Genomic DNA, 228,608 nt, shown 5'->3' on the forward strand with positions numbered 1-228,608 from the left:
GTGAGCTTCACGCTCGACCCGATGATGTCGAGCATCTGGCACGACCCATCCATCGACACACACGGCAAGCGCGGGCCGCCGGTCACCTTCTACGACAAGACCATCGGTCGCGTGACCGGGTTGTTCGACACGGCCACCGAGCGTCTGGCCGAGGCCTACCAGTCGATCCTGCGCTGGGCGCTCAAGCACAAGCTGGCGACCGTGTTCGCATCGATCGGCATCTTCGTCGGCAGCATCTTCATGGTGCCGCTGCTGGGCACCGAGTTCGTGCCGAAGGCGGACTATTCCGAGACCACGATCAGCTTCTACACGCCGGTCGGCTCCGCACTCGAAGTCACCGAAGCCAAGGCACGGCAGGTCGAAGCAGTGCTGCGCGAGATGCCCGAGGTGCGATACACGCTCACCACCATCAATACCGGCGATGCGCAGGGCAAGATGTACGCGAGCATCTACGTGCGGCTCGTCGATCGACGCGCGCGCACGCGCAGCGTCGACCAGATGTCGACCGTGCTGCGCGAGCGGCTGCGTTCGATCCCGGGCATCACTGTCACGCACGTGGGCCTGCGCGACTCGGTCGGCGGCAACAAGCAGATCGAGTTCTCGCTGCAAGGCGCCGACCTGAATGAACTCGACCGCCTGACGCAGAAGGTGCTGGAGGCGATCCGCCCCATCCCCGGCCTCGTCGACCTCGACACCAGCCAGAAGCCGAACAAGCCGACGGTCAGCGTCGTGGTGCGACGCGATGCCGCCTCGGACCTGGGTCTCGGTGTGGCGCCGATCGCGGCCTCGCTGCGCACGCTCGTGGCCGGCACCACCGTCGGCAACTGGCGCGCACCGGACGACCAGACCTACGACGTCAACGTGCGCCTCGCGCCGGACGTGCGCAATTCACCCGAAGACCTCGCGCGCCTGCCCTTCATCAGCACCGCGATGGGTGCGAACGCCGACGGTTCGAGCCGCATCGTGCGCCTATCGCAGGTGGCGGACGTACGCGAATCCACCGGCCCGAACCAGATCAACCGTCGTGCGCTCTCGCGCGAAGTCGCGATCACCGCCAACGTCGACGGACGCTCGGCGGGCGAGGTGTCGGCCGACATCCGCAAGGCGCTCACCGGCATCGCCTTCCCGCCGGGCTACGGATGGCAGTTCAGCGGTTCGACCAAGAACATGCAGGAGTCCTTCGGCTATGCGGTTTCCGCGCTCGCGCTGGCGATCATCTTCATCTACATGATCCTGGCGAGCCAGTTCAAGAGCTTCCTGCAGCCGATGGCGCTCATGACCTCGTTGCCGCTGACGCTCATTGGCGTCGTGCTGGCGCTGCTGGTCTTCGGCTCGACACTCTCGATGTTCTCGATCATTGGCATCGTGATGCTGATGGGCCTCGTGACCAAGAACGCGATCCTGCTGGTGGATTTCGCGATCCGCGCGCGCGAGCCCGGGATCGATGACCAGGGCAACCCGGTGCCAGGGCTGCCGCGCTCTGAAGCCTTGCTGCTGGCCGCGCGCGTGCGGCTGCGCCCCATCCTCATGACCACGCTGGCGATGATCTTCGGCATGGTGCCGCTGGCCTTCGCGATCAGCGAAGGCTCCGAGCAGCGCGCGCCGATGGGGCAGGCCGTGATCGGCGGCGTCATCACCTCGTCGCTGCTGACACTCGTCGTGGTGCCGGTCGTCTATTGCTACATGGACGACCTCGCGAACTGGGCGCGCCGCAAGTGGCACCGGGAGCCCAAGGCAGCCCCCGTCATTGGGGCGTCGGAACCGGCCTCTAAAATTGAAGGTTTGTCCTGAGCCCCACTAGGAAAAGCACATGAACGCCACCCCTGATCTGGAGCATCTCCGCTTCAACATGATCGAACAGCAGATCCGTCCCTGGGATGTGCTTGATTTCGAGATCCTCGACCTCCTCGCCAAGATCCGTCGCGAGGACTACGTGCCCGCCGCCCACCGCGGACTCGCCTTCTTCGACCTGGAAATCCCGCTCGAAGACGTCGCCACCGCCCGCGAACCCGGGCAGTGCATGCTCTCCCCGAAGGTGGAAGCACGCGTGCTGCAGGACCTGCACATCCAGAAGCACGAGACCGTGCTCGAGATCGGCACCGGCTCCGGCTTCATGGCCGCCCTCCTCGCGCAGCGCGCCGCGCAGGTGCTGACGCTCGAAATCGATTCCAAGCTGGCCGCGACCGCCGCCGAGACGCTGCGCCGCAACGGCGTGATGAACGTCGAAGTGCGCCACGCCGACGGCTCCCAGCCGCTGCCCAGCGGCCCGACCTTCGACGTGATCGTCCTCAGCGGCTCGGTCGCACGCATTCCGCAGGGCCTGCTCGGCTCGCTGAAGATGGGCGGCCGCCTCGCGGCGATCGTCGGCGACGAGCCGATGATGCGCGCCCACTTCGTCACCCGCGTCGGCGAAGGTAAGTGGGACACGACGCAACCCTGGGACACGGTTGCACCGCGCCTGCTGAATTTCCCGGTGCCTTCGCGCTTCAACTTCTGATCCACCTCTCTATCTCATGATCGATCAAATCCGCCCGGCCGATGTTGCCGACTGGTTCGCCCAGAACCCGAGCGCGACGCCGGTCGTGCTGGATGTGCGCGAGCCCTGGGAGTTGCAGACCGCCAGCGTGGTGCCCAAGGGCTTCACGCTCGCGACGATCCCGATGAACGAGATCCCGGCCCGCATCTCGGAGCTCAGCGCCGACCAGCGCATCGCGTGCCTGTGCCATCACGGCGCACGCAGCCTGCGCGTGGCGGCCTTCCTGGTGCAGAACGGCTTCACCGAGGTGGCGAACATCGCCGGCGGCATCGACGCTTGGGCGGGTCACGATCCGAGCGTGCCGAAGTATTGACCGCCCCCAGGCTGCGCGCACTTCGTGTCGCTTCGCCAACCCCCGGCCGGGGGCAACACCGGCGGACCGGCGGAGCCGGTTCCGCGGTGTTCCTGGGCTGGGGAGCGTGAGCCAACCAAGCAAAAACAAGTTACTGACTTCAAGGACGATTCATGCCCGTTCCCAGGCCTCTTCCTCTTTCGGCAGCGCTCGCGGCGATGTTCGCTACCGCGCTTTCGCTGCCGGCTCACGGCCAGAGCCTGATCGATCTGTATGAATCGGCACGAGGGTACGACGCGACCTACCAGGGCGCGCTGGCGACGTACGACGCGAACGTCGCGCGTGCCGCGCAGGCCAAGGCAGGGATCCTTCCGCAGGTCGGGCTGTCGGCGAATGCCACCTCGACGGAGCAGGAGCTGTCCACCACCAACGCAACCATCCGCCGCGGGCTCCCGTCGCAGACGGCCGGCATCAATGCGTCGCAGCCGCTGTACCGCCCCGCCAACTGGGCGGCGTACGAACAGAGCAAGCGGCAGGTCGACATCGCCCAGGACACGCTCACGATCGCTGAGCAGGACTTGATCGTGCGCGTGAGCCAGGCATATTTCGACGTGCTGTCGAGCCAGGACACGCTGGCGCTGGTGCGCGCGCAGAAGGTCGCGACGGCGGAACAGCTCGCTTCGGCCAAGCGCAATTTCGAGGTCGGCACCTCCACGATCACCGACCAGCGCGAGGCGCAGGCCCGCTACGACCTCGTCATCGCGCAGGAGATCGCGGCTGAAAACGACCTTCAGGTCAAGAAGATCGCGCTCGACCAGCTCGTCGGGCGGCAAGGCACCAACCCGATCCCGCTGGCGGCGCCGGTGCAGCTTCCGCCGGTGCTCCCGGCCGACATGGAAGCCTGGGTCTCTCAGGCGGACGCGACGCACCCGGCGATCCAGCAGGCCCGGCTCGGCGTCGAAGTAGCTTCGCTCGAAGTCGACAAGGCGCGCGCCGGCCACAAGCCGACGCTCGACGCGCAGCTCGGCTACAACGCCACCAACAACCCGCAGGGCACCACCACCAGTACCACCACCGGCCGCGTGAACGTGCGTGCCGCAAGCATCGGCGTGGTGTTCAACCTGCCGCTCTTCGCCGGTTTTGCGACCGAAAACCGCATCAAGGAAACGCTGGCCCTCGAAGAGCAGTCGCGCCAGACGCTCGAGTCGACGCGTCGTAGCGTGTCGCAGGCGACGCGGTCCGCCTATCTCGGACTGGTTTCCGGCGCCGGGCAGGTCAAGGCGCTCGAGGCCGCCGAATCATCGAGCCAGAGCGCGCTGGACGCCAACCGGCTGGGCTACCAGGTCGGCGTGCGCATCAACATCGACGTGCTGAACTCGCAAAGCCAGCTGTTCCAGACCAAGCGGGACCTCGCCGTGGCCCGCTACAACGTCCTGGTGGGCAATCTGAAGCTCCGGCAGGCCAACGGCACGCTCAAGCAGGACGATCTGCAGGCCGTCAACAACACGCTGGCAATCAATGGGCCTGCGACCGGCGCCAGCGCGGCATCGCCGAACCAGCCCTCGGCAGCGACGGAAAGCTCGGTCCCGGTACCACCCACCCAGCCCTTCGCACCGCCGGCAGTGCAGGCGCCGCCGGTCAATCCACAGCCGTCGACGGGCCTGGGCGCACCCCTGCCGCCGCCGACGATCGCGCCCCCGCCGACCCGCTGATCGGCTGAATTGCCCCCGCGCATCGGCGGGGGCTGGATTCGGCCGCCGATCCGACGCAGAATGTCCGCGGGCTGATCCGTTTCCTGACGGTTCTTACAAATCGCCGGACTTGCCCAATGGGGGTACACCATGCGTTGGGTGCTGACACGCAAGGCGGAAAAAACTAGGGAGAGGTTGGGGCGACCCGTGCTACCGCGGGCCGTTGCAGCTGTTTTTTGTGTCGGCAGCTATGCGGTTTTCGCCCAGTGCGGCCCGCCCGCAACAGGCTCTACGAGCCTCTGCGCGCCGAACAGCCCTCCCATGTCGGCAGGGTATTCAGGCGATCAGCAGACCTCCGGCATCCTTTTCGTTCACTCGCTCGACGAGCGCTGGGGCGATTCCTCGCGCAACAATGCCCCATCGGTCGCGCAAGGAGCTGGCGGGCAGCCGCTCACGATGCGCGTCGCGGGCCAAGGGCCGGGGGCGGCCGTCGGCGCACTGGGTTTCAAGACCGACAGCCGCACCGGCACTGCCCGCTTTGGCGGCGATGCAAGCCAGTGGTCGCTTTTCAACAGCACGGACAAGCTGCACCTGGGCGCCATGGGCGGCTACGGCTTCGGCGGGACCGCCAGCAGCTCGTCCGGCAATACCTTCAACGCCGCCGGCCGGCCGAGCAGCGGCAGTGCCGGGGTCTACAGCACCTGGTATCAGGACGATCGCTCGCGCCTCGGCTGGTATTCCGACGTCTACGGTCAAGTCGCCTGGACGGACAACAGCACCGAGACCCCCTGGGTGAACCGCTCGAATTACGCGTCGAACGCGGGAATGGCGTCCGCCGAAGCCGGCTATTCGTTGCAGTTGGGCGACACCAGCCCCTGGACGATCAAGCCGCAGGGGCAACTGATCTATCTGCGGAGCAACAACTACAACCTCGCCGACACACAGTTCACCACCGTCGACGGCCTGCGTCGAAACGGCTGGTTGTCGCGGCTCGGCGTGCGCGTGCAGCCGGAAGGCTTCCAGGCCTGGGGCATGAAGTTGCGTCCGTATGCCGCCGCGAACTGGTGGCATGACGAATCGAGCACCGAGGTCATCGCCAATACGTACGCGCCGAGTGCCTTGGGTCCGAACAATCGCTATGAGCTGAAGACCGGCGTGAATGTCGACGTCCTGCCGGGCATGGCCGCCTGGGGAGACCTCGGCATGCAGTGGGGCCAGCAGTCCTATCAGGCGTGGACGTTGCGCGCGGGCATGCGGTACGCCTGGTAGGCGATCGCGCACACTCCCGCACGGTTCAATCGAGACTCGGCTCCGTTCGCTCTTCCGGCGGCGGCGAAGCCGTTTCCGTGACGGCCGCGTTTTCGGCGATCGCCAGCAGCGCGGTCGCAGTGCGTTCCGCCGCGCCGCGATTCGATGATGCGAACGCCAGCGCAGCCTGCGCCATCGCGTCGCGCCGCTCGGTCTTCTCGACCAACTTGAGCGCCGCAGTCACCGCATGCTCCATATCCGGCACGCGCATCGAAGCGCCCGCCGCCAACGAGAGCTCGGCCGCCTCTGCGAAGTTGAAGGTGGACGGCCCCATGATCACTGGGCAACCGCACGCCGCTGCCTCGATCAGGTTCTGCCCGCCAAGTGCCTCGAAGCTGCCGCCGAGCAGCGCCACATCGGCCAGCCCGTAATACAGCGCCATCTCGCCCAGCGAATCGCCGAGCCAGATTTCCGATTCCGTCGGCGCACCGGCAGCGCTGCGCCGCGCCACCGTAAACCCGTTTGACTCGATCAACGCAGCGACATCGTCGAAACGCTGCGGATGGCGCGGCACGATCATCCATTGCACGTCGTGCACGCGCTTGACGATCGACTGCACCCCTTCGCGCTCCGGCGGAACGGGCGCCAGCGCGCCGAAGCGCTTGAGCACGTCGAGCAATTGCTGCTCCTCGCCGTCGCGCGAACTTGCGAACACGACCACCGGCCGCGGAAGTTGCGCGCGCAGCTTGGCGGCCGCTGCGAGCTGCCGCGGGTCGGGCGTGGCGTCGAACTTGAGGTTGCCGAAGATGCCGGACACCTTCGCTCCGAGCGACACCAGCCGATGCGAATCAGCCTCCGTCTGCGCCCAGACCGCGGCGAGGGACGAATAGGCCGGCCGCGCGAGCCACGCCAGCCGCTCCGCGCCGGCGAGCGACTTTTCATTCAAGCGCGCGTTGGCAAGCACCAGCGGGATGCGACGTTCGGCGCAGGCGGCCGTCATCTCGGGCCAGACCTCGGTTTCCATCAGCACGCCGATCCGGGGCCGGAAGCGATCGAGGAAGCTGGCCACGGCCTCGGGCGAATCCCACGGCTGCCACACCTGCAGATCGCCGGGCTCGAGCAGCTTGGCGCCCTCCTCGCGACCGGTGGCCGTGCCATTGGTCAGAAGGATCGGAATGCCCGGCATCTGCCGGCGCAGTTCGGCGATCAGGATGCCAGCAGCGCGCGCCTCGCCAAGCGAGACTGCATGGATCCAGCACCAGCCGGTGCCCTGGGCCGAATCGTCGTATTGGCCGAAGCGCTCCTCCACGGCCACCGCATAACCTGGCTCGGCCACGGCGCGCCGCCGCAGCTTGCGGCGCACCAGCGGCTTGGCCATCGTCGTGAAGGCGCCGTAGAGGCGCAGCAGCAACGAACGCACGTCGGGTGAACTCAATGGGAAGCTTCGGCCAGCGTCGCGTCGGGCTTCACGCGCTTGAGCAGAGTCAGCATCTCGCCCTCGATCCGCTTGAGCGCCCCTTCGGTCTGGCCTTCGAAGCGCAGCACCAGCACCGGCGTGGTGTTGGACGCGCGGATCAGCCCGAAGCCGTCCGGCCAGTCGACGCGCAGGCCATCGATGGTCGACACCTTGGCCGGTGCGTCGAACTTCGAGGTCTTCACCAGTTGGTCGACCAGCACGTGCGGCTCGCCTTCGGCGCACTTCACGTTGAGTTCGGGCGTCGAGAAGCTGGTCGGCAACGCGTTGAGCACGTCGCTCGCATTCGGGCTCTTGCTGAGGATTTCGAGGAGGCGGCAACCCGCATAGGTACCGTCGTCGAAGCCAAACCAGCGCTCCTTGAAGAAGATGTGGCCGCTCATCTCGCCGCCGAGGGGCGAATCGATTTCCTTCATCTTGGCCTTGATGAGCGAATGGCCAGTCTTGAAGATCATCGGCTTGCCACCCGCAGCCTCGATGGCCGGGGCGAGGCGCTGCGAGCACTTGACGTCATAGACGATGGTTGCGCCCGGAACGCGCGAAAGCACGTCCTGCGCAAACAGCACCATCTGCCGATCGGGAAAGATGTTGCTGCCGTCCTTGGTGACGATGCCGAGGCGATCGCCGTCGCCATCGAAGGCCAGCCCCAGTTCAGCGTCGCCAGCCTTGAGCGCCGCGATCAGGTCGCGCAGGTTCTCGGGCTTGCTCGGATCGGGATGGTGGTTCGGAAAGTCGCCGTCGACCTCGCTGAAGAGTTCGGTCACTTCGCAGCCGATCGCACGGAGGATCGCCGGCGCGGACGCACCCGCGATGCCGTTGCCCGAATCCACCACGATCTTGAGCGGCCGCGCGAGCTTGATGTCGCTCGTGATGCGCTTCGTATAGGCCTCGGTCACATCGACTTTGCGCACGCTTCCACCTGGAGCGAGCTTGGCGCTGTCAGCTTCCATCACCTTGCGCAGGTTCTGGATTTCCTCGCCGTAGATCGCACGACCGGCGAGCACCATCTTGAAACCGTTGTAGTCCTTGGGGTTGTGGCTGCCAGTCACCTGGATCCCGCTGGTGCAGAGCGTGTGCGCCGCGAAATAGAGCATCGGCGTGGTCACCGCGCCGACGTCGATCACCTCGATGCCGGTGGCGACGAGGCCCTTGATCAGCGCCTCGGACAGCGAGGGGCCCGACAGGCGCCCGTCACGTCCCACCGCCACGGCCTTCTCGCCGGCGGCACGCGCAGCGCTTCCGAAGGCCTTGCCGAATGCTTCGGCGACTTCCGGGTTGAGGGTCGAGGGGACGACCCCGCGAATGTCGTAGGCCTTGAAGATCGATGCACTGAGCTGCATGAAGAGCTACCCCTGGAAGTTCACAAAATGAAGACGATTGTAGGCATGGGCTTTGGGAGCCAGATGTCCGAAAACGGCTACTCCTGACGAAGGCCAGCCGTATCATGCAGCCATGTCTTCCCCGGCTTCCACTGAAGGTCTCGAGAGCGACGCCTGCTATCTGGCGATGAAGGCACACGACGCGCGCTTCGACGGATCGTTCTTCACCGGCGTGACTTCCACCGGCGTGTATTGCCGGCCGGTGTGCCGCGTGAAGTTGCCGCGCCGCGAAAATTGCCGGTTTTTCCGCCATGCGGCGCAGGCCGAGGCCGCCGGTTTCCGCCCCTGTCTGCGTTGCCGCCCCGAACTCGCGCCGCGCGCAGCCAGCTGGTCGACCGAGGACGCATCGCGCATCCTCGCGCTGCAGGCGGCACGGCTGATCGACGAGCCCGACGCCTGGGCCGAAGACGGGCCAGGCGCCGCGCGCATCGCAGCCCGGCTCGGTGTGAGCGATCGCCATCTGCGCCGCATATTCGAATCGCAGTTCGGCGTCTCGCCCCTGCAATATCTCCAGACGCGCCGCCTGCTCGCGGCCAAGCAATTGATCGCGGACACCCGGCTGCCGATGACGCAGGTCGCGCTCGCGAGCGGGTTTTCGAGCGTGCGTCGCTTCAACGCCGCCTTCCTTGCGCACTACGGGTTGAATCCCAGTGCACTGCGGCGCGCAGGTGCATCGAGCAGCAACCGGGAGGACGAAAGCATCGAGGTCCGCCTGGGCTTCCGTCCGCCATACGACTGCGCCGCCATGCTGGACTTCTTCGCGCGGCGCGCCCTCCGCGGCGTCGAAGCCACCACTGAACATCGAGGCATACCGGAGCTCGCACGCACGCTTCGCGTCACGCACGGTGCCCAGACCCTGCAAGGCTGGCTGCGGCTCCGCTTCGACACGCAACGCGAGCAGGTGGTGCTGCGCGTCGGCGATTCCCTCGCGACGGTGCTCCCGATCGTCATCAGCCGCGTGCGCGCGCTGCTTGACCTCGACGCGGATCCGATGGCGATCAACGCCGCGCTGCATGCCAGCTTTCCGCACGGCGATGGAATGCGCGTGCCCGGCACGGTCGATGGCTTCGAACTCGCGGTGCGCGCGGTGCTCGGCCAACAGATCACTGTTGCGGCGGCGCGCACGCTGGGCTCGCGGCTGGTACAGGCCTTCGGCGAGCCCATCGCGACGCCGGTCGAAGGATTGGATCGGCTCTTTCCGACACCTGCCACCATTGCCAGTGCGAGCGGCGATGCGCTGGGCCAGCTCGGCATCGTTCGGCAGCGACAGGGAGCATTGCTTGCCATCGCGCGAGAGATGATGGACGGGCGACTCGCACTTCACCCCGGCGCCGATGTGCCATCCACGATTGCGACGCTGCAGTCGCTGCCCGGCATCGGCGACTGGACCGCGCAATACATCGCCATGCGGGCGTTGCGCTGGCCCGATGCCTTTCCCGCGGGCGACGTCGCGCTGCAGAAGGCGCTTGGCGTGACCACGGCGCGCGCCGCGACCGAGGCATCGCTCGCATGGCGACCGTGGCGCGGCTATGCGGTGCTGCGTGCGTGGTACAGCCCCACGCCAGTGCCCGACACTCCTTCGGCGGCGGTCACGTCGACCACCTCTCTCGCGCCCACGCCGGCGTGAACGGATTCATCACCATGAAATTCAAGAGTTCCACCATCCATTCCATGCATTTCGACAGCGCGCTCGGCGGCATCACGCTGGCTGCGACCGACCAGGGACTGGCCGGCGTCTGGTTCGACCGCCAGCGCCATTTGCCCGACATGACGGGCTGGCTGCGCGATGACGACCATCCAATCCTGCGCGAAGCGGCCACGCAACTCGACGACTACTTCGCCGGCCGGCGGCAGCATTTCGATCTGCCGCTCGACCTCTCGCACGGCACCGCGTTCCAGCAATCCGTGTGGCGGGGGTTGCTTGCTATTCCGACAGGGCAGACGACCAGCTACGGCGCCCTCAGCGCCGGGGTCGGCAAGCCTGCTGCCGTGCGCGCAGTGGGTGCGGCGGTGGGCCGCAATCCGATCAGCGTGATCGTGCCGTGCCATCGCGTGGTCGGATCGAATGGTTCGCTGACCGGCTATGCGGGCGGACTCGAGCGCAAGAGCGCACTGCTCGAACTCGAAGGCGCCCATCCATGAGCGACGTCGAATACGCGGCCAACGAAGCAGCTCCCATCCAGGCATCACCTCCTCCATCCAGGCCGCAGGGGGCCAGCCGGCGTTGGCTTGTCGACCTGCTGCTGCTCGGTGCGCTGTGGGGAGCATCCTTCCTCTTCATGCGCATCGGCGCGGCGGAGTTCGGGGCGCTGCCGACTGCCGCCGTTCGCGTGGGGATCGCGGCAATCTTCCTGCTGCCGCTGCTCCTGATGCGCGGCCAGTGGTCGTCGCTCCGGCAGTACTGGAAGCCGGCACTTGGGGTCGGCGTGCTCAATTCCGGCATGCCGTTCGCGTTCTTCGCGTTCGCACTGTTGACGATCAACAGCGGGCTCGCCGCCGTGCTCAACGCCACGGTGCCGATGTTCGGCGCGCTGGTCGCGTGGGCATGGTTCGGCGACCGACCGGACCGCTCGCGCATCGTTGGCCTGGTGATCGGCTTCATCGGCGTCGCGATGCTCGCCGGGCGCGGGGCGGGCTTCCACTCGGGCGCGAACGAAGGTGCAGCGCGGTGGGCGATCGCGTCATGCCTCGCCGCATGCATCTGCTATGCCTTTGCAGCGAGCCTCACGCGCAAGTATCTGGTGGGTGTGCCCGCACTCGCGACCGCCACCGGCAGCCAGATCGGCGCCACGCTCGCGCTCGCCGTGCCCGCCCTGTGGCTCTGGCCCGCCCAGATGCCGAGCCTTCGTGCCTGGATGGCGCTGGCGGCCGTGGGCATCGCCTGCACGGGGTTGGCCTACATCCTGTTCTTCCGTTTGATCGAGCACGCCGGTCCCGCCCGCGCATTGACCGTGACCTTTCTGGTGCCCGTCTTTGCGGTGTTCTATGGCGCGGTGTTTCTAGGCGAGGAGATCACGCAATGGATGCTGATCTGCGCCGTGGTGATCGTCTGCGGCGTGGCGCTATCGACAGGTCTGGTCAAGCTGGGTGGTGGAAGACGCAGCGCCTGAGCCGCCCGACGGCGTCGGTGAATCCTGCATCGCCGCCGCCACCACGTTGATCGACAAGGCGAGCACCAGCATGTTGAAGGCGAAGGCCAACACGCCATGGACGAGCGTGAGCCGCCGCATCTCGCGCGAGAGCACCTGCACGTCGGAGACCTGCGAGGTCATGCCGACCACGAAGCTGTAGTAGAGAAAGTCGAAATAGTCGGGCTCGGCCTTGCCGGGAAAGTCGAGCCCCGCCAGATGACCTTTGTTGCCGGGCGCCGCCTGGTAGTAGCGATGCGCGTAGTGGAAGGCGTAGATCGTGTGGATCAGCAGCCACGAGCATGCAAGAGCCAGCAGCCCCAACGCGATATGACCGAGACGTTGCGTACCGCATAGCTGCGGCACGCGCTGAAGCAGCATCGCAATCACGCCGACGCTGACGCCGACCGCGATCAGCATCACCGCGAGGATCGACGCGCGAGGCTGGTCGAGCGCCTGCGCCCTGCGGCGCGTCCCTTGCGCGTCGGAAACCTCGGCCAGCCACCATGCCGGCACGAGGTACGCCGCCGACCCCACGCACCAGCCGATCAGACCACGCGCAACGCCGTCGAGGCGCCATGGCAAGAACCGGAGCCCGAGGCCCACTGCAAGACCCACCACCGCGCCGGACAGCAGACGCTGCCAGCCGGTCATCATCACGAAGCGTGTACGCATGCGGGCACTGTAGCGCGCATGCTCCCGCGTCGGCCGCGCGGGGCTGTCGCGATTTCCGTCGGCGGGTTACGCTCGGCACGAATGAAGAAGAACCCACGATTCCTGCGCCGCCTCGGCATGGCGGGCCTGCTTGCCGCCTGCGCACTGTCGGCGGCACCGGGCCTCGCGGCACAACCGCCGGGGCACGTTCCCGACACGATCGAGCAGCGTGTGGCGGCCTGCATCGCATGCCATGGCCGCGAGGGATCGAGCACCGAGGCAGGCTACTTTCCCCGCCTGTCGGGCAAGCCGTCGGCGTATCTCTTCAACCAACTCCAGAGCTTCCGCGATGGGCGGCGCCTCAATTCCGACATGACGCACATGGTGCGGCACATGTCCGATGCCTACCTGCATGAGATCGCCGACTACTTCGCGTCGATCCAGCTGCCCTACCCCCCGCCACCCACCACGACAGACGCGACGCCCGAGATGCTCGCGCGCGGCAAGGCGCTGGTGTTCGAAGGCGATCCGGGTCGCAACATCCCGGCCTGCGTGCGCTGCCATGGAGAGGCGCTGACCGGCGTGCTGCCGGGCATCCCCGCGCTCGTGGGCCTGCCGCGGCTCTATCTCTCTTCTCAGCTCGGCGCTTGGCTTACGGACGACCGGCACGCACTCGCGCCCGATTGCATGACGGAGGTCGGACGCAAGCTCACCGCCGCCGACATCAACGCGGTCGCGAGCTGGCTCGCGATGCAGCCCATGCCCGCGGATCCCAAGCCCATCGCTGCGCCGCCGAGTCCGGTGCCGATGGCGTGCAGCGCGCTCAACAACTAAGCCCGCCGAGCCGCCATGCGACGTCTTCTCTACGTGCTGATCTTCCTTGCGACGCTGGGCATCCTTGCCGCGTTCGTCATCATTGGCCTCAACCTGCGCGGCGAGACCAAGCTGCCCGATCCTCCGACTGCGTTCAACTCCACGCCCGAGCTCGTCGAACGCGGCCGCTACCTCGCACTGGCCGGAAATTGCGCGGGCTGCCATTCGGCACTGGGCAGCGCGCCCTACGCCGGCGGGGTCGGCATCGAGACACCTTTCGGGACGGTCTTCGCGAGCAATCTCACGCCCGACCCCAACGCAGGGATCGGCAGCTGGAACTCCGATCACTTCTGGCGTGCGCTGCACAACGGGCGGTCGAAGGATGGGCGGCTGCTGTACCCGGCCTTTCCGTACCCGAACTTCACCCGCGTCACGCGCGAGGATTCGGATGCCATCTTCGCGTACCTGCGCACCGTGCCGCCCTCGCCGACGCCGAACCGGCCGCATGAGCTGCGTTTTCCGTACGACATGCAGGCGGCCCTTGCCGTGTGGCGGGCCCTTTCGTTCACGGCGGGCAGCTTCGAGCCGAACCCCAACAAGTCGGCGGAATGGAATCGCGGTGCCTACCTGGTCGAGGGCCTCGGCCATTGCATCGCATGCCACGGCACGCGCAACGTGCTTGGCGCCACGCAGGAAAAGCTCGGCCTGTCGGGCGGGCTGATCGCGGTGCAGAACTGGTATGCGCCGTCGCTCACATCGAACCGCGAGGCCGGCGTGGCCGAATGGGCGCCGCATGACGTGGTCGAGCTGCTCAAGAATGGCCGCTCCGAGCGCGGCTCGGTGATGGGGCCGATGGCGGACGTCGTCTACGGCAGCACGCAGCATCTGAAGGAGGCCGACCTGCTTGCCATGGCCAGCTACCTCAGGGAGTTGCCGAGCACGTCGGCCGCGGTCGCATCGACGACTTCGCCCAAGCGCGACGTGCGCGTGATGGAGCACGGCCAGCGCATCTTCGACCAGCGTTGCGCGTATTGCCATGGCGACCAGGGCCAGGGCGCGGTCGGGGCCTATCCGCCACTGGCGGGCAATCGTGCGGTGCTGATGAATTCGCCGGTGAACCTGATCCAGATCGTGCGGCACGGCGGGTTCCTGCCGACCACGGCGGGCAACCCGCGTCCTTACGGCATGCCGCCGTTCAGGATCGTCCTCGACGACAGCGACGTGGCTGCCGTGCTGACCTATGTCCGCGGCTCATGGGGCAACGACGCGCCGCCGGTGACGGCACGCGACATGCTGCGCCAGTAAAGCGCTCGCGCGATCGGCTCAGTACGAGCCGGTCGGCGGCTTGTAGTTGCCCGTCCCCCTGTGCAGGATCGGGCGCAGGACGCGCGCCAGCTGCGAGCGCGCGATACCGGTCACCTTGCCGATCGGCGCCTTGATCGCATCAAGAGCTGCAGACTGGCCAGGCCCCTCGGGCGACAGGCCGCACTTCCGCAGCACGCGGTTGATCTGGTGCACCTGCGCCGCGCGGCGCGTGACCGGCGTGTAGAAGTTGACGCCGATCGAAATCGCCACGCGATCGCCGGGAGAGGTCCATTCCGGGTCGGACCGCGTCATGTGGGGCGACGTGCTCGGGAAATAGACCCCGTCCCCGGCGCGCACATCGAACTCGTGGCTGCGTGAGCGGTACTCGTCCTTGAGCCTCACCTTGCGCAGCGAATGCGCGACGATGAAATCCTCCACCGACTCGATCGGCACCACCGTGCGGTCGCTGTGGTCCCACACGTTGAGCACCTTGCGGCCGTGCAGCATCAGCCAGAAATTGTTCTCGCGATCGATATGGAAGGGCGTCACCGACGGCGGCGCAGAGATGAAGATGAAGCCGGTCACCTGGAACATCTCGCCCTGCTCACGCTTGATGACCTCGCGCACGTTGCCGAGGATGTGGTCCAGCAGCTCCTTGTAGCGCGGGATGACCTCGACGTCGTACAGCGCGATCCACGAGCCTGGTTCCTCGATCCGCCGGAAGACGTCTTCGATGCTGCGCCCGTCCGGCGGAACGCTGTCATGGGCGAAGGCCGACCCCTGGGTGATGCCCGGCCGGACGAAGCGGCATTGCTTCAGCGGCGAGAGTTCCTTCGCGAGCGCTTCGAGTTCGGGCAACTGGAACAGCGGATGGCGGTGGTAGTCGTGATGAAGCCGGCCCACCTTGCCTGTCGAAAAACCAGCCGGATCGTCCACCCACATCCGGCACTCAGAAATCGTGGACGACATCTTGTCGATATGGCTGGCGCCCATGTCTTGCTCCTTCAGGAATCGGGAAAGCATACTTTATGTAACACATAAATACAAAAGGCCGATCGAAGTAGTACGAAAGGTCGGCATTTCTAGCCATTTTGCGGCGCTTGACCCTCCCATGATGGAAAGGTTGAAACTGCGCCCCATATGGTCAACATGAATCCCAGCCTCGCGCTTTCCCCCGCATCGACCTCCGCCCCGCAGGAATGGTCACTCCCGATCGAAGGCATGACCTGTGCGTCATGCGTCGCGCGCGTCGAACGGTCGCTTGCCGGCGTTCCCGGCGTCACCGAGGCAAGCGTCAACCTCGCCACCGAGGCGGCCACCGTCCGCACCGACGGCTCGGTCGCGCGAGACGTTCTGCGCGCCGCGGTCGAGAAGGCCGGGTACAGCGTCGGCGAAGAACCCGCAGCCGCTTCGGGCGAAGCGCCCACATCCGGCGCGGCAACGACGAGAAGAGGCCGCAACGACGCATGGCCGGTGATCGCCGCCGCGCTCCTTTCGGTTCCGCTGGTGTTGCCGATGTTTGGTCTGCTCTTCGGGGAGGACTGGATGCTCGATGGCTGGGTGCAGTTCGCGCTTGCGACGCCCGTGCAGTTCTGGCTGGGCGCCCGCTTCTATCGCTCGGGGTGGAAGGCGCTCAAGGCGCGAGCCGGCAACATGGACCTGCTGGTGGCACTCGGCACTTCTGCCGCGTACGGGCTCAGCGTCTACCTTCTCGTCTCGCACGGCGACCACGGCATGCCGCACCTGTATTTCGAAGCGTCGGCCGTGGTCATCACACTGGTGCTGCTCGGCAAGTGGCTCGAAACCCGCGCCAAGCGCCAGACCACCGAGGCCATCCGGGCGCTGAACGCATTGCGCCCCGAGCGCGCGCGCGTTCGGCGCCACGGCGTCGAGCAGGACGTGGCGCTCGACAAGGTGAAGATCGACGACCTCGTCGTCATTCGCCCGGGCGAGCGCGTGCCGGTCGATGCGACAGTCATCGAAGGCGCGAGCGAAGTCGATGAATCGTTGATCACCGGAGAAAGCCTGCCTGTCTCCAAAGGCGTGGGCAATGCCGTGACCGGCGGCTCCGTCAACGGCCAGGGCCTGCTGGTGGTGCGGACCACGGCCGTGGGCGCCGAATCCACGCTCGCCCGCATCGTGCGGCTGGTCGAATCAGCGCAGGCGAAGAAAGCGCCGATCCAGCGGCTGGTCGATCAAGTCAGCAGCGTCTTCGTGCCGGTGGTCATCGGCATTGCGATCCTCACCTTCCTGGGCTGGGGCATTGGCACCGGCAACTGGGAAGCGGCGATCCTCAACGCAGTCGCGGTGCTGGTCATCGCCTGCCCTTGCGCACTGGGCCTTGCCACGCCGACCGCGATCATGGCCGGCACCGGTGTCGCCGCGCGGCACGGCGTGCTCATCAAGGATGCCGAGGCACTCGAAGTCGCGCACAGCATCAAGACCGTCGCGTTCGACAAGACCGGCACGCTGACCGAAGGCCGGCCGGTGCTGGTGGCCTGTGAAGCAATCGACAGCGACAGGACGGCGCTTCTGCGCGCCAGTGCGGCGATCCAGTCGGGCAGCGAGCATCCACTCGCGCGCGCCGTGCTGGCCGCAGCGAAGGACGACGGTGTGGACATCCCTCGCGCTACGGAGGTGCGTGCCGTCGCGGGTCGCGGCATGTCGGCGAGTGTCGAAGGACGGGAACTCCGCCTCGGCAGCACGCGATTCATGCGCGAACTCGCGGTGCCGCTCGGCAAGCTCGATGCACGTGCGTCGCAGCTGCAATCGGAAGGCCGCACCGTCTCGTGGTTGGCGGACGTGAGCGACCGACCGGTCCTCATCGGCCTGCTCGCTTTCGGCGATACGCCCAAGCCCAGTGCCGCCCGCGCCATCGCGCAACTTCATGCGCAGGGCATCCGCACCGCCCTCGTGTCGGGCGACAACCGCGGCAGCGCCGAGGCCGTTGCGCGCGCGCTGAAGATCGACACCGTGCGCGCCGAAGTGCTGCCCGAAGACAAGGCCGCGATCGTCGCCCAGCTCAAGCGCGACGGCGAACGCGTTGCGATGGTTGGCGACGGGATCAACGACGCGCCGGCACTGGCAGCGGCCGATGTCGGCATCGCGATGTCCACCGGCACCGACGTTGCGATGCACGCGGCCGGCATCACGCTGATGCGCGGCGACCCGGCCTTGGTGAGCGATGCGATCGACATCTCGCGCCGCACCTACGCGAAGATCCGGCAGAACCTGTTCTGGGCCTTTGCCTACAACGTCGTCGGCATCCCCCTGGCGGCCCTGGGCCTGCTGAGCCCCGTCATCGCCGGTGCGGCCATGGCGTTCAGCAGTGTGAGTGTGGTGAGCAATGCGCTGCTGCTCCGGCGCTGGAAAGGAATTGCGCAATGAGCGGCCCCTTCAACATCGGCGAAGCAGCGGCGCGTTCGGGCGTGTCGGCGAAGATGGTGCGGCACTACGAGTCGCTCGGCCTCGTGCCCGGCGTGGCGCGTACCGATGCTGGCTATCGGCAGTACACGGAAAGCAACGTGCACACGCTGCGCTTCATCCGCCGCGCACGCGATCTCGGATTCAGCATGGCAGAGATCGCGGAGCTGTTGAAGCTCTGGCAAAACAAGCAACGCGCCAGTGCAGATGTGAAGCGCATCGCGCTCTCACATGCGCAGGACCTGCATCGGCGGATCGAGGAGATGGAGGCGATGAAGCGCACGCTCGAGCGATTGGCAGACTGCTGCCATGGGGATCATCGGCCAGACTGCCCGATCCTGGACGAACTGGCCGAGTGAGCAGGTCACTTCGCGGCAGCGCCTAGTGCCGCGGCGATCCAGCTGTCGAACAACGCCTGATGCGCACGGATCCAGCCGTTCGCGTGGCGTTCGATGTCCTGTTGGCTACCGGCGCCCTGGCTCATCCGGAGGTTCTGAGCGTTGATGTCACCGACCGGTAGCTTCATGACCTCGAACAGCTTGCCGGCCGCCGGGTTCTTCGCGATGAAGTCCCTGTTGGCGACGATCTGCTCTTCATCTGCCTGAAAGCCGTAGTCCTTGCCATTGGGAAGGCGGGTCGCCAGGCGGGTGGCCGAAGCGCTTTCGCCAGAAGCCGGAGAAGGCACCTCGAGCCAGACCACATCGGACCCGGGCCGCAGAACCGCGCTCACCCAGTACGGCGTCCACGTGTAGTACAGGATCGGCTTGCCCTGCTTGTAGCGCGCGATGGTGTCGGCCATCAGCGCGGCATAGCTGCCCTGCTTGTGCGTGATGACATCGCGAAGGTCGAAGGTGTCGAGGTGATGCTCGATCGCCTTTTCGCAGCCCCAACCCGGCGTGCAGCCGGTGAGGTCCGCCTTCCCATCGCCGTCCGTATCGAAGAGCCTTGCGATGGCAGGGTCCTTCAACTGTCCGATGTTCGTGATGCCGTATTGCTCCGCGGTCTTCCTGTCGATCAGGTAGCCCTGGACCGCACCATCCGCATAGGCGCCGGTGCGCACGAGCTTCGCGTCACCGCCGCTGTTCTTGTAGAAGTCGGCATGCAGGTGCGCCCAGTGATTGGCCATGAACGTCGCGTCTCCATTGGCGATCGCGAGGTGCGCGGTGGCGGGCTCCAGATCCTTGACCGGCGCGACGGTGTAGCCGAGTCGCTCGAGGGCGCGGGACACGATCAACGTCTGGAACATCTCTTCGGCCAGCGAGCTCTTGAGCGGCTGCACGACGATTCCATTGCCCGGCGGGCCACTTGCGTGTGCGCCGAAGCCCAGGAGCATCAGTCCGACTGCGCACAGGATGCCGGTGAAAAGGCGAATTCTTTTCATGCGTTGGTTTCCTCCAATGTCTTTGGGCCGCAGATTCATCGCGCCTGCGTGGACGGACGAGGCGCGGCCTCGACGTGGGACGGCGTGGCAACGATGCGCTGCAGCAGGCGCAAGGCCAGTCCCGCGGGGCCCGTGTGCCACCAACGCCGCGCACCGCCGCGCCGCGAGCGACCCAGTGCCTGCGTCAGGCGATCGAGCGTGATGGCGAGGAGCACGATGCCCAGGCCACCCACCGTGGCAAGGCCCATGTCCAGACGGCCAATGCCCCGCAGCACCATCTGCCCCAGTCCGCCGACGGCGATCATCGAAGCGATCACCACCATCGACAGCGACAGCATCAATGCCTGGTTGATGCCCGCCATGATGGACGGCATCGCCAGTGGCAGTTGCACCTTCACGAGCATCTGCCAGGGCGATGCACCGTACGCCCGCGCCGCTTCGATCAGGTCGGACTGGACCTGCCGCAGGCCAAGGCTGGTGAGGCGCACCAGCGGTGCCAACGCGAAGATGATGGTCACGATCACGCCCGGCACATCGCCGATACCGAACAACATCACGACCGGAACCAGATAGACGAAGGCAGGCGTGGTCTGCATCGCGTCGAGCACCGGGCGCATCAACGCCTGCGCGCGGTCGCTGCTGGCGAGCAGAACCCCGAGCGGCAGGCCGATGACGAGGCAGAAGACCAGCGAGGTCAATACCAGCGACAGCGTGACCATCGCCTCGGGCCAGATGCCGAGCATCGCGACGCCGAGCAGGGAGAGCACGGTCCCGACCGCGATGGTGCGGCCCGCAAACTGCCACGCGAGAAGACCGATCAACACGATCATCGGCAGCGTCGGCATGGCGCCAAGAAGGCCTTGCATCCACGCCAGGGTGCCGTCGATCGGAAGCCGGACGCTCTGGAAGAAAGGGCGGAAGTGTTCGACGGCCCAACCCAGACCCTGGTTGATCCAGGACTCGATGGGCAAGGACCCGTCCCAAAGCCGATGCAGGTGGAACCCGTCGGGCTGGATCGGAGCGACTGGCGCATCGAGCCAGGAGAGGCTCGAAGACGCATCCGTCGAAGCGGACATGGCCTGCCAGGGATCGACGAAGGTCTGCGTCTGCGTGGAAGTCGTGGCGGCGTCGATCGCTGTGGCGAGTTCGGGCGGCAATGCGGTGTCGTTCATGCTGAAGATCCTTCGAAGTCAGAGCGCTTGCGCGACGGCGGGTTGGGTGATGGCGGACTGGATGACGGCGCCGGACGCTTCGAGCGGCGGCGTGTCGCGGTCCATGAAGCTCAACAAGGTGGTCTTGCTGATAGCACCGCAGAAGCGGCCATCGCTTGCGACGACAGGCACCGCGCAGGCGGCTTGCGCGACTTGTCCGAAGAGACCGGCAACGGGTGCATCCGCCGCGATCGGGTTCAATGCGTCGAGGAAGGCATGTCGAAGTCCCAGCGGCCCCGAGTGACCATCGAGCGCTGCGCGCAAGGAATCAGCTGACACCGTGCCCAGATAGCGACGATCAGGGCTCACGACGTAGGCATGCTCGCGGTCCTGGTCCTCCAGCAGCTTCAGCGCGGCACGCGCACCGCGATCGGTGTGCTCGGAAACGATGGTCAGCGACTTGCGCGCGATGTCGGAAGCCTTGAAGACAGCCGCGGCATCCACGCCGCGGACAAAGCTGCGCACATAGTCGTTGGCCGGGCTTCGCAGGATCTCGTCCGGTGTGCCGATCTGGATGACCTGGCCGTCCTTCATGATCGCGATGCGGTCGCCGATGCGCATCGCTTCGTCGAGGTCGTGCGAGATGAAGACGATGGTGCGGCGCTGCACTTGCTGCAGGCGCAGCAGCTCCGACTGCATCTCCGACCGGATGATCGGGTCCAGCGCAGAGAAGGCTTCGTCCATCAACAGGATCGATGGATTGGATGCAAGCGCACGGGCGAGACCGACGCGCTGCTGCATGCCGCCCGAGAGTTCATCGGGATAACTCTCGCCCCACCCCGCCAAGCCCACCTGTGCCAAGGCCTGCTCGGCCTGCTCGAGCCGCTCTTTCTTGCCAACGCCCGCGAGGTCGAGACCGAAAGCGGCGTTCTCGCGAACCGTCATGTGCGGCATCAGCGCGAAGGACTGGAACACCATGCTGATGTCCTTGCGCCGCAGCGCGCGAAGCTCCGCGTCAGAGTGCCTGTTGATGTCCGCACCGTCGATCACGATGCGGCCCGCTGTGGGCTCGATCAGGCGGTTGAGCAGGCGCACCAGCGTCGACTTGCCCGAACCTGAAAGACCCATGATGACGAAGATCTCGCCTGCATGAATCTCGAAGGTGGCGTCGAACACGCCGATCGACTGTCCTGACTTGGCGAGGATTTCTTTCTTCGACAGCCCTTGGCGAACCAGCTTCAGTGCCTGGTTCGGCTGGTCGCCGAAAACCTTGAAAACGTGGTCGATGAGAATCGATTTGGCCATTGGCCGATCTCCTTGTTGGAAGGTGGACAGGGAGTCGCCCCACGGGGGCGATCGAAGTCATGCCCTCGGCCAATGAGATCCGGATGTCGCATGCGAGCGCCGGCGAACCTCAGCGGGAGCCGACGGGCACTGAAACGACTTGGAGACGAGACCAGTGCCCGCCGAATGCTTCAATGCGAAGCTGCGGGCCTGGTCGAGGGGCACAGCTTGATGAGCACGGCTTGACAAAGGGGCCAGAACACTCCGGCCAGCGGCCTGCGCTACACGAGGCCAGAACCTGGACCGCGACGGGATTCGAACATCCGCGAGTAGTGCCAGGTGAGCGATCAGCACAGCGATGTGCCGATCGAAGGGTATGAACTATAACTTTCCTGCATGGGTCGAGTCAAGTTGGGGCGGCTCAAGACCCTTGTGTCACAGGCCGGCAATCAACGCACTTTCGGAAAGCAGCGTTGCGGCTGGACTCCTTTTTATCGTCTCTCTTCGTTCCTAGACTTCTCTCCATGAGCTCGCGCTGACTCGCTGCGGGCTCAAGGTGAGAGAGGTGGTTCGACATGAATACATCGATGATTGAAAGCGGATTGGTGCAACACCATCACCCGGCCAGAGATCGAGTCGCGGTGTTCGCGACCGACATCTATACGCGCATGCGACGGCTGCAGACCATCCGATCGCTCGGGATCGAGCCGCGCCCCTACAGCCGGATGCAGGATCTGATCGACGCCCTTCATGCCGGACGCCACTTCAAGATGGTGCTGGCGGTGATCGAAGGCAGCGCGGCCCTTGCACTGAGGAAGGCGGAAGTTCTGCGCTATCGGTCGCCGCCCAGCGCGCCTTTCGTCTTCCTGTGGGCTCCGCCGACCACCGGCACTTCGCGGATGCCCTCCTCCTTCGCCGAAGAGCTGGGTTTTCTTTCATGGCCTCTCACGGAGCTGGAACTGCGCTCGCGAATTGCCCAGCTGATCGATGGCAGTGACGCCACTCAACTGGCGTCAATCGATCTGCAGCCAAAGACGTGGACTAATGCCTTTTCGGACCCGCGCGTTGCGCCGGCCTGACTGTCCATCGCCTGCAATCGTTCCTAGACTTTGCTGCATAGCGGCCAGGAGACGCACATGACTTCGCTCACTCGCTCTCATCCTCAAAGCGACTTCGAGATTCGCTTCCAGTCCCTCCATCACCCGGGCTATTGCATGGCGTTCGAATGCAATGCATCCGGGCAGGTCAACCTTGATGAACTCCCGGAACGCGCTCGTCAAAACTACTTCTTCGCGCGCGCGATGACGGGTCGCGAATTCGCCTATCCGATCGTCGCGCGCCGCGGCTGACCCATCCGTGCGTTCTATGGGCAGCGCGCCGAGATCCATTGCGCCCACTTCGCGGCGCACGCTGCCCGCACGGCGTCGTCGCGACTGTTCGGGTCGTACGCGCCGAGCGATTGCCACAGAGTTGTCCAGTCGCCCGCTTCGGGCATAGCGCTGACAAGTGTCTGGACCACCAGCAACGCGCGTTGCCGCGTGACTGGATTCGGTGCGTCGAGCAATGGCGCGACCGACGGCAGCACATCGCGCCCACGTGCGATCAGCACGTAGGTCGCGATGGTGTGCGGCGTATGCAGCACGTCGGGATAGTCGTCGATGGTGCGCACCAGCGCATCGAGCGAGCGCCAGTCGCCGATCGCAGCCAGCGCCTGCGCGGCGCGCCCACGCACGAGCGGCTCGGGGTCCGACAGCGCATCTGCCAACGCATCGGCCGCTGCAGGGTCGCCGGTCTCGGCGAGCCCTTCGGCGGACTTCTCGCGTACGTCTGCATCCGCGCTCGCCAGTCCGCGCAGAAAGACCGGCGTCGATACACGCCCCGCGATCACGAGCGCGGTGTACGCACTCATACGGTCGGCCGGGTCTGCCGCGTCGAGTCCGCCGAGATCCGTCGGGGTGTTCATGGTCTGGCTCCTGGGTCGGACGCTAGCGCGCGGCCGCCCGCGACCGCCGCCATCGACGGACCAACGTGATGACGATTGCAGCACCGACGATGAGCACCGTGCCGATCAGCTCGATCCGCTCCACATCGCCAATCAACGCATCGAGCGCGGAGCCAAAGAGGAAGCCCACCGAGCCCACGAGCGGCGCCCACAGCAGCGCGCCGAGGAAATTGAAGGTGGCAAAGCGGCGCGGGGGCATGTGCATGGCGCCGATCGCGATGGGGCCGGCGATGCGCAATCCGTACACGAAACGCACACCCATGACCACCAGCGCGTCGTAGCGCTTCAGAGAGACGGCGACGCGCTCCGCACGCCGCGCCAGCGCGGGCAGGCGCGCGAGCAGTGCGGGGCCCCGGTAGCGGCCAATCCAGTAGAAGAGCTGATCGCCCAGCGTAGCGCCGATCACCGCGACCGCCAGGGTGAGGGGCACCGTGAGATGACCGTGGTGGCACGCGAATCCCGCCAGGATGAGGATCGTCTCGCCCTCCAGCAGGCAGCCGATGAAGACGGCCAGATAGCCGTAGTCAGCGAGCAGTTGAAGAATGAACGGCATGCGAGCGCACTCCTCCGTGTCGCGCGCATTGTGCGCCCAATGCTCAACCCAGGCTGGAAGTCCACTGGGACCAGATGCCGAGCAGCACCGCCGCGCCCACGCACCACGCCACCGTCGCCGCAATCAGCGTGACCGGCAGCGACGTCTTCACGCTGAGCCAATACACCACCGCGAGATAGATCGCGTAGGGCACCAACGACAGCAGTCCGAAGAGCGCGGTGGTGCGCAAGTCGGCCGCCGAGCGCTCGGTGCCCACGATGTAGTGCGCGATCAGCGCAAAGGTGGGAAAGAGCGGCACGAGGCCCGCGATATAGAAGTTCTTCGTCTTCGACAGCAGCGCGATGAGAAGCACCGCGACGGCACCAAGAAGGCACTTGAAAAGCAGCGACACGGGATGTAAGACAGAGACGGGGAGTGTGGAGCGCCGATCTTACGTGCTACCTCGGCCGAGGGATGCAGGTCCTCGATCGGACGCCTATGCTGATACCCACAACAACAGGCGGTCAGGTCAAGCAGACGCATAGGGGGTACGCCATGAAGCTCGTTCGGGCTCTTTCCCTTTCGGTGGCCACGCTGGCCGGCGTGGCGTCCCAATCCACACTTGCGGATCCTCAGCGCGCCCAGGTGGCTGAGCTGAAGACCGTCTACCTCACCTGCGAGCAAGCCGCGAGCCGCACGATCCTGGACATGGCGGCTGCGGCCTTCTGCTCGCGCTATGCGGAAGAACTGCTCCGGCGTGGCTTCGCCGGGGATTTCAACCAACTGCTCGCGTGGTGGCGTGAGGCAAAGAACGACGCGATTTCCATCCAAGGCGGCACGCCTGACGCCACGGATGAGCAGGGGTCGCCAACCACCCACTGACGTCGGGTGCATCGGCAATTGCACGCGCGCCGGCCGCCGCGCGGCGCAAGAATGGCGCGTTCCAACGTTCCGAAGGACGCGCCATGCTGCAGCAATCCCCTCTCTACGCCTACATCCCGGCCAAGGACCTCGCACGGGCCCGGCAGTTCTACGAAGGCAAGCTCGGGTTCAAGCCGAAGGCCGAGATCGCGGGCGGCGTGCACTACGACTTCGGCGGCGGCACCGGCGCCTTCCTCTATCCGACACCGAACGCAGGCACGTCCCAGGCCAGCCAGGCTTTCTGGCAGGTGGCGGACATCCGCAAGGAAGTGGCCGAGCTGAAAGGCCGTGGCGTGGTGTTCGAGAACTACGACATGCCCGGCAAGGATGCCGATGGCATCGTCACCAACGGCGGCGCGATGGCCGCGTGGTTCAAGGACAGCGAAGGCAACATCATGGCGGTGATCCAGAGCGCCTGAACCCCGGCGCGGCCTTCTCAGGCGAGCAGTTCTTCGGTGATCAACTTCCAGTGCTTCTCGTCGACCGGCGTGATCGACAGCCGGTTTCCCTTGCGCAGGACGATCATGTCGGCCAGCGCAGGATTGGCCCGCATCTCGGGCAACGACAGCAGCTTCGTCTTGCGCAGTGCCTTCACGTCGACCAGGATCCAGCGCGGCGATTCGGCCTTGGAGTCCGCGTCGTAGTACGGCGATTTCGGATCGAATTGCGTCGGGTCGGTCTTGGGCCCAGAGACAACGCGCGCAATGCCGACGATGCCCGGCTGCGGGCAACTGGAGTGATAGAACAGCACACCGTCGCCGACCTGCATGACTTCCTTCATGTACTTGCGTGCCTGGAAGCCGCGCACGCCGGTCCACCCGACCGTGGAGTCAGGCGCGGCGATCGCGTCGTCGATCGAGACATCGTCGGGTTCGGATTTCATCAGCCAGTACTGGGTCATGATCCTGCCTTTTTGGGTGCGCGAAGGAAGTCGAAATCAGCCCCCTGGTCGGCCTGTGTGACCGACTGGAGGAAGAGCTTGCGATAGCCGCGTTCGGCAGTGGGCTCGGTGATGGGGCATTCGCGAGCGCGGCGCGCCAACTCTTCATCCGGAACCAGCAGCGAGAGTTCGCGGTTCGCCACGCTCAGGCGAATGCGGTCGCCGCTGCGCACATGGGCCAGCGGCCCGCCCACCGCGGATTCCGGCGTGACGTGCAGCACGATGGTGCCGAAGGCAGTGCCGCTCATGCGGCCGTCGGAAATGCGAACGATGTCTTTCACGCCCGCGCGCGCGAGCTTGCGCGGAATGGGCATGTAGCCCGCCTCAGGCATGCCCGGCGCGCCTTTGGGACCGATGTTCTTGAGCACGAGGATGTCGTCACGCGTCACATCGAGGTCATCGCTGTCGATGCGGCGCGCGAGGTCTTCGAGGTTCTCGAACACCACCGCCCTGCCCTCGTGCTCCATGAGTTGCGCATCCGCTGCCGACTGCTTGATGATCGCGCCCCCCGGCGCGAGATTGCCCCGCAGCACCGCGATGCCGCCTTGCGGATAGATCGGCTTTGCGATGCTGCGCACCACGTCCTGCTTGAAGCCCGGGCCGGCGCGCTCGATCTCTTCGCCGAGCATCCGGCCAGTGACGGTGAGCGCGTCGAGTCGCAATAGAGGCTTGAGCTCACGCAGCAGCGTCGCCATGCCGCCGGCGGCGTGGAAGTCCTCCATGTAGTGCTGCCCCGAGGGCTTGAGGTCCAGCAGCACCGGCGTTTCGCGCCCCATGCGGTCGAGCGTAGCGAGATCGATGTCAAGCCCCATCCGGCCCGCGATCGCCGCAAGATGCACGATGCCATTGGTCGATCCGCCGATGGCCAGCAGCACGCGCATCGCGTTCTCAAAGGCAGCGGGCGTGAGCACCTTGTCGATGGTGAGCCGGTCGCGCGCGATCTGCACGGCTTGCGCGCCAGTCTGCTCGGCGATGCGGATGCGGTCCGCCGTGACCGCGGGCGGCGACGCCCCGCCCGGCACCGTCATGCCCATCGCTTCGGCGAGGCAGGCCATGGTGCTCGCGGTGCCCATCACCGAGCAGGTGCCGACGCTTGCGACGAGTTCGTTGTTGACCTCGGCCGTCTCGGCGGCGTCGATCTCCTCAGCGCGAAAGCGCGCCCAGTAGCGGCGGCAATCGGTGCAGGCGCCGACGCGCTCGCCGCGATGGCTGCCGGTCAGCATCGAACCGGTGATGAGCTGGATCGCCGGCAAACCGGCCGATGCAGCGCCCATGAGCTGCGCAGGCACCGTCTTGTCACATCCACCGATGAGCACCACCGCGTCCATGGGCTGCGCGCGGATCATCTCCTCGGTGTCCATGGACATCAGGTTGCGCAGGTACATGCTGGTGGGCGCCGCGAAGCTCTCGTGGATCGAGATGGTCGGGAACTCCATCGGCAGCCCACCCGCAAGCATGACCCCGCGCTTGACCGCATCGATGAGCTGCGGCGCATTGCCGTGGCACGGGTTGTAGGCGCTGCCGGTGTTGGCGATGCCGATCACCGGCCGATCGAGCGCGGCGTCGGTGAAGCCGGCGCCCTTGATGAAGGCCTTGCGCAGGAAGAGCGAAAAGCCCTGGTCGCCGTAGCTGGTCAATCCCTTGCGCATGCCGCCGGTGTCGGCGGAGTCGTCGGGATCGAAGGGAGAACTGGACATGAAATGCCTCGGGAATCGTGTGAAGGAGGTTTGTACGCGATCCGCGCCTTGCTGCACACCGCTAAGCTCTCGCCCCATGTGCGTCACACGGGGAAGCCGGAAATGAATCGACAGCCCATGCGCAAACCGATGCGGGTCGCCACCAGCGTCCTGCTGGCCGTGCTCACGACCAGCCTGCATGCGCAACAGCCAGTGCGCTGGCGCGGCGACTTCGTCTACTTTGCCGACTCGGCGATCTTCACCGACTGCAAGACCGGCCAGCGGTGGCCCGTAGCGCAGGCCGGCGACTATCTTGCGCTGGAGGAGGCCTACCTGCGGTGGCAGGGCGCGCCGAAGGCACCGCTGCTCGCGAACTTCGATGGGCGCATCGAGGTCCGCGAACCGATGGAAGGCCCGGCACGCGAGCACATGGTGGTCGATCGGTTCGTCTCGGTGCAGCCGGGCAGTTCCTGCGAGTCGCTTGCTACGCCCGGCGGCGTCAAGGTCGTGCCGCAGGCGAGCGGGTCGATGTAACAAAGTCTCTCCCGATTGCCTGCCGTGGCGAAATGCGCAAGTCTTCGGATTTTGTGAAACACGCCGATCGCAGAATCCGCCGTTCCCCTATCCCTTCAACCACTCAGCGGAGTTATTCATGAGCATTTTCAGCAGCATCCTCGCCAAGATCCTTCCGTCCGCGGCCGCCGCCACGGCGGCACAGGAAGCCGCACCAGCAGCCCCGGAAGCCGCCGCAGCAGCAACTGCAGCGCCTGCGGCGCCTCCGGCCGCGATCACGGTGGTGGATGTGGAAGCCCTGCTCGACGGCATGCCCGGTGCAAGCAGCCTCAACTGGCGCACGTCGATCGTCGACCTGATGAAACTGCTTGGCCTGGACAGCAGCCTCGCAGCACGCAAGCAACTCGCCTTCGAGCTGAGCTACGGGGAGGACACGAGCGACAGCGCCAAGATGAACATCTGGCTGCACCGCCAGGTCATGACCAAGCTCGCCGCAAACGGCGGCAAGGTGCCGGCCGAGCTCATTGCCTGACCAGTTCGCTGCGCTCCTGCGAGCGCATCGACTGGTTGCGCCGCCAGGCTGCCGGCGGCGCACCATACTCGCGCCGGAAAGCCCGGCTGAATGCGGTGTCGGTCTGGTAGCCGACATCCTCCGCGATGCTCGCGAGCGGGGCATTGCTGCGGGTCAGCAGATTCGCCGCGAGCAGCATGCGCCACTGCGTGAGGTACTGCATCGGCGAGCTGCCCACCAGATGCTGAAAGCGCTCCGCGAGCACCGAACGTGAGCTCCCCGCTTCACGCGCCAGTTCATCGAGTGTCCACGCGTGCGCGGGCTGCTTGTGCATCGAATGCAGCGCCGCGCCGACGACGCGGTCGCCCACGCCCGCGAGCCAACCGGTGCGACCCTCGCTCTGCTCGTTCATGTAGAGGCGCAGCACTTCGATGAACAGCACTTCGGCGAGCTTGGCGAGCACGCCTGCGCCGCCTGGCCGCGGCGAGCGCGCCTCTCCGAGCGCGTACCGCACCGAGGCTTCGAGCCACGCGCCGGCATTCGAGCCACGCACATTCACTCGCACGAGCGGTGGGAGACCCGCGAGGAGCATCCCGGCCAGCCGCGCATCACAGGCCAGGTAGCCGCACACCAGCCGCGTCGTCGGCCCGCCGCCGCCATAGGCGAGCTGACGCGGCCGACGCGCCAGCACACGATCGAGCTTGCCGCCCACGGCCGGCTGCAGGCCTGGTTCGGATGTCATGCGATGCGCGTCGCCCTGGGGAAAGATGATCACGTCGCCCGCAATCAAACGCACGGGCTCGTCACCGCTCATCTCGACGAAGCACTCTCCTTCGGTGATGAGGTGAAAGATCACGAGCCGCTCGGCGCCGGGCTCCAGCAGCGGCGCGACCGTGTCCGCACGCGGCGACTGATAGCACCATGGCGCGGTGAAGCGCGCATTGATGAAGATGGCTCCGACGAGCCGTACCACGCGAAGTGTTTCCGACAGCGCATCCATGGCAGGACTCAACGACTGGCGATCTCGATGCGCAGCCCGACCGGCACGGCGTCGTTCACCGCGCGGGCTATCGGTGAGCATTCGCAGCTCTGCTCGACCAGTGTCCGCAGTCGCTCGTCGGGAGCGCCGCGCGCACCGATGCGCACATGCATCTGCACGTCGCGCGGCGTGGCGGGGACCGGAGTTCCATCAGACTCGTGCATGCCCAGAAGCCCGCGCAGGTCGGAGCGGCTGCTCGTCACCACTTCGAGCACCGTGAGCTCGATGTCCTGTGCAGCAGCGGCCATCGCGATACGCGTGGCGGTGCACGATGCCATCCCCGCGCGCAGCAGCCATCCGGGTGTGACCCGGTCACCGGTGCCACCGAGTTCGGTGGCCATGTCGGTCTGCACCTGCGTTCCGTTGGCGTGGCTCGCGATCACGCGCAAGCCTTGATCCCAGCGCGCAGTGGCCGGCGCATCGTCGTGAAGACCCATCTCGGGGCGGCGCTGCAAGGCCGATTCGGCACGGTGCCACGCCGCCGCAATGCTGTCAGCAGCCATGGTTGCCTCCGTGTGGGGACTCGAAACCCGGAATTCTGAGCGCCATGAGGCGCCACGAACAGCAGCAGGAAGAGCTAGGCCGCATGGCCGGATGAATGGTCAGGAATGCCGGACGATCGGCCGGCATCGCCGTCAGCTTCAACCGAGATGCGGACGATCGGGCAGGCACGGGCGACGCGCGAGCAGGACGGATCCGGGGGTGAGGCGCCACAGTGCATGCACGGCCTCAGGGTCGTTCACATCATCCAGTTCGCAGTCCTTAAGGAGCCTCTTTCCATGAATGCACCGATCGACTTCAATGCCTTGAAAACACGCCAGCAGGCGGCGTGGGCCAGCGGCGACTACGCCGTCATCGGCACCACGCTGCAGATCGTCGGCGAGATGCTGGCCGAGGCCTGCGACCTGCGCTGGGACGAGCGCGTGCTCGACGTCGCGGCCGGCAATGGCAACGCGACGCTTGCTGCCGCACGGCGCGGATGCAACGTGACCTCTACCGACTATGTGGCTGCCCTGCTCGATCGCGGCGCCGAGCGCGCACGCGCAGAACGCCTGAAGGTGGAGTTCAAGACCGCCGACGTCGAGGCATTGCCATTCGAAGACGCGAGCTTCGATGCGGTGATCTCGACCTTCGGTGTGATGTTCGCGCCCGACCACGCGAAGTCCGCGGCCGAGATGATGCGCGTGTGCCGGCCCGGCGGACGCATCGGCATGGCGAACTGGACGCCCGAAGGCTTCATCGGCCAGTTGTTCAAGACGCTGGGCCGCCACGTGCCGCCGCCCGCAGGCGTGCAACCGCCTTCCAAGTGGGGCGTGGAATCGCATCTGCAATCGCTTTTCGGTGACCAGGCCGAATCGATCTCGGTAACGCGCCGGATGTTCAACTTCAGGTATCGCTCCCCAGCGCACTTCGTCGAAGTCTTCCGCACCTGGTACGGCCCGGTCCACAAGGCTTTCGCCGCGTTGCCGATGGATGGTGCGCAGGCGCTCGAAAGCGATCTGATCACGCTGCTTTCGGACATGAACCGCGCCGGACCCCACTCCCTGGTGGTGCCGAGCGAGTACCTCGAAATCGTCGTGACGAAGCGCTGAGAACTCAGCGGGCGCGCTCGCGGTAGTAGGCCGGCGTCTGGCCGGTCCACTTCTTGAACGCCTTGCGGAAGTTGGAGACGTCCGAGAAGCCGCTGCGCTCCGCGATCTGGTCGACCGACAGGTCCGTGCGTTCGAGGAACTCGATCGCGAGGCGCTCCCGCAGGCCGTCGATGATGGCCTGGTAGCTGGTGCCCGCCTCGACGAGGCGCCGATGCAGCGTGCGCGGCGATAAGTGCAAGCGCTCGGCCATTTCCTCGGCACGCGGCAGATCGCTCATGCTGTTGAGGCAGGCCTCCTTGATGGACTTGACCAGCGCCGGCTCACCCTCGAGGTCTTCGAGCATGCGGCTGCAGAAGCTCGCGCAGGCATCCGCGGTGATCGGGTTCGCATTGGGCAACGGCATGCCGAGCAGTGACGCATCGAACTGCCACTGCATGACGCCGGCATCGAACTCCACCGGGCAACGCAGGAATTCCGCGTAGCGCGAAGCATACGACGGTGCGGCATAGGGCAACAGCAGGCGCTGCCCCTTGAACTGGCGCTCGAGCACGCGCTCGACGAGCGCCTGGATCGAGCTGAACCAGAACTCGGTCGCGAGCGGAAGCAGCGGGCCGAGATCCATCACGTCGCGGGCTTCGAAGATCGCGGTGCCGCCTTCGACGCGGAAGGTTTTCTCCAGCACCGGTCCCGCGAGTCGCACATGCTCGATCCCGAAGGCGATCGCGTCGGCCAGCGTGGCACTGCTGAGCACCGCGTAGCCGAACACGCCGAAGTCGGAAATGCGCTGGCGGCCTCCCGCGATGAGACCAATGGCCGGCTCGGGGGTGAGCCGCAGCACGTTGCCGAAGAGCGCGATCTTCTGCCGGTGCGAGATGCGCGTCTGCGGGTCGGAGACGGCTTCCGGCGGGATGCCCGTCCCCGCGAACAGATCGGCGACATTGACGCCGCGCTCCGCCAGCGCATCGGTCAGCGCCGTCAACCCGAGCATGCTGTGCGCCGGTGCGTCCAGGTCGCGGATGTAGCGACCGACGATGGGCGTTGCGGGCATTTTTGCGCCTGGGACTGCTTTGGGCACGGTGATCTGGAGCGGCACGGTTGGCAGATTTTCACCCGAATGTGTCGAACTTCAACCTAGGCGCAGATCCTGCCAAACCCTACATTCCATAGCGGCCGGCGTGGCACGGAACCACGACGCGCGCCCAAGGAGACAACACTTGAACGACACCACGGACCAGTTGCACGCTGCGACCGCCATCGCCGCACACGAGCGCGTGCAACGCATTTTTGCGGCGCAGCAAGCGGCCTTTGCCCAACACCCCTGCCCGACAGCCGACGAGCGACGCCAATGGCTCAAGTCGCTCAAGCGACAGATCCAGCGCTATCAGGACCAGCTCGCCCATGCAATGAGCCAGGACTTCGGCCATCGCGCCGAAGCCGAATCGAAGATGCTCGACCTGCTGGGCTCGGTGCTCGAGATCGACCATGCGGTGTCGCACCTGCGGCGCTGGATGAAGCCGAGCCGGCGCTCCACCGAACTGCTTTTCCTGAGCAACCGGGTCCAGGTGCGCTACCAGCCCAAGGGCGTGGTGGGCGTGATCGTGCCGTGGAATTTCCCGATCTATCTTGCCGCCGGGCCGCTCACTGCCGCACTGGCAGCGGGCAACCGCGTGATGATCAAGATGCCGGAAGTGACGCCCGCCACCAATGCGGTGCTCAAGCGGCTGCTGACCGAGGTCTTCGACGAGAACCTGGTTGCGGTCGTGGGCGAAGAACTGACCGACCCGGACGTCTTCACCTCCCAGCCCTTCAACCACATCGTGTTCACCGGCTCGCCTGCGGTGGGTCGCATCGTCATGCGGACCGCGGCGGCCAACCTCACGCCAGTCACGCTGGAGCTCGGCGGCAAGTCACCCGCGGTGGTCACGCGCAACTACCCGATCACCGATGCGGCCACGCGCATCACGCACGGCAAGTCGACCAATGCCGGACAGATCTGCGTGTCGCCCGACTACGCGCTGGTGCCTCGCGAGCGCGTCGACAATTTCGTCGCAGGTGTGCGAAGCACCTTCCAGCGCTTCTATGGAGGGCGCACGGACGGCAACGCGGACTACACCGGCGTAGTGAACGCGCGGCAATGGCAGCGCATGCAGACGATCCTCGACGACGCGCGTGCAAAGGGAGCCCGCATCGAGCTGTGCGCGCCCGCGTCCAAGGGCGAAGGCCGCCAGATGCCGCTGCACATCGTGACGCAGCTCACGCCGGACATGCGCCTGATGCAGGAAGAGCTGTTCGGCCCCATCCTGCCGGTGGTTCCCTACGACACCAACGACGACGCGATCGCCTTCATCAACGCGAAGCCCCGACCGCTGGCGCTCTACTGCTTCAGCCACAGCGATGCCGAACGCGACGAACTGCTGCGGCGCACCCATTCGGGCGGCGTAGCGGTCAATGACTGGGGGTGGCAGGTGGTGAACCACGATGCGCCGTTCGGTGGCATCGGCAACTCAGGCATGGGCACCTACCACGGCGTCGAAGGCTTTCGTGAGCTCTCGCACGCGCGCACGGTGTTCCAGCGCCAGCGCTTCTTTCCGATCGACCTGTTCTATCCGCCGTATGGCGGCTTCGTCCAGCAGCTGGTCCTCAAGTTCTACTTGCGCAGCGCAGATCCGGCGCTCACCCATTCCAACAAAGAGACATCATGAGCATTGAAGAATTCGACTACGTCGTCGTCGGCGGAGGCTCGGCCGGCTGCGTGGTTGCATCGCGGCTGAGCGAGGATCCATCCGTCTCGGTCTGTCTGCTGGAAGCCGGTGGGCCGGACAACAGCGTCTTCATCCACGCGCCCGCGGGTGTCGCGGCCACGCTGCCGGTGCCGTTCAAGAACTGGGCGTTCAAGACGGTGCCGCAGAAGGGCCTCAATGGCCGACAGGGTTACCAGCCGCGCGGCAAGGTGCTCGGCGGTTCGAGCTCGACCAACGCGATGCTCTACGTCCGCGGCAACCGCTGGGACTACGACCACTGGGCCTCGCTCGGCAACGCAGGCTGGTCGTACGACGAAGTACTGCCGTACTTCAAGCGCGCGGAGAACAACGAAACACACCGCGATTGCCCCTTCCACGGCACGGGCGGCCCCCTCAACGTGGCCGAGTTGCGCAGCCCGAGTGCGTTGAACCAGGCATTCCTCGCCGCCGCCGCGATGCACGGGATTCCCACCGTGGCGGACTACAACGGTGCCGAGCAGTTCGGTGCCTTCATGTACCAGGTCACGCAGAAGAACGGCGAGCGCTGCAGTGCGGCCAAGGGCTACATCACGCCGAACCTCTCGCGGCCGAACCTCACCGTGAAGACCAATGCGCTTTCCTCGCGCATCGTCTTCGACGGCCGACGCGCGATCGGCGTGAGCTACAGCGTGGACGGACGAGATGCGACGGTGCGCGCGCGTCGCGAAGTCGTCGTGAGCTCGGGCGCCTTCGGTTCTCCCCAACTGCTGATGCTGTCGGGCATTGGTTCGGGTGCGCAGTTGCAGAAGCTCGGCATCGATGTGCTGCACGACCTGCCCGGGGTGGGAGAGAACCTGCAGGACCACATCGACCACGTGCAGGCCTGGCGTTCTGCCAGCAGCTCGCCGACCTTCGGCGTTTCGATGCGCGGCGGCGTGAAGATGACTGGCGCCATGCTGGAGTGGAAGAAGCAGCGAACCGGCCTCGTCACCTCCAACTTCGCGGAGTCCGGCGCCTTCGTGCGCTCGTCGCGCGACGTCACGGTGCCGGATCTGCAGATGGTCTTCGTCGTTGCCATGGTGGACGATCACAACCGCAAGCTGCATCTGGGCCATGGCTACTCATGCCACATCGAGGTGCTCCGTCCGAAGAGCCGTGGCCATGTGCGCCTCGCGAGCCGCGACCCGCGCGCCGCGCCGCTGATCGACCCGAAGTTCCTCGACGACGAACGCGACCTCGAGCTGCTGGTGAAGGGTGTCGAACTGCAGATGGACATCCTGCAATCGGGCCCCTTCAACCCCTGGCGCGGCAAGATGCTCTACCCCGTGGATCGCAAGGACCGCGCGGCAATCGCGGAAGACATCCGAAACCGCGCCGACACGCAATACCACCCCGTGGGTACCTGCAAGATGGGTCCGAAGGCCGATCGCATGTCCGTCGTCGACGACCGCCTTCGCGTGCACGGCATCGACGCGCTGCGCGTGGTCGACGCGTCCATCATGCCGACGCTGTGCGGCGGCAACACCAATGCGCCGACGATCATGATCGGCGAGAAGGCAGCGGACATGATCCGCGCCGACGCCATCGCCTGAATCTCTCCCTCTCCAGCATTGCATCGAACAGAGAAAGCCTCTCATGAAGACCCGCATCCACATGGCGATCGCCGCCATGATCGCTTCCACGCTTGCTGCCGCCCCCGGCGCATTCGCACAGACCGCAGACGAAGTGCCCTCGTCGCCCAAGCCGGCAACCGCCGCAACCACGAGCGCCAACCAGGCCGTCGCGCGCGGCATGGCGTTCAGCCAGCGCGACTTCGAGGACGCAACGCGCGGGCTCATTGCCACGATGCCCGATCCCCTCGTGAAGACGGCCGAAGGCAAGCTGGTGTGGGATGCGAACCGCTATGACTTCATCCAGGGTGATGCGCCCGCCACGGTCAACCCGAGCCTCTGGCGGCAGGAGAAGCTCAACAATGCGCGCGGCCTCTTCAAGGTCACCGACGGCATCTATCAGATTCGCGGGTACGACCTGGCCAACATGACGCTGGTGGAAGGCAAGACCGGCTGGATCGTGATCGACACATTGCTCACCGCCGAGATCGCGCGCAGCACGCTCGCCTTCGCCATGGAAAAGCTCGGCAGCACCAAGCCGGTGGTGGCCGTGGTCTACACGCACAGCCACGTCGACCACTTCGGCGGCGTTCGCGGCGTGGTCAACGAAGCCGACGTACAGGCGGGCAAGGTGAAGATCATTGCGCCCGAAGGTTTCATGGACAACGCAGTGGCCGAGAACGTGCTCGCCGGCAATGCGATGGCGCGCCGTGCGACCTACCAGTTCGGTGCCGGCCTGGACTCGAACGATCGCCAGGGCGTCGGCAGCGGCCTCGGTAAGGCGCTGAGCGCAGGGACGTCGGGGTTGATCCCGCCCACCGACACGATCTCGAAGACCGGTCAGGAGATGACCATCGATGGCGTGCGCGTCGTCTTCCAGATGGCACAGGGCTCGGAAGCCCCGTCGGAGATGATGTTCTACTTCCCCGACAAGAAGGCGCTGTGCCTCTCGGAAGTGCTGACGAAGCACATGCACAACGTCTACACCATCCGCGGCGCGAAGATGCGTGACGCGCTGGCCTGGAGCAAGTACGCCAACGAAACGATCGACATGTACCCCGATGTCGAGGTTGCCTTCGCGAGCCATCACTGGCCGACCTGGGGCGGCGACAACATCCGCCAGTACATGGCAAACCAGCGAGACACCTATCGGTTCATCCACGACCAGGCGATGAATCTCGCGAACAAGGGCCAGGTGATGGACGAGATCGGCGACGCCGAGTTCTTCCCCAAGGGCCTCGCAGCGGACGCGAGTTCGCGCGGCTACTACGGCACGCTCAGCCACAACCTGCGCGCCGTCTACAACTTCTATCTCGGCTACTACGACGGCAACCCGGCCAACCTGCACAAGCTGCCGCCGACGGAGACTGCGAAACGCTATGTGGCGGCCATGGGCGGCGAAGACGCCGTGCTTGCCACCGCACGCAAGGCCTTCGAGGCAGGTGACTACCGCTGGGTGGCGGAACTGATGAATCACGTCATCTTCGCGAACCCCGCCAACGCGGCAGCGCGTGGGCTTCAGGCCGATACCTTCGAGCAACTCGGCTACCAATCGGAAGCCGGGACCTGGCGCAATGCCTATCTCGTCGGCGCGCGTGAACTGCGCCAGGGTGTGCTCAAGCCGTCAACCTCCACGCAAGGGCCAGACGTTGTGCGCGGCATGAACAACGAGCTGCTGTTCGACTTCATTGCACTGCGCCTGAATCACGAGAAGGCCGACGGCAAGAAGGTCAACATCAACATGGTGTTCACGGACCTCAACGAGACCTGGGCTCTGGAGCTGTCGAACTCGGTGCTCAACAACACGAAGGGCCGCGTGCTGAAGAATCCCGACGCAACGCTCACGCTCACTCGCCCGGCCTTCCTCGCGATGCTGCTGCAGGGCAAGAAGCTGCCGGAGATGGTGCTGTCGGGGCAGGTGAAGGTCAGCGGCAATCCGCTCGCGCTGTCCTCGGTCTTCAGCAACGTCGAGACCTTCGACCCCTACTTCAACATCGTGACGCCGTGATCGGATCGGTCAGTTGATGACCACCGAAAGCGTGGTGCCCGGCGGGACGCGCACCGTCTCGCTGTAGGTACCCGCGACCTTCGACCGTATCGCCGGGAAGCTCGCCAGCGCCTGCAGCAACGCAGGTGCGGACTGCGGCAGCTTGCGGTTGCCGCTGCCAAGGCTCGCGGGGTCGATGGCCGGAAGGCTGAAGACGTCCTCGTTGCGCGCCGGCATGCTGTATTCGACGATGCCTGCGCCCAGCGGGATCAGCCCGGCGGACGCTGCGGCGAAGCGACGCAGCTCCTGGCCGATACCGGACTCGGGGCGTCGCGACTTGATGGCCTTGTCGAGCATCTCGGTCGAGTCCTTCACGCCGGTGTTCGTCAGCAACGCCTTGTAGAAATCGAGGCCGAGCTGACGGTTGAGAAAGCCGCCGAACGAGCCGGTGACCGCATAGCTCTCGCAAGTCGCGCCCATCGGCGTCCACTCCGTCAGGCCGCAGTTGTAGCTGCCCGCGCCGTTGTAGCTGAGGTAGTACGGATAGCGCGAATCGCGGATCGCGTTGTGGCTCGGGTCGATGTTGAAGCTGGCCCAGTCCTCCATCATCAGCGCCGACATTTCCTCGAGCCAGGTGTCGAAGGTGTAGTCCGAACCCATCTTCACGCCGCGGCGGTAGAAGTTCTGCATGTGCATGCCTTCATGCGCCATGACGGTCGCAATCTGCTTCACCCCGTTTTCGCCGTCGAGGTAGAGCGATTCGGAATCGAGATACAGGCTCAGTGATTCATTGCTGTAGGTGAGATCGCCACTGCCCGCCTTGAAGTTGTTGAGACCCCAGAAGTAGCCCACGAGCCCGTAAGGCTGGTGGTCGGGCTTGAAGTTCACGATGAAGATGTCGACCGGCTGGCCGCTGCCCGCGATCAGCTGACTCATGCCGTGGTCACCCCAGAGCGGGCCACCGACGCGAACCAGCATGTCGTAGATGCCGCCTTGCGTGGCGAACTTGTCGAGCATCCGGGTGGCGAGCGCACTGGAGACGCGTGCGGGGTCAAGCTCGTCGGTCTGGACCCACAGGTTGATGGTGGTGCCGTCGGAAGTCGCGCGCTGCGCTGCAAGCTGCACGGTGCGCTGCGTGCGGTCGTAGAGAAAGATGTTGCGCTGGTCTGCGACGGTGTAGGCCGCTGACGGGGTGATCGATTTCAGGAGACTGGGCGATGCCTTCGATTGCGGATCGAGCAGCTTGGCAAAACCGGAGCGGTTGAACTCGCGGATTGCGTCCTTGGCCGAATCGTCCTCGTCGACGGCTTGCTGCACCGTCGCCTTGTTGGCGGTCGTGGCGATTTCGGAACTGGATCGCACCACCAGTCCCGGAAGCGCTTCAGCCGTCGTGCTCTCGTTGGTGAAGACCAGCGTCACGGTCTGCCCGGTGAGGCCCGAAATGGACAGAGGCATATCGACCGGAACGGACGAACCGTTGGCCGCCTGCCAGACCCCGGTGCCGGATCCCGCGTAAGTGCTGTCGTTGATCGCCGCACAGCCCACGCAGGACGCCTTGACCGCATTGCCACCGTCCGACTTGACGTCGGTCGCAGTGGTGCTCGTGGAAGACACGGGGATGTAGCCGCCGCCACCTCCTCCGCCGCCCCCACCACAGGCGGATAGCGACAGGGCCAACATCAATGCGGCGGTTGATCCAAAGACCGATTCAGTTCGCGATTTGTTGCGTTTCACTTCTTCCTGGCTCCACGATGCACGGCACGTGAAACCGAAAGCGTTCGCGCACCGCTACCGCTTATCGACAGGGAAAGAAGAAAGTTGAGACAGGACCGGTACCGGCGTTGCTCCGGTCAACGAAGGGTGGTGCACTCTCTTTCGAGAGCGGCCGAGCGAGAGAGCTGCTCCGTGAGGCGTTCGTTCAGATGCTTTCCGCCACGCCATGCGATCAAGAGCCAACCCACCGCGATCGCGACGACGCTTGCGCCTCCCCAGACGACGTGAACGAAACCCATCGACAACCTCCTTATTGTTGAGGGGGCGAGTCTGCCGGCGAGACTGCGCATCGCGCATCCTGCAAATTGAGGAGGTTCTGGGGACGAATTGGGGACGGGAAAAAGGAAAAAGCCGTTGCAGGTCTAAGACTTGCAACGGCTTTCCGTTTTTTGGCGGAGTGGACGGGACTCGAACCCGCGACCCCCGGCGTGACAGGCCGGTATTCTAACCAACTGAACTACCACTCCGCGTTGGTGTGACTTTCGCTCTCGCATCAAACGATGCTCAAGCCAAGTGCCACAAAACTTGGCGACCCTACGGGGATTCGAACCCCGGTACTCACCGTGAAAGGGTGATGTCCTAGGCCTCTAGACGATAGGGTCAAAACCTGGACTAACTAACCACTCGACGCCCTGTTGGTGGAGGTAAGCGGGATCGAACCGCTGACCTCTTGCATGCCATGCAAGCGCTCTCCCAGCTGAGCTATACCCCCTTTTGTAAGGTTTCCCTTACTGGGTGTCGAGCCTCAAATTATATACAGCTTTTTAGGCTTTCTTCAAACGCTCCAAAATTTTTTCGCGAGAAAAGAGTGCGAGCACTGCATCGAGCGATGGCGTCTGCGGCGTGCCCATCACGAGCACTCGCACCGGCATTGCCAGAGCGGGCATCTTGAGACCATGCACGCCGAGCACTTCCTTGATCGCAGCTGCAATCGAAGCCTTGTCCCAAGCGACGTCGGCGAGTTTATCCGCGAGCGTGGCGATCGCGGGACGCACCGCATCGGTAATGTGCTGCGCGCGATCGGCTTCGCTCGCATTGACATCGGCATAGAAGGCAGCAGCCCATCCGGCAAGCGCGACTGTCGTTTCGCAGCGATCCTTGAACAGACCACAGATCGCGGGCAAGCGCTCATCGGCGGCAATGCCGCGCTTCTTCAACTGCTCCGACACGAGCGGCGCGAGCGCGTCATCGGCCATGGCCTTCAGATGCTGCGCATTGACCCAGCGAAGCTTTGCTTCGTCGAACTGCGCAGCGCTGCGGCCCAGATGATCGAGATCGAACCACTCGATGAACTGCGCGCGCGAGAAGATCTCGTCGTCGCCGTGGCTCCAGCCGAGGCGCGCGAGGTAGTTCACCATCGCGTCGGGCAGGAAGCCTTCGTCGCGGAACTGCGTGACGGGCTTGGCGCCATTGCGCTTGCTCATCTTCTCGCCCTGCTCGTTCAGTACCGTCGGCAAGTGTGCGTACACCGGCGGTTCCTTGCCGAGCGCTCGGAAGATGTTGATCTGGCGCGGCGTGTTGTTCACATGGTCGTCGCCGCGGATGACGTGCGTGATCGCCATGTCGATGTCGTCGACCACCACGCAGAAGTTGTAGGTCGGCGTTCCATCCGGCCGTGCAATGACCAGATCATCGAGTTCGTCATTGCTGATCTCGATGCGGCCCTTGACCTTGTCGTCCCATGCAACCACGCCGCCTTGCGGATTGCGGAAGCGCAGCACGGGCTGGACACCCTCAGGAATTGCCGGCAGCACCTTGCCGGATTCGGGGCGCCAGGTGCCGTCGTACCGCGGCTTTTCCTTTGCGGCCATCTGTTTCTCGCGCAATGCGTCGAGTTCGGCGACGCTCATGTAGCACGGGTAGACCAAGCCTGCCGACTGCATCTCGGCTAGCACCGCCTTGTAGCGGTCCATGCGCTGCATCTGGTAGTACGGGCCTTCGTCATGATCGAGGCCCAGCCATTGCATGCCTTCGAGAATGACGTCGACTGCCGCCTGGGTCGAGCGCTCGAGGTCGGTGTCCTCGATTCGCAGGATGAAGTCGCCGCCGGTGGAGCGCGCGAATGCCCACGGATAGAGCGCCGAGCGGATGTTGCCGAGGTGGATGAAGCCAGTCGGCGAAGGTGCGAAACGGGTACGGGTCTTTTGCGTCATGCGAGGTTGTTCAGGCCGCCGAGCCCTCGAAGGAGGTCGGCCTTGATGTCGTCGATGTGGTCCAGGCCGACCGCAACGCGGATCAGACCCTGGCTGATGCCGGCTGCCTGACGCTGCGCCTCGGTGAGGCGTCCATGCGAGGTGGTGGCCGGATGCGTGATGGTGGTCTTGGTGTCGCCGAGGTTGGCGGTGATGCTGAGCACGCGGGTGCTGTCGATCACCTGGAAGGCATTGGCGCGCGCCACCTCAGGTGTGTCGCCGGGCACGTCGAAGGACACGACCGCGCCACCCATGCCGGACTGCTGGCGCATCGCAAGCTTATGCTGCGGATGCGATTTCAGACCGGGGTAGTAGACGCGCGAAACCCCTGGCTGCGTTTCCAGCCATTGCGCCAGCGCGAGCGCGCCGACGCAGTGGGCCTGCATGCGGATGCTCAAGGTTTCGAGTCCCTTGAGCACGATCCATGCATTGAACGGCGACAGCGCCATGCCCGCGGTGCGAACCACCGGGCCGAACACTTCGTTGATGAGCTTCGCCGATCCGCAGATCGCGCCGGCCAGCACGCGCCCCTGCCCTTCGAGGTACTTGGTGCCCGAGTGGATGACGAGGTCCGCGCCCAGTTCGGTGGGGCGCTGCAGCGCCGGCGAACAGAAGCAGTTGTCGACCGCGAGCAGCGCGCCGGCGTCATGCGCCAGATCGGCAAGCGCGCGGATGTCGCACACGTCCGTCAGCGGATTGGTCGGCGTTTCCGCAAAGAGCAGCTTGGTGGTCGGCCGGACAGCAGCTTTCCATTCCGCAATGTCGGTCTGCGATACGAACGTGGTCTCCACCCCGAACTTGCCGAACTCGCGGCCGATCAGATTGAGCGTCGATCCGAACACCGAACGCGAGCACACCACATGGTCGCCCGCCTTGAGGAGCCCCATGCACATCATGAGGATCGCCCCCATGCCGCTCGACGCGCCGATGGCCGCCTCGGTGCCTTCGAGCGCCGCGAGCCGGCGCTCGAAACTGGCGACGGTGGGATTGGAGGTGCGGGTGTAGGTAAAGCCCTCTTCGGTGCCGGCGAATCGTCGAGCCGAAGTTTCAGCATCCGGCTGCACGAAGCTGCTGGTGAGGAACAGTGCCTCGGAGTTCTCGCCGTACTGGCTGCGCTCGAGCGCGGTGCGCACCGCGAGCGTGTCGCGATGCAGACCAGGCGGAAGGGAATGATCCGTCACGTCGGCGCTCAGCTCAGATTGGGCAGTGCGAGCCGAGATGAGTCTTCTTCCGTCTCTTCGATGCGCGGACGGTTGCCGTTCATGCGGGTGATCGCTTCGGTGTCGATGTCGCCGGTCACGTAGACACCGTCGAAGCACGACGCGTCGAAGCCGTCGAGCTTGGGATTGATCGAACCGATGGCGCGCTTCATCGCGTCGACGTCCTGATAGATCAACGCATCGCATCCGATGAGTTCGCGGATTTCCTCGACGGTGCGGTCGTGCGCCACCAGTTCGTCCTTGGTTGGCATGTCGATGCCATAGACATTCGGGAAGCGCACCGGCGGCGCTGCGCTGGCGAGGTACACCTTGCGGGCACCTGCGTCACGCGCCATCTGCACGATCTCTCGGCTTGTGGTGCCGCGCACGATCGAGTCGTCGACCAGCAGCACATTGCGGCCCTTGAACTCGCTGCCGATGACATTGAGCTTCTGGCGCACGGACTTCTTGCGCACACCCTGCCCCGGCATGATGAAGGTGCGGCCCACGTAACGGTTCTTGACGAAGCCCTCGCGATACGGAATGCCCAGCAGATGCGCCAGTTGCGTCGCGCTCGGGCGGCTCGATTCGGGGATGGGAATGATGACGTCGATCTCGTTGGGCGGCACGGTCGACACGACACGCTTGGCCAGCGTTTCGCCAAGATTAAGTCGCGCCTGGTAGACCGAGATGCCGTCGAGTACGGAATCGGGTCGTGCCAGATAGACGAACTCGAAGATGCACGGATTGAGCGTCGGCGAATCCGCGCATTGCTCCGAGTGCACCTGGCCTTGCAGGTCCACAAAGACCGCCTCGCCCGGCGCGATGTTGCGCTCGAACACATGGCCCGAGCCTTCGAGTGCGACCGATTCGCTCGCGACCATGACGGTGCCGTCGGCACCACGGCCGAGCGCGAGCGGCCGGATGCCATAGGGATCGCGAAACGCCAGCAGACCGTGGCCGGCGATCAGCGCCACCACGGCGTAGGAACCACGCAACCGCTTGTGTACGTTGCGCACGGCTTCGAACAGCGTCGCTGACGTCAGTGCGCCGCCACGGGTCGCGCGATCGATCTCGTGCGCCAGCACGTTAAGCAGCACTTCCGAATCGCTCTCGGTGTTGGTATGCCGGTGATCCGTGGAGAACAGTTCAGCGCGCAGCGCGTGGGCGTTCGTGAGATTGCCGTTGTGGACCAGCACGATGCCGAAGGGCGCGTTCACGTAGAAGGGCTGTGCCTCTTCCTCGCTGTAGGCATTGCCGGCGGTGGGATAGCGCACTTGCCCCAATCCGACGTCACCCGGCAGCGCACGCATATTGCGGGTGCGGAAGACGTCGCGGACCATGCCCTTGGCCTTGTGCATGAAGAACTTGCGCTGCTGCAAGGTGACGATGCCGGCGGCATCCTGGCCGCGGTGCTGCAAAAGCAGCAGCGCGTCATAGAGCAGTTGATTGACGGGAGCGTTGCTGACAACGCCGACGATTCCACACATGAAGCGATCCTCTCAAGGCAGGTAGCTTGCCAACTTTTCAGGCAAGGCAGGCTTCAGTCCCTGCAATGCCGAGTCAAGAACAATGGCGCTGCGCGATTCGTGCCACCAGGCACTGTCGCTCAACGCCAGCAAATGAACAACAACCGCCAGTGCGAGCAGCGCCACCGCGCCACGCGCCACGCCGAACACTCCGCCGAGAACGCGATCCACTGGCCGCAACCCGATCGTCGTCACCAGCTTCCGCGCCAGCGTCGCCACCAGCCCCACGCTGAAAGCAACGGCCACGAACACCAGGACGAACCCCGCCGCATAGCGCCAGGTTGCAGCCGGCTCGCCGAACGGCAGCCATCGACCCACGTCGTCCGCCAGCCATTGAGCGCATAGGAAAGCAGCCACCCAGCCGGCCAACAGCACGATTTCAAACACCAGTCCGCGCAAAAGCCCCAGCAACATCGACACCACGACAAGCACGACCGCGATCCAGTCGAGGAGCACCACGTCGCTTCGCCGGCAGGCTACAAGCTGAGGACAGCTGCCGGCAAAGACAAGCCCTTGACCTTGCCCGCAGCCTTGTCCGCCTCGGCACGCGAAGCAAACGGTCCGACGCGGACGCGCGTGCGCTCGCCGTCGGACGTCTTCGCGACATTCGTATAGGTCTTGAGCCCGGCCTTTTCAAGCTTCTGGCGCACTTCCTTGGCCTTGTCCGCATCGGCGAAAGCACCGACCTGGACGACGAAGCGGCCGTTGTCTTCAGCTGCCGCAGCCGGCTTCGCGGCCGTGGCGGTAGCAGTGGGCGACTTGCCTTCCAGCAGTGCACGTGCCCTGTTGCCGTCATCAGAAGGCGCTGGTTTGGAGGTGGCGGCCTTGGGTTCGGACTTCGACTCGGACTTGGCCTCGACCTTCGGCTCCTGCTTGGCCTTGGGTTCTGGCTTGGGCTCCGGCTTGGTTTCGGGCTTTGGCGCAGGTTCCGACTTGACTTCCGGCGGCGGCGTCACGGCCGCCAGCTTCGAAGAAGGGATTTCGGTTCCGTCCGCGGCCTCGGTGATCACACCGTCGTCGCTGGCCGGCACGGACGAAGCGCTTGGCTTGCCGCTCGCGGCGGGGGCAGGTGCGGGCGTGGACGGGACCACCAGGGGCTTGGCCTTGTTCCGGTCGGGAATCTCGATGGGGATGTCGACGGCCACAGGCCGCGGTTGCGTATCGAACAACAGTGGAAAGCCGATCACACCGATCAGCACCAGGACGGCTGCGCCGAGGAGCCGGTGCCGCGCCCGGCGGCGCATGGCTTCAATGCTTTCCGCCGGCGGTGCGGTGGCGGCGGAGTTTCGCCCTTCGTTGCCCTGAGGACCGCGTTCGCGGAACTTGAAGAACGCCATGAAATTCGTTTTCCTGATGGAGTGCAGCGTGAAGTGGAAAGAGCGCCGGAAATCAGGCTGATTCAGGAGCCAGACGACAGGTGCTTGGCCCGCAGACGAGGGGTTCCGTGTTCGAGCACGCCACCCACGGTGAAGAACGATCCGAAGACGACGATTCTATCAGTGGGGTCCGCGTGATCGATGGCGGCCTGCAGCGCTTCCATGGGGGAGCGATGCACGCTGCCAGCGACGTCGGTTCGCTTGTTTTGAGCCTGCCAGCGGGCAAGAAGGTCGTCCGCCTTGGCGGCGCGCGGCGTCGGCAGATCGGTGAAATACCAGCGGTCGATCATCGGTCCGATGCGCGCGAGGATCGGTTCCAGATCCTTGTCGGCCATGACGCCGAACACCCCGTGCGTCGTCGGATAGAAGCCCATCGCGTCGAGGTTCTCTGCGAGCGCCGCGACCGCATGTGCGTTGTGCGCGACGTCGAGTACGAGCGCCGGCTCGCCCGGCACGATCTGGAAGCGCCCGGGCAATTCCACCATGGCGAGACCATTGCGTACCGCCTGTGCGGTGATCGGAAGGCGCGACCGCAATGACTCGAGCGCAGCCAGCACACCCGCAGCATTGACCAACTGGTTGGCGCCCCGCAGCGCCGGGTACGCGAGCCCGCTGTAGCGCCGGCCGCGTCCGCTCCAGCCCCACTGCTGCTTGTCGCCCGCGACGTTGAAATCGCGCCCGACGAGCCAGAGATCGGCGCCGATCGCGTTGGCATGGTCCACCACGCTCTGCGGAGGCATCGGGTCGCTCACGATCGCGGGACGGCCCGCGCGCAGAATGCCGGCCTTTTCGCGCCCGATGCTCTCGCGGTCGGGGCCGAGGAATTCCATGTGGTCTAGATCGATGCTGGTGATCACGGCGCAATCGGCATCGACGATGTTGACCGCATCGAGGCGACCACCCAAGCCGACTTCCAGGATGGCGACGTCCGGCTTGTTTTCAGCAATGCACAGCAGGATGGCGAGCGTGGTGAACTCGAAATACGTCAGCGCGACCTCGCCGCGCAGACGTTCGACCGTTTCGAAGTGCTTCGAGAGTTCTTCGCCGTCAACCGTTTCTCCGCGCAGGCGAAGGCGCTCCTCGAAACGCACCAGATGCGGCGAGGTGAAGACCGCGGTGCGATAACCCGCGTGCGTGAGGATCGATTCCAGCATCGCGCAGGTCGAGCCCTTGCCGTTGGTACCGGCCACCGTGATCACGGGACATTCAAAGGAAAGGCCGACCTTTGCGGCCACGGCGCGGACCCGGTCGAGCCCGAGTTCGATGTTCTTGGGATGCAGGTGCTCGGCGTGCGCGAGCCAGTCGGCAAGGGTTTTCATGGAGCCCTGAATTGTCGCCGAGGAGCACCGCGGGCATCATCGGGGGATGACGACTCTCTATGGCATCCCCAACTGCGACACCGTGAAACGCGCCCGATCGTGGCTTGACGAGCACGGTGTGGCCTACCGCTTCCATGACTTCAAGAAGGACGGCGTGCCCGAGGCCGAGCTCGACAAGTGGTTGAAATCACCGGGATGGGAAGCGCTGGTCAATCGCCGCGGAACGACATGGCGTCGGCTCGATGACGCCACTCGCGCCGCAATCGTCGACGCGCCGTCGGCGCGAGCGGTGCTGCTGGCCAATCCCAGCCTGATCAAGCGACCGGTCGTCCAGTGGGACTCCGCGCGCAGCGTGACGACAGGGTTCGATGCGGCTGAGTGGAAAAGCCACGTTGTGTAAACGGTTGAACCCGGTCAGCCGAACCGCGTCCAATCCCGTTACAGAGGCCGCAGAGCCCATATCAGGAGCTTTTTTGACATGAACACGAAGATGATTCGCAGGATTTCCGTCATTTCCGCGCTGGCAGCCACGCTCGCGGGCGCGGCCACGATGGCAAATGCGGAACAGGTGCAGGCGCGGGTGATCTCATCGTCGCCGATGACCCAGCCAAACGGCGCCACCAGCTACCAGGTGACTTACGAATACGCCGGCCGCCAGTACACAACGCAGACGAACACGCCGCCCGGCGCCAGCATTTGGGTCGATGCCAACAGCTACGGCATTACTTCGCCCGTTCCTCCGCAGCAACAGCAGTACGCGCAGCAGCAATATGCGCAACCGCAAGCGCCCGCTCCCCAGAGCTGGGACAACGTCGTTCCTGAGCAAGGCGTAGTGGTTTCGGGCGGCGGCGCCGTCGCACCGGCGCCGGTCTATGGTCCTGCCCCCGTGTACGTGCAGCCCGCAGCGCCGGTCTACTACCCTGCCCCGGCCTACTACCCGCCCCCTGTCTACGCCTACCCGCCGATCGGTATCTCGCTGGGCTTCGGCTACTCGCGCGGCTGGCGTTGAGCCCCACTGGCCGGGAGGGCCGGCCGGAAGCCTAAAATCACGGGCTTTCCAATCAACGCACGTGCGTGCCCTGCAAGGGGCGCGCCGCCGGATGCCCCGCGCAGCCGGCACCACGCCCTCCTATTCATGAGTACAACCGAATCCCTCCAGAACGTCTCGGTCACGACCAAGGCGAATGTGTATTTCGACGGCAAGTGCGTGAGCCATGGCCTCACGCTCGCCGACGGCACCAAGAAATCGGTCGGCGTGATCCTGCCGTCCACGCTCACCTTCAACACCGGCGCGCCGGAAATCATGGAAGGCACGAGCGGCCGCTGCGAATACAAGCTCGCCGGCACCGACACTTGGGTGGCCTCGGGCGTGGGCGAAAAGTTCAGCGTTCCCGGCAACTCGTCGTTCGAGATCCGCGTGAGCGGAGAGCCCTACAGCTACATCTGCCACTTCGGTTGAAACGGGATCCGAACATGTCCACCATTCTTCAGAACGTCCCCGTCGGCCAGAAGGTCGGCATCGCCTTCTCCGGCGGCCTCGACACCAGCGCTGCGCTGCACTGGATGCGCAACAAGGGCGCCATCCCCTATGCCTACACCGCCAACCTCGGCCAGCCGGATGAGCCGGACTACGACGAGATCCCGCGCAAGGCGATGCTCTACGGCGCCGAAAAGGCCCGCCTCATCGATTGCCGCGCGCAGCTCGCCGCCGAGGGCATCGCTGCCCTGCAGGCCGGTGCATTCCACGTCACGACCGCTGGCCTGACCTACTTCAACACCACGCCACTCGGCCGCGCGGTGACAGGCACGATGCTGGTGTCGGCCATGAAGGAAGACGACGTCAACATCTGGGGCGACGGAAGCACCTACAAGGGCAACGACATCGAGCGCTTCTACCGCTACGGCCTCCTGACCAATCCGGCGCTGAAGATCTACAAGCCCTGGCTCGACCAGACCTTCATCGACGAACTCGGCGGCCGCGCCGAAATGTCGGCATTCATGCAGAAGGCCGGCTTCGCCTACAAGATGTCGGCCGAGAAGGCCTATTCCACCGACTCGAACATGCTCGGTGCGACCCACGAGGCCAAGGACCTCGAGCACCTCAACAGCGGCATGAAGATCGTCCAGCCGATCATGGGCGTCGCCTTCTGGAAGGATGAAGTCGAGGTCAAGCGCGAAGAAGTCACGGTCCGCTTCGTCGAAGGTCGTCCTGTTGCGATCAATGGCGTCGAATACGCGAACCTCGTGGACCTGATCCTCGAAGCCAACCGTGTCGGCGGCCGTCATGGTCTCGGCATGAGCGACCAGATCGAGAACCGCATCATCGAAGCGAAGAGCCGCGGCATCTACGAAGCCCCGGGGCTGGCACTGCTGTTCATCGCCTACGAGCGCCTGGTCACCGGCATCCACAACGAAGACACGATCGAGCAATACCGCGACCATGGTCGCCGCCTTGGCCGCCTGCTCTACCAGGGCCGTTGGTTCGATCCGCAAGCGATCATGCTGCGGGAGACCGCCCAGCGCTGGGTTGCACGCGCCGTCACCGGCGAAGTGACGATCGAGCTGCGGCGTGGCAACGACTATTCGATCCTGAACACCGAGTCGCCCAACCTGACGTACCAGCCCGAGCGGCTGACCATGGAAAAGGGCGAATCGACGTTCTCGCCGGCGGACCGGATCGGCCAGCTCACGATGCGTAACCTCGACATCACCGATACGCGCGACAAGCTGAAGATCTACACGCAGACGGGTCTGTTGTCGTCCAAGCAGGGGGCGTCTCTCCCCCAACTCCAAAACGACGAAAAGTAAGCGCTTGACGCCTGGGGCGAGCTAGACCACCACCGGTTCGGGCTCCAGGCGAATGCCGAAACGTTCGTAGACACTGGTCTGGATCGCCTTGGCCAGCGTCATCACCTCGCCCCCGGTGACGGGGTTCGCCTTGCCGCCGCGATTGACGAGTACCAGCGCCTGCCGCTCATACACGCCGGCATTGCCCACCGACTTCCCCTTCCAGCCGCAGGCATCGATGAGCCAGCCGGCCGCCAGCTTGATGCTGCCGTCAGCCATCGGGTAGTGAACGATCTTGGGGTCGCGCGCGATGATGTCCGCGCACTGCTCCGCCGTCACAGTCGGGTTCTTGAAGAAACTGCCGGCGTTGCCGAGCACCCGCCAATCGGGCAACTTCGCACGCCGGATGGCGCACACCCAGTCGAAGATTTCGATCGGGTCCGGCGTGAAATTGCCGGTCTCGGCCATCTTGCGTTCAAGGTCGAGGTAGCCGACCACCGGCTTCCAGGGCTTGGGGAGCCTGAAACGCACCCGGGTGATCAGCGAGCGCCCCGCGAGCCCGAAGTCGTTTTCTCCGGCGGCCACGTGCTTGAACACCGAGTCCCGATAGCCGAAAGCGCACTGCGCCGCATCGAGTGTGAACGTCCGGCCGGTCTCGAGGTCGATCGCGTCGAGTGAATCGAAGCGATCCTGCAGTTCGACGCCATAGGCGCCAATGTTCTGAACGGGCGATCCGCCCACAGTGCCAGGAATCAGCGCGAAGTTCTCGAGCCCGGGGTAGCCCTGGTCCAGCGTCCAGCGAACGGTGTCGTGCCAGATCTCGCCGGCACCCGCCTCGACGATCCAGGCGCGTGAGGTTTCCTCCACCAGCCGCCGACCCTTGATTTCGACCTTCAGCACCAGCGGCTTCACGTCGCCGGTCAGCACGATGTTGCTGCCGCCGCCGAGCACGAACTTGGGCGCATCCCGCCATTTCTCGTCCGCCAGCAGCGCGACCACGTCGGCTTCTTCGCCAATGCGCACCAGATGCTGCGCGCGCGCGACGATGCCGAAGCTGTTGTGCTGTTGCAGCGGTACGTTGTGCTCCACGATCATGGGAGAATTGTCGCATTCGTGCGCCGCGCGGCACTGCGTGCGGCCCTCTTTTCATTCTGTTGCGCCGGAGCCTTCATGCCGTCTTTCGACACTGTTTGTGAACCCAACCTGCCCGAGGTCAAGAACGCAGTGGAGAACACCGCCAAGGAAATCGCCACCCGCTTCGACTTCAAGGGCACCGCAGCTGCCGTCGAACTCAAGGACAAGGAAATCACCTTGATCGGCGATGCCGAATTCCAGCTCGTGCAGGTCGAGGACATCCTGCGCAACAAGCTCACCAAGCGCAGCGTCGACGTGCGCTTTCTCGACAAGGGCGACGTCCAGAAGATCGGAGGCGACAAGGTCAAGCAGGTTTTCAAGATCAAGAACGGCATCGAATCCGAGACCGCCAAGAAGATCCAGCGGCTCATCAAGGACAGCAAGCTCAAGGTGCAAGCCGCGATCCAGGGCGATGCAGTGCGCGTGACCGGTGCCAAGCGCGACGACCTTCAAGCGGCGATGGCGCTGATCAAGAAGGACGTGGCCGACCTGCCCCTCACCTTCAACAACTTCCGCGATTGAGCGTCACGCCGTGAAGTCGCTCATTCCTGCGCTGCTCCTCGCGGCCTGCGGCTTTGCGCATGCCCAATCGGTCATGCTCACCGGCACGATTGGCAGCCGAGCGATCCTGATCGTGGACGGCAGCGCGCCGAAGACGGTGGCGGTCGGCGAAACCTTCCAGGGCGTCAAGCTCGTTGCCATGCAGGGCGACCAGGCGACCGTCGAGGCGGGCGGCAAGCGGGTTTCGCTGCGCATGGACACGCCGGTCAGCATCGGCGGCGGAGGCGGTGGGGCCGGTGGCACGCGCATCGTGCTGCCGGTATCGAGCGGCGGGCACTTCATGACGCAGGGCGCCATCAACGGCCGCGCCGTCAGCTTCATGGTGGACACCGGTGCCACTGCGGTCGCGATGTCCGAAGCCGACGCGCAGCGCATCGGCCTCGACTACACCAAGGGCCAGCCGGTGCAGATGAACACTGCCAATGGCACCACGCGTGCCTATCGTGTGCGACTCAATTCGGTTCGGGTCGGGGACGTCGAGGTCTACGACGTCGATGCGGTCGTCTCGCAGCAGCCGATGCCGTTCATCCTGCTGGGCAACAGCTTCATCAGCCGCTTTTCGATGCGGCGAGACGCGGACCAAATGGTCCTGGAAAAGCGGTACTAGATCGCGGCGGCTGTAACCACGATCTCGATCCTGTAGCCCGGGTTGGCCATCGCGGCCTGCACCGTTGCGCGCGGCGGCGTGTTGCCGGCCGGAATCCAGGCGTCCCAAACTTCGTTCATTGCGCCGATGTCGTTGATGTCGGCAAGGAAGATCTGCGTCATCAGGATGCGCGACTTGTCGCTGCCGGCCTCCGCCAGGAGGCGGTCAACCATCGCGAGCACCTGCGCGGTCTGGCCGCGGATGTCCTGTGTGGTGTCGTCGGGCACCTGACCGGCAAGATAGATGGTGCCGTTGTGAACGGCGGTTTCGCTCAGGCGCGGCCCGACGTGAAAGCGTTGGATGGTTCCCATGGTTTGCTCCTATTTCTTCTTGGAGCCGAGCTTCGACTCGGTACCGGCGGCCAGCCGGCGGATGTTTTCGCGGTGCCGCCAGATCAGCAGCAGGCTGATCGAGACCAGCGACAGCAGCACGATGAGGTCGAGCGGCCACGCAATCCGGCCGCCGATCAGGTAGTAAGCCGGCGCGAAGAAGGCCGCGACGATCGACGCCAGCGACGAATAGCGGAAGAACACGGCAATGATCATCCACGTGCAGCCGGTCGCCAGCCCCAGCAGCCAGTCGATGCCAAGCAGCGCACCAGCCGCAGTGGCAACGCCCTTGCCGCCCTGGAAGCCGAAGAACACCGGATATAGATGTCCGAGAAAGGCGGCAAAGCCGGCGACGGCCGCTGTGCCCTGCCCCATGTCCCACGCGGTGCCGTAGTGATGGACCAGGAAGACAGGGACCCATCCCTTGAGCGCATCGAGCAGCAAGGTCGCCAGCGCGGCACCTTTGTTGCCCGAGCGCAGCACATTCGTGGCGCCAGGATTCTTGCTGCCATAGCTCCGCGGATCGGCCATGCCGAGCGCCTTGCTGACGATGACCGCAAACGACAGCGACCCAAGCAGATACGAAAGAACGATCGTGAGGATCGTAGGAAGGTAGGAACTCACTTTGTCTCCGGGCCGGCAAACCCGGCGGCTCGCCTCCCAACGAGGCAGCCAGCTATTCTGCCAGCGCGCATTGCACCGGTTTCGCGTCGAGCAGCTTGACGCACACCTGCGGGTCGATGCCGACCAGATAGCCGCGCCGCCCGCCGTTGATGGCGATGCGTGGCAGGTCGAGGATGGTCGACTCGACATACACCGGCATCGCGCGGCGCGTGCCGAAGGGCGAGGTTCCTCCGACCAGGTAGCCGCTGTGGCGGTTCGCGACTTCCGGCTTGCACGGCTCGACCGACTTCGCGCCGATCTGCCGCGCAAGGTTCTTGGTCGACACCGTGCGATTGCCGTGCATCAGCACGAGCAGCGGCTTGGCGTCCTGATCCTGCATCACGAGCGTCTTGACCACGGTGAATGGGTCGAATCCGAGCACTTCGGCGCTATGCTGCGCGCCGCCGTGCTCGACGTACTCATAGGGATGCTCGGTGAAGGCGATGCCGTTCGCCCGCAACAACTGCGTTGCGGGCGTTTCGGAGACGTGCGTCTTTTTGCTCACGAGTTCAGGCAGCGGGGTCGCGCAACTCCCAGCGGATCTTGTCGATCTCTGCGAGCAGTTCCGGCGACAGCGTGGTGCCCCAGGCGTCGAGGTCTTCGTCGAGTTGAGCCACCGAGGTGACACCGATGATCGTGCTCGCGACCTGCCACTTGGTGTAGCAGAAGGCCAGTGCCAACTTTGCGGGCGTCATGCCATGCTCGCGGGCGAGCGCGTTGTAGCGGCGGGCGGCCACCAGGGCCTCGGCGCGACCCCAGCGTTGCTTGCGCACCGACTCGTAAGACGAAATGCGTGCACCCTTGGGCGCATCCGGTCCCTCGGTTCCGCTCTGGTCGTACTTGCCGGTGAGCAGGCCGAAGGCCAGCGGCGAGTAGGCCAAGAGCGAAACGCCCAGACGGTGCATGGTCTCGTCGAGGCCGTTTTCGAGCGCGCGGCTGATGAGGCAATAGACGTTCTGCACGCTCGCGACGCGCGGCAGGCCGTGTTGTTCGGCCAGGCGGACGAACTCATGGACGCCATACGGGGTCTCGTTCGACAGGCCGATCGCCCGCACCTTTCCGGCCTTGACCAGCTTGCCAAGCGCCTCGAGTTGTTCGTGAATCGAGGTCGCAGACGTTTCCTTCGTCGGGTCGTAGTAGATCGAACCGAAGGCCGGCACATGACGCTCCGGCCAGTGGATCTGGTAGAGGTCGATCACATCGGTCTTCAGCCGCTTGAGGCTGGCTTCGCACGACGCGGCGATGTCCGCCGCCGTCATGCCGCCGCCTTCGCGCACCCACGGCATGCCGCGCGAGGGGCCCGCCACCTTGGTCGCCAGCACGATCTTCTGGCGCAAGCCGGGGTTCTTGGCGAACCAGTTGCCGATGATGGTCTCGGTCGCGCCGAAGGTTTCCTTGCGGGCCGGAACGGCGTACATCTCGGCCGTATCGATGAAATCGACGCCGCGCTCGAGCGCGCGGTCCAGGATCGCATGGGCGGTGGGTTCGTTGACCTGCTCACCGAAGGTCATGGTGCCGAGGCAGATCGGCGTGACATGGAGGTCGCTCTGACCGAGTTGGATTTTTTGCATACGCGAAATGCTAACGCTTGCCGCGTTTCCTCCTCTCACACCCGTGCAGAGCGTCGGCGGAGTGCGTCGCATGCGCGCTCCGCCAGCTAGACATTACTCGTAGACGAGCGAGTACAACACGCGAGACTTGGCTGGGCCGGGACCGGCGGGCCCAGTCGCCACGTATTCCGCGACGTACTTCAGCTCAGCCGACCCTCCTTCAATGGCAACCGGCGTGGAGCCCTGCAAGTCCCAGCGGCGATTGAGCTGGATGACGGTGTAATAACCGAGGTCGCCCGGAGTTACGAGGCCGATCTGGACGTTGGGCGCGCCGCCAGCGTCCAGTATCAGATTGCCGGTTTCCATGTCGATCTCGCGATGCGCTTCAAAGAGTGCACGGACACTGTTCGCGCCGGGCGTGCAATCGGTCAGGAAGATGCTGAATGGCGTGGAGCCTGCGCGCTGACCCGCCTTTTTCAGAGCCGAAACCGACACGGTCGGCAACGGCACAAGAAAGCTGCTGGCCCCGGTGCGGTTGCCGTTGATGGTGCAGGTCTGCCCGGTGACGGTGCCGCCGAAGGAAATGACGCCGTCCTCGGCAAAGGCAGCGGGGGCGGCCATTGCCGTCCCGGCCAGGATCAGGGCGGAAAGAAGTTTTCGATTCATTTGGGGTCCTTCACTAAGTCGAAGACAGGTATGAACTCGGCAAGGCCTTGATCCAAGGCTCACCAAGCGAGGGGCGCCGATTGGACTGGCGCGCGGAGTGCACATCCATAGGAAAGATCTGAAAAGAAGACTGTCGGCATGCCCCTCGACGTGTCGTACACCGGACTGCACGGGCACCGGGCCATCCGTATCATTCGAGCCCGATGTACCAAGCCCTCCGCGTTTCCCGCAGCGAATTCGTCCCCGTTCGCAACCTGAGCTATCACGTGCGCCAGTGGGGCGAGCCTTCCACCGACCGGCCGCCGCTGGTGCTGCTGCACGGCTGGATGGACGTGGCCGCATCGTGGCAATTCGTGGTGGACGCCATGAAAGACGAACGCTGGGTCATCGCGCCTGACTTTCGCGGGTTCGGGCTTACCGACGGCGGCAAGGTCGACAACTACTGGATGCCCGACTACCTCGCCGATCTCGACTGGCTGCTCGACCACTACGCGGGCGACCGTCCGATCGACCTGGTCGGCCACAGCATGGGTGGCAACGTCTCGATGCAGTACTCGGGCGTGCGGCCGCAGCGCATCCGCCGGCTGGTCAACCTTGAAGGCTTCGGTATGCCGGCCCTCAAGCCCGAGCAGGCGCCCGAGCGCTACGGCAAGTGGATCGACGAGATCAAGCGCCTGCATCGCGGCGAAATGAATCTCGCGAGCTATTCAGCGGTCGATGGCGTCGCCCGCCGGCTCATGAAGACCAATCCACGCCTTTCGCAGGACAAGGCGGACTGGCTCGCCGCGCACTGGTCGGTCGCCAAGCCGCACGGCGATAGCGGCGACCGCTGGGAAATCCTCGGCGATCCGGCGCACAAGATCATCAATGCCCACATCTTCCGGGTCGACGAAATGCTGGCGCTCTATGCCAGCATCACCGCGCCGGTGCTGGCGGTCGAAGCCTCCGACGACAGCCTTTCCCTGTGGTGGAAGGGTCGGTATTCGCTGGACGAATACCACGAGCGCCTGAAAAAAATCCCCGACGTGCGCATCGGCCGCGTCGAAGACGCCGGCCACATGCTGCATCACGACCAGCCTGCCCGCGTTGCCGAGCTGATCGAGGATTTCTTCGCTGCTTGATGCCCCCTGCCGGGGCGCCGCCATGCTGGGGACCCGGCCTTCCACGACATGAGAAAATGCGCGGTTTTCCCCGAATACCGTCAGGACACCCCATGGATGCAGAGCAAATCAACCAAATCGGCGCAACCCTTGCGGACCTGAGCGCCCGCACGGTCGATTTACGGAGGTATCTTTGACTACGATGCCAAGGCCGAACGTCTGAGGACGGTCAACGCATCGCTCGAAGATCCGAACGTCTGGAACGATCCGAAGAAGGCCCAGGAACTGGGCAAGGAAAAGAAGTCGCTCGATGACGTGGTCGTCACCATCGACCGGCTGACCAGCGGCCTCTCGGACAACACCGAGCTCTACGAGATGTCGAAGGAAGAAGGCGACGTCGACGGGCTGCAGGCCATCGCCGATGACGCCGCCAAGCTCGAAGGCGACATCAAGCAGCTCGAATTCCGTCGGATGTTCAGCAATCCGGCCGATCCGCTCAACGCCTTCGTCGACATCCAGGCCGGCGCCGGCGGCACAGAAGCCTGCGACTGGGCCAGCATGCTGCTGCGCCAGTACCTCAAGTACGCCGAGCGCAAGGGCTTCAAGACGCAGATCGAAGACGAAACGCCCGGTGATACCGCCGGCATCAAGAGCGCCACGATCAAGGTGGAAGGCGATTACGCATTCGGCCTGCTGCGCACCGAAACCGGCGTCCACCGTCTGGTCCGCAAGTCGCCTTTCGACTCGTCGGGCGGACGCCACACCAGCTTCGCTAGCATCTTCGTCTACCCGGAAATCGACGATTCGATCGAGATCGAGATCAATCCGGCCGATGTGCGCACCGACACCTATCGCGCCAGCGGCGCGGGCGGACAGCACATCAACAAGACCGACTCTGCCGTGCGTCTGACGCACATCCCAACGGGCATCGTCGTGCAGTGCCAGGACGGCCGCAGCCAGCACAGCAACCGCGACGTTGCCTGGAAGCGTCTGCGCTCGCGCCTGTACGACCATGAGATGCGCAAGCGCATGGAAGAGCAGCAGAAGCTCGAAGACAGCAAGACCGACGTGGGCTGGGGCCACCAGATCCGCAGCTACGTGCTGGACAACAGCCGCATCAAGGACTTGCGCACCAACGTCGAGATCTCGGCGACACAGAAGGTGCTCGACGGCGACCTCGATCCGTTCATCGAAGCCTCGCTGAAGCAAGGCGTCTGATGAAAGGCCCGATGCACAAGGTAGAAGCGCTCATCTTCGACATGGACGGCACCATGATCGACTCCATGCCATGGCATGCCAAGGCATGGGTCGAGTACGGGGTGCGCAAGGGCCTCGCGATCGACGTGCCGCACTTCATGCGCCGCACCACCGGCCGCACTGCATTCGAATGCGCGTGCGAGCTGATGGGCCGCGAAGTGACCGAGGCCGAGAGCGCCGAGATCACGCACGAGAAGGAATCGATCTACCGCGAACTCTTCGGCGCGCAGTTCCGCGAGGTGACCGGATTCAGCGCCTTCGCGAAGTCCGCGGCGGAAAAAGGGCTGAAGATCGCGGTCGGCACCGCGGGCGACAAGCACAACATCGCCTTCACCCTCACGAACCTGCGGCTCGATCCGCACCCGCACGCGATCGTCGGCGGCGATGAGGGCCTGCCGGGCAAGCCGGAGCCAGCGATCTTCCTCGAAGCCGCCAGGCGCATCGGCGTTGCGCCGTCGCGCTGCGTCGTCTTCGAAGACGCCCCCTTCGGCATCGAAGCCGCCCGCCGCGGCGGCATGATGGCCGTCGCCGTGTGCACGACCCACAGTGCCGCAGAACTCGCAGGGCCGCATGTCATTGCGGCCGTGCGCGACTACAACGAACTCGCCAACTCAAACTTCCTGGAGACATTCGATGCTGTTGCGTGATGCCCAAGACCAGCCCGTCGCGATCCGCCGCGAGGACTACAGCGCGCCTGCCTACTGGATCGACACGGTCGACCTCACCTTCGACCTGGACCCCGCCAAGACGCGCGTGCTCAACCGCATGCGCCTGCGCCGCAATCCGCAGGTCGCACCCGAACCCCTTCGCCTCGATGGCGACGAGCTGAACCTCGCGCGAGTACTCGTCGACGGCCAGGGCGCGTCCTTCCGCATGGAAGCCGACCAGCTCGTGATCGACAACCTGCCCGACGCCTTCGAGCTGGAAATCTTCACCACCTGCTGCCCGAACAAGAACACCAAGCTCATGGGCCTGTTCGTGAGCGAGGACACCTTCTTCACGCAGTGCGAAGCCGAAGGCTTCCGCCGCATCACCTACTTCCTCGACCGTCCGGACGTGATGGCGAGCTACACCGTCACGATTCGCGCATCGAAGGCCGCGTATCCGGTGCTGCTGTCCAACGGCAATCTCGTCGAGCAGGGCGATCTGCCCGAAGGCCGCCACTTCGCGAAGTGGGTCGACCCCTTCCGCAAGCCGAGCTATCTGTTCGCGCTCGTCGCGGGCAAGCTGGTCGCGCGCGAACAGCGCATCAAGGCGCGCAGCGGCAAGGACCATCTGCTGCAGGTGTACGTGCGCGCCGGCGACCTCGACAAGACCGAGCACGCGATGAACTCGCTGATCAACTCGGTGATGTGGGACGAAGCGCGCTTCGGCCTCTCACTCGATCTCGACCGCTTCATGATCGTCGCGACCAGCGACTTCAACATGGGCGCGATGGAAAACAAGGGCCTGAACATCTTCAACACGAAGTACGTTCTCGCCAACCAGGCCACCGCGACCGACGCCGACTACGGCAACATCGAAAGCGTCGTCGGCCACGAGTACTTCCACAACTGGAGCGGCGACCGCGTGACCTGCCGCGACTGGTTCCAGCTCTCGCTGAAGGAAGGCCTCACCGTCTTCCGCGACCAGGAATTCAGCCAGGACCTCTGCGAGGAGGCCTCCGCCCGCGCGGTCAAGCGCATCGAGGACGTCCGCGTGCTGCGCACCGCGCAGTTCCCGGAAGACGCCGGCCCGATGGCCCACCCGGTGCGGCCCGACAGTTACATCGAGATCAGCAACTTCTACACCGTCACCATCTACGAGAAAGGTGCGGAGGTGGTGCGCATGATGCAGACGCTGGTCGGCCGCAAGGGCTTCGAGCGCGGTATCACGCTGTACTTCGAGCGCCATGACGGCCAGGCCGTCACCTGTGACGATTTCGCGCAGGCAATTGCCGATGCCAATCCCGATTCGGACCTCGCCCGCCTGCTACCGCAGTTCAAGCGCTGGTACAGCCAGGCCGGCACGCCGCGCCTCACCGCGCATGGCGTCTACGACTCGGCGGCACGCACCTACACGCTGAGCTTCGTGCAAAGCTGCCCGCCCACCCCGGGCCAGCCAGTCAAGGAGCCTTTCGTCATCCCCGTCAACGTCGGCCTGCTCGGCACGGACGGCCGCGAACTGCCGGTGCAGCTCGAAGGCGACGCCGAGGCCACCCAAGGCACACGCACGCTGGTGCTCACGCGCGCGGGCGAACAGCTGACCTTCGTCAACGTCGACGTCGAACCGGTGCCGTCGATCCTGCGCGGCTTCAGCGCGCCGGTGATCCTCGACTACGACTACAGCGACGCCCAGCTGCTCACGCTGCTCGCCAACGACACCGACCCTTTCAACCGCTGGGAAGCCGGCCAACGTCTGGCCCTTCGAGCCGCGCTGCGCGCCATCGCGACGCCTGGGGACACGCACGAGCCGCCGCTGAACAACGCCTTCGTCGAAGCAATGCGCAGCGTGCTGCGCCATCCGCAGCTCGATGCCGCGTTCAAGGAACTGGTGCTGACGCTGCCATCCGAGACCTACATCGCCGAACAGCTCGACGTGGTCGATCCGCAGCGCGTGCATGCGGTGCGCGAAGCCATGCGCGCCCAGCTCGCCACCGCCCTCTTCGCCGACTGGGAGCAGGCTTACGAGCAGAACCGCGACACGGGCGCCTATACGCCTGACCCGGTCTCCTCGGGACGCCGCGCGCTCGCCGGCATGGCCCTCGTGAACCTGTGCCTTGCCGCGCGAACCTCGGGCGATGCCATCTGGCCCGGCAAGACGTTGCAGCGCTTCAAGGACGCGGGCAACATGACCGACCGCTTCAACGCGCTCAGCGCGCTGGTGTCGTCGGGCCACGCACTCGCCGCGCAGGCGCTCGCACGTTTCCACGAGATCTTCAAGAACGAGGCGCTGGTCATCGACAAGTGGTTCTCGCTGCAAGCCGGTGCACCGGACCGCGGCGGCGACATCCTGCCGCTGGTCAAGCAGCTCATGAAGCACCCGGATTTCTCGATCAAGAACCCGAACCGCGCCCGCAGCGTGATCTTCAGCTACTGCAACGCCAATCCGGGCGCCCTGCACCGTACGGACGCCGCGGGTTACGTCTTCTGGAGCGATCGTGTAATCGAACTCGACGCGATCAACCCGCAGGTGGCCGCCCGTCTCGCGCGTGCGCTCGACCGTTGGAGCAAGCTCGCCGAGCCATACCGCAGCGCCGCCCGCGAGGCCATTGCGCGCGTGGCCGCGCGGCCCGACCTCTCCAAAGACACCCTCGAAGTGGTCACACGCGCGCTAGCGATCTGACCTCCCCAAAGGAAATCCATGGCTCAGAAAATTTCACTCACCCGCTACCTCGTCGAACAGCAACGCGCCGACGGACTCATCCCCGGCCAGCTCCGGCTGCTGCTCGAAGTGGTCGCACGCGCCTGCAAGAGCATCAGTCAGGCGGTCAACAAGGGAGCGCTCGGCGGCGTGCTCGGCAGCGCCGAGAGCGAGAACGTGCAGGGCGAAATCCAGAAGAAGCTCGACATCATCGCCAACGAGGTGCTGATCGAGGCCAACGAATGGGGCGGCCACCTCGCCGCCATGGCCAGCGAGGAAATGGACAGCATCCACCTGGTGCCCAACCGCTACCCGCAGGGCGAATACCTGCTGCTATTCGATCCGCTCGATGGCTCGTCGAACATCGACGTCAACGTCAGCATCGGCACCATCTTCAGCGTGCTGCGCAAGCCCGAGAACGGCCACGGCCAGGGCGTTCAGGAATCCGACTTCCTGCAAGCCGGCAGCAAGCAGGTCGCCGCAGGCTATTGCATCTACGGCCCGCAGACCACGCTGGTGCTCACCGTCGGCAACGGCGTCGCGATGTTCACGCTCGACCGCGAACAGGGCTCTTTCATGCTGACGCAGGAAGACATCAAGATCCCGGCCGACACCAAGGAATTCGCGATCAACATGAGCAACATGCGCCACTGGGACGCCCCGGTGAAGCGCTACATCGACGAATGCCTGGCCGGCAAGGAAGGCCCGCGCGGCAAGGACTTCAACATGCGCTGGATCGCCAGCATGGTGGCCGACGTGCATCGCATCCTGATGCGCGGCGGCGTCTTCATGTATCCGTGGGACAAGCGCGAGCCCGAAAAGGCCGGCAAGCTGCGCCTGATGTATGAAGCCAACCCCATGAGCTGGCTCGTGGAACAGGCTGGTGGCGCCGCCACCAACGGTCGCCAACGCATCCTGGACATCGCGCCAACCAAGCTGCACGAACGTGTCGCTGTGGTTTTGGGGTCAAAAAATGAGGTCGAGCGGGTAACGGGCTACCACGACCCGCTATAATCGAGGGCTTAGCCGGTGTAGCTCAGTCGGTAGAGCAGCTCATTCGTAATGAGAAGGTCGGGTGTTCGAATCATCTCTCCGGCACCAAAAATGAAAAGGTCCTGTTGTCGATGGCAACAGGACCTTTTTCTTTGGCTTAAGAGCAGTCTGATGGGTCGCGTCAAGCGGGACCGATAAAGTCCGATTTCTTCGTCAATCAGGCGAAGATCGCTTCAAATCAAGCTGTCACACACCGAGAAGAGAACGGCGAGATCACCCAAAAGGTGGTCTCGCACGCTCCACCGGCTTCAGTCGTGCATCAGCTCCTGCATCAATTCCCTCACGATCGACAAGCCCGGCGCCTCGGTGCGGCGGCGCAGCGTCACCAGTCCGAAACGGGCGACGCGATCGATCGGCGGCGTCATCTTCAGTTCGACCAGATCCGGCGCAGCGGCCCGAATGGCCAGTAGCACCGCATCGCTCTGCCGCGCAACGTCGACGAGGCTCGCGACCTCCTCGCATTGCACGGTCACGCATCGCTCAGGGTGCGCTTCGGGGCCGTAGCTTTCGATCAACCCGCGCGCAACCTCGTCGCTGAGCGGCGTCGAAGCGATCGGATAGCGCTGCACCATCTCGAAGGTCACGCCCTTGCGCAGACGCGTCAGCGGATGGCCACGCCGGCACATGAAAACGCCGCGCATTTCTCGAAGCTCGCTCACCTGGAGATCGTCCGCCGGCTTGAGCGACCGGGCATCGACCACCAGCGCATCCAGCAGCCGGTCGCGCAACGACTGCGCCAGCATGTCCGTCCCGCCGCGCGCGATGACCACCCGTACCTTCGGATGCCGTGTCGCCATGCGCATGAGCAGCGGCGTCATCAGCATCGCGCCGGGTCCCGACCCCATGCCGATGCGAAGCACGCCGCCGCGGCCTTCCCGCATCCGGCGGCCGCTGTCGCGCAATTCCCCGGCTTCGAACACGAGTTGCCCGGCACGCGCGACGACCTCACGGCCGAAGGCGGTGAGCTCGATTCGCCGCCCGACCCGGTCGAACAGCGGCATCCCGAGCTCATCCTCCAGGGCACGGATGCTCCGGCTGAGCGCCGGTTGGGTGATGTAGAGCGCCTGCGCGGACTTGCTGAACGACCCGCTTTCCGCCAGCGAAATCAGGTGCCTGAGCTGAACAAGCGTCATGGGAAACCTCGCCTGGATGTATGCATTGAACTCATGCTATTTCGCACAACAATGCATTGGATGTTCTCATGACTCACTCCTACGATGCGAGCGCGGCCCGATTTCCGGTCACGCCTTCGTCATCCAACACACGTAGACGCTCTCGCCAGCGCACCCAGGAGTCCCATGAAACAGTTCTTCCAGCGTTCCATCGCCGGTCTGCTCCTGGCAGCGGCAGGCGCCGTGTTCGCCCAGGGCTATCCCACCAAGACAGTCAATCTCATGGTGCCGTACCCCGCGGGCGGCCCGTCGGACGCCGCTGCGCGCATCTTCACCGCGCCGCTCGGCAAGGAACTGGGCCAGCCGGTGATCGTCGAGAACCTCGGCGGCGCCTCCGGGGCGATCGCAGCGCAGAAGGTGCTTTCAGCGCCAGCCGACGGCTACTACCTCTTCCAGGGTTCGCCCAATGAAGTGATCCTTGCGCCCCTGGCCAACGCGGCGGTCAAGCTCAAGGCCGAGGACTTCCGGCTGGTCCACCCGATGACCGATGCGGTGATGGTCTTCGTCGCGCGCAAGGACCTGCCGGCCAACAGCGTCGACGAGCTGATCGCGCTCGCACGCAAGTCCAAGGACAAGCCGCTCACCTACGGCAGCGTCGGTGTCGGATCGCTCTACCACCTGATCATGGAAGACGTGCAGCACCGCACCAGTACGCAGATGATTCATGCGCCCTACAAGGGCAACGCCCCGCTCCTGACCGACATCGGCGGCGGCCAGGTGGATTTCGCGGTGCTGGTCTACAGCGCGGCGATGGGCGCGATGGCCGACCAGGGCCGCCTCAAACTGCTCGGCCAGCTCGGCGCACAGCGCTCCGAACTGCTCAAGGACGTACCGACCGTGAGCGAAGGCAAGGAGCTCAAGGACTTCTCGTACAAGATCTGGAGCGGCTTCATGGTGCCGAAGAACACACCTGAAGACGTGGTGCAGCGTCTGCACAAGGCCATCGGCGCGACGCTGAAGGACCCGTCGGTGCGTTCGCAACTGGCGGTGCAGACACAGCTCGCCTCCCCTCCGATGACGTTGGCGGAAGCTGCCAAGTTCTACGAAACTGAAACCGCTCGCTACCGCGCGATCGCCAAAACCATCAATCTGCAGCCGCAGTAAGGAAACCCGATGACCAACGCCCTGCTCGACCAACTGCACCAACAGGCCGACGAATTCATCGGACTGCGCCGCGACATCCACCAGCATCCCGAACTCGCCTTCGACGAGCACCGCACGTCCTCGCTGGTGGCCGAGAAGCTCGAAGCGTGGGGCTATGAGGTCGAGCGCGGCCTCGGTGGCACGGGCGTCGTCGGCCGCATGGTCCGGGGCAGTGGCAAGCGCCAGCTTGGCATCCGCGCCGACATGGACGCCCTGCCGATCGACGAAGCCACCGGCCTCGCCTATTCGAGCTGTCATTCGGGTGTGATGCACGCCTGCGGGCACGACGGTCATACGGCGATGCTGCTCGCGGCCGCCCATCATCTGGCCCATCGCGGCCGCTTCGACGGCACGCTGAACCTGATCTTCCAGCCGGCCGAAGAAGGTGGCGGCGGCGCGCTGCGGATGATGGAAGACGGCCTCTTCGACAAGTACCCCTGCGACGCGGTCTTCGCGATGCACAACATGCCCGGCATGCCGCAGGGCCGGCTCGTGCTGCGCGAAGGCGCGGCGATGGCTTCGTCGGACTACGCCACGGTCACGCTGACCGGCGTGGGCGGACACGGCGCGCTGCCGCATCGCACCGCCGACCCCATCGTCGCCGCGGCGAGCATCGTGATGGCGTTGCAGACCATCGTGTCGCGCAACATCGATCCGTTGCAGATGGCGGTGGTCACGGTGGGCGCGATCCACGCCGGCAAGGCCAACAACGTGATTCCACAGACCGTAACGCTCGAACTCAGCGTCCGCGCGCTCGACCGCGAGGTCCGCACCACGCTGGAGAAGCGCATCAAGTCGGTCATTCAGTCGCAGGCCGAAAGTTTCGACGTGCAGGCGAAGGTCGACTGGCGGCCCGGGTACGCGGTGCTCGTCAATACGCCGGAGGAAACCGCCTTCGCACGCGAGGTGGCCACCGAGCTGGTGGGCGCCGATCGCGTCACGCTGCAGGGACAGCCGCTGTCCGGCAGCGAAGACTTCGCGTTCATGCTCGAGAAGGTGCCGGGCAGCTATGTGCTGATCGGCAACGGCGACGGAGAAGGCGACGGCCATGGCGCCTGCATGGTCCACAACCCGGGCTACGACTTCAACGACGCCAATGTCGCGATCGGCTCCGCCTATTGGGTGTTGCTGGCAGAACGCTTTCTTCGCGTGTGATCAGAAGCTGAGCTTCATGCCGAGGTCATAGCCGCTCGAGTTGCGATTGGCATCGGTGATGCTTCCGTTCACCGCCGCCGTCGAGCCGCCGCTGTTGTTTACGCGCGCATAGGTGGCGTAGACCGCGGTGCGCTTCGAGAAGTTGTAGACGTAGCCGAAGGCCCATTTGCGCGCGGTCGGATCGCTCACCGCATCGGTGCCGTAGGTGGACCACGAGACCTTGATCTGGTCGAACCCGATGGGCACGATCGCGCCGACCAGATAGCCCGTGCCGGTCAGCTCCCCGACCTTGTCCACCTTGTCGCGGTAGTAGCCGCCCATGACCTTCACGACCTTGAAGTCCCACGAGACGCCGAGGTTGGCCGAATCGATGTCGCCGTTGGTGGTCGTGCGTGCGAACTTCGTCCTGCCGGCCGCCAGGGCGATCGCGAACGGTCCGTTGGCATAGCCGACACGCCCGCTGTAGCCGTTGCCGTCGTCCTCGATCGGCGAAGGCGATCCGTTCTCGCCGTAGTAGTACTCCACCTCGCCGAAGAATCCACCAAGATTGGGCGGCAGGTAGTACGCAACGATGTTCGATGCGCGCGTGGACGTGGGCCCGCCGATCGAGCCGGCCTGCGGCTGGCTGGTGCCGACGCCGTTGTTGCTGAAGGGATCGACGTCGGTGCGGTTGCGGTAGTGCGCCGTGAAGTCGCGGCCCGCGCGCACTTCGCCCCAGAAGTCCATCAGGCTGACCGTCGCGCGACGATTGAAGTTGAATCCGCCGACGGAGCCGTTCGACTGGTTGTTGGTGTTGGTCGTGCCTGTCGAGCCGTCGTCGATGTTCAGGCCCGCTTCCAGCCAGAACCCCGCGGCCATCCCGCCGCCCAGATCCTCCACGCCGCGAAACCCGAGCCGCGATGCGGTGTTGCCGCCGCTGTAGAGCTGGGACTTGCTCGCGATGCTGCCGCTGCCGTAGCCGTAGGTCACGTCGGCGATGCCGAAGAGCGTGACGCTGCTGCCGCCACTGAAACTCTGGACCGCGCTGGTCTGCGCTGACGCCATGCCGGCCGCGCTCAGCGCGCCCACGGCAAAGGTGGCAAGGGTGACTCTCCTCATCTCGGTATCCCTCCGGACGTTGGTTGGCACTCCGGCGGCATGATAGACGAGTCGCAAGTTTCAATGGGTGTCACAACCGACTGCTACCACCTCCCGTCGTGCCTCCAGAACAATGGTCAGCAACCAATCCAAAGGAGACACCGATGACACGCAAGATCCTGATGCTCTGCGGCGACTACGCGGAGGACTACGAAACCATGGTGCCGTTCCAGGCCCTGCTGGCGGTGGGCCACACCGTCCACGCGGTGGCGCCGGACAAGAAGGCCGGCGACTGGGTGCACACCGCCATCCACGATTTCGAAGGCGCACAGACCTACAGCGAGAAGCCGGGACACCGCTTCACGCTCAACGCCAACTTTGCCGATGTGCATCCCGAGGCCTACGACGCGCTGGTGATCCCGGGCGGCCGTGCGCCGGAATACCTCCGGATGAACACCCGTGTGGTCGAGATCGCGCGCCATTTCCTGGAAGCCGACAAGCCGCTGGCCGCCGTCTGCCACGGCGCCCAGTTGCTGGCAGCCACGGGGCTGCTCAAAGGCCGCAAGGTCTCCGCCTACCCTGCTTGCCAGGTCGAGGTGGAACTGGCCGGCGCCGAATACATGGGTATTCCAGTCGACCAGGCAGTGACCGACCGCAACCTCGTCACCGCACCGGCATGGCCGGCGCATCCGGCGTGGATCGGGCAGTTTCTGAAGGTGCTCGGTACGCGCATCGAGACCTGAGCCAGCGGCGATAGCAGCGATCGAACGGCGGCGCTACAGTCATGCACCGCGTCGCCCGCCCTGCCACAGGAGAAGACTCATGTGCGAAGTTTTCATCAGCGCCGATCCCCAGAGCTACGACAGCCGGACACGCTCGGTCCGTCTTCATGGCGTGGTCACGAGCATCCGGCTCGAGAACCTCTTTTGGCAGGTGCTGGAAGAAATCGCCGCCCGCGACGACATGGGCGTGGTGCAGCTGATCGAGAAGCTGTACGACGAACTGGTTGCGGCGCGCGGGGAAGTCGGCAACTTCGCGTCCTTCCTGCGCGTGAGCGCGCTGCGCTACGAGGCCATGGTGGCGCAGGGTCGCATCCCGGGCGACACCTCGGTGGCGATCCGCTCGCTCGACGCTCAGGCGGTGCTTCGCGATCTGCCCCAAGGATGGGGACGCAGGGCACCGGGCCGCGTGATGGCCTGACGGCCGTCTCGATCCGCCGGGCTTCTACAGAAGCTCTTTCAGTTTGGCCCGCAGCCGGCTGATCGCCTGGCTGTGAAGCTGGCATACGCGGCTCTGGCTCACTTCAAGAATCGCGCCGATCTCGCGCAGGTTCAGCTCTTCTTCGTAGTAGAGGTTCAACAGGAGCTGGTCGCGCTCCGGCAGTTCCTGGATCGCTTCCACCAGCTGATGGCGGAAGCCGCTTTCGAGCAATTGCTCCAACGGATCGTCGCTGCTGCGCTGGCTGCGTCGCGCGTCCTGCGCATGCAGGTCGATGAACGGGTTCTCGGATTCGCCCTTGGCGAAGTCCTCCACGTAGAGAAGCTGACAGCCCTGAATCTCCTGCAGGAGCGACTGGTAGGCCTCCAGCTCCATCTTGAGTTCCTTGGCGATCTCGCCCTCGCTGGGCGGCCGGCCGAGGCGATGCTCGAGCTTCTGGATGGCCTTCTCCACGTTCCGCGCGGACTGGCGCAGTCCGCGCGAGCCCCAGTCGCTGGAGCGCAGTTCGTCGAGCATCGCGCCGCGGATTCGCTGGCTCACGAAGGTCTCGAACTGCGCACCCTTGTTGTCCTGGTAGCGGCTCGATGCGTCCAGCAGGCCGATCATGCCGGCCTGGATCAGGTCGTCGAGTTCGACGCTGGCGGGGAGCTTGGCGATCATCTGCAGTGCGATGCGGCGCACCAGCGGCTGGTGCTGCTCCAGCAGATGGGACTTCTCGATGGTTCCCTGGGCGGTGTACACGTGCGGTCCTTGTTGCGTTGTTCGGGTTGATCTGCTTTACGCGACGGCGGCGCTCGGCATGTGGAGTGCGCGCGTCGCGGTCATCGCGATGCGGCTGTCGTTCATGGCGTGGTCGTTCGTGCGCGGGGTTCGTGCGGGTGCGCGCCACGGCCATCGCAGCACATCGGAAGCGATTCGACGGAAGTCCACTGCGGCCGGACTTGCCGGAAAAGCCTCGACCACCGTGCGGCCGAGGCGCCGCGCGTCGGCATGGTGCGCATCGGCATGAACCCAGCCCGCCGGCTCCAGCGATACCGCGAGATAGCGGCTGCCGGTGTTGGCGAGATTGGTCATGATCTTCTGCGCCTCGTCGATGCCCGATGCGCGGTTGACCAGGAAGCGAAGCTGCATCAGGCCGTGCGCATAGTGCAGGCGCTTGATGCCCGCGTAGGCCGTCGTGACGGAGGCTGCGTTGGGCTGCAGCACCAGCACCAGCTCGTCCGCCTGTTGCGCGAGTGGCGACAGCCGCCCTTCTTCGTCGAGCGCGGCATCGATCAGCACCACCCCGCTATGGCGGAACGCCCGCGGATCGGCTGATGGATGCGGCGTCGGCAGCACTTCCACGCCGCATTCAGCCGCCACGCCCGGCACTTCGATGCCCCACACGGCAGCGACGGAACCGTGGCCGGGACGCTGCTCGTCGACCAGCGACACATCCTTGCCCTGATGCACCAGCGCCGCCGCGAGATTCATCGCGGTGGTCGTCACGCCATCGCCGCGGCTCATGCCGGCGATCGCAATGACGCGCGTCTGCGTGTTCGCCAGGAGGCGGCGCAGTCCGTCCGCCTGATCCGCAACCAGCTTGCTCATGCGGTGCTCCTCAAGCCTGCTTCTCGATGGCGCGCAGTTGCGACTGGATCGGCGCGGTCGATTCCGTGCCGAGGGCCTCCAGCAGCACGAAGAGCTTGCTCACGCCCAGGTACAGCGCATTGCCTGTGAGCGGCCGGCTCGAACGCGCGGGGCGGCCGGTCAACTCGTTGAGCAGCATGCGCGCGCGGTCTGCCCATTCGCCCTTGGCGTGCAACAGGCGCCACGCAGTCGTGGTCACCTGGCCCGCGATCAACAGGCGCTTCAGCATGTCCGGATCGCCGAGTTCGCCCATGCCGCCCGCGAGCTGCAACCCTTGGCGAATCAGGCGGAAGCACGGCTCAGCATCGGCGGCCCAAGCCTGCCACTGCGCGAGCTGGCGCGCCGTGACGCGCATGTCCACGTTCGAGAGCAGGCAGGTCTGCGCGAGGATCTTCTGGCCGCGCTCGTCGAGCACTCGCCGCACCACGCCGCACAACGGCGGCAGTGCGGGCTTGTCCGCACTCACGCGCAGCTGGACCATCGCATGGGCTTCGCACTGCATCGCCGGCTTGCCCTTGAAGACGGTAGGCACCGGCTCGCTGAATTCGGCATCGATGCGCGCCAGTGCGCTCGACTCACCGGTGCGCAGCTCGATCACGCTGGTGGAGCCGGGCACGCGCGCAAGCCACTGCTGGTTCTGGGACTGCCATTCGGCCATCAGTTCGACTGCGGGCATCCGCGGCAGCAAGTGCACCACCGGCTTGCCCAGCGCCTGCTGGCGCAGCCACTGCACCTGGCGCGCGCCGGGCTTGCGGCGCGCATCGGTGCTTCGCGTCGCCGCGGTGGAGAGCCATTGGTTCGGTGCCGACAGCGGCTGGCCGCTGCGGTCCGACAGCAGAAGGCTGCTCTGGCACTCGTAGACATCGTCCCCTGCGTTCGAGCGAAGACCCACCTGACCCGACAAGGCGAGCACGTGGCTGTCGCAGCCGACGGCGATCTCGCTGCGGGCGTGAACCATCAGGTCGTCCTGCACCGCCTTCTGGCTGATGCTTTCGTCACCGGCATGGCGCCACAGACGACGCGCTGCCTCGAAGCCGATCTGCGCGCCGGCCAATGCACCGGCGGCGGTCGCCAGTTCCTGCGCGTCGTGCGCCATCGCGCGGATGAGGTTCTGGTACTGCGTGCGCAGGCGATCGGCCTCGGCCTGTGCCTGCACCACCTGCGCCGAGGGTGCCGCGCCTGCGGGCTCGTCGTGCATCTCGACTTCCGAAGGCACGAACAGCGGGTTATGGCGTCGCGGCTGGAAGACGCTGTCCACCAGTTGCGCGCGATCGGCGGGCATCAGGTTCTCGGGCACCTTCTGGCCGCTGGAGATGTAGTGCACCGGCAGGCGATGGCGGATCACGGTGTCGATCAGCGCGCCCGGGTGCGTGGACTCATCCATCTTCGTGAAGATGCAGCCTGCAAGCTCGTTGCCGCCGCCGTGGCGATAGGCGTGCACCACTTCGTTGAGGGTGTCGCCGTGGCTCGTCGCGTTCAGCAGCAGCAGCCGCTTCACCGGCCGATGCGTGCTGCATAGCATCGCGATCTGGTCCGACACGGCGCGGTCGCGTTGGCTCATGCCCACGGTGTCGATGAGCACCATGTGCTTGTCGCGCAGATCCTGCAGCACCAGATGCAGGTCGGCAGCGTCCTTCACGCCGTAGACCGGCACATCGAGAATCTGGCCGTAGATGCGCAACTGCTCGTAGGCGCCGATCCGGTAGCTGTCGGTGGTCACCAGCGCGAGCTTGTCGGCGCCGAAGCGCATCACGCAGCGCGCGGCCAGCTTGGCGGTGGTGGTGGTCTTGCCGACGCCGGTCGGGCCCATCAGGGCGTACACGCCGCCTTGCGACAGCAGCGCGTCTTCGTCTTCATGCACCGGCAGCGCGCGGATCAGCTCCGAGCGCGCGAAGGCCATGCCCTGTGCGTAGGTCTGGCCGGTGGGCAGCTTCTCGAGCAGCGCCTTCGACAGACGCGCGCTGAAGCCTGCGCCGAGCAGCGTGCGCAGCAGGCGGCCACGGACCGGGTCCTGGCGCTGCTTGTCGTTCCACACGACGCTGGCGAGTTGCTCCTCGATCATGCCGCGCATCGAGTGGAGCTCGTTGAGCACCACATCGGTTTGCTGCGTGTCGGGTTGCGGCTCGGGCCTGGCCTCAATCGCTGGTGCCTGAACCACGGGCGCTGGCGCCGAAGCCACCGGTGCTGGCGCTTTAGCGGCAGCAACGACGGGTGCAGCGGGCACTACTGGCGCGACGAGCGGAGCAGGTGCAACCGGTGCGGCGTTCTGCAGCGCCTCGGTCACGTCGCTCTCCACCATCGCCACGATCTCGACCCCTTCGGCCGATGCGCGGTTGCTGAGAACGATGGCTTCCGCGCCGAGCGCCTCGCGCACAAGGCGCAGTGCCTCGCGGCTGGTTGCGGCAACGAATCTGCGGGCCGTGGTCCGCACGTTAGTCGGGATACTCACGCTCTTCCTCCAATGGTGGCGGTGATCTTGATGTTTCGGGTGTCAGGGATCTCCGCGTGGGAGAGCACCTTCAGTTGAGGCAGGCTGCGGCGCAGGAAGCGCGCGAGCAGCACGCGCAGCGAGTGCTGCACCACGAGCACGGGCGCAAGGCCGATCTGCTCCTGGCGCGTGATGGCCGCTTGCGTCTGGCGCAGCAGGTTGTCGGCCAGGCCGGGTTCGATGCCGCTGCTGCTGGTCATGGCCTGCTGCAGGACTGCGTCGAGCGATGCATCGAGGCCGATCACGTGCAGCTCGGAGTCGCCCGGGAACAACTGCTGCGTGATCGCGCGGCCCAATGCCAGGCGGACCATCGAGGTGAGCTCGGTCGCATCCTTGATCGTGGGCGCGTGCTCGGCGATGACATCGAGGATCGTGCGCATGTCGCGGATTGAGACTTCCTCGTCCAGCAGGTTCTGCAGCACCTTGTGCAGCGTGCTGAGCGACACGACCTTGGGCACGAGGTCTTCCGTGAGCTTCGGCTCGGTCTTGGTGATCTGGTCGAGCAGTTGCTGCACTTCCTGCCGGCCGAGCAGTTCCGCCGCGTGCGTCTGGATCAGGTGGTTCAGGTGCGTCGCCATCACGGTGCACGCATCGACCACGGTGTAGCCGTAGATTTGCGCCTGCTGGCGCAGGTTGCCGTCGATCCACACTGCGGGCAGGCCGAAGGCCGGGTCCGTCGTCGGCGTGCCGGGCAGGCTGCCCGTGACTTGTCCGGGGTTGATCGCCATCCACTGGTTCGGGAAGGCTTCGCCGCGACCGATCTCCACACCCTTCAGGCTGATGACGTAGCTGTTGGGCTTGATCTCCAGGTTGTCGCGGATGTGCACCACCGGCACCAGGAAGCCGATCTCCTGCGCGATCTTCTTGCGGATGCTCTTGATGCGCCCCAGCAGTTCGCCTTGCTGCGTCTGGTCCACCAGCGGAATCAGGCGATAGCCGACTTCCATGCCGAGCGGATCGACCATCGCGACGTCATCCCACGTGGCCTCGGTCGCCTCCGCAGTCGGTGCGAGCGCAATCTTCGTGACCGCGGCCTGCTCGGCCGTCTCGCGCGGCTTGCGGCGCAACAGTGCCCGTCCACCCCACGCCAGAGCACCTGCGATCAGCAGGAAGGCGAGGTTCGGCATGCCGGGGATCATCCCCATCAGGCCGATGATGCCGGCCGTCAGGAACAACACTTGCGGGTTCGAGAAGAGCTGACCGGTGAGCTGGCGCCCCACGTCTTCTTCCGTGGTCACGCGCGAGACGATCACACCGGCCGCCGTCGAGATGACCAGTGCCGGGATCTGCGCGACCAGGCCGTCGCCGATCGCGAGCAGCGTGTAGGTCGTGCCGGCGGTCGAGAAGTCCAGCCCGTGCTGCACCACGCCAACCACCAGGCCACCGATGATGTTGATGACCATGATCATCAGACCCGCGACCGCGTCGCCGCGCACGAACTTGCTGGCACCGTCCATCGAGCCGTAGAAGTCGGCTTCCTGCGCAACTTCGGTGCGGCGCTTGCGGGCCACGTCCTCGCCGATCAGGCCGGCATTGAGGTCGGCGTCGATTGCCATCTGCTTGCCGGGCATCGCGTCGAGCATGAAGCGCGCACCGACTTCCGCGATACGACCCGCACCCTTGGTGATCACCATGAAGTTGATGATCACGAGGATGATGAACACCATCACGCCGACCGCGAAGTTGCCGCCGACGAGGAAGTGGCCGAAAGCCTCGATCACCTTGCCGGCCGCGTCGGGCCCGGTGTGGCCATGCATGAGCACCACGCGCGTGGACGCGACGTTCAGCGACAGGCGAAGCAGCGTCGAGAACAGAAGCACCGCCGGGAAGGCCGCGAAATCCAGCGCCTTCATGGTGTACATGCTGACCAGCAGCACCATCACCGACATTGCGATGTTGAAGGTGAACAGCAGGTCGAGCAGAAACGGCGGCAGCGGCAACACCATCATGCTCAGGATGAGGATGATGAGGATCGGCCCCGCCAGGCCCTTGAACTGGTTGCCGGAGAGGAATTGCGTCGGCAGACGCATCAGATTGGCGACGGAATTCATGCGTGACTCGGTGTGTAGGCGAGCGCCTCAGGGATCGGCAGGTCGGTCGGTGTGCGCGGCGCTTCGCCGATGCCCTCGTCCTTCCAGCGCTTGAGCTGGTAGACCCAGGCAAGCACTTCAGCCACTGCGGTGTAGAGGCCGGACGGAATCTCGTCGCCGAGCCGCGTGTGCTTGTAGAGCGCCCGTGTCAGCGGCGGCGCTTCGAGCACCGCCACCTTGTGCTGGACCGCCAGCTCGCGAATGCGCTGCGCGATCAGGTCCGTGCCCTTGGCGACCACGCGCGGGGCGCGCATGTCACCGTCGACGTACTTCAGGGCCACTGCGAAGTGGGTCGGGTTCGTCACGACGATGTCGGCTTTCGGCACCTCGGACATCATCCGGCGCCGCGCGATCGCCTGTTGCTGGCGGCGGATCTGCGCCTTGATCTGCGGATCGCCTTCGCTTTCCTTGTGCTCCTGGCGAAGGTCCTCGCGCGACATGCGCAGCTTGCGGTAGTAGCTGAAGAGCTGCCAAGGCACGTCGATCATCGCGACCACCAGCAGCGCGGCGGCAATCAGGGCGCAGTCGCGCGCGACCATCATGATCGTCTGCGGAATGGCCGCGGTCACCGGCAGCACCATGAGCTGCATCACGCCGTCGAGGTCGCGTGCGATCACCAGGTAGGCCACGCCGCCAATCAGCGCCGACTTCGACAGCGCCTTGATCAGCTCCACGAGCGACTGCGTGGAAAACATCCGCCCGATGCCCGCGACCGGATTGAGCTTTCCGAAGTCGGGAGATACCGCCTTGCCGGAGAAGAGCCAGCCGCCGAGGATCATCGGCGCGACCACCGCGGCCACCACCATCATCACGAACAGCGGTGCAACAGCGATGAGCGCATGCGCCACCATCGAGCCAGCCTGGACCATCATGTGCGATGCATCGAACGCAGAGTCGCGTTCGAAGCGCAGGCCCTTGCGCAACGCATGCTCCATGGTGCCGCCGAGCGACCCGGCGGTGAACCACAGGCCACCAATGGCGGTGCCCAGCATGACCAGCGTGGTCAGCTCGCGGGACCGGGCGACGTTGCCTTCTTCGCGCGCCTTCTCCAGGCGCCGCGCAGAGGCAGGTTCCGTTTTTTCGAGATCGCTTTCCTCAGCCATTCATGCTCCATCGAGCATCGGTGAATACCACCGGCTCGTGGCTGATTATTCGATCCACCGGGCTGGAACAATCGCCCGATCAAGGGGGGTAACTGGCCCCTTCTCGGGCAATCAGGGATCTAGCGCGCCCGGGTTTTCGAGGGCCTTCTTGCTTTCGGAGGCGAGCCGGCGTTCGACTTTTTTCACGTCTTCTGCCGCCGGAAGGCTTTCCGGACGGATGCCCCGTTCAAGCAGGGTCTGGCGCACCGCTTCGTTGTTGGTGATGTGCTCTTTGGAGATCGCCTGCTCATTGCCCAAGCCGTGTTCGCGGGTGTTGAAGATGGTGATCTCGGTGGCAAAGTCCTTGGCCTTCAGAAGAATGGTCGGAGCAAAGTCCGCCAGCGGCCGGCTATCAGGCACCTTCCATTGCGCCTTCATGGCCTGGGTGGACCTGCCGAATAGCGCGTGGTCGCCCTTGCTTCGGATGAGGGCGAAGTCCTGGTTGCCGCCGGTCTGCTCGAAGATCACGTCTGAGAGTTCTTTTTCGGTGACGCTCAGCTTCTTGCGTGCGGAGACTCTTTCAGCGTCCAGCAGACGCTGTTCGATCAGTTCCGCGCGGCGGGTCTGGACGGCGAAGTAGGTCTGCGCGAAGGCAATCTCCTGCTTCCTCGGGTCGCCGTTCTGCGCGATGAGGTAGCAGGCGTACCGCGTGAGCATGAGGTCATCTACTTCCCGATGACTACCAGAGCCCAGATCGACCATTTTCCCGACGTCGGCAAAATGGTCCGCCATGGCATGACCGGAGACTTCACACGCAGTCTTTGCCTTGGAGACAACATTCAGAAAGTTGTCCCACTTGCTGTAGCCCAACAAGTGCTGGAGGTCGCGGGCCAGCCAATATTCGACACCGGTTTCCGTCTGTTGGGCATGCCCCTCGAAAGTCTGAGTCAACGATTGCACAAGTTCGGTTTTCATTTTTTCTCCCTGATGGAAGTACCGACCGCCGCGCCGAACCCTTGTTCACTTTTGCGCGAAGTCGTCTAGCTCCGCACATCGGAGCCCGCCCATTCTGGCACCGGAAAACCTCAGCGACGTTGCCCATTCAATCGACGCAGCAAAGGCGTTGCGCTGCCCTCGTGCGCTCGCCGCTACGCGCTCAAAAGCCCAGGCTTGCCAACAAGTCGTCAACCTGCGACTGATCGGTCACGGCTTCCGGATTGCCGGCCTTGATCTGCGGGCCGTTCAGAAGGCTGCTGGAGGCGATTTCCTGCCGCTTCTCGGCGGGCGAGTTGTCGATCAGAACCTGCAGCAGTTGCGTCTCGACCTCGTTGACCACTTCCATCATCTTCTTGATGACCTGGCCGGTCAGATCCTGGAAGTCCTGCGCCATCAGGATCTCCATGAGCTGTGCGTTGATCGCGCTGGCCTTCTGCGGCACGTCGCCCAGGTACTCGCGGGTGTCCATCACGAGCTGGCGTGCGTGATCGAGTTCGACCGGGCTCTTGAACCACTCGTCCCAACGCTGGGTCAGGCCCTTGGCGTCGGTGGCGAGTCCTTCCTGCAGCGGCTGGGCGATGTCGATCGCGTTCAGCGCGCGATGCGCCGCACGTTCGGTGGTTTCCGCCACGTAGTTGAGGCGGTCCCGCGCACCGGGGATCGCCTGCGCGGCCTTTTCGACCTGCTTGTCGAGGCCCAGTTCGCGCATGCCTTCGCGCAGCTGGCGCGTCAGCTGCCCGATGCGACCCAGCAACTCCTCAGCGGTGTTCCCGTGATCGTTGTCGTTGGTTTGATTCATTTGATTTGCTCCGCAATGCGCGATGCGCACCGCAAAAGGTCACTTGGCCAACTTCTCGAAGATCTTGGTGATCTTCTCTTCCAGCGTGGCGGCGGTGAAAGGCTTGACCACGTAACCGTTCGCACCGGCTTGCGCGGCGGCCACGATGTTTTCCTTCTTGGCCTCGGCGGTCACCATCAGCACCGGCAGCTTCGACAGCTCCGGATCGGCGCGGATGTTCTGCAGCATCGTCAGGCCGTCCATGTTGGGCATGTTCCAGTCCGACACCACGAACCCGAAGCTGCCGCCGCGCAACTTCTCCAGGCCCGCCGCGCCGTCCTCGGCCTCGTCGACGTTGAGGAATTCGAGTTCCTTCAGAAGGTTGCGCACGATGCGCCGCATGGTCGGGAAGTCGTCCACAACCAGGATCTTGATGCTCTTGTCAATCACGTTCATTCACTCCAAAAGTTCACTGCCGTTTCCATCACACGCGATTCGTTCGCGCACCGAAGGTGCGTAGGTGAGCCAGCACGCGCCGGCTCATCTCACTCAAAGGCGCGACCTCATCGGCCGCGCCCAATGCAATTGCTTCCTTCGGCATGCCGAAGACCACGCAGCTCGCTTCGTCCTGCGCCAACGTATGGGCGCCGGCCTTCTTCATGCGCAGGAGGCCCTCGGCCCCGTCCTTGCCCATGCCGGTGAGGATCATTCCGATCGCGTTCTTGCCCGCATGCTTTGCCGCGGAATCGAACAGCACGTCGATCGACGGCCGATGCCGGTTGACCGGCGGCTCCTGGTCGAGATGCGCGACATAGTTGGCGCCGCTGCGCGCCAGCGAGAGGTGGTACGCACCCGGCGCGATGTAGGCATAGCCCGGCAGCACGCGCTCGCCGTGCTCGGCTTCCTTGACGGTGATGCGGCACAGGCCGTCGAGCCGTTGCGCGAAAGACTTGGTGAATCCCGCCGGCATGTGCTGCGCGATGAGCACGGCGGGGCAATCGGGCGGCAGCGGCTGGAGCACTTCGCGGATGGCCTCGGTGCCGCCGGTAGAGGCGCCGATGATGATCAGCTTCTCGGTACTCAGGAGTGGGCTACGTAGCAGTGCCTCCTGCCCGACCTCGCCCTGCGCCTTGGCGGCGGCGCCGCCACGTGCCGGCAACAGCCGCGCACACGACGCCGCGCGGATCTTGCCCGCGATCAGTTCGGTGTAGTTCAGCAACCCATCTCGCACGCCGAGGCGCGGCTTGGTCACGAAATCGATCGCGCCGAGTTCCAGCGCCCGGAACGCGATTTCCGAGCCGCGCTCGGTCAGCGACGAGACCATCACGACCGGCATCGGCCGCAGGCGCATGAGCTTCTCGAGAAACTCCAGCCCGTCCATGCGCGGCATTTCGACGTCGAGCGTCAGCACGTCGGGATTGGTCACCTTGATCAGGTCGCGCGCGACCAGCGGATCGGCCGCCGTGCCGACGACCGTCATGTCGGGTTGGCTGTTGATGATCTCGGTCATCACGCTGCGGATCAGCGCCGAATCGTCGACGCACAGCACCTTGATCTTGTTCGCGTTGTTCGTGCTCACGAGGTTCCTTTGTTCTTCACCAGCAGGCCCGTGTCGCCGATGGCAATGCTGTTCGGCCTCACCGTGCCGGCGGTCGCACGAGGAGCGGCGAGCTTGCGAAGCAGCTCGTTCTCCTCCTGCTGGATGGTCTGCACATCGGCCTGCCCGCGCAGCTTGCGCACGACGGCCTTGCCGCTCGACGGAATGAAGCACACGCGCCGCGCGTAGGGTCCGCGCAAGTCCTGTGCGGCAACGGCGATGCGCTCCGCGCGCAGGTAGCGCAACACGAAGTCCGCGTTCCGGTCGCCGATGTTGAGCGTTGTCATGTTGGCGAGAACCGCGCCGCCGCCGAAGACTTTCGCCTGGAGCCGTTCGCGGCGTGCACCGGAACGAAGCAGCTCGCGGATCAGCACGTCCATCGCATAGGCGCCGTAGCGCATCGACTCGGTCTGGTCGCGCGCGCTCGCGTCGCCGTCGTCCGGCAGCATGAAGTGGTTCATGCCGGCGACGCCGTTGTCGATGTCTACGAGGCAGGCCGACACGCATGAGCCGAGCACCGTCGTGAGCACCGTGTCGGTGGTGGTGACGTAGTACTCCGACGGCAGCAGCTTGACCGCCATGCTGCCGACGTCACGATCGAAGTAGTGATGACTCGCCACCGAGCCCGGCGCGACGGAATTCATGCGGGCACCGCCTTCGCGGCACTGCGCGCCAACTCATAGACCGTATGGCCCAGCGGCTTGAAGGTCTGGTTGACCAGCGACGCGTTCTCGGAATGCCCCGCGAACAGCAGACCGCCCGGCTTCAGCAGCGGCGCGAAGCGGTCGAGCACCTTCTTTTGCGTCGGCTTGTCGAAATAGATCATCACGTTGCGGCAGAAGATCGCGTCCACCGGCTCCTTCACTGCCCACGACGGATCGAGCAGATTGAGCCGCGAGAACTTCACCATCGCCGCCACTTCGGGACGCACGCGAACCTTGCCCGCGTTGGCGCCGGTGCCCTTGTTGAAGAAGCGCCGCAGCCGATCGGGCGACAGGCGGGCGACCTGCTCGGCGGTGAAGACACCTGCTTCGGCCTTTGCCAGCACCGCGGTGTCGATGTCGGTCGCGATCACCTTCGACGAACTGGCGCGCGAGCCGAGCGCCTCCATCAGCGTGATCGCGATCGAATAGGGCTCTTCGCCCGTCGAGGCCGCAGAGCACCACACGGTGACCGGCTGCTGCGTCTTTCGCACATGCTCGGCCAGCACCGGGAAATGGTGCGCCTCACGAAAGAAGGAGGTCAGGTTCGTGGTGAGCGAGTTGATGAACGACTGCCATTCGTCGCCGTCCTGGGTCGCCTCGAGCATCTCCAGGTAGGCCGAGAACTCGGGCAGCCGCAGTTCGCGCAATCGCCTGGACAGACGGCTGTAGACCATCTGTCGCTTCTGCTCGCCAAGGGCGATGCCAGCACGGCGGTGGATCAGCGTTCGCACTTTGGCGAAGTCGCTGTCGGTGAAGAGGAATTCGGTGTTCGCTGCCATCGTCGGTGCAATTGCTTTCAGGGTGCCTGGCGAGCCCTCCTCCGATGGTTCGATCGGTTGGGAGCTCGCCCCGCATACCTCTATATCGGCAGCAAGCCCCCAGGGATTTAGCCCACTTCGACTGCGCTGGCCTCCTGGGACCAGACCATCGCCGACAGGTGCGCTGCATTGACCTGGCTCGCGCTGACGAACAGCGCCTCCGCGAGTCGTGGTGCATCGCCGCTGTCGCTCTCGCAGGCTTCCACGAGAGACAGGAAAGGCGCGTAGACGCCTTTGCGGGACAGGATGGCCTGCTGCACCGATTCCGTCAGCTGCACCTTGTTCAGCACTTCCTGCATCGGCACGCCGAGAAGCTGGTCGATGAGAGAGAACATGCCGACCACGAACAGGTTGTCGGAATCGCTCGCGGGCAGCATTCCTTGCCCCATCAGCTCGACGAAACGGCCGCGCATGATGGCGCGCTTCATCATGAAGTGGGAGCTGGTCCTGTTGCTGGTCGCCAGCAGCAGCGAAAGCCAACGGAAGAGCGGCTGGTAGCCGAGCATGGAGACCGCATGCCGCAGCGAAGTGATCTCCACGCCCACGCCGATCGCCGGCGAGTTGATGTGGCGCAGCAGCCTGTAGGTGAGCGCTGCATCACGCTTGAGCGCAGCCTCGATCGAACGCACGTTCTCGTTGCGCTTGAGCGACTGCATCAGCCGCACGATCAGCAGCGATTCGGGCTGCAGTTCGCCGACTTCCTTCACCGGTGGCGGTGGCTGCCGGCCGTCGACGAGCACATCGACACGATGCGCTGCGCAGGTCTCGAAGTCGTCCCATCCGTTCATGCGCGTCGCGATGAGTTGAATAGGCGCCCGGCCCATCGGCTCACCCTCGCGCACCGCGGCAATCAGGGCTGGATCGCCCGAACCTACATCGAAGTGCGTGATGATCTCAAGCAGTTCCGGGTCCTGCGGCAATGCCTCAGCGGCGCGCAACATGAAGCCGAAGCCCTGCTCGCGCAGGAAGAGCAGCATCGAGCGCGTGTCGCCCTCCGCGAGATCGTCCATGCCCATGCACAGCACGACGTTCTCCGGCGGGAGCGCCTGCAGCTCGTTGAGGAACAGCGCATCGACCGTGACGTCAAGGAACACGGTCAGCCGCCCGAGTCGCCATCCCTTCGCAGGGTTGAGGTGCTTCGAGATGCACTCGATCAGCGCCTTGCATTGCGCGGAAGTGTCGGCATTTCCGGACGCGTCGCGCCAGGCGAAGCGCATGCCCTGCACACGCATCTGCGCATCGACCTGCAATGCGTAGGTCACGTAGCCATTGGCCTCCGCTTCTTCCAGCAGCACGCTCTCGGGCGACGGCTCGGGGGTGCCTTGCGCCATGGGCGCCACCAGCTCATCGACCGCGACGTCGCCCTTCGATCCAGGACGGCGAAAGAAGTCAAAACGCATTGCAAGAGTCTCCGCAAGTTCTCAAGTCAAACACCCGGTCCAGGCCGGGTGCACGGGGCAATTGCATGAGGTGTGCTCAAGCTTCGACGGGTGTCATCCTCGAGGCACCGGCGAGCGCCACGGCGCTGGCAGCCTGCGCGCGCTGGATGCGCGGCATCGCACCGACGTCGATGATGAATGCCACGCTGCCGTCGCCAAGGATGGTGGCCGCCGAGATGCCGGGCACCTTGCGGTAGTTGGTCTCGAGGTTCTTCACCACCACCTGGTGCTGGCCGAGCAGCTCGTCCACCAGCAGCGCAAAGCGTGCGTCGTCGGCCTGCACGATCACGAGGATGCCCTGCGTCGGATTCACTTGCGCACCCGACACGTCGAACACGCGATGCAGTTCGATCAGCGGCAGGTATTCGCCGCGCACCTTGATGACGTGGCCATCGCTGGTGATCGAATGCAGGTGCTCCGGCAGCGGCTGCAGCGACTCGATCACGTAGGACAGCGGCAGGATGTAGGCCTCGTTGCCCACCTTGACCGACATGCCGTTCAGGATCGCGAGCGTCAGCGGCAGCACGATGCGGGTGGTCGTGCCGTAGCCGCCGCGCGACTGGATCTCGACGTGGCCGCCCATTTCCTGGATGTTTCGCTTGACCACGTCCATGCCCACGCCGCGGCCCGAGATGTCGGTCACCTGCTCCGCAGTGGAGAAGCCCGGCGCGAAGATGAGTTGCCAGACTTCTTCGTCGGGCATCGATTCGCTGACCGCAAGCCCTTGCTGCATGGCCTTGGCGAGGATCTTCTCGCGATTGAGGCCGGCGCCGTCGTCGCTGACCTCGATCACGATGTTGCCGCCATGGTGCTGCGCCGAGAGCAGCAACTGGCCGGTCGCTTCCTTGCCCTTGGCCTGGCGGATGTCGGGCGTCTCGATGCCGTGGTCGAGGCTGTTGCGGACGAGGTGCGTGAGCGGATCGATGATGCGTTCGATCAGGCCCTTGTCGAGCTCGGTTTCCTTGCCGAAGGTGTCGAGCCGCACCTGCTTTCCGAGCTTGGCGCTCACGTCGCGGATCACGCGCGGGAAGCGGCTGAAGACGTAGTCCATCGGCATCATGCGGATGGACATGACCGATTCCTGCAGGTCGCGCGCATTGCGCTCCAGGTGGCCCAGGCCACTGAGGAAACGCTCGTAAGCCACCGGGTCGAGCATCGTCGCGGCCTGCGTGAGCATGGATTGCGTGATGACGAGTTCGCCCACGAGGTTGATGAGCTGGTCGACCTTCTCCACGTCCACGCGGATCGAGCTCGAATCCTTCGCCGCTGCTGCGGCGGCGGGTGCTGCAGCAGCCGGTGCGGACGCTTGCGCCCGTGCGGGTTCGGCAGTCGGTGCCGCAGGTGCTGCGGCAACGGGTGCGGCTGCAACGGGCTCAACAGGGGCCGCAGGCGCAGCAGCCTCGCGGGCAATGTCGATCTGCGATTCGTCGATGACGAAGCAGCACACCGCGATGATCTCGTCGGGCTCGCAGGTGGTGTCGAGCATGACGGTCAACTGGTCATTGCTGCGCGTGCGCGAGACGATCTTGCCGAGGTTGGCCAGCTCGTCTGCGAGCAGGTCGCACTCGCCGTCCGACAGGCCGCTCAGGCGGATGCGCAGCGCACCGCCCGCGTCGGACGCCCCGGCTTCCGGCGCCGCAGCCGCCACGGGCGCCGCTGCAGGCGCAGGCGCAGCCACGGGTGCAGGTGCCGGCGCGAGAGACTTGCCATCGGCGGTCTCGAGCGCGAGTTGCTGAAGCACGGCGCAGATGTGCGCCACCATGTCAGGCTCGGGTTCTTTGCCAGCCTGGTAGGCAGTGAGTTGTTCTTGCAAGGCGTCCTTCGTTTCCAAAAAGGCATCGATCATGGGCGCGCTCAGACGAAGCTGGTTGTGGCGTGCCCGGTCCAGGAGGGTCTCCAGCAGGTGCGTCGTTTCGGTCAACGCGGTAAAGCCGAAGGTCGCGGCGCCGCCCTTGATCGAATGGGCCGCACGAAAAATGGCGTTGAGCTGTTCGCTGTCCGGCGAATCGACATCGAGCTCGAGGAGCAGCTGCTCCATCTCGGCCAGAAGCTCGATCGCTTCGACAAAGAATGCTTGGGAAAACTGACTGAGGTCCATGTTTTTGCTTCGCTGCTACTGGGTGGGCGCGGATGGATTGAAAGACGTCGGCTTCACAGAAGCAGCCTCCGTGCTTGCGGGCAACGACGTGCCGACTCTCGACTTGTTGAGCTCGCCGCTGTTCTCGCGCTCGATGCGGTCCTGTGTCTGGCGGTTCAGGACGATGATGCTGATGCGCCGGTTGATCGGGTTGCGCGGGTCGGCGTTGTCGAGGTGCATGCTGTCGGCCAGGCCGACGACGCGCAGCACCTTGCTCTCGTTCATGCCGCCCATCACGAGCTCGCGCCGCGATGCGTTGGCGCGATCGGCCGACAACTCCCAGTTGCCGTAGGCCTTGTCGCCGTTGGTGTAGACGATGGCGTCGGTGTGGCCCGACAGGGTGATCTTGTTGGGAAGGTCGTTGAGCGTCGGCCCCAGCGCGCGAAGGATGGCGCGCATGTGCGGCACGACGCGAGCACTCGCGAGGTCGAACATCGGGCGCTTTTCGCTGTCGACGATCTGAAGGCGCAGGCCTTCGGTCGTGATGTCGATCAGGATCTGCGAGCGCAGCTGCTTGAAGATCGGGCTGTTCTCGATCAGGTCGTCCAGGCGCTTCTTCATGTCGGCGAGGCGCGCGGCATCTTCCATCTCGGCACGTTCGGCGTCGGAGAGCTTCTCTTCGCCTTCCTCCGCGATCGGGTCCGGGCCGCCGCCCGGGATCACGCTCGAACTCAGGCTGTTCTTCTCTCCGCCGCTCAGTGCCACTTTGAGCGGCATGCGGAAATGCTCGGCGATGCCCTCGCGCTGCTTCGGCGTCGAGATCGACAGCAGCCACATCACGAGAAAGAACGCCATCATGGCCGTCATGAAGTCGGCGTAGGCGATCTTCCAGCCGCCGCCGTGGTGGCCACCGCCACCCCCGGCGACCTTCTTGATGATGACGCGGTGCTTGTCTGCGCTCATGGTCTACGCCCCGGCGATCAGCGTGCCTTGACTTCGCGGACGTGCTCGTCGAGCTCGTTGAAAGTCGGACGCTCGGTCGAGAACAGCACCTTGCGGCCGAACTCCACTGCCAGTTGCGGTGCATAGCCGTTCAGGCTTGCGAGCAACGTGACCTTTGCACACTGGAAGACCTTCATGCCCTCTTCGACCTTCTGGTCGATCACGGTCGCGAGCGGCATCACGAAACCATAGGCCATCAGCACGCCGAGGAAGGTACCGACCATTGCGTGAGCAATCAGCGAGCCCATCTCGGAAGGCGGCAGGTTGGCCGAACCGAGTGCATGCACCACACCCAGCACCGCGGCCACGATGCCCAGTGCAGGCAGCGCATCGCCGACACGCGCCAGGCTGTGCGAAGGCACTTCGGCCTCGTGTCGGATGGTCTCGATCTCGTGGTCCATCAGCGCCTCGATCTCGAAGGCGTCGGTGTTGCCGCTCACCATCAGGCGCAGGTAGTCGCACAGGAACTCCATGAGTTCGTGCTCGCCCATGATCTCCGGATAGCGGTTGAAGATCTCGCTTTCCTTCGGGTTCTCCACGTCGGACTCGAGCTTCATCATGCCGTCCTTGCGCGCCTTGGCGAGCAGCTCATACAGCAACGCGAGCAGATCCATGTAGAGCTGCTGGTTGTGCTTGGACGAACGAAGGAGCAACGGCAATTCCTTCATCGTCGCCTTGATCGTCTTGCCGTTGTTGCCGGCAATGAAGGCGCCCAATGCGGCGCCTCCGATCATCAGCACTTCGATCGGCTGGAACAGGACGCCGAAATGACCGCCCATGAGGGCATAGCCCCCGAACACGGTTCCCACCACCACCAGGTATCCGACCAGCACCAGCACACGCTTCCCCTTTTGCCCTCAGGCGTCAAATCAAATGGTTCGATTTCGAATTGAATGAATCGCCTCAATGGCCTCCGACGGCGGCTTGCGGTTGCGCGCGCGCCAGAACGGCGTCGGAAGCGAAATCCGAATCTGCCGGCGCTTCAACCCTCTTCGGAGCGCGCGCCTTGCCTGCGCGCGAAGGCGGGCGGCAGAGCACGCACACATAGCCATGCTTGTTGTCGTGCGCATGCGCGACGAAGCGCCCGCCACAACGGCTGCAGGTGCTCAGCTGGAGCATGTCGCTCTCGAAGAAGCGCACCATCGTGTAGGCACGCGTGAAGTCCAGCACGACCTCGCCGCCATGCGCCTCGATCTGTTCCATGTACAGGCGATAGCTCTTGATGAGCGCCCGCAACGGGGTCTCGTACGCCTCTTCCAGCATGAAGCGGTACATGTTGTAGAACATCGAGGAATGGATATTGGCCAACCAGGTCATGTACCAATCCGTCGAAAAAGGCAAAAGCCCTTTTGGCGGCGAAACGCCTTTCAATTCCTTGTAAAGGCGAATCAGGCGTTCCCGACTCAGGCCGACTTCCGATTCGAGAAATTGCAGTCGCGCACCCAATTCAATCAGCTCGATGGCCAATTGAACTTCGCGCACTTCGCCGAGAACGCTTTTTTTGGTCATGCCATTGCGTCCGCTTCACGCGACTGAATTTTTCGCGCAGACATCAGGATCGACATATGCGCCTGCTGGAGCGTCGAATCCTTTTCTTCGCCAAATACGGCGAACATCGGATGATCGTCGAGGCGGAAACTGCAGAGCAGAAAATTCGACGCCGCCATTTTGACGATCTGAGTCAAAGACATGTTGGCCAGCAAATCAGCGAGTTCGCGGCCGACCCCCAAACGATACATGGCTGCTGCGCGATCCTGCTTGGCCAGCTTTTGCGCGAGCAGCATATAGGCGAGGTTGATGTCGCCGATCTCTTTCGAGATGTCGCCATTGCTCGCACCACCGTCAGTTTCCAATTCCACTCTGCACTCCGTTTGATATTGGCTCTAGTCTATCGGCAGGTTTTAACAATCTTTAACATCTTGCCCGCCGCTCGTACCAGAAAGTGAGACTTATCTGACACGGCCCTGAACAACTCCAAATCCCGAGAAACCCTCACTTGAGAGAAGTAAGTAGAATGAGTACAAATCAAATGATCGATGTAGTTTCATTGATGGATAAAAAAGTATTCAAACCACCAATGAGACAAAATCACGACATCAATTGTTCATTCCTTTTATGAATTCTCATTAACACGAAACCAAAAGTATCAATTCAAAAAACTTCGTGTGAAATATTTCATGACATTCGCCTCGGAAGTGCACTCGTGTCACTTTCGAGACTGTGAATCCACGCCATCAACTCGGCCACGGCGCGGTAGAGCTGCGGCGGGATCTGCTGGTCGAGGTTCACCTGCATCAGCAGACGCACGAGGTCCGCGGACTCGTGCACGTAGAGGCCGTTCGCCTTCGCCTCGCGCATGATCGACTCGGCCACCACGCCATAACCTTTCGCCACGACCACCGGCGCCTTCGAGGCGTCCGCGTGCGACAGGGCCACCGCGCTCTGGCGGTCGTCCATCGCGGCGGTCATGACGGATTCATCCCGGCAACCTGGAAGTCCTGCAGACGCAGGCCGATCGCATCGAATCGCTTTGCCAGTGCCCCACCGTCTGCGCGCAGACGCGCGACGGTGACGGCTTCGACTGCACTCAGGCGCGCCTGCACGCCGTCGCCTGCGAGACTGAGCCGCACGTCGACGACGCCCAGGTTCGGCAAATGCATCGACACCGTGGTGGACCAGGAGCGCGCCACTTCTTCGCCGCCCGCATGGGACTCGCGCTCTTCGGCTTCCTGCTCGATCGACCATTGCATCGGCACACCGGGCCACGCTTCTCCGCTCCAGCGGAAGACGGAAGTGGCAAGCAGATCAAGCTGCTGGTGCACCAGGCCGACAGACTGCGGATGGATCATCTCTGTCGCGACGGGCGCAAGCGCCGCCGTCGCTGCGTGGACCGCATGGCGAGTCGTGGCGCTTTCCGCGACGGCGCGCTCGGGCGCGGCTTCGGTCATCACCGCGGGCGCTTCGCCCCAGCGGTAGGCGGCATGAACACGTGCGGCTTCCGGACGGGTTTCTCCCTCAGCGGCTACCGGCACATCGGCGGCAGGTGACTGCGCAGCCGCGGGCTTCGTCTCCTGCATATCGGCAGTGCCGCCCTGCCCGGCTGCTGCCGCAGGCTTTCCAGTATTCGATGCGAGTTCGTCAACTACCGGTGCGATGTCTTGCGCGACGGCTTGTTGCGATGCTTCAGCCGGCGACAAAGGCACGGCCGCGTTTGGTGCGACGGTCTGCGACTCGGCCGCAAGTGCCACCGCGAGCCCCGGCCCCGACCAGCGTGCCTGCGGCTCTTCGGCCAGCTGCGCCAGCGTGCGATTGCCCGCGGCGAACTCAACGAGATGCGATTCGTAGAACAGCCCACTCTTCGAAACGTTCTGCGACAGCGTGCCCGCGAGCGCAGCCGGATCGGGCGCCTTCGCGGAAGTCCAGGCGGGAGCGGTGCCGCGCACCGGACCTGCATCGCCATGCTCATCCGCCAGCAGCGCGCTGATGACCCGCGCCGCCGCCGACAGATCGGCCTTCGCGGCGCGCGTCGATGAACCTTCGCGATATGCCGCTTCGCCGATGGCACCGGGCAGCAGTCGTTCGAGCGCCGCGTTCGACGGCAGGCGCACGTCGTTCGCGACCCTCCCCACCTGCAACGCGGGTCCAGGCGGGCCGATCTCGGCCTCGCTCTTGATGGCGAGCACGTCCGTCCGCGGCGAAGCCTTCGTCGTGAGGAGCGTGTCGATCAACCCGGACAAAGCGATCATGGCGCGATCTCAGTCCAGCTCAGTGGGGCGGGCCGTAGGCCTTGCCCAGCGTCTGCTGCTGATGCAGCGAACTCATGCGCGCGATCAGTTGCTGGATCTCCGGCTTCACCAGACCGCACACCTCGTCCTGGTCGAGGCGGATGCGCGCGATCAGGCGCCGCATCTCGTCGTATTGCGCCGGGTCCAGCACTTCCATCGGCTGCAGCACCTTGAGCCTGTCGACCAGCGCAGAACATTGCGCCTCCAGCTCCGGCAGCCGACCCCACTCCTTCTCACGCGCCAATTCAGCCATCAGCGAAACGCGCGTCGCGAGCTCGCTGTAGCAATGGACGACTTCACTCGTGACTGCCATGTTGTCCCTCGTCTTCCTCATTTGTATCGGCTTCAGGCGGCCGCTGCGCCATCGATCTCGCGCCAGGCGCCTGCGATGTCATCGAGCAGGCGGTCGGCTTCGTCAAGCGCCTGCGCGTCGTTGCGCAGGTTCGCGTAGAGCAGTCGCTGCACGATGTAGCCGTAGAGCGCCGTCAGATTCCCCACCAGTTCTGCCCCCGACGCGCCGGCCGCATCAGCATCGAGACTCGCCTTGAGGCCGTTCTCGACGATGTTCACCGCCTGCGAGATCGCGCGGCCCTTGGCCACGACGTCACCGCTCGCCATGTGATGGCGCGCCATCCCGATGGCGGTCTTCGCGCCGTCGAAGAGCATGCTGATCAGCTGGTGCGGCGATGCGCTCATCGCGCCGGACTCGACACCGATGCGCGCATAGGCGCCGGCGCCGGTCCTGTGGTTGTGGGGGGTGTACATGGGGTTCCGCTTCGCACTGTCGGCGTTACTTGCTGCTGCTGGTCATCGCATCGAACTGCTGCGTCAGGTAGGTCTTCGTGTTGTTCAGGCTCGCAACCAGCACGTCGAGCTGCGTGAACTGCTCGCGATAGCGATCCATGGCCGCGTTCACGCGGTCCTGCATCGCGTTGTACTGGTTGCTCAGGTCGTCCAGCGTGGCATTGATGCCGTTGGTCGCGGCAGTGAGCACGCCATCGGACGAGGTGAGGTTCGTCACCAGTGCGCTGACCTGCTTGCCGTAGCCCGAGGTGCTCGTGCTGTCGCTCGAGAACAGCGCGGCGACGCCCTTCATGTCCTTGGCCATGGCAGCGCTGAGCTTGGTGCTGTCCAGCGCCAGCGTGCCGTCCTTCTGCAGGCTCACGCCGATCTCCGAGAGCACCTTCATGTCATTCGTCCCGCCGGCTTGCGGCGTCGTGACTGCCTGGCGCACGCGGTTGATCAGGCCGCGCAGCGTCTGGTCGCCAGTGAGCGCAGCCGCGGTCTTGTTGTCGGCGTCGTAGGCGCTCAGCGTCGTCGCCGTGTTTTGCAACGCGTTGTAGGCGTTGACGAAGGCCGTGACCGCCGTGCTGACCACTGATGTGTCGGTTGTCATCTTGAGCGTGGTGTTGCCAGTCGCCGTCAGCGACAGCGTGGTGCCCTGGATGGCCTCCTCCACGGTGTTGCTTGCGCTCACCACATCGATACCGTTCACGCTGAGCTTCGCGTCCTGCGCGACCGAGGTCTGCTTCAGGGATTGCGTCCCGGCCGGGTCGTACCCCAGCAAGTTCTGCAAGGCGCTGTCGCCAGTCACCGAGATCTGCATGCTCGAGGTAGCACCGGTCTCCTTGGAGGTCAGTACCAGGCGATACGGCGTGCCGCTACCGTCGTTCACGATGCTCGCGGTAACACCCGCATTGGCCTTGTTGATCGAGTCGCGGATGCCTTCGAGCGTGTTGTTGCCGCTGCCGATGGTGATCGACACCGAAGCGAGGTCGGCGTCGGCCGCGAAGCTGGCGCCGGTGTACTTGCCGGTCGTCGAATCGAGCGTGCCGCCCGTGATCGTGCCGAGCTGGATGGTCACGGTACCGCTGCCGATTGCGGTCTTCGAATCAGCCTGGCCGTTCGACACCAGCGATTGCGCCTGCGCGAGCTGGCCCACGTTGACGGTGTAGGTGCCTGCGACGGTCGTTGCGCTGGTGATTGCGGAGAACAGCGTCGAATCGCCGACGCTCGCTTTCACCGTGTTGAACAGCGCCGGATCGGCCAGCTTGTCGCTGGCGGTCTTCAACGTATTGAGCGCGCTCTGGATCTGCGAATAGGCCGAGAGCTTGGTGGTGTAGCTCGTCGCGCGCGTCTGGATGTCCGTCAGCGGCGCGCTTTCGGCCGTCTGCAGGTTCGTCAGAAGAGTGCTGAGGTCGAGCCCGGAACCGACGCCGAGGCTGCTGATGGAGGTACTCATTGCTTCTTTCTCTTGTTCGTCTGTTCGATTCGCTTTTCTCTGCGGCCTGCTCGCGAAGCAGGCAAGCCGCAGGGAAAAGCGCAGGCATGCAACCGGGGCCGCACGCCTGCGCCGCGCTCACATCCGCCCGAGGGCGGATGCGGGGCGCTGGTCGCCTATCAGCGCAGGAGCGAGAGCACGCCTTGCGTGGTCTGGTTCGCCTGGGCCAGCACCGAGGTACCAGCTTGCTGCAGGATCTGCGCGCGGGTCATGTTCGACACTTCCGTTGCGTAGTCGGCATCTTCGATACGCGAACGGGCAGCCGACAGGTTGGTGACGGTGTTGTTCAGGTTCGTGATGGTCGATTCGAAACGGTTCTGGATCGCACCGAGGCTGCTGCGCAGCGAGTCAACGTTCGACAGGGCGTCGTCGATCGCGGCGAGCGGGTCGACGTTCGCGCGGTCGCCCGCGGTGACCTTGCCGGAAGCATCGGCGGTTGCTGCGTAGTACGCGTCCTTGCCGTCGGCGTCGGTGTTCTTGATGTAGAGGTTGCCGTCGGCATCCTTCACCAGCGAGTTCGTGCCGCCGAGGGCGCTGAAAGCGCTGGCCGTGTCGTAGGCAACGGCGGCCGCGGCGCCGGAGGCGGGCACCGCAGGCGTACCTGCCACCGTCAGAACGTCACCCGTAGAGACCGCATCGTAGGTAGCGCCCGTCAGGGTGGCTTGGGTAATGGCCGTTGCGTCCTTTGTGGCCAAGGTGACGACGCCGGTCGCAATGTCGATCTTGTTGGTCGTGCCATCGATCGTCCAGCTGTCGGTGCCATCGGAAACCACCTGTTGGCCAGTGGCTTTCTCTTGGTAGACAGTGAAAGTTGCGCCGGTGTAGCTGTCGCTGGTGCTGGTGACGGCAGCTTGAGCGGTAGCCAAGTCCACCAGATTGCCGGAGCCATCCACGAAGCTGGTGGCCGCGCTGGCGGTGGCCGCCGACGCGCCGGTCGGATCCGTGCTGTAGGAAACGGTGCCAGCGGTGCCATCGAACGTTGCGGCATAGAGCTTGCCGCCACGCGACGCATACAGGTCACCGTCATTGCCAACGACCAGCGTCGTGGCACCAGCCGAAGCGCCCGCACCCGTGTACGACAGGGCAACCGTCGTAGCCGGAACCGCAGCCGAACCACCCGAGGCAGCCACTGCCTCCTTGAAGTTGCCAGCAGCGACGAGCGACGAGCTCTGGAGCGACTTGGTCACGTCCAGCTTGCCCAGACCCAGGGTCGACGACGTGATCTTCTTCAGGTCGATGTCGATGGTTTCGCCGTCGTTGGCACCAACCTGGATGCTCAGCTTCTGGTCGCTGGCGAGAACGTTCACGCCGTTGAACTGCGTCTGTGCCGACACGCGGTCGATTTCGTCGAGGCGTTGCTTGATTTCAGCCTGGATCGACGAGAGGTCGCTGTCCGAGTTCGTGCCGTTGGCGGCCTGAACCGTCAGCTCGCGAACGCGCTGCAGGTTGTTGTTGATTTCGTTCAACGAACCTTCGGTCGTTTGAGCGATGGAGATACCGTCGTTGGCGTTACGGGCAGCTTGCGTCAGACCCTTGACGTTCGCGGTGAAGCGGTTGGCAATGGCTTGGCCAGCAGCGTCATCCTTGGCGCTGTTGATGCGCATGCCCGACGACAGACGCTCGATGGCGCTGTTCAAGGAGCTCTGCGACTTGTTCAGGTTGTTTTGGGCAACCAGCGAGAGGTAGTTAGTGTTAATGACTTGCGCCATTCTCGACTCCTAGTAAGAAGAAAGGGTTGAAAGCTCTGGTCCTTAACGCTGGCTCTTGCCCTTGTGGGGGTTTCGAATTCCATCGTTGAGGTTGTTATCGACAGGGGCCTTCAAACCTTTAGGGCGGCCTTCGAAAAAGTACGCCCCGAGACACAAGCGCAAATTACGCCTGCAGGCTCATCACTTCCTGATAGGCGGCGACCAACCGATTGCGCACTTGAATACCGGTCTGGAAAGCCACATTGGCTTTCTGCAGATCGACCATCACGTCATTGAGCGCAACGCCCGGCTTGCCGAGTTCGAAGGCTTCGGCCTGGCCGTAGGCGTGGTTCTGCGCACCGCTGATGTTGTCCAGCGAGCGCTTGAGCTCGGCTGCGAAGCCGCCCGTCTCGGTGGTTGCGGCGGATGCGGTCGGCGCGGGTGCGAAGCCCGCCTGCACGGCGGTCGCGCGCATTTGCTGCAGGACGGATTCGATGGCGGAGATCGACATTCGGTTCTTTCTTGATTCGTGCTTCGAGGTTGCTAAGGAAGCGCGCAGGCGCTCCGTCGTCCTTTCAGCGTAACAAGGGAAGACCCGCATTCAAGCCGCCAACAAACGGCAAAAACCCCCGTTGTTCGGCCCATCGATTTCCGGACGCGTCCAGACAATCGATCGCGTAACGAAAAGTCCGCTGACCCTTGTCATCGGCCTCCGGCATGAAATCTGAACAAAAAACTTCAAGCATCACCATGACGACGGACCGCGACTGCGCGACAGCCAAGATGAGGACTGGGGAATGACCGCTGCGGCAACGCCAGCGAACGCGGCGCCTGCGGCGGCCTCTTCGCTTCCCCACTTCCTCGAACGACTTCGTGCGCAGCCCAAGCTGCCCATGATCGTCGGCGGTGCCGCGCTGGTCGCGGCCGCTGCTGCCTTCACGCTGTGGAATCACGGCCCCGAATACAAGGTGCTCTACACCAACGTGTCGGACCGCGACGGCGGCGCGATCATCGCGTCGCTGCAGCAGATGAACGTGCCGTACAAGTTCGCCGAAGGCGGCGGTGCGATCCTCATCCCCGGCGACAAGGTGCCTGAAGCGCGACTCAAGCTCGCCGCGCAGGGACTGCCCAAGGCCGGCGGCGTGGGCTTCGAACTGATGGACAACCAGAAGTTCGGCACCAGCCAGTTCGCCGAGCAGGTCAACTACCAGCGCTCGCTCGAAGGCGAACTCGCGCGGTCGATCGAATCGATCGCCAGCGTCGAATCCGCGCGCGTGCATCTCGCGATCCCGAAGCCCTCGCTCTTCGTGCGCGAGCAGAAGAAGCCTTCTGCCTCGGTCGTGCTCACGCTGCAGCGCGGCCGCAGCATCGACGAAGGCACGGTGAGCGCGATCGTGCACATGATCTCCAGCAGCGTGCCTGAGCTGGACGCCAAGAGCGTGACCGTGGTGGACCAGCGCGGCAACCTGCTCTCGGCCGCGAACAGCGGTGCGCGCGGCCTCGACGTGAGCCAGCTCAAGTACACGCAGGAGATCGAGCAGGGGTACATCCGCCGCATCGAAGCAATCCTGCAGCCGATCGTCGGCGCGAACAACGTGCGCGCGCAGGTAGCGGCGGACATCGACTTCTCGACCGTGGAGCACACCGACGAGAAGTACAGCCCCAACGCGGACCCGACCCGCGCCTCGATTCGCAGCCAGCAGTCGAGCGAATCGAACCAGCGTGGCGCAGTGCCGCCGGGCGGTGTGCCTGGCGCGCTGTCGAACCAGCCGCCGGTGAACCCGACGGCACCGATCACCAATCCGACCCCGCCCGGCCAGCCCGGCGCACAAGGCGCACAAGGCGCGCAGAACGCGCAAGCCCGCGGTGCCCAGGGTGCGGCTGCAGCGAACGCCAATGCCGCATCGACCACGTCGACCGCCGCGGCAGCCGGCCCCGGCAGCTCGCGCAAGGACGTCACCACCAACTACGAACTCGACCGCTCGATCCGCCACGTGCAACAGGGCGCCGGCGGCGTTCGTCGTCTGTCGGTCGCGGTGGTCGTGAACTACAAGGACGCCGTCGAAGGCGGCAAGACCACGCAGCGCGCACTGACGCCTGTCGAGATCGACCAGATCCGCAATCTCGCCAAGGAGGCGATGGGCTTCAGCCAGGAACGCGGCGATTCGCTCAATGTGGTCAACAGCGCCTTCGCCGACGACCGCGAGCCGCCCGCGCCGGAAGTGCCGGTGTGGCGCGATCCGCAGAACATCGAACTGGCCAAGACCGTCGGCGGGTATCTGCTGGTCGCACTGCTGGCGCTCTTCGCATGGTTCGCGGTGCTGCGTCCGATTCTGCGCAAGCACCTTGCGCCGCCGCCGGCACCGGAGCCGGTCGTCGCCACGCAAGAGACCAACGGCGACGAGCCGAAGCTCGACGACACACCGCAGATCGCGCCGGAAGAGGCCCTGCGCGTGCGCGAGGCCGCACGCCAGAAGGCCGACATGGACTACGCCCATCAGCTCGCCGAGCAGGACCCCAAGCTCGTCGCCACCCTGATTAGTCATTGGATGAACAGCAATGATCAGTGAACTCGGAACCCGCAAGAGCGCCATCCTGTTGCTGGCGCTCGGTGAAGACCGCGCGGCCGCCGCGCTCCACCACCTGCCCACTGCCGAGGTGCAGACGCTCGGCCTCGCGATGGCCCGGCTCAACGCCGTCTCGAAGGACGAGCTCTCGTCGGTGCTCGCCGAGTTCCGGCAGGAGACCGAACAGCTCTCCGCGCTGCATCTCGGATCGAGCAGCTACATCAAGGCAGTGCTCAAGAAGGCCCTCGGCGACGACCGCGCGAGCAACCTGCTCGAAGACATCCTCCAGGCCGACGAACCGCACAGCGGCATCGAGCGCCTCAACCAGCTCGAAGCCGGCGAAGTGGCCGAGCTCATCCGCGACGAGCATCCGCAGATCCTCGCGACGGTGCTCATCCACCTGGACCGCATGAAGGCCTCGGAAGTGCTGGAGAAGCTGCCGACCCGCCTGCGCCACGACGTGATCATGCGTATCGCGACCTTCGGCGGCGTGCAGCCCTCGGCGCTCAACGAACTCACCGACGTGCTCACCGAGATGCTGTCCGGCCAGGGCCTCAAGCGCAGCCGTCTCGGCGGTGTGCGCACCGCGGCGGAAATCGTCAACCTCATGGCGAGCGCGCAGGAAGAAGAGGCGATCGCCCATGTGCGCGAAGTCGACGATGCACTCGCACAGCGCATCGTGGACGAGATGTTCGTCTTCGAGAACCTGCTGGGCCTCGAGGACCGCAGCATCCAGCGCCTGCTCAAGGACATCGAATCCGACTCGCTCATCATCGCGCTCAAGGGCTCGCCGCAGGAACTGCGCGACAAGTTCCTGGCCAACATGTCGCAACGCGCCGCCGAAACGCTGCGCGAGGACATGGAGCTGCGCGGTCCGGTGCGTGTGTCGCAGGTCGAGGCCGAACAGAAGTCGATCCTGCAGGTGGCTCGCCGTCTTGCAGAGTCCGGCGAAATCGTGATCGCAGCGCCTGGCACCGATGACTTTGTCTAAACAGGCCCAGCACGCCTTCGCTCCCGGCGCGCGCGCGCTGCTCGCGTCGGCCTACGCGCCGCCCGCGAGTGCTGCAGCCGCACCCGCGCCTGCACCAAAGTCCTCCCGTCCCGGCAAGCCGGCGCTGTCCGCATGGCAGCGCTGGGAGATGGACACGCTCACCGAAGGCCAGACCGCAGGCGCTTCGCAACGCGCAGCGGCAGCGGCACCAGCCGAGGTCGCGCCCTCACCCGCTCTGCTGCATGCCGCCGAACTGGCGCAGCTGCGCCGCGAAGCTCGTGCAGCCGGCGAAGCCGAAGGCCGCAAGGAAGGTCTCGCGAAGGGTCGCGCGCAGGGCCTCAGCGAAGGTCACACCGAAGGTATCGCCGCGGGACTCGCCGCCGCAAGCGCCCACGCCGAGCAACTCCGCGCCATCGCGACCAGCCTCCCGGTCGCACTGCGCCGCGCCGAAAGCGAAGTGGCCGATGCACTTCTCACGCTCGCGCTCGACATCGCGCGGCAGGTGGTGCACCGCACCCTGCGCGCCGAACCCGAATGGGTGCTGCCGCTGGTGCAGGATCTGCTCCACGCCGAACCTGCGTTGCAAGGCGAGCCGCGCCTGCATATGCACCCGGACGACGTCGCGCTGGTAAAGAACAGCCTCGGCAACGAACTCGAAGCCGCTGGCTGGCAGGTTCGCGCCGACGACACGATCTCGCGCGGCGGCTGCCGAGTGCAATCCGCGAGCGGCGAACTCGACGCCAGCCTCGAAACCCGCTGGAAGAACGTTGCCGCCGCGCTGCATCGCGATGCCGATGCGCAGGAGAACTGAACGATGAGCATCGCGACGCCTCTCGGATCGCCCGAGCCGCATCTGCAGTCCTGGCGCGATGCACTCTCTCGTGCGCGCGTCGACGTGAGTCGCGCGCCCATCAGCGTGCAATCGGGCCGCCTCACGCGCGCGGTTGGCCTCGTGCTCGAAGCCGTGGGACTTCAACTGCCGGTGGGCAGTGACTGCCTCGTCGAACTGCCACCTGGCCACGCTCATCGCTATGCCGAAGCCGAAGTGGTCGGCTTCGCAGGCGACAAGCTTTTCCTGATGCCTCAGAGCGAGGTGTCCGGTCTGCTTCCCGGTGCGCGCGTGATCCCGCGCCAAGGCAGCGCCGGGTCGACCCTCGCCGGTGAAGGCCACGCCAAGCGGCTGCCCGTCGGTGAAGGCATGCTTGGCCGCGTCGTCGATGCCGCCGGACGGCCGCTCGACGGCCTTGGTCCGCTCGACATCGCACGAAAGGTGCCGTTGTCCTCGCCGCCAATGAACCCCCTCACCCGCGCACCGATCGATTCGGTGCTCGACGTGGGCGTGCGCGCGATCAACGCGATGCTCACCGTCGGACGCGGCCAGCGCATGGGCCTTTTCGCGGGCTCTGGCGTGGGCAAGAGCGTGCTGCTGGGCATGATGGCCCGCTACACCAGCGCGGAAGTGATCGTGGTCGGCCTGATCGGCGAGCGCGGCCGCGAAGTGAAGGATTTCATCGAGAACACGCTCGGCGAGGAAGGCCTCGCCCGTGCGGTGGTGGTTGCGGCGCCGGCCGACAACTCGCCGCTCCTGCGACTGCAGGGCGCCGCCTATGCCACCTGCCTTGCGGAGTACTTCCGCGACCAGGGCAAGGATGTGCTGCTCATCATGGATTCGCTCACCCGCTACGCGATGGCGCAGCGCGAGATCGCGCTCGCGGTGGGCGAACCGCCGGCCACCAAGGGCTATCCGCCATCGGTCTTCGCGAAGCTGCCCGCGTTGGTGGAACGCGCCGGCAATGGTGCGCGCGATGCCAACGGCCACGGCGGCTCCATCACCGCCTTCTACACCGTGCTGTCCGAAGGCGACGACCAGCAGGACCCGATCGCCGATTCGGCGCGCGCGATCCTGGACGGCCACGTGGTGCTTTCGCGATCGCTCGCCGAGGCGGGCCACTACCCCGCCATCGACATCGAGGCGTCGATCAGCCGTGCGATGACCGCGCTGATCCCGTCGTCGCAGTTCGACGTGGTGCGGCGCTTCAAGCAGATGCTCTCGCGCTACCAGCGCAACCGCGACCTGATCAGCGTCGGCGCCTACGCCCCTGGCCATGACGCGCAGCTCGACCAGGCCATTGCGATGTATCCGCGGATCGAAGCCTTCCTGCAGCAAGCGATGGAAGAGCGCACCGACTACACCGCATCGATCTCGCGCATGACCAAGCTCTTCGAGCACGGCTGAACACGGAAGGAACAACCATGGCCCAGCGACTCCCCCTCGAAATGCTGACCGACCTCGCCCGCACGCAGACCGACGAGTCCGCCAAGCGGCTCGGCCTGCTGCAGAACGCACAGCTCAGCGCGAACCAGAAGCTCGAGATGCTGATGAAGTACCGGCAGGACTACGTCGAGCAGTTGCAGATGCTGATGAGCGAAGGCCTCGCCACCGCGAAGCTGCGCAACTACCAGGCCTTCCTGGGCACGCTCGACGGTGCGATCGAGCAGCAGCGCGCCATCGTCGCGCAGGCAGCGACGCGGCTGGACCACGGCCGCGACGACTGGCGAAACAACAAGCGCCGCCTCAATTCCTTCGACACGCTCGCCGAACGCGTGCGCCGGCAGGAACTGATGGCACAGGCCAAGCGCGAGCAGCGCGAGAGCGACGAACGCGCAGCGCGCAAGTTCTTCGACCGCGCCGCCAACCCGACTATCTGAAGCTTCCGGAGCTCACATGCCCACCGTCATTTCGCCTTCCACCAACCTGCCCGGCCTGCAAGGTGCAGCCTCCGGCCCGCGCGGCCGCAATGCCGACCAGCCCGAAGGCCGCAGCTTCGGCGCGGCGCTCGACCGCTCGCGCGCCGCGAAGACCACGGACGCGCAGCAGACCGCCGAAACCTCAGGCACTGAGACCCTCGCCGGCCGCAAGACCGCGCGCGCGGGAGACAAGAAGACCGAGCTCAGCGCCGACGATGTCATGGCGCTACTCGCGCCGCTGTCCGCGCCCATCGTGCCCAGCGCAGCGCAAGGCAAGCTGACCCCCGAGCAATCTGCGAAGGGTGGCACCGCGAAGGCGGTGGATGGCCTCGCAAGCGGCGCGGCATCGCCCGCGTTGCCTGAAGATGCATCGGCCGTCGCCGCTGCCTCTTCGAAGGAAAGTGCCGAACACGACGCTCCGAAGGCTGCCGCAAAGGACGGCGCCCAGGACGCTCAAGCGGCTCAGGCCGCCACGACGGCAGCGGAACAGGCAGACAAAGCCGACGCGCCGCTCGCCACGGTTGCGGCGGCCGCCGCTGCAGCGTCTTCGGATGCCGGCGCCGCGGAGACGAAGCCGACACCGGCACCCGCCATCACGCCTGCCGCCAACGCCAATCCGTCCGGTTCCGCGAAGCCCGCCGCCCCTGTCGATGCAAACGTCGCCGCAGCGGCCACGGACAAGACCGCAGCCGTGTCGCAAGCCACCGCAGCCGTCGAGACAGCGAAGCCCGACCAGCCGGTCGCGCACACGGACACCGCTTCGATCGACTCAGCGACCGACCCCGCGCCGCAACCTCTGCAGGCCCTGCAAGCGAGCGCCGCCCCTGCCGTCGACCGCGCCACCGACTCCGCGAAAGCCACACCTACCACTCTGGCCGTCGCGCCCGAGGTCGGCAGCAGCGAGTGGGGTACGGCCGTCGGCCACCAGATGATCCGCATGAGCACCGGCGGCCACCAGGTCGCGGAACTCAACCTCAACCCCGCCAACCTGGGCCCGCTCAAAGTCACGCTGACGATGGGCGACAACCAGGCACAGGCGATGTTCGTCTCGGCGCACGAATCGGTGCGCAAGGCGGTCGAAGCCGCGCTGCCGCAGCTTCGCTCCACCTTGGCCGAACAGGGCATCAACCTCGGACAGACCTCCGTCGGCGCGGAAACCCGCCAGCCGAACGGTGGCAATGCCTTCGCCGAGCAGAACCAGCAGCGCCCGCAAGGCCAGCCGGGCTACCCGGGATCGAGCCGAGGCGACAGCACCGCGGCGCAATCCGTGGCGGCAGCCCCTGCGGCATCCGCTTCGCGCCGGTCCACCGCCGGCCTCGACACCTTCGCGTGAACTTTGTCCCTGCAATGAACGGATCTGAGGCGTTTTTCCACGCTTGATCAGCCGTTCACCTGCAGGGGAGTTCGCAAAGAATAGACCGAACCAGTTACCTCGCTCCAACATGGCTACTTCAACTCCCGCCGCCACCGCCGCGCCCGCCGCTGCAGCACCCCGCTCGTCGAAGCTCCTGATCGTCCTGCTGGTCGGCGTTGCCGTGCTCGCAGCCGGTGCGGCCGGCTACATGTACTTCCAGCACAAGTCGGCCGGTGCCCCGGTCGAAGCTGCGAAGCCCCCTCCCGAGAAACCGATCTTCGTCACGCTTGAACCGATGACGGTCAACCTCCAGGCCGAAGGCCGCAAGTACCTGCACGTGGGCATGTCCCTCAAGGTGAAGGACGAAGCCTCGAAGGCGCAGGTCGTCGAGTTCATGCCCGAGCTGCGCAGCCGCGCACTCCTGACGCTGTCCAACCGCGCGCCCGACACGCTGATGAGCACCGAGGACAAGTCCCGCATCGCCGACGAAGTCCGCGACGAGCTGAACCGTCCGCTCAACGACACCCTGCCGCCGCAAGGCATCGTCGGTGTGTCGTTCAACACCTTCGTGGTGCAGTAATCCCCCGAAGGCAAGCGACCCATGGCCTATGAACAGGTCCTCTCGCAGGACGAGGTCGATGCACTGCTGAACGGTGTCACCGGCGGCAGCGTCGACCAGACATCGAAGCCCGCACCGCCGTCTGACGGACTGCCGGCGTATGACCTCGGTGCGCCCGACCGCGTGGTGCGCGGCCGCATGCACACGCTGGAGGTCATCAACGACCGCTTCGCGCGCGGCCTGCGCAGCGCGCTCCTGAACTTCATGCGCCGCAGCCCCGACATCTCGGTGGGGCCGGTGCAGATCCAGCAGTACGCCGAGTTCGTGCGCCACCTCCCGGTGCCGGCGAACATCAACATGCTTCACATGAAGCCGCTGCGCGGCACCGCGCTCTTCGTGTTCGACCCGAAGCTGGTGTTCCTCGTCGTGGACAACCTCTTCGGCAGCGACGGCCGCTACCACGTGCGCGTGGAAGGCCGCGACTTCACGCGGACCGAGCAGCGCATCATCAAGCGCCTGCTCGACCTCTCGCTGCAGTGCTATGCCGAGGCATGGCAGCCGGTGCATCCGCTGGTCTTCGACTACATCCGTGCCGAGATGCACGGCAAGCTCGCGAACATCGTCGCACCGAACGAGGTGGTGGTGAACACCACGCTGCAGATCGAGTTCGGCCCCTTGGGCGGCTTCCTGCACGTTTGCATTCCCTACTCGATGATCGAGCCGATCCGCGACCTGCTCTCGAACCCGATCCAGGACGAAGTCGAGATCGACAAGCGGTGGGTCAAGCAGATGTCCAAGCAGATGCAGGCCGCCGACGTCGAACTCACCGCCGACTTCGTGACGATGTCCTCCACCATCGGCGACATCCTCAAGCTCCAGGTCGGCGACGTGCTGCCGATCGACCTGCCGGGCAGCGTCGTCGCCAAGGTCGACGGCGTGCCGGTGATGGAGTGCGGCTACGGCATCTCGAACGACCGCTACGCCCTGCGCGTGCAAAACATGATCACTCACCAAGACAGCGATTCGAAGCAAGACCATGACTGACAACACTTCTCCCGCCAGCGAAGCCGACGACTGGGCCGCCGCACTGGCCGAGCAGACCGCAGCCAGCGGTCCCGAAGCATCGCCCGAACCGGCACCCGCGCCCGCCGCGTCGCACGTCTTCCAGCAGATCCAGGAAACGGCCTCTGTCGCCGCCGGTGTCACCGCGCTCGACATCGCCCGCGTGATGGAAGTCCCGGTGCAGCTCACCGCCGAGATCGGCCGCACGCGCATCACCATCAAGAACCTGCTGCAGCTTTCGCAGGGCTCGGTCGTCGAGCTCGACGCACTGGCCGGTCAGCCGCTGGACGTGCTGATCAACGGCTACCTGATCGCGCAAGGCGAAGTGGTGGTGGTGAATGAGAAGTACGGGATCCGGTTGACGGACATCATCACCCCTTCAGAGCGCATGCAGAAACTCGCCAGATAAATGGCACACCCCCAGCCTCGCCCACTTCGTGTGGCTCTGACACCCCCTTGCAGGGGGGGATTGACCCCACCCCCAGCCTCGCCCACTGCGTGTGGCTCTGCACCCACTTGCAGGGGGCAATCCCAGCGGCCCGGCAAAGCCGGTTCCGCGGGATTTCTGGGTTTGGGCGCTCGCCTTTTTGTCGCTGTGGTGGCGGCTGCTTCGTCGCCGGCGCATGCGGTCTTGCCTACTGTGCCTTCGCATAGCGTTGCTGAAGCGGCGCCGGCGGTTGGTGCGGGCGGGCTGCTGCAGGCCGGATTTGGCATGGTGGTGGTGCTGGGGTTGATCTTTCTTTGCGCTTGGCTTGCTCGGCGGTTTGGGCTGCAGCGCTTCAACGGCGGCAACGTCGTGAAGGTGGTGTCGAGTTCGAATGTCGGGCAGCGCGAGCGGGTCGTGGTGGTCGAGGTGAGCGGCACATGGCTTGTGCTTGGCGTTACTTCGAGCCAGATCAACACGCTGCATACGCTGCCTGCGCAGCCGATGCCGCAGGCGCCTTCTGTCGCGAGTCACGCGGCGCTGAAGCCCATTGACCTTTTCGCGCAGAAGCTGCGTGAATCCATCACCGGCAAGACTCGGCCGGCTCCATGATGCGCAACGTTTTCCGCCGAAGCCTTCGGGGCGGCGTGGTGCTGCTCGCGGCGATGCTGCCGCTCGCGGCCTGGACGCAAGGCCTGCCCGGCCTGACCAGCACGCCCGGCCCCGGTGGCAGTCAGACGTGGTCGCTCAGCGTGCAGACGCTGGTGATGCTGACCTCGATCACTTTCCTGCCCGCGCTACTGCTGTCGATGACCAGCTTCACGCGCATCCTGATCGTGCTCGGCCTGCTGCGCACCGCGATCGGCACGCAGGCATCGCCACCCAATCAGGTTCTGGTCGGGTTGTCGCTGTTTCTGACCTTCTTCGTGATGTCGCCGGTGCTCGACAAGGCCTACACCGACGCCTACAAGCCGTTCTCGGACAACAAGATCACCGCCGAGAAAGCGCTGGAGCGCGGCATCGAGCCTTTCAAGACGTTCATGCTGCGGCAGACGCGCGAGAACGATCTCGCGCTCTTCGCCAAGCTCGCCAAGGCGCCGGAGATGCAGGGCCCCGAGGATGTGCCGCTGCGCATCCTGCTGCCCTCCTTCGTCATCAGCGAACTGAAGACGGCCTTCCAGATCGGCTTCACCATCTTCATTCCGTTCCTCATCATCGACATGGTGGTGGCGAGCGTGCTGATGTCGATGGGGATGATGATGGTGCCGCCCGCGAGCATCGCGCTGCCCTTCAAGCTGATGCTTTTCGTGCTGGCCGATGGATGGCAGCTTCTCATCGGCGCCTTGGCGCAGAGCTTCTTCACCTAGAGAGACCGCGATGACCCCCGAATCAGTCATGACCATCGGCAGCCAGGCCATCCAGGTGTCGCTGATGCTTGGTGCGCCGCTGCTGCTGGTGGCGCTCGTGATCGGCCTGGTGATCAGCATCTTCCAGGCAGCCACGCAGATCAACGAAGCGACGCTGTCCTTCATCCCCAAGCTGGTCGCGATCTTCCTCACGCTGATCATCGCGGGGCCGTGGATGCTCGAGAAGATGCTCGACTACATCCGCGGGCTGTTCATGAGCATTCCGCAGCTCGTGGGCTAAGGCCCCTGCGTTGATGCCTCAGGTCTTCTCGGTCACCTCCGCGCAGCTCACCGCGTGGCTGGTGGCCTTTCTCTGGCCCTTCGTGCGCATGCTGGCGCTGGTCAGTACTGCGCCAGTGCTCGGCGAAGGCACGGTGCCACGGCAGGTCAAGGTCGGCTTCGCAGCCTTGTTCGCGATTCTTCTCTCACCCACACTCGGGCCGATGCCCAATGTGCCGATCGTCTCGGCCGGCGGCGTGTGGATCATCATCCAGCAGGTGCTGATCGGCGCGGCCATGGGCTTCACCATGAAGCTGGTCTTCACCGCGGTGCTTGCTGCGGGCGAGTACATCGGCCTGCAGATGGGCCTGTCGTTCGCGTCCTTCTTCGACCCGATGAACGGCGGCGCAACGATGGTGGTGGCGCGCTTCCTCAACATGCTCGCGATGCTGATCTTCATCGCGGTGGACGGCCACCTGATGATGATCGCGGCGCTCGCCGAGAGCTTTCAGGCGCTGCCGATCTCGGATGCGCCGCTCAATGCCAACGGATGGTTGGTCATCGCCTTGGGCGGTGCGCAGATCTTCGCGACCGGGCTGATGCTGTCGCTGCCGCTCGTCACTGCGCTGCTCACGCTCAACCTGGCGATGGGCATTCTCAACCGCGCCTCGCCGCAGTTCAGCATCTTCGCAGTCGGCTTTCCGCTGACGCTGCTCGCGGGCATCGGCATGCTGCAACTGCTGATGCCGCATTTGGGCGCCATGCTCACGCCGCGGTTCGATGCGGGGATCGAGGCAATGCTGCAGCTGGTGCAGGGGTTGCGATAGGCGCTCGAACACCGGCAGGAGTCGCTCAAGCGCCGAGCACGGACAGCGTGAGCCAGAGGTTCGCTGCAGTAACGACCGCAAAGAGAACCCAGGTCGTCACCTGCACCCATCGCCCGCTGACAAAGTCACCCATCATGGCGCGACTGCCCGTGAACCGGGCCAACGGCCAGATCGCGAATGGCAACTGGAATCCCAGGACGACCTGGCTGAACACCAGCAGCTTGCCGACCGCGCCCTCCCCCAACCAGAGCACGCCGGCAAACGCGGGAACAAGTGCCAGCGCCCGCGTGATCAGGCGGCGCTGCCAGCACGGAATCTTCAGATCCAGGAAGCCTTCCATGATCACCTGCCCGGCAATCGTTCCGGTAAAGGTGGAGCTCTGGCCGGAGGCCAACAGCGCGATGCCGAAGAGCGTCGCTGCCAGGGCACTTCCGACGGCCGGCTCGATGAGCCGGTAGGCCTCCTCGATGCCGGTCACCTCGCGATGGCCGCTGTCGTGGAAGGCGCTGGCGGCGAGGATCATGATCGCCGCGTTCACGAAGAGCGCGAGCGTGAGCGAGATCACCGTATCCAGCGTGCCGAGCTTCACGGCTTCCCTGCGCGCTGCATCGGTCTCCGCGATCACGCGCGTCTGGATGATCGATGAATGAAGATAGAGGTTGTGGGGCATGACCGTCGCGCCGACGATGCCGATGGCCAGGTACAGCGCACCGGGCTGCTGAAGCCGCTCCAGGCTGGGCCCGAAGCCCATCGCCACACCGAACCAGTTCGGCGGCGACATGGCCAGTTCCACCATGAAGCAGCCGGCGATGGTGACCACCAGTCCGAGCACGATCGCCTCGACACGGCGAAAGCCGGCACCCTGCAGACCCAGCACCAGCAGCGTGTCGAACGCCGTGATGCCGATCCCGACCGGAATCGATACACCGAACAGCAGGTGCAGCGCGAGCGCACTGCCAAGCACTTCCGCAAGGTCGCAGGCGACGATGGCGAGTTCCGCGCCGAGCCACAGGAAGCGATTGACCGTCGGGCCGTAGTGGTCGCGGCAGGCACGGGCAAGGTCCTTGCCGGTCACCACGCCGAGGCGGACGCATAGCGTCTGCAGCAGCATCGCCGCCACACTCGCCAGCAGGACCACGAAGAGCAGGCCGTATCCGAAGCGCGAGCCGGCCTCGATGTCGGTGGCCCAATTGCCGGGGTCCATGTAGCCCACCGACACCAGCAGGCCAGGGCCGGCAAAACGCAGCAGCTTCTTCCAAAGGGGAAGCCCGGGATCAACGGCAATGCTGCCGCGTACTTCGGAAGGACAGAACGGCGCAGTGGCGGTGCGGGGCAGGCGAAACATCCGACGATTCAATCACGGAACATCGCTCGCCCGGTGTCGAAGCTACAGCCCCTGCTCCTTCACCGTCTTCGCAATCCGCCGCGTGAATCGCGCGATCTGCCGGATCGCCTCGATGAGATCGGTGGCGCGACGGAAGTCCAGCACGTCGGTCTTCTCGTCCATCCTGAGCTTGTCCAGAACGCTTCGGCGCGCCGCGGCGGCGAGGGTGTCGATCTCTGCCTTCGCGCCCTTGACGACTGCCGCGCTCTCCTCCTCGGGACGGAGCAAGCCAAGGACCTGCTCGAGATGGGCGACGACGGCCTCGACGAAATGGGTGGTGTGCTCGTCGCGCAGGCGGGCCAGGTCGGCGCCCTCTTCCATCCTTTGCTGGCGCCCGACGATGAGGTTGCTGGTCACCACGTCGCGGATGCCATCCAGGCTGGCCGTGACCTGCGTGAGCCCGACCATCTTCGTGCCCTCGTCCTCCGAATGCTCCACCTGCGACAGGCGGCCGATGTAGTGAAGGATCGAAGCCGTCAGGCGGTCGATTTCCTTGTCTTCCTCGAGCAGCGTCTGAAGGTCCTGCGGCTTCGATTCCCCGCCGACCGCAAGGCCCGTCTTGACGGCGCGAAGCACCATCTGGCCGAGCCGGTCCACTTCCAGGTAGACCTTTTCGAGTCCGAGGGACGCAGCCGCGAGCGATGCGTCATCGAGATAGATCGGCTCGCCGTCGCTCCGCGGCGGCTTGTCGCGAGACGGTACGAGCCACTGCGCAAACCTCGCGATCGGCCCGACGAACCAGATCAGGATCAGCGTGCTTGCGACGCTGAAGATGGTGTGCGTGTTGGCCACCTGGCGCGGCGTTTCGGCCGCCAACCGGGCGACGCCATCGAGCTCCGGCGCGGTCGGCGAGATGGCCCTGACGACATCGGCGAATTGCGGGATGAAGAAGACGAAGAACAGCACCCCCATGACGTTGAACAGCAGATGCACGATGCCGACCTGCAGCGCCTCTGGAGGCCTTCCGATCGCAGCCAGCAATGCCGTTCCGACCGTGCCGACGTTCGCGCCCAGGATCAGCGCGATCCCGGCTTCCAGCGGCATGAGGCCCTGGCCCGCCAGCGCGATGATGATCGCGAGCGTCGCGGCCGAGCTCTGCACGATCGCGGTGAAGACCGCGCCGACGACGATACCCAGGAGCGGCCCCTTCATGTTCTGCATGGCGTCGATGAAGGGCTGGAAGGTGCGCAGCGGGTGGGTCGCCTCGCTCATGAACTGGATGCCCAGGAAGAGCATGCCGAAGCCGAGCACAACGCCGCCGAGTTGCCGGATCAACGCGCGGCCCGCGAACGCGTGGCAGAGGAAGCCGATCGCCAGCATGAACGGCGCGAGCGCAGACACGTTGAAGGCGATGATCTGCGCGGTCACGGTCGACCCGATGTTGGCGCCCATGATCATCGGCACCGACTGCACGAGCGTCATGAGGCCCGCCGAAACGAAGCCCACCATCAGCACGGTGGTGATCGTGGACGAGTTGAGGATGGCGGTAACGGCGGCGCCCGCCAGCACGCCGCGGACCCGGTTGGCGGTCATCTTGCCGAGCATGACCTGGAGCTTGGGCCCGGCGATCGTCTTGAGCCCGTCCGTCATCAACTCCAGGCCGAAGAGAAAGAGCGCGAGGCCCCCGAGCAGCAAGCCCACCATCTGAACGAGCTTCACCGGCGATTCCTCCTATGAGCGGCACCGGGGAAGGATTGTGCAAGGCCCGTGATGAAGGTCAAGCCGATTGCGTAGGTCGGATGCGCACGTCAAGGGATGGCTTTGTCTTTCTTGCGCCAGCCCTGGGGCCGCAGATCATGGACTCATCCAATAGGAGTCAAACATGAAGAGCATCATCCTCTGGCTTTGCGGCGTACCCATCAGCGTGATCATCCTGCTGAAGATCTTCGGGGTGTTCTGAGCTAGCCGGCAACGACCTCATCGAGCGCCGCTGCCATGCCGGCGGACTCGATGCGGCGCAGCCAATGGGCCACGCGCGGCGCCCAGCGCGGGTCGTCCGCATAGCCGGCCGGCCAGACTGTGGCGACCGAGAGCAGCGCACGCACGGTGCTCTCGACGTCGCCCGCATGCTGGCGGGCCAGCGCCTGAAGCGCATCCGCCTGCGGGTCCGACATCGTGTAGGGGCGCCCGGCTTCGTCTTCGCCGCGCAAATAGCGCATCCAGGCAGCGCAGGCGAGTGCCAGAGGCTCGATCTCGCGCCCTGCGGCCAACGCATCGCGCAATGCCGGTCCCCAGCGCAGCGGGATCTTCAACGAACTGTCGCTCGCGATCTGGTGAGCGCGGTGGTGCAGGTGTGGATTGGCGAATCGCTCCAGCAGCGCGTCGCGGTAGTCAGGCAGGCCGGGCCGTTTGAGGCTCGGCATGGCCACGCGCGTCATGAACGCATATACGAAGCGCCGCACACCCGGCACGGCCATGCCATCGGCGACCGTCGCCCAGCCTTGCACTGCGCCGACCATGGCCAGCGCCGTATGGCTCCCGTTGAGCATGCGCAGCTTGGCGTCCTCGAAGGGCTTGACGTCCTCCACGACCGTCACTCCGGCCTGCGCAAGCAACGCCGCGTCGGACGGGTCGGCCATGCGCCGCTCGATCACCCATTCCCAAAAAGCCTCCGTGCTGAGCGCGCCGCGGTCGTCGACCCCCAGCGCCGCGGCGGCCGCGTCGTACTGCGCCCGGGTCGCGGCAGGGACGATGCGGTCGACCATGCTGTTGGGGAATGCGCATCGCGCCTCGATCCACGCGGCCAGCGCGGGGTCTCGCGCGGTTGCATCCGACATGCACAGCGCCTGAAGCTTCCGGCCGTTGTCCGAGAGGTTGTCGCACGAGGCCACGGTGACGCCCGGCAGGCCAGATGCCTTTCGGCGCCCGAGGCCATCCACGATCAATGCGGCCAGGTCCGGCGTGTAACCCTTCTCCGTCACAGTCAGGGTGATCCAGCGCGCTGCCGGAGCGGCGATGGCGTCGACGACCTGCTGCCGATCGCGCGCCGCAACGCAAGTGCGCAGCAGCGCGCCGGGAATCTCCCAGCGGACCGAGCCTGCATCCGCGATCTGCACTGCGTAGAGGCCGTCCTGCGCAGCCAGGTCGTCCGCAAGTTGCGTGCTGCGCATGGCCACGCCGACCACGCCCCAGCGCGAGTCGCCGCCCGCGAGGAGCCGCTCGTAGACCAGGGCTTGATGCGCCCGGTGAAAGGCGCCCAGGCCGAGATGGACCACGCCGGGCTGGGCACCGCTGCGGCTGGAATCTGGTAGGACCACTTTGGCACCGGAATCAAGTGCGGACGCGGGCAGAGCGCTGAGTTGGCTAGAGGCAAGACGGGGCAAAGACATGGATGAATTAAATCCGTGGACCGACCAATCCCTATTCTGGTAAACCACTATGGGCCTCTCGGCACACCAATCGAATAATTGGTCCAACCACTTTTGACCATGAACCTCAAGCTCATTCCCGGTAACGCACAGGCCGAAGGCACTTCCAAGGTTGGAGAGCGCTCGTACCTGCGCCTGGCGGCGTCGATCATGGAGCTCATCCGCCAGGGCGAGATCAAGCCCGGCGAACGCCTTCCCGCCGAGCGCGTGCTGGCCGAGCGCTTCGACGTGAGCCGCACCGCCGTGCGCGAAGCGACGATCTCCCTCGAAATCCAGGGCGTGGTTGAAGTGCGCGGCGGCTCCGGCGTGTATGTCGCGCAGACGCCCGCACGCAGCCCGGTCGTCACGCCTTTCATGCCTGCGTCCGAGCCGGGCCCCTTCGAGCTGCTGCGCGCACGCTGCCTGATCGAGGCCGAGATCGCCGGGCAGGCCGCGCAAGTGCGCAAGGACTCGGACCTCGACCGCATCTTTTCGGCGCTCACCGAGATGCACGAGCAGATGGACAACAAGGAGGCCAATGCCGAGGCCGATCGCCTGTTCCATGTGCGCATCGCCGAATCGACCGGCAACAGCGTGCTGATGCAGATGGTCACTGCCCTGTGGGCCCAGGCACGCGGCCCGATCTGGACCAAGATCGAGCACCACTTCCATACCCCCGAGCTGCGCCTGGCCTCGCATGCGGACCACCAGCGCATCTTCAACGCGCTGCTCGCGCGCGACGCCGATGCCTCGCGTGCCGCCATGCGCGCGCACATCGAGCGCGTGATCACCGAATTCGCCCAGGCCTGGCGCTGAACGCGACACAGGCCCCGGAGCCACTTCAATACCAACAGGAGACAAACCGTGCAATCCACTGCCCTGCCTCATCGCGGCGTCATGCGCCGCGCTCTTGCCTGCGCCGCCCTGGCCATCGCAGGTGCTGCACCCGTTCTTGCCACGGCGCAGACGCCGCCCGGGCCGGGCGTCAGCCCGCGCATCGACGCGATCCGCAAGTCTGGCGAGTTGCGTGTGGGCGTGCTGCAGAACGCGCCTTGGCTGATCGAGAACACCACCGGCAGCGGCGAACCCTGGAGTGGTCCGGCCTGGCTGCTGGCCAACGAGTACGCACGCCTGCTCGGCGTGAAGCTGCGCACGGTGGCGGTGTCGCACGAGACCAAGGTGCCCGTGCTGGCGGCCAATCAGGTCGACATGACGATCAGCCCGCTGGGTGAAACGCCGGAGCGGCTCAAGGTAGTGGACTTCGTCCTCTATTCGAGCACCAGCATCTGCATGTTCGGACGCGCCGACAACGCGCGCTTCTCGAAGGCGACATCGGTCGACGACCTGAACAATCCCGAAGTGACGATCGCCTACTTCACCGGCGGCGCGGAGGAGAACTGGGTCAAGGAACGCTTCCCCAAGGCGCGTCTGCGCGCGGTGGCCAGTTCGGGCGCGACGGCGCCGGTCGAGGAAGTCATGGCCCGCCGCGCCGACGCGGCCCCCATCAACCGCGTGCCATGGGTCGGCCTGCAGCGCAAGGTCAAGGGACTCGCCGTCCTGCCGCAAGCCGACAACTGCCAGCACAGCACCGAGAAGGCATCGCCGGTCGGCCTGGCCGTCGACAAGAACCAGGGGCCTTATCTCGACTGGCTGCGTCAGGTCGCGAAGACCATGCAGCCCAAGCTCGATGCCGACGAGGCGCGCGTGATCCAGGCGCAAGCCCAATAAACCTGACTGGCCTGCCCTCCGGGCAGTCCGTCACTCCACCGCCAGACAAGCCAGACAGCGCCGCGATCGCGGCGTTGAGGAGACACTCGTGAACACACTCGGCAACATCACCCTGCGCGCCGCGCTCTCGGCCGCTCTTGCATTCACCGCAACGGCCGCCCTCGCTCAGACGCCGCCACCCCCCGGCGCCAGCGCACGCGTCGACGCCATTCGCAAGGCGGGTGTGCTGCGCGTGGGCGTGGTCAACAACCCGCCCTGGCTCTCGCAGAACACAACCGGCAACGGCGAGCCGTGGTCGGGCCCCTCATGGACGCTGGGCAAGGAGTTCGCCAAGCTGCTTGACGTGAAGATCGAGCCCGTGCTCGTCAGCCACGAGACCAAGGTGCCGGCGCTCGTGTCCAACCAGATGGACATCATGATCGGCCCGCTCAACGAGACGGCCGAGCGCGCGAAGATCATCGACTTCGTCACCTTCTCCAACACCGGCGTGTGCATGTTCGGCCGCGCGAACAATCCGAAGTTCACGTCCGCGAAGTCGCTCGAGGACTTCAACAAGCCGGAGATGACCCTCGCCTACTTCTCCGGCGCCGGCGAAGAGCCGCTGATGAAGCAGACCTTCGGCAACGCCAAGCTGCGCGGCGTGACGAACTCGGGCTCGGTGGCGCCGATCGAGGAAGTGATGGCGGGCCGCTCCGACGCAGCGCCTCTCAACCGGATGCTCTGGCCCAACATCAGCAAGAAGGTCAAGGGGCTGGCGGTGTTCCCGTCAGAGAACGACTGCCAGGACAGCCGGATCTTCCAGCTCGACACCGGCATGGGCGTGGCCAAGGACCAGAAGGTCTACCTGGACTGGCTGCGCGCCGTCGCGCAGCGCATGCAACCTGCGCTGACGCAGGAAGAGCGCGAAGCCACCAAGAACCTCAAGTAGCCGTCATGCTGAACTGTGCCATTCACGCTGCGCGCGACCTGCGCGTGGACGACGTCGCGCCCGAAGCGATTTCACCGACGCAGGTTCGCGTGGCGGTGAAGGCCGTTGGCATCTGCGGCTCCGACCTGCACTATTTCCAGCACGGCCGCGTGGGCGACTTCGTGATCCGCGCGCCGCTCACGCCGGGCCACGAAGCATCCGGCCAGGTGCTCGAAGTGGGCGCGCAAGTGACGCACGTCAAGCCGGGCGACCGCGTGGCGCTGGACCCCGCGCGCACCTGCGGCACCTGCCGCTTCTGCCGCATGGGCGCCTCCAACCATTGCGAGAACGTGCACTTCTTCGGCAGCGCGAGCCGCTGGCCGCACATGCAGGGCGCGATGCGCGAGCAGGTCGTCGTCGAAGCGTTCCAGTGCGTGCCGGTGCCTGCAGACCTGCCCTTCGAGATCGCCGCCTTCGGCGAGCCGCTGGCGGTGGCACTGCACGCGGTGCACGCCGCAGGCTCGCTGCTGGGCAAGACCGTGATGGTGGTGGGCGCCGGACCGATCGGCGCGCTCACGCTCATGGCGGCAAAGCTGGCGGGCGCCAGCCGGCTGATCGCGGTGGACATCGTGGACCACACGCTGGCCGCATGCGCGCAAGTGGGCGCGACGCAGACCATCAACATCGCCGCCGACCCGCAAGGCCTCGACGCACTCGCCGCGGGCAAGGGCCAGGTCGATGTGAGCTTCGAGGCGGCCGGCCACTACAGCGCGCTGGGCAACTGCATCCGCGTCACGCGCCCTCGCGGCACGGTGGTGCAGATCGGCACGCTCAATGGCAGCAGCGAGGGATGCCCCTTCAACCAGATCATGGTCAAGAGCCTCTCGTACGTGGGCACCTTCCGCTTCGTGGACGAGTACGCCTGGTCGGTGGACTACCTCGCGCGCGGCGTGGTGGATGTCTCGCCCCTGCTCACGGCTGCCGTTCCCGTCGCAAGAGTGCACGAGGCCTTCGAACTCGCAGCCGATCGCCATCGCGCGATGAAGGTCATGGTCACCTTCTGACCCGGGCAGCAGAGAACATGGACTTCGACTTCTCCCCGATCGCCGAAAACTGGCGCTTCTTCGCCAGCGGGCTGGGTGTGACGGTCGCGCTGAGCATCGTCAGCGCGATCACCAGCATGCTGGCAGGCCTCTTCATCGCGCTGCTTCGCCTGTACGGCCCGAACTGGCTGCGGCCGCTGCTGGTGTTCTACATCGACACCATGCGCGCCATTCCGGTGCTGGTGGTGCTGGTGTGGATGTACTTCGCGTTTCCCATCCTGGTGGGCATCACGCTGCCGCCCTTCTGGGCCGCACTGGTGGCTTTGACGCTGCATATCGCCGCCTACGCAGCCGAGGTGATGCGCGCGGGCATCGAGTCGGTGCGGCCGGGGCAGACGCGCGCCGCGCTGGCGCTGGGCATGTCGCGCGCCCAGTTGCTGCGCAAGGTGGTGCTGCCACAAGCGACCATCCGGATGCTGCCGGCCTTCGGCTCCATCCTCACGATGGCGATCAAGGACACTGCCATCGCGACCGTGATCGCCGTGCCCGAGCTGATGCACAGCGCCGAAACCGTCGCCGGCCAGAGCTACCGGCCGGTGGAGGTCTACACCGCCGTGATGGTCGCCTACTTCTGCATCCTGTTCCCCGTGACCCGCGGCGTGGACAGGCTCTACCAGCGCGTGGCCCACTTGGGTCGTTCATGAACGAGGACGGACACCATGCAATTTGACTGGTCCGTCGTCTGGACACATCGCGAGGCACTGCTGCAAGGCGCTGCGCTGACCGTGGTGCTTACCGTCGTCACCATGCTGCTGGCCGTGCCGGGCGGCATCGTGCTGGCGCTGATGCGCCTGTCGACCAACCCCGTGCTGAGCAACCTGTCGCTGGCCTTCGTGGAGTTCTTCCGCAACCTGCCGCTGATCCTGGTCATCTACTGGGTGTTCTATGTGATGCCGATGGCGGCCGACGTGCAGTTCTCGCCGCTCACCACCGCGCTGGTGGCACTGGTGTGCAACGTGTCGGCCTACAACGCCGAGACCTTCCGCGCCGGCATCAACTCGATCCGCAAGGGCCAGATGGAAGCGGCCCTGGCAATGGGCATGTCGCGCCGGCAGGCGATGTTCAAGGTGGTGATCCCTCAGGCGGCACGCCGCATCCTGCCGGTGATCGCGAGCACCTGGATCTCGCTGTTCAAGGACACCTCGCTGGTCTCGGTGATCGCGGTCGGCGAGCTGGCCTACAGCGCCATGCAGGTCCGCGCGCAGACGTTCCGCGTGCTGGAGATGCTCACCGCCATGGCCGCGATCTACTGGCTGATGGGATACCCGCAAGCCAAGCTGGTGGACTGGATCCACCGCCGTTATGGAGTGAAGGAATGAACCGCAAGAACGCCGACCAGCCGCCGGTGCTGGTGTACGAGAAGGTGCGCAAGCTCTACGGGGACTTCGTTGCCCTGCAAGGCGTGTCGCTGCAGGTGCACAAGGGCGAGGTCATGTGCCTCATCGGCCCCTCGGGCTCAGGCAAGTCCACGCTCCTGCGCTGCACCAATGCGCTCGAGACGATCGACGGCGGCCGCGTGCTCGTCGACGGCGTGCCGCTACCCACGCGCGAATCCGAGGTGCGGCAGGTGCGCCGCCGCATGGGGATGGTGTTCCAGAGCTTCGAGCTCTTTCCGCACAAGTCGGCGCTCGACAACGTGGCGATGGGCCCGATCACCGTGCTGGGCATGCCCGAGGCCGAGGCCCGCCGGCGCGCCCAGGCGCTGCTGGAGAAGGTCGGCCTCGGAAACAAGGCGGGCAACTTCCCGGCCAATCTTTCGGGCGGACAACAGCAGCGCGTGGCCATCGCGCGCGCACTGGCGATGGAGCCCGAAGTGATGCTGTTCGACGAACCCACTTCCGCGCTCGACCCGGAGACCGTCGGCGAAGTGCTCAGCGTGATGCAGAAGCTCGCGCAGGAAGGCATGACCATGATCGTCGTCACGCACGAGATGGGCTTCGCACGCCGCGTGGCCGACTGGGTGGTGGTGTTCGAGTCCGGCGCCATCATCGAGCAGGGACCACCCTCGCAGATCTTCGAAAGCCCCACCGTCGAGCGCACCCGCGACTTCCTGGGCCACCTCGGCTGGAACGGCTGAACACATCCTCCCCACACACGGAATCTCCATGAAGATCACCAACGCCCGCGTCATCGTCTGCAGCCCCGGCCGCAACTTCGTGACCCTCAAGATCGAGACCGACGAAGGCCTGACCGGCATCGGCGATGCCACGCTCAACGGCCGCGAACTCTCGGTCGCGTCCTATCTCACCGACCATGTCGTTCCCTGCCTGATCGGGCGCGACGCGCACCAGATCGAGGACATCTGGCAATTTCTCTACAAGGGCGCCTACTGGCGGCGCGGCCCGGTCACCATGAGCGCCATCGCCGCAGTCGACACGGCGCTGTGGGACATCAAGGCCAAGGCCGCAGGCCTGCCGCTCTACCAACTGCTCGGCGGCAAGAGCCGCACCGGCGTGATGGTCTACGGGCATGCCAACGGAAGCGACATCGAACACACGGTCGACGAAGTGCTGCGCTACGCCGACGCGGGCTACAAGGCGATCCGCGCGCAGAGCGGTGTGCCGGGTCTCGAGAAGGTCTATGGCGTCGGCAAGGGCACGCTGTTCTACGAGCCTGCCGATGCGGACCTGCCCTCGGAGCATGACTGGTCGACCGAGAAGTACCTGCGGCACACGCCCAAGCTATTCGAGCGCATCCGCGAGAAGCTGGGCTACGACCATCACCTGCTGCACGACGTGCATCACCGCCTGACGCCCATCGAGGCCGGACGCCTGGGCAAGGACCTGGAGCCCTTCCGCCTGTTCTGGATGGAAGACGCGACGCCGGCCGAGAACCAGGACGCTTTCCGCCTGATCCGTCAGCACACCACGACGCCCCTGGCAGTCGGCGAGATCTTCAACAGCATCTGGGACTGCAAGGGCCTGATCGAGAACCAGCTCATCGACTACATCCGCACGACGGTGGTCCACGCAGGCGGCATCACACAGCTTCGCCGGATTGCCGACCTCGCCTCGCTCTACCAGGTGCGGACGGGCTGCCACGGCGCGACCGACCTGTCTCCGGTGTGCATGGGCGCAGCCTTGCACTTCGACCTGTGGGTGCCGAACTTCGGCATCCAGGAGTACATGCGCCACACCGACGAGACCGACGCCGTGTTCCCGCACGCCTACACCTTCCAGGACGGCATGCTCTACCCCGGCGACGTGCCGGGCCATGGCGTGGACATCGACGAGGAACTGGCAGCCAAGTACCCCTACAAGCGCGCCTACCTGCCGGTCAACCGCCTGCAGCACGACGGCACGCTGTGGAACTGGTAAGGCTCGACTTCAGGCCTTGGTGTCGACCAGGCTGCCGGAGACCGAGCCCGACTTGACCTGCGAGGCACTCGCTGCCTCGGCACCCTGCATTGCGCTCTTCTGCGTCGCGGCTGCCTGCAGCGCAGTGATTTCGGCCTGGATCAGCGTGATCTGCCTGGCCAGCAGGTTCTCTTGCATCTGGGTGTCCTGCGTGCTGTCGCCCTTCTGAAGCTTGGTCAACTGCTTCTGCAGCGAAGTCAGTTGCCGTTGCAGCGCTGCGATCTGCGCGCTGATGTTGCTGCCGCCGCCCGATGCGGCGCCGCTGCTGCCGACTGCTGAAACCATGGCTTTTCCGTTCAATAAAGATCCAGAACGGGTTATCGGCAGCCGCGGCAAAAGTTGAAGGGGAGCGGATTCCCCGCGCCAGCTATCGCTGCGCCATGGAAACGGCGATCAGCGTCCAGACGATCAGCACAAGCTGAACCAGGTTGATCGAGATTGCGGCGATGTGTACCTGGCGAAATGTGCGTATGGCACCGGTCTCATCCACCTGCATCTGGGCACGGACCGCATTCATCTTCGTGATGACCGTCCGGCGCAAGCCAAACGCCAATACGGCAAGGGCCGCGGCTTCCGCCGCAAAGGCCAGCCGCCCGGCCAGCACGTAGCTCACGGCGGTCGCGCCGGCGGTGAACATCGCGATCCGGTAGTAGGTGTCGAAGAAGCCCTGCACGAACCGCGAATCCATGGGTGTGTCGTGCTTGAGGATCAGCAGCGGCACGGACCCGAAGATGAAGTAGGTCGTGATGACGAGCAGCGCCACCGTGAAGAACAGCGCCGCAATCAGGGATGGAGTCATGACGGAATGCTACGCCTGCCCTGGGGTCCGGCGGAGAAATTCAATATCGCCTCGATGACCGGCTCGCTGTCGCCAGCCCACCAGAAGTGATCGATGCCTTCGAGCGGTTGCCAGACCGCGCCGGGAATCTTTTGGGCAAGATGCTCGCCCGCCTCGAACCGGACGGCCCGGTCGCCGCGCCGGTGCATCACGAGTGTCGGCGCCCCGATGCGCCCGAGTTCCGGCCGCATGTCGGCATCACGCAGGCCGGACAGGATGGCCTCCAGCCCGCCTGGAGACGCAGCGTGCCGCACGAGGCGAGCCCACCATGCGCGCACCGCAGGGTCATCCTGCTCGCCCGGCGCAAAGGTCTCGATGCCCACGGGACCGCCCCATCCGGCCACGAGTCGCTTCAGCCAGACGTCGTACGCAGCCGCAGGCAAGGCCCACGGATAGTCCGGCGCGGCGGATCCACGCGCCAGCGCGCCGAAAAGGCACAACCCCGAGACGCGACGCGGTTGATCCACGGCCAGTCGCATCGCACCCAGGCAGCCCTCGGACGAACCGAAGAGCCATGCGCCGGGCACCTTCGCGTCATCCAGGATGGCCGAGATGTCCTGGGCCAGCGCAGCCGGCGTGCTCGCCGCGTGCAATCGCTCGGACATGCCGATCCCGCGCCGGTCGAACAGGACGACCCGGAACCGCTCTGCCAGTGCGTCGATGCATGCCCGTATCGGCGGATGCTCGAGGGCGATCTCGATATGACATACGAATCCCGGGCACACCACCAGCGCCTGTTCGCCTGACCCGAGCACCGTATAGGCGATCGCCCCGGCGGCGCTTTCGGCGAACCGCACGCTGGGTCGCACGACCCGGTTGGACCACAAGCGCTTGAGGTCTTCGGTCATCCGCAGGTACGCCATCTCGGTCTGCGGACCGGGACCGATGCCGAACTCCGCGCGCAGCACGTCCGCGCAGCGTGTGTATGCGGCCTCGACACCCGCGCTGTGGCCCTGGAGGGCGTGCAGCTGCATCAGGAGGACGTAGCTCGGTTCGCGGAAGGTATCGAGCGCCAGGAGCGTCTCGGCCAGGTCCAACGCCGCCGCAAACTCGCCGCGCCGGGCCAGTGCATCGATGACCCGCTCCAGCAGACGCGCCAGAAGGTGCTCGTGCTCGATGGAGATCGCCTTGAGCCAGTCGTCGAACGCTTCGGACCCAAGCCTGATGCCCTCCAGAAGCGGACGCCGCGCGTCGGCGATCCATCGGCGCGCTTCGGTCAGGGTGGCTTCGTCGAACGCTTCCGAGGCAACTGCATTGCGCGCAAATCGGGCAAAGCGGATTGCGTCGGTCTCGATTACCCCCGGCGCAAGCGCGAGGTAATCGTTGTCGGTCGAAAACGACCTGCATTCCACCGACTCCTCCAGCGTGTAGACGAGTCTGCGCAGGCGGGTGCGGGCTTGCGCTTCATCGGCATCCGGCCAGAGAAGCGTCGCCAGGTGGGCCCGGGGCACCGGCCCCGGGTGAAAGGCGAGATAGGCCAGCAGCGCGAACGCGCGCTTGAGCGAAAGCGGGACTTCATGGCCCTGCCTCACGACCGCGGGCACGCCGAAGACATGCAGATCCAGGGCATGCAGTTCGCTGACGGGTGATCGGGCGCGTGAAGGCATCGAGCGATTTATAGCCCCGGTGCAGCGGCGCTGCACAGGGACGCTCAAGGGACGCCCGGCGTCTACGGTGGTGCTTTCAGTTGCACAAGGAGTTCACCGTGCGCGCACTGCTGTCGTTTCTCTATGGCCTGATCGCCTACCTGGCGTCCACGGCGACCCTGCTGTATCTCATCGGCTTCAGCGGCAATCTGTGGGTCCCCAAGTCGGTCGACATCGGCCCGAGCGCAGGCTGGATGCAAGCCGTCGGCACCGACTTGCTGCTGCTGCTCCTCTTCGGCATCCAGCACAGCGTGATGGCCCGCAGAGGCTTCAAGCGCTGGTGGACGCGGATGGTTCCCGCGGTCGTCGAACGCAGCACCTACGTCGTGGCGACCTGTGTCGTCCTGGCGCTGATGTTCTGGCTCTGGGTGCCGATCACGACGCCCGTCGTCTGGCAGGTCGAGCACCGGGCCATCGTCGCGCTTCTATGGGGCCTGTTCGGGCTCGGCTGGCTGATTGTTCTCGTGAGCACGTTTCTTCTCAACCACTTCGAGCTGTTCGGCTTGCAACAGGTCTTCGCCGAGCTGACGGGCCGGCCCCCGCCGCAGAGCGGATTCAGGACACCGCTGTTCTACCGCTACGTGCGCCATCCGCTCTACGTGGGCTTCCTGATCAGCTTCTGGTCCGTGCCTGTCATGACCTTCGGGCGATTGCTGTTCGCGACCGGGCTGAGTACCTACATCCTGATCGGCATCGCATTCGAGGAGCGCGACCTCCTGGCGCAATTCGGCGAGCGGTATCGCGCCTATCGCCAGCAGGTCGGCATGTTGATCCCGCGCGTGCGGTCGTTCAGGCAAACGGCACGCAAGGCCGATCCGACCACCGCAAAGACTTGATGGGAGCTATTGGCTGAAGGTCATCGATTCGAACGGAATCGGCTGCGCGTTCCAGCTCGTGTTGCATCCGATCGTTGGGTATTCGAAATCGAATGCCACGTTCTGGCTCTCGTCCAAACCGATCAGCCGCGCGTGCGTGCCGTTGTCCGCGAACGCATAGCTGATCAGCATGGACGCGCCCACCGGCGCCTCGTAGGCGCTCGAGCAAATGCTGGAGTAGATGCTCTGGCCATTGTCGAAGCGTCGGACTTCCGTCGCAGCCTGATGCGCCGCATCGATCGAGTAGGCTGAAACCGCGCTGTAGGTGCGGCTCTCTCCCACCGGCGCGCCGGCCGGCTGATTGACGGAGCCCAGGCCATCGTTGAACACCTGCACCAGTCCGTCGTGCGTGATCGAGACGGCGTGCTGCCCGATGGGGTACAGGCCGCCCGCCGCAAGCGTCAGGCTCTTCGCCGCCAGCGAGGGGAACGTGTGCCAGTACTTCGTGGGGTCGCCGAGGATCCAGATCAGATTGCCGCTCGCGTAGTCGATCTTCACGATGAAGTTCTCGCGGCTCGAGACGATGAGCGAGTCGTCGCTCGGATCGTAGGTTGCCGCATTCATGTGGAACCAGTCGACGCCCGGTCGCACGAACGACGTCGGGTCATCGCCCTGGCTTTGCATGTAGCGCGACAGGATGTCGGCCAAGTCCCATCGCGCGAGCATGGTGGCGCTGTTCCGGTCGACTTCGACGAGCACGCTCTCGATGTTCGTCACGCCGTTGAGCGCGGTGTCGACCTCGGCCAGCAGGCCGACCTTGCCCGGATCGATGTTGTGATGGAAGTCGATGATGTCGGTCGCGACCAAGAGCGACTCGCTTGCCGTTCCGTCCAGCTCCAGGCGCCGGGTTTCGATCGGTGTGCTGTCGCCGATGACGAATCGGTCATCGACGAACAGAGACGAGGGAGACGGCATCGGGGACGGCACCGCCCACCGCATCTGCCCGTCGGTGTCGACGACCACCGGACTGCCAAGGTTGGACTTCATGTAGAAGTAGTTGAAACCCAGCGAATCGCCGGCTGCGCGAGCCTTCATGACCACCGGCCGGTCGTAGATGCCATTCGGATCGCTATAGGCAGCCGTTTCAACCTCGACGCTCAACTCCTCAGTCTGTCCGTCAGTGGTTTGCACATCGACATCGACCTGGTTCGCGTAGTTCGAATACAAACCGAAGACGGGCACCGTGATGGTGCTGCTGCCCGCAACCGCATAGCCTCGCCGCTGCAGGTAAGCCATCGCGTAGCTGACGTCGACGGGACGCGACACGGTTCCCGGTTTTGCCTCGATGCGGTAGTGCACCGAGGTTGGCGCCGCTGCACCTGACAACTGCAGGTCGACGAACGCGATGAACGGTGAGACGCCGGCACGCACGGCCGCCACGGTAACGGGCGGCGTCCCGTCCGACGGCGCCACGGCCGCAGGTGCCACCGCAGTCGCAAGCAACGCTGCCGTGTTGCTTGCACCACCGCCACCGCCTCCACAACCGCAGAGCACCAGCGCCGCTGCGGCGCAGGGAATCAGGCTCGATCGGCACACGGCTACCCTGTGAGCGCGATTGGACATGGTGCACCTCCGCTTCCTTCTTATTGGCGCGCAAGAACCATCCATGATGCCGACGCAATTCTGAGTTGAGAATTAGCGCCGGCAGCTTTCGTCATCCGCCTTGTTGATGATCTGGGCGCTGACGCTATGCTTTCCGGCCTCCAACGCAACACTCCACGATGAAGAAGTCGCTCCTCTCATGGCTGTTCGCGCTCGGTCTGTTCTCCGGCGCCGCGCCCGCCCTCGCCGCGGGCTGCGCAGTTCAGGACTTCGAACACTTTGTCAGCGCGGGCGACGAATGCCTGGTGATGGCGCGCTTCGGCGCGACCGACGCGCCCCGCACGTTGGTGGTCTGGTTGCACGGCGATGTCTCGTCAGGCGGACCGGCGGTCTATCACTATGCGGCCGCCAAGGAAGCGGCTGCGCGCTTCTCTGCCGAAGGCGTGCTCAGCGTCGCCCTGGTCCGCCCCGGCTACGAAGACGATGAGGGCCGCCACTCCAGCGGAACGAACAACGGGCGCCGCGACCACTACACGCGCGCCAACATGCAGGCGGTAGGCGCCGCGATCACCCAACTCAAGGATCACTTCAAGCCCCAACGCGTCGTGATCGTCGGTCATTCGGGCGGGGCGGCGACGGCTGCCAATCTCATGGGCATGATGCCGGGCCTGTCGGACGCCGACCTGCTGGTGGCCTGTCCCTGCGATCTGGTGAGCTGGCGCGCCGGCCGCAAGGCCTGGACGCAAAGCGAAAACCCGATGCGCTGGACGGACCCCATCAAGCCGCCCGTGCAGGTGGTTGCGATCACTGGCGGCAGCGACGACAACACCTCGCCCGACCTGGCCAGGCACTACGTCGAAGCGCTGCAGGCGCACGGCGTGAACGCCCGTTTCGAGGTCGTTCCGGGTGCCAGCCACAACGCTGCCTTTCGCTCGCCAATGGTTTCGGACGCACTGTCGAGCCTGCTCCAGCCCGACCCTAGCGGGAGCCGGCACTGAATCCTCCTCGACCGGTTGAAATGCAAAGGGGCGTGACTAGAATTTCAAGGCTTCACTGCGAACGGAGGATGCACCATGAGCAGTCCCACAGAAGTCGTTCAGCAAGCCTATGCCGCCTTCGGGCGCGGCGATATCCCGGCGATCCTCGCCGCGCTCACCGACGATATCGAGTGGCAGTTCCACGCAAGCCCGGCCACCGGTTTTCCCTACGGGGGGAAGTTCACTGGCAAGAAGGCGGTGGAGACCTGGTTCGCCACCCTCGCGCAGAACGATGACATCCAGCAGTTCGAGCCGCGCGAATTCCTTGCAGGGCCGAATCACGTGACGGTGCTGGGCTGGGAACGCGTCAGACCACTCCCCGATGGCAGCCCGTTCGACAGCGAGTGGGTTCACGTTTTCGTACTGAAGGGCGACAAGATCAGCCGCTGGATCGGCACGGCGGATACCGCCGCGCGGCAAGCCGCAGCGCGCCCCTCACCCAAGCCCTCGTGATACCCAGCCGAGGGAAAGCAGCGAGGCGCTCCACACGAGGAGCAGATAAATCCACGGCGGAACCGCCAGTTCGCGCCGGGCCAGCAGCGCGATCACCACCATGTCGATCGCTCCACCTCATCAGGCCCCGCTGCCTGATCGTCCCTGTTCGCAGTTGGGGAATGGGGCATCGGCCATCTCCTTCGACAACGTCAATTGCCCGACCTTAGGAGATCGCCCCATCCGGCGAATCCTCTGAACCTATGACGCCGTACGCATCAGTGATTCAGTAGCGAATGGATGGAATGCATCCCGGCGATGATCGCCACGGCAAGCGCGGCTGACGCCGCATGCTGGAGCACGACTCCTGCCGATGGAGGACGTGCGTTCTTGATGACCTTCAGGCGTCTGCTTCTCTGGGACATGCGTGGCATCTCCACACTATGCGGGATCAAGACTGAGTGTTCCCTGACGAATTGCGCACGACCCTTTGTCGTTTCGCGTATCGTCCCGGCGAGAGCGATCGATGCCTCAGAAGAGGAGGTGCGTGATGGATGTCGTGCGTGAGATCCGATCCTTCAATCAGGGCCGCGACCCGGACCGGCTGAAGCTCAAGTACCAGAACATGCGGTCCAGCCCGTTCGTGTTTCTTCGAGGTACCTGCCATCTCTTCTATGACCGGCTCTCTCGAATCGGCGCACCGCGCTCGGCGCCGCTGACGTGGGTTTGCGGCGACCTGCACCTGGAGAACTTCGGCAGCTACAAGGGCGACAACCGGCTTGTCTATTTCGACATCAACGATTTCGACGAGGCCGCCCTGGCACCCGCGAGCTGGGACCTGATCCGGTTCCTGACGAGTCTTCGGGTGGGTGCTGAAAGCATCGCCGTCAGATCCCGTGAAGCGCGCAAGCTCTGCGAAGTCTTCATCGAGAGCTATGCGTCCGCGCTTTGCGCCGGCAAGGCCTATTGGGTGGAACGCGACACCGCGCAGGGCCTGGTTCGCGTGCTGCTCGATGATTTGCGCGAGCGTCAGCGCACTCAGTTTCTCGCGAGCCGCACCGACATGAAGGGCCGTCGACGCATGCTGCGAACGGACGGCAAGAAGGCGCTGCCCGCATCCGATCAGCAACGGGCGCTGGCCGCGCAGGTCATCCAGCAGTTCGCCACGGGGCAGACGAACCCGAAGTTCTATGACGTTCTCGACGTAGCCCGTCGCATCGCTGGCACGGGCAGCCTCGGTGTCGACCGCTACGCGATTCTGGTCGAGGGCAAGGGCTCACCCGACGGGAACTATGTGCTGGATCTGAAGCAGGCCATGCCGTCTTCGCTGGTTCCGCATCTGAAGGTCGCACAGCCCAAATGGAAGTCGGAGGCCCACCGCGTCGTGACGCTCCAGCGCCGCGTACAGGCGGTGTCCATGGCCTTCCTGCAGCCCGTGGTCGTGAGCGGGTCTCCGTACGTTCTGCGCGCGCTTCAGCCGACCGAGGACCGCGTGGCACTGGGAGGCAAGTCGGCGCAAAGCGCGGCCGACCTCGAGGGCGTGATCACCGTGATGGCGAAGCTCGTGGCCTGGGCCCAATTGCGAAGCGCGGGGCGCGAAGGCTCGGGCATCGCCGATGAACTGGTGGACTTCGGCAAGCGCAGCAAGTGGAGAGCACGGATGCTCGAAGCGTCCATCGAAGCCGCAGCGCAGGTGCAACAGGACTGGTCCACCTACGCGGCTGCATATGACGACGGGGCCTACGCCACTTAAATTTGAGGACAAAGGTGTGCGTTTTCTCCTTGGATGGATGGAACGCGCTTGCGCACAATCGCCCGTATGGCACATCGATCAACCGACACGCAGACCTTCAGCAGCTTCGTTGCCCTGAATCGCGCCGACCGCACGCACGAGCCGGTGAAACGGGGTTTTCCTTCGGTTGCGAGGTTCGTGTTTGCAGGCGTCGCACTCGCGGTGACCGTCTGCCTGTTCATCCGATAGCAGCTTCATCGAGTCCGCACCGACGCAGGTGATCGCGCCAGTTCATCATCGGACCCACTTCGCCTGAAGGCACCGCGCGCATCAGCGCCTGCAGCACCTCGAGGTAGCTCGAAGGCGCGAGCCGGATCATCAACCTCGCGCGCGGCGCAATGCACTCGCAGGTGCCGGCGCCTTCGTTCAACAGCAATTCGCAGCGCACCACGCCTGCGCCCGCGCAGCCCGCGACGGCCTGGCGCACCCGCCAGGCATCGGCGCAGCAAACGGTGAGATGCAAGACCTGAAAGCGCTGAACCTGACGGCGCGGGACGCGCACCTGTTCAAGCACCTCGTGATCGCGGTAAGCGGCGTAAGCCATTGATGGGCACCTTTCTCCTGTGAAGATGCCTCACAGTCTGGGCGCCCGCGCATAAAAACGGTGCAAAGAATCGCGCGCGGCGCGTAAATTCCCGGATGCCTCAGAGGTAGTTGAACAGCGCGATCGAGTTCAGCTTCGCGAAGGTCATCTGCGTGGCCTGCAGCGAGGTCTGCCGCTGGTAGAACTCGGAGATGGCCGCTGTCGGATCCAGGTCCTGGATGTCCGACAGGTAGCCCTTGTCGATCAGGTCGCGCGATGAGCCGCTGGTGTTGAGCGAATCGAGTTCGGACATGCGCGAGCCCACCGACGAGAGCACCGTCAGCACGTTGTCGTGCGCGTTCGTGACCTTGACGTTGGCCGTGCTCAGTGCGTTCTGCAGATTGGCCTGCGCCGTGGCGCCGCCACCGGTGAGCGGCGTCTTGAGGGCAGTGACCAGTGCGCTGATCGACGCAAAGATGTCCGTGCCGGCGTTCTTGGCCGTGGTGACGTTGAAGGTGTCGCCATCGGCCGGCGTGCCGGTGATGCTGATCTGCAGGCCGCCGAAGCTGATCGGCGAGCCCTCGGTGTAGGCGCCCGTTGCCGCGACGACCGGCGGCGTGTCGTTGGTGGTAACCGTGTAGTTGCCGCCGAGGAAGCTGATCTGGAAGTCCTTGCCGTAGTTGGGGTCGGTCGCGTCCGTGATGCCGATGGTGCCGTAGATGCCCGAGCCGGTGTTGTTGCCGCTCGACGTGACATAGCCCGCTCCGCCCTGCACGGACTGGAACACGGTGCGCCCATCGTCTCCGGTGGACATCTGGCGTGCTGCATCGACCTGCATCAGGCGCTGGCCCTGGTCGCCGATGTACTGCACGCCGCCGCCCGCCTGCTGCACGAAAGGCGCGGATGCGCTCTTGTAGCCTGCGAAGAGGAACTGGCCGTTGCCGTCGTCCGAGTTGGCGATGCCGACGAGCTGGTCGAGGTTGCTCTGGATGGTGGTCGCGAGTGCGGCGCGGTCGGCGTCCGACAGCGTGCCGTTGCCGGCTTGCACGGTGAGCGTCTTGATGTTCTGCAGGATGTTGGTCACGCTGTCGAGCGCGGTTTCCTCGCGCGACAGGGCAAGGGACGCGCGGTCGCGGCTGGTCGCGTACTGCGACGACTCGGCCAGCGATTCGCTGACGCCGAGCGCGCGCGCGGCGGCCACCGGATCGTCACCGGCGGTGAGGAACTTGGTCCCTGCAGAGAGTTGCTGCTGGACACGGAACAGGTTCTGCTGCTGCAGACCCATGGCTTTGACGTTCTGTTCGTAGAAAGAACTGGTGCTGATGCGCATCACGGCTCCTTGAATCTATGGGTCAATGACGATCAGGCACTGATGGCGAGGATCGCGTCGAAGATGGTCGATGCGGTCTGGATCACCTTCGCGTTGGCCTGGTACATCTGCTGGAACATCAGCAGGTTGGCCGTTTCCTCGTCCTGGTTCACGCCGGAGATGGATTGCTGCGCCGCCTTGATCTGGCTGGTCACGCTGTCCTGCGTGGTGCTGGCGGTGCTGATCTCCATCGACTTGTTGCCGACCTCGCTCACCAGCTGCGAATACGCGCCGTTGAAGGTGGTGGTGCCGTTGCCGACCAGCGCCTTTTTCTGGAGTGCGCCCATCAGCAGTGCATTGCTGCCGTCCGAAACGCCGGCGACGTTCTTGTTGATGGTGAAGGTGTCGCCTTGCGCGGGCGTGCCGCTCATGGTGACGGAGATGCCGTCGAAGCTGATGCTCGCACCCGCGGTGTAGGGCACGGGCGTGCCGGCTGCGTAGGTGGTGGACGTGCCATTCGACAGCGTCACGGTGACGGCCGACGTCGCGGGGAAGCCCGAGAGTTCGTTCGTCGTGGCGTCATAGCTCAGCGTGACGTTCGCGGCCAGCGGCGATGCAAGGTAGCTGCTGTCGACGGTCGCGGTGGTGATGGCGCCCGAGCCCTGGTTGGAGGCCGTCGTGCCGGTGATGACCGGCGATGCGGCCGCGACCTTGGCGGGATCCTTGACGAGCACGTCCATGTCGCGCGCGCCGTAGCGCGTCGGCTGCACGAGGAAGGTGTCGCCGTCTTGCGCAGTGCCGCTGGCGGCGGTGAGGCTCACGCCGTCGAAGGTGATCGGGAAGCTGGTGTAGGTACCGACGGACTGGTTGTCGGAGATGCGGGTCACGATGTAGTTCAGCGTGCCCGACACGTCCTTGACCTGCACCGAGTAGTCGCTGGTGGTGAGCTGGCCGGCATCGGCGATGGTGCCGGTGAGCACGAGGTCGCCGCTGTTCTTGGCGTTCGAGAAGACACCCGGCGCGGCGGTGGTGAAGAAGTCCTGTCCGAGCACGCCGTTCAGGTCGACGCCGAGGTTCTGCTGGTCGTTGACCGCGCTCGCGAGCGCCATCGAGAGGCGGCCGATCGCGTTCTGCGTGGGGATGAGCGATTCGTTGCGGAAGGCCAGGAGGCCGCCCAGCGAGCCACCGGTGACGGTCTTGTCGTTCAGCTCCTGCACGTTGCCTGCGATGCCGACGAGCGCGAGGGCCTTGCGCGTGGGGTCGGCGGACGAATTCACGGCCTGCATCGTCGCGGCCTGGTCGCCGACGACCAGCGACTGGCCGGAACCGATGAAGACGTTGTACTTGCCGTTGTCCTGCTCCAGCACCTTCACGTCGACGATCTGGCTCAGTTCGCTGACGAGCTGGTCGCGCTGGTCGAGCAGGTCGTTCGGCGGCTGACCACCGGCAACGGCGGTCATCATGCTGATCTGCTGGTTGAGGCTCGCGATCTTGCTGGAATAGGTGTTGATCTGGGCGACGCTGCCGACGATCTGGTCATTGACCGCCGAGTTCTGGTCTGAGAGGTACTGGTCCGTCGAGCGGAACTTGTTCGCCAGCGACTGCGCCGAGCTGATGAGCTGCTGGCGCGCGGCCGAATCGGACGGCGTGTTCGCAACGCCCTGCACCGCAGTGAAGAAGCTCTGCATCAGCGGGCTCAGGCCAGCGGTCTTGTCGGCGAGCAGCGAGTCGATCCGGTCGATCTGCGTGCTGTAGGCGCTCAGAGCGGCCGAGGTGGATTGCGCGCTGGCGAGCTGCGCGGTGAGATAGGCGTCGTAGCTGCGCGTGACGGTGGTGACGCGCGCGCCGCTGCCGATGTAGCCGGAGCCGGTGGCCAGCGCGCTGGTGGTCGAGACTTGCGCAACCTGGCGGCTGTAGCCCGCGGTGTAGACGTTGGCTGTGTTGTGGGCCGTGGTCATCAGCGAGGTACGCGCTACGCTGAGGCCGCTCAGACCCGTGTAAAACAAGCTTCCTGACATGTTCTTTTGACCTGTGTGAAGAGGATTCGACGGGAGGTGGCATCGTTGCGATGCCTTCCTCCTCTATATCGGCAGCCTTGCGCGGATGTTGAAGACCAGCGGTGCCGTGGCGCGGTCAGAATTCCGTCCAGTCGCCTGAGGGTTCGGTGCGTGCGGCGGCCTGCGGCTGCGCTGCGGATGCCGACTTCGCGGCCGGTGCAGGCTTCGCGGTGCGCGGCGATGCCGCAGTCACGCTCTTGGCACGCGCTTGCGCGATCACGCGGGCAGCGTCGTTGTCGCTGCCGAGGCGGAAGATGCTGACGGACTTCACGAGGCTCGTGGCCTGCTCCTGCAGCGAACCTGCTGCTGCAGCCGCCTCTTCAACCAGCGCGGCGTTCTGCTGCGTCACTTGGTCCATCTGCGTGATCGCCTGATTGATCTGTTCGATGCCCGAGGTCTGCTCCTGGCTCGCCGCTGTGATCTCGCCCATGATGTCGGTCACGCGCTTCACGCTCTCGACGATTTCATCCATCGTGCGACCCGCTTCTTCGACCTGCTTGCTGCCTTCCTCGACCTTGCCCACCGAGTCGTCGATGAGGGTCTTGATCTCCTTGGCCGCCGCTGCCGAGCGTTGTGCGAGGTTGCGCACTTCGGAGGCCACGACTGCGAAGCCACGGCCTTGTTCACCGGCACGTGCGGCTTCGACCGCCGCGTTCAACGCCAGGATGTTGGTCTGGAACGCGATGCCGTCGATCACGCCGATGATGTCCACGATCTTGCGCGAGGACGCATTGATCGAGCCCATCGTGTCCACGACCTGATTCACCACGCTGCCGCCGCGCACTGCCACTTCCGACGCCGATACGGCAAGTTGGTTGGCCTGACGCGCGTTGTCCGCGTTCTGTTTCACGGTGCTGGTGAGCTCTTCCATCGACGCTGCGGTCTCTTCGAGCGAGCTTGCCTGCTCTTCGGTACGCGAAGACAGGTCCTGGTTGCCCGAAGCGATCTGGCTCGACGCCGTCGCGATCGTGTCGGTGCCCGTACGAACTTCGCTCACGATCTTCACGAGGCTGCCGTTCATCTCCTTCAGCGCGGCCAGCAGCATGCCGGTTTCGTCCTTGGTCTGCGCATCGATGCGGCTGGTGAGATCGCCGGCGGCGACCGACTGTGCCACCTTCACCGCATCCGACAGCGGCTTGGAGACAGCGCGTGCAATGGTGACCGCGAGCAACAGACCCACCACGATGCTGCCGATCAGCAGGCCGATGACCCACACCCGCGCGCTGGCGTAGACCGCCTCGGCCGTGTTGTCGGCCTTGACGGCGCCGGCGAGGTTCACCGCCGCCAGCTTGTCGACCATCTCGTTGAGGTCACGGTTGATCTTGAGCGACTCGCCGCGGATCACCGCGGTGGCACCATCCTTCTTCTGTGCGCGCGAGAGCGCGACGACCTTTTCGTGCTCCGCGGCGTATTGCGCGAGGGCCTTCTTGTAGAGCGGGAAGATTTCGCGTTCCTCGGGCTCCGAGACGAGCTTCTCGTATTCAACGAGATTCTTCTGAACGTCGCCCCAGGTGGTGGTCATCGACTTCTCGTACTCCGACATCTCCGTCAGCGTGTCCGAGAGGATGTGCTGCAACTCGATCGAGCGGTAGCGCGCCATGAGGCCCTTGATCTCGAGCAGGGTGCGCGTGGCGGGCATCCAGTTGGTCGTGATCTCGGTCGACATGGCGTTGACCTTCGAGAGTTGCACGATCGAGATCACACCGACGACGACGGTCAATGCAAGCACCGCGATGAACGACACCAGCAGCTTGGCTGATATCCGGAGGTTGGCAAATGTTTTCATGATCTTTTTCTTTAAGGTTCAGAACTCGGTCCAGTCGCCCGCGCCGCCATGTGTGGCGAGCTGGGGTTCGGTCTTCACTTCCTTGCGCGCCACGGGTGCCGGTTTTGCGCGGCCTTTCGGTGCGACGGCGGGCGAACGCTTCGCCACGGGCGCAGCCTTGACTTGCGCGTGCGAGTCCAGACGGAACACGCTGACGGCTTGAACGAGGCTCGTGGCCTGGTCCTGCAGCGAGCCTGCTGCGGCAGCCGCTTCTTCCACCAGCGCAGCGTTCTGCTGCGTCACCTGGTCCATCTGCGTGATCGCCTGGTTGATCTGCTCGATGCCCGAGGTCTGCTCCTGGCTTGCCGCAGTGATCTCGCCCATGATGTCCGTCACGCGCTTCACGCTGTCGACGATCTCGTCCATGGTGCGACCTGCTTCGGCAACCTGCCTGCTGCCTTCTTCGACCTTGCCCACCGAGTCATCGATGAGGCCCTTGATCTCTTTCGCTGCTGCTGCGGAACGTTGCGCCAGATTGCGCACTTCCGATGCGACCACCGCGAAGCCCTTGCCCTGCTCGCCTGCGCGGGCGGCTTCCACGGCAGCATTGAGCGCAAGGATGTTGGTCTGGAACGCGATGCCGTCGATCACGCCGATGATGTCGACGATCTTGCGCGACGACGAATTGATCGAACCCATCGTGTCGACCACCTGCGAGACGACACTGCCACCGCGCACAGCCACTTCAGAAGCCGACACCGCAAGCTGGTTGGCCTGACGCGCGTTGTCCGCGTTCTGCTTCACCGTGCTGGTGAGCTCTTCCATCGACGCTGCCGTCTCTTCGAGCGAACTCGCCTGCTCTTCGGTACGCGAAGACAGGTCCTGATTGCCCGTCGCAATCTGGCTCGACGCCGTTGCGATCGTGTCCGTGCCTGTACGCACTTCGCCCACCACCTTCGAAAGGCTGTCGTTCATCTCCTTGAGCGCACGCATCAACTGACCGGTCTCGTCCCTGGACTCCACCTCGATGCGTGAGCTCAGGTCACCGCTTGCGACCGTCTCGGCAACCTTCACCGCCTCGCCGAGCGGCTTGACGATGCTGCGCGAGATCAGGATCGCGAAGCCCACGCCGAACACCATCGTCAACACGAAAAGCACCAGTCGCATCTGGAGCGCACGGGCATTCGCGGCGTCGATCGCCTGGCTCATGTCGTTGATGGCCTTGCGCTCCATCGACAGCAGGTCCAGCACGCTGGTTTCATAGGCCTTGGCCGCGGGCAGGAACTGTTCCTTGAATACGCGCTCGGTTTCCGCCGCGTTGCCGGAGGCCTTGGCCTTGCTCACCGCATCCTTGGCCGCCTGGTACTTGGCGCGCAGTTCGACGATGGACTTGAACATCGCCTTCTCCGCGTCGACGACCAGCAGAGCCTCGACCTTCGCCATGGTCTCGCTGCCCTTCTTCACGCTGTCGGAGATCACGTCGGCGAAGGTGACCGGCAGGGTCTCGTCGGTGGTCTTCGCGATCATCGAGGTCCGCGCGATGGCCGAGTAGGTCAGCACGTACCAGTCGGATATGAGCCGCTCCTTGGCCAGCGGGCTTTCCATCATGCGCCGCGTGGCCTCCGCGTTGCTCCTGGCCGTGACCAGGGAGAAGGCGCTCGAGAGGATCGTGAGTGCCAGCACGATGCCGAAGCCGATGGCCAGGCGTGTGCCGATGCGTACGTTGGGCAGGAATTTCATGATGTTCAGGCCGCTGCGGCTTCGACGAGGCCCATTTCCTCGCTGGACATCAACCGGTCGATGTCCACGAGGATCAGCATCCGCTCGTCGAGCGTGCCCAGGCCGATGAGGTAGTCGGTGTCCAAGGCGGAACCCATCTCGGGCGCCGGCTTGATCTGCTCTTGCGACAAGGTGATCACGTCAGAGACGCTGTCCACCACCATGCCCACCACGCGACCGCCGATGTTCAGCACGATCACCACCGTGAACTGGTCATAGCTCGGCGCCCCGATGCCAAAGCGGATGCGCATGTCGATGATCGGCACGATGATCCCGCGCAGGTTCACCACGCCCTTGATGAAATCGGGCGCGTTCGCGATGCGCGTGACTGCGTCATAGCCGCGCAGCTCCTGCACCTTCTGGATGTCGATGCCGTATTCCTCGTGGCCGAGGGTGAACGACAGGAATTCCAACGGCTTGTCGGCCTTCGATGTATCGGTTGTCTTCATCTGCATTTCCTTGACTTCACTTGAATTAGTTGTGCTCCAGCTTGAACACGCTGACCGCGTCGACGAGCCCGCCGGCCTGCTCCTGCAGCGCCTGTGCGGCGGCCGAAGCCTGTTCGACGAGTGCCGCGTTCTGCTGGGTGACCTGATCCATCTGCGTGATGGCCTGGTTGATCTGCTCGATGCCCGCGGTCTGTTCCTGGCTCGCGGTGGTGATCTCGCCCATGATGTCGGTCACGCGCTTCACGCTGCCGACGATCTCTTCCATGGTCTTGCCGGCCTCGCCGACGAGCGCGGTACCCGCGCCGACCTTGCCGACCGAGTCGTCGATCAGCCCCTTGATCTCCTTGGCCGCCGTCGCCGAACGCTGCGCAAGCCCGCGCACTTCAGCCGCGACCACGGCGAAACCCTTGCCCTGCTCGCCTGCGCGCGCCGCTTCCACTGCGGCATTGAGCGCGAGGATGTTGGTCTGGAAGGCAATGCCGTCGATCACGCTGATGATGTCGGCGATCTTTCGCGACGAGGCATCGATCGCGGCCATCGTGTCCACCACCTGCGACACCACGCTGCCGCCCTTGACCGCCACGTCCGACGCCATCACCGCGAGCTGGTTGGCCTGGCGTGCGTTGTCGGCGTTCTGCTTCACCGTGCTGGTGAGCTGTTCCATCGACGCGGCAGTTTCCTCCAGCGAACTCGCCTGCTGCTCGGTGCGCGCGGAAAGGTCCTGGTTGCCGGTCGCGATCTGGCCGGACGTGCTCATCACGCCCGACACGTTGACGCCGACGTCGCCGACGATGGCGCAGAGGTTGGCGCTCATCTGGTTGAGTGCGCGCAGCAAGTCCTTGGTCTCGTCCTCCGGACGGATCTCGAACTTGACCAGCGCGCCGCCGGCAATGGCCCGCGCCACATCCAATGCCTGATCGAGCGAACGGAAGACGGTGCGACCGAGGAAGTAGCCCAGCCCGGCCCACGCGAGCGTCGCACCGACAGTGGCCGTAGCAATGAGGTTGGGCAGCCAGCTTTGCGCGCCTGACTTCGCCGCGAGCGTAGCGGCCTCCGACCAAGCAGCCGCGCCAAAGCCCAGCGTGAGCACGGCCGCGACGCTCGTCACCGCGAAGACGCGGCGACGCACGGGAATGCGGCGCAGGCGGCCGATGGGGTTGGACCAGCCCGGCAAGACCACTTCGCCCTGCACGATCTTCAGGCCGTCGGCCTTGCCTTCGCGGATCCGGCGATAGACCTGTTCGGCGCCCATGACATCGGCGCGATCGGGCCGGCTGCGCACGGACATGTAGCCCACCGTCGCCCCGTTGCGGCGCACCGGCGTGACGTTGGCCTGCACCCAGTAGAAGTCGCCGTTCTTGCGACGGTTCTTGACCAGCCCGGTCCACGGCAGACCACGCCCGAGCGTGTCCCACATGTCGGCGAAGGCCTCGGGCGGCATGTCCGGGTGGCGCACGATGTTATGCGCCTTGCCCATGAGCTCTTCGACGGTATAGCCGCTGACCTCGACGAAAGTCGGGTTGACGTAGCTGATCCGTCCCTTGAGATCCGTGCGGGAAACCAGCGCTGCGTCCTGCGGCAGCGGGTATTCGTTATCAGTGATCGGGTGATTGACGCGCATTTCGGTTCAGCGGCCTTCCAGGCGGAAGACGCTCACAGCGCCCGTGAGGCTGCCGGCCTGCTCCTGCAGCGATGCGGCTGCGGCAGCTGCTTCCTCGACCAGCGCCGCGTTCTGCTGCGTCACCTGGTCCATCTGCGTGATGGCCTGGTTGATCTGTTCGATGCCCGAGGTCTGCTCCTGGCTTGCTGCAGTGATCTCGCCCATGATGTCGGTCACGCGCTTCACGCTGTCGACGATCTCGTCCATCGTGCGGCCCGCCTCGGCGACCTGCTTGCTGCCTTCCTCGACCTTCTCGACCGAATCGCCGATGAGGGCCTTGATCTCCTTGGCTGCGGCTGCCGAGCGTTGTGCGAGGTTGCGCACTTCGGAAGCGACCACTGCGAAGCCACGGCCTTGTTCACCGGCACGAGCGGCTTCGACCGCCGCGTTCAACGCAAGGATGTTGGTCTGGAACGCGATACCGTCGATCACGCCGATGATGTCTACGATCTTGCGGGACGAGGCGTTGATCGAGCCCATGGTGTCGACCACCTGCGAGACGACACTGCCGCCGCGCACTGCCACTTCCGATGCCGACACGGCAAGCTGGTTGGCTTGACGCGCGTTGTCCGCGTTCTGCTTGACGGTGCTGGTGAGCTCTTCCATCGAGGCCGCGGTCTCTTCGAGCGAACTCGCCTGCTCTTCGGTGCGCGAAGACAGATCCTGGTTACCCGATGCAATCTGGCTCGACGCCGTCGCGATCGTGTCCGTGCCGTTGCGCACTTCGCCGACCACACGTGCGAGGCTCTGGTTCATTTCCTTGAGCGCATGCATCAACTGACCCGTCTCGTCGCGGCTCTGGACTTCGATGCGGCTGCCCAGATCACCGGACGCCACGGTCTCGGCCACGGACACCGCCTCGCCCAGCGGGCGAACGATGCCGACCGTCAGACGCCAGGCAGCGAAGGCGCCGAGCGCGAATGCGATCAGCGACAGCATGATCAGTGCATTGCGGCCGTCCAGATGGTCCGTCTGGATTCCGGCGGCGACGCCGTCGATCTGCGCGCGCTCGTAGTCGGCCAGTGCACCCACCGCCTTCTCGTACTTCGACAGGCCTGCGGCGAACGGGCCATCGACCAGCTTGTTCGCGCCATCGATGTCGTTGTCGGCCTTGAGCTTGTTCATCGCGCCCAGCATCTCGAGCACGCTGCGGCGTGCCTCGGCCACTTCGCCGTAGAGCTTCTTCTCTTCCGGCGTGACCATGATCTCTTCGATCCTCTTCTGGAGCGGATTGATGATGGCCTGACCGGCGGCGAGTTCCTTCTTGAAGTAGGCCTCGGTCGCCGGGTCGGTCGCCTTCACGATCGCAAAAGTCCGCACGATGCTGGCGGCAAGGTTCTTTGCCCATTCCGCCACCATGCGTTCCTTGGCCAGAGGGCCTGCAACCATGTCCTCGGTCGCATGGCCCACGTTCGACAGACGATGCATGCCGGTGCCGGCAATCAGCGCCATCAGGAGCAGCATGGCGCCGAAGCCGATGCCCAGGCGCGTACCGATTTTCAGATCCTTCAATTTCATCGCACTTTCCTTCAATGATTCGAATTTCGGGACTGGCGGTCGGCCGCCAGCGCAATCGTTCTCATATCGGCAGGTGCGATCAAAACTGTAGACACCGTTACGTTTCGCGCGACAGCTTGAAGACGCCAACGACCTGCGAAAGGCTTCCGGCCTGCTCCTGGAGTGCTTGCGCGGCGGCCGAGGCCTCCTCGACAAGCGCGGCGTTCTGCTGCGTGACCTGATCCATCTGCGTGATGGCCTGGTTCACCTGTTCGATGCCGGAGGTCTGTTCCTGGCTCGCCGCAGTGATCTCGCCCATGATGTCGGTCACCCGCTTCACACTCTCGACGATCTCGTCCATCGTGCGACCGGCTTCGGCGACCTGCCTGCTGCCTTCTTCGACCTTGCCCACCGAGTCATCGATGAGGCCCTTGATCTCTTTCGCTGCTGCTGCGGAACGTTGCGCCAGATTGCGCACTTCCGATGCGACCACTGCAAAGCCCTTGCCCTGCTCGCCTGCGCGAGCGGCTTCAACGGCTGCATTGAGCGCAAGGATGTTGGTCTGGAACGCGATGCCGTCGATGACACTGATGATGTCGACGATCTTCCGTGACGAGGCGTTGATCGATCCCATCGTGTCGACCACTTGCGACACTGCGCTGCCACCACGCATTGCGACTTCCGAAGCCGACACCGCAAGCTGGTTCGCCTGGCGTGCGTTGTCCGCGTTCTGCTTCACCGTGCTGGTGAGCTCTTCCATCGAAGCAGCGGTCTCTTCCAGCGAGCTCGCCTGCTCTTCGGTGCGCGACGACAGGTCCTGGTTACCCGATGCAATCTGGCTCGACGCCGTCGCGATCGTATCCGTGCCGTGGCGCACCTCGCCGACCACATTGGCGAGACCCAATCGCATGGCATCGACCGCGCGCGTGATCACGCCAATCTCGTCGCGGCGCTTCGAACTCAGCGGGGTGGACAGGTCACCCTCCCCGATCGCGCCGACATGCTTGCCGAGATCGCTCAACGGCCGCACCGTGCGACGGATGAACAGCACGAGCCCGACGCACAGCACCACCGCCGCGACGACGATGAAGCCACCAAGCCATGTCAACTGCCGATAGAGGTCGGCCAGCACTTCCGACTGGGGAACTTCCGCAACCACCAGCCAGCCGGTCAGCCGGCTGCGTGCCACCGATGCATGTCGCGCGTCCGTTGCGCCGGGCACCAGTACGGCGGGTGCATCGTCGATCCAGAAAGCGTCATCGCTCTTCAGGCGCTCGGCCCAATCCGGCGCCTTGCCCTGCAGCACGTCGGCGAGCGGCTTGCCCGCCGCCGTCGGGTGAAACACGAGGCTCGCGCCATCGGCCGTTCCTTTGGGGTCGACGATGTAGAGCCCGCCGGTGTCGAAGACGCGCGTGGCACTCACCGCTTCACCGAGCGAGGCCTGCTGGCGCGAGATGTCCAGGCCGATGTAGAGCACCGCGACGACGCGCCCGGTTTCGTCCTGCACCGGGTCATAGACAGTCATGTAGGGGCGACCGAACAGCGTCACCCTGCCGACGAATCGCTTGCCCTGGTGCAGTTGCGCGTAGGCAGCACTCTTTCGATCGAGCATGGTGCCTACCGCCCGCTCGCCGTTTTCCTTCTTCACCGACGTGGTGACGCGGCGGAAGTCCTCACCCTGCACGACGAACACAGTGGCGTTTGCGCCGGGGAAGTCGCTCGCGAAGGCATCGACCTCAATGGTGCTGCGGATCGGCAGGCCATTGCTGGTCAGGTCGCCCTTCTCGTCTAGCGCGAAGGTCGGCGCGAACTGGCGGCGGAATACGCCGAAGACGTTCTCCGCGTTGAGGTACATGGTCTGGTCGAAAACGTCCAGCGAACGTGCGACCGCTTCCGCCTTCGCATTGGCGTACTGCGCGGCGCTGCGCTGTTGCTGCGACGATGCGACCGCGTAGAAAGTGCCCAGCACGAGCACCGTCGCCGCAGCGATCGCCAGCATCGCGCGCACGCTCAGGGTCCGCGCAAGCGAGACGAAACCCGGGTTGCTGTTCAACGACAACATTCACTCCCTGCAAGCGGCTCAGGCTTCGAGCTTGAAGACGCTGACGACTTGCGACAGATTGCCGGCCTGCTCGCGCAGCGAACCTGCTGCTGCAGCGGCTTCTTCGACCAGTGCGGCGTTCTGCTGGGTCACCTGGTCCATCTGCGTGATGGCCTGGTTGACCTGTTCGATGCCCGAGGTCTGCTCCTGGCTCGCCGCGGTGATCTCGCCCATGATGTCGGTCACCCGCTTCACGCTGTCCACGATTTCATCCATCGTGCGGCCCGCTTCGGCGACCTGCCTGGTGCCCTCTTCGACCTTCTCGACGGAATCGTCGATCAGCGTCTTGATTTCCTTGGCTGCGGCTGCAGAGCGTTGTGCGAGGTTGCGCACTTCGGAGGCCACCACTGCAAAACCACGGCCTTGTTCACCGGCGCGTGCGGCTTCGACAGCTGCATTCAACGCAAGGATGTTGGTCTGGAACGCGATACCGTCGATCACGCCGATGATGTCGACGATCTTACGCGAGGACGCGTTGATCGAGCCCATGGTGTCGACCACTTGCGAGACGGCGCTTCCGCCACGCACGGCCACTGCCGACGCCGACACAGCAAGCTGGTTGGCCTGACGCGCGTTGTCCGCGTTCTGCTTGACGGTGCTCGTGAGCTCTTCCATCGAAGCCGCCGTTTCTTCCAGGGAACTCGCTTGCTCTTCGGTACGCGAAGACAGATCCTGATTGCCTGACGCGATCTGGCTCGACGCCGTCGCGATCGTGTCCGTGCCCGTGCGCACTTCACCAACGATCTTCACGAGGCTGTCGTTCATCTCGCGCAGCGCCTGCATGAGCTGGCCAGTCTCGTCCTTCGAATGGATTTCGATGCGCGAGGTGATGTCGCCCGCGGCCACCGTCTCGGCCACCTTCACCGCTTCGCGGATCGGTTGCGTGATCGAGCGGGTGATGAGCCATGCAACGGCCGCACCCAGCAGCACCGCGAGCACGCCCAGGCCGATCATGAGGCTGCGCGCACGCTCGTAGTCGGCCAGCGCCTCGGCGTTGATGCCGTCAGCACGCTTGACCTGGTGGACGTTCAAATCGTCCAACGCAGCCAGCGTCGCCCGCACCGCCGGTGCGAACTTCGTCATGAGCAGTTGGGTCGCCTCGTCGTTCTTGTTCTGGCGCGCGAGCTCGATGAGCTTCTCGCTGAGCGGGGCCGCGACGGCCAGCGCTTCATCGACCTTGACCAGGTTGGCCTTGCCCTCGGCGGTCGTGATCAGCTTGCGCAGGGTCTTGTTGGCCTCCGTGAAGCGCTCGCGCGCGCCGGCGATTTTCTTCATCTGGGCGGTGATGCTCGCCTCGTCGTTGATCAGCACCAGTTCAGTGCCGTAGGTGGCGATGTCACGGACCGTGGTGAGCATCGCGTTGACCGAAGCGATCTTCACGTTGTTGTTGTTGACGATCTGGTCGAGCCGGTCGTTCTGGTTCGACAGCGAGTTCACGCCCAGGCCGGCAATCGCGGCCATGAACAGGAGGATGAGCGCGAAGCCCAGGCCCAGTCGCGAGCCGATCTTTAAGTTGGAAAAGGAAGTCATCGTCATTGCGCCCCTGCGGGCGCGTCTCGTTTCGTGGATGTGGTGGATCTCAGAATTCGGTCCAGTCGCCCGCGCCCGCGGTGGCGGTCGCGGCTGAAGCGGTGGACGTTGTCTTCCTTGGTGCTGCCGGCGTCTCGCGCGGCACCTTGTTGGTTGTCTTCTGCACGGTGATCGCTGCAGCAGCCTCCGGCTTCTTACGCGTCGCCCCATCGTCATCCAGCTTGAACATGCCGACGACCTGCGAAAGACCACCAGCCTGCTCCTGCAGCGATGCAGCAGCGGCTGCGGCTTCTTCGACCAGCGCGGCGTTCTGCTGCGTCACCTGGTCCATCTGCGTGATGGCCTGATTGATCTGCTCGATGCCCGAGGTCTGCTCCTGGCTCGCCGCGGTGATCTCGCCCATGATGTCGGTGACGCGGCGCACGCTGCCGACGATCTCGTCCATCGTCTTGCCGGCCTCGCCGACCAGTGCGCTGCCGATGTCGACCTTGCCCACCGAATCGTCGATGAGGCCCTTGATCTCTTTCGCTGCTGCTGCGGAACGCTGGGCCAGGTTGCGCACTTCCGATGCGACAACCGCGAAGCCCTTACCCTGTTCGCCAGCGCGCGCCGCTTCGACGGCCGCATTCAGCGCGAGGATGTTGGTCTGGAACGCGATGCCGTCGATGACCGCGATGATGTCCACGATCTTGCGCGACGAGGCATTGATCGACGCCATGGTGTCGACCACCTCGCTGACCACCTTGCCGCCCTTCACCGCCACTTCGGATGCGGAGACCGCAAGCTGGTTGGCCTGACGCGCGTTGTCTGCGTTCTGCTTGACGGTGCTCGTGAGCTCTTCCATCGACGCTGCGGTCTCTTCCAGCGAGCTCGCCTGCTCCTCGGTGCGCGACGACAGATCCTGATTGCCGGCGGCGATCTGCTTCGAGGCGACGACGATGGAATCGGTCGCCGTGCGGATGCGACCCACCACGTCGGTCAGCATGTCTTCCATCTCGCCCATGCCGTTCAACAGCCGGCCGAAGTCGCCGCCGCGGTCGGACTCGAAGTCCTGGCTGAGGTCGCCGGAGGCCACGGTCTCGGCAATCACCAGTGCTTCGTCGATCGGCTCGACGATGCTGCGCGTCAGCAGCCATGCAAGCACCGAGCCCACGGCAAGTGCCAGAGCCGCAAGCAGGATCACCTGGTTGCGGCCGGAGCGGTAGAGCTCGTCGATGGCAGTGGCGGACTGGTCGATCCGGTCCTTCTGGTGGCCCACCATGGCACGGATGCTCGCGTCGTAGGCGTCGAGCGTGGGGATCAGCTTCTCCTTGCTCAGCACCGCGGCTTCATCGAGCTTGCCGTCCGACTTGAGCTTCAGGATCGTGTTGCGCAGTTCCAGGTACTCCGCGCGCCGGCTCTTGATGTCCTTGCTCAGCGCCAGTTCCTCGGGAGTGCTGAGCATTTCCTCGAGGTTCTTCTGCGTCTCGTTGATGACGGCGCTGTTCTTGGTGATGTTCTTCTGCAGGAAGTCCTGCACTTCAGGATCGTTGCTCTTCAGCAGCGCGAAGGTCCGCACGCTGTTGGTGCTCGTGGCAAGCAGCCAGGCCGCAGCCAGGCGCTCTTTCTCAAGCGATTGCCGCGCCATCTCGCGCGTGGCGTCGCCCACCGCCTGCAACCGGGCCACGCCGATCACAGCGATGGCTGCCACCAGCGCCAGCACGACCGCGAATCCGCCGCCCAGGCGTGTGCCGATCTTCCAATCCTTCATCCCTGCCTCCTCCTTTGAAACTGCCCCCTCAGGCAGCGAGCTTTTCGATCAGTCCCATCTCTTCGCTGGACATCAACCGGTCGATGTCCACGAGGATCAGCATCCGCTCGTCGAGCGTGCCCAGGCCGATGAGGTAGTCGGTGTCCAGAGCCGAGCCCATCTCGGGTGCGGGCTTGATCTGCTCTTGCGACAGCGTGATCACGTCAGAGACGCTGTCCACCACCATGCCCACCACGCGACCGCCGATGTTCAGCACGATCACGACGGTGAACTGGTCATAGCTCGGCGTTCCAATGCCGAAGCGGATGCGCATGTCGATGATCGGCACGATGATCCCGCGCAGGTTCACCACGCCCTTGATGAAATCGGGCGCGTTCGCGATGCGCGTGACTGCGTCGTAGCCGCGCAGCTCCTGCACCTTCTGGATGTCGATGCCGTATTCCTCGTCGCCGAGGGTGAAAGTGACCACCTCCAGCCGTCCCGAGTTGGCGAGGGCCTGAGAAGCGGCGCCGCCCGAGCGGGGCTGGAGGGTCGTGATCTCTGCCATGGGGTTCCTTTGCGTTGGCTGTGAGAGTGGGTTTGTTGGCTATCGGCAGATCAGCCGAATTTCTGCATGATCCGGACGAGCTTCTGGCCGTATTGGGGGTCGGTGGCGTAGCCGGCGCGCTGCAGGCCATGCGCCGCCTCGGTCGGGTCGCCGGCCGTCACCACGTTGGCATAGCGCGGATTGCGCGTCATGAAGCGCGCGTAGTCGGTGAAGGCTTCCTCGTAGGAGTCGTAGGCCCGGAACTTGGCGCGCACGCGCTGCGGCTCGCCATCGACGTATTCGGTGGTGGTGGTCTCGACCGTGCGGCCCTGCCAGCTCCTGTCGGCCTTGATGCCGAAGAGGTTGAAGCTCTGCGTGCCGTCGTCGGCGCGGATCTCGCGCTTGCCCCAGCCCGATTCGAGCGCGGCCTGCGCGAGGATCAGCGGTGCGGGCACGCCACTGGCTTCGCTCGCGGCCTGCGCCGACGCACCCATGCGATCGACGAAGGCATCGACATGGCCCTGCAGCGATGCGGTCGCGGCCGAACTGCTACCGCGGTCGTTGTTCACCTGATAGAGGCTCAAATCGACGCGCGTAGACGGCGCTGGCGCCGAGCCAAGCGGAATACCCGAGTCCGCCTTCAGCGGAAACCCGCCGCGCGGCAGAAGCGACATCGGTGCGGCATCGACGTCCATGTTGGTCGAACCCGACGCGACCTGGCGCTGGAGCTGTACCAGCATGGCCTCGGCAAGGCCAACGCCACGCCCCGAGAGGTTCTGCGAGAGCTGCTGGTCGAGCATCGAGGTGTAGATCTTCTCGCTCTGGCTGTCGAACAGACCGCTTTTCGGCGTCGCCTCGCGCATGCTCTTGAGCACCATGTTCATGAACATCGCCTCGAACTGGCGCGACACCTGGCGAAGACCTTCTTCCGGCGAAGTGCGGGTGGTGCGCTTGAGCGCATCCACACCCTGCACGTCGAGTGCGAAGCGCTGGTCGAGCGCGCCGCTGCGGCTCGTGTCGGCAATGCTCGAAGCGGGCGTGGCAGTGATCGCCATGTCCGTCCTCAGATGATTTCGAGCTCGGCGCGCAAGGCACCGGCCGTCTTCATGGCCTGCAGGATGGAGACGAGGTCCTGCGGATTCGCGCCCAGCGCATTGAGGCCCTTGATCACGTCGGACAGCGAAGCGCTGCCGCGCACCATCTGCAGCGCACCGCTGCCCTGGTTGACCGAGATCTCCGACTGCGCCGATTCGACCGTGCGACCGCGCGAGAACGCTTCCGGCTGGCTGACCACCGGCTGGGTGTTGATGACCACCGACAGGTTGCCGTGCGCCACCGCGCATTCGCTCACCCGCACCGCCTGGTTCATGACCACGGAGCCGGTGCGCGCATTGATGACCACGCGTGCGACGGCTTGCGTCGGCGTGACTTCAAGCCCTTCGAGTCGCGCGAGGAAGCCGACGCGGTCCTGCGGCGACTCCGGTGCACTGACGCGGATCACGCGCGCATCCAAAGCCTCGGCGACAGGACCGAACTGGCGATTGATCGCTTCGACCGCGCGCTGCGCCGTGCCGAAGTCGGAACGCGTGAGCTCGACCGTGAGCGCACCACCCTCGCCGCCCACAGCGGACTCCACCGTGCGCTCGACGATCGCGCCCGACGGAATGCGCCCGGAGCTGAGCTGGTTGATCTGAACCTTGCTGCCGTTGGCCGACGCCCCTGCGCCGCCAACGACCATGTTCCCTTGCGCGATCGCGTAGACCGCGCCGTCGACACCCTTGAGCGGCGTCATCAGCAGCGTGCCGCCGCGCAGGCTCTTGGCATTGCCCATCGACGACACCGTGACGTCGATCGCCTGCCCCGGCCGGGCGAACGAAGGCAGCGTAGCGGTAACCATCACCGCTGCCACGTTCTTGAGCTGCATGTTCACGCCCTGCGGCATCGTGATGCCGAGCTGCTGGAGCATGTTGTTCAGGCTCTGCGTGGTGAACGGCGTCTGCATCGTCTGGTCGCCGGTGCCGTCCAGACCAACCATCAGGCCGTAGCCGATCAACGGGTTGTCCCGCACGCCCTGGATCGTCGCCAGCTCCTTGAGCCGCTCCGCATGCACAGGCGCAAGAAATGAAAAGGAAAAAACAAGAGCGAGCGCAGCGAAGCGAACGCCGTTGGTGAAACACCGCGGAACCGGCTTTGCCGGGCCGCCGGTGTTGCCCCCTGCAAGGGGGTGGAGAGCCACACGAAGTGGGCGAGCCTGGGGGTGTGTCATTTCTAGAATGGAGCGACGTTCAGGAAGAAGCGCTGGAGCCATCCCATGTTCTGCGCTTCGTCGATGTAGCCCTTGGCCGTGTATTCGATGCGTGCATCCGCCACCTGGGTCGAGAGCACGGTGTTGACGCCTGTGACGGTGCGCGGATTCACCACGCCGGAGAAGCGGATGAACTCCGTCCCCTGGTTGATGCCCATCTGCTTTTCGCCACTCACGAGCAGGTTGCCGTTGGGCAGCACGTCGGTGACGGTGACCGTGATCGTGCTGTTGAACGTATTCGTGGCATTGGCGCCGCCCTTGCCCGTGAACGCCGATGTGCCGGACAGCTTTGCATCCTGGTCGTTCAGGAGGCCCTTGAGCACCTTCGGAATCGGATCGAAGGCCGCGGTCATGCTTCCGTTGCGGTTCGCGTTCGCAGCCGAGTTCTTGCTGGCGTTGAGCTTTTCGCTGATGACGATGGTCAGGATGTCCCCGATGCTGCGCGGCCGGCGATCCTCGAACAGCGCGATGCCGCGCCCGTTGTCCTGGAAGATCGCGCCCGTCCGCGACCGGCTCGGCAGCTGGTTGATGTCGTCGGCGCGCGCGGTCATCGGTTGATGCACGAGCGGATCGCGCGGGATCTGCGCGCAGCCGGCGAAAAGAACGAGCGCCACGCTCGCCAGCGCCATGCGCCATGGCGAAGCGATACGGAATGCGTGCAGCGTGGGGAAGCTCATGGTCACAGTTGCGCAAGTCGCGCGAGCATTTGGTCGGATGTTTGAATCGCCTTGCTGTTGATCTCGTACGCGCGCTGCGTCGCGATCATGTTGACCAGCTCTTCCACCACATTGACGTTGGACGCTTCGGTGTAGCCCTGCGTCAGCACACCGGCGCCATCGACGCCGGGGTTCACGACATTGGGTGCGCCCGACGAATCGGTCTCGGTGTAGAGGTTCTCGCCCATGCTCTGCAGGCCCGTCGGGTTCAGGAAGGTCGCGATCTGGAGCTGGCCGACCTGCACCGTCGCCTGGCTACCGGCCTGCGTGACCGACACGATGCCGTCGCGGCCGATGGTGAGACTGGTGGCGTTCTGCGGGATGTTGATCGCGGGCTCGATCGTGTAGCCGCTCGCGGTCACGAGCTGGCCGTCGGCGTTGGTCTGGAACGAACCATCGCGCGTGTAGGCCATCGTGCCGTCGGGCATCGTGACCTGGAAGAAGCCCGAACCGTTGATCGCGACATCCTTCGGGTTGTCGGTCTTGGTCAGGTTGCCTTGCGAGTGCATGCGCTCGGTGGCGACAACGCGCACGCCGGTGCCGACCTGCAGGCCCGAAGGCAGGCGCGTCTGGTCGGAAGTCTGGCCCCCGACCTGGCGGATGTTCTGGTAGAGCAGGTCTTCGAACACCGCGCGGCTTTTCTTGAAGCCGGTGGTGGAGACGTTGGCGAGGTTGTTGGAGACGACGTCGAGCTGCGTCTGCTGGGCTTCGAGGCCGGACTTGGCCACGTAGAGGGAACGGATCATGGAATGGCTCCTGCGGGGTTGCTGCTGGTCAGGGCGGATCAGCCGTAGGCGAGCAGCTTGTTGGCCGACTGCGCGTTGATGTCGGCGGACTGGATGGACTTCATCTGCATCTCGAAGCTGCGTCCGTTGGCGATCATGGCCACCATGGCTTCGACGGGATTGACGTTGCTGCCTTCGATGGCGCCGGGCGTGACGGTCACTGCGTTGTCGGCTTCAGCGGGCGGAAGGCCCGGACGCATGCGGAAGAGACCGTCTTCGCCTCGCACCAGATCGGTCGTCGGCGGATTCACGAGCTTCATGCGGCCGACGATGTTCAGGCCGGTCAGCGGATCGCCGGGCGCGTGCGCGGTGATGCTGCCGTCCGAGGCGATGGTCACGGACGAGCCCGGCGGGATCACCAGGCCGCCGCCATCGCCGACCACCGGGCGTCCGCCCATGGTCGTGACCTGGCCGTCGGATGCCACCTGGAGGTTGCCGACGCGGGTGTAGGCCTCGCCGGTCGGTGTCTGGACCGTCAGCCAGCCGTCGCCACGCACCGCGACATCGAGTTCGCGGCCGGTGTCCGTCACCGGACCTTGCCGGAAGTCGGCGCCCGGCGTGGTCGCCGCCACGAAGGCGCGCGTGGGCGACTCCTGGCCGACCACGGGCACCGCGCGGAATGCGTTGATCTGCGCACGGAAGCCCGGCGTCGACACGTTCGCCATGTTGTTGGCGACCGAGGTCTGCTGCTCCATGGCCTGCTTGGCGCCGCTCATCGCGACATACAGCATTCGATCCACTGGTGGCTCCTATCGCGTCGCGTCAGCGGATGTTCATCAGCGTCTGCATGACCTGGTCCTGCGTCTTCACCGTCTGCGCATTGGCTTGGTAGTTGCGCTGCGCGACGATGAGGTTGACGAGTTCCGAGGTCAGGTCGACGTTGGACGATTCGAGCGCGCCCGAGGCGAGCGAGCCGAGCTTGCTGCCTTCGGCCGGCGTGCCGGTGAGTGCCGCACCGGAAGCTGCCGTCTCCGCGTACATGTTGTCGCCCTTGGGCTCGAGGCCGTTGGGGTTGGCGAAGGACGACAGCACCACCTGGCCCAGCAGCTTGGTCTGCTCGTTCGAGAACTTGCCGGTGATGGTGCCGTCGCCGTTGATCGAGAACGAGGTGAGCTGGCCGGAGGTGTAGCCATCCTGCGCGAGCTTGCTCATGCCGTTGGCTGCACCGACCTGCGTGGTGCCGCTCAGGTCGACCGTGATGTTCGATGCGGCTGCGCCGTTGGTGTAGGTCAGCGTCGGGAGCGTGATCTTGCCGCCGACCGGTGCGGTGAGGTTGCCGTTGGTGTCGAAGGTCATCGAGCCCATCGGCGAACCGGCAGTTGCAGGCGCGGGCAACTGGACCTGCGTGCCGTCGATCGTGGCGTAGGTATCCCACGCGTTGGCGCCCGTCTTCACGAAGTAGACCGCGAGGTCGTGCGGATTGCCTAGCGAGTCGTACACCGGGCCGATCGCGTTCGAGTAGTTGAAGGTGTCGGAGTCGGTCGGGTCGAAAGGCGTCTTCGTCGGCACGGTGCTGCGCGAGTCGACGTTGAACTCGGCCTGCACGCCAGTGGTGGCGTTGGGCGACATCGGCGCGGTCGGGATCTGGATCGCGGTGGGCGTGCCGCCGCTGATGCCGCCGCTGGCGTTCACGCCATAGCCGGTGAGGCGCAGGCCGGAAGCGTTGACGATGTAGCCGTCCTTGTCCTGGGTGAACTGGCCGTTGCGCGAGTACATGACTTCGCCGGTCGCGCTGGTGAGGCGGAAGAAGCCGTTGCCGTTCATGATCGCCACGTCGAGCGGACGGCTGCTGGTCTGCGTCACGCCCTGCGAGAAGTCCTGCACCACGCCCGACACCGCGACGCCGAGGCCGACGCGCGAGCCGGCGTAAATGTCCGAGAAGGTGGCGGTGGACGACTTGAAGCCCACGGTGCCCGAGTTGGCGATGTTGTTGCCGATGACGTCGAGATTCGCGGCAGCGGCGCCGAGACCGCTAATGCCCTGGGAAAAGGCCATGATGGATTCCTTAGTTCAATGCGTTGGGTTGGAGGTCAGAGATACATGCGCACATCGGACAGGCCGATGCTCTGGCCGGTGGCGAGTTCGAGGGTGACGCCGCTGGTGCCCTGCTTGACCGCGGCGACCTGCGCGAACGTGAGCGCGGTCGAGGACACGGCGGTGCTGCCGTTGGTGGCGGCGATCGTGAACGTGTAGTTGCCTGCGGGCACGACATTGCCCGAGTCGTCCTTGCCGTCCCATGCGACGGCGTTCACGCCTTCGTTCATGGAGCCTGCGTCGATGGTGCGCACCGTCTTGCCGGTGGCGTCGACGATCTTGATCTGCACGTCGGAAGCCGTGCCAGGCAGTTCCACAGCGAAGGCCTTGACGGCCGGATCCTCACCCTCTGCAGGCGCAGTGGTGGTGAGCGAGTTGCCGGGCGACAGCACTGCATAGCCGATGAGCGATGCGGCCTGCAGAACCTGGTTCGAGCCGGTCTGGCTCACCAGGCCCGACAGCGTGCTGTTGAGCTTCTCGATGCCGCTCACGGTGCTCATCTGCGCGAGCTGCGACGTGAGCTCCGCGTTCTCCATCGGATTGAGCGGGTCCTGGTTGTTGAGCTGCGCGACCAGTAGCTTGAGAAAGCGCTGCTCGTTGTCGCTGCTGGAGACACTCGCGGTGCTGGCCGCGGCGCTGGCGGCATTGGCGCCGCTGATGGATGAGGTGTCGGCGATGGCCATGGCTTTCTTTTTTCTTCGCTGTTGGATTACTGGCCGATGGTCAGGGTCTTGACCATCAGCGTCTTGGCGGTGTTGAGCACCTCGACGTTGGCCTGGTAGCTGCGCGAGGCCGAGATCATGTTGGTCATCTCCTCGACCACGTTGACGTTCGACATCGCGACGTAGCCGTCGGGGTTGGCATGCGGGTTCTTCGGGTCGTAGACCATCTTGGCGGGCGACTGGTCCTCGACCACGCCCGAGACCTGCACGCCGCCGATGTCCTGCTGGCCCGAAGGCGCGACTTCGAAGACGACCTGCTTGGCACGGTACGGCTGACCGTCGGGTCCGGCGACGCTTTCCGCGTTGGCAAGATTGCTCGCGGTCACGTTCATGCGCTGCGACTGCGCGGTCATGGCGGATCCCGCCACACTGAAGATGTTCATGGAAGCACTCGGGAGTGGCATCGGATAGCTCCTCGTGCTTACTGCTGGACCGCCGCCAGCATGGTCTTGATCTTCGAGCTGAGCACCGTGAGGTTCGACTCGTAGCGCAGCGCGTTGTCGGCGAAGTTGATGCGCTCGACGTCCATCTCGACCGTGTTGCCGTCGATGCTCGACTGCGTGGGCACGCGATAGAGAAGGTCCTGGTCGGGCATCGACTTGGCTTCGCCCGCGAGGTGGCGCGACGAGGTCGTCGACATCGCGAACGACTGCGCCTGGCGGCCCTGCTCGACGGCCTGCGAGAGCCTGCTGCTGAAATCGAAGTCGCGCGCCTTGTAGTTGGGCGTGTCGGCGTGGGCGATGTTGGCCGCCAGCACTTCCTGGCGCTCAGCCCGCAGATTGAGTGCTTCGCGGTTGAAGCGAAGCGCTGCATCCAGCTTGTCGATCATCTTCTTTCCATCCTTTGTGGCGTCGCGCTCGCACTGGGCATGGCGACAGATGGAAAGCGAGTCTATGCACGAGACGCTTTTGCAATGGGTCGAACAAAGGGGGTTTTCGGCAGCACTTCAGCACTTCGCTTTGGGGGGTGTCTTCCTAGAATCCTCCGGCAACACACCGATTCCCATGGAACAACGCAAGACCTTCAAACGGCTCCTCCGCATCGTTCTGCCGGCATGCATGGCGGGCGTCGGCGTGGCTTCCTTTGCCGCTTCCCAGTTGCCTGAAGAGGCACGCGAGGCCGTCGAACGCTACCTCCAGGTGCAAACCTCCGGGCTGCCGGGCAAGGCCAAGGTGACTTTCGTGCCCACAGGTGGTGCACTTCCGCCGTGCAGTGACTACGAGGCCTTCATGCCCACCGGCACGGCGCCGTGGGGGCGCGTCTCTATCGGATTGCGCTGCCGAGGCGACAAACCGTGGACGCGCTTCGTTTCGGCCAATGTGTCAGTGGAAGGCCGCTACTTCGTCGCTGCGCGTGCGATCGAACCCGGCGTGACGCTCGGTGCGGGCGACTTCATCGAACGCACCGGCGATCTCACCGGTCTGCCTCGCAATGTGGTGACAGACGCGAGCGCCCTGCGCGGCGTCACCAGCGCACAGCGCATCACTGCGGGCGCACCGCTGCGCAAGGAGCATGTGCGCACCATGATCGTGATCCAGCAGGGACAGACGGTGCAGGTGGTCGCGCAGGGCGCAGGCTTCACCGTCAGCACCGAAGGCAAGGCGATGACACGCGCCGAAGTCGGTGCCGCCGTGCAGGCGAAAACCCGTGACGGCCGTCTGGTGAGTGGCATCGCCGACGAAGAGGGCCAGATCCGGCTCTCGCAATAAGGCTGCAGGTACGCAAATGTACGTAGGGACGCGTAGTGGTCTTCATGGATCGCCAATCCAGCCCCGAAGCCCTAAAGTTCCACTGCGTTTCGCCGATATAGGGGCGAGCCCCCTTTGAGGAACCATTGTGAAAATCGATCAACCAGCGTCATCGGCGACGCCTCTCATCCGCCCCGCGAAGTCGGGTTCCGCCTCCGCGAGTTCCGCCGGAGCCACCGGATCGTCGAAGGACGCTGCACAGGTCTCGGCCCAGGTCCACTCGCTGCCGGGCTCCACCAGCGGTGATTTCGACGCCGCGCGCGTCGCCGCGATCCGCGAGGACATCCGCGCGGGGCGCTACCAAGTGAATCCAGAACGTATTGCCGATGGCCTGATGGACAGCGTGCGCGACCTGCTCGATTCCCGAAAGAACTCATGAACACGATGCTGCTGTACCTTCATGCGGAGAAATCCTGCATCGAGGAATTCCTGGCGCTGCTTGCGCAGGAAGAAACCGCCATGACCGAGCGTCGCTTCGGTGACCTGGAACAGATCACCGAACAGAAGGTACAGCTGCTCGACCGTATTGCCGAGATCGACCGCCAGCGCGAAACCGCGCAATCGGCACTCGGTTTCGAACCCGGTGCCGCCGGCGCCGATGCCGCTGCGATGGCCGGCGGCGAAGCAACCCGCCAAGCCTGGCAGGCCCTGCAGGAGCTGGCCGAGAAGGCCCGCCAGCAGAACCTGCGCAACGGATCGATCGTCCACACCCACCTGGACTTCACGCAGAAGGCACTGCAGTTCCTGCAATCGAGCGTGCAGCTCTTCTACGGGCCGGACGGCATCCGGAAGACCACGTCCGGCGGCGGCACGCGCCTCGCCATGGGCTGAGGCTCGGTTGAACCAGCGACCTACCGGCTCGGATTGAGCAGGTACTTCTCGCCGGTCGCCTGCTTCGAATAGACCGCGATCTCGCCCAGCGAGAGTGCTTCCACCATCGACACTTCCTTCGTGTAGCGGCTCGCGAAGGTCGTCTTCAGTTCGGCCGCCACGCGCGCCTTCAGCTTCTCCGCACCTTCGGGCCCGATCTTCATCAGGAACGGGAACAGCAACCAGCCCCCCATGCCCCAGCTCATGCCGAAGCCGCGCGTGAATTCGGTCGGCCCGCGATCCAGCCCGCCGTAGATGTAGACCTGCTTGTGCGTGGTGGTGCCGTAGCGGCTGTATTCGGTCGCATTGCGCAAGAGCGCGGCTTCCATGCAGTTGAGGATCTGCCCCGCCAGCTTGCCGCCACCGGTCGCATCGAAAGCCAGCGTGGCGCCGGTCGCGGTCAGCGCATCCGTCAGGTCCTGCATGAAGGTCGGCGAGGTGGCGTTGCACACATATTTGGCGCCGATGGCGCGCAGGATGTCTTCCTGCTCCTGCTTGCGGACGATGTTCACCAGGGGAATGCCATCCTTGATGCAGATGCGGTTGAGCATCTGCCCGAGGTTCGACGCCGCGGCCGTGTGCACGAGTGCCTTGTGGCCTTCGCGCCGCATGGTCTCGACCATGCCGAGCGCCGTGAGCGGATTGACGAAGGACGAAGCACCCTCCGCCGCGGTCGCGCCTTCCGGCAGGGCCATGCACTGGGCTGCGTCGATGCAGCGGTATTGCGAGTACATCGCGCCGCCGATCGCCGCGACGGTCTTGCCCAGCAGGGCCTGCGCCTGCGGCGAGGTACCGGCTGCCACGACCACGCCTGCGCCTTCATTGCCGACCGGCATGGACTGGTCCGCGCGGCCGGCCATGCTCTTCATGGCTGCTTCGGGGATGGTTGCCGTCACGACCGGCCGCTCGGGCGTACCCGACGCCTTCGCGGTGCGCAGGTCCGCCGCGCCGAACAGCAGGCCCAGGTCGGAGGGATTCATCGGCGACGCCTCGACCCGAACCACCACTTCGTTCGCGGCGGGCTGGGGAATGCGGTCTTCCTGAAGCGAGAGTTCAAGCTCGCCGCTGCTGCGGACGAGGGAACGGATCTGCAGGGTCTTGCTCGGCACGGTCATGGCGGGTCTCCGGATGGGGGCCGGCCAGTATAGGAGCGGGGTCGGTTGCGCGCTCAGGACACCTGTTCGGGCGGCCGCTTGTCGGGATGGGCCATGACGCGGTCGATCCGCCTTCCGTCGAGCGCGACTACCTCGAAGCACCAGCCGGCGCAGTCGATGTGCTCCCCGACCTCCGGCAACTGGCCCGAGACGAACATCAGCAGGCCGGCGACGGTGTTGTAGCGGCCGCGGTCCTCGTCGGGCAGCTCGCGGATACCGAGGCGTGCGCGCAGCTCCGACACCGGCATCAGCCCGTCGAGCTCCCAGATGCCGTCGGCGCGCTGTCGCGCCCAGGCTTCGGCGTGCGTCGGCACTTGCAATTCGCCGGTGATGGCTTCGAGCAGGTCGCGCGGCGTCATCAGGCCCTGCACCACGCCGTATTCGTCGACGACGAAGACGAGCCGCCCGGCGCGCGAGCGGAACTGCTCGAGCATTTCCATGCCCGTGAGCGTTTCGGGTACGAAAACCGCGGGCTGCACTGCTTCTCCGACCGTGCCTCGATGCTCCGGCCCAAGCTTGAGAAGATGCGCCACGCTGGTCACGCCCACTACGTCGTCGAGCGAGTTGCGGCACACCGGATACCAGGAGTGGACCTGGTTGCGCGCACCCGCCTCCGACACCCTCTGCAGGCTCTCGGCAATGGTCAGCGACGCATCGAGCCATTCGATGTCGGCGCGCGGGATCATGAGCGAGGTCAGCCGGCGATCGTCGAGGTGGAACACGTTGCGCACCATCTGGTGCTCGTGCATCTCGATCACACCGGCATCGACGCCCTCCTCCAGGCTCGCGGAGATTTCTTCTTCGGTGACCACGCGGGCGGCGTTCGAATCGATGCGCAGGAGCTTGAGCGTGGCCGCCGTCGCACTCGACAACAGCAGCACGAACGGCTTGGCGATGGAAGCGAGCCATCGCATCGGCGTGGCCACGTAGCGGGCCACCGGCTCGGGGTAGAGCTGGCCGATGCGCTTGGGCACCAGCTCGCCGAAGATGATCGTGAAGAAGGTGATGCAGGTCACCACGACCGCGGTAGAGGCAATGCTGGCCGTGCCACGGCCAAGGCCCATTTCCTCCATCCACGCGCCGAGCGGCTCGGCGAAGGCGGCTTCACCGACGATGCCACTCAGCATGCCGATCGAGGTGATGCCGATCTGCACCGTGGAAAGAAACCGCGTCGGGTTCTCCATCAGCTTGAGCGCCGCGGCGGCGCCCGCATCCCCCGTCTCGGCCAGCGCGGCGAGGCGCGCGCGGCGGCTGGTGGAAAGAGCCATTTCGGACATTGCAAACAACGCGTTGACCGTGGTCAGCAACGCCAGGAGGAATACGTCCATGAACGCAGGAGAGAATGGGGACATGGCACTTTACTTGATCGGTGATCTGCAGGGCTGCGACGAACCCCTGCAACGGCTGCTGGACAAGATCGACTTCTCCCCGAGCCGCGACCGGCTGATCGTGCTGGGCGACCTCGTGAATCGCGGGCCCGCTTCGGCCAAGGTGCTGCGACACATCCAGGGTTTCGGCGGCGCGGCGCAGAGCCTGCTCGGCAACCATGACCTGCATCTTCTGGGCGTGGCCCACGGCGCGCGCAAGATGGGACGCAAGGACACGCTCGCTGCAATACTCGATGCGCCGGACCGCGATGGAATGCTCGAATGGCTGCGCCACCAGCATGTGGCGCTTCGTCACGACATTGGCGGCGGCACGCTGCTGACGGTGCACGCGGGCGTGCTGCCGCAATGGACTGTCGAGGACACGATGCGTCTGGCAGGCGAGCTCCAATCCGCCTTGCAGGGACCGGACGTGGCCGAGTTCTTTCGCACCATGTACGGCAACGAACCCGCGCAGTGGAGCGATTCGCTCACCGGTGCGGCGCGGCTACGCGTAGTCGTCAATGCCCTGACGCGGATGCGCTATTGCACAGCCGAGGGCGTGATGGAGTTCGAATCCAAGGATGCCGAAGCCGGCGCGCCCGAGGGCTTCATGCCGTGGTTCGATGTGCCGGGACGCAAGACGTCGACAGCGACTGTGGCTTTCGGCCACTGGTCGACGCTCGGCTGGGTTTCAAGGCCGGACCTGATCTCGACCGACACTGGTTGCGTATGGGGTGGCTGCCTGAGCGCCGTGCGGATCGGCGCGACGCCACAAGAGCGCGAGCTGATCCAGGTCAAGTGCCCTCAGGCCCAGAAGCCAGGCTGAAGGCTACTGGGGGGACTTGAAGAGCGCCGCGACCTTGCGCTTGGTCTTGATGTTGCTGGAGACGCCTCGGGCGGGCGTCGCCTTGGCCGTGGCTTCCCAGGCGGGCGCAGCCTCACGCTCCGGCGTCTCGTAGGGCTTCTCGAAGAAGGGATCGCGCGGCGCAGCCGGCGCGCGATGCGGACGGCCGTTGCGGGTCGGACGCGAGTCGGAGCGGTCGCGGGGACGATCCAGCGTGTCGAGCACGTCGCGTGCGTCGCCGGCTTCGCCCTCTTCGCGCCAATGGCGGCGGCCATCGTTGATGCGGCCGCGCGGGCGCTCGTCGTCGAATTCGACCGGCTCCAGCTCAATCTTCTTCTTGATGAGCTTCTCGATGTCGGCCACCAGGCGGACGTCATTGCCGCCGCTCGCGAAGCTCACAGCGAGGCCGGATGCGCCGGCGCGGCCGGTGCGGCCGATGCGGTGCACGTAGTCTTCCGCGTTGAACGGAATGTCGAAGTTGAAGACCGCCGGCACGTCCTTGATGTCGAGACCGCGCGCAGCCACGTCGGTGGCCACCAGCAGGTCGACTTCGCCGGCCTTGAACGCGGCGAGCGACTTCAGGCGTTCGTCCTGGCTCTTGTCGCCGTGCAGGGCGGTGGTCTTCAGGCCGTCACGCTCGAGCGAACGCGCGAGGCGCGCACAGCCCAGCTTGCTGTTGACGAACACGAAGGCCTGCGTGATGCCGCGCTGGCGCACGATCTGCTTGAGCGCGCGGCGCTTGTCGTCTTCCGCAACGCTGAAGAAGTGCTGCTCGACGGTGGAGGCGGTTTCGTTCGGCCGCGCGACTTCGATCGTGACCGGGTTCTGCAAGTAGCTGCCGGCGAGCCGCTTGATCTCGGGAGAGAACGTCGCGGAGAACAGCAGCGTGGTCCGCTGCTTGGGCAGGTACGAGAGGATGCGCTGCAGATCGGGCAGGAAGCCGATGTCGAGCATTCGGTCTGCTTCGTCGAGAACCACGTACTCGACCTGGTTGAGCACTGCGTTCTTCGCTTCGATGTGGTCGAGCAGTCGGCCCGGCGTGGCGACCAGCACCTCGACGCCCTTCTTGAGCTCGATGGTCTGCGGCTTCATGTCGATACCGCCGAAAACGACCGCGCTGCGCAGGTTGGTGTACTTGGAATAGAGCTTGACCTGCTGAGCGACCTGGTCGGCCAGTTCGCGCGTGGGCAGCAGGACGAGGGCCCGGACCGGGTGCCGTGCCGGAGAGGTCGAGCTGTTCTCGTGCTTGAGCATCCGCTGCAGCAGGGGCAGCGAGAAGGCGGCTGTCTTGCCGGTGCCGGTCTGGGCGGCACCCATGACGTCCTGGCCCGACAACACCACCGGAATGGCCTGTGCCTGGATGGGCGTCATCGTCTCGTAACCCATTTCGGCTACAGCGCGCGCCAATGGTTCAGCCAGGGAGAGATTGGAGAAGGAGCTTGTCATGAAGCCTTCTATTGTCGCAGGAATGGGGTTACCCCTAATCCCAAGCCCCTCCGGGGGATTCCGCCCAGCGGGGAATCCCGCGGAACCGGCTTCGCCGGGCCGCCGGGATTGCCCCCTGAAAGGGGGTGTCAGAGCGACACGAAGTGCGCGAGGCTGGGGGTTAGAGACCCCGCGCAGCAAACGTGTCGCAGTCTCTCAAGTCGCCGCTCTTGAAACCGGTGGAGAACCACCGCTGGCGCTGGGCGCTGGTGCCGTGCGTGAAGCTGTCCGGCACCACCGCGCGGCCAGCGGAGCGCTGGAGGGCGTCGTCGCCGATCTTCTGGGCGGCGTTCATGGCGGATTCGATGTCGCCCGGGTCCAGCCATTGCTTGGATTGCTGCGAATGGTGGGCCCAGACGCCCGCCAGGCAATCGGCCTGCAGCTCGACGCGGACGCTGACCGCGTTGTTCTGGGTCTGGCTCAGCCGGCCGCGCATCTGGTCGACCTTGGCCGTGATGCCGAGCTCGTCCTGCACGTGGTGGCCGATCTCGTGCGCGATCACGTATGCCTGCGCGAACACACCGGGAGCGCCGAGCTGGTTCCGGAGCGTTTCGTAGAAGCCGAGGTCGATATAGACCTTCTTGTCCCCAGGGCAGTAGAACGGCCCCATCGCGGACTCGCCGGTGCCGCAGGCGGTGGGCGTCGCGCCACGGAACAGCACCAGCTTGGGCGGGGTGTAGGTGCCACCGTTCTGGCGGAAGATGTCACTCCACACCACCTCGGTGTTCTTCAGCACGGTGGAGACGAAAGCTGCCTCCTGGTCGTTCGCAGGAGGCTTGTGTGCCGGGCCTTGCTGCTGCACCTGCGGTGCGGGCTCGCCACCGCTGAGCAGGCCGAGCACCGTGAGGGGGTTGATGCCGAAGATCCAGCCGGCGATCAGCGCGACCGCCACGGTCCCGATGCCGATTCCGCGTCCGCCGACGGGAAAGCCGAACCCGCCGCCTCCCCCGCCATCGTCACGCCGGTCTTCGACGTTGTCGGACTGTTCGTTGCCTTCCCATCTCATGACGCGCTCCTTGACCGCGGTTCTCGCGGCGCCGGCACGATGGTACGCGCTGGCGAATCCTTCGGCTGTAGGCTCACGCCTTCGGCAGGGTCACTCCGCGCTGGCCCTGGTACTTGCCGCCGCGGTCCTTGTAGCTGGTTTCGCAGACTTCGTCACTCTCGAAGAAAAGCACCTGCGCGCAGCCCTCGCCCGCGTAGATCTTGGCGGGCAGCGGCGTGGTGTTGCTGAATTCGAGGGTCACGTAGCCCTCCCACTCGGGCTCGAAGGGCGTGACGTTGACGATGATCCCGCAGCGCGCATAGGTGCTCTTGCCCAGGCAGATCGTCAGCACGTTGCGCGGGATGCGGAAGTATTCGACCGTGCGCGCGAGCGCGAAGCTGTTGGGCGGGATGATGCAGCTGTCGCCGTGGAAGTCGACGAAGCTCTTCTCGTCGAAGTTCTTGGGGTCGACCACCGTGCTGTGGATGTTGGTGAACACCTTGAATTCGGGTGCACACCGGATGTCGTAGCCGTAGCTGGAGGTGCCGTAGCTGATGATCTTGTGGCCGTCCTGCTCGCGGATCTGGCCGGGCTCGAAGGGCTCGATCATTCCGTTCTTCTCGGCCATGCGCCGGATCCACTTGTCGCTCTTGATGCTCATGGCAGGTCCTCTTTTTCGGGCCGCTATTCTAGGCACCCAGCGGGGTCGGCCGGATTCAGGTCGCCAGCGCCTCGGAGATCACGGTGCGCTCGATCAGGCGGTCATCGCCCAGCACGATCATCGCGAACAGCAGTTCTTCCAGATTCGCGGCCAACGAAGTCTTGCGTGCCAGCAGCGGCGTGGCCTTCGGGTTGATGACCACGAAATCGGCCTCGCAGCCCGGCTGCAGGTTGCCGATCACGCCTTCCAGCCCCAGCGCACGCGCCGCCCCGGCGGTGTGGCGCCACCAAAGCTGCGAAGGCGGGATGCTGATACCCGGCTTGGTCTGCCCTTCGCGGCCGGCGTAGTAGGCGGCCATCATCGTGGTGAACGGACTGAAGCTGGTGCCGCCGCCCACGTCGCTTGCAAGACCGTACTGGTAGCCGATGCGGTCGGCGCCCTCGAAGTCGAAGAATCCGCTGCCGAGGAAGAGGTTGCTGGTCGGACTCACCGCCGTTGCGGTGCCGGTCTCGCGCATGAGCCGGCGGTCGTCGTCATCGAAGTGGATGCAGTGTGCGTAGACCGCGCGCTCGCGCATCAGGCCGAAGCCCGCATACACGTCGAGGTACGACCGCGCATGAGGGAAGAGCTCGCGCGCCCAGCGCACTTCGTCCTTGTTCTCCGCCACGTGCGAGTGAATCCAGGTGTCCGCGTACTTCGCCGCGAGTTCGCCCGCGCCGCGCAACTGCGCATCGGTGCTGGTGGGCGCGAAGCGCGGGGTGATCGCATAGCCGAGACGGTCGACGTTGTGCCACTTGCGGATGAGAGCCTCGGAGTCGATCAGACTCTGTTCAGCAACGTCGCGTACACCGTCGGGCGAATGACGATCCTGAAGCACCTTGCCGGTGATCATGCGCAAACGGCGACGCTGCGCCGCCTCGAAGAAGGCATCGACCGACTGGGGGTGCGAGGTCGCGAAGGTCAGCGAGGTCGTGACCCCGTTGCGCATCAACTCATCAAGGAAGAACTCCGCCACTTCGGCCGAATGGGCGGGGTCGGCAAAGCGGGTTTCAGCCGGAAAGGTGTAGTTCTCGAGCCAGGGAAGCAGGCCATCGGCCGGCGCGCCGATGATGTCCGTCTGCGGATAGTGGATGTGCATGTCCACGAAGCCCGGCGCGACGATGCGCCCCGGCCAATGCGTAACCGGCACCTGTGGATGGCGGGCGGCGACCGCGGCGTAGGCGCCTGCATCCTGCACCCGCTGCCGACCGGCGGCATCGGGGCCGACTACGAGAAGGCCGTCCTCGTCATACACCGGCTGGCCGGCGGGATCGAATCGCAGAAGAGAGGCACGGTACGCTTGCATGGGCACGGAGGGTAAGTCAGCAATGCGGGTACACGATGTGCTTGCGCATATGGGCCTTATATGAGTGCCATATGGCTGACACGTCGCCGCCGTGGCCGATGGTACGCTCCGACGATTGATTCACGCGACGCCGCCAAGAGCGCCACTGCAAGATGAAAGTCCTTCTGATCGCGAACTACATGCCCGACGGCCAGACGAGCATGATCGCCTTCGGCCGCATGCTGGAGCGGGAAATGCCCCGTGTCGGCTGCGACCTCCGCGTGGTCTCCCCGCCGAAGCGGGTACTGCACGGGGAGGTCACCTCGCGCTGGTGGAAGTGGCTCGGCTACATCGACAAGTTCGTCCTGTTCATCCCCATGCTGAAGCGGCAATTGCGCTGGGCCGATGTGGTGCACGTGGCCGACCACTCCAACAGCATGTACATCCCGTGGGTGGAATCCAAGCCCAACGTGATCACCTGCCATGACGTGATCGCCGTGCAGGCCGCGCACGGAATGATCGAAGGCTGGAACGTCGGCTGGACCGGGCGGCAGTTCCAGCGGCTGATCTCCAAGGGCCTGGGCCGCGCCGATCTGGTGGCATGCGTGTCGGCCATGACGCGCCGCGAACTGCTCTCCATGGGCCTTGCGGAAGAACGCCATGTCACGACGGTCCTCAACGGCCTGAACGACAACTTCGCGCCGGTGGCGCCCGACGAGGCCCAGAGGCTCATCTCGCGCTTCGGAATCTCGCCGCAGGACAAATACCTCATCCACGTCGGCTGGGACATGGCCCGCAAGAACCGCGGGGGCGTCCTCGAAGCCTTCATCGCATTGCAGGAGCGCGCTGCGGCTGCAGGGCACCCGCCGATGGCGGACCGCCTTCTCTTCGTCGGGCCCGATCTGTCGCCCGAGATGGCGGAGTTGGCGCAAAAGCACGGCGTGGCAGACCGGATCAAGGCCGTGCAGAAGGTATCCCACGAGGAGCTGCGCGCGCTCTATGCCAGCGCGACCGCGCTGCTCTTCCCCTCGCTCCAGGAAGGTTTCGGCTGGCCGATCATCGAGGCGCAGGCCTGCGGTTGCCCGGTCTTCACATCTGACCTCGCGCCAATGAACGAGATCGGCGGGGAAGGCGCGGTGTATGTCGATCCGCATGACCCGTCTGCCATGGCCACCGCCATGGAAGCCGCCGCGCCACGCCTCGGCGAGATGCGCCGCCTGGGCCTGGAAAACGCCGCCCACTACAGCGCATCGCAAATGGCGAGCAACTACAAGGCCGCCTACCAGCGCGTCATTAGCGAACGAGGGGCGCGCGCCTCATGAAGCGGCTGCTGGCGCTCGGCGTCGTCTTGCTGCCCTGGAAGATCAAGCGCTGGATATTGCGACGCTTCTGGGGCTACAAGTTCGCCGACGGCGCGCGCATCGGCCTGGCCTACGTTTTTCCGGGCGAACTGGTCATGGGTGAGCACGCGCACATCGACCATTTCACGGTTGCCGTCCACCTGGACCGGATGGAATGCGGCGCGCATTCGTACATCGGGCGATCCAACTGGGTTACCGGCCACCCCCGGCACGGCGAGCATTTCACTCATCGCACGGAGCGCGATCCGTCGCTCTTGCTGGGTGACCATTCATCGATCACGAAGCAGCACATCATCGATTGCACCGACCGGATCGAGATCGGTGCCTTTACCACCGTTGCGGGCTACGGCTCGCAGCTCATCACCCACGGCATCGATACCCACGAGAACCGCCAGGACTGCAAGCCGATCCGCATCGGTTCGTACTGCCTCATCGGCACCCGCGTCACCGTGCTGGGCGGCGCCGTGCTGCCGGACCGCACCGTCCTCGGCGCGGGATCACTGCTGAACAAGGCGCACACCGAGGAATACGCGGTGTACGCCGGCCAGCCAGCGAAGAAGGTCAAGGATCTGGACCCCGAAGGGGCCTACTTCCACCGCGAGAGCGGCTTCGTGCACTGACCCGCAGTACGGCTGAAGCGCCTCAGGGCGTCTTGCGCGCCACGCGGCCCTGCACGCCTTCGACCAGCCAGTTCATATTGAGGATCTGCTCGTCGGCGAGCGACTGGCCCTTGGCGATGACGACATGGCCCTCGTTGTCGCGCACGTCGGCCGCGACGGCCTGGAAGGGCTTGAGCTTGCCGCTGGCAATGTCCTTCTGGCGAGCGATCACTTCGTCTTGCACCTGTTTGGGCACCTTCGATCCGAAATCGCCGACGCGGATCATCCCTTCCTTCACGCCGCCCCAGAGGTTGCCGCTCTTCCAGGTGCCATCGAGCACGGCCTTCGCGCGCTGGGTGTAGTAGTCGCCCCAGTGGTGCGTCACCGCGACGAGCTGCGCGTCGGGCGCGACCTTGCGCATGTCGGAGTGGTAGGCAATCGCAAGCTTGCCGCGCTCCTGCGCCGCGGTCATCACGGCGGTCGAGCCGGTGTGGAAGGCGATCACGTCGACGTCCTGGTTGAACAGCGCCATCGCGGCGTCACGCTCCTTCGGCGGATTGAACCACTCGTCGAGCCACACCACCTTGACCTGCGCCTTCGGGTCGACCGAACGCATGCCCAGCGTGAAGGCGTTGATGCCCTGCAGCACCTCGGGGATCGGGAAGCCCGCGACGTAACCCGCGACATGGGTCTTCGACATGCGTCCGGCCGCGACGCCTGCGAGGTAACGGCCCTCGTAGTAGCGCGCGTTCGCGATCGCGACATTGGGCGCGGTCTTGTAGCCGGTGATCGACTCGAACTTCACGTCAGGGAAGTCGCGCGCCACCTTCATCGTCGGCTCCATGTAGCCGAAGCTGGTCGTGAAAATGAGCTTGTTGCCCTGCTGCGCGAGATCGCGGATCACGCGCTCGGCATCGGCGCCTTCGGCCACGTTCTCGACGAACGTGGTCTTCACCTTGCCGGGCAGCGCGACCTCGACAGCCTTGCGGCCCTCGTCATGCTGGCGCGTCCAGCCGGCATCGGTGACGGGCGTGACGTAGACGAAGCCGATCTTCAGCGGATCGGCCTTCGGTGCGGGTTGGGAAAAAGCGGGAAGGAAAAAACAGGCGGCCGCAAGCGCGGCTGCGAGGTTTTTGTACATGGTGTTCCTCTACATGGCCCCGGAAACGAAATTCGGCGCTGGGGGGCACCAGCGCCGGGCCGGAATTTTACCCGGGTCACTCTAGCGGGGCGGCAAAGCGTGTCACGCCCACGTCGCCTGGAGGTCATCCCCGGTTCATGGCGGTGTCATGGCCTCTCCCTAGTCTTGCGGCGCTCAGACCAACCACACGACAAGGAGCTCCCATGACCTCGCGCCGCCGCTTCATCCAGGGTTCCGCCTCCGCCGGCATCGCCGCTGCCACGCTCGGCGCGTTTCCGCCGAGCATCCGCCGCGCACTCGCGATTCCCGCGCACAACAAGACGGGCACCATCCGCGACGTCGAGCACGTCGTGATCCTGATGCAGGAGAACCGGTCTTTCGACCACTATTTCGGCACGCTGCGCGGGGTGCGCGGCTTCGGTGACCGCTTCACGATTCCGCTGCCGCAGGGCCGCAGCGTCTGGCAGCAGAACGACGCCACCGGCAACCCGGTACTGCCTTACTACCTTGACAGCAGCAAGGGCAACGCGCAGCGCTTCAGCGGCACGCCCCACAGCTGGGCCGACGGTCAGAACGCATGGGACGGTGGCCGCATCGAGCAATGGCCTCGCTACAAGACCGCGGCCTCGATGGGCTACTTCAAGGAAGCCGAGCTGCCCTTCCAGTTCGCGCTGGCGAATGCCTTCACGCTGTGCGACGCGTACCACTGCTCGATGCACACCGGCACCAACTCGAACCGCATGTTCCTGTGGACCGGCACCAACGGCCCGACCGGCGCCGGCGTTGCCACGGTGAACAACGAATGGGACTCGATCGACGCCTCCACGCTCGGCTACGACTGGAAGACCTACCCCGAGCGCCTTCAGGCCGCCAAGGTGAGCTGGATGGTCTACCAGAACATGCCCGACAACTTCGGCGACAACCCGCTCGCAGGCTTCCGGCAGTACCGAAAGGCCAACGAAGCCTCGGGCAAGCCGGTGAGCAACGACGCACTCTCTCCGGCCTACGACCCGGCCAGCGACGATGTCGGCAACCCGCTCTACAAGGGCATCGCCAACACGATGCCGGGTGACTTCAACAATCCCGAAACCTATTTCGAGCGCTTCCGCCAGGACGTGAAGAACGGCAAGCTGCCGCAGGTGTCATGGCTCATCGCCGGCGCCACCTATTCGGAGCACCCCGGCCCGTCGAGCCCGGTGCAGGGCGCCTGGTACATCCAGGAGACGCTGGATGCACTCACCGCCGTGCCCGAGGTGTGGAGCAAGACCGTGCTGATCGTCAACTTCGACGAGAACGACGGCTACTTCGACCATCACCCGTCGCCTTCCGCACCGTCGATCAATGCCGACGGCACGCCGGCCGGCAAGACCACGCTGCCCGAGGCCGATATCGCCTTCGAGCGCTTCAACCATCCGAACCCGCCCGGCACCACCGGTCAGCCCCAGCCGGACGGCCGCGTCTACGGGCCGGGCGTGCGCGTGCCGATGTACGTGATCTCGCCGTGGAGCCGCGGCGGCTGGGTCAACTCGCAGGTGTTCGACCACACGTCAGTGATCCGCTTTCTCGAACAGCGCTTCGGCGTCAAGGAGCCCAACATCGGTCGCTATCGCCGTGCAGTGTGCGGTGACCTCACCAGCGCCTTCAACTTCGAGCGGCCCAATGACGAAGTGCTGCCGACGCTCGCGGGCCGCAAGACGCGCGACCAGGCGGACGCTCTGCGTGCAGACCAGGAGAAGCTCGCGAAGATCACCCCGCCGGCCAATCCGATGCTGCCGCAGCAGGCTACCGGCACGCGGCCCTCGCGCGCCCTGCCCTACGAGCTGCATGCCAGCATGCGCGCCGATGCACGCCAGGGCCGCGTGAAACTCGTCTTCGCCAACACCGGCGACGCGGGCGCCGTGTTCCACGTCTACGACAAGCTGCACCTTGACCGGCTGCCGCATCGCTACATGGTCGAGCCGCGCGAGAAGCTCGAAGACACCTGGGCCGCGATGACCGACAACGCCGGCCTGTACGACCTCTGGCTGCTCGGCCCCAACGGCTGGCACCGGCACTTCAAGGGCGACCTCAACAAGCTGCGCGCCGGCAATGCGTCCGATCCGGAGATCCGCACGGGCTATCACGCGAAAAGCGGACGGCTTTACCTGAAGCTGCGCAACGACGGCGAGAAGGCCTGCGTGTTCACCGTGAAGGCCAAGGCCTACCGCCACGACGGGCCATGGGTGGTGCGCGTCAAGGGCGGCGACGAAGCCGAGCTGCACTGGGAGACCGAGGACGAGGGCTACTGGTACGACTTCGCCGTCACCTGCGATTCGGACCCGGCTTTCTACCGTCGCCTCGCGGGGCGCATCGAGACCGGCCGCCACACGGTGAGCGACCCCGCCTTCGGCATGCAGGATCTCTGAACGTGCAAGCGAACATCGGCAAGGAAACGAACATGGCCATCGACCTCTTGCGCCGGATTGCCGGCTCGCCCCTGCCGATGTCGTTCACGCAGACCGCGGATATCGACAGGGTCAGGATCCTGCGCGCTGCCGGGCTGGTCGTGGCGTTCGTGCCGGCGGCGCATCACCCTTCGATCGCGCTGCTCCTGCAACGCCCGGCGCAGGTCCTCGGGATCACGCAGAAGGGCCGGGACGAACTGCTGGCGCACGACGACAGCGCGGACGCCTGTTGTTGCGAATACGGCGCGCAACCCTGAACGGGGCGCGCGCTGTCTGTCAGAAGGCGCGCTTGCCCTCGGCCACTGCGTCCCGCAGCAGATCGGCCAGCCTCGCGACAAGGGGCTCCGGCTCGGCCTGCGCGCGGTACATGGCCAGCGTCATGGGCGGCAGCGACGGCAGGCCGATGAGTGCGGGGTCAAGCGCACGCACATGAGCCGGCAGGCCGAACGCCGTCAGCGCCGACAGGCCCAACCCCGCCGACGTGGCGGCCCACAGCGCCGACAGACTCGAACTCGTGAAGGCATGCCGCCATGGGATGCCAGCGCGATCGAGCGCGTTCGTCACCGTCGCCCGCAACGGGCACGATGCGTCGAGCAGCACCAGCGGCAGTGGCTCGTGTGATCGGCCCACCCCCGACAGGCGACGCTCGGTCCACCACGGCGCGTCGAGGCTCTCGGGCTCGGCGGGCCCGACCCATTGCAAAGGCAGACGGATCAATCGCTCGCGATTCGGCAACTCGGCGACACCGACCGCGCCCTTGACCTCCCAGATCAGCGCGATGTCGAGCTGACCCAGACGCAGCCGCTCGCGCAGCTCGACACTGCGCGCCATGCAGGCCTCGATGCGCACCTTGGGATGCGCGCGCGAAAACCGTGCGAGCACCGCCGGCAGCACCGATTCGCCGAGGTTCTCCTGCACGCCAAGGCGCACCCAACCCTCCAGATCGGCCCCGCGCATCGCGGCAGCGGCTTCGTCGTTGATCTCCAGCATGCGGCGCGCGTAGGCCAGCATCGTCTCGCCTGCATCGGTGAGCTGCAAGCCGCGGCCGGCTCGGCGGAACAGGGGCGTGCCCGCCTGCGATTCGAGCTTCTTGAGCTGGGCGCTGACCGCCGAGGTCGAGCGCCCCAGCCGGTCGGCTGCACGGGCATAGCTGCCGAGCGCCATGCCCGTCGAAAAGCTGCGGAGTACGTCGAGATCGAACAAGACCTGCGCCATGGTGAATCGTCCTGTTTTTCTGAACTGAAGGTTGATTATTTTCTGATTTTCAAAACATTGCCACGGGCGGACACTGCGCCTCACCATGCAAGGCCTGTCCCTTTCCACCCGCCGCCACCGCTGGAAGGTTCTCGCGGCTGGCGTCGCAGCCAATGCCGCCTTCTCCGTCGCCTTCAGCGGCATCCCGATGACTGCCGTGGTGATGCGCGACGGCTACCGCCTCGACAACGCCACGCTGGGCCTGATGCTCGGTCTCATCGGCCTCGGTATCGCGGTGAGCGAATTGCCTTGGGGGCTGCTGACCGACCGCTGGGGCGACCGCCCGGTTCTGCTGACAGGACTCGGTGCGACCGCGCTTGCACTGATTGCCATGGCGCTACTGGCCGCGCCGCGATCGGGCCATGTGCCCAGTCCAGTCTGGCTGGGCACTGGTCTGCTCCTCGTCGGGCTGCTGGGCGGTAGCGTCAACGGCGCGAGCGGCCGGGCCGTGATGGGCTGGTTCGCGGAAGGTGAACGCGGCCTCGCCATGAGCATCCGACAAACCGCGGTGCCGCTCGGGGGTGGCATCGGTGCGCTACTGCTGCCGGCGATCGCGCTGCATGTCGGGTTCACGGCGCTCTATGCGTTCCTCGCCGGCCTCTGTCTGGTGAGTGCCTGGTTGACGTGGTGCTGGGTCCACGAGCCGCCGATTGCGCGACAGGCCGCACCTGCGGTCGCCGCCCCTTCCGGCGGCGGGCCGCTGCGCGACGCACGGGTGTGGCGCATCGTCATGGGCATCGGTGTCCTATGCGCGCCGCAGTTCGCCGTGATCTCGTTCGGCACTGTCTTTCTCCACGACTTCGGCCACGTCGGCTTCGCGGCAATCACCGCCACGATGGTCGGCCTGCAACTCGGCGCGATGGCCATGCGCGTGTGGAGCGGCCGCTGGACCGATCGGCGACAGAACCGGCCGGCTTACCTGCGCGCCTGTAGCGTGTTGAGCGCGGTGCTCTTCGCGGCGCTCGGCCTCACCACGCACTTCGTCAGCGATGCCACCGTTGCCTCGCTTGCAACGCAGACGCTGCTGGTCCTGCTGGTGCTGGCCTGCGGCGTGTGCGTCTCGGCCTGGCACGGCGTCGGCTACACCGAACTTGCGACCCTTTCGGGTCCGGCGCGCGCCGGCACTGCGCTCGGCATGGCCAACACCAGCGTGTTCGTGGTGTGCTTCATCACGCCATGGTCAATCCCGCATCTCCTCGCATGGCGGGACTGGCCGATGGTGTGGTTCACGGCGGCGGCCTGCTCGTTGATCGCGTTGCCGCTCCTCGCGAACGTATCGCGGCCTCAGGCGAAGCTGTCGAAGACCGCGTTGAGCCGGTCGACATAGCCGCGCTTGGTCGCAGCGTCGGTGAAGCTGCCCTCGAAACTGTTCGCCGCAAGCTGCCATGCGTGCTGCGCAGTGAGCCCGGTGGCGGAGAAGGTCTCGGTGAAGTTGCGGTTCATGTAGCCGCCGAAGTACGCCGGATCGTCGGAGTTGACCGTCGCGACCAATCCGCCATCGAGCAGCTCGCGCAGGTTGTGCTGCCCCAGGTCGGGGAACACGCAGAGCTTGAGATTCGACAGCGGGCACACCGTGAGCGGAATGCGGTCCTGCGCGAGCCGCTTCATCAGCGCCGCGTCCTTGGTGCTTTGCACGCCGTGGTCGATGCGCTCGACCTTGAGCACGTCGAGCGCACTCCAGACGTAGGCCGGCGGCCCTTCCTCGCCCGCGTGTGCGACGAGATGGAATCCCAGCTCCCGGCAGCGTGCGAACACACGCGCGAACTTCTCGGGCGGGTGACCCAGCTCGCTCGAATCGAGGCCCACGCCGATGAAGCGGTCGCGGAACGGCAGCGCCTGTTCGAGCGTCGCGAAGGCATCTTCCTCGCTCAGGTGACGCAGGAAGCACATGATCAGCTCGGCATCGACGCCCAGCTTCGACTTCGCATCGACACATGCGCGATGCAGGCCGTCGATCACGGTCTGCATCGGCACGCCGCGCTCGGTGTGCGTCTGCGGGTCGAAGAACATCTCGGTGCGCACCACGTTGTCGGCCGCCGCCCGTTCAAGATAGGCCCAGGCCATGTCGTAGAAGTCCTGCTCCTTGAGCAGCACGCTCGCGCCCGCGTAGTAGATGTCGAGGAAGGTCTGGAGATTGGTGAAGGCGTAGGCGCGACGCAGCTCTTCCACATTGGCGTAGGGGATCGACACGCCGTTGCGCTTCGCCAGCGCGAAGATCAGCTCGGGCTCCAGCGAGCCTTCGATGTGCATATGCAGCTCGGCCTTCGGCATCGCGCGCAAAAGGTCGGGCAGACGGTCCGCCGCCACGGGCGGGACGGTGCGGGAGAAGTTGTTCATCAGCAGACTCCGAAGGTGATGCCGCGCGCCTTGAGTTGGCGGCGATAGAGAGACGAAGCCTTGTCGGCCACGGTATGGAGCTCGGCGCGAAGATCGAGCGGTACGCGCTTGGGGTTTTGCGATTCGAGCACGGGCTTGTCCTGCAGGAAGATCGTGTCCTGAAAGGCGCGCACCGAGGCTTCGTCGCGCGCGAAGTCCGAGGTTGCGAAGCGAAACCAGACACGAGAGCGCTCGTGCTCCATCGGGCAGATGTAGAGCGCGATGGACTCGCGGTAGTCATCGATGCCGACGCTCGCTGCATCGGGCACCTTGGTCAGCACGGCGGTGTAGGGGGCGGTGACTTCGTAGGTGTATTCGACCTGCGCGGGGGCGGTCGAGTTGACGGTCGATTGCGGCTGCCAGGCCTTGCAGCCGGTGGCGAGCAGGCCATTGGGAGTGGGGTCGACGCGGTAGTCGTCGATCACCGCCATGTCGCGCGCACCGAGCCAGCCTTCGTGGACGAAGCCGAAGTGGGCCATGTCGAGGAAGTTCTCGACGAGGCGCGGTGCGCTCGTTTCCACGTCGTAGGGGCCGCAGTCGATCTTCCGCATGCCGGTGTCGAGTTCGGCGGCGAAAACTGGTATCGGCGACTCAGTTTCGGCCGGCGCAGCGATACGCACCCACACGAGTCCGCCTGCTTCGTTGGCCGCATAGGTCGTCGCGCGGTTCGTGGCCGGCGGGACGAAGGATGGCAGCGCCGGAACGTGCGTGCATCGCCCGCCCGACTCGAATCGCCAACCGTGGTACGGGCATTCGAGCTGCGGCCCGCCCTCGCCTTCGACCACGCGGCCGAGCGACAGCTTCGCGCCACGGTGCGGGCAGCGGTCTGCCCAGGCGTGCACTGCGCCCTCGCCATCGCGCCAGAGCACGAGGTCCTCTCCCAGGAGCCGGACGGCCTGCGGCGCATCAGCGATTTCACCGGCCAGAGCGACCGGGTGCCAGAGTTGTCTTTCGATCATCGCGAGTCAAGTACGCCACTCAATCATTGAGCGGCGATAGTGGCTCGAATGGTAATGCTCCGCCGGAGCGAGGTCAGGCCGTTGCTTCGCTCTGGGCGACAAAGGCCTGCGACAGCATGTCGAGAAAGACACGGCCGGCAGCCGTCAACACGCGACGGGAATGAAAGATCGCATTGATTGCCACGGCCGGCGGTTCCCATCCAGGCAGCACGACTTGCAATCGGCCGGCCCTGAGTTCCGCGGCGCATTGGGTGGCAGGCAGTTGAACAATGCCGGTGCCGGCCAGTGCTGATTCCCGCGCGAGCGTGAGGTTGTCGGTGAAGAAACGCGGAGCGACCTCCACGACGACCGCCCCATGCTCCGCATGGTGCAACTGCCACCGGTAGGGCGGCGAGTTGGCCAGGCAGCCGATCACCGGACAGCCGGCGAGACCCTGCGGCGTCGAAAGGTCCGGTAGCGTTTCGAGCAACGCGGGCGATGCCGCGAGCAGATAGCGGTATTCCGCCAGCTTGCGCGCCACCAGGCTGGAGTCCGGCAGCAGCTTGGAGCTCGGCTGGATCAACAGATCGACGGAGTCATCGAGGACGGAAGGATGCCCATCCGTCGTGAACTGCAACTTCAGCTCGGCGCGCGGAAACTTGCTGACGAATTCGTTGGCAACTCGCCCCACGAGGCCTGCACTCCAGGCCGCAGGCCACTGAACACTCAGTTCGCCTGCGGGCTCGTCCAGACTTTCCCGCGCGATGGCCAACGCGTTCTGGGCCAGCACGCGCATCGAGAGCCCTTGCTCATGGATGCGCCGCCCGACTTCGGTGACGTGGAATCTGCGGGCGTTGCGCGACAGCAGGGTCACGCCGAGCTGACGTTCGAGCACCGCGACATTTCGACTCAGGCGCGATACCGGGATGTCAAAGCGCCGGCTTGCGGCACTGAAGCCCCCGGCATCGACAACGTCGACGAAGGCCATCAGAACGTCGAAAACTCCACTCACACTTTCCATGACAGACCGCGCACATGACAAATCTTGCGGCTCATACTAGGTTGCTCATCCGTTCACAACAAGCGCTGTTTTTTGTACGATGCGCTCTCGTTTTGAGTACAGATTTCTGGAGGCCGACGGTGCTCGCTCCTCTTCTGAAGTACTTCATCGAGGTCGCGCGTCAGGGATCGATCCGGCAGGCTGCCGAAGCCCTGCATATCGCTCCTTCGGCGATCAACCGTCACATTCTTGAATTCGAGGAGTCGCTCGGAATCGAACTTTTCGAGCGATTGCCACGAGGCATGCGACTGACCGCCGCCGGAGAGGTTCTTTATGAAGTCGCGAGAAGAATGCAGCGCGACTACACAGTTGCGCTGTCCGAAGTCGACCTGCTTCAGCAGGCTCGCCGAGGTCACGTGAGCATCGGCACCTTGCAGGCCCTCTCGGAGCACTTCTTCCCCCCGCTCATTTCCGGGCTGATCAAGGAATACCCGGGAATCACCTACAGCTTCTTCGTAGGAAACACACGAGACATCATTGCTCGCGTGAAGAGTGGCGACAGTGACATTGGCATCTGCGGCGCTCCAGAGAAGGGGGAGCGCATCAAGCAAGTGGCAAGCGTAAGGCTGCCGTTCGGAGTACTCATGCCGCGTGATCACCCACTGGCCGGCTACCCGGTGATCCGTTTGTCTGACTGCAAGGGCTATCCGTTGATCTATACAACTCGTGGCGAGCTTCGCACTTTGTTGGACCGTATGAACATCGATGGTGCTGAGCGCGTATCTCCTGCTCTCGAAACCAATTCGGTGGCGATGATCCGGGAGCTCGTAGCCGCAGGTGCGGGAATCGGGTTCGTCTCCTCCGGGATCATGGGCCATCTAGCTCAAGGCGAACTGCTCTTCAGACCGTTGATCTTGCAAGGGCGTGTGTCTACGGACCTCACATTGATCATTCGGGAAGAACGGAAGCTTTCGGTGGCAGCTTCCCTGCTATTAGAGCGAATAGAAGCCGCATTCCCTCGGTTTGAGGAAACGCTCCAGCGGGTCACTGCACCCTGATGTTCGCCGCGCGAACGACTTCACCGAGTCGCGACGTTTCGCTCACGACGAATTCCTTGAACTCATCGATGCTCATAGGCTTCGTCGCAATGTCGTATCTCGCAAGTCTTCCGCGAACCTCCGGGTCCTGCAAGGCAATGTTGATTGCGGCATGGAGGCGCTCCACGATGGGCGGAGGCACGTTGGCCGGCGCAAAGACGCCATACCATGAGATGAAGAGCACGCCCGGATAGCCGGCTTCTGACATTGTCGGAATGGCTGGGAGCAATGCCGAACGGCGAGTACCGGTCGTTGCCAGAATCGTCAGCTTGCCCGTCCCGGCAAAGGATGCGGCTATAGGCGTGCTGGTAAACGTGATCGATAGAAGGCCGGCAGCAACGTCGTTGATCGTCCGCGTGCCTCCCTTATAGGGAACGTGAATGAGCTTGACGCCTAGCGCACGCTGGAAAAGTTCGCCAGCCAGATGAGTTCCCGACCCGACGCCACTTGAGCCCCAGCTGAAGGTCTCCGGTTTCGCCTTGATCTTTTCTGTCAGATTGCGGATATCTGTTGCGCCAACGTTGGCGGCCGCAACCAACGCAAAGCTCTCGCTGCCGACAAACGAAACCGGCGCAAGATCCTTCGCCGTGTCGAACTTCAGATCATTGAAGATGCTCGGGTTGATAGCGATCGGTCCCACCGGCCCGATAAGCAGCGTGTAGCCATCGGCAGGCGATTTCACGACGTAGTCAATGCTGATGTTGCCGCTCGCACCGGGCTTGTTTTCGACGATGACCGGTTGTCCGAGCACCGTTTCCAGCTTCTCCCCGATGACGCGGGCAATAGTGTCCGCCGACCCAGGCCCTGCTGGATATGGAACGACAAGTCGGATGGGACGTTCGGGCCATCGCGGCGGGACTTGCGCCTGGGCGAACCCCATGAAAGAAAGAGCGGCAGCGACAGCTAGCTTGGCAAGCGCCTTCATGTTGGATCGGCTGTGGTTGTTCGCCCGCAGAAAGATTAGGTGACGGGGTTCAGTTTGTCGAGGCGATCGGACCTGCCATCGTCGAGCCCAAGAAAAAAGGGGTTGCTCCCGAGAGCAACCCCTTGTTTGACGGAAGCCGATCTAGCGGCTTGCCAGCTTATTTCTTCTCGCCGCCGGGCACCGAACCTTCGACGCCCTTGACGTAGAAGTTGATGCCGGTCAGGAACTTGTCGTCGGCCACCGTACCGGCAGCCACGACTTCCTTCCCGTCCTGGCCGAGGATCGGGCCCTTCCAGATCGAGAAGCTGCCGTCCTTCAGGCCCTTCTTGACTTCGTCGACCTTGGCCTTGGCTTCGGCGGGCACGTCTTCAGCGATGGAGACGAGATCGATTGCGCCTTCCTTCACGCCCCACCAGCTCTGGCCAGTGGTCCACTTGCCGTCGAGCACGTCCTGCGTGGCCTTGATGTAGTACGGGGCCCAGTTGATCGTGGCCGAGGCGAGGTGAGCCTTCGGGCCGTAGGCGGTCATGTCCGAATCCCAGCCGAAGGCGCGCTTGCCTTTTTCTTGCGCGGTCTTGAGCACGGCGGGCGAGTCGGTGTTCTGGAACAGAACGTCCGCGCCGCCGTTGATGAGGGCGGTGGCCGCTTCGGTTTCCTTCGGCGGGCTGAACCATTCGTTGACCCACACGACCTTGGTCGTGATCTTCGGGTTGACCGACTGCGCGCCCAGCGTGAAGCTGTTGATGTTGCGCAGCACTTCGGGGATCGGCACGGAGCCGACCACGCCGAGCGTGTTGGACTTGGTCATCGAGCCAGCGATGATGCCGGCCATGTACGCGCCTTCGTAGGTGCGGCTGTCGTAGGTGCGCATGTTCTCGGCGGTCTTGTAGCCGGTGGCATGCTCGAACTTCACGTCCTTGTTGTCGGCTGCGACCTTGAGCATCGGCTCCATGTAGCCAAAGGTGGTGCCGAAGATCAGCTTGTTGCCCTGGCTGACCATGTCGCGGAACACGCGCTCGGCGTCGGCGCCTTCGGGCACGCTCTCGACGAAGGTCGTCTTGATCTTGTCGCCGAATTCCTTCTCGAGCGCCTTGCGGCCGTTGTCATGCGCGAAGGTCCAGCCGCCGTCGCCCACCGGGCCGACATAGGCGAAGGCGATGTTCAGCGGCCCAGCCGGCGCGGGAGCCGCCGCAGTGGGCGCCGGAGCGGCGGGCGCTGCCGCCGGTGCCGGTGCCTCTTCCTTCTTGCTGCAGCCCATGAGGGCCGCCGAAGCCACCGCGGTCAGGGCGGCCAGCTTGAGCAGGGAGCGCTTGTTCAGATCAGTCATTGTTTGAAATCCTCAAAAGGACAGGTTGGCGACGAAACAAAACGAAACGCGATTATGAGCCGGGGTAGAACGGTTTTCCTATCGAAGCCGGCATGTTGACGCGGATGAAAGCGGGGTTGCGCGAGATCAGCGCCAGTACCACGATCGGCGCGATGTACTGCAGCATGCTCAGGAACTGGCTGGGCACCTGGACACCCGTGCTCTGGAGGTGAAAGCCGAGCATGGAGACACCGCCGAACAGATACGCCCCGAGCAGTACGCGGATCGGCCGCCAGGTCGCGAACGTGGTCAGCGCCAGTGCGATCCAGCCCCGACCCGCGACCATGCCCTCCACCCACAGCGGCGTGTAGACCGTCGACAGGTAGGCGCCCGCAAGCCCGCACAGCGCACCGCCCGCAATGACCGCCATGAAGCGGATGCGCCGCACCGGGTACCCCAGCGCATGCGAGGACTCCGGCGATTCGCCCACCGAGCGCAGCACCAGTCCGGCCCGCGTGCGATAGAGGAACCACACCAGCCCGAAGGTGAGCAGCACCGCGAAATACACCATCGGGTGATGGCGGAACAGCGCGGGGCCGACCAACGGAATGTCGCCGAGCACCGGCAGTGCGTACGACGTGCTTGCCGGCAGCTTGGCCTGCACGAAGTTGATGCCCGCGAAGGCCGAGAACCCAACGCCGAAGAGACTCAGCGCGAGCCCGGTGGCGTACTGGTTGGTGTTGAGCCAGATCACCAGCACACCGAAGAAGGCCGCGAGCAATGCGCCCGCCGCCATGCCGGCCAGGAAGCCGAGCCACGTGTTGTGCGTGATGACCACCGTCGCGAAGCCGGCGATGGCGGCGCAGAGCATCATGCCCTCGGCACCAAGGTTCACGATGCCGGCCTTCTCGTTGATCAGGAGGCCCAGCGCCGCAATCGCGAGCACCGTTCCGGCGCTCAGGGTGGACCCCAGAAGGAGTGCGTAGCTTTCCATCATGCAGCTCCTTCCGTGGTGGCGGGACGCGCAACCGGCGCTGTGAGCGGCGTGCTCGCTTGCAGCGAAGACGTTCCCGGCGAAACCGGCAATGCCTTCGGCGCGGCCTTGCGCCGAATGCGATAGGCGATCAGCGTGTCGCAGGCCAGCAGCGTGAAGAGCAGCAGCCCCTGGAACACACCCGTCAGCGACTTCGGCAACCCAAGCCGCGACTGGGCCAGTTCACCGCCGATATAGAACATGCTCATGAGCACCGCCGAGAAGATCATCCCCACCGGATGCAGTCGCCCGACGAAGGCCACGATGATCGCGGCGAAGCCGTAGCCCGCCGGCACATAAGGCGTGAGCTGCCCGAGCGGCCCCGCGACTTCGAGCGCACCGGCGAGGCCCGCCGCGCCGCCCGATGTCAGCAGTGCGATCCACACCGCGCGCCGGGCCGAGAAGCCGGCATAGCGCGCCGCCGCCGGCGCCAGCCCGCCGACCTGCTGCGCGAAACCCGCGCGCGTACGGAACAGGAACACCCACAACGCACCCGCGCCAACCAGCGCGATGACGAGTCCGATGCTCACCCGCGAACCCTTCATCAGCCGCGGGATCTGCGTCACCGCCTCGAAGGTCTTGGTCTGCGGGAAGTTGTAGCCATGCGGGTCTTTCCACGGCCCGTAGACCATGTAGCCGAGCAGCAGCGTCGCGACGTACACCAGCATCAGGCTCACGAGGATTTCGTTGGCGTTGAACTTGTCGCGCAGGAAGGCCACGATGCCCGCCCACACCATGCCGCCCAGGATGCCCGCGAGCAGGATGGGGACGACGATCAGCTGACTGCTGGTCTTGTCCGCCAGGAGCGCCACGCCACCGGCCGCGATCGCGCCGAAGACGAACTGCCCTTCGGCGCCGATGTTCCACACGTTGGCGCGGAAACACACCGCGAGACCGAGCGCGATGATGAGCAGCGGCGTCGCCTTGACCATCAGTTCGCCGAGCGCATAACCGCTCTTGATCGGCTCCCAGAAAAAGACGAGCAGGCCCTTGACCGGGTCCTTGCCGAGCGCCGCGAACAGCGCCATGCCGATCAGCACCGTGATGAGCAGCGCGAGGATCGGCGAGCCGTAGCTCCAGAAGCGCGACAACTGCGGGCGGGGTTCGAGCTTAAGCATGGGCCACCTCCTGCGCTGCCGTGGCGGCGTGGCGCGACTTGTCCCACAGGCCGCTCATCCACTCGCCGATCTGCGGCACCGTGGCGGCGGCGCGGTCGATCGAGGGCGAGAGCCGCCCCTTGGCAATCACGTACAGGCGGTCGCTGATCTCGAACAGCTCATCGAGCTCCTCGCTGACCACCAGCACCGCGCAGCCCGCGTCGCGCAGTGCGAGGATCTCGCCGCGGATCAGTGCTGCCGCGCCTACATCCACGCCCCAGGTCGGCTGCGAGACGATGAAGATCTTCGGGTTGGCGTCGATCTCCCGGCCGACGATGAATTTCTGCAGGTTGCCGCCCGAGAGCGATCGCGCCGCAGCACCCGGTCCGCCGGCCTTCACGTTGAAGCGTTTGATGATGTCGGCGGCATGCTGGTTCAGCGCGCGGGTGCGAATCCACCCGCCCTTGCCGACCGCGTTGCTGCGCGTGAGGAGCAGGTTGTGCGCAAGACCGAGCGTCGGGACCGCACCGCGACCGAGTCGTTCCTCAGGCACGAAATGCAGGCCCATTGCACGGCGGCGGCGGGGCCGGAAATGCGCCGCAGCCTTGCCGAAGACCTCGATCATCCCGGCCTGCGCGCGAATGTCCTCGCCCGACAGCGCGTAGAGCAGCTCTTTCTGGCCGTTGCCGGAAACGCCAGCGATCCCCACGACCTCGCCCGCGCGCACGTCGAGCGAGATGCCGTCAAGATCCACGCCGAACTGGTCCTCGCGCGCCAGCGTCAGGCCCTTGACCTGCAGCGCGACCGCGCCGGCATGCACCGGCCGGTGCGTGAGCGGCGGCGGCTCCGCGCCGATCATCAGGCGCGAGAGCGATTCGTTCGATTCGTTCTGCGGGTTGCACACCCCGGTGACCTTGCCGCCGCGCAGCACGGTGCACGCGGTGCACAGCTCGCGAATCTCATGCAGCTTGTGGCTGATATAGAGGATGCTGCAGCCCTCGGAAGCCAGTTGCTTGAGCACGACGAACAGCTTCTGCACCGCCTGCGGCGTGAGCACTGACGTCGGTTCGTCGAGGATCAGCAGCTTGGGGTCGGTGAGCAGCGCGCGGATGATTTCGACGCGCTGCATCTCGCCAACGGAAAGCGTGTGCACCGGGCGCGAGGGGTCGATGTCCAGCCCATATTCGCCGGCCTTGGCCTGCACGCGGCGGGCCACTTCGGCGAGCGTCAGGCTCTTGTCGAGCCCGAGCCAGACGTTCTCGGCCACGGTAAGCGTGTCGAAGAGGCTGAAGTGCTGGAACACCATGCTGATGCCCAGCGCCCGCGCTTCCTGCGGGTTGCGCACGTTCACGGGCTGGCCGTTGAACATCACGCTGCCTTCGTCCGGCTTGACCGAGCCGTAGATGATCTTCATCAGCGTGGATTTGCCCGCGCCGTTCTCGCCGAGGACGGCGTGGGTCTCGCCCGGCGCCACCGTCAGCGACACATCGCTGTTGGCGACCACCGAGGGGTAGCGCTTGGTGATGTGCGCCAACTGGAGTCTGTGGATTGTCATGCCTATGCCTGGCCTGTGGGTTGTGATTCAAGCCCTGAACCGCCTCTCGGCGATCGCCTATTGTCTCGTCAGTTCGTCCGTGCCGGACGGCTTCAATGGCCTCCGATGTAGATGAACTTGAAGAGGAACACGCCGCCGATCAGCCACACCATCCAGTGCACCTGCTTGGCTTGGCCGGTGAACAGCTTCAGCACCGCGTACGAGATGAAGCCGAACGCCAGCCCGTTGGCGATGGAATAGGTGAAGGGCATGGTCAGCGCCGTCACGACGGCGGGCACGACCTCTGTCGTTTCCTCCCATTCCAGTTCGGTCAGTTCCTTGAGCATCAAACATGCCACGAAGAACAGCGCAGGCGCAGTCGCATAGGCCGGCACCGCGCCGGCGAGCGGCGAGATGACCAGCGCGGCAAGGAACAGCACCGCCACCGTGAGCGCGGTCAGGCCAGTGCGGCCGCCGGCTTGCACACCCGCGGCGCTTTCGACATACGCGGTGGTGCTCGACGTGCCGAGCAGCGAGCCCGCGAAGATCGCGCCGCTATCAGCCAAGAGCGACTTGTTCAGGCGGTCCATCCGTCCCGGCACCAGCAGGCCCGCACGGCGTGCCACGCCCATCAGCGTGCCGGTCGCGTCGAACAGTTCGACCAGGAAGAAGACCAGGACCACGTTGAGGATGCCGCCCGAGAGCGCCGCCTTGATGTCCAGCTGCAGGAAGGTCGGCGCGATCGACGGCGGCGCCGCGAAGATGCCGTGGAAGGTGTTGCCCGCAAAGAAGAACGAGAGCACCGTCACCGTGACGATCCCGATCAGGATCGCGCCCGGCACCTTGAGGCGGTCGAGCACCACGATCAGGAAGAAGCCGATGGTCGCCAGGACCACCTGCGGCGTATGCAGGTCACCGAGCGTGATGTAGGTCGCCTTCGAGGGCGCGACGATGCCGGCGCTCTTGAGCGCGATGATCGCGAGGAAAAGCCCGATACCGACCGTGATCGCGACCCGTATCGAATGCGGGATGCCCTTGATGATCAGCTCCCGGATCTTGAACACGGTGACCAGCAGGAAGAGGCACCCCGAGATGAACACCGCGCCCAGCGCGGCCTGCCATGTGAAGCCCATCTGCAGCACCACCACATAGGCGAAGTACGCGTTGAGCCCCATCCCCGGCGCGAGCGCGATCGGGTAGTTGGCATAGAGCGCCATGATCCCCGTGCCGAGCGCCGCGATCAGACAGGTGGCGACGAACACCGCGTCCTTCGGCATGCCCGCGTCCCCGAGGATCGTCGGGTTCACGAAGATGATGTAGGCCATCGTGAGGAAGGTCGTGAGCCCCGCCACGATCTCGGTGCGCACGGTCGTGCCGTGTTCCTCGAGCTTGAAGAGGCGTTCGGCCCAGCTTTTCGAGGCGCGCGAAGTGCGCTGTCGTGAGAGGTCCTGCCCGCCGAGGTCGAGCACTTGGTCTGTCCGGTTCATCGTCTTGTCTCCGAGTCTTTATGGGTCGATGGCGTGGGTTCGTGCTGCTTCGCGACGCCGGCGCGAATCAATCCAGATCTATCCGGTGCCGCTCGCGGCGGTGGCATTGGCGGCGGCAGCCGCCGCCGGCCGCAGGGACGCGGCCACTTCCTTGGTCCGCTCGCGCAGCCAGCGCGCCGAGCTCGACGAATGCGTGCGCTCGTGCCAGAGCTGGTAGTACATGAGGCGCGGCAGCGGCACGGGGCATTCGAGGATCGCGACCGGCAGCCGGTCGACGTAGCGCTCGCAGTACTGGCGTCCCGTGGTGAGCACCAGCAGGCTCGACGCCACCATGTCCGGGATCAACCCGAAGTGCGCGCAGCGCGCGGTGATGTTCCGCTGCCGGCCCATCTCGTCGAGCATCTGGTCGATGATCCCGCGCGCGCCGGGGTGCGTGGCCGTCGGCGCGACATGCTCGGCGGCCAGCCAGCTTTCGAAATCCCAGCCGCGCCGCACCGCCGGATGGTCCTTGTTGACCAGCGAGACGATGTCGTCGCCGAAGAGCCGCGCCATATGCAGGTCTTCCGGCGGCTTGAGCCAGTTGCCGATCACCACGTCCACCTGCCCCAGCGAGAGGTGCGCGTGGTAGTCCGAATCGGACGACAGCGGATGGATCTCGATATGGCACATCGGCGCCTGGCTCTTGATGCGCGCGACGAGCTGCGGCAGGAAGAGCGGGTCCATGTAGTCGCTCGCGGCGATGCGGAAGGTGGTCTGCGCGGTCTGCGGATCGAAGCCGCGCGCGTCGCTGAACAGCATCTCGGCCGAGCGAAGGATCGCCGCCGCGGGCTCGATCATGCGCAGCCCCGCATCGGTCGGCACCATGCCCGACCCGGAGCGCACCAGCAGCGGGTCGCCCGAGAGCTCGCGCAGCCGCTTGAGGGCGGCCGACACGGCGGGCTGGTACATCCCCAATCGGATGGCCGCGCGCGAAACGCTGCGATCGGTAAGCACGGTGTGTAGGACCCGAATAAGGTGGAGATCGATCTTGTCGAGTAGCGCCTGGTCTCTCATGACTGCCCGCAATGGTCTGGAAGATGCGGGCAGTTATACAGACAGCGCGCCGCTACATGAAGCGCCCTCAGGCGGCCGCGTTTTGCACCGCGGTGATGGCACGCAGGATCGACTCGCTGGTCGCCGGCGCGCGCAGCGGCGGATCGACCTTGTGGTCGCCCACCGACGACACCGCATCGCGGATCGCGAAGAACACCGAGAACGGCAGCAGGAGCGGCGGCTCGCCGACGGCCTTGCTGCGGTGGATCGAATCCTCGAAGTTCTGGCCTTCGTACAGCCGCACGTTCAGGACCGGCGGGCAGTCATTGGCGGTCGGGATCTTGTAGGTGCTCGGCGCGTGGGTGGTCAGCAAGCCGGTCTTCGGGTGCCACACCAGCTCCTCAGTCGTGAGCCAGCCCATGCCCTGAATGAAGGCGCCTTCGACCTGGCCGATGTCCACCGCCGGGTTCAGCGACTTGCCGGCGTCGTGCAGGATGTCGGCGCGCAGCAGCTTCCATTCGCCGGTGAGCGTGTCGACGATCACTTCGCTCACCGCCGCGCCATAGGCGAAGTAGAAGAACGGGCGACCCTGCATCTTGTCCTTGTCCCAGCTCAGGCCGGGCGTGGCGTAGAAGCCGTCGGACCACAGTTGCACGCGATCGAGGTAGGCCTCGCCCACGACCGTCGCGAAAGGCAGCGTACGGCCGTTGACCTCGACCTTGTCGTTGGCAAAGCGCACCGCCGATGCATCGCCGCCATGCCGCGCCGCAGCACACGCAGCCAGCCGTTCGCGGATCTGCCGCGCGGCGTCTTGCGCGGCCTTGCCGTTCAGGTCGGCACCGGTGGAAGCCGCGGTGGCCGAGGTGTTGGCGACCTTCGTCGTGTCGGTTGCGGTGACGCGGACGCACTCGAAGCTGACGCCCAGCTCATGAGACACCACCTGCGCCACCTTGGTGTTCAGGCCCTGCCCCATTTCGGTGCCGCCGTGGTTCACCAGGATCGAGCCGTCGTTGTAGACATGGACCAGCGCGCCGGCCTGGTTGAAGTGCTTGACGTTGAACGAGATGCCGAACTTGAGCGGCGCCAGCGCGATGCCGCGCTTGAGCACCGGGCTCGTCGCATTGAACGCCTCGATCTCCTCCCGGCGCACGCGGTAGTCACTGCTGGATTCCAGGTCGGCCACCAGTTCGTGGATGACGTTGTCGACCACCGTCTGGCCGTACGGCGTCACGTTGTTCTCCGTCTTGCCGTAGAAGTTGACGCGACGCACATCCAGCGGATCGCGCCCCAGTTCGCGGGCCACGCTGTCGAGGATGTTCTCCATCGCGATCGCGCCCTGGGGGCCGCCGAAGCCGCGGAACGCGGTGTTGCTCTGCGTGTTGGTCTTGCCCGAGAAGCCGTGCATCTCCACGTTCGGCAGCCAGTAGGCGTTGTCGAAGTGGCACAGCGCGCGTGTCATCACCGGGCCGGACAGGTCGGCCGAGTGGCCGGCGCGGGACACCATCGTGATCTCGGCACCGAGCAGCCGGCCTTCGTCGTCGTAGCCGACTTCGTATTCGTACCAGAAGCAGTGCCGGCGGCCGGTGATCATGAAGTCATCATCGCGATCCAGCCGCAGCTTGACCGGCCGCTTGAGCTTGTTTGCCGCCACCGACGCCACGCAGGCGAAGAGTGCCGACTGCGATTCCTTGCCGCCGAAGCCGCCGCCCATGCGACGGCATTCGACGTGGACCTCGTTGGCATGCAGGTGCAGCGCATGCGCGACCAAGTGCTGCATCTCGCTCGGATGCTGCGTCGAGCAATACACATGCATCGCGCCGCCTTCCTTCGGGATGGCGTAGCTGATCTGGCCTTCCAGATAGAACTGCTCCTGCCCACCGACGTCGAGTTGCGCCTTGAGCCGGTGCGGCGCCTTCGCGATCGCGGCCTTGGCGCCGCCTTCGTCGGTGTTGCGCACGAGGTGCATCGGCGGTACGACGTACTGCTCTTTCGCGTGCGCTTCCTGTGGCGTGAGCACCGGCGGAGCAACCTCGATGTCGAGCGCCGCCTTGGCGCGTGCGGCAGCGCGGCGGGCGGCGTCGCGGGTCTCGCCGATCACCGCGAAGACCGGCTGGCCCATGTAGCGGATGTCGCCGCTGCAGAGGATCGGGTCGTCATGAATGATCGAACCGCAGTCATTGCTACCCGGGATGTCCGCTGCGGTCAACACCGCAACCACGCCCGGCATGGCGCGGATCGCTTCGAGGTTCATGCCCTTGAGCCGGCCGTTCGCCACCGGCGACAGGCCCAGCGCGCAATGCAGCGTGCCCGCGAGTTCGGGAATGTCGTCAATGTAGGTCGCCTCGCCCGCAACGTGCAGCGCGGCCGACTCGTGCGGGCGACTGATACCCACGCGCGCGCCGTCGCCATGCGCCTTGGCTTCCGCGTTCACGTCGATGCGCGCGGCGGCATTGGAGACGTAGTCGGCAAAGGCCTCGGCCGACTTGAAGAGCTTCGGATCGATCGGCTTGTTCATGTCAGGCTCCTTCCACGGCGACGGCATGCGGCATCACGCTCCACACGCTGGTGGCTTCGACCGGCAGCGGGTCGGTCGTGCGCGTTTCCAGCCACAGGCGCTGCAGCAGGTTCTGCGCCACTTGCAGGCGGTAATCGGCGCTCGCGCGCATGTCGGTCAGCGGCGTGAAATCCTTGGCCAGCGCCAGCTTGGCGGCGTTGACTGTGGCTTGCGTCCACGGCTTGCCGACAAGCGCGGCCTCGGCATTCGCGGCACGCGTGACGGTCGCGGCCATTCCGCCGAAAGCGAGGCGCACTTCCTTCACCACGTCACCGTCGAGATCGATCGCGAAGCCGGCGCACAGCGCCGAGATGTCGCAGTCGAAACGCTTGCTGATCTTGTAGGCACGCACCTGCCGCGCCAGCGCGGCCTTGGGAATCGCGAGGCCCTGCACGAACTCGCCCGGCTCCAGGCGATTCTTCATGTAGTCGATATAGAAGTCCGGCAGCGGCATGCGGCGCACATCGCTGCCGCGGCGCAATTCGATCTCGGCATCGAGCGACATCAGCACCGGCGGCGAATCGCCGATCGGCGAGCCGTTGGCGACATTGCCGCCGATGGTGCCCGCATTGCGGATGGGCGGCGAGGCAAAGCGCAGCCACACGTCGGTCAGGCTCGGAACACGCCGCACGAGCGCCGCGAAGGCAGATTCAAGCGAAGCGCCCGCGCCGAGGTAGAGCTCATCCGTGCGCTCCTCGATCGTCTTCATCTCCGCCACGTCGCCGATATAGATGATGTCGCCGAGGTCGCGGAACTGCTTGTTGACCCACAGGCCGACGTCGGTCGAGCCGGCGAGCAACTGCGCCGCCGGCTTGGCCTGGCGCAGCGCGGCGAGCTCGTCCAGCGTGGTGGGCGCATGGAAATGGTCGAGCCGCTGGCCCAGCGGCGCGGCGTAGTCGAAGGTGCTCTCGTGCTTCAGCGCAGTCAGCGCCTCCACAACCGGCTTCGTGTCGAGGCGCGTCGCCGGCAAATCGAACATGCGCTGACCGGCGTCGAGGATCGGCCGGTAGCCGGTGCAGCGGCACAGGTTGCCCGACAGGTCGTCGGCCAGCTGCTGCCGCGTCGGGCGCGTCTGGCCTTCCTGGTGGTGTTCGTAGGTCGACCACAGCGACATCACGAAGCCCGGGGTGCAGAAGCCGCACTGCGAGCCGTGACAGTCGACCATCGCCTGCTGGACCGGATGCAGGCGCTGCACCGGGTGCTTGTCATGCTGCTGTGCGTCATGGCCGTGGCCGCATTGGGCCTTCAGGTCCTCGACCGTGAAAAGCGCCTTGCCGTGCAAGGTCGGAAGGAACTGGATGCAGGCGTTCACCGTTTGCAAACGCAGCCCGCCGATCGCGCCCTTCTCGCCCGGCTCGGCCAGCTCGCCGATCACCACGGTGCATGCACCGCAATCGCCCTCGTTGCAGCCTTCCTTGGTGCCGGTGCAGCGGGCGTCCTCGCGCAGCCAGTCGAGCACCGAACGGGTCGGGTGCACGCCGCTGATGTCGACGATCCTGCCGCGGTGGAAAAACTGGATGGGTTGCGTACTCGTTGTCATGCTCATGCTCGTGGGGGCGATCAAGAATCGGGCCAGACGGAAGTTATTCCTTTAATGCCCTCGATGCATATGGGCATGCCCATATCGGCTATGTGGTGGGAGGTATGAGGGGCCCGGGTAAACCCGAGCTCACCCCCAGCCTCGCCCACTGCGTGTGGCTCTGACACCCCCTTCCAGGGGGCAACCCCGGCGGCCCGGCGGAGCCGGTTCCGCGGGGTTCCTGGGCTGGGCGCAGTGATTCAGCGCCGGTCACCTCTCTATGAAAAGGTCCTTGATCACTTCGCGCAGCCAGCGGTTTGCCGGATCGGCCTCGAAACGCTTGCTCCAGTGCAGCGAGACGGTGAAATCGCGCAGTGGAAAGGCCGGTTCGACGATGGCGTAGTGGCCCTCTTCCGCGAAGCCGCGCGCGATGTTGCGGGGCATCACCACGGCAAGGTCGGTCTCGCGGACGATGGCCGGCAGCACCATGAAGTGCTCGGTGGTGAGCCGCACGCGGTCTTCCAGGTTGAGGAGCTGGAGGATCCGGATGGTCTCGGCATGGGTACGCACTGCCACGTATTCGAGCTTGCGCAGCGTCTCGAGCATGGCCTGCCCGGTGCGCCGTGCCCGTGCGAAGGGATGGCCCTTTCGCAACAGCACGATGTAGCGGTCCTTGAGCAGCATGACGCGCTGGGTGTCGCGCACCTTGGGCAGGAAGCCGAAGGCGAAGTCGATGCGGCCGCTGTCGAGCGCGGGCGCGATCTCGCTCGGCAGGAGCGGCAGCGTCTCCAGCCGCACGCCCGGCGAGAGTTCGCCGAGCCGCGCCATCAGCGCTGGCAGGAAGCGGCCTTCGCCGATATCGCTCATGTGGATGCGGAAGGTCTTGCGCGATTCGGTGGGCTCGAAGCGATCGGGCTCGCTGAGCGCTTCCTCGAGCGTCCCCAACGCCGACTGCACCGCACGCGCGAGGCGCTCGGCACGCGGCGTGGGCGCCACGCCGCCCGGGGCGCGGATGAAGAGCGCGTCCTTGAGCAGCAGGCGCAGCCGGCCGAGTCCGTGGCTGGCCGCAGGCTGGGTGAGGCCCAGCAATTCGGCCGCCTTGCTCACGCTGCGCGCGCGATAGACGGCGTCGAAGAGACGCAGCAGATTGAGGTCGATGGCATCGATATGCATGGCGTTCATATTGCTTAGCTCGATTATTTTATTGAAGGGCGCGCACCGGTCTCGCACACTCCCGGGTGGCATCAAGCCCCACAACGAGAAGGAGACATGACATGGCAAAGATCCGTCAGCAAGCGGCCGTCGCCGCTCTGCTTTGCGCGGCGACCGTCGCATGGGCTCAGCAGCAACCGGCCGAAGAGCCCGGCTGGGCCAAGGGCCGGCCCAAGACCGACACCGCCATGAAGATGGCGCCGGTGCCCGCATTCCCGATCCCGACGGCGGTCGACCAGCTCCCGACCAAGAAATTCAAGCTGCCGCCGGGCTTCAAGGTCGAGACCTGGGCTTCGGGCGTGCTCGACGCGCGGGGTCTCCGTCAAGGCCCCAACGACAACATCCTCGTCAGCACCCTCTTCGTGGGCAACAAGGTCTACGCGATCCCAGAGAAGGGCAAGCATGAGGCCAAGGTCATCATCGACAAGATGCCTTTCGCGACGGGCATCGAGTACCAGAACGGCTCGCTCTTCCTCGCGACCAACACCCACATCTACCGCTACGACAACGTCGACGGCAAGCTCGACAACCTCGGCACGCCGACCACCATCTACGACAAGCTACCGGGAGGAGGAGACCACAGCTGGAAGTTCCTGCGCATTCGCGACAACAAGCTCTACTTCGAGATCGGCGCGCCCTGCAACATCTGCGATCCGGGCGAATACGCCAAGCTCTACCGGATGAACCTCGACGGCAGCAACATGGAAACGGTTGCCTCGGGCGTTCGCAACACGGTGGGCTTCGATTTCGATCCGAAGACGGGCCACCTCTGGTTCACCGACAACGGCCGCGACTGGCTCAGCGAAGAACTGCCGAACGACGAGCTCAACGAGGTGACGGGTCCGAACCAGCACTTCGGCTATCCGTACTGCCACCAGGGCAACATCCCCGATCCTGAATTCGGCTGGGGCAAGAACTGCGCCGACTACAAGAAGCCGAACGCACTGCTCGGCCCGCACGCCGGGTCGCTGGGGCTGAAGTTCTACAACGGCAAGATGTTCCCGGCCAAGTACCAGGGCGCGATGTTCATCGCGCGCCACGGCCCGTGGAACCGCACCGTCAAGTACGCCGATATCTCGGTCGCATGGCCGGACGGCAAGGGCGGCGCCAAGGTCGAACCCTTCATGACCGGCTTCGTCGAGAACAACAGCTACCTCGGCCGCCCGGTGGACTTCCTGATCATGAAGGATGGCTCGATGCTGGTGAGCGACGACCACGCCGGTGCGATCTACCGGATCAGCTACGGCAAATGAGGGGCGCCGCAAGACACGCCACCATCGCAGCGACAGCCGCTCTCCTGTGGCTCGCGGGGGCTCCCGCGAGCGCCCAGGGCACGCAGGGCGGGGCGGGCAGCTACGCACAGCGCTACGCGGCGCTGTGCGCGGCCTGTCACGGAGCCAACGGGCGAAGCGACATGCCCGGAACACCCGTGCTGGCCGGCCAGCACTCGTTCTACGCAATCACGCAGCTCTTTCTTTTCAGGGAGGGCCGCCGATCCAACGAAGCCATGACCGCGGTCGCCAAGACCATGAGCGACCAGGACATGCGCGGCTTTTCGGAGTTCATCGCCACGCTGCCGCCGGTGCCCGCGCCGCCGCCGGCCACGCAGCCCGATGCGGCACGCATGACGAAGGGGCAGGCACTCGCGCAGCAATACAAGTGCGCGATGTGCCACGGCGCCGACTTCAGCGGCGGTCAGCAGGTGGCGCGCCTCGCGCAGCAGAAAGAAGACTATTTGCAGATGACGCTACGTGAATTCCGCTCCGGCAAGCGGCCGGGCTACACGATGGCGATGACCGAAGCGCTGAACGGCATCGCGCCAGAGGACCTCGACACCCTCGCCTACTACATCGCAAGGGTGAAATAGGCCCACCCCCAGCCTCGCCCACTTCGTGTGGCTCGGACACCCCCTCAAGGGGGCGCACCCGGCGGCCCGGCAAAGCCGGTTCCGCGGGTGCCCTGGAAGGCGCGCGCACATGCACATCTTTATGGAGTAAGACAGTTGGAAGTTTCGTTTAGCAAGGAAATCGAAGCGCTACGCCTCGGCGCCGGCGATACCTTTCACGGCGAGGGCATCCTCGCCATCACCAAAGGCCTGCTGCAATCCGGCGTGGCCTACGTCGGCGGCTACCAGGGCGCGCCGGTGTCGCACCTGCTCGATGTCATGGTGCAGGCCAAGCCGTACATGGACGAACTCGGCGTGCACGTCGAAGCCTGTTCCAACGAGGCTTCGGCGGCAGCGATGCTCGGCGCATCGATCCACTATCCACTTCGCGGCGCAGTCACCTGGAAGTCGATCGTCGGCACCAACGTGGCCGCCGATGCGCTCTCGAACCTCTCGTCGCCCGGCGTGCGCGGCGGCGTGTTGATCGTTGTCGGCGAGGACTACGGCGAAGGCGCTTCGGTGATCCAGGAGCGCACGCATGCCTACGCGCTCAAGTCGAGCATGTGCCTGCTCGATCCGCGCCCCGATCTCGGCGTGATGGTGAACATGGTCGAGCATGGCTTTCGCCTCTCCGAGCAGTCCAACATGCCCTGCATCATGGAACTGCGCATCCGCACCTGCCATGTACGCGGCAGCTTCGAATGCAAGGACAACCTGGCCCCTGCGGTCTCCACGCGCGCACTGATCGAAGAGCCCGCCGGCTTCGACTACATGCGCCTCGCGCATCCGCCAGTCACCTTCCGCCATGAAAAGCTCAAGGGCGAAGAACGGCTGCCCGCCGCGCGGCGATACATCGCCGAGCACAAGCTCAACGAGCTGATGCCAGGCAAGCACACCGAACTCGGCATCGTGGTGCAGGGCGGGCTCTACAACGCCCTCATTCGCAGCCTGCAGCAACTCGGGCTCGCCGATGCCTTTGGCGCGACCGACATTCCACTGCTGGTGCTCAACGTCACCTATCCGCTGGTGCCGGAAGAAGTCGCGGACTTCTGCGTCGGCAAGCGCGCGGTGCTGGTGGTCGAGGAAGGCCAGCCCGAGTACATCGAGCAGGAAATCGCCACCCTGCTGCGCCGTCGCGACATCCAGACTGCGCTGCACGGCTGCGACATGCTTCCGCCCGCGGGCGAGCTCGGCGTCGAGGCGCTGTCGGGCGGACTCGCGACCTTCGTGCAGCGCCATCTGCCGGACCACGCGCAGGATTCGGCGCAAGGCTGGCTCACCGGCAACCGCGATCGCCGGGCCGCCGTCGCAGCGAAGCTCGAAACCCCGTTGCCCAACCGCCCGCCGAGCTTCTGCATCGGCTGCCCCGAGCGCCCGGTGTTCTCCGCGCTCAAGCTCGCGCAGCAGGACAGCGGGCCGGTCCACATCGCCGCGGACATCGGCTGCCACGCCTTTGGAACTTTCGAGCCCTTCTCGATGGGCCATTCGATCCTGGGCTACGGCATGAGCCTCGCAAGCCGCGCGGGCGTGTCGCCGATGATGCAGCGACGCGTGCTGTCGATCATGGGCGACGGCGGCTTCTGGCACAACGGACTGCTCACCGGCGTGCAGAGCGCACTCTTCAACGGCGACGACGCGGTGCTGATGATCTTCAAGAACGGCTACACCTCGGCGACCGGCACGCAGGACATCATCTCCACGCCCGACGATGAAGTGAAGGCGCATGCGGTCGACAAGCAGCAGAGCCTGGTCGACAAGAACCAGACGATCGAATCCACGCTGAAGGGCCTCGGCGTGCAGTGGATGCGCACCGTCCACACCTACGACGTGGACAAGATGCGCAAGACGCTCAACGAGGCCTTCACGAGCAGCTTCAACGGCCTGAAGGTGATCATCGCGGAGGGCGAATGCCAACTGGAGCGGCAGCGCCGCATCAAGCCCTGGATTGCGAGCCTGCTTCGCCAGGGCCAGCGCGTGGTGCGCGTGAAGTACGGCGTCGACGAGGACGTGTGCAATGGCGACCATGCGTGCATCCGCCTGTCGGGCTGCCCGACGTTGACGATCAAGGACAACCCCGATCCGCTGAAGGTGGATCCGGTGGCGGTGGTAATCGACGGCTGCGTGGGCTGCGGGCTGTGCGGCGCCAACGCACACGCGGCCACGCTGTGCCCGAGCTTCTATCGCGCCGAGGTGGTGCAGAACCCCAAGTGGCATGAACGGCTGCTGCACAGCCTGCGCGGCACGATCGTCCGCGCCCTTCAGCCCGCATGACGAACATGAACCGCACACAACCCATCACCCTCCTCATCTGCGCACTCGGCGGTGAAGGCGGCGGCGTCCTGACCGAATGGCTGGTCGACATCGCGCGCCATGCCGGCTATGCGGCGCAGAGCACCTCGATCCCCGGCGTCGCGCAGCGCACCGGCGCGACCACCTACTACGTCGAAGTCTTTCCGGTGCCGCTCGCCGAACTCGGCGGTCGGCGGCCCGTGTTCAGCCTGAGCCCCGTGCCGGGCGCGCTCGATGCGATCGTGTCGTCGGAGCTGCTCGAAACCACGCGCCAGATCGGCAACGGCATGAGCACGCCGCAGCGCACGCTCGTCATCACGTCGTCGAGCCGCACACTCACCACAGCCGAGCGCATGCAGCTCGGCGACGGCCGTGCCGATGCACAGCGGCTGCTCGATGTGGTGAAAGCCTTCAGCCGCGAACATCACGTGTTCGACATGGGCGCCGCCGCGCGCGACGCGGGCACCGTGGTGAGTGCCGTGATGCTCGGCGCGATTGCCGGCAGCGGGCTCTATCCGTTCCCGCGCGAAGCGTACGAAGAGGTCGTTCGCGGAAAGGGCGACAAGGTCAGCAAGATGGCCGAGGCCAGTCTGCGTGGCTTCTCCAAGGCTTTCGACGCAGTCAACACGCCGCGCCAGCAGGCCGCCATGGTCACCGGCCTGCTCGCTGGATCGAAGGACGAAGCGCCCATCACGAGCGGATTGCCGCAGGCCGTCGCAAGTCTGTTTCCGCCGGCGGTGCAAGACATGCTCGCGCTCGGACATGCCCGCGTGCTGGACTACCAGGATGCGGACTACGCGCAGCTCTATGTGGATCGACTACAGAAGGTGCTCGCGGCGGAACGCGCTGTTGACCCGGCGGGCGCGCAATCCTTCGCCATCACGCGCGAAATGGCGCGCTGGCTCGCCCTGTGGATGGCCTTCGACGACATCGTGCGCGTCGCGGAACTCAAGAGCCGCGCGAGCCGTGCGCAGCGCGTGCGCGAAGAGGTCAAGGCAGGCGACGAAGACATCGTGAAGGTCTACGACCACTTCAAGCCCGGTGCGCCCGAGTTCGCCGCGCTGCTTCCGGCATCGCTGGCCGATCGCGTGACTGCATGGGATCGCCGGCGATCCACGCCATGGGCGCTGCCGCTCAAGGTCGGAAGCCATTCGGTGTTCGGCATGGCATCTTTGCGGCTGCTCGCGTCGCTGCGCTGGCTGCGCCGACGCGGACAGCGCTTCTCGCAGGAACAGGCGCTGATCGACCGCTGGCTCGATGCGGTCGTCAAGGGCACGCAAGTGAACTGGCGACTGGGCCACGAGATCGCGTTGTGCGGTCGCCTCATCAAGGGCTACGGCAGCACCAACGAACGCGGCAAGCACAACCTGCTGCACGTAATCGACCACCTCGCGATCGCGCCGCTTCCCGATGGTTCGCCCACGGCGCGGGCCGATGCGATCGCCGCCGCGCGCAATGCAGCGCTCGAGGACGAGGCCGGCACCGCGCTCGACGCCACGCTGGTGCGCCACGGCGCGCCGCCGCGCCCCATCAAGGAGCAGCCGATCCGCTGGATGAAGCGCACGCCCAATCCGGCGTCGCATGCGCGTTGACTCTCAAGGTAAACGCCGATTTACGACCACGCGGACTCTTATAAAAAATAATTGAATTGCGCACCGCACAAATAAGACAAGACGCGCGCAACCCCATCGACGATTTCAACAACACTTTCGAAGGAGACATCCATGTCGACATCCCGCTTCATGCCCTCGGCCGCCACACGCGCCGTCCTCGCCCTGTCGGCGGTTCTGGCGCTGGCCGGCGCCCCCGTGCAGGCGCAGGACAAACCCGTCCAGATCAAGATGTCGAGCTGGGTGCCGGCGCAGCATCCGCTGAACCCGTCGCTGCAGGCATGGGCGGACGACATCAAGAAGGCATCGAACGGCACCATCACTGCGGTGCTGTTCCCGTCGGAGCAACTCGGCAAGGCCTTCGACCACTACGACATGGCGCGCGACGGGATCGCCGACTTCGCTTACATCAACCCGGGCTACCAACCGGGCCGCTTCCCGATCATGGCGGGTGCATCGCTGCCCTTCCTCTTTGCCAACGGCAAGGGCGGCTCCGCCGCGATCGACGCGTGGTATCGCCAGTACGCTGCCACCGAGATGAAGGACGTGAAGTTCTGCTTCGCCTTCGTGCATGACCCCGGCACCTTCCACGCCCGCAAGAAGATCGTCTCGCCCACCGACATCAAGGGCATGAAGATCCGTCCGGCCACCAGCACCATCGGCCAGATGGTGACCTCCCTCGGTGGCACCAACGTGCAGGCCTCGGCGCCCGAATCGCGCGACATGCTGGAGCGTGGCGTCGCCGACGCGATCACCTTCCCGTGGGGCTCGATCCTGCTCTTCGGCATCGACAAGGTGGTGAGCTATCACATGGATGCGCCGCTGTACGTCACGCCTTTCGTCTGGGCGATGAACAAGAGCAAGTACGACAGCATGTCCGTCGCGCAGAAGAAGGTGATCGACGACCACTGCACGAGCGAGTGGGCCGAAAAGGTCGCTACGCCATGGGCCGACTTCGAATACGGCGGCCGCGCGAAGATCGCCGCGCAGTCGGGCCATGAGGTCTACAAGCTTACGCCCGAGCAACTCGATGCATGGCGCAAGGCCACGGCACCGGTCGAAGCCCAGTGGGCCGAGAGCGTGAAGAAGGTCGGCCAGGATCCGAAGGCCGTGCTGGATTCGCTGAAGGCCAGCCTCGTCAAGTACAACTCGGCGCTGTGATGGCGGCTGGAAGCGACAACGCCCCGAAGAAAACAGGGGCGGCCGGCGACCGTTTCATCAACGCGATCGAATGGCTCGCCGCCTTGTTCGTGGGGATCGTCGCGCTCAACATCTTCCTCGCAGTGGTGTTGCGCAAGTTCTTCGACACCTCGATCCCCGATTCGTACGACTTCGGCCGGATGCTCCTGGGCATCCTGATCTTCTGGGGCATTGCAGCGACGAGCTACCGGGGCGGCCACATCACGGTCGACCTCGTGTGGACCGCCGCGAACCCGCGCATGAGGCGCTGGATCGACGTCTTCGCCACCGTGGTGCTGCTCTTCGTGGTCGCGGTGCAGACCGCCACGCTGTTCGACAAGGTGCGCGCCACCTATGTCGACCATGTGCTGACCTACGACATGAACATCCCCACCTGGCCCTTCTATGCAGTGGCCTGGCTCGGCGATGTTTCCGCCGTGCTGCTGATCGCGATCCGCACCTGGCGACTGATCTTCCACCCTGAACTTCTACATGACGAGAAGCCCGAGATGAAGGCTGACGAGTAAGCATGAGTACTGATGCAATCGCCATCCTTGGCTTCTTCGCACTTTTTGCATTGATGCTCCTGCGCGTGCCGGTCGGCATGGCGATGGGGCTGGTCGGCGTCACAGGCTACGCATCCATCGTCGGCATCGGGCCGGCGCTCAAGCTGGTCGGACAGACTTCGATGCGCACCGTGACCGACTACACCTTTGGCGTGATCCCGATGTTCATGCTGATGGGTGCGCTGGTCTCGGTGTCGGGCGTGAGCCGTGAGCTCTTCAAGGCCGCGAACTCACTGATCGGCCACCTGCGCGGCGGCCTCGGTGTCGCGACCGTGCTGGCCTGCGGCGGCTTCGCGGCCATCTGCGGATCGTCTGTCGCCACGGCGGCGACTTTCTCGGCTGTGGCCTATCCGGAGATGCGGCGCTTCAACTACCCGCAATCGTTCTCCACCGGCGTGATCGCCGCGGGCGGCACGCTGGGCGCGATCCTGCCGCCGTCGACGGTGCTCGCGGTCTACGCGATCCTCACGCAGCAGGACATCGGCAAGCTGTTCATGGCGGGCATCGTGCCCGGCATTCTCGCGATGACGATGTACGTGTTGACCATCATGGTGATCGTCAAAGTGCGTCCGGGCTGGCTGCCCGGCGGCGAGGCCAAGCCGTGGTCGGAACGCGTGGCCGACCTGAAGAACGTGTGGGCGCCGCTGGTGCTCTTCATCTTCGTGATCGGCGGACTCTACGGCGGCTTCTTCACACCGACCGAAGCCGGCGGCGTGGGCGCGAGCGGTGCGTTCATCCTCGGGGTGCTGCGGCGCAAGCTCGACGGCCCGAAGATCCGCGAGGCGCTCCTCTCGGCCACGCGCACGGCGGCTGCGGTGTTCACGGTGCTGATCGGCGCCCTGCTCTTCGGCTACTTCCTGACGATCACGCAGAGTCCGCAGAAGCTCACCGAGTTCCTCACCGGCCTCGGCATCGGACGCTACGGCGTGCTCGCGCTCATCATGCTGATGTACCTCGTGCTCGGCTGCCTGATGGACGCGATGGCGATGATCATCCTCACGGTGCCGATCATCTACCCGGTCATCGTGCACCTGGGCTTCGATCCGATCTGGTTCGGCGTGATCATCGTGATGACGGTGGAGCTTGGCTTGATCCACCCGCCGGTGGGTATGAACGTGTTCGTGATCAAGAGCGTGGTGAAGGACGTGAGTTTCACGACGATCTTCAAGGGCGTTCTGCCGTTCATCCTGACGGACATCCTGCGGCTGGTGATCCTGATCGCGTTCCCGATCATTGCCTTGTGGCTCCCAACGAGAATGGGCTAGAACAAAGCTCACCCCCAGCCTCGCCCACTTCGTGTGGCTCTGCACCCCCTCGCCGGGGGCAACCCCGGCGGCCCGGCGAAGCCGGTTCCGCGGGGTTCCTGGTCTCGGCGGGATGCTGGCTGCCCTTTTTCAGAAGACACTGAATCCATGAGTATCGAAGTCATCTACACCGTGCGCGTCGAATTCGGCGACTGCGACCCCGCCGGCATCGTCTGGTTTCCCAACTTCTTCCGCTGGATCGACGCCGCGTCGCGCCATTTCTTCGCAGAGCGCGGCGTGCCGCGCTGGGAAGAGACGGCGCAGACCATGGGCGTGATCGGCACGCCGCTCGTCGATACGCACACGCGCTTCGTCAAGAGCGCGAGCTACGGCGACACGCTGAACGTCGCGGTCACGATTCCCGAGTGGCGCGAGAAGAGCTTCGTGCAGCGCTATCGCGTGATGCGTGGCGAAGACCTGATCCTCGAGTGCGAAGAGGTGCGCATCTTTGCGGCCAAGCGCGAAGGTGGTGGCATCCGCGCGGTGCCGATTCCGGCGGAAATCCGCGAGCTCTGCTCAGCGCCCGCCTGAGCCCGGCGGGCGCTCCTGCACGAGCGTCCAGAGTGCCTCGGCCGCCGGCGCCATTTCCGCGCGCTGGCGGTAGAGCCTGATCTCGACAGGCACGTTCCACTCGGCCGAAGCAGCCGCCACCAACGCGCCGCTCTTCAGTTCAGCCGCGATCAGGCTCTTCGGAAGCCACGCCACGCCGCGCCCTTCGAGCGCCATCGTCTTGAGTAGCGCCGCATGGTGCGCCGTGAACACGATCTCCACGCCCTGCGATAGCGTCGGCACGGTCCCGTCACCGAACACCTGACGCATCCGCGCACGCATGATGCGGCCGAGCCCCGAGGGCTCGCTGTACGCCAGCACCGAAACCGGCGCGTCCGCAGCATCCAACGAATGCATCGCGCCGCCGGCCGCGCCCTGCGGCGCGGAAACAGGCAGCAGCACGTCGTCCGACAGGCGCAGCATCGGAAACTCCGCCTCGTCGAGCCGCCCCGGCACCTCGCGGTGCCCGTGGCACAGCACGAACTGCACGCGACGCTGCAGCGCCAGGTCCTCGCAGGCATGAAAGCTGTCGGAAATGGTCTGGATCGGCCCGAGCCGCAACTGCGATTCCAGCCCACCCAGCCACTGCGGAAAGAAGGTGAGCGACAGCACATGCGTCGCCGCAAAGAGCAGGCTCGCCGCCGCCTGGTCGTGCGCGGCCCGCGCCTTGATGCGCGCGGACTCCAGTCGGGCCAGGGTGTCCTCCAGCAACGGCTGGAAGCGTCGACCCGCAGCCGTCAGCGCGGCCGGATGCGCGCTGCGATCGAACAGATCGACGCCCACCCATTCCTCCAGCGCGCGGATGTGCCGGCTGAACGCGGGTTGCGCGATGTTCCGCGCCTGCGCCGCGCGGGAGAAATTGCCGCTTTCGGCAAGCGCCAGGAAGTCCTCCAGCCATTCCAGATCCAGCGGTCGGTTTCCCGGGCCCATGCGGTGCGTCCTTTCTCGGTTTCTCCGTGGAGATAGTTGTATGCGAATCGGGTATTGGACCGTATGTGCCCCCCGACGGGAAGATTGCCCCATCGACACCCAAGCACTCAACAGGAGACGACTGCATGCCTTCCATCGCGAACTACAAGGGGATCATTCCCGCCATTTCGTGCCCCTTCACCCGTGACCACAAGATCGACGAACCCGCGCTGCGCAAGCTGGCGTCCTGGCTCGCCGGCCATGACGGCGTGGTCGCGGTCATGACCAACGGCCACACCGGCGAGGTGTTCGCGCTGACGCCCGCGGAACGCGCCGAAGTCACCCGCATCGTGGCCGATGAGCTCAAAGGTCGGCTGCCGGTAATCTCGTCCATCGTCTGCGAAGGACTGGCCGATGCCGCCGATCACGCTCGCGCCGCCAAGGAAGCCGGCGCCGTGGCGCTGGACGTCATGCCGCCCCACCACTGGCTGCGCTTCGGCTTCACGCCGGGCCACGCGCTGCAGTACTTCGAGGCGATCCACAAGGCGGCGCCGGAGCTCGACCTCGTGTGCCACGTCTACCCGGCTTGGACGCGCGCTTCCTACTCCTCGAAGCTGCTGGCCGAGCTGGCCCGGCTGCCCTACGTGCAGGCCTTCAAGGTCGGCCAGCGCGACATGAACAAGTACGCCCGCGACATTCAGGCGATCCGCGAGGCCAACGCCTCCAAGGCCATCCTGACCTGCCATGACGAATATCTGCTGGCCTCGATGGTGCAAGGCGTCGACGGGGCGCTGGTCGGCTTCGCGACCTTCATCCCGCAACTCATCATCGACCTGTGGAATGCGGTGAAGGCCGGCGACCTCAAGCGCGCAATCGAAGTGCAGGCCATCATCACGCCGCTCAAGGATGCGGTCTACGGCGGCGGCGAGCCCACGGGCGAGGCCCACGCACGCATGAAGGGCGGCATGTACCTGGCCGGCGTGCTCGACGACGCGACGGTGCGCCCGCCCACCGAAGCGCCCAACGCCGAAGAAGTCGAAGCCCTGCGCGCCGCAGTCAAGCGTGCCGGCCTGCTCAAGCGCTGATTTCACCGCCCGGAGCCGGTGCGGGTTCGGCCGGCTCGCTCAAACAACGATCCAGGAGACAAGAGACATGCGACGCAAGCACTTCATCCGCGCCGCGCTGGGCGCCCTCGCCCTTGCGGCGACTACCAGCGGCTTTGCCCAGACATATCCGAGCAAGCCCGTGAAAGTCGTGATCCCGTTTCCGCCCGGCGGCACGCTCGACTTCGTGGGCCGCCTGCTGGCGCAGAAGCTCGCCGATCAGCTGGGCCAGCCCTTCGTGGTCGAGAACCGCGCCGGCGGCAATGGCGTGATCGGCGGTGACGTGGTGGCGAAGGCGCCAGCCGACGGCTACACGCTGCTGTTCAATGCCTCGACCTTCACGACAGCGCCGATGACGATGAAGTCGGTGCCCTACAACGTCAACCGCGACTTCGCGCCCGTGGCGCTGGTGGCCAAGGCCCCGCTGTCCGTGGCGATCAACAAGAAGCTGCCTATTACCGACGTCAAGTCGCTCATCGCGTACGCGAAGGAGCATCCGGGCAAGATGACCTTCGCGGTCGGATCGGTCGGATCGGCAGGGCATCTTTCCACCGAGCTGCTCAAGCGCGCGGGCAACATCGACTATCTGATCGTTCCCTACAAAGGCACTGCGCCGGCCTTCCAGGACTTGATCGGCGGACAGATCGACGGCTTCATCGATCCGATCCTGGGCTCGCTGCAGTACCACAAGAGCGGCATGCTCCGCGTTGTTGCGGTGACATCGGCGCAGCGCGCATCCAGCCTGCCTGATGTGCCGACAGTGGCGGAGACGATTCCCGGGTTCGAGTTCTACAGCTGGTATGGCCTGTGGGCGCCGGCCAAGACGCCACCCGAGATCGTGCAGCGCCTCAATGCCGAAGTGAACAAGGCGCTGTCCGGCGACATGAAGGACAAGCTCAAGGAACAGGGCCTGCTGCTCGCACCCGGCAGCGCGGAGGAATTCGCCAAGTTCCAGGGAGGCGACATGGCGCGTTCCCAGAAGATCGTGACCGAGGGGAACATCCATGTCGAATGACATGCGCCATGCCGTTGTCACCGGCAGCAGCAGCGGCATCGGCCGGGCGATCGCGGAATCGCTGCTGGCCGCGGGTTGGCGCGTCAGTGGGCTGGATGTTGCACAGCCGGGCATCACGCATGCCGCGTTCACGCCGGTCGAAGTGGATCTGTCGAGAGGCGAAAGCATCGCCGCTGCCGCTTCGGCACTGCAGGACGCCGATGCGCTCGTGCATGCGGCCGGCGTGCTTCGCGTCGGTCCACTCGGCCAACTGGACCACGCTGGCGGCGAACTGATGTGGCGCCTGCACGTGGATGCCGCCACCCGCATCGCCGATGCGATCGTGCCCGCGATGGCGCGTCGCAAGCATGGCCGCGTCGTCTTCATCGGCAGTCGCGTCGCGCAAGGCATGCCGGGGCGTGGCCAGTACGCAGCCACGAAGGCAGCACTCATTGCGCTGGCGCGAAGCTGGGCAGCCGAAGTCGCGGATCAGGGCGTGACCGTGAACGTCGTCTCGCCCGCTGCCACAGCCACCGGCATGCTGGCCGACCCCGCGCGAGCGGGCAGTGCACCGCGCCTGCCTCCCATCGGAAGGCTGATCGAGCCCGCCGAGATCGCCGACCTCGTCGGCTTCCTGCTGTCACCGTCCGCCGCCGCCATCACTGGCCAGGACATTGCCATCTGCGGCGGCTCGTCGCTATCGCGCTGAACCGCTGCCCTTTCATTTCCTGTCACCCATCGAAAGCATCATGAAAATCGTCGACATCATCGAATCCACGCGCCCGATCAAATCGGACATCCGCAACGCCTACATCGACTTCTCGAAGATGACCCTGAGCCTCGTCGCCGTGGTCACCGATGTGATCCGCGACGGCAAGCCGGTGATCGGTTATGGCTTCAACTCCAACGGGCGCTACGGACAGGGCGGACTGATCCGCGACCGCTTCCGTCCTCGCGTGCTCGAAGCCGATCCGGCGTCGCTCATCGACGAGACCGGCGACAACCTCGATCCCCACAAGATCTGGGCGCGCATGATGATCAACGAGAAACCCGGCGGCCACGGCGAGCGATCGGTGGCCGTGGGCACCATGGACATGGCAGTGTGGGACGCCGTCGCGAAGATCGCGGGCAAGCCGCTCTTCCAACTGCTTGCAGAACGCTACGGCAACGGCAAGGCCAATCCGCGCGTCTTCGTCTACGCGGCCGGCGGCTACTACTACCCCGGCAAGGGCCTCGACGGCTTGCGCAAGGAAATGGAGAGCTACCTCGCGCGCGGCTACTCGGTGGTCAAGATGAAGATCGGCGGCGCCACGCTCGCCGAAGATTGCGAGCGCATCGAGTCGGTGCTCAAGATCCTCGGCCCCGGCCAGCAACTCGCCGTGGACGCGAACGGCCGCTTTGATCTGCAGACCGCCGTCGACTACGCGAAGGCGCTATCGCAGTACCCGCTCTTCTGGTACGAGGAAGCTGGCGATCCGCTTGACTACGAACTGCAGGCGAAACTCTCTGAGGTCTACGCGGGACCGATGGCGACTGGCGAGAACCTGTTCTCGATGCAGGATGCGCGCAACCTGATTCGCCACGGTGGCATGCGACCTGACCGCGACTGGCTGCAGTTCGACTGCGCGCTGAGCTACGGGCTTGTCGAATACCTGCGTACGCTGGACATGTTGAAGGAGTACGGATGGTCACCGAGCCGCTGCATTCCGCATGGGGGGCACCAGATGTCGCTTGCAATCGCGGCGGGGCTCGGGCTTGGGGGCAACGAGAGCTACCCCGATCTCTTCCAACCCTATGGCGGCTTCCCTGATGGGGTGCGGGTGGACAACGGGTATGTCAATCTGCCGGCGCTGCCGGGGATTGGGTTTGAGGGGAAGGCGGATTTGTATGCGGAGATGAAAGCGTTGAGTGTTTGACTGACGGTCGCGCAAGAGCCAAATTCGTCGCCTGCCTCCACGTCACAACAAAAAAGCCCCAGGTCGGGGCTTTTCAAAACTACGCTGTTCTATTACGGAGCCGCTACAGCTACGGGACAGGCTACAGGGGCAAACCTTGCGTCAGCGGTCGTTGAGCACGACCAGGTTCCCCCGGGCGTTCTCGTCCACGTGACAATGGCTGCTTGGAGGGCCTGCGCAGCGTTATTTCCGAACGTGGCCACAATCGTCGTGGCGTCCGTCGCGGCGGCGGGCATGGTTACCGTAGGAACACCTGTGCCAGCGGGCACCGTTGCTCCGGGAGCCGAGTTCCCACCGGTTGCCTGGAGATTGGAGCCGGTGGCCTGCGGATCGCACTGGGTGGCACCAACGGTTGCGTTGGTCGCCAACGTCAAGCGACCGTCAACAAGGCAGCCCTCGATCGCGGTCTTAAGCGCTCCAGCCTCCCCAACCACACGAGTGACCTGTGACTTAGCGACATAGGTTTGATACTGCGGGATTGCGACTCCAGCAATGATTCCAATGATCGCCACAACGATCATCAATTCAATCAGCGTGAAGCCCCTCTGGGCCGAACGAATAGCACTCTTCATTTATTGCTTTCAGTTGATTTAGAGAATCTCAGGACCTCCCTGAGCACTCGTTCAACTGCAGAAGACGTGCCCGAAGCTGATGCATGGACAGGACAACGGCGTCCAGACAGTTGGCAAGATTCTTTCCATGCCACCTGCATTTTTGGCACGCTTCTGGCCATGCCATGGCCCGACGCCCTTCATGCCAACGAGCGTCTGAATCCTTAGCCGACGATCTTCGTTAAAAGTGTTGCCCGCAACGCACGCATCTGCTCGCGAGCGATAACGTGGCCGCGTACCGCCGCATCGGCCAGCCACCGAAGCGCCATGTCCTCATCCTTTGGAACACCTGCACCTGACAGGTAGCAATGCGACAAGCATTGCATCGCATTCGGATGTCCCTGCTCAGCGGCTAGCTGAAGCCAATAGCGTCCGGCGTCTGGTCGTCCAGTCGAGATGAACATTTCTCCAATGTCTGCCTGCGCTTCTGCATCACCCGAATCGGCCTTGACTAGCAAATCCATGTCTTCGGGTGCAACGCCGCAATCCGCAAGCTTGAGAACATCTTGCAATGCGACCATCGCTCGGCCACGGGTGTCGGGCTTGAGCTTGCAGACAGTGCCGTCCTCGATGCGCCTCCACCAGGTGCGCTGGCTGCGCCCCGTGATTGCGATGACCGCTTGGACGCTGATCGGAATCGTTGCGGGCGCGGACGAACGGGTTGGAGATTTGCGCCTGCGACTGATGAACTCCGAGATCCTGGTGGCCGACTTGATGGTGAAGCAGCCACTTTGGGCCGGTGGTTGATGTGTATCGCGCTCGGCATAGGCGCGACGAGCCATGATTCCCACTGACATGGTTGTAGTTCTCCCTTGGTGCAAGACCCCGGGGTGGGGCGCCGGAGCACTCTAGGAACGTGAACAGCCGCGGGCTATGAGAAACGTCTCAGTTCTGGCTCGAGCTGCGTCTGAGCGCCGTCGAACGCTGCAGCGAACGAAGGAGAGCGGCCTTGCAAGCGTCACTCACGCAGCCTGATACGGCTCAGGCTAAGTCCGCATATCCCCCGCCATGCGCCATACACCCTTTGGAAGACGACTCCAGCACGCCACACGTGTCCAATCGACCCAAGCGGCACCGCACGCGCCAGCCGGCTTTCGCCCAACCGAGAGGAGGCTCCCATGCCCAAACTCGCCCTGTGCATCGGCATCAACAACTACCCCGGCACCGACATGGATCTCGCCGGCTGTGTCAACGACGCCAACGACTGGGCCGCCGAGCTGACCAAGCGCGGCTTCAGCGTGCGCAAACTGCTCGACGAGCAGGCCACGAAGGCCGGCATGGTCGATGCCTTCAAGCACATCGTCGGGCAGGCGGTAAGTGGCGACGTGGTCGTGATCACCTACTCGGGCCATGGCACCTACCAGTACGACACCAACGGCGACGAGGCCGACGGGCTCGACGAGGCGCTGTGCCCTCACGACATCCGCTTGATCAACGCCGCGCTGATCGACGACGAGATCCATGCGATCTTCATGACGCGCCGCGACGGCGTGCACATCGTGCTGATTTCCGATAGCTGTCACTCAGGGACTGTGAACCGCGCGCCGCCGAACAGCGCGGACAAGGAGGCTGGGAGGATGCCGCGCTTCATGCCGATGAAGGCATGGATGTCCGCGGAGAGCCTCGCCAAAAGTGGACCGGGCGGCGGCCCGGTGCCCGCCGACGCGAAGCATGCAGCTTCCGCGGCGCTCGCAAGTGCGCAGCAGGACGACGCCGGCGACGTCCTCATGGCGGGCTGCGAAGAAGGCGAGAACCACTTCAGCTACGACGCGACGTTCGCGAACCGCTCCAACGGCGCCTTCACCTTCTACGCGCTGAAGGCGCTGCGGGCCCTGCCCGCGAACGCGAGCTACACGCAGTGGTACGCGGCATTGGCGGACGACCTGCCTTCCACACGCTATCCGCAGAAGCCGCAGATCCAGGGCAGCGCGGAGGCGCGAGACCGCGCGATCTTCACCTGACGCGCTCGAGGAGAGACAGCGCATGGCGCCGCCGATCGTCCTGAAGCTGACCGGACGCGAGAACACAAAACCCGAGGTGCCTGCTCTTCTGAGGTCTTCGACGCGGAGCGTCGGCAGACCTGCGCCCGAGGACGATTTCCTGCCTGATGGACTGCTGACACCCAAATCCAGCGTCGAGCTTGGGACGACAGCGCGCGGTGCAGCTGACGCCACCCCCAGCGAACTCGCCGCGGCAGACGACGAAGTGCTGGTGATCGACCTCGCCGATGGCGGCACGCTCGTCACCAGCCCCGCGCGCTTGCGCGATGCACTGCTGCGCAACAGGCCCGATCTGGTTGATGACGAGGGCCGCGTGCTCTTCGATCGCCTCAATGCCGAAAGCGCGATGCCGCATCGGGGCGTGTTCTCCGATGCGATGGGCAGCTTGGTCACCCGCGTGGTGTCGGTGGCCGTGGGCCGCGATTCGCTGACCGATGCCGCGCAGGCGTTGGTCGCCGATCTTCCGAAGGACAAGGGCGGCAAAGGAAAGCAGGTCGCAATTGCCGACACCGGCGTGAGCTGGCTCGCGACCAAGGCGCTCATGAAGGCCATCGAAGACCGCCTGAGCCGGCCAGCCGGCCACCTCTATCGCTGGACCGACGGAGGCGGCAAGCTTGAAGGCGGGGCACCCGACGATGTCGCTTCGATGATCGGCGCGGACGGCAAGGCACGCCCCGCACTGGTCTTCATCCACGGCACCGCATCGAGCACGTTGGGCAGCTTCGCCGACCTGCAGCGAAGCGACCGGGGGCTCTGGGCCCGGCTCGAGAGTCGTTTCCCGGGCGGCATCTACGGCTTCGAGCACCGCACGCTGTCCGAAAGCCCGATCGACAACGCGCTGCAGCTCGCGACGGCGCTCCCCAAGGGTGCACGCATCAGCCTGGTGACGCATTCGCGCGGCGGCATCGTCGGGGACCTGATGTGCCTGCTGGACATCGACCGCCACATCGACAGCTACAGCTTTGCATTCCCCGGTGTCGGCGATGCGCAAGGGCGTGAAGGCGAAGTGCGCAAGGAGCTCGATCGCGCGCATGCAGAGCATCGAGATCAATTGCGAAATCTGTTCGCGATGCTGCGCGACAAGGCGCCGGTGATCGAGCGCTACGTGCGCGTCGCGAGCCCCTCGCAGGGCACCAAGCTCGCAAGCGGCAACTTCGATGTGTTCCTCTCGGGCCTGCTGACGCTGATCGGCCGCGTGCCGTTCTTCTTCGGCAATCCGCTGTATTCAGCGTTCAAGCGCGTGGTGATCGAGATCGCGCGCAACCGCACCAATCCGCATCTGGTGCCGGGCATCGAGGCGATGCTGCCCGATTCGCCGATGGCGGCACTGTTGCGCGACGGGACGGTGCAGCCCGACATCCGCATGGGGTTGATCGCCGGCGACATCCAGGGCAGCAACCTCCTGATGCGCATGGGCATGCTGCTCACCGACTTCCTGCTGTTCGAGAACACCGACAACGACCTCGTGGTCGACACCGCATCGATGCTCGCGGGGGTCGCAGTCAAGGCCAAGGCGCGCGTGATGTTCGACCGCGCGTCGGATGTCTCGCATTTCAGCTACTTCGGCAATCTGGAGTCGCGCAGCGCGATGCGCGACTGGCTGGTGCTCGACCGGCCCGACGATGTCGCCGCGTTCCGCGTGATGCCGCCGCAGTTCACCAGTCTCGACGCAGCGGGCATCGGTGCATCGCGCGACGCGGCGGGCGTCGAGCGGCCGATCGTCGTCGTGCTTCCCGGCGTGATGGGCACCTACCTCGATGCCGATGGCAAGCGGGTGTGGCTCAATCCGCTCAGCCTCGCAGGCGGTGGCCTGAGCGACATCGCCTTCGGCGCCGACAAGGTGACGACCGGTGGCCTCTTCGGGAAGACCTACAGCGCGATCTGCGAGCACCTTGCTGGCAGCCACCGCGTGGTGCCCTTTCCGTACGACTGGCGCCAGCCGCTCGACGTGCTGGGCGAGCGGCTCGGCACGTTTCTCGACCTGCTGCTGAAGCAGACGACGCAGCCGATCCGCCTGCTCGCGCACAGCATGGGCGGGCTGGTGGTGCGAGCGTGCATCTACCGCCGGCGTGAGGTGATGGACCGACTGATGGCACGCGACGGAGCGCGGCTCGTGATGGCCGGCACGCCGCATCAGGGCTCGCATTCGATGGTCGAGAACCTGCTCGGCAAGGGGGACGCGCTGCGCACGCTCGCGCGGCTCGACATCGGCCACGACATGCAGCAGGTGCTCGACATCGTCTCTGGCTTCCGCGGCGCGCTGCAACTGCTGCCACGGCCGGGCTTCGTCGACACATTCGAAGGTCAGCCCGACGGCGGCGAGCCGCAGGAGTACTGGCGCCCCGAAGGCTGGAAGGCGCTGAAGGCAGTCAACACCGACCTGTGGTTCGGCGACCAGCGCTGCGGCCAGCCCGACGCAGAGACACTGGCGTCAGCTGGTTGGCTGTGGGCGGAGGACGCCAAGGCCGGCAGCGATGGCACGCCGACGATGCCCGACGCGTATCGCACGAAGTCCGTCTACGTCTTCGGCGTCGCGCCGAACACGCCGTGCGGCGTCCGAGTGGAGACGCGCAGCGGCAGCCCCCGCCTGCGCATGGTGTCGACCGCGCGCGGCGACGGCACGGTCACCTGGGATTCGGGCCGGATCGGCGGCATCGGCAGCTTCTACTACCTGCCCGCCGTGCATGGTGATCTACTTTCGACCGCTTCAGCTTTCGCCGCATTCGGCGAACTGCTCGTGACCGGCGCGACCGGCGCCCTCGACCGCACGCCGCCCACCACCCGTGCCGCCGCGCCAGACCGCCCCGTGAGCTACGACCCCGGCCCTCCGAACGCAGTCGACGACGCGAACCTCGCCGCAGCCGTGATCGGCGGCACGCCGGACAACCGCATCGCCACGCGCGCCAAGCTGCGGCTCGAGGTGAACCTCAAGGCAATGGACCTTCGGTTCCTCTCGTGCCCGATCATGGTCGGCCACTACGAGAACGACTCGATGGCCGGCACCGAGGCGCTGATCGACACCGAGCTCATGGACGGCCAGCTTGCCCAGCGCCGTGCGCTCGACCTCTACGCGGGCCCGCTCGGTACCGCCGCAGTGGTATTGCGCAAGCCCAGCGCGATCGAACGCCGGCGCGGCGTGCTCACCGGTGCGGTGGTCACCGGCCTCGGCAGCTACGAAGGCAGCCTGAGCCAGGACGCGCTGATGATCGCGGTGCGCGCCGGGGTGCTGCGCTATCTGCTGCAAGTCGTCGATGTGATGGGCCGCGAAGACCGCGAGGTGCCGCTCGCGACGCTGCTGCTGGGCTACAACTCGTCGGCCAACCTGACGATTGCGGGTTCGGTCGAGGCGGTGGTCCGCGGCGTCGTGGATGCCAACGAGAAGTTCAGGCGCACCACTGGGCTCTCGGTGCGCGTTTCGCAACTGGATATCGTCGAGCTCTATCTGGACACCGCCATCACCGCGGTCTACGAGCTTCGCCAGCTGACATCGCGCCTGCAGACGGCTGCAGCGGCGAAGGACACCTTGCTCGCCTGCAACCCCGAATTGGCTCAGGGCACCGGGCTGCGCCAGCGCCTGTTCGACGCACGCGGCGCAACCTATTGGCCGCGCCTGATCGTCACCGATGCCGACGACCAGGCTGCCGTCACGCCTAGCCCCGACGGGGCGACGCGGCTCGCCGACAAGCTGCGCTTTCTCTACGTTGGCCAGCGCGCCCGGGCCGAAACGGTGGTCCAGCAGCGCCAGCCGAGCCTGATCGAGACGCTGGTGCGCCAGCAGATCAGCCAAACGCAATGGAACGCCGACTTCGGCCGGATGCTGTTCCAGCTCATCGTGCCGCCGGACTTCAAGGATGCGGCGCGGCAGCTGCAGCGCATCGTGCTGGTGGTCGACGGTGCCACCGCCAACCTGCCCTGGGAGCTGATGCTGACCGATCCGCTCTTCGCTCCCGAGGCGCAGACGGATGGCCCGCTCGTGCCGCTGGCGCTGTGCGCGCCGGTGGTGCGGCAGCTTTCATCGTCCGCTTACCGCCGCGACGTGCGGCAGAGCTTGGCGCGCAGTGCCTATGTGGTCGGCAATCCTTCGGTGCAGGGCTTCGGGGCGGCGTTTCCCGATCCCGCCAATCCGCAGGGCAAGGATCCGGACTCGCTCGCCGGCGCCGAGGTAGAGGCAACCGCAGTCGCGAGCCTGCTGATGAGCATGGGCTACGAAGTGAGCCGCGCCATCGGCGCCGACAACCTTGCCTCCGACGTGCTCGCGAAGCTCTATCGCAAGCCCTATCGCATCCTGCACATCTCCGCGCATGGCGTGTTCGACCAGAAGCATGTGGACGGGCTGCGCCGCAGCGGCGTCGTGCTGTCAGGCGGATTGCTCATCACGGCGGCCGAGATCGAGGCGATGGAATCGGTGCCGGAGTTGGTCTTCCTCAACTGCTGTCACCTCGGCCAGATCGACCCGGGCGGTGCGGCCGGGCCGACCGTGCGCGACGGCAACAAGCTGGCAGGCAGCGTCGCGCGCGAACTGATGGCCATCGGGGTCCGCTGTGTGGTCGTCGCGGGCTGGGCGGTCGACGACAAGCTGGCGCAGCAGTTCGGCGAGGTGTTCTACCAATCGCTGCTGCAGAACCGTCGCCCCTTCGGTGAAGCCGTGTTCGAGGCGCGACAGGCCCTGTGGGCCGCGCGGCCCGACAACGTGACGTGGGGCGCATTCCAGGCTTACGGCGACCCGCTCTGGCTTGCGGAGCCGGCCGACGCCACCTCTGGCAGCGCCAAGGGCCATGCACCCTTCGTGTCGATCGACGAAATGCTCGACGAGCTTGCGCGCGCCCGCGTCGAGGTTGCGCGCCGCCCCGACCGCGCGCTGGAGAGCGAACGACAGGCGCGCATCCAGGCGATCGAAGATGCGCGCGACCGGCGCTGCCCGCCGCCTTGGCTGCGGCTGCCGCTGCTGCAATCCGCGCTCGGCGCCATCTGGCGCGATCTCGGCTGCCCCGATCGGGCCTACAGCGCGTTCCTCGCCGCGACGCAGTCCGTGGACCTGCAGGGTCGCGTGCCTATCCGCGATATCGAGCAACTCGCGGCCGTCGAGGTCGAGCTGGGCTTCGCGCGCGCGGAACGCGACATCGAGCGCATCCACGCCGAACAGCAGGCGGGTCGCAAGTACCCGCCCCGGCCGATGCCCAAGGGCCTGCCGCTGATCGATCACGGCATCGGGCGGCTGCGCGCGCTCGACCGCCTCGTGGCGGGCGGCCCCCTCTGCCGCGCCAATGCCGATCGCTACGCGCTGCTCGGCGAGGCCTGCGAGCGCAAGGCGGTCGTTTTCGCGCTGCACCTGCTGCGCGTCAAAGGCACCGCCGCACAACGCAATCGATGGCGCGGTGCGATGGCCAATGCCGTGCAGGCCGGGCTGCAGGCCTATGCGCGCGCCGAAGGCATCGCGGGCGATGACAGCTTCCGCCCCTGCGAGGCATTGCGCGCGCTCGCGCTGGAGATGGCGCTGGACGGATGGGATGCTCCTGAGGCGATGTCGAACGGCGTGGCGCTCGCGCGGCAATGCGGACAGCTCATCTCCAGGGCCACTGCGCACGACGGTGACCCGTGGGACGTAGTTGCAAGCCCCGAAGCCTTGCTGGTGGAAAAGCTGCGCGATGGAAGCCTTGCGGCGCCGGACGACGCCGGCGACGCCGCACTCGCATCGGTGCTGGAGGCCTATCGCGATGCGCTCGCGAACCTCGGCCCGCAGGTACGCCGCATCGACACGACGATGGTCCACCTCGACATGCTGTCGATCCTGTTCGACGCCCGCTTTCTCACGGGCGCCGGCGATGCCTGCCGGCACATGGCCGACCGGCTCGTCGCGCTCATCCAGCAACTGCGGCCGGCGCGCACGGTACGCGCGGACCGGCCGAAGACGCCGCTCGCAGGCTGAGCCGCCGGCGACGCGCCCGCGCGGTCAATGCGCCGGGCGATTCAGCCAGCCGCTGTACTCCTTGTCGGTCACGAGCGTCCAGAGCGCCAGCGCCACGATCACCGCGCCGGTGATCACTGCGGTCAGCATCGCCTGGCGATGCATGCCGAAGCCAATCACCCACGGGGAGATGACCAGCCATGCGCCAAGTGCGCACTCGGTCCATTCTTCCCAGGCGCGCGGAACGATCATCGCGCCCAGCGCCGCGGCCACCAGCGCCACGCCGACGAGCACCGCGTTCGCGGTCGGCGACGGGATCTCCTGGTAGCCCACGAGCCAGGGTGAAATCGCCAGCCACACGCCCAGCAAAGCATTCACCACGTCCTGCCAGTGCTTGAGTTGCTTCATCGCACACCTCCTGCCGGCACGGAAAGCGCCGCCGGCAAGCGGTTGGATCAGTTCGGATCAGCCGTGTTCCTTGGCCGCGACGATGCGGCGCTCGAACCAGTCGTCCAGCATCCGGCGCTCGTAGATGAAGCGGTCGCTGCCTGAATTGCGCCTGGCGATCACCAGGTAGTTCATGTCGCTGATGCGCTCCCGGCCACTCGCGATCAACTGTCCGTCATGGCTCAGCCTGTAGCCCAATTCCATGCGCGGCCAGGTGACATCGGTCAGGACGCGAACGTCGGAACCCCCTCGCCGCAGCGGATTGAAATCGCCCGCCAGGTCGATGTCGAGCACCTCGATGCGCAGAGCGTCGCCAGGGCCCAGATACCGGTCAGCCAGACGCTGCAGGTGTTGCTGTACGTCGCGCAGCACCTCTGCGCGATCGCGATCGCTGGGGAAGGAGCGCGAATACGCCGCATCGCGGAAGTTCTCGGGGTTGACGAAAACGACAGTCAGGTCTGCCGCGCTCGCCATCGAGGCAGTCGTGGCAAGCATCATCGAAAGCGCCCAGGATCGAATCATGACGATCTCCTCTCGGCAAACAGCCTCTCACCTCGCTACAGCGGGCGAGCAGACCAGTTTGCAGGAACCGCGGCTGTGCGGCATCTCCAGGCGAGAACAAGACCACTGGGAACGATGGATTGGGCTCCAAGTCGGAGCCGCTTCACTCCTTGACGGAGCCGGTCATCCCCGACACGTAGTACTCGACGAAGAACGAGTAGATGAAGGCCACCGGCAGCGAGCCGAGGAGCGCACCGGCCATCAGCGGGCCCCACTGATAGACGTCGCCCTGCACCAGCTCGGTCACCACGCCCACGGGTAGCGTCTTGATTTCCGATGACGAGACGAAGGTCAGCGCATAGATGAACTCGTTCCACGACAGCGTGAAGGCGAAGATGCCCGCCGAGATCAGCCCCGGCACCGCGAGAGGCAGCACGATCTTGATGAGGATCTGCCAGCGACTCGCGCCGTCGATGAGCGCGCATTCCTCCAGCTCCGCCGGGATGGAGCGGAAATAGCCCATCAGCAGCCAGGTGCAGAAGGGGATCAGGAAGGTCGGATAGGTCAGGATCAGCGCCCAGCGCGTGTCGAACATGCCGAGGTTGAACACCACGTTTGCGAGCGGGATGAACAGGATCGACGGTGGCACGAGGTAGGCCAGGAAGATCGCCAGACCGGTCTGTCGGGAGCCCTTGAAGCGCAGTCGCTCGATCGCGTAGGCCGCGAACACCGAGCAAGCCAACGACGCGAAGGTGGACACCACCGACACCAGCAGCGTGTTCCACAGCCATTGCGGATACGCCGTCTCGAACAGCAGCTTGTAGAAGTGATTGATGGTCGGCGCGATCACCCAGAAAGGGTTGCCCTCGCGTGAAAGCAGCTCCGCCTCAGGCTTCACCGACGTGATCGCCATCCAGTAGAACGGAAACAGCAACACGATGAGGAACACCAGCAGCGGCAGGTAGACCGTGACCACTTTGCGCGGCACGGACTCCAGGTAGCTCATGCCCACCACATCCATCTTTGCTTGATTGGCGCTCATTTGTCGGAGCCCCCTTGTTGCCACGCGCGCCGCTGCAGGCCGAAGTAGCTGAACATGATGCAGGCGAGCAGGAAGGGCACCATCGCGATCGCGATGGCTGCGCCCTCACCCAACGCACCGCCCGAAATCGCGCGCTGAAACGACAGCGTTGCCATCAGGTGCGTCGCATTGAGCGGACCGCCGCGCGTGATGACGTAGATGAGTTGGAAGTCGGTGAAGGTGAACAACACCGAGAACGTCATCACCACCGCAATGATCGGCGTGAGCAGCGGCAGCGTGACGTGGCGAAACTGCTGCCACGGCGTCGCACCATCGATGGCGGAGGCTTCGTAGTACGACGGCGAGATCGTCTGCAGCCCGGCCAGCAGCGTGATCGCGACGAAGGGCACACCGCGCCATACATTGGCCGCGATCACTGCCATGCGCGCATTCCACGGGTCACCGAGGAAGTCGATGTAGTGGTCGATGAGCCCCATCTTGACCAGCGCCCAGCTGATGATCGAGAACTGCGAGTCGTAGATCCACCAGAAGGCGATCGCCGACAGTGCGGTCGGCACGATGTAGGGCAGCAGGATGACCGCGCGGAAAAAGGTCTTGAACCGGATGTTCTTGTTCAGCAGCACCGCGAGCCACAGCCCGAGAAAGAACTTGAACACGCTCGCGACCGCCGTGTAGAAAAGCGTGTTGAACAGCGCCAGCCGCGTAACCGCGTCGTTCCAGAGAAAGACGTAGTTCTCCAGCCCGATCCACTCCCCGCCCCGGCCCACCTTGGTGTCGGTGAAGCCGAGCCAGGTGCCGAGGCCGAGCGGATAGGTGAGGAACAACAGCAGCAGCACCGCCGCCGGCAGCATGAATGCGAAGCCGAGGGCGTTGCGGCTGTTCTGGAAACGGGCGAGCAACGTCATGGAATGCCGCTCGCCTGCGCGAACGCCCTCAGACTTTGTAATAGCGCTCTGCACGCTTCTGGGCCCGTTCTGCAGCTTCCTTCGGCGACTTCGAACCGCTCGCGGCCTCGGCCACCATGTTCGGGATGATGAAGTCCGCCGCCGCACCGGCCGATGCGTAGCCGAGCTTGCCTTCGTAGCCCGCCGGGCGCAGGTTCTTGACCGAATCGCGGTATGGCGTGTTCTTCGGGTCCACCGTCCAGATCTCGTTGGCCTCGTAGGCGCGAAGCGGCTGCGCGACGTAGCCGCCCCCGCCCTTGAGCCAGTCGTCGAACTGCGGCCGTTCCATCATGAAGCGCAGGAACTCCTTCGCCGCCTGCGGGTACTTGGTGTACTTCATGATCATCTGGTTGAAGAAGAGGTGCGACTCGGTCGGCACGCCCACCGGTCCCACCGGGAACACAGCATGGTTGATGTCGGAGGCCATCTCCTTGACCTTCGGGTCCTGCGAATTCTTGGCGGCGTAGTAGATCGAGATGCCGTTGTTGGTGACGCTGATCTGGCCGTCGAGGAAGGCCTTGTTGTTGTTCGGGTCCAGCCACGAGAGCGTGCCGGGGATGAAGTTCGCGTACAGCTCCTTGGCGTATTCGAGCGCCTTGAGCGTCTCGGGGCTGTCGATCACCACCTTGTTGTTCTTGTCGACCAGCTTGCCGCCGAACGACCAGATCAGCCAGTTGGTCCAGGTGCTGTCGCCGGTTGCGTTGCCGAGCGCCATGCCGCCCGGCGTGCCCTTTTCCTTGAGCGCCTTGTAGAGCTTGAGGAAGTCGTCGTTGTTCTTCGGGAAGGTGTCGAAGCCAGCCGCCTTGACCATGCTTTCGCGGTAGACGATCAGCGATCCCGATGCGCCGAGCGGCAGGCCGATCCAGCGCTTGCCGTCGGGGCGCATGAACATCTCGGCCGCCGGATACCAGCCGCCGTACTTCTTGCCGAGGTACTCGGCGAGATCGGTCACGTCGAGCAGCTTGTCGGGATAGAGGTTTGCGTCGTCGTTGGTCGACAGGATGATGTCCGGACCCGCGCCGGTGTTAGCCGCCACAGCGGCCTTCGGGCGAACGTCCTCCCAACCTTCGTTGTCCACGCGCACTTCGACGCCGGTGGTCTCGCTGAACTTCTTGACGTTGGCCATGTAGGCATCGATGTCGCCCTGCACGAAGCGGCTCCAGCGCAGCACGCGCAGCTTGGCGCCCTTCTCGGGCTTGAAGGTCATCGACTGGGCATTGGCGAGCGGCGTGAAGATGGCTGTGCCGACGCCGAGCGAGGCGGCGGCCGCGAAGCCCGCCGAGCTCTTGAGAATCGTGCGGCGATTGAAGTCACTCATTCTTTGTCTCCTGATGTTGAAAGGGCCAAAAAAAGAACCTCAAGCCACCAGCCTCTGGCCGGTGCCTGCGTCGAATAGATGCGCGCGCTGAAGATCGGGTTGCAGGTGGATGGTGGTGCCGGGCGCGAAGTCGTGGCGCTCGCGGAACACGGCTGAAATCTCGGTGCCTTCGTGTCGGCAGGCGACGAAGGTGTCCATGCCTGTCGGCTCCATCACCACGACGCGCGACGGAATGCCGCCGCCGTTCGCGAGGCTCAGGTGCTCGGGCCGCGTGCCGTAGACGACCGGCTGGCCGTCGACGCCGCCCGCGTGCGTCGGCGCGTCGAGCTTCGTGCCGTCCGCGAGTTCGACCATCGCCGTCCCGCCGTTGCGCCGCAGCGTGCCGGGCAGGAAGTTCATCGCAGGCGAGCCGATGAACCCAGCGACGAACTGGTTGGCCGGCCGGTCATAGAGCTCCAGCGGGCTGCCGGTCTGCTCGATGCGGCCATCGCGCATCACCACGATCTTGTCGCCCATGGTCATGGCTTCGATCTGGTCGTGCGTGACGTAGATCGAAGTGGTCTTGAGGCGCTGGTGCAATTCCTTGATCTCGCTGCGCATCGCCACGCGCAGCTTGGCGTCGAGGTTGGACAGCGGCTCGTCGAAGAGAAACACCTGCGGATCGCGCACGATCGCGCGCCCCATTGCGACCCGCTGGCGCTGCCCGCCGGAGAGTTGCCGCGGATAGCGGTCGAGCAACGGCGTGAGCGCGAGGATCTCGGCGGCGCGGCCGACCTTCTGCTCGATGGTGGCCTTGTCGATCTTCGCCAGCGCGAGCGCGAACGCCATGTTGTCGCGCACCGTCATGTGCGGATAGAGCGCGTAGTTCTGGAACACCATCGCGATGTCGCGCTCTTTCGGCGGGAGGTCGTTCACGCGACGGTCACCGATCCGGATCTCGCCGCTGTTGATCTCCTCGAGCCCCGCGATCATGCGCAGCAGGGTCGACTTGCCGCAACCCGATGGCCCTACGAGGACGGTGAAGGAGCCGTCCCGGATGTCGATGTCCACGCCATGAAGGATGGGGACATCACCGAAGTTCTTCTTGACTGCCTGGATCGTGACACTTGCCATGCACTGGAGCCTTGAAAGTAACGCGGAACAGCGAAGGTTGAAACCGCTTTCGCAACCGCGCAGTATTGGCATCGCGAAAGGCTCGCGCATCAGGGCAAACCGGTACGCATTAACCCCCGGTCAATTTGTATGATGACCAGATAACCGAGCTGACTTCCATCAACGCCGTGCGCGTTCCGGCACCTTCCCAACCCCTTCCGCTGATCGTCGATCGGCTGTCGGACCGGTTGGCGGCGTTGCTGAGCGCGCAGATCGAATCCGGCGCCCTGCACGCGGGCGACCGCCTTCCCACCGAGCAGAAACTCGCCGAGGCGCATGGTGTCTCGCGCACCGTGGTGCGCGAGGCGGTGCACCAGCTCAAGTCCAAGGGCATGGTCAATTCGCGGCAGGGTTCGGGCGTGTATGTGGCGCCCCGCCCTGTCAACCAGGCGCTGGCGTTCGATCCGACCGTGCTGACTTCCGTGCAGGCGGTGGTCCACGTGGTCGAAGTGCGGCGGGTGCTCGAAGGCGAGATCGCCGCCCTCGCCGCCGAGCGCGCCTCGCGTTCCCAGATCGCCGAGTTGCGCCGCGCCCTCAAGGCCATCGACGAGGCCGTGGCAGACGGCCGCGATGGTGTCGCCGAGGATCTGGCCTTCCACCGCGTCATCGGCGAGGCCACCGGCAATCCGCAATTCCGGCTGCTGCTCGGCTTCCTGGAGCAATACCTGCGCGAAGGCATGCGCATCACGCGCGGCAACGAGGCGCGACGGCTCGATTTCATGACCGAGGTGCAGCGCGAGCACCGCGCCATCTTTGAGGCGATCTCGGCACGCGACCCCGATGCGGCGCGGCGTCGGGCCACCGAACACATCACACGCGGCGAACAGCGCCTGATCGAAGGTGGCGTCATCGACGTCCGCCGTCGCCAGGCAGCGGCCAAGGCCGTTCGCGACGCCGCGGCCACCACTGCCAGAAAGGGCAAGAAAGCCATGAAGGAGTCCCCATGAAACTGATGATCACGGGAGGCGGCGGTTTCGTCGGCTCGCGCCTCGCCCAGGCGTTGCTGGCGCGCGGCACGCTCGCAGGCGAGCGCATTGGCCGCCTCGTGCTGACCGACATCGCCCCTCCGCCCGCGAGCCTGCTTGCGGATCCGCGCGTCGAGGCGCGCACCGGTCCGCTGCTGGCGCAGACCGACGCACTGCGCGACGAGGAGTTCGACGGCGTTTTCCACCTCGCTTCCGCCGTGTCGGGCGAATGCGAACTCGATTTCGACCTCGGCTTGCGTTCGAACCTCGACAGCACGCGCGCGCTGCTCGATGCGATCCGTGCGCGCGTCAATGCCGGCGGCAAGGTGCCGCGTGTGGTGTTCTCCAGTTCGGTCGCGGTGTTCGGGCCGGACCCGGCTCATCCGATGCCGAAGATCGTTGCCGACGACACGCTGCCGGTGCCGCAGACGTCCTACGGTATCCAGAAGCTGATCTGCGAGCACCTCATCGCCGACTACACGCGCAAGGGCTATGTCGACGGCCGTGCGGCGCGGCTGATGACCGTGACGGTGCGGCCGGGGCGGCCAAACGGTGCGGCATCGTCGTTCTTCAGCGGCATCATCCGCGAGCCGCTGGCGGGGGTAGAGGCGATCTGCCCCGTATCGCCTGACGTGTCGCATCCGATGTCTTCGCCGGCACGCACCGTAGAGGGGCTGATCGCGGTCTACGAAGCCAGCCGCGAAGCCTTCTGCGGGCGCACCGCGCTCAATCTGCCAGCGCTCAACGTCACGGTGCGCGAGATGCTGGATGCGCTTGAAGAGGTCGCCGGCCCGGCAGTGCGTGCGCGGGTGCGTTTCGAGCGCGACGAACGCATCGCAGGCATCGTGGCCAACTGGCCGAGCGGTGCCTCGGCCGCGCGCGCAGCGCGTCTGGGGCTTCATCCGCACGAGAACTTCGCCGATATCGTTCGTCAGTACATCGATGACTGCAAGGCAGCGCCAAACGCAGACCAGACCCTGAAGGGAATGTCCCCATGAAATCGAAAAAGAAGAACACCAAGGCCTCGTCGGCAAAGACGCCGAAATTCAAGCTGCGCTCGCAGGCGTGGTTCGACAACCCCGCCAATGCCGACATGACGGCGCTCTACCTCGAGCGCACGATGAACTTCGGCCTCGGCTTCGACGAGCTGCAATCGGGCCGGCCGATCATCGGCATCGCACAGACCGGCTCGGACATCGCGCCGTGCAACCGTCACCATCTGGTACTGGCCGAGCGGGTGCGCGAAGGCATCCGCGATGCGGGCGGCATCGCGTTCGAGTTTCCGATTCATCCGATCCAGGAAACCTGCAAGCGGCCGACGGCGGCCCTGGACCGCAATCTGCAGTACCTCTCGCTGGTCGAGGTGCTGTATGGCTATCCGATCGACGGCGTGGTGCTGACGACGGGCTGCGACAAGACGACGCCCGCGCAATTGATGGCGGCGGCGACGGTGGACATCCCGGCGATCGCACTCAATTCGGGGCCGATGCTCAACGGCTGGTACGAAGGCGAGCGCACCGGCTCGGGCACCATCGTCTGGCGTGCGCGCGAGATGATGGCGGCGGGGAAGATCGGCTACCAGGAGTTCCTGAAGTTGGTCGCATCGTCCGCGCCTTCCACTGGGCACTGCAACACGATGGGGACGGCCTCAACGATGAATTCGCTCGCCGAGGCGCTGGGCATGATGCTGCCGGGCGGCGCGGCGATTCCCGCCCCCTATCGCGACCGCCAGGAGATGGCGTACATGACGGGCAAGCGCATCGTGGAGATGGTGCGCGAAGATCTGAAGCCCTCGGACATCCTGACGCGCGAGGCTTTCGAAAATGCCATCGTGGTCAACTCCGCGCTTGGCGGTTCGACCAATGCGCCAGTGCACTTGAATGCGATCGCGCGGCACATCGGCGTCGAATTGACAACGGACGATTGGGAGAAGCACGGCTACAAGATTCCGCTGCTGGTGAATCTGCAGCCTGCGGGTGAGTACCTTGGCGAGGACTACTACCGCGCGGGCGGGTTGCCGGCGGTGGTGGCCGAACTGGTCGCGCAGAAAAAAATCAAGCCGGCGATGACGGCCAACGGCAAGACGCTTGCGGAGAACTGCGAAGGCAAGTTCACGAGCGACCGGAAGGTGATCTTCCCGTACAACAAGCCGATGAAGAAAAATGCCGGCTTCCTGAATCTGAAGGGCAATCTCTTCGATTCCGCGATCATGAAGACGAGCGTGATCACGCCAGAATTCCACACGCGCTATCTGGAAGATCCGAAGGACCCGATGGCGTTCGAGGGCACGGCAATCGTGTTCGACGGGCCGGAGGACTATCACGCGCGGATCGACGATCCGAAGATGAAGATCGACGAGCGGAGCGTGTTGTTCATGCGGGGCGTGGGGCCTGTGGGCTATCCGGGGGCCGCCGAGGTGGTCAACATGCGGGCGCCTTCGTACCTCCTGAAGAAAGGCATCACTGCACTGCCCTGCATTGGGGATGGGCGGCAGTCGGGGACTTCGGGGTCGCCTTCGATCCTCAATGCTTCACCTGAAGCCGCAACCGGCGGTGGACTGGCTTTGGTGCGTACCGGGGATCGGGTGCGGATCGATCTCAAGAAGCGGACTGCCAACATGCTGGTTTCCGACGAGGAGCTTGCCAAGCGGCGGGCTGAGCTCGAGAAACGAGGGGGGTATCCGTATCCGCAGAGCCAGACGCCTTGGCAGGAGATTCAACGTGCTGTCGTTGATGAGCTTTCGCAAGGGATGGTGCTTAAGCCTGCTGTGAAGTACCAGCGGATTCACGCTACGTTTGGGATTCCTCGGGATAACCACTGATTGTTGGTTTCTTGGGCCGCCTGGGTTGGGGTGTGGGGCTGGGGGCTTCACTACGCCGGCCGCTGCGCGGCTGCCCTGCGGTGCTCGCCTTTCGCGGGGGCCCGCGCAAACTCGCTTCGCTCAGACAGCGCGAGCCCTGATCCGCGAAAGGCTGCGCTCCTCGGCGGCGTAGAGGCGCCCCCAGCCCCACACCCCAACCCACGCTCCGTCGTGTCTGTGCAGCGAATCGGCTCGTCTGCGACGTCGCCAATTGTTCCCGCCCACACGGATGGGGGCGGACAGTTCTTCCCTATCGTTTCAGCGGTGGCGGGCGGTGTGCCTTTGGGCGACCGTTGCGGCGCCGCCGAGCAGCGCAGCGGTACGCGGATCAGGGCCGCGCATGTTTGAGCGAAGCGAGTTTGCGCGGACCCCGCGTACCGCGAGCAGCGCAGGGCAGCCGCGAAGCGGCCGGTGACGTCGGCCGCTCAAAGGCACACCGCCCGCCACCGCCGCCCCTAGGCCGAAGAACTCATCTCTTCAACCGCTTCCCGCATAAACCGCGTAATGCTGCGCACAGGAACAGAATCCGGCCGCCCAGCAAACCGAAGCGCCCGAATCGGCACCGGAATCAGCGGCTCCAGCGCCAACACATCCACCTTCTCCAGATCCGCCGACTTCGCAGTGCACCCATCGACGAGCGCGACACCGAGCCCGTGGTGCGCCATCGCCAGCGCCGCGTGATAGGTCTGCACAGTGACGACGGCCTGGAACCCAACCCCCGCCTGCCGACAAGCCTGACTCAAGCTCGTCCCGACAGGATCGCGGCTGTCGAGCCCCACCACCGGCAGCTTGACCAGATCATGCAAAGCCACCGACCCATTGCGCAGCAGCGCGCGCGGCAACATCCCCTTCGGCGCGATGCAGGTCATGCGGCTGTCCGCCAACGTCTCCTGCGTCAACGAGGGATGCACCGCAGGACTGAACGCGAAACCAACGTCCGCCTCCTGCAGCAACAGCGCCGACATGATCTGCGGCGAGTGCAGCGATTCAACCGTCACTGCGACACCCGGATGCTTCTCGCGAAAACGCTTCAGCGCACGCGGAAGCACTTCGTAGCTCAACGCGAGCACCGTGAGGATCCGCAACTCACCCGAATCCGTTCCCGCGCGCAGATTTGCGGCAAGACGCTGCACCTCATCGAGCTGCGCGAACAGCCGCTCGATATGCGGGTACAGCGCCAGCGCCTCGGTCGTGGGCGTCAACCGCCCTTTCGCGCGCTGGAACAACGAGAAACCCAGTTGGATCTCCGCATGCTGAAGCGTGCGGCTCACCGCGGGCTGCGTGATGTTGATCAAACGCGCTGCCGCACTCACGCTCCCCGTGAGCATGATCGCGTTGAAGACCTCGATGTGACGAAGCCGCATCTCGCTCAGGGCCTGGGCTGGGCCGCCACCTTGCCGCGCGAAACATCCATGATGAGCTGCGTCGCCAGATACAGCCGCGGCTCGATGGAATCGATCAGCACGTACTCCGCATCCATCGAATGCGCGCCGAAGCCCTGCAGGCCGAATCGCTCAACCACCGCCGCCTTCGTTTTCAGTGCAGCAAAGGCCGCATCCGTGCCGCCACCCGCCACCTTGTCGTCGGCACCGAGCGTCCTGCCGAGATCCTTGTAGATCTGCTGCGCATGCGTCGCGAGTGCGAGCGATGCCGCGTTTGCCTCCAGCGGCGGCCGGCGACGCTCGAACTTGACTTCGACCTTCGCCTGCGGAATGAGCTGGTTCTTCGAGCGCTCCATCACCAGTTGCTCGATGCGGTCGTAGTCGCTCACCTTCAACACACGCACATCCGCACCCGCGACGGCGGTTGCAGGAATCACGTTGCGATTGGTGCCAGCGCGCGAGATCGTCCAGTTGAGCTTGAGCCCGGTCGCCGGGTCCGAAAGATCACGCATCTGCAGGATCTGGTGCGACAGCTCGTAGAGCGCATTCACGCCGGCTTCCGGCGCCGAGCCCGCGTGCGACGCCTTGCCTGTGACGTTGAGAGTGACCGACGCGATGCCCGCGGTCGCGAGCGAAAGCTTGTCTTCGCGCGCCGACGAGCCCTCGAACGACATCACGACGTCGTGCTCTCCGGCGAGCTTCGTGATCAACACGCGCCCGCCGGGCGAGCTGATCTCTTCATCGCCGTTGATCAGCACCGTGAGCGTGCCGTAGTCCTTGAAGTCCATCGCCTTCAATAAGGCGACCGTGTGCGCAATCACGGCGATGCCCTGCTTGTCGTCCGCAATGCCGAGGCCGTAGGCCTTGTCGCCATCGATACGGAAGGGCTGCTGCTTCGACATGCCGATCTGGTAGACCGTGTCCATGTGCGCGATCAGCATGATCTTCTTCGTGCCCTTGCCCTTGAAGGTCGCGCGCATCACCTTGCCGATCTTCTCGGGCGTGTCTTCCATGCGGTAGGCGCCTTCGGACACATCGATCAGCTCCACCTGGCCGCCGAGCGCCTTGAACTTCGAGGCGACGAGATTGGCCATCTTGTCGAGTCCTTCGAGATCGCGGCTGCCGGATTCGACGGAGACGAACTCCTTCAGGGTCTCGAGGAGCTCCGGCTTCTCCTTGGCAGCCAGTGCGGTCAGGCTCTCATCGGGGGCGGCGAAGGCACCTGCGCATGCGACGCTCAGTGCGGTCAAGAAAAAGGCTTTACGGGCAAAAGAAACAGCAGTCATTCAGTTCATCGTCTCCAGAATCTTCTCAATGGGCTTTGTCCCAGTTGGGACCGAAGCCAATCTCCGCGAGCAGTGGCACCTTCAGGTCCGCTACGCTCGCCATGAGTCGCGGGATCTCGGTGCGAACCCACTCGACCTCACTCTCTGGCACCTCGAACACCAATTCGTCATGCACCTGCATGATCATCTTCGTGCCGCGCTTTTCGGCATCGAGCACTTGCTGCACCTTCACCATGCTGAGCTTGATGAGATCGGCAGCGGTGCCCTGCATCGGCGCGTTGATCGCAGCGCGCTCCGCCGCGCCGCGACGCGGGCCGTTGGGCGACTTGATCTCGGGCAGGTACAGGCGCCGGCCGAACACCGTCTCCACATAGCCGATCTCCTTGGCGTGCGCCTTGGTCTCGTCCATGTAGGCCTTCACGCCGGGATATCGCGCGAAGTAACGATCGATGTACGACGCCGCGGCCTTGTTGTCGATGCCGAGGTTGCGCGCCAGACCGAAGCTGCTCATGCCGTAGATGAGGCCGAAGTTGATCACCTTCGCATAGCGGCGCTGCTCGCTCGACACCTGGTCCACCGCCACGCCGAACACCTCGCCGGCGGTCGCACGGTGCACGTCGATGCCTTCGGTGAACGCGCGCAGCAGCGATTCGTCGCCGCTGATGTGGGCCATGATGCGCAGTTCGATCTGCGAGTAGTCGGAACTGGCGATCACGCTGCCGGCGGGCGCAACGAAGGCTTCACGCACACGGCGGCCTTCTGCGGTGCGGATCGGGATGTTCTGCAGGTTGGGGTCGTTGCTCGACAGCCGGCCGGTCACGGCCACCGCCTGCGCATAGTGCGTGTGCACGCGTCCGCTTCGCGGATGCGCCAGCAGCCCGAGCTTGTCGGTGTAGGTGCCCTTGAGCTTCGAGAGACCGCGGTGCTCCAGGATCTTCGCTGGCAGCGGGAAATCCTCGGCGAGCTTCTCAAGCACTTCTTCATCCGTGCTCGGCGCGCCGCTCGGCGTCTTCTTGACCACCGGCAGGCCGAGCTTGGTGAAGAACACCTCGCCGATCTGCTTGGGCGAGCCAAGATTGAACGGTTGGCCGGCGAGGCTGTAGGCCTCCTGCTCCAGCGCCATGATGCGTTTGCCAAGCTCGTTGCTCTGCGAAGCCAGCGTGGGCGCATCGATCAGCACGCCATTGCGCTCGATGCGGTAGAGCGTCTCGCTCGTCGCCATCTCCAGCTCGTAGACGAAGCGCAGTTTCTCATCGGCTTCGAGCTTCGGCCAGAGCGCGCGATGCACATCCAGCGTCTGGTCCGAGTCCTCGCAAGCGTACTCGGCGGCCTTGTCGATCGCGACCTGGCTGAACGGGATCTGGTGCGCACCCTTGCCGCACAGGTCCTCGTAGTCGATGCCGGTGCGGCCGAGGTGCCGCTCGGCAAGGCTGGCAAGGCCGTGCGGCTTGTGCACTTCGAGCACATAGCTCTGCAGCATGGTGTCGTGCGCGTAGCCCTGGACTTCGATGCCATGGTTGGCGAACACATGGCGGTCGTACTTGATGTGCTGGCCGAGCTTCTTCTTCGCGCCGTCTTCCAGCCAGGGCTTGAGTCGCGCCAGCACTTCGTCGCGCGGCAACTGTGCAGGTGCATCCGGGTAGTTGTGCCCGACGGGGACGTAAGCTGCCTCACCCGGCGTCACGCTGAAGCTGATGCCGACGATCTCGGCCACCATCTCGTCGAGCGACGTGGTTTCGGTGTCCAGCGCGACCAAATCGGCCGCTTGCAGCTTCGCGAGCCACTTGTCGAACGCCTCCCAAGTCAGGATGGTGTCGTAGACGAGGTTGGACGCCTTCTCGGCTGCCTCGAAGCCGGGCTGGTCGAACAGACCCGTGCCGCCTTCCGGTCCGTTGCGCTTCTTGCTCTCCTCGATGAGTTCGGGCGGCGCCTCGTGCGCTTCGAGGGACTTCACCAGCGACTTGAAGCCGAAGCGCTCGTAGAAGACTTTCAGTTCGTCGATCTGCTGAGCGCCGATCGCAATCCCTTCCAGCGATGGAAGACCCGTTACATGGCCGTCGAGGTCGCAGTCGGTGCGAATGGTCACCAGCCGCCGCCCCTGCGGCAACCATTCCAGCGCCTTTCGCAGGTTCTCGCCTGCCTGGCCCTTGACCTCGCCTGCACGGGCGATGAGGCCGTCGAGAGAGCCGTATTCGCCCAGCCACTTGGCCGCCGTCTTCGGACCGACCTTCTCGACACCCGGCACGTTGTCGACCGAATCCCCCACCAGCGTCTGGTAGTCGATCATCAGGCTGGGCGGCACGCCGAACTCGGCGGTGACGCCGGCGACGTCGCGCTTCTTGCCGTTCATGGTGTCGATGATCGTCACGTGCTCGTCGACGAGCTGGCTCAGGTCCTTGTCGCCGCTGGAGACGATCACCTCGATGCCCTGGTTCGCTGCCGTGCGAGCGAGCGTGCCGATCACGTCGTCAGCCTCGACGTCGGGCACGCAGAGCACCGGCCAGCCCAGCAGCTTCACCACCTGGTGGATCGGCTCGATCTGGCTGCGCAAGTCGTCCGGCATCGGCGAGCGGTTGGCCTTGTACTCCGGATACCAGTCGTCGCGGAAGGTCTTGCCGGGTGCGTCGAAGACGCAGGCTGCGTAGTCGGCCCGCACCTCGCGGCGCAGGGCGGTCATCATGTTGATCATTCCCCGGATCGCGCCGGTGGCCGGACTGCCGGGGTCGCCGGGGACGGCTCGCAGGTCGGGCATCGCGTGGAAGGCGCGGTAGAGGTAGCTCGATCCGTCGACGAGCAGCAGCGTTTTCTTGTCGGTCATCAAGGCATTTTGCCGTGCCGGCGCAACGTACCCGGAAGGCACGCCTACAGGCGCATTTGCGGGTATCCCTGATGCAAACGCGGACCTACAATCGTGTTCATGTCGTTCACCCGTCTTCTCGTCCCCCGCGCTCGGCTGGCCGCCGCGCTGCTGGGCTGCATCACGCCGTTCGCGGCCATCCAGGCCCAGAACCCTCCGCCCGCGGAGTCGTCAGCCCGCCCGGCCCAGGAGCAGTCCGCCGAGGACAAGGCAGCCGGACGCCAGAACCAGAAGATCGAGCGCATCCACATCGAGGACAGCCGCAACAAGATCGACGAGCTTCGCGTCGGCGGCCAGACGCAGAACATCACCGTGCAGCCCAAGACCACCAACACGCCGGCCTACCAGGTCATGCCCAACGGCGAACGTTCGCGCAACGAAGGCCAGTCGGAATCGAGCGCCAGCGACAGTGGTTCGCGGGTCTGGTGGAACGTCTTCAAGTTCTGAGCGCGCGGTGGCGGTTTTCACGGAAGTCGGATTCGACGAAGCCGACGCGCTGGTCCAGCGCCTGGGACTCGGCCCCCTCCGCGAGCTTCGCGGCATCGAGGGCGGCATCGAGAACACCAACTACTTCGCAACCACGGAATCGGGCGAGTTCGTCCTGACGCTGTTCGAGCGCCTTGGTGCCGAGCAGCTTCCTTACTACCTTTGTTTGATGAAGCACCTCGCGGCACGCGGCCTCCCCGTGCCGGAGCCGGTGGCCGATCCCGCAATCGCACCGCCAGACGGCCATGCGCTGTCGATCCCCGCGAATGCGCCTTGCGAGCTGCTTCACACTGTTGCGGGCAAGCCGGCCGCCATCGTTCAGCGGCTGCAGGGCAAGAGCGAGCTGGCACCCAACGCACGCCACTGTGCTGAGCTCGGCCGCCTGCTGGCGCGCATGCACATCGCAGCGCGCGACTTCCCGCGCATCCAGCCCAATCTGCGTGGCCTCCACTGGTGGAACGACACCACGCCAGTGGTCCTGCCCTACCTCCAAGCCGCGCAAGCTGCCCTGCTGCGCAGCGAACTCGCCTACCAGAACCACATCGCCGAATCGTCGACCTTCGCGGCGCTGCCGCGCGGCCCCGTCCACGCCGACCTGTTCCGCGACAACGCGATGTTCGACACGCACGCCAGCGCCGAGGCGCCGAAGCTCACCGGCGTCTTCGACTTCTATTTCGCAGGCACCGACACCTGGCTGTTCGACATTGCCGTGTGCCTGAACGACTGGGCCATCGATCTCAAGACCGGCCGCCATGACAGCGCCCGCGCCGATGCACTGCTCGCGGCCTATAGCTCGGTGCGCCCGCTGACGGGCGCCGAGCGCGCCCTGTTGCCGGCGATGCTGCGCGCGGCGGCACTGCGCTTCTGGATCTCGCGCCTGTGGGATTTCTATCTGCCGCGCGAAGCCAGCATGCTCAAGCCCCACGATCCAAGCCATTTCGAGCGCGTGCTGCGCGAACGCGCCCACGCAAGCTTCGAGTTACCAGAAAGCGTGCAGCCCCTGGCTGCCTGAGTCGACACGATGAAACTCAATCTCGTGCCGGCGCGTACCGGCGTGATTTGGGTCCGCGCCGGACTGCAGGCCTTCGCGCGGCAGCCGCTGGCCTTTATTTCGCTGTTCTTCTTCTTCATGACGGTGGTGTCGCTGGCATCGCAGGTGCCTCTGATCGGCGCCGCGATCGCGTTGATGCTGCTGCCGACGATGACACTGGGCCTCATGGCGGCGACCGCGCAGGCCGCCGGTCCGGAGAAGCCGCCCGCCGGCACTGTGTTCCTTGCCGCGCTCCATGCGGTGCGCGCCGACGTGCGTCCCATGGCGGTGCTCGGCGCAATGTACGCCGCGCTGTTCCTGGCGGTGATGGCGATTTCCGCGCTGGCCGATGGCGGCCAGTTCGCCCGCGTCTACCTACTGGGCGGACAACTGACGCGCGAAATGGCCGAGACCACCGAATTCCAGGTGGCGCTGTGGATCGCGATGGGCTTGTATCTGCCGCTGTCGCTGGCCTTCTGGCATGCGCCTGCGCTGGTTCACTGGCACCGCGTGCCGCCGGCCAAGAGCCTCTTCTTCAGCTTCGTGGCCTGCTTCAGGAATTTCGGTGCGCTGACGGTTTTCGGTCTCGTCTGGGCAGGCGTCTTCATCGGCGCAGGCATCGTGCTGAGCCTCCTGGCAACGCTGCTGGTCGCCATCGGCGCGATGGGCGTGGGCGCCGGTGCTTCGGCGGCCGGCGGTGCGGTGATGATCGGCGGCGCGCTGGTCATGGCCGCCATGTTCTTCACCAGCACCTGGTTTACGTTCAGGGATTCCTTTCAGGAATAGAAGCTCGCCCCCAGGCTTGCTCACTTCGTGTAGCCGCCACCCCCTACCGGGGGCAACACCAGCGGCCCGGCAGAGCCGGTTCCGCGGTGTTTCCCGAAGGGCCGGGCTTCGCCGGCTTGGTGTCAGATGGGGGTGAGTTTGGCGACTGAGAGCGCCAGCCACTTCACGCCGTGGCGCGGGAAGTTGACCTGCGCGCGGGCATCGTCGCCGGTGCCTTCGAGCGCGGTGATCGTGCCTTCACCGAATTTGTTGTGGAACACCTGCATGCCGGAGCGCAGGCCATGCGAAGGCGCGGCCTTCTGCGGCGGAACGGGCGGGTTGGCGAAGGTCTCGCGGCCGTAGCTGCTGCCGGCGCCGCGCGAGGTGGCGTAGCCGCCGCCGTAGCCGAAGGCCGAAGGTGCGAAGCCGCCCTGGTTCTTCGGGGTCAGCCACTTGAGCGCGCTTTCGGGGAGTTCGTCGAAGAAGCGGCTCTTGAGGTTGTAGCGGGTCTGGCCGTGCAGCATGCGCGTCTGCGAATGGCTCATGTACAAGCGCTTGCGGGCGCGCGTGATCGCCACGTACATCAGGCGGCGCTCTTCCTCGAGGCTTTCGTAGTCGCTCATCGAGTTCTCGTGTGGAAAGAGTCCCTCCTCCATACCGGTGATGAACACGCAGTCGAATTCGAGGCCCTTGGCGGCGTGCACCGTCATGAGCTGCACCGCATCCTGGCCGGCCTGCGCCTGGTTGTCGCCCGATTCGAGCGCGGCGTGAGTCAGGAAGGCCGCGAGCGGGCTGAGCGTTTCACCTGTCTCGGCGTCAGGCGCGAGCGGCTCGTCCAGCAGCGGGCGATTCGGGTCCAGGCCTTGGCTCGCCGGTGACTGACGAAGTTCGTCCACCGGCAGCGCGACGGCATCTCGACCAAAGCCTTCCTGCGTGACGAAGCTCTCGGCCGCGTTGACCAGTTCCTCCAGGTTCTCGATGCGGTCCGCGCCTTCTCGATCGGCCTTGTAGTGCTCGATGAGCCCGCTGTGGTCGAGCACCAGCTCGATGATCTCGCGCAGCGACATGCCCTGCGTCTGCTCGCGCAGCACGTCGATCTTGGCGACGAAGGCCGAGAGGTTGCCGCCTGCCTTGCCACCCACCGCGCTGACCGCGTCGTGCAACGAACGGCCGGCCGCTCGCGCTGCGTCCTGCAGCACCTCGATGCTGCGCGCGCCAATGCCGCGCGGCGGGAAGTTCACGATGCGCAGGAAGCTGGTGTCGTCGTCCTTGTTTTCCAGCAGGCGCAGGTAGGCCAGCGCATGCTTGATTTCGGCGCGCTCGAAGAAGCGCAATCCGCCATACACGCGGTACGGCACGGCGGCATTGAAGAGTGCGGTTTCGAGCACCCGGCTCTGCGCATTGCTGCGGTAGAGCACTGCCATTTCCTTGCGATCGATGCCGTCCCGCACGAGCTGGCGCATTTCCTCAACCACCCACTGCGCTTCGGCGAAATCGCTCGTCGATTCGTACACACGCACCGGCTCGCCGGGGCCCTGGTCGGTGCGCAGGTTCTTGCCGAGGCGCTTCTTGTTATGACTGATCAGCTCGTTGGCCGAATCGAGGATGTTGCTGTAGCTGCGGTAGTTCTGCTCCAGCTTGATCTGGTGCGACACCTCGAACTCGCGCACGAAGTCAGCCATGTTGCCGACCCGCGCGCCGCGGAAGGCGTAGATGCTCTGGTCGTCGTCGCCCACCGCGACCACGCTGTTGTCGCCCGGCACGAAGCGGCCGTCGGTCGTGTTGCCGGCCAGCATCTTGATCCACGCGTATTGCAGGCGGTTCGTGTCCTGGAACTCGTCGATCAGGATGTGCCGGAAGCGCCGCTGGTAGTGCTCGCGCACTGGGTCGTTGTCGCGCAGGAGCTCGAAGCTGCGCAGCATCAGCTCGCCGAAATCGACCACGCCTTCGCGCTGGCATTGCTCTTCGTAGAGCTGGTAGAGCTCGATCTTCTTGCGGTCGTCGTCGCTGCGCGCCTCGATGTCGCGTGGGCGCAGGCCATCTTCCTTGGCGCCGGCGATGAACCATTGCGTCTGCTTGGCAGGGAAGCGCTCGTCGTCGACGTTGAACTGCTTCATCAGCCGCTTGATGGCCGAGAGCTGGTCCTGCGTGTCGAGGATCTGGAACGTCGAAGGCAGGCCGGCGAGCTTCCAGTGCGCACGCAGGAAGCGGTTGCACAGGCCGTGGAAGGTGCCGATCCACATGCCGCGCACGTTGACCGGCAGCATCGCGCCAAGGCGCGTCATCATTTCCTTGGCCGCCTTGTTGGTAAAGGTGACAGCGAGGATGCCGCCCGGCGACACCTGCCCGGTCTGCAGGAGCCAGGCGATGCGGGTGGTGAGTACGCGGGTCTTGCCGGAGCCGGCGCCCGCGAGGATGAGTGCGTTTCCGGCCGGCAGCGTGACGGCTGCGCGCTGCTCCGGATTCAGGTTGTCAAGCAGCGGCGAATCTGCAGGAGCCGCGAGGTCGGTGAACATCCGTCGATTGTAGAAAGCGCGGCGTATGCGGGTTATACGAACTTGCAAAACACGCGAATGCAATGCGACCGGTAGAATCAGTCACCGGGCCCAAGTTTCTTGAGGTCCGGTTTTTTGTGCCTGCGCAAGCAGGGTCCGGTGCCGCCACCACGCCGCACCCGCAAATCCGGTCACCAAGCCAAGCGCCCCATCGCTGCCCGAAATCCTTCGGCGGCGACCTTTCTAAGGAGCTTGGAACTCATGCAAATCTTCGACTACGACAACATCCTTCTGCTGCCGCGCAAGTGCGTGGTGGAAAGCCGTGCAGAGTGCGACGCCAGCGTCACGCTCGGCGGCCGCAGCTTCCGCATCCCGACGGTGCCCGCGAACATGAAGACGGTGGTGGACGAATCCATCTGCGTCTGGCTGGCGCAGAACGGCTACTTCTACGTGATGCACCGCTTTGACCTGGACAACTTCCAGTTCGTCAAGGACATGCATGCGAAGGGTGTGTTCGCATCGATTTCGCTGGGCGTGAAGAAGCCCGACTACGAGACGGTCGACAAGCTCGCCGCAGCCGGCATGACGCCCGAGTACGTGACCATCGACATCGCGCACGGCCACGCCGACAGCGTGAAGAACATGATCGGCTACCTCAAGAAGAAGCTGCCGAAGGCCTTTGTGATCGCCGGCAATGTCGGCACGCCGGAAGCCGTGATCGACCTCGAGAACTGGGGCGCCGACGCGACCAAGGTCGGCATCGGCCCGGGCAAGGTGTGCATCACGAAGCTCAAGACCGGCTTCGGCACGGGCGGTTGGCAACTGTCGGCGCTCAAGTGGTGCGCCCGCGTCGCCACCAAGCCGATCATTGCCGACGGCGGCATCCGCGACCACGGCGACATCGCCAAGAGCATCCGCTTCGGCGCCTCGATGGTGATGATCGGCTCGCTCTTCGCGGGCCACGAGGAATCGCCCGGCAAGACGGTCGAGGTCGACGGCCAGATCTTCAAGGAGTACTACGGCTCCGCCAGCGACTTCAACAAGGGCGAATACCGCCACGTCGAAGGCAAGCGCATCCTGGAGCCGGTCAAGGGCAAACTGGCCGACACGCTCATCGAGATGGAACAGGACATCCAGAGCTCGATCAGCTATGCCGGTGGCCGCAAGCTGCTGGACATCCGCAAGGTCAACTACGTCACCCTCGGCGGCGACAACGCAGGCGAACACCTGCTGATGTAGCCCCGCGGGGCCTGCGGCTTGTCAGGCCCTGATCAGATCCATGGCCAGCGCGTGCAGGCGCTGCGCCGGATCGGCTAGCGTTTCCAGCACGCTGAAGTGATGAAGCCCCGGCAGCGCCTCGCAGACCGGGACCACGCCTGTACCCCATGCCTCCCGGATGAGTTCGTTCTGGCGCAGGAATTCGGCACTTTCGTCCCCACCGGCCACCGTATAGAGCTTGCCGCGCTTGGGCGCCGGCCATAGCGCGGGACTCACCCGCAGCGAGTCTGCATCTGTCAGGTTCAGCACGGACGCGAGGAAAGGCGTGTGCTGGATCGGCCGCAAGTCGTGCAGCCCCGAAATCGACAGCGCGTTGCGCACGAGGTCGACCGGCAGGTCGGGCGCGACGGCCTTCCAGTCGCAGCCCAGCATCATGGCCGCGAGGTGGCCTCCCGCCGAATGCCCTGCCACCGTGATGCGCGAAGGATCGCCGCCGTACGTCGCG

The 228,608-nt window shown here is 65.2% G+C and carries 213 protein-coding genes and 4 tRNA genes (2 of these 217 only partly in view); 95 read left to right on the forward strand and 122 right to left on the reverse strand.

Annotated elements, in window-relative coordinates:
- The 5 genes from FHW64_RS17095 to FHW64_RS17115 form a co-directional block, all read left to right on the forward strand.
- Positions 1–1,791 carry the 3' portion of an efflux RND transporter permease subunit gene (locus FHW64_RS17095; RefSeq protein WP_184528329.1) on the forward strand. The gene continues 1,440 nt to the left of window position 1, outside the view, so only the last 1,791 of its 3,231 coding nucleotides appear in the window; its start codon lies beyond the left edge, outside the window; the stop codon is at positions 1,789–1,791.
- Between the two features lie 19 nt (positions 1,792–1,810).
- The gene (locus FHW64_RS17100; RefSeq protein ID WP_184528331.1) at positions 1,811–2,497 is read left to right on the forward strand and encodes a protein-L-isoaspartate O-methyltransferase; all 687 of its coding nucleotides are present in this window, start codon (positions 1,811–1,813) and stop codon (positions 2,495–2,497) included.
- 16 nt (positions 2,498–2,513) lie between these two features.
- Positions 2,514–2,849, forward strand: a complete 336-nt coding sequence (locus FHW64_RS17105) for a rhodanese-like domain-containing protein (RefSeq protein ID WP_184528333.1) — start codon at positions 2,514–2,516, stop codon at positions 2,847–2,849.
- A 152-nt stretch (positions 2,850–3,001) separates the two neighbouring features.
- The gene (locus tag FHW64_RS17110; protein WP_184528335.1) at positions 3,002–4,540 is read left to right on the forward strand and encodes a TolC family outer membrane protein; all 1,539 of its coding nucleotides are present in this window, start codon (positions 3,002–3,004) and stop codon (positions 4,538–4,540) included.
- Between the two features lie 129 nt (positions 4,541–4,669).
- Entirely contained in the window at positions 4,670–5,788 is a 1,119-nt protein-coding gene (locus tag FHW64_RS17115; protein ID WP_260305198.1) for an autotransporter outer membrane beta-barrel domain-containing protein, read from the forward strand.
- Between the two features lie 25 nt (positions 5,789–5,813).
- Here the strand turns inward: FHW64_RS17115 and FHW64_RS17120 are convergent, their stop codons facing one another.
- Entirely contained in the window at positions 5,814–7,187 is a 1,374-nt protein-coding gene (locus FHW64_RS17120) for a 3-deoxy-D-manno-octulosonic acid transferase (protein WP_184529182.1), read from the reverse strand.
- A gap of 11 nt (positions 7,188–7,198) precedes the next feature.
- A complete protein-coding gene (locus FHW64_RS17125; RefSeq protein ID WP_184528339.1) occupies positions 7,199–8,581 on the reverse strand; it encodes a phosphomannomutase/phosphoglucomutase in 1,383 nt (460 codons plus the stop codon).
- 112 nt (positions 8,582–8,693) lie between these two features.
- On the opposite strand from FHW64_RS17125, the gene FHW64_RS17130 reads away from it, so the two are divergent.
- Genes FHW64_RS17130 through FHW64_RS17140 form a run of 3 tightly spaced genes read left to right on the forward strand, consistent with a single transcriptional unit; the run spans position 8,694 to position 11,730 of the window.
- Positions 8,694–10,247 carry a DNA-3-methyladenine glycosylase 2 family protein gene (locus tag FHW64_RS17130; RefSeq protein WP_184528341.1) on the forward strand — a complete coding sequence of 518 codons (1,554 nt, stop codon included), beginning with the start codon at positions 8,694–8,696 and terminating at the stop codon, positions 10,245–10,247.
- Positions 10,248–10,261: 14 nt separating this feature from the next.
- The gene (locus FHW64_RS17135; protein ID WP_184528343.1) at positions 10,262–10,762 is read left to right on the forward strand and encodes a methylated-DNA--[protein]-cysteine S-methyltransferase; all 501 of its coding nucleotides are present in this window, start codon (positions 10,262–10,264) and stop codon (positions 10,760–10,762) included.
- Positions 10,759–11,730 carry a DMT family transporter gene (locus tag FHW64_RS17140; RefSeq protein ID WP_184528345.1) on the forward strand — a complete coding sequence of 324 codons (972 nt, stop codon included), beginning with the start codon at positions 10,759–10,761 and terminating at the stop codon, positions 11,728–11,730. Before FHW64_RS17135 ends, FHW64_RS17140 begins: the two co-directional genes overlap by 4 nt.
- Here the strand turns inward: FHW64_RS17140 and FHW64_RS17145 are convergent.
- A complete protein-coding gene (locus FHW64_RS17145) occupies positions 11,683–12,423 on the reverse strand; it encodes a DUF1345 domain-containing protein (RefSeq protein WP_184528347.1) in 741 nt (246 codons plus the stop codon). The two genes, FHW64_RS17140 and FHW64_RS17145, sit on opposite strands and share 48 nt — an antisense overlap.
- Before the next feature lie 81 nt (positions 12,424–12,504).
- On the opposite strand from FHW64_RS17145, the gene FHW64_RS17150 reads away from it, so the two are divergent.
- Positions 12,505–13,236: a c-type cytochrome gene (locus FHW64_RS17150; protein ID WP_184528349.1), complete on the forward strand. Its 732-nt coding sequence runs from the start codon at positions 12,505–12,507 to the stop codon at positions 13,234–13,236.
- 15 nt (positions 13,237–13,251) lie between these two features.
- Entirely contained in the window at positions 13,252–14,520 is a 1,269-nt protein-coding gene (locus FHW64_RS17155; protein ID WP_184528351.1) for a cytochrome c, read from the forward strand.
- 18 nt (positions 14,521–14,538) lie between these two features.
- Here FHW64_RS17155 and FHW64_RS17160 read toward each other — a convergent pair whose 3' ends face one another.
- On the reverse strand, positions 14,539–15,513 hold the full coding sequence (locus FHW64_RS17160; RefSeq protein ID WP_184528353.1) for a cupin: 975 nt from the start codon (positions 15,511–15,513) through the stop codon (positions 14,539–14,541).
- Between the two features lie 147 nt (positions 15,514–15,660).
- On the opposite strand from FHW64_RS17160, the gene FHW64_RS17165 reads away from it, so the two are divergent.
- Together FHW64_RS17165 and cueR are read left to right on the forward strand one after the other, a co-directional pair.
- A complete protein-coding gene (locus tag FHW64_RS17165) occupies positions 15,661–17,907 on the forward strand; it encodes a cation-translocating P-type ATPase (RefSeq protein ID WP_221210379.1) in 2,247 nt (748 codons plus the stop codon).
- Positions 17,904–18,302 carry a Cu(I)-responsive transcriptional regulator gene (gene cueR, locus FHW64_RS17170; protein ID WP_184528357.1) on the forward strand — a complete coding sequence of 133 codons (399 nt, stop codon included), beginning with the start codon at positions 17,904–17,906 and terminating at the stop codon, positions 18,300–18,302. The genes FHW64_RS17165 and cueR overlap by 4 nt, the downstream gene beginning before the upstream one ends.
- Positions 18,303–18,307: 5 nt before the next feature.
- Here cueR and proX read toward each other — a convergent pair whose 3' ends face one another.
- The 3 genes from proX to proV are packed head-to-tail and all read right to left on the reverse strand — an operon-like array spanning position 18,308 to position 21,780.
- Positions 18,308–19,324 carry a glycine betaine/L-proline ABC transporter substrate-binding protein ProX gene (gene proX / locus FHW64_RS17175; RefSeq protein WP_184528358.1) on the reverse strand — a complete coding sequence of 339 codons (1,017 nt, stop codon included), beginning with the start codon at positions 19,322–19,324 and terminating at the stop codon, positions 18,308–18,310.
- 35 nt (positions 19,325–19,359) lie between these two features.
- A complete protein-coding gene (proW, locus tag FHW64_RS17180) occupies positions 19,360–20,496 on the reverse strand; it encodes a glycine betaine/L-proline ABC transporter permease ProW (RefSeq protein WP_184528360.1) in 1,137 nt (378 codons plus the stop codon).
- An 18-nt stretch (positions 20,497–20,514) separates the two neighbouring features.
- Positions 20,515–21,780: a glycine betaine/L-proline ABC transporter ATP-binding protein ProV gene (gene proV / locus FHW64_RS17185; RefSeq protein WP_184528362.1), complete on the reverse strand. Its 1,266-nt coding sequence runs from the start codon at positions 21,778–21,780 to the stop codon at positions 20,515–20,517.
- A 554-nt stretch (positions 21,781–22,334) separates the two neighbouring features.
- Here proV and FHW64_RS17190 point away from each other — a divergent pair.
- Positions 22,335–22,838: a hypothetical protein gene (locus FHW64_RS17190; protein WP_184528364.1), complete on the forward strand. Its 504-nt coding sequence runs from the start codon at positions 22,335–22,337 to the stop codon at positions 22,836–22,838.
- 57 nt (positions 22,839–22,895) lie between these two features.
- Positions 22,896–23,108 (forward strand): hypothetical protein, encoded by a 213-nt coding sequence (locus tag FHW64_RS17195; RefSeq protein WP_184528366.1) that lies wholly within the window; start codon positions 22,896–22,898, stop codon positions 23,106–23,108.
- A 14-nt stretch (positions 23,109–23,122) separates the two neighbouring features.
- Here the strand turns inward: FHW64_RS17195 and FHW64_RS17200 are convergent, their stop codons facing one another.
- Genes FHW64_RS17200 through FHW64_RS17210 form a run of 3 tightly spaced genes read right to left on the reverse strand, consistent with a single transcriptional unit; the run spans position 23,123 to position 24,705 of the window.
- Positions 23,123–23,722 (reverse strand): HEAT repeat domain-containing protein, encoded by a 600-nt coding sequence (locus FHW64_RS17200; protein ID WP_184528368.1) that lies wholly within the window; start codon positions 23,720–23,722, stop codon positions 23,123–23,125.
- 22 nt (positions 23,723–23,744) lie between these two features.
- A complete protein-coding gene (locus FHW64_RS17205) occupies positions 23,745–24,314 on the reverse strand; it encodes a DedA family protein (RefSeq protein WP_184528371.1) in 570 nt (189 codons plus the stop codon).
- Positions 24,315–24,357: 43 nt separating this feature from the next.
- Positions 24,358–24,705, reverse strand: coding sequence for a GlpM family protein (locus FHW64_RS17210; protein WP_184528373.1), 348 nt, complete (start codon positions 24,703–24,705; stop codon positions 24,358–24,360).
- 143 nt (positions 24,706–24,848) lie between these two features.
- Here FHW64_RS17210 and FHW64_RS17215 point away from each other — a divergent pair, with 143 nt between their 5' ends.
- Positions 24,849–25,175, forward strand: a complete 327-nt coding sequence (locus tag FHW64_RS17215; RefSeq protein ID WP_184528375.1) for a hypothetical protein — start codon at positions 24,849–24,851, stop codon at positions 25,173–25,175.
- 83 nt (positions 25,176–25,258) lie between these two features.
- On the forward strand, positions 25,259–25,633 hold the full coding sequence (locus tag FHW64_RS17220) for a VOC family protein (protein ID WP_184528377.1): 375 nt from the start codon (positions 25,259–25,261) through the stop codon (positions 25,631–25,633).
- A gap of 17 nt (positions 25,634–25,650) precedes the next feature.
- Here FHW64_RS17220 and FHW64_RS17225 read toward each other — a convergent pair whose 3' ends face one another.
- Together FHW64_RS17225 and FHW64_RS17230 are read right to left on the reverse strand one after the other, a co-directional pair.
- Positions 25,651–26,115, reverse strand: coding sequence for an EVE domain-containing protein (locus FHW64_RS17225; protein ID WP_184528379.1), 465 nt, complete (start codon positions 26,113–26,115; stop codon positions 25,651–25,653).
- Positions 26,112–27,851, reverse strand: coding sequence for an IlvD/Edd family dehydratase (locus FHW64_RS17230; protein ID WP_184528381.1), 1,740 nt, complete (start codon positions 27,849–27,851; stop codon positions 26,112–26,114). Before FHW64_RS17230 ends, FHW64_RS17225 begins: the two co-directional genes overlap by 4 nt.
- A 117-nt stretch (positions 27,852–27,968) precedes the next feature.
- Between FHW64_RS17230 and FHW64_RS17235 the strand changes: the two genes are divergently transcribed.
- Together FHW64_RS17235 and FHW64_RS17240 are read left to right on the forward strand one after the other, a co-directional pair.
- Entirely contained in the window at positions 27,969–28,364 is a 396-nt protein-coding gene (locus tag FHW64_RS17235; protein ID WP_221220710.1) for a hypothetical protein, read from the forward strand.
- Between the two features lie 118 nt (positions 28,365–28,482).
- On the forward strand, positions 28,483–28,875 hold the full coding sequence (locus FHW64_RS17240; RefSeq protein WP_184528385.1) for a DUF3597 domain-containing protein: 393 nt from the start codon (positions 28,483–28,485) through the stop codon (positions 28,873–28,875).
- On the opposite strand, the gene FHW64_RS17245 is transcribed toward FHW64_RS17240, so the two are convergent.
- The gene (locus FHW64_RS17245) at positions 28,865–29,854 is read right to left on the reverse strand and encodes an AraC family transcriptional regulator (RefSeq protein ID WP_184528387.1); all 990 of its coding nucleotides are present in this window, start codon (positions 29,852–29,854) and stop codon (positions 28,865–28,867) included. The genes FHW64_RS17240 and FHW64_RS17245 overlap by 11 nt on opposite strands.
- Before the next feature lie 8 nt (positions 29,855–29,862).
- A complete protein-coding gene (locus tag FHW64_RS17250) occupies positions 29,863–30,396 on the reverse strand; it encodes an OsmC family protein (RefSeq protein WP_184528389.1) in 534 nt (177 codons plus the stop codon).
- A 276-nt stretch (positions 30,397–30,672) separates the two neighbouring features.
- Between FHW64_RS17250 and FHW64_RS17255 the strand changes: the two genes are divergently transcribed.
- Positions 30,673–31,485, forward strand: a complete 813-nt coding sequence (locus FHW64_RS17255; RefSeq protein ID WP_184528391.1) for a class I SAM-dependent methyltransferase — start codon at positions 30,673–30,675, stop codon at positions 31,483–31,485.
- 4 nt (positions 31,486–31,489) lie between these two features.
- Here FHW64_RS17255 and FHW64_RS17260 read toward each other — a convergent pair whose 3' ends face one another.
- Positions 31,490–32,533 (reverse strand): AraC family transcriptional regulator, encoded by a 1,044-nt coding sequence (locus FHW64_RS17260; protein WP_184528393.1) that lies wholly within the window; start codon positions 32,531–32,533, stop codon positions 31,490–31,492.
- A 166-nt stretch (positions 32,534–32,699) separates the two neighbouring features.
- On the opposite strand from FHW64_RS17260, the gene FHW64_RS17265 reads away from it, so the two are divergent.
- From FHW64_RS17265 to FHW64_RS17275, 3 genes are read left to right on the forward strand one after another with little or no spacing between them, the layout of a single operon-like run.
- Positions 32,700–34,187 carry a coniferyl aldehyde dehydrogenase gene (locus FHW64_RS17265; protein WP_184528395.1) on the forward strand — a complete coding sequence of 496 codons (1,488 nt, stop codon included), beginning with the start codon at positions 32,700–32,702 and terminating at the stop codon, positions 34,185–34,187.
- Positions 34,184–35,797, forward strand: a complete 1,614-nt coding sequence (locus FHW64_RS17270; RefSeq protein WP_184528397.1) for a GMC family oxidoreductase — start codon at positions 34,184–34,186, stop codon at positions 35,795–35,797. The genes FHW64_RS17265 and FHW64_RS17270 overlap by 4 nt, the downstream gene beginning before the upstream one ends.
- Positions 35,798–35,840: 43 nt before the next feature.
- Positions 35,841–37,823 (forward strand): alkyl/aryl-sulfatase, encoded by a 1,983-nt coding sequence (locus tag FHW64_RS17275; RefSeq protein WP_184528399.1) that lies wholly within the window; start codon positions 35,841–35,843, stop codon positions 37,821–37,823.
- A gap of 9 nt (positions 37,824–37,832) precedes the next feature.
- Here the strand turns inward: FHW64_RS17275 and FHW64_RS17280 are convergent, their stop codons facing one another.
- The 11 genes from FHW64_RS17280 to folC all read right to left on the reverse strand — a co-directional run bounded on the left by FHW64_RS17280 (position 37,833) and on the right by folC (position 47,202).
- Entirely contained in the window at positions 37,833–39,536 is a 1,704-nt protein-coding gene (locus tag FHW64_RS17280) for a M30 family zinc metallopeptidase (protein WP_311733321.1), read from the reverse strand.
- Positions 39,537–39,652: 116 nt separating this feature from the next.
- Positions 39,653–39,814, reverse strand: a complete 162-nt coding sequence (locus FHW64_RS17285; RefSeq protein ID WP_184528401.1) for a hypothetical protein — start codon at positions 39,812–39,814, stop codon at positions 39,653–39,655.
- A 151-nt stretch (positions 39,815–39,965) separates the two neighbouring features.
- A tRNA-Asp gene (locus tag FHW64_RS17290) sits at positions 39,966–40,042 on the reverse strand.
- Between the two features lie 59 nt (positions 40,043–40,101).
- Positions 40,102–40,177 (reverse strand) — tRNA-Glu (locus FHW64_RS17295).
- Positions 40,178–40,211: 34 nt separating this feature from the next.
- Positions 40,212–40,287 (reverse strand) — tRNA-Ala (locus FHW64_RS17300).
- Between the two features lie 52 nt (positions 40,288–40,339).
- The gene (gene gltX / locus FHW64_RS17305; protein ID WP_184528403.1) at positions 40,340–41,728 is read right to left on the reverse strand and encodes a glutamate--tRNA ligase; all 1,389 of its coding nucleotides are present in this window, start codon (positions 41,726–41,728) and stop codon (positions 40,340–40,342) included.
- On the reverse strand, positions 41,725–42,948 hold the full coding sequence (locus tag FHW64_RS17310; RefSeq protein ID WP_184528404.1) for an O-succinylhomoserine sulfhydrylase: 1,224 nt from the start codon (positions 42,946–42,948) through the stop codon (positions 41,725–41,727). Before FHW64_RS17310 ends, gltX begins: the two co-directional genes overlap by 4 nt.
- 8 nt (positions 42,949–42,956) lie before the next feature.
- Positions 42,957–44,456, reverse strand: coding sequence for an amidophosphoribosyltransferase (purF, locus tag FHW64_RS17315; RefSeq protein ID WP_184528406.1), 1,500 nt, complete (start codon positions 44,454–44,456; stop codon positions 42,957–42,959).
- A gap of 12 nt (positions 44,457–44,468) precedes the next feature.
- Positions 44,469–44,954: a CvpA family protein gene (locus FHW64_RS17320; RefSeq protein ID WP_184528408.1), complete on the reverse strand. Its 486-nt coding sequence runs from the start codon at positions 44,952–44,954 to the stop codon at positions 44,469–44,471.
- A gap of 17 nt (positions 44,955–44,971) precedes the next feature.
- Positions 44,972–45,832, reverse strand: a complete 861-nt coding sequence (locus tag FHW64_RS17325) for an SPOR domain-containing protein (protein ID WP_184528410.1) — start codon at positions 45,830–45,832, stop codon at positions 44,972–44,974.
- Between the two features lie 62 nt (positions 45,833–45,894).
- Positions 45,895–47,202, reverse strand: coding sequence for a bifunctional tetrahydrofolate synthase/dihydrofolate synthase (gene folC, locus FHW64_RS17330; protein ID WP_409350634.1), 1,308 nt, complete (start codon positions 47,200–47,202; stop codon positions 45,895–45,897).
- 34 nt (positions 47,203–47,236) lie between these two features.
- Between folC and FHW64_RS17335 the strand changes: the two genes are divergently transcribed.
- From FHW64_RS17335 to argG, 4 genes are all read left to right on the forward strand, one after another.
- Positions 47,237–47,590 (forward strand): ArsC family reductase, encoded by a 354-nt coding sequence (locus FHW64_RS17335; RefSeq protein ID WP_184528414.1) that lies wholly within the window; start codon positions 47,237–47,239, stop codon positions 47,588–47,590.
- A 78-nt stretch (positions 47,591–47,668) separates the two neighbouring features.
- Positions 47,669–48,199, forward strand: a complete 531-nt coding sequence (locus FHW64_RS17340) for a hypothetical protein (RefSeq protein ID WP_184528416.1) — start codon at positions 47,669–47,671, stop codon at positions 48,197–48,199.
- A gap of 126 nt (positions 48,200–48,325) precedes the next feature.
- Positions 48,326–48,649: a pyrimidine/purine nucleoside phosphorylase gene (locus FHW64_RS17345; protein WP_184528418.1), complete on the forward strand. Its 324-nt coding sequence runs from the start codon at positions 48,326–48,328 to the stop codon at positions 48,647–48,649.
- Between the two features lie 14 nt (positions 48,650–48,663).
- Complete coding sequence (gene argG / locus FHW64_RS17350) at positions 48,664–49,998, forward strand: argininosuccinate synthase (RefSeq protein WP_184528420.1); 1,335 nt, start codon at positions 48,664–48,666, stop codon at positions 49,996–49,998.
- A gap of 21 nt (positions 49,999–50,019) precedes the next feature.
- Here the strand turns inward: argG and murB are convergent, their stop codons facing one another.
- Entirely contained in the window at positions 50,020–51,072 is a 1,053-nt protein-coding gene (gene murB, locus FHW64_RS17355; protein ID WP_184528422.1) for a UDP-N-acetylmuramate dehydrogenase, read from the reverse strand.
- Positions 51,073–51,147: 75 nt separating this feature from the next.
- Between murB and FHW64_RS17360 the strand changes: the two genes are divergently transcribed.
- Entirely contained in the window at positions 51,148–51,633 is a 486-nt protein-coding gene (locus tag FHW64_RS17360; RefSeq protein WP_184528425.1) for a YajQ family cyclic di-GMP-binding protein, read from the forward strand.
- A gap of 73 nt (positions 51,634–51,706) precedes the next feature.
- Positions 51,707–52,279, forward strand: a complete 573-nt coding sequence (locus FHW64_RS17365) for a TIGR02281 family clan AA aspartic protease (RefSeq protein WP_184529187.1) — start codon at positions 51,707–51,709, stop codon at positions 52,277–52,279.
- On the opposite strand, the gene FHW64_RS17370 is transcribed toward FHW64_RS17365, so the two are convergent.
- The 5 genes from FHW64_RS17370 to FHW64_RS17390 form a co-directional block, all read right to left on the reverse strand.
- Complete coding sequence (locus tag FHW64_RS17370; RefSeq protein WP_184528427.1) at positions 52,276–52,629, reverse strand: RidA family protein; 354 nt, start codon at positions 52,627–52,629, stop codon at positions 52,276–52,278. The genes FHW64_RS17365 and FHW64_RS17370 overlap by 4 nt on opposite strands.
- Positions 52,630–52,638: 9 nt before the next feature.
- Positions 52,639–53,271 carry a glycerol-3-phosphate 1-O-acyltransferase PlsY gene (gene plsY / locus FHW64_RS17375; protein ID WP_184528429.1) on the reverse strand — a complete coding sequence of 211 codons (633 nt, stop codon included), beginning with the start codon at positions 53,269–53,271 and terminating at the stop codon, positions 52,639–52,641.
- Positions 53,272–53,323: 52 nt separating this feature from the next.
- Positions 53,324–53,815 carry an aminoacyl-tRNA deacylase gene (locus FHW64_RS17380; protein ID WP_184528431.1) on the reverse strand — a complete coding sequence of 164 codons (492 nt, stop codon included), beginning with the start codon at positions 53,813–53,815 and terminating at the stop codon, positions 53,324–53,326.
- Positions 53,816–53,819: 4 nt separating this feature from the next.
- Positions 53,820–54,881 (reverse strand): aldo/keto reductase, encoded by a 1,062-nt coding sequence (locus FHW64_RS17385; protein ID WP_184528433.1) that lies wholly within the window; start codon positions 54,879–54,881, stop codon positions 53,820–53,822.
- A 93-nt stretch (positions 54,882–54,974) separates the two neighbouring features.
- Positions 54,975–55,526: a fimbrial protein gene (locus tag FHW64_RS17390; RefSeq protein ID WP_184528435.1), complete on the reverse strand. Its 552-nt coding sequence runs from the start codon at positions 55,524–55,526 to the stop codon at positions 54,975–54,977.
- 203 nt (positions 55,527–55,729) lie between these two features.
- Between FHW64_RS17390 and FHW64_RS17395 the strand changes: the two genes are divergently transcribed.
- The 6 genes from FHW64_RS17395 (at position 55,730) to FHW64_RS17420 (ending at position 62,326) form a co-directional block, all read left to right on the forward strand.
- Positions 55,730–56,647, forward strand: coding sequence for an alpha/beta fold hydrolase (locus FHW64_RS17395; protein ID WP_184528437.1), 918 nt, complete (start codon positions 55,730–55,732; stop codon positions 56,645–56,647).
- A 92-nt stretch (positions 56,648–56,739) separates the two neighbouring features.
- Positions 56,740–57,844 (forward strand): peptide chain release factor 2 gene (gene prfB, locus FHW64_RS17400; protein ID WP_184528439.1). Its coding sequence is split into 2 segments (ribosomal slippage): positions 56,740–56,820 and positions 56,822–57,844, totalling 1,104 coding nucleotides; the frame shifts between segments, so codons are not numbered across the junction.
- Positions 57,845–57,855: 11 nt separating this feature from the next.
- Entirely contained in the window at positions 57,856–58,530 is a 675-nt protein-coding gene (locus tag FHW64_RS17405; protein ID WP_184528441.1) for an HAD family phosphatase, read from the forward strand.
- Positions 58,517–61,207: an aminopeptidase N gene (pepN, locus tag FHW64_RS17410; RefSeq protein WP_184528443.1), complete on the forward strand. Its 2,691-nt coding sequence runs from the start codon at positions 58,517–58,519 to the stop codon at positions 61,205–61,207. The genes FHW64_RS17405 and pepN overlap by 14 nt, the downstream gene beginning before the upstream one ends.
- Before the next feature lie 18 nt (positions 61,208–61,225).
- Complete coding sequence (locus tag FHW64_RS17415; RefSeq protein WP_184528445.1) at positions 61,226–62,239, forward strand: class 1 fructose-bisphosphatase; 1,014 nt, start codon at positions 61,226–61,228, stop codon at positions 62,237–62,239.
- Positions 62,240–62,250: 11 nt separating this feature from the next.
- A tRNA-Thr gene (locus FHW64_RS17420) sits at positions 62,251–62,326 on the forward strand.
- A 200-nt stretch (positions 62,327–62,526) separates the two neighbouring features.
- On the opposite strand, the gene FHW64_RS17425 is transcribed toward FHW64_RS17420, so the two are convergent.
- Positions 62,527–63,411, reverse strand: a complete 885-nt coding sequence (locus tag FHW64_RS17425; RefSeq protein ID WP_184528447.1) for a LysR family transcriptional regulator — start codon at positions 63,409–63,411, stop codon at positions 62,527–62,529.
- Positions 63,412–63,576: 165 nt separating this feature from the next.
- On the opposite strand from FHW64_RS17425, the gene FHW64_RS17430 reads away from it, so the two are divergent.
- Positions 63,577–64,554, forward strand: a complete 978-nt coding sequence (locus FHW64_RS17430) for a tripartite tricarboxylate transporter substrate binding protein (protein WP_184528449.1) — start codon at positions 63,577–63,579, stop codon at positions 64,552–64,554.
- 9 nt (positions 64,555–64,563) lie between these two features.
- Positions 64,564–65,748 (forward strand): M20 aminoacylase family protein, encoded by a 1,185-nt coding sequence (locus FHW64_RS17435; RefSeq protein ID WP_184528451.1) that lies wholly within the window; start codon positions 64,564–64,566, stop codon positions 65,746–65,748.
- On the opposite strand, the gene FHW64_RS17440 is transcribed toward FHW64_RS17435, so the two are convergent.
- Positions 65,749–66,846, reverse strand: a complete 1,098-nt coding sequence (locus tag FHW64_RS17440) for a porin (RefSeq protein ID WP_184528453.1) — start codon at positions 66,844–66,846, stop codon at positions 65,749–65,751.
- A 143-nt stretch (positions 66,847–66,989) separates the two neighbouring features.
- On the opposite strand from FHW64_RS17440, the gene FHW64_RS17445 reads away from it, so the two are divergent.
- Both FHW64_RS17445 and FHW64_RS17450 read left to right on the forward strand, forming a co-directional pair.
- Complete coding sequence (locus FHW64_RS17445; protein WP_184528455.1) at positions 66,990–67,568, forward strand: DJ-1/PfpI family protein; 579 nt, start codon at positions 66,990–66,992, stop codon at positions 67,566–67,568.
- Positions 67,569–67,647: 79 nt separating this feature from the next.
- A complete protein-coding gene (locus FHW64_RS17450; RefSeq protein ID WP_184528457.1) occupies positions 67,648–68,025 on the forward strand; it encodes a ribbon-helix-helix domain-containing protein in 378 nt (125 codons plus the stop codon).
- A gap of 24 nt (positions 68,026–68,049) precedes the next feature.
- On the opposite strand, the gene FHW64_RS17455 is transcribed toward FHW64_RS17450, so the two are convergent.
- The 24 genes from FHW64_RS17455 to fliE all read right to left on the reverse strand — a co-directional run bounded on the left by FHW64_RS17455 (position 68,050) and on the right by fliE (position 93,008).
- Complete coding sequence (locus FHW64_RS17455; protein WP_184528459.1) at positions 68,050–68,784, reverse strand: RNA polymerase sigma factor FliA; 735 nt, start codon at positions 68,782–68,784, stop codon at positions 68,050–68,052.
- Between the two features lie 36 nt (positions 68,785–68,820).
- Entirely contained in the window at positions 68,821–69,633 is an 813-nt protein-coding gene (locus FHW64_RS17460; RefSeq protein WP_184528461.1) for a flagellar biosynthesis protein FlhG, read from the reverse strand.
- Between the two features lie 10 nt (positions 69,634–69,643).
- Positions 69,644–72,121: a flagellar biosynthesis protein FlhF gene (gene flhF / locus FHW64_RS17465; protein ID WP_184528463.1), complete on the reverse strand. Its 2,478-nt coding sequence runs from the start codon at positions 72,119–72,121 to the stop codon at positions 69,644–69,646.
- Entirely contained in the window at positions 72,118–74,211 is a 2,094-nt protein-coding gene (gene flhA, locus FHW64_RS17470) for a flagellar biosynthesis protein FlhA (protein WP_184528465.1), read from the reverse strand. The genes flhF and flhA overlap by 4 nt, the downstream gene beginning before the upstream one ends.
- The gene (gene flhB / locus FHW64_RS17475; protein WP_184528467.1) at positions 74,208–75,353 is read right to left on the reverse strand and encodes a flagellar biosynthesis protein FlhB; all 1,146 of its coding nucleotides are present in this window, start codon (positions 75,351–75,353) and stop codon (positions 74,208–74,210) included. Before flhB ends, flhA begins: the two co-directional genes overlap by 4 nt.
- Positions 75,354–75,464: 111 nt before the next feature.
- Positions 75,465–76,307, reverse strand: coding sequence for a DNA damage-inducible protein D (gene dinD / locus FHW64_RS17480; RefSeq protein WP_184528469.1), 843 nt, complete (start codon positions 76,305–76,307; stop codon positions 75,465–75,467).
- Positions 76,308–76,488: 181 nt separating this feature from the next.
- The gene (cheZ, locus tag FHW64_RS17485; RefSeq protein WP_184528471.1) at positions 76,489–77,127 is read right to left on the reverse strand and encodes a protein phosphatase CheZ; all 639 of its coding nucleotides are present in this window, start codon (positions 77,125–77,127) and stop codon (positions 76,489–76,491) included.
- Positions 77,128–77,166: 39 nt separating this feature from the next.
- Positions 77,167–77,553 carry a chemotaxis response regulator CheY gene (gene cheY / locus FHW64_RS17490; protein ID WP_184529189.1) on the reverse strand — a complete coding sequence of 129 codons (387 nt, stop codon included), beginning with the start codon at positions 77,551–77,553 and terminating at the stop codon, positions 77,167–77,169.
- Positions 77,554–77,590: 37 nt separating this feature from the next.
- A complete protein-coding gene (locus FHW64_RS17495) occupies positions 77,591–78,685 on the reverse strand; it encodes a chemotaxis response regulator protein-glutamate methylesterase (protein WP_184528473.1) in 1,095 nt (364 codons plus the stop codon).
- The gene (cheD, locus tag FHW64_RS17500) at positions 78,682–79,347 is read right to left on the reverse strand and encodes a chemoreceptor glutamine deamidase CheD (protein ID WP_184528475.1); all 666 of its coding nucleotides are present in this window, start codon (positions 79,345–79,347) and stop codon (positions 78,682–78,684) included. Before cheD ends, FHW64_RS17495 begins: the two co-directional genes overlap by 4 nt.
- Positions 79,344–80,186: a CheR family methyltransferase gene (locus FHW64_RS17505; RefSeq protein ID WP_184528477.1), complete on the reverse strand. Its 843-nt coding sequence runs from the start codon at positions 80,184–80,186 to the stop codon at positions 79,344–79,346. Before FHW64_RS17505 ends, cheD begins: the two co-directional genes overlap by 4 nt.
- Positions 80,187–80,293: 107 nt before the next feature.
- Positions 80,294–81,625, reverse strand: coding sequence for an EAL and HDOD domain-containing protein (locus tag FHW64_RS17510; protein ID WP_184528479.1), 1,332 nt, complete (start codon positions 81,623–81,625; stop codon positions 80,294–80,296).
- 76 nt (positions 81,626–81,701) lie between these two features.
- Positions 81,702–83,762 carry a chemotaxis protein CheA gene (cheA, locus tag FHW64_RS17515; protein ID WP_184528481.1) on the reverse strand — a complete coding sequence of 687 codons (2,061 nt, stop codon included), beginning with the start codon at positions 83,760–83,762 and terminating at the stop codon, positions 81,702–81,704.
- A gap of 15 nt (positions 83,763–83,777) precedes the next feature.
- Positions 83,778–84,704: a flagellar motor protein MotB gene (gene motB, locus FHW64_RS17520; protein WP_184528483.1), complete on the reverse strand. Its 927-nt coding sequence runs from the start codon at positions 84,702–84,704 to the stop codon at positions 83,778–83,780.
- Positions 84,705–84,721: 17 nt separating this feature from the next.
- The gene (motA, locus tag FHW64_RS17525; RefSeq protein WP_184528485.1) at positions 84,722–85,582 is read right to left on the reverse strand and encodes a flagellar motor stator protein MotA; all 861 of its coding nucleotides are present in this window, start codon (positions 85,580–85,582) and stop codon (positions 84,722–84,724) included.
- A gap of 64 nt (positions 85,583–85,646) precedes the next feature.
- Complete coding sequence (gene flhC / locus FHW64_RS17530) at positions 85,647–86,252, reverse strand: flagellar transcriptional regulator FlhC (protein WP_184528487.1); 606 nt, start codon at positions 86,250–86,252, stop codon at positions 85,647–85,649.
- Entirely contained in the window at positions 86,249–86,602 is a 354-nt protein-coding gene (gene flhD / locus FHW64_RS17535) for a flagellar transcriptional regulator FlhD (RefSeq protein ID WP_311733323.1), read from the reverse strand. Before flhD ends, flhC begins: the two co-directional genes overlap by 4 nt.
- Before the next feature lie 316 nt (positions 86,603–86,918).
- Complete coding sequence (locus FHW64_RS17540) at positions 86,919–87,212, reverse strand: EscU/YscU/HrcU family type III secretion system export apparatus switch protein (protein ID WP_184528489.1); 294 nt, start codon at positions 87,210–87,212, stop codon at positions 86,919–86,921.
- On the reverse strand, positions 87,209–88,489 hold the full coding sequence (locus tag FHW64_RS17545) for a flagellar hook-length control protein FliK (protein ID WP_184528491.1): 1,281 nt from the start codon (positions 88,487–88,489) through the stop codon (positions 87,209–87,211). The genes FHW64_RS17540 and FHW64_RS17545 overlap by 4 nt, the downstream gene beginning before the upstream one ends.
- A 19-nt stretch (positions 88,490–88,508) precedes the next feature.
- Positions 88,509–88,841, reverse strand: coding sequence for a flagellar protein FliT (locus FHW64_RS17550; RefSeq protein WP_184528493.1), 333 nt, complete (start codon positions 88,839–88,841; stop codon positions 88,509–88,511).
- 32 nt (positions 88,842–88,873) lie between these two features.
- Positions 88,874–89,293: a flagellar export chaperone FliS gene (gene fliS / locus FHW64_RS17555; protein WP_184528495.1), complete on the reverse strand. Its 420-nt coding sequence runs from the start codon at positions 89,291–89,293 to the stop codon at positions 88,874–88,876.
- Between the two features lie 25 nt (positions 89,294–89,318).
- Positions 89,319–90,770 (reverse strand): flagellar filament capping protein FliD, encoded by a 1,452-nt coding sequence (gene fliD, locus FHW64_RS17560; RefSeq protein ID WP_184528497.1) that lies wholly within the window; start codon positions 90,768–90,770, stop codon positions 89,319–89,321.
- A 158-nt stretch (positions 90,771–90,928) separates the two neighbouring features.
- Entirely contained in the window at positions 90,929–92,518 is a 1,590-nt protein-coding gene (locus tag FHW64_RS17565; RefSeq protein WP_184528499.1) for a flagellin, read from the reverse strand.
- Positions 92,519–92,681: 163 nt separating this feature from the next.
- Entirely contained in the window at positions 92,682–93,008 is a 327-nt protein-coding gene (gene fliE / locus FHW64_RS17570; protein ID WP_184528501.1) for a flagellar hook-basal body complex protein FliE, read from the reverse strand.
- A gap of 286 nt (positions 93,009–93,294) precedes the next feature.
- Here fliE and fliF point away from each other — a divergent pair, with 286 nt between their 5' ends.
- The 13 genes from fliF to fliR all read left to right on the forward strand — a co-directional run bounded on the left by fliF (position 93,295) and on the right by fliR (position 104,654).
- On the forward strand, positions 93,295–95,067 hold the full coding sequence (gene fliF / locus FHW64_RS17575) for a flagellar basal-body MS-ring/collar protein FliF (RefSeq protein WP_184528503.1): 1,773 nt from the start codon (positions 93,295–93,297) through the stop codon (positions 95,065–95,067).
- Positions 95,057–96,055, forward strand: coding sequence for a flagellar motor switch protein FliG (gene fliG, locus FHW64_RS17580; protein WP_184528505.1), 999 nt, complete (start codon positions 95,057–95,059; stop codon positions 96,053–96,055). The genes fliF and fliG overlap by 11 nt, the downstream gene beginning before the upstream one ends.
- The gene (gene fliH, locus FHW64_RS17585; RefSeq protein WP_260305243.1) at positions 96,042–96,866 is read left to right on the forward strand and encodes a flagellar assembly protein FliH; all 825 of its coding nucleotides are present in this window, start codon (positions 96,042–96,044) and stop codon (positions 96,864–96,866) included. The genes fliG and fliH overlap by 14 nt, the downstream gene beginning before the upstream one ends.
- Positions 96,867–96,869: 3 nt before the next feature.
- Positions 96,870–98,291: a flagellar protein export ATPase FliI gene (gene fliI / locus FHW64_RS17590; protein WP_184528507.1), complete on the forward strand. Its 1,422-nt coding sequence runs from the start codon at positions 96,870–96,872 to the stop codon at positions 98,289–98,291.
- A gap of 17 nt (positions 98,292–98,308) precedes the next feature.
- Positions 98,309–98,764: a flagellar export protein FliJ gene (gene fliJ / locus FHW64_RS17595; RefSeq protein WP_184528508.1), complete on the forward strand. Its 456-nt coding sequence runs from the start codon at positions 98,309–98,311 to the stop codon at positions 98,762–98,764.
- Between the two features lie 16 nt (positions 98,765–98,780).
- Positions 98,781–100,136 (forward strand): flagellar hook-length control protein FliK, encoded by a 1,356-nt coding sequence (locus FHW64_RS34215; protein WP_221210376.1) that lies wholly within the window; start codon positions 98,781–98,783, stop codon positions 100,134–100,136.
- Positions 100,137–100,245: 109 nt separating this feature from the next.
- Positions 100,246–100,737 carry a flagellar basal body-associated FliL family protein gene (locus FHW64_RS17605; RefSeq protein WP_184528510.1) on the forward strand — a complete coding sequence of 164 codons (492 nt, stop codon included), beginning with the start codon at positions 100,246–100,248 and terminating at the stop codon, positions 100,735–100,737.
- A gap of 21 nt (positions 100,738–100,758) precedes the next feature.
- Positions 100,759–101,760, forward strand: a complete 1,002-nt coding sequence (gene fliM / locus FHW64_RS17610) for a flagellar motor switch protein FliM (RefSeq protein ID WP_184528512.1) — start codon at positions 100,759–100,761, stop codon at positions 101,758–101,760.
- Positions 101,753–102,187, forward strand: a complete 435-nt coding sequence (fliN, locus tag FHW64_RS17615; RefSeq protein ID WP_184528514.1) for a flagellar motor switch protein FliN — start codon at positions 101,753–101,755, stop codon at positions 102,185–102,187. Before fliM ends, fliN begins: the two co-directional genes overlap by 8 nt.
- A gap of 162 nt (positions 102,188–102,349) precedes the next feature.
- A complete protein-coding gene (fliO, locus tag FHW64_RS17620; protein ID WP_260305256.1) occupies positions 102,350–102,814 on the forward strand; it encodes a flagellar biosynthetic protein FliO in 465 nt (154 codons plus the stop codon).
- Complete coding sequence (fliP, locus tag FHW64_RS17625) at positions 102,811–103,569, forward strand: flagellar type III secretion system pore protein FliP (RefSeq protein ID WP_184528518.1); 759 nt, start codon at positions 102,811–102,813, stop codon at positions 103,567–103,569. The genes fliO and fliP overlap by 4 nt, the downstream gene beginning before the upstream one ends.
- 10 nt (positions 103,570–103,579) lie before the next feature.
- Positions 103,580–103,849, forward strand: a complete 270-nt coding sequence (gene fliQ, locus FHW64_RS17630) for a flagellar biosynthesis protein FliQ (protein WP_184528520.1) — start codon at positions 103,580–103,582, stop codon at positions 103,847–103,849.
- A 13-nt stretch (positions 103,850–103,862) separates the two neighbouring features.
- Entirely contained in the window at positions 103,863–104,654 is a 792-nt protein-coding gene (fliR, locus tag FHW64_RS17635) for a flagellar biosynthetic protein FliR (protein WP_184528522.1), read from the forward strand.
- Between the two features lie 25 nt (positions 104,655–104,679).
- On the opposite strand, the gene FHW64_RS17640 is transcribed toward fliR, so the two are convergent.
- The 3 genes from FHW64_RS17640 to FHW64_RS17650 all read right to left on the reverse strand — a co-directional run bounded on the left by FHW64_RS17640 (position 104,680) and on the right by FHW64_RS17650 (position 109,295).
- Positions 104,680–105,999 carry an Nramp family divalent metal transporter gene (locus FHW64_RS17640; protein WP_184528524.1) on the reverse strand — a complete coding sequence of 440 codons (1,320 nt, stop codon included), beginning with the start codon at positions 105,997–105,999 and terminating at the stop codon, positions 104,680–104,682.
- Positions 106,000–106,041: 42 nt separating this feature from the next.
- On the reverse strand, positions 106,042–107,697 hold the full coding sequence (locus tag FHW64_RS17645; protein ID WP_311733324.1) for a Na/Pi cotransporter family protein: 1,656 nt from the start codon (positions 107,695–107,697) through the stop codon (positions 106,042–106,044).
- A 242-nt stretch (positions 107,698–107,939) separates the two neighbouring features.
- Positions 107,940–109,295 (reverse strand): mannitol dehydrogenase family protein, encoded by a 1,356-nt coding sequence (locus FHW64_RS17650; protein ID WP_311733325.1) that lies wholly within the window; start codon positions 109,293–109,295, stop codon positions 107,940–107,942.
- 171 nt (positions 109,296–109,466) lie between these two features.
- On the opposite strand from FHW64_RS17650, the gene FHW64_RS17655 reads away from it, so the two are divergent.
- The 8 genes from FHW64_RS17655 (at position 109,467) to manD (ending at position 116,440) form a co-directional block, all read left to right on the forward strand.
- Entirely contained in the window at positions 109,467–110,201 is a 735-nt protein-coding gene (locus FHW64_RS17655) for a FadR/GntR family transcriptional regulator (RefSeq protein WP_184528528.1), read from the forward strand.
- Positions 110,202–110,282: 81 nt separating this feature from the next.
- Complete coding sequence (locus FHW64_RS17660; protein WP_184529199.1) at positions 110,283–111,113, forward strand: ABC transporter substrate-binding protein; 831 nt, start codon at positions 110,283–110,285, stop codon at positions 111,111–111,113.
- Positions 111,114–111,201: 88 nt separating this feature from the next.
- Positions 111,202–112,041, forward strand: coding sequence for a substrate-binding periplasmic protein (locus tag FHW64_RS17665; protein ID WP_409350628.1), 840 nt, complete (start codon positions 111,202–111,204; stop codon positions 112,039–112,041).
- Positions 112,042–112,046: 5 nt separating this feature from the next.
- Positions 112,047–113,084, forward strand: a complete 1,038-nt coding sequence (locus tag FHW64_RS17670; protein ID WP_184528530.1) for an L-idonate 5-dehydrogenase — start codon at positions 112,047–112,049, stop codon at positions 113,082–113,084.
- Between the two features lie 17 nt (positions 113,085–113,101).
- Positions 113,102–113,767: an amino acid ABC transporter permease gene (locus FHW64_RS17675; RefSeq protein WP_184528531.1), complete on the forward strand. Its 666-nt coding sequence runs from the start codon at positions 113,102–113,104 to the stop codon at positions 113,765–113,767.
- Between the two features lie 15 nt (positions 113,768–113,782).
- The gene (locus tag FHW64_RS17680) at positions 113,783–114,442 is read left to right on the forward strand and encodes an amino acid ABC transporter permease (protein ID WP_184528533.1); all 660 of its coding nucleotides are present in this window, start codon (positions 113,783–113,785) and stop codon (positions 114,440–114,442) included.
- Positions 114,439–115,200: an amino acid ABC transporter ATP-binding protein gene (locus tag FHW64_RS17685; protein WP_221210375.1), complete on the forward strand. Its 762-nt coding sequence runs from the start codon at positions 114,439–114,441 to the stop codon at positions 115,198–115,200. Before FHW64_RS17680 ends, FHW64_RS17685 begins: the two co-directional genes overlap by 4 nt.
- Before the next feature lie 28 nt (positions 115,201–115,228).
- Positions 115,229–116,440 (forward strand): D-mannonate dehydratase ManD, encoded by a 1,212-nt coding sequence (gene manD, locus FHW64_RS17690; RefSeq protein ID WP_184528535.1) that lies wholly within the window; start codon positions 115,229–115,231, stop codon positions 116,438–116,440.
- Positions 116,441–116,449: 9 nt separating this feature from the next.
- On the opposite strand, the gene FHW64_RS17695 is transcribed toward manD, so the two are convergent.
- The 3 genes from FHW64_RS17695 to FHW64_RS17705 form a co-directional block, all read right to left on the reverse strand.
- Complete coding sequence (locus FHW64_RS17695; protein WP_184528537.1) at positions 116,450–116,764, reverse strand: FlxA-like family protein; 315 nt, start codon at positions 116,762–116,764, stop codon at positions 116,450–116,452.
- An 82-nt stretch (positions 116,765–116,846) separates the two neighbouring features.
- On the reverse strand, positions 116,847–117,278 hold the full coding sequence (locus FHW64_RS17700) for a hypothetical protein (RefSeq protein WP_184528539.1): 432 nt from the start codon (positions 117,276–117,278) through the stop codon (positions 116,847–116,849).
- Positions 117,275–118,960, reverse strand: a complete 1,686-nt coding sequence (locus FHW64_RS17705; protein WP_184535973.1) for an alpha/beta hydrolase — start codon at positions 118,958–118,960, stop codon at positions 117,275–117,277. Before FHW64_RS17705 ends, FHW64_RS17700 begins: the two co-directional genes overlap by 4 nt.
- Positions 118,961–119,022: 62 nt before the next feature.
- Here FHW64_RS17705 and mddA point away from each other — a divergent pair, with 62 nt between their 5' ends.
- Positions 119,023–119,799, forward strand: a complete 777-nt coding sequence (gene mddA / locus FHW64_RS17710; protein WP_221210374.1) for a methanethiol S-methyltransferase — start codon at positions 119,023–119,025, stop codon at positions 119,797–119,799.
- A 6-nt stretch (positions 119,800–119,805) separates the two neighbouring features.
- Here mddA and FHW64_RS17715 read toward each other — a convergent pair whose 3' ends face one another.
- Positions 119,806–121,401, reverse strand: a complete 1,596-nt coding sequence (locus FHW64_RS17715; protein ID WP_184528544.1) for an aryl-sulfate sulfotransferase — start codon at positions 121,399–121,401, stop codon at positions 119,806–119,808.
- A gap of 158 nt (positions 121,402–121,559) precedes the next feature.
- On the opposite strand from FHW64_RS17715, the gene FHW64_RS17720 reads away from it, so the two are divergent.
- On the forward strand, positions 121,560–122,378 hold the full coding sequence (locus tag FHW64_RS17720) for a S9 family peptidase (RefSeq protein ID WP_184528546.1): 819 nt from the start codon (positions 121,560–121,562) through the stop codon (positions 122,376–122,378).
- A gap of 75 nt (positions 122,379–122,453) precedes the next feature.
- Positions 122,454–122,870, forward strand: a complete 417-nt coding sequence (locus FHW64_RS17725; protein WP_184528548.1) for a nuclear transport factor 2 family protein — start codon at positions 122,454–122,456, stop codon at positions 122,868–122,870.
- 257 nt (positions 122,871–123,127) lie between these two features.
- On the opposite strand, the gene FHW64_RS17730 is transcribed toward FHW64_RS17725, so the two are convergent.
- The gene (locus FHW64_RS17730) at positions 123,128–123,274 is read right to left on the reverse strand and encodes a hypothetical protein (protein WP_184528550.1); all 147 of its coding nucleotides are present in this window, start codon (positions 123,272–123,274) and stop codon (positions 123,128–123,130) included.
- Positions 123,275–123,396: 122 nt separating this feature from the next.
- On the opposite strand from FHW64_RS17730, the gene FHW64_RS17735 reads away from it, so the two are divergent.
- Complete coding sequence (locus FHW64_RS17735; RefSeq protein ID WP_184528552.1) at positions 123,397–124,602, forward strand: DUF2252 domain-containing protein; 1,206 nt, start codon at positions 123,397–123,399, stop codon at positions 124,600–124,602.
- A 66-nt stretch (positions 124,603–124,668) separates the two neighbouring features.
- Positions 124,669–124,830 carry a hypothetical protein gene (locus FHW64_RS17740; RefSeq protein WP_184528554.1) on the forward strand — a complete coding sequence of 54 codons (162 nt, stop codon included), beginning with the start codon at positions 124,669–124,671 and terminating at the stop codon, positions 124,828–124,830.
- Here the strand turns inward: FHW64_RS17740 and FHW64_RS17745 are convergent.
- From FHW64_RS17745 to flgB, 21 genes are all read right to left on the reverse strand, one after another.
- Complete coding sequence (locus FHW64_RS17745) at positions 124,820–125,185, reverse strand: hypothetical protein (protein WP_184528556.1); 366 nt, start codon at positions 125,183–125,185, stop codon at positions 124,820–124,822. The genes FHW64_RS17740 and FHW64_RS17745 overlap by 11 nt on opposite strands.
- A gap of 100 nt (positions 125,186–125,285) precedes the next feature.
- Positions 125,286–126,494, reverse strand: a complete 1,209-nt coding sequence (flgL, locus tag FHW64_RS17750) for a flagellar hook-associated protein FlgL (protein WP_184528558.1) — start codon at positions 126,492–126,494, stop codon at positions 125,286–125,288.
- Between the two features lie 32 nt (positions 126,495–126,526).
- Entirely contained in the window at positions 126,527–128,491 is a 1,965-nt protein-coding gene (gene flgK / locus FHW64_RS17755; RefSeq protein ID WP_184528559.1) for a flagellar hook-associated protein FlgK, read from the reverse strand.
- Between the two features lie 115 nt (positions 128,492–128,606).
- Positions 128,607–130,316 carry a methyl-accepting chemotaxis protein gene (locus FHW64_RS17760; RefSeq protein ID WP_184528561.1) on the reverse strand — a complete coding sequence of 570 codons (1,710 nt, stop codon included), beginning with the start codon at positions 130,314–130,316 and terminating at the stop codon, positions 128,607–128,609.
- A gap of 18 nt (positions 130,317–130,334) precedes the next feature.
- Entirely contained in the window at positions 130,335–132,035 is a 1,701-nt protein-coding gene (locus FHW64_RS17765) for a methyl-accepting chemotaxis protein (RefSeq protein ID WP_184528564.1), read from the reverse strand.
- A gap of 5 nt (positions 132,036–132,040) precedes the next feature.
- The gene (locus FHW64_RS17770; protein WP_184528567.1) at positions 132,041–132,529 is read right to left on the reverse strand and encodes a chemotaxis protein CheW; all 489 of its coding nucleotides are present in this window, start codon (positions 132,527–132,529) and stop codon (positions 132,041–132,043) included.
- A 19-nt stretch (positions 132,530–132,548) separates the two neighbouring features.
- A complete protein-coding gene (locus FHW64_RS17775) occupies positions 132,549–134,144 on the reverse strand; it encodes a PAS domain-containing methyl-accepting chemotaxis protein (RefSeq protein ID WP_184528569.1) in 1,596 nt (531 codons plus the stop codon).
- A 6-nt stretch (positions 134,145–134,150) separates the two neighbouring features.
- On the reverse strand, positions 134,151–135,701 hold the full coding sequence (locus tag FHW64_RS17780) for a methyl-accepting chemotaxis protein (RefSeq protein WP_184528571.1): 1,551 nt from the start codon (positions 135,699–135,701) through the stop codon (positions 134,151–134,153).
- Between the two features lie 97 nt (positions 135,702–135,798).
- On the reverse strand, positions 135,799–137,742 hold the full coding sequence (locus FHW64_RS17785; RefSeq protein ID WP_184528573.1) for a methyl-accepting chemotaxis protein: 1,944 nt from the start codon (positions 137,740–137,742) through the stop codon (positions 135,799–135,801).
- An 18-nt stretch (positions 137,743–137,760) separates the two neighbouring features.
- A complete protein-coding gene (locus FHW64_RS17790) occupies positions 137,761–139,311 on the reverse strand; it encodes a methyl-accepting chemotaxis protein (protein WP_184529205.1) in 1,551 nt (516 codons plus the stop codon).
- 49 nt (positions 139,312–139,360) lie between these two features.
- Positions 139,361–141,061: a methyl-accepting chemotaxis protein gene (locus FHW64_RS17795; RefSeq protein WP_184528575.1), complete on the reverse strand. Its 1,701-nt coding sequence runs from the start codon at positions 141,059–141,061 to the stop codon at positions 139,361–139,363.
- A gap of 28 nt (positions 141,062–141,089) precedes the next feature.
- The gene (locus FHW64_RS17800) at positions 141,090–141,608 is read right to left on the reverse strand and encodes a chemotaxis protein CheW (RefSeq protein ID WP_184528576.1); all 519 of its coding nucleotides are present in this window, start codon (positions 141,606–141,608) and stop codon (positions 141,090–141,092) included.
- Positions 141,609–141,658: 50 nt separating this feature from the next.
- Positions 141,659–142,642: a flagellar assembly peptidoglycan hydrolase FlgJ gene (gene flgJ, locus FHW64_RS17805; protein ID WP_184528578.1), complete on the reverse strand. Its 984-nt coding sequence runs from the start codon at positions 142,640–142,642 to the stop codon at positions 141,659–141,661.
- Positions 142,643–142,650: 8 nt separating this feature from the next.
- Positions 142,651–143,823 carry a flagellar basal body P-ring protein FlgI gene (locus tag FHW64_RS17810; protein WP_409350629.1) on the reverse strand — a complete coding sequence of 391 codons (1,173 nt, stop codon included), beginning with the start codon at positions 143,821–143,823 and terminating at the stop codon, positions 142,651–142,653.
- A 32-nt stretch (positions 143,824–143,855) separates the two neighbouring features.
- Positions 143,856–144,569, reverse strand: coding sequence for a flagellar basal body L-ring protein FlgH (locus tag FHW64_RS17815; RefSeq protein WP_184528582.1), 714 nt, complete (start codon positions 144,567–144,569; stop codon positions 143,856–143,858).
- Between the two features lie 2 nt (positions 144,570–144,571).
- The gene (gene flgG / locus FHW64_RS17820) at positions 144,572–145,354 is read right to left on the reverse strand and encodes a flagellar basal-body rod protein FlgG (RefSeq protein WP_184528584.1); all 783 of its coding nucleotides are present in this window, start codon (positions 145,352–145,354) and stop codon (positions 144,572–144,574) included.
- 38 nt (positions 145,355–145,392) lie between these two features.
- Positions 145,393–146,133, reverse strand: a complete 741-nt coding sequence (locus FHW64_RS17825; RefSeq protein WP_184528586.1) for a flagellar basal body rod protein FlgF — start codon at positions 146,131–146,133, stop codon at positions 145,393–145,395.
- A gap of 22 nt (positions 146,134–146,155) precedes the next feature.
- Positions 146,156–147,388 (reverse strand): flagellar hook protein FlgE, encoded by a 1,233-nt coding sequence (flgE, locus tag FHW64_RS17830; protein WP_184528588.1) that lies wholly within the window; start codon positions 147,386–147,388, stop codon positions 146,156–146,158.
- 35 nt (positions 147,389–147,423) lie between these two features.
- Positions 147,424–148,110, reverse strand: coding sequence for a flagellar hook assembly protein FlgD (locus FHW64_RS17835; protein ID WP_184528590.1), 687 nt, complete (start codon positions 148,108–148,110; stop codon positions 147,424–147,426).
- Positions 148,111–148,136: 26 nt separating this feature from the next.
- Complete coding sequence (gene flgC, locus FHW64_RS17840) at positions 148,137–148,532, reverse strand: flagellar basal body rod protein FlgC (RefSeq protein WP_184528592.1); 396 nt, start codon at positions 148,530–148,532, stop codon at positions 148,137–148,139.
- A gap of 38 nt (positions 148,533–148,570) precedes the next feature.
- On the reverse strand, positions 148,571–148,978 hold the full coding sequence (gene flgB / locus FHW64_RS17845; protein ID WP_184528594.1) for a flagellar basal body rod protein FlgB: 408 nt from the start codon (positions 148,976–148,978) through the stop codon (positions 148,571–148,573).
- A 175-nt stretch (positions 148,979–149,153) separates the two neighbouring features.
- On the opposite strand from flgB, the gene flgA reads away from it, so the two are divergent.
- From flgA to FHW64_RS17860, 3 genes are all read left to right on the forward strand, one after another.
- Positions 149,154–149,858, forward strand: a complete 705-nt coding sequence (flgA, locus tag FHW64_RS17850; RefSeq protein ID WP_184528596.1) for a flagellar basal body P-ring formation chaperone FlgA — start codon at positions 149,154–149,156, stop codon at positions 149,856–149,858.
- A 127-nt stretch (positions 149,859–149,985) separates the two neighbouring features.
- Positions 149,986–150,276, forward strand: coding sequence for a flagellar biosynthesis anti-sigma factor FlgM (flgM, locus tag FHW64_RS17855; protein WP_184528598.1), 291 nt, complete (start codon positions 149,986–149,988; stop codon positions 150,274–150,276).
- Positions 150,273–150,728, forward strand: coding sequence for a flagella synthesis protein FlgN (locus tag FHW64_RS17860; RefSeq protein WP_260305266.1), 456 nt, complete (start codon positions 150,273–150,275; stop codon positions 150,726–150,728). Before flgM ends, FHW64_RS17860 begins: the two co-directional genes overlap by 4 nt.
- A gap of 20 nt (positions 150,729–150,748) precedes the next feature.
- On the opposite strand, the gene FHW64_RS17865 is transcribed toward FHW64_RS17860, so the two are convergent.
- Positions 150,749–151,882: a zinc-binding dehydrogenase gene (locus FHW64_RS17865; RefSeq protein ID WP_184528600.1), complete on the reverse strand. Its 1,134-nt coding sequence runs from the start codon at positions 151,880–151,882 to the stop codon at positions 150,749–150,751.
- Between the two features lie 53 nt (positions 151,883–151,935).
- Positions 151,936–153,249: a hemolysin family protein gene (locus tag FHW64_RS17870; RefSeq protein ID WP_184529209.1), complete on the reverse strand. Its 1,314-nt coding sequence runs from the start codon at positions 153,247–153,249 to the stop codon at positions 151,936–151,938.
- A 22-nt stretch (positions 153,250–153,271) separates the two neighbouring features.
- Here FHW64_RS17870 and FHW64_RS17875 point away from each other — a divergent pair, with 22 nt between their 5' ends.
- Positions 153,272–154,114, forward strand: a complete 843-nt coding sequence (locus tag FHW64_RS17875; RefSeq protein WP_184528602.1) for a symmetrical bis(5'-nucleosyl)-tetraphosphatase — start codon at positions 153,272–153,274, stop codon at positions 154,112–154,114.
- Positions 154,115–154,117: 3 nt separating this feature from the next.
- On the opposite strand, the gene FHW64_RS17880 is transcribed toward FHW64_RS17875, so the two are convergent.
- From FHW64_RS17880 to guaD, 4 genes are all read right to left on the reverse strand, one after another.
- Positions 154,118–155,578 (reverse strand): DEAD/DEAH box helicase, encoded by a 1,461-nt coding sequence (locus FHW64_RS17880; protein WP_184528604.1) that lies wholly within the window; start codon positions 155,576–155,578, stop codon positions 154,118–154,120.
- Positions 155,579–155,738: 160 nt separating this feature from the next.
- Positions 155,739–156,623 (reverse strand): neutral zinc metallopeptidase, encoded by an 885-nt coding sequence (locus tag FHW64_RS17885; RefSeq protein ID WP_184528606.1) that lies wholly within the window; start codon positions 156,621–156,623, stop codon positions 155,739–155,741.
- Between the two features lie 73 nt (positions 156,624–156,696).
- Positions 156,697–157,263: a dCTP deaminase gene (gene dcd / locus FHW64_RS17890; protein WP_093161157.1), complete on the reverse strand. Its 567-nt coding sequence runs from the start codon at positions 157,261–157,263 to the stop codon at positions 156,697–156,699.
- A 55-nt stretch (positions 157,264–157,318) separates the two neighbouring features.
- Positions 157,319–158,608: a guanine deaminase gene (gene guaD, locus FHW64_RS17895; RefSeq protein WP_184528607.1), complete on the reverse strand. Its 1,290-nt coding sequence runs from the start codon at positions 158,606–158,608 to the stop codon at positions 157,319–157,321.
- A gap of 152 nt (positions 158,609–158,760) precedes the next feature.
- Here guaD and FHW64_RS17900 point away from each other — a divergent pair, with 152 nt between their 5' ends.
- Both FHW64_RS17900 and FHW64_RS17905 read left to right on the forward strand, forming a co-directional pair.
- Positions 158,761–159,909, forward strand: coding sequence for a glycosyltransferase family 1 protein (locus FHW64_RS17900; RefSeq protein WP_184528609.1), 1,149 nt, complete (start codon positions 158,761–158,763; stop codon positions 159,907–159,909).
- Entirely contained in the window at positions 159,906–160,568 is a 663-nt protein-coding gene (locus FHW64_RS17905) for an acyltransferase (RefSeq protein WP_184528611.1), read from the forward strand. The genes FHW64_RS17900 and FHW64_RS17905 overlap by 4 nt, the downstream gene beginning before the upstream one ends.
- Positions 160,569–160,590: 22 nt before the next feature.
- Here FHW64_RS17905 and FHW64_RS17910 read toward each other — a convergent pair whose 3' ends face one another.
- Positions 160,591–161,688, reverse strand: a complete 1,098-nt coding sequence (locus FHW64_RS17910; RefSeq protein ID WP_184528613.1) for a BMP family ABC transporter substrate-binding protein — start codon at positions 161,686–161,688, stop codon at positions 160,591–160,593.
- A 203-nt stretch (positions 161,689–161,891) separates the two neighbouring features.
- Here FHW64_RS17910 and FHW64_RS17915 point away from each other — a divergent pair, with 203 nt between their 5' ends.
- Together FHW64_RS17915 and FHW64_RS17920 are read left to right on the forward strand one after the other, a co-directional pair.
- On the forward strand, positions 161,892–164,093 hold the full coding sequence (locus FHW64_RS17915; protein ID WP_184528615.1) for a phosphocholine-specific phospholipase C: 2,202 nt from the start codon (positions 161,892–161,894) through the stop codon (positions 164,091–164,093).
- Between the two features lie 2 nt (positions 164,094–164,095).
- Positions 164,096–164,389 (forward strand): hypothetical protein, encoded by a 294-nt coding sequence (locus tag FHW64_RS17920; RefSeq protein ID WP_221220711.1) that lies wholly within the window; start codon positions 164,096–164,098, stop codon positions 164,387–164,389.
- A 19-nt stretch (positions 164,390–164,408) separates the two neighbouring features.
- On the opposite strand, the gene FHW64_RS17925 is transcribed toward FHW64_RS17920, so the two are convergent.
- The gene (locus FHW64_RS17925) at positions 164,409–165,347 is read right to left on the reverse strand and encodes a LysR substrate-binding domain-containing protein (protein ID WP_184528619.1); all 939 of its coding nucleotides are present in this window, start codon (positions 165,345–165,347) and stop codon (positions 164,409–164,411) included.
- Positions 165,348–165,432: 85 nt separating this feature from the next.
- On the opposite strand from FHW64_RS17925, the gene FHW64_RS17930 reads away from it, so the two are divergent.
- Positions 165,433–166,713, forward strand: a complete 1,281-nt coding sequence (locus FHW64_RS17930) for an MFS transporter (protein WP_184528621.1) — start codon at positions 165,433–165,435, stop codon at positions 166,711–166,713.
- Here the strand turns inward: FHW64_RS17930 and FHW64_RS17935 are convergent.
- The 3 genes from FHW64_RS17935 to FHW64_RS17945 form a co-directional block, all read right to left on the reverse strand.
- Complete coding sequence (locus tag FHW64_RS17935; RefSeq protein ID WP_184528622.1) at positions 166,671–167,723, reverse strand: adenosine deaminase; 1,053 nt, start codon at positions 167,721–167,723, stop codon at positions 166,671–166,673. The two genes, FHW64_RS17930 and FHW64_RS17935, sit on opposite strands and share 43 nt — an antisense overlap.
- Positions 167,723–168,721 carry an aromatic ring-hydroxylating dioxygenase subunit alpha gene (locus FHW64_RS17940; protein WP_184528624.1) on the reverse strand — a complete coding sequence of 333 codons (999 nt, stop codon included), beginning with the start codon at positions 168,719–168,721 and terminating at the stop codon, positions 167,723–167,725. The genes FHW64_RS17935 and FHW64_RS17940 overlap by 1 nt, the downstream gene beginning before the upstream one ends.
- A gap of 73 nt (positions 168,722–168,794) precedes the next feature.
- A complete protein-coding gene (locus tag FHW64_RS17945) occupies positions 168,795–169,688 on the reverse strand; it encodes a LysR substrate-binding domain-containing protein (protein ID WP_260305274.1) in 894 nt (297 codons plus the stop codon).
- 152 nt (positions 169,689–169,840) lie between these two features.
- On the opposite strand from FHW64_RS17945, the gene FHW64_RS17950 reads away from it, so the two are divergent.
- A complete protein-coding gene (locus tag FHW64_RS17950) occupies positions 169,841–170,758 on the forward strand; it encodes a LysR family transcriptional regulator (protein ID WP_184528628.1) in 918 nt (305 codons plus the stop codon).
- On the opposite strand, the gene FHW64_RS17955 is transcribed toward FHW64_RS17950, so the two are convergent.
- The 10 genes from FHW64_RS17955 to FHW64_RS18000 all read right to left on the reverse strand — a co-directional run bounded on the left by FHW64_RS17955 (position 170,745) and on the right by FHW64_RS18000 (position 184,466).
- Entirely contained in the window at positions 170,745–171,722 is a 978-nt protein-coding gene (locus FHW64_RS17955; RefSeq protein ID WP_184528630.1) for a tripartite tricarboxylate transporter substrate binding protein, read from the reverse strand. The two genes, FHW64_RS17950 and FHW64_RS17955, sit on opposite strands and share 14 nt — an antisense overlap.
- 157 nt (positions 171,723–171,879) lie before the next feature.
- Positions 171,880–173,049, reverse strand: a complete 1,170-nt coding sequence (locus FHW64_RS17960; RefSeq protein ID WP_184528632.1) for a BMP family ABC transporter substrate-binding protein — start codon at positions 173,047–173,049, stop codon at positions 171,880–171,882.
- 52 nt (positions 173,050–173,101) lie between these two features.
- The gene (locus tag FHW64_RS17965) at positions 173,102–174,022 is read right to left on the reverse strand and encodes an ABC transporter permease (protein ID WP_184528634.1); all 921 of its coding nucleotides are present in this window, start codon (positions 174,020–174,022) and stop codon (positions 173,102–173,104) included.
- Positions 174,022–175,179, reverse strand: a complete 1,158-nt coding sequence (locus FHW64_RS17970; RefSeq protein WP_184528636.1) for an ABC transporter permease — start codon at positions 175,177–175,179, stop codon at positions 174,022–174,024. Before FHW64_RS17970 ends, FHW64_RS17965 begins: the two co-directional genes overlap by 1 nt.
- Positions 175,172–176,713, reverse strand: coding sequence for an ABC transporter ATP-binding protein (locus tag FHW64_RS17975; RefSeq protein ID WP_184528638.1), 1,542 nt, complete (start codon positions 176,711–176,713; stop codon positions 175,172–175,174). The genes FHW64_RS17970 and FHW64_RS17975 overlap by 8 nt, the downstream gene beginning before the upstream one ends.
- Positions 176,714–176,805: 92 nt before the next feature.
- Complete coding sequence (locus FHW64_RS17980) at positions 176,806–178,179, reverse strand: NCS2 family permease (RefSeq protein WP_184528640.1); 1,374 nt, start codon at positions 178,177–178,179, stop codon at positions 176,806–176,808.
- Between the two features lie 78 nt (positions 178,180–178,257).
- Complete coding sequence (locus FHW64_RS17985; RefSeq protein ID WP_184528642.1) at positions 178,258–179,232, reverse strand: LysR family transcriptional regulator; 975 nt, start codon at positions 179,230–179,232, stop codon at positions 178,258–178,260.
- 67 nt (positions 179,233–179,299) lie between these two features.
- Complete coding sequence (gene xdhB, locus FHW64_RS17990) at positions 179,300–181,726, reverse strand: xanthine dehydrogenase molybdopterin binding subunit (RefSeq protein ID WP_184528644.1); 2,427 nt, start codon at positions 181,724–181,726, stop codon at positions 179,300–179,302.
- 1 nt (position 181,727) lies between these two features.
- Positions 181,728–183,311, reverse strand: coding sequence for a xanthine dehydrogenase small subunit (gene xdhA, locus FHW64_RS17995; RefSeq protein WP_184528646.1), 1,584 nt, complete (start codon positions 183,309–183,311; stop codon positions 181,728–181,730).
- A gap of 243 nt (positions 183,312–183,554) precedes the next feature.
- Positions 183,555–184,466 carry a LysR family transcriptional regulator gene (locus tag FHW64_RS18000; RefSeq protein ID WP_184528648.1) on the reverse strand — a complete coding sequence of 304 codons (912 nt, stop codon included), beginning with the start codon at positions 184,464–184,466 and terminating at the stop codon, positions 183,555–183,557.
- A gap of 92 nt (positions 184,467–184,558) precedes the next feature.
- Between FHW64_RS18000 and FHW64_RS18005 the strand changes: the two genes are divergently transcribed.
- The 8 genes from FHW64_RS18005 to FHW64_RS18040 all read left to right on the forward strand — a co-directional run bounded on the left by FHW64_RS18005 (position 184,559) and on the right by FHW64_RS18040 (position 193,860).
- The gene (locus FHW64_RS18005) at positions 184,559–185,749 is read left to right on the forward strand and encodes a sorbosone dehydrogenase family protein (RefSeq protein ID WP_184528650.1); all 1,191 of its coding nucleotides are present in this window, start codon (positions 184,559–184,561) and stop codon (positions 185,747–185,749) included.
- Entirely contained in the window at positions 185,746–186,363 is a 618-nt protein-coding gene (locus FHW64_RS18010) for a c-type cytochrome (protein ID WP_184528652.1), read from the forward strand. Before FHW64_RS18005 ends, FHW64_RS18010 begins: the two co-directional genes overlap by 4 nt.
- Positions 186,364–186,498: 135 nt before the next feature.
- Positions 186,499–188,652, forward strand: a complete 2,154-nt coding sequence (locus tag FHW64_RS18015; protein ID WP_184528653.1) for an indolepyruvate ferredoxin oxidoreductase subunit alpha — start codon at positions 186,499–186,501, stop codon at positions 188,650–188,652.
- Positions 188,653–188,657: 5 nt separating this feature from the next.
- Positions 188,658–190,262, forward strand: a complete 1,605-nt coding sequence (locus FHW64_RS18020) for an indolepyruvate oxidoreductase subunit beta family protein (RefSeq protein ID WP_184528654.1) — start codon at positions 188,658–188,660, stop codon at positions 190,260–190,262.
- A gap of 132 nt (positions 190,263–190,394) precedes the next feature.
- Positions 190,395–191,441 carry a TRAP transporter substrate-binding protein gene (locus FHW64_RS18025; protein WP_221210372.1) on the forward strand — a complete coding sequence of 349 codons (1,047 nt, stop codon included), beginning with the start codon at positions 190,395–190,397 and terminating at the stop codon, positions 191,439–191,441.
- Entirely contained in the window at positions 191,441–191,986 is a 546-nt protein-coding gene (locus tag FHW64_RS18030) for a TRAP transporter small permease (protein ID WP_184528656.1), read from the forward strand. The genes FHW64_RS18025 and FHW64_RS18030 overlap by 1 nt, the downstream gene beginning before the upstream one ends.
- Before the next feature lie 2 nt (positions 191,987–191,988).
- Positions 191,989–193,290 carry a TRAP transporter large permease gene (locus tag FHW64_RS18035; protein ID WP_184528658.1) on the forward strand — a complete coding sequence of 434 codons (1,302 nt, stop codon included), beginning with the start codon at positions 191,989–191,991 and terminating at the stop codon, positions 193,288–193,290.
- 147 nt (positions 193,291–193,437) lie between these two features.
- Entirely contained in the window at positions 193,438–193,860 is a 423-nt protein-coding gene (locus FHW64_RS18040; RefSeq protein WP_184528659.1) for a thioesterase family protein, read from the forward strand.
- On the opposite strand, the gene FHW64_RS18045 is transcribed toward FHW64_RS18040, so the two are convergent.
- The gene (locus FHW64_RS18045; protein WP_184528661.1) at positions 193,846–194,808 is read right to left on the reverse strand and encodes a LysR family transcriptional regulator; all 963 of its coding nucleotides are present in this window, start codon (positions 194,806–194,808) and stop codon (positions 193,846–193,848) included. The genes FHW64_RS18040 and FHW64_RS18045 overlap by 15 nt on opposite strands.
- Positions 194,809–194,933: 125 nt before the next feature.
- Between FHW64_RS18045 and FHW64_RS18050 the strand changes: the two genes are divergently transcribed.
- The 4 genes from FHW64_RS18050 (at position 194,934) to FHW64_RS18065 (ending at position 198,800) form a co-directional block, all read left to right on the forward strand.
- Positions 194,934–195,872 (forward strand): dihydrodipicolinate synthase family protein, encoded by a 939-nt coding sequence (locus FHW64_RS18050; protein ID WP_184528663.1) that lies wholly within the window; start codon positions 194,934–194,936, stop codon positions 195,870–195,872.
- A 67-nt stretch (positions 195,873–195,939) separates the two neighbouring features.
- On the forward strand, positions 195,940–196,905 hold the full coding sequence (locus tag FHW64_RS18055; protein WP_184528665.1) for a tripartite tricarboxylate transporter substrate binding protein: 966 nt from the start codon (positions 195,940–195,942) through the stop codon (positions 196,903–196,905).
- Positions 196,895–197,593 carry an SDR family NAD(P)-dependent oxidoreductase gene (locus FHW64_RS18060; RefSeq protein ID WP_184528667.1) on the forward strand — a complete coding sequence of 233 codons (699 nt, stop codon included), beginning with the start codon at positions 196,895–196,897 and terminating at the stop codon, positions 197,591–197,593. Before FHW64_RS18055 ends, FHW64_RS18060 begins: the two co-directional genes overlap by 11 nt.
- Positions 197,594–197,633: 40 nt before the next feature.
- A complete protein-coding gene (locus tag FHW64_RS18065; RefSeq protein ID WP_184528669.1) occupies positions 197,634–198,800 on the forward strand; it encodes a mandelate racemase/muconate lactonizing enzyme family protein in 1,167 nt (388 codons plus the stop codon).
- A gap of 92 nt (positions 198,801–198,892) precedes the next feature.
- Here the strand turns inward: FHW64_RS18065 and FHW64_RS18070 are convergent, their stop codons facing one another.
- On the reverse strand, positions 198,893–199,411 hold the full coding sequence (locus FHW64_RS18070) for a pilin (RefSeq protein ID WP_184528671.1): 519 nt from the start codon (positions 199,409–199,411) through the stop codon (positions 198,893–198,895).
- A gap of 203 nt (positions 199,412–199,614) precedes the next feature.
- Positions 199,615–200,247, reverse strand: coding sequence for a tetratricopeptide repeat protein (locus tag FHW64_RS18075; RefSeq protein ID WP_184528673.1), 633 nt, complete (start codon positions 200,245–200,247; stop codon positions 199,615–199,617).
- 321 nt (positions 200,248–200,568) lie between these two features.
- On the opposite strand from FHW64_RS18075, the gene FHW64_RS18080 reads away from it, so the two are divergent.
- Both FHW64_RS18080 and FHW64_RS18085 read left to right on the forward strand, forming a co-directional pair.
- A complete protein-coding gene (locus FHW64_RS18080; protein ID WP_184528675.1) occupies positions 200,569–201,411 on the forward strand; it encodes a caspase family protein in 843 nt (280 codons plus the stop codon).
- 22 nt (positions 201,412–201,433) lie between these two features.
- Positions 201,434–207,376, forward strand: a complete 5,943-nt coding sequence (locus tag FHW64_RS18085) for a CHAT domain-containing protein (RefSeq protein ID WP_184528677.1) — start codon at positions 201,434–201,436, stop codon at positions 207,374–207,376.
- Between the two features lie 24 nt (positions 207,377–207,400).
- On the opposite strand, the gene FHW64_RS18090 is transcribed toward FHW64_RS18085, so the two are convergent.
- The 6 genes from FHW64_RS18090 to FHW64_RS18115 form a co-directional block, all read right to left on the reverse strand.
- Positions 207,401–207,763 (reverse strand): SPW repeat protein, encoded by a 363-nt coding sequence (locus FHW64_RS18090; protein WP_184528679.1) that lies wholly within the window; start codon positions 207,761–207,763, stop codon positions 207,401–207,403.
- Positions 207,764–207,820: 57 nt separating this feature from the next.
- Positions 207,821–208,324 (reverse strand): DUF3016 domain-containing protein, encoded by a 504-nt coding sequence (locus FHW64_RS18095; protein ID WP_184528681.1) that lies wholly within the window; start codon positions 208,322–208,324, stop codon positions 207,821–207,823.
- A gap of 142 nt (positions 208,325–208,466) precedes the next feature.
- Entirely contained in the window at positions 208,467–209,345 is an 879-nt protein-coding gene (locus FHW64_RS18100) for a carbohydrate ABC transporter permease (protein ID WP_184528683.1), read from the reverse strand.
- Complete coding sequence (locus tag FHW64_RS18105) at positions 209,342–210,244, reverse strand: carbohydrate ABC transporter permease (protein WP_184529213.1); 903 nt, start codon at positions 210,242–210,244, stop codon at positions 209,342–209,344. The genes FHW64_RS18100 and FHW64_RS18105 overlap by 4 nt, the downstream gene beginning before the upstream one ends.
- A 34-nt stretch (positions 210,245–210,278) precedes the next feature.
- A complete protein-coding gene (locus FHW64_RS18110; protein ID WP_184528685.1) occupies positions 210,279–211,607 on the reverse strand; it encodes an ABC transporter substrate-binding protein in 1,329 nt (442 codons plus the stop codon).
- A gap of 39 nt (positions 211,608–211,646) precedes the next feature.
- Positions 211,647–212,720: an ABC transporter ATP-binding protein gene (locus tag FHW64_RS18115; protein WP_184528687.1), complete on the reverse strand. Its 1,074-nt coding sequence runs from the start codon at positions 212,718–212,720 to the stop codon at positions 211,647–211,649.
- A 167-nt stretch (positions 212,721–212,887) separates the two neighbouring features.
- On the opposite strand from FHW64_RS18115, the gene FHW64_RS18120 reads away from it, so the two are divergent.
- Genes FHW64_RS18120 through FHW64_RS18130 form a run of 3 tightly spaced genes read left to right on the forward strand, consistent with a single transcriptional unit; the run spans position 212,888 to position 216,545 of the window.
- Positions 212,888–213,706, forward strand: a complete 819-nt coding sequence (locus FHW64_RS18120) for a FadR/GntR family transcriptional regulator (RefSeq protein ID WP_184528688.1) — start codon at positions 212,888–212,890, stop codon at positions 213,704–213,706.
- On the forward strand, positions 213,703–214,722 hold the full coding sequence (denD, locus tag FHW64_RS18125) for a D-erythronate dehydrogenase (protein ID WP_184528689.1): 1,020 nt from the start codon (positions 213,703–213,705) through the stop codon (positions 214,720–214,722). Before FHW64_RS18120 ends, denD begins: the two co-directional genes overlap by 4 nt.
- Positions 214,719–216,545 (forward strand): IlvD/Edd family dehydratase, encoded by a 1,827-nt coding sequence (locus FHW64_RS18130; protein WP_184528690.1) that lies wholly within the window; start codon positions 214,719–214,721, stop codon positions 216,543–216,545. Before denD ends, FHW64_RS18130 begins: the two co-directional genes overlap by 4 nt.
- Positions 216,546–217,039: 494 nt before the next feature.
- Here the strand turns inward: FHW64_RS18130 and FHW64_RS18135 are convergent, their stop codons facing one another.
- The 3 genes from FHW64_RS18135 to polA are packed head-to-tail and all read right to left on the reverse strand — an operon-like array spanning position 217,040 to position 222,070.
- Positions 217,040–217,948: a LysR family transcriptional regulator gene (locus FHW64_RS18135; RefSeq protein WP_184528691.1), complete on the reverse strand. Its 909-nt coding sequence runs from the start codon at positions 217,946–217,948 to the stop codon at positions 217,040–217,042.
- A gap of 5 nt (positions 217,949–217,953) precedes the next feature.
- A complete protein-coding gene (locus tag FHW64_RS18140; RefSeq protein ID WP_184528692.1) occupies positions 217,954–219,252 on the reverse strand; it encodes a M20/M25/M40 family metallo-hydrolase in 1,299 nt (432 codons plus the stop codon).
- 25 nt (positions 219,253–219,277) lie between these two features.
- Positions 219,278–222,070, reverse strand: a complete 2,793-nt coding sequence (gene polA / locus FHW64_RS18145) for a DNA polymerase I (RefSeq protein WP_184528693.1) — start codon at positions 222,068–222,070, stop codon at positions 219,278–219,280.
- A 99-nt stretch (positions 222,071–222,169) separates the two neighbouring features.
- Here polA and FHW64_RS18150 point away from each other — a divergent pair, with 99 nt between their 5' ends.
- From FHW64_RS18150 to FHW64_RS18160, 3 genes are read left to right on the forward strand one after another with little or no spacing between them, the layout of a single operon-like run.
- On the forward strand, positions 222,170–222,556 hold the full coding sequence (locus FHW64_RS18150) for a hypothetical protein (RefSeq protein WP_260305293.1): 387 nt from the start codon (positions 222,170–222,172) through the stop codon (positions 222,554–222,556).
- Positions 222,557–222,563: 7 nt separating this feature from the next.
- Positions 222,564–223,607, forward strand: coding sequence for a homoserine kinase (locus FHW64_RS18155; protein ID WP_184528694.1), 1,044 nt, complete (start codon positions 222,564–222,566; stop codon positions 223,605–223,607).
- Positions 223,608–223,616: 9 nt separating this feature from the next.
- Positions 223,617–224,411 carry a BPSS1780 family membrane protein gene (locus FHW64_RS18160; RefSeq protein ID WP_184528695.1) on the forward strand — a complete coding sequence of 265 codons (795 nt, stop codon included), beginning with the start codon at positions 223,617–223,619 and terminating at the stop codon, positions 224,409–224,411.
- A gap of 122 nt (positions 224,412–224,533) precedes the next feature.
- Here the strand turns inward: FHW64_RS18160 and FHW64_RS18165 are convergent, their stop codons facing one another.
- Entirely contained in the window at positions 224,534–226,906 is a 2,373-nt protein-coding gene (locus tag FHW64_RS18165) for a UvrD-helicase domain-containing protein (protein WP_184528696.1), read from the reverse strand.
- A 240-nt stretch (positions 226,907–227,146) separates the two neighbouring features.
- Between FHW64_RS18165 and FHW64_RS18170 the strand changes: the two genes are divergently transcribed.
- Positions 227,147–228,124 carry a GMP reductase gene (locus FHW64_RS18170; RefSeq protein ID WP_184528697.1) on the forward strand — a complete coding sequence of 326 codons (978 nt, stop codon included), beginning with the start codon at positions 227,147–227,149 and terminating at the stop codon, positions 228,122–228,124.
- Positions 228,125–228,145: 21 nt separating this feature from the next.
- On the opposite strand, the gene FHW64_RS18175 is transcribed toward FHW64_RS18170, so the two are convergent.
- Positions 228,146–228,608: the 3' portion of an alpha/beta hydrolase gene (locus FHW64_RS18175; protein ID WP_184528698.1), read on the reverse strand. 404 nt of this gene lie beyond the right edge of the window; only the last 463 of its 867 coding nucleotides appear in the window; its start codon lies off the right edge, out of view — the gene reads right to left on this strand; the stop codon is at positions 228,146–228,148.

It is taken from the genome of Variovorax sp. Sphag1AA (assembly GCF_014192575.1).
In the GTDB taxonomy this organism is placed as follows: Bacteria; Pseudomonadota; Gammaproteobacteria; order Burkholderiales; family Burkholderiaceae_C; genus Variovorax.

Coding starts and splice junctions, on each gene's coding strand:
- FHW64_RS17100 (WP_184528331.1), top strand. CDS start 1,811: ATGAACGCCACCCCTGATCTGGAGCATCTCCGCTTCAACATGATCGAA.
- FHW64_RS17105 (WP_184528333.1), top strand. CDS start 2,514: ATGATCGATCAAATCCGCCCGGCCGATGTTGCCGACTGGTTCGCCCAG.
- FHW64_RS17110 (WP_184528335.1), top strand. CDS start 3,002: ATGCCCGTTCCCAGGCCTCTTCCTCTTTCGGCAGCGCTCGCGGCGATG.
- FHW64_RS17115 (WP_260305198.1), top strand. CDS start 4,670: ATGCGTTGGGTGCTGACACGCAAGGCGGAAAAAACTAGGGAGAGGTTG.
- FHW64_RS17125 (WP_184528339.1), bottom strand. CDS start 8,581: ATGCAGCTCAGTGCATCGATCTTCAAGGCCTACGACATTCGCGGGGTC.
- FHW64_RS17130 (WP_184528341.1), top strand. CDS start 8,694: ATGTCTTCCCCGGCTTCCACTGAAGGTCTCGAGAGCGACGCCTGCTAT.
- FHW64_RS17135 (WP_184528343.1), top strand. CDS start 10,262: ATGAAATTCAAGAGTTCCACCATCCATTCCATGCATTTCGACAGCGCG.
- FHW64_RS17140 (WP_184528345.1), top strand. CDS start 10,759: ATGAGCGACGTCGAATACGCGGCCAACGAAGCAGCTCCCATCCAGGCA.
- FHW64_RS17145 (WP_184528347.1), bottom strand. CDS start 12,423: ATGCGTACACGCTTCGTGATGATGACCGGCTGGCAGCGTCTGCTGTCC.
- FHW64_RS17150 (WP_184528349.1), top strand. CDS start 12,505: ATGAAGAAGAACCCACGATTCCTGCGCCGCCTCGGCATGGCGGGCCTG.
- FHW64_RS17155 (WP_184528351.1), top strand. CDS start 13,252: ATGCGACGTCTTCTCTACGTGCTGATCTTCCTTGCGACGCTGGGCATC.
- FHW64_RS17160 (WP_184528353.1), bottom strand. CDS start 15,513: ATGGGCGCCAGCCATATCGACAAGATGTCGTCCACGATTTCTGAGTGC.
- FHW64_RS17165 (WP_221210379.1), top strand. CDS start 15,661: ATGGTCAACATGAATCCCAGCCTCGCGCTTTCCCCCGCATCGACCTCC.
- cueR (WP_184528357.1), top strand. CDS start 17,904: ATGAGCGGCCCCTTCAACATCGGCGAAGCAGCGGCGCGTTCGGGCGTG.
- proX (WP_184528358.1), bottom strand. CDS start 19,324: ATGAAAAGAATTCGCCTTTTCACCGGCATCCTGTGCGCAGTCGGACTG.
- proW (WP_184528360.1), bottom strand. CDS start 20,496: ATGAACGACACCGCATTGCCGCCCGAACTCGCCACAGCGATCGACGCC.
- proV (WP_184528362.1), bottom strand. CDS start 21,780: ATGGCCAAATCGATTCTCATCGACCACGTTTTCAAGGTTTTCGGCGAC.
- FHW64_RS17190 (WP_184528364.1), top strand. CDS start 22,335: ATGAATACATCGATGATTGAAAGCGGATTGGTGCAACACCATCACCCG.
- FHW64_RS17195 (WP_184528366.1), top strand. CDS start 22,896: ATGACTTCGCTCACTCGCTCTCATCCTCAAAGCGACTTCGAGATTCGC.
- FHW64_RS17200 (WP_184528368.1), bottom strand. CDS start 23,722: ATGAACACCCCGACGGATCTCGGCGGACTCGACGCGGCAGACCCGGCC.
- FHW64_RS17205 (WP_184528371.1), bottom strand. CDS start 24,314: ATGCCGTTCATTCTTCAACTGCTCGCTGACTACGGCTATCTGGCCGTC.
- FHW64_RS17215 (WP_184528375.1), top strand. CDS start 24,849: ATGAAGCTCGTTCGGGCTCTTTCCCTTTCGGTGGCCACGCTGGCCGGC.
- FHW64_RS17220 (WP_184528377.1), top strand. CDS start 25,259: ATGCTGCAGCAATCCCCTCTCTACGCCTACATCCCGGCCAAGGACCTC.
- FHW64_RS17225 (WP_184528379.1), bottom strand. CDS start 26,115: ATGACCCAGTACTGGCTGATGAAATCCGAACCCGACGATGTCTCGATC.
- FHW64_RS17230 (WP_184528381.1), bottom strand. CDS start 27,851: ATGTCCAGTTCTCCCTTCGATCCCGACGACTCCGCCGACACCGGCGGC.
- FHW64_RS17235 (WP_221220710.1), top strand. CDS start 27,969: ATGCGCAAACCGATGCGGGTCGCCACCAGCGTCCTGCTGGCCGTGCTC.
- FHW64_RS17240 (WP_184528385.1), top strand. CDS start 28,483: ATGAGCATTTTCAGCAGCATCCTCGCCAAGATCCTTCCGTCCGCGGCC.
- FHW64_RS17245 (WP_184528387.1), bottom strand. CDS start 29,854: ATGGATGCGCTGTCGGAAACACTTCGCGTGGTACGGCTCGTCGGAGCC.
- FHW64_RS17250 (WP_184528389.1), bottom strand. CDS start 30,396: ATGGCTGCTGACAGCATTGCGGCGGCGTGGCACCGTGCCGAATCGGCC.
- FHW64_RS17255 (WP_184528391.1), top strand. CDS start 30,673: ATGAATGCACCGATCGACTTCAATGCCTTGAAAACACGCCAGCAGGCG.
- FHW64_RS17260 (WP_184528393.1), bottom strand. CDS start 32,533: ATGCCCGCAACGCCCATCGTCGGTCGCTACATCCGCGACCTGGACGCA.
- FHW64_RS17270 (WP_184528397.1), top strand. CDS start 34,184: ATGAGCATTGAAGAATTCGACTACGTCGTCGTCGGCGGAGGCTCGGCC.
- FHW64_RS17275 (WP_184528399.1), top strand. CDS start 35,841: ATGAAGACCCGCATCCACATGGCGATCGCCGCCATGATCGCTTCCACG.
- FHW64_RS17285 (WP_184528401.1), bottom strand. CDS start 39,814: ATGGGTTTCGTTCACGTCGTCTGGGGAGGCGCAAGCGTCGTCGCGATC.
- gltX (WP_184528403.1), bottom strand. CDS start 41,728: ATGACGCAAAAGACCCGTACCCGTTTCGCACCTTCGCCGACTGGCTTC.
- purF (WP_184528406.1), bottom strand. CDS start 44,456: ATGTGTGGAATCGTCGGCGTTGTCAGCAACGCTCCCGTCAATCAACTG.
- FHW64_RS17325 (WP_184528410.1), bottom strand. CDS start 45,832: ATGGCGTTCTTCAAGTTCCGCGAACGCGGTCCTCAGGGCAACGAAGGG.
- FHW64_RS17335 (WP_184528414.1), top strand. CDS start 47,237: ATGACGACTCTCTATGGCATCCCCAACTGCGACACCGTGAAACGCGCC.
- FHW64_RS17340 (WP_184528416.1), top strand. CDS start 47,669: ATGAACACGAAGATGATTCGCAGGATTTCCGTCATTTCCGCGCTGGCA.
- FHW64_RS17345 (WP_184528418.1), top strand. CDS start 48,326: ATGAGTACAACCGAATCCCTCCAGAACGTCTCGGTCACGACCAAGGCG.
- argG (WP_184528420.1), top strand. CDS start 48,664: ATGTCCACCATTCTTCAGAACGTCCCCGTCGGCCAGAAGGTCGGCATC.
- murB (WP_184528422.1), bottom strand. CDS start 51,072: ATGATCGTGGAGCACAACGTACCGCTGCAACAGCACAACAGCTTCGGC.
- FHW64_RS17360 (WP_184528425.1), top strand. CDS start 51,148: ATGCCGTCTTTCGACACTGTTTGTGAACCCAACCTGCCCGAGGTCAAG.
- FHW64_RS17365 (WP_184529187.1), top strand. CDS start 51,707: ATGCTCACCGGCACGATTGGCAGCCGAGCGATCCTGATCGTGGACGGC.
- FHW64_RS17370 (WP_184528427.1), bottom strand. CDS start 52,629: ATGGGAACCATCCAACGCTTTCACGTCGGGCCGCGCCTGAGCGAAACC.
- FHW64_RS17385 (WP_184528433.1), bottom strand. CDS start 54,881: ATGCAAAAAATCCAACTCGGTCAGAGCGACCTCCATGTCACGCCGATC.
- FHW64_RS17390 (WP_184528435.1), bottom strand. CDS start 55,526: ATGAATCGAAAACTTCTTTCCGCCCTGATCCTGGCCGGGACGGCAATG.
- FHW64_RS17395 (WP_184528437.1), top strand. CDS start 55,730: ATGTACCAAGCCCTCCGCGTTTCCCGCAGCGAATTCGTCCCCGTTCGC.
- FHW64_RS17405 (WP_184528441.1), top strand. CDS start 57,856: ATGCACAAGGTAGAAGCGCTCATCTTCGACATGGACGGCACCATGATC.
- pepN (WP_184528443.1), top strand. CDS start 58,517: ATGCTGTTGCGTGATGCCCAAGACCAGCCCGTCGCGATCCGCCGCGAG.
- FHW64_RS17415 (WP_184528445.1), top strand. CDS start 61,226: ATGGCTCAGAAAATTTCACTCACCCGCTACCTCGTCGAACAGCAACGC.
- FHW64_RS17425 (WP_184528447.1), bottom strand. CDS start 63,411: ATGACGCTTGTTCAGCTCAGGCACCTGATTTCGCTGGCGGAAAGCGGG.
- FHW64_RS17430 (WP_184528449.1), top strand. CDS start 63,577: ATGAAACAGTTCTTCCAGCGTTCCATCGCCGGTCTGCTCCTGGCAGCG.
- FHW64_RS17435 (WP_184528451.1), top strand. CDS start 64,564: ATGACCAACGCCCTGCTCGACCAACTGCACCAACAGGCCGACGAATTC.
- FHW64_RS17440 (WP_184528453.1), bottom strand. CDS start 66,846: ATGAGGAGAGTCACCCTTGCCACCTTTGCCGTGGGCGCGCTGAGCGCG.
- FHW64_RS17445 (WP_184528455.1), top strand. CDS start 66,990: ATGACACGCAAGATCCTGATGCTCTGCGGCGACTACGCGGAGGACTAC.
- FHW64_RS17450 (WP_184528457.1), top strand. CDS start 67,648: ATGTGCGAAGTTTTCATCAGCGCCGATCCCCAGAGCTACGACAGCCGG.
- FHW64_RS17460 (WP_184528461.1), bottom strand. CDS start 69,633: ATGAGCAAGCTGGTTGCGGATCAGGCGGACGGACTGCGCCGCCTCCTG.
- flhA (WP_184528465.1), bottom strand. CDS start 74,211: ATGAATTCCGTCGCCAATCTGATGCGTCTGCCGACGCAATTCCTCTCC.
- flhB (WP_184528467.1), bottom strand. CDS start 75,353: ATGGCTGAGGAAAGCGATCTCGAAAAAACGGAACCTGCCTCTGCGCGG.
- dinD (WP_184528469.1), bottom strand. CDS start 76,307: ATGAAAACCGAACTTGTGCAATCGTTGACTCAGACTTTCGAGGGGCAT.
- cheZ (WP_184528471.1), bottom strand. CDS start 77,127: ATGAATCAAACCAACGACAACGATCACGGGAACACCGCTGAGGAGTTG.
- cheD (WP_184528475.1), bottom strand. CDS start 79,347: ATGAATTCCGTCGCGCCGGGCTCGGTGGCGAGTCATCACTACTTCGAT.
- FHW64_RS17505 (WP_184528477.1), bottom strand. CDS start 80,186: ATGGCAGCGAACACCGAATTCCTCTTCACCGACAGCGACTTCGCCAAA.
- FHW64_RS17510 (WP_184528479.1), bottom strand. CDS start 81,625: ATGCGTTTTGACTTCTTTCGCCGTCCTGGATCGAAGGGCGACGTCGCG.
- cheA (WP_184528481.1), bottom strand. CDS start 83,762: ATGGACCTCAGTCAGTTTTCCCAAGCATTCTTTGTCGAAGCGATCGAG.
- motB (WP_184528483.1), bottom strand. CDS start 84,704: ATGAGCGCAGACAAGCACCGCGTCATCATCAAGAAGGTCGCCGGGGGT.
- flhC (WP_184528487.1), bottom strand. CDS start 86,252: ATGACCAAAAAAAGCGTTCTCGGCGAAGTGCGCGAAGTTCAATTGGCC.
- FHW64_RS17540 (WP_184528489.1), bottom strand. CDS start 87,212: ATGACCGCCGCGATGGACGACCGCCAGAGCGCGGTGGCCCTGTCGCAC.
- FHW64_RS17545 (WP_184528491.1), bottom strand. CDS start 88,489: ATGATCGCTTTGTCCGGGTTGATCGACACGCTCCTCACGACGAAGGCT.
- FHW64_RS17550 (WP_184528493.1), bottom strand. CDS start 88,841: ATGGCAGTCACGAGTGAAGTCGTCCATTGCTACAGCGAGCTCGCGACG.
- fliS (WP_184528495.1), bottom strand. CDS start 89,293: ATGTACACCCCCCACAACCACAGGACCGGCGCCGGCGCCTATGCGCGC.
- fliD (WP_184528497.1), bottom strand. CDS start 90,770: ATGAGTACCTCCATCAGCAGCCTCGGCGTCGGTTCCGGGCTCGACCTC.
- FHW64_RS17565 (WP_184528499.1), bottom strand. CDS start 92,518: ATGGCGCAAGTCATTAACACTAACTACCTCTCGCTGGTTGCCCAAAAC.
- fliE (WP_184528501.1), bottom strand. CDS start 93,008: ATGTCGATCTCCGCCATCGAATCCGTCCTGCAGCAAATGCGCGCGACC.
- fliF (WP_184528503.1), top strand. CDS start 93,295: ATGACCGCTGCGGCAACGCCAGCGAACGCGGCGCCTGCGGCGGCCTCT.
- fliG (WP_184528505.1), top strand. CDS start 95,057: ATGATCAGTGAACTCGGAACCCGCAAGAGCGCCATCCTGTTGCTGGCG.
- fliH (WP_260305243.1), top strand. CDS start 96,042: ATGACTTTGTCTAAACAGGCCCAGCACGCCTTCGCTCCCGGCGCGCGC.
- fliI (WP_184528507.1), top strand. CDS start 96,870: ATGAGCATCGCGACGCCTCTCGGATCGCCCGAGCCGCATCTGCAGTCC.
- fliJ (WP_184528508.1), top strand. CDS start 98,309: ATGGCCCAGCGACTCCCCCTCGAAATGCTGACCGACCTCGCCCGCACG.
- FHW64_RS34215 (WP_221210376.1), top strand. CDS start 98,781: ATGCCCACCGTCATTTCGCCTTCCACCAACCTGCCCGGCCTGCAAGGT.
- FHW64_RS17605 (WP_184528510.1), top strand. CDS start 100,246: ATGGCTACTTCAACTCCCGCCGCCACCGCCGCGCCCGCCGCTGCAGCA.
- fliM (WP_184528512.1), top strand. CDS start 100,759: ATGGCCTATGAACAGGTCCTCTCGCAGGACGAGGTCGATGCACTGCTG.
- fliN (WP_184528514.1), top strand. CDS start 101,753: ATGACTGACAACACTTCTCCCGCCAGCGAAGCCGACGACTGGGCCGCC.
- fliP (WP_184528518.1), top strand. CDS start 102,811: ATGATGCGCAACGTTTTCCGCCGAAGCCTTCGGGGCGGCGTGGTGCTG.
- fliQ (WP_184528520.1), top strand. CDS start 103,580: ATGACCCCCGAATCAGTCATGACCATCGGCAGCCAGGCCATCCAGGTG.
- fliR (WP_184528522.1), top strand. CDS start 103,863: ATGCCTCAGGTCTTCTCGGTCACCTCCGCGCAGCTCACCGCGTGGCTG.
- FHW64_RS17640 (WP_184528524.1), bottom strand. CDS start 105,999: ATGTTTCGCCTGCCCCGCACCGCCACTGCGCCGTTCTGTCCTTCCGAA.
- FHW64_RS17655 (WP_184528528.1), top strand. CDS start 109,467: ATGAACCTCAAGCTCATTCCCGGTAACGCACAGGCCGAAGGCACTTCC.
- FHW64_RS17660 (WP_184529199.1), top strand. CDS start 110,283: ATGCGCCGCGCTCTTGCCTGCGCCGCCCTGGCCATCGCAGGTGCTGCA.
- FHW64_RS17670 (WP_184528530.1), top strand. CDS start 112,047: ATGCTGAACTGTGCCATTCACGCTGCGCGCGACCTGCGCGTGGACGAC.
- FHW64_RS17675 (WP_184528531.1), top strand. CDS start 113,102: ATGGACTTCGACTTCTCCCCGATCGCCGAAAACTGGCGCTTCTTCGCC.
- FHW64_RS17680 (WP_184528533.1), top strand. CDS start 113,783: ATGCAATTTGACTGGTCCGTCGTCTGGACACATCGCGAGGCACTGCTG.
- FHW64_RS17685 (WP_221210375.1), top strand. CDS start 114,439: ATGAACCGCAAGAACGCCGACCAGCCGCCGGTGCTGGTGTACGAGAAG.
- manD (WP_184528535.1), top strand. CDS start 115,229: ATGAAGATCACCAACGCCCGCGTCATCGTCTGCAGCCCCGGCCGCAAC.
- FHW64_RS17695 (WP_184528537.1), bottom strand. CDS start 116,764: ATGGTTTCAGCAGTCGGCAGCAGCGGCGCCGCATCGGGCGGCGGCAGC.
- FHW64_RS17700 (WP_184528539.1), bottom strand. CDS start 117,278: ATGACTCCATCCCTGATTGCGGCGCTGTTCTTCACGGTGGCGCTGCTC.
- FHW64_RS17715 (WP_184528544.1), bottom strand. CDS start 121,401: ATGTCCAATCGCGCTCACAGGGTAGCCGTGTGCCGATCGAGCCTGATT.
- FHW64_RS17720 (WP_184528546.1), top strand. CDS start 121,560: ATGAAGAAGTCGCTCCTCTCATGGCTGTTCGCGCTCGGTCTGTTCTCC.
- FHW64_RS17725 (WP_184528548.1), top strand. CDS start 122,454: ATGAGCAGTCCCACAGAAGTCGTTCAGCAAGCCTATGCCGCCTTCGGG.
- FHW64_RS17730 (WP_184528550.1), bottom strand. CDS start 123,274: ATGTCCCAGAGAAGCAGACGCCTGAAGGTCATCAAGAACGCACGTCCT.
- FHW64_RS17740 (WP_184528554.1), top strand. CDS start 124,669: ATGGCACATCGATCAACCGACACGCAGACCTTCAGCAGCTTCGTTGCC.
- FHW64_RS17745 (WP_184528556.1), bottom strand. CDS start 125,185: ATGGCTTACGCCGCTTACCGCGATCACGAGGTGCTTGAACAGGTGCGC.
- flgL (WP_184528558.1), bottom strand. CDS start 126,494: ATGCGCATCAGCACCAGTTCTTTCTACGAACAGAACGTCAAAGCCATG.
- flgK (WP_184528559.1), bottom strand. CDS start 128,491: ATGTCAGGAAGCTTGTTTTACACGGGTCTGAGCGGCCTCAGCGTAGCG.
- FHW64_RS17760 (WP_184528561.1), bottom strand. CDS start 130,316: ATGAAAACATTTGCCAACCTCCGGATATCAGCCAAGCTGCTGGTGTCG.
- FHW64_RS17765 (WP_184528564.1), bottom strand. CDS start 132,035: ATGAAATTCCTGCCCAACGTACGCATCGGCACACGCCTGGCCATCGGC.
- FHW64_RS17770 (WP_184528567.1), bottom strand. CDS start 132,529: ATGCAGATGAAGACAACCGATACATCGAAGGCCGACAAGCCGTTGGAA.
- FHW64_RS17775 (WP_184528569.1), bottom strand. CDS start 134,144: ATGCGCGTCAATCACCCGATCACTGATAACGAATACCCGCTGCCGCAG.
- FHW64_RS17780 (WP_184528571.1), bottom strand. CDS start 135,701: ATGAAATTGAAGGATCTGAAAATCGGTACGCGCCTGGGCATCGGCTTC.
- FHW64_RS17785 (WP_184528573.1), bottom strand. CDS start 137,742: ATGTTGTCGTTGAACAGCAACCCGGGTTTCGTCTCGCTTGCGCGGACC.
- FHW64_RS17790 (WP_184529205.1), bottom strand. CDS start 139,311: ATGACTTCCTTTTCCAACTTAAAGATCGGCTCGCGACTGGGCCTGGGC.
- FHW64_RS17795 (WP_184528575.1), bottom strand. CDS start 141,061: ATGAAGGATTGGAAGATCGGCACACGCCTGGGCGGCGGATTCGCGGTC.
- FHW64_RS17800 (WP_184528576.1), bottom strand. CDS start 141,608: ATGGCAGAGATCACGACCCTCCAGCCCCGCTCGGGCGGCGCCGCTTCT.
- flgJ (WP_184528578.1), bottom strand. CDS start 142,642: ATGGCGATCACTGCCACGCCCGCTTCGAGCATTGCCGACACGAGCCGC.
- FHW64_RS17815 (WP_184528582.1), bottom strand. CDS start 144,569: ATGAGCTTCCCCACGCTGCACGCATTCCGTATCGCTTCGCCATGGCGC.
- flgG (WP_184528584.1), bottom strand. CDS start 145,354: ATGATCCGTTCCCTCTACGTGGCCAAGTCCGGCCTCGAAGCCCAGCAG.
- flgE (WP_184528588.1), bottom strand. CDS start 147,388: ATGGCCTTTTCCCAGGGCATTAGCGGTCTCGGCGCCGCTGCCGCGAAT.
- FHW64_RS17835 (WP_184528590.1), bottom strand. CDS start 148,110: ATGGCCATCGCCGACACCTCATCCATCAGCGGCGCCAATGCCGCCAGC.
- flgC (WP_184528592.1), bottom strand. CDS start 148,532: ATGAACATCTTCAGTGTGGCGGGATCCGCCATGACCGCGCAGTCGCAG.
- flgB (WP_184528594.1), bottom strand. CDS start 148,978: ATGATCGACAAGCTGGATGCAGCGCTTCGCTTCAACCGCGAAGCACTC.
- flgA (WP_184528596.1), top strand. CDS start 149,154: ATGGAACAACGCAAGACCTTCAAACGGCTCCTCCGCATCGTTCTGCCG.
- FHW64_RS17860 (WP_260305266.1), top strand. CDS start 150,273: ATGAACACGATGCTGCTGTACCTTCATGCGGAGAAATCCTGCATCGAG.
- FHW64_RS17865 (WP_184528600.1), bottom strand. CDS start 151,882: ATGACCGTGCCGAGCAAGACCCTGCAGATCCGTTCCCTCGTCCGCAGC.
- FHW64_RS17870 (WP_184529209.1), bottom strand. CDS start 153,249: ATGGACGTATTCCTCCTGGCGTTGCTGACCACGGTCAACGCGTTGTTT.
- FHW64_RS17875 (WP_184528602.1), top strand. CDS start 153,272: ATGGCACTTTACTTGATCGGTGATCTGCAGGGCTGCGACGAACCCCTG.
- FHW64_RS17880 (WP_184528604.1), bottom strand. CDS start 155,578: ATGACAAGCTCCTTCTCCAATCTCTCCCTGGCTGAACCATTGGCGCGC.
- FHW64_RS17885 (WP_184528606.1), bottom strand. CDS start 156,623: ATGAGATGGGAAGGCAACGAACAGTCCGACAACGTCGAAGACCGGCGT.
- dcd (WP_093161157.1), bottom strand. CDS start 157,263: ATGAGCATCAAGAGCGACAAGTGGATCCGGCGCATGGCCGAGAAGAAC.
- guaD (WP_184528607.1), bottom strand. CDS start 158,608: ATGCAAGCGTACCGTGCCTCTCTTCTGCGATTCGATCCCGCCGGCCAG.
- FHW64_RS17900 (WP_184528609.1), top strand. CDS start 158,761: ATGAAAGTCCTTCTGATCGCGAACTACATGCCCGACGGCCAGACGAGC.
- FHW64_RS17905 (WP_184528611.1), top strand. CDS start 159,906: ATGAAGCGGCTGCTGGCGCTCGGCGTCGTCTTGCTGCCCTGGAAGATC.
- FHW64_RS17910 (WP_184528613.1), bottom strand. CDS start 161,688: ATGTACAAAAACCTCGCAGCCGCGCTTGCGGCCGCCTGTTTTTTCCTT.
- FHW64_RS17915 (WP_184528615.1), top strand. CDS start 161,892: ATGACCTCGCGCCGCCGCTTCATCCAGGGTTCCGCCTCCGCCGGCATC.
- FHW64_RS17925 (WP_184528619.1), bottom strand. CDS start 165,347: ATGGCGCAGGTCTTGTTCGATCTCGACGTACTCCGCAGCTTTTCGACG.
- FHW64_RS17930 (WP_184528621.1), top strand. CDS start 165,433: ATGCAAGGCCTGTCCCTTTCCACCCGCCGCCACCGCTGGAAGGTTCTC.
- FHW64_RS17935 (WP_184528622.1), bottom strand. CDS start 167,723: ATGAACAACTTCTCCCGCACCGTCCCGCCCGTGGCGGCGGACCGTCTG.
- FHW64_RS17940 (WP_184528624.1), bottom strand. CDS start 168,721: ATGATCGAAAGACAACTCTGGCACCCGGTCGCTCTGGCCGGTGAAATC.
- FHW64_RS17945 (WP_260305274.1), bottom strand. CDS start 169,688: ATGGCCTTCGTCGACGTTGTCGATGCCGGGGGCTTCAGTGCCGCAAGC.
- FHW64_RS17955 (WP_184528630.1), bottom strand. CDS start 171,722: ATGAAGGCGCTTGCCAAGCTAGCTGTCGCTGCCGCTCTTTCTTTCATG.
- FHW64_RS17960 (WP_184528632.1), bottom strand. CDS start 173,049: ATGACTGATCTGAACAAGCGCTCCCTGCTCAAGCTGGCCGCCCTGACC.
- FHW64_RS17965 (WP_184528634.1), bottom strand. CDS start 174,022: ATGGAAAGCTACGCACTCCTTCTGGGGTCCACCCTGAGCGCCGGAACG.
- FHW64_RS17970 (WP_184528636.1), bottom strand. CDS start 175,179: ATGCTTAAGCTCGAACCCCGCCCGCAGTTGTCGCGCTTCTGGAGCTAC.
- FHW64_RS17975 (WP_184528638.1), bottom strand. CDS start 176,713: ATGACAATCCACAGACTCCAGTTGGCGCACATCACCAAGCGCTACCCC.
- FHW64_RS17980 (WP_184528640.1), bottom strand. CDS start 178,179: ATGAACCGGACAGACCAAGTGCTCGACCTCGGCGGGCAGGACCTCTCA.
- FHW64_RS17985 (WP_184528642.1), bottom strand. CDS start 179,232: ATGAGAGACCAGGCGCTACTCGACAAGATCGATCTCCACCTTATTCGG.
- xdhB (WP_184528644.1), bottom strand. CDS start 181,726: ATGAACAAGCCGATCGATCCGAAGCTCTTCAAGTCGGCCGAGGCCTTT.
- xdhA (WP_184528646.1), bottom strand. CDS start 183,311: ATGAGCATGACAACGAGTACGCAACCCATCCAGTTTTTCCACCGCGGC.
- FHW64_RS18000 (WP_184528648.1), bottom strand. CDS start 184,466: ATGAACGCCATGCATATCGATGCCATCGACCTCAATCTGCTGCGTCTC.
- FHW64_RS18005 (WP_184528650.1), top strand. CDS start 184,559: ATGGCAAAGATCCGTCAGCAAGCGGCCGTCGCCGCTCTGCTTTGCGCG.
- FHW64_RS18010 (WP_184528652.1), top strand. CDS start 185,746: ATGAGGGGCGCCGCAAGACACGCCACCATCGCAGCGACAGCCGCTCTC.
- FHW64_RS18020 (WP_184528654.1), top strand. CDS start 188,658: ATGAACCGCACACAACCCATCACCCTCCTCATCTGCGCACTCGGCGGT.
- FHW64_RS18025 (WP_221210372.1), top strand. CDS start 190,395: ATGTCGACATCCCGCTTCATGCCCTCGGCCGCCACACGCGCCGTCCTC.
- FHW64_RS18030 (WP_184528656.1), top strand. CDS start 191,441: ATGGCGGCTGGAAGCGACAACGCCCCGAAGAAAACAGGGGCGGCCGGC.
- FHW64_RS18035 (WP_184528658.1), top strand. CDS start 191,989: ATGAGTACTGATGCAATCGCCATCCTTGGCTTCTTCGCACTTTTTGCA.
- FHW64_RS18040 (WP_184528659.1), top strand. CDS start 193,438: ATGAGTATCGAAGTCATCTACACCGTGCGCGTCGAATTCGGCGACTGC.
- FHW64_RS18045 (WP_184528661.1), bottom strand. CDS start 194,808: ATGGGCCCGGGAAACCGACCGCTGGATCTGGAATGGCTGGAGGACTTC.
- FHW64_RS18050 (WP_184528663.1), top strand. CDS start 194,934: ATGCCTTCCATCGCGAACTACAAGGGGATCATTCCCGCCATTTCGTGC.
- FHW64_RS18055 (WP_184528665.1), top strand. CDS start 195,940: ATGCGACGCAAGCACTTCATCCGCGCCGCGCTGGGCGCCCTCGCCCTT.
- FHW64_RS18060 (WP_184528667.1), top strand. CDS start 196,895: ATGTCGAATGACATGCGCCATGCCGTTGTCACCGGCAGCAGCAGCGGC.
- FHW64_RS18065 (WP_184528669.1), top strand. CDS start 197,634: ATGAAAATCGTCGACATCATCGAATCCACGCGCCCGATCAAATCGGAC.
- FHW64_RS18070 (WP_184528671.1), bottom strand. CDS start 199,411: ATGAAGAGTGCTATTCGTTCGGCCCAGAGGGGCTTCACGCTGATTGAA.
- FHW64_RS18075 (WP_184528673.1), bottom strand. CDS start 200,247: ATGTCAGTGGGAATCATGGCTCGTCGCGCCTATGCCGAGCGCGATACA.
- FHW64_RS18080 (WP_184528675.1), top strand. CDS start 200,569: ATGCCCAAACTCGCCCTGTGCATCGGCATCAACAACTACCCCGGCACC.
- FHW64_RS18085 (WP_184528677.1), top strand. CDS start 201,434: ATGGCGCCGCCGATCGTCCTGAAGCTGACCGGACGCGAGAACACAAAA.
- FHW64_RS18090 (WP_184528679.1), bottom strand. CDS start 207,763: ATGAAGCAACTCAAGCACTGGCAGGACGTGGTGAATGCTTTGCTGGGC.
- FHW64_RS18095 (WP_184528681.1), bottom strand. CDS start 208,324: ATGATTCGATCCTGGGCGCTTTCGATGATGCTTGCCACGACTGCCTCG.
- FHW64_RS18100 (WP_184528683.1), bottom strand. CDS start 209,345: ATGAGCGCCAATCAAGCAAAGATGGATGTGGTGGGCATGAGCTACCTG.
- FHW64_RS18110 (WP_184528685.1), bottom strand. CDS start 211,607: ATGAGTGACTTCAATCGCCGCACGATTCTCAAGAGCTCGGCGGGCTTC.
- FHW64_RS18115 (WP_184528687.1), bottom strand. CDS start 212,720: ATGGCAAGTGTCACGATCCAGGCAGTCAAGAAGAACTTCGGTGATGTC.
- denD (WP_184528689.1), top strand. CDS start 213,703: ATGAAACTGATGATCACGGGAGGCGGCGGTTTCGTCGGCTCGCGCCTC.
- FHW64_RS18130 (WP_184528690.1), top strand. CDS start 214,719: ATGAAATCGAAAAAGAAGAACACCAAGGCCTCGTCGGCAAAGACGCCG.
- FHW64_RS18135 (WP_184528691.1), bottom strand. CDS start 217,948: ATGCGGCTTCGTCACATCGAGGTCTTCAACGCGATCATGCTCACGGGG.
- FHW64_RS18140 (WP_184528692.1), bottom strand. CDS start 219,252: ATGACTGCTGTTTCTTTTGCCCGTAAAGCCTTTTTCTTGACCGCACTG.
- polA (WP_184528693.1), bottom strand. CDS start 222,070: ATGACCGACAAGAAAACGCTGCTGCTCGTCGACGGATCGAGCTACCTC.
- FHW64_RS18150 (WP_260305293.1), top strand. CDS start 222,170: ATGTCGTTCACCCGTCTTCTCGTCCCCCGCGCTCGGCTGGCCGCCGCG.
- FHW64_RS18160 (WP_184528695.1), top strand. CDS start 223,617: ATGAAACTCAATCTCGTGCCGGCGCGTACCGGCGTGATTTGGGTCCGC.
- FHW64_RS18165 (WP_184528696.1), bottom strand. CDS start 226,906: ATGTTCACCGACCTCGCGGCTCCTGCAGATTCGCCGCTGCTTGACAAC.
- FHW64_RS18170 (WP_184528697.1), top strand. CDS start 227,147: ATGCAAATCTTCGACTACGACAACATCCTTCTGCTGCCGCGCAAGTGC.